209 protein-coding genes, 2 tRNA genes and 2 pseudogenes (2 of these 213 running past the window's edge) are annotated in these 223,578 nt (G+C 67.8%); 132 read left to right on the top strand and 81 right to left on the bottom strand.

Going from position 1 to position 223,578, the window contains the following annotated elements:
* From hslU to H570_RS0112630, 3 genes are all read left to right on the top strand, one after another.
* Positions 1 to 1,333, top strand: partial view of an ATP-dependent protease ATPase subunit HslU gene (gene hslU, locus H570_RS0112645; protein ID WP_027081052.1) — the 3' portion only. 50 nt of this gene lie to the left of the window's left edge; 1,333 of the gene's 1,383 nt are visible here — the last part of the coding sequence; the start codon falls outside the window, past its left edge; its stop codon occupies positions 1,331 to 1,333.
* Positions 1,334 to 1,755: 422 nt separating this feature from the next.
* On the top strand, positions 1,756 to 2,808 hold the full coding sequence (locus tag H570_RS0112635; RefSeq protein WP_027081051.1) for an NAD(P)-dependent alcohol dehydrogenase: 1,053 nt from the start codon (positions 1,756 to 1,758) through the stop codon (positions 2,806 to 2,808).
* 14 nt (positions 2,809 to 2,822) lie between these two features.
* Positions 2,823 to 3,257, top strand: a complete 435-nt coding sequence (locus tag H570_RS0112630; protein WP_027081050.1) for a hypothetical protein — start codon at positions 2,823 to 2,825, stop codon at positions 3,255 to 3,257.
* Between the two features lie 348 nt (positions 3,258 to 3,605).
* On the opposite strand, the gene H570_RS0112620 is transcribed toward H570_RS0112630, so the two are convergent.
* Positions 3,606 to 6,227, bottom strand: coding sequence for a DEAD/DEAH box helicase (locus H570_RS0112620; RefSeq protein ID WP_027081049.1), 2,622 nt, complete (start codon positions 6,225 to 6,227; stop codon positions 3,606 to 3,608).
* Positions 6,228 to 6,229: 2 nt separating this feature from the next.
* A complete protein-coding gene (locus tag H570_RS17545; RefSeq protein ID WP_036136073.1) occupies positions 6,230 to 7,726 on the bottom strand; it encodes a site-specific DNA-methyltransferase in 1,497 nt (498 codons plus the stop codon).
* A gap of 158 nt (positions 7,727 to 7,884) precedes the next feature.
* Between H570_RS17545 and H570_RS18335 the strand changes: the two genes are divergently transcribed.
* Positions 7,885 to 8,271 carry a helix-turn-helix domain-containing protein gene (locus H570_RS18335; protein ID WP_051176374.1) on the top strand — a complete coding sequence of 129 codons (387 nt, stop codon included), beginning with the start codon at positions 7,885 to 7,887 and terminating at the stop codon, positions 8,269 to 8,271.
* Positions 8,272 to 8,608: 337 nt separating this feature from the next.
* On the opposite strand, the gene H570_RS0112590 is transcribed toward H570_RS18335, so the two are convergent.
* Positions 8,609 to 9,472 (bottom strand): AraC family transcriptional regulator, encoded by an 864-nt coding sequence (locus H570_RS0112590; protein WP_211219113.1) that lies wholly within the window; start codon positions 9,470 to 9,472, stop codon positions 8,609 to 8,611.
* A gap of 91 nt (positions 9,473 to 9,563) precedes the next feature.
* On the opposite strand from H570_RS0112590, the gene H570_RS0112585 reads away from it, so the two are divergent.
* Positions 9,564 to 10,109: a carboxymuconolactone decarboxylase family protein gene (locus tag H570_RS0112585; protein ID WP_027081045.1), complete on the top strand. Its 546-nt coding sequence runs from the start codon at positions 9,564 to 9,566 to the stop codon at positions 10,107 to 10,109.
* A 54-nt stretch (positions 10,110 to 10,163) separates the two neighbouring features.
* On the opposite strand, the gene H570_RS0112580 is transcribed toward H570_RS0112585, so the two are convergent.
* A complete protein-coding gene (locus H570_RS0112580; protein ID WP_027081044.1) occupies positions 10,164 to 10,619 on the bottom strand; it encodes a nucleoside deaminase in 456 nt (151 codons plus the stop codon).
* 150 nt (positions 10,620 to 10,769) lie between these two features.
* Between H570_RS0112580 and H570_RS0112575 the strand changes: the two genes are divergently transcribed.
* The 6 genes from H570_RS0112575 to H570_RS0112550 all read left to right on the top strand — a co-directional run bounded on the left by H570_RS0112575 (position 10,770) and on the right by H570_RS0112550 (position 17,844).
* Entirely contained in the window at positions 10,770 to 12,347 is a 1,578-nt protein-coding gene (locus H570_RS0112575) for a metallopeptidase domain-containing protein (RefSeq protein ID WP_156899972.1), read from the top strand.
* A gap of 51 nt (positions 12,348 to 12,398) precedes the next feature.
* Positions 12,399 to 13,160, top strand: coding sequence for a bifunctional demethylmenaquinone methyltransferase/2-methoxy-6-polyprenyl-1,4-benzoquinol methylase UbiE (gene ubiE / locus H570_RS0112570; RefSeq protein WP_027081042.1), 762 nt, complete (start codon positions 12,399 to 12,401; stop codon positions 13,158 to 13,160).
* Between the two features lie 193 nt (positions 13,161 to 13,353).
* Positions 13,354 to 15,390, top strand: a complete 2,037-nt coding sequence (locus H570_RS17535) for a M1 family metallopeptidase (protein WP_051176373.1) — start codon at positions 13,354 to 13,356, stop codon at positions 15,388 to 15,390.
* Between the two features lie 4 nt (positions 15,391 to 15,394).
* The gene (locus tag H570_RS17530; RefSeq protein WP_051176372.1) at positions 15,395 to 16,381 is read left to right on the top strand and encodes an alpha/beta fold hydrolase; all 987 of its coding nucleotides are present in this window, start codon (positions 15,395 to 15,397) and stop codon (positions 16,379 to 16,381) included.
* Positions 16,378 to 17,112: a hypothetical protein gene (locus H570_RS0112555; protein WP_027081041.1), complete on the top strand. Its 735-nt coding sequence runs from the start codon at positions 16,378 to 16,380 to the stop codon at positions 17,110 to 17,112. The genes H570_RS17530 and H570_RS0112555 overlap by 4 nt, the downstream gene beginning before the upstream one ends.
* Before the next feature lie 264 nt (positions 17,113 to 17,376).
* Entirely contained in the window at positions 17,377 to 17,844 is a 468-nt protein-coding gene (locus tag H570_RS0112550) for an aminoacyl-tRNA deacylase (protein ID WP_027081040.1), read from the top strand.
* A gap of 27 nt (positions 17,845 to 17,871) precedes the next feature.
* On the opposite strand, the gene H570_RS0112545 is transcribed toward H570_RS0112550, so the two are convergent.
* A complete protein-coding gene (locus H570_RS0112545; RefSeq protein WP_027081039.1) occupies positions 17,872 to 18,804 on the bottom strand; it encodes a carbohydrate kinase family protein in 933 nt (310 codons plus the stop codon).
* Positions 18,805 to 19,093: 289 nt separating this feature from the next.
* Here H570_RS0112545 and H570_RS0112540 point away from each other — a divergent pair, with 289 nt between their 5' ends.
* The 8 genes from H570_RS0112540 (at position 19,094) to H570_RS0112505 (ending at position 29,288) form a co-directional block, all read left to right on the top strand.
* Positions 19,094 to 20,140 carry a rod shape-determining protein gene (locus H570_RS0112540; RefSeq protein ID WP_027081038.1) on the top strand — a complete coding sequence of 349 codons (1,047 nt, stop codon included), beginning with the start codon at positions 19,094 to 19,096 and terminating at the stop codon, positions 20,138 to 20,140.
* 199 nt (positions 20,141 to 20,339) lie between these two features.
* Positions 20,340 to 21,365 carry a rod shape-determining protein MreC gene (gene mreC, locus H570_RS17525; RefSeq protein WP_051176371.1) on the top strand — a complete coding sequence of 342 codons (1,026 nt, stop codon included), beginning with the start codon at positions 20,340 to 20,342 and terminating at the stop codon, positions 21,363 to 21,365.
* Positions 21,362 to 21,844: a rod shape-determining protein MreD gene (mreD, locus tag H570_RS0112530; protein WP_027081037.1), complete on the top strand. Its 483-nt coding sequence runs from the start codon at positions 21,362 to 21,364 to the stop codon at positions 21,842 to 21,844. The genes mreC and mreD overlap by 4 nt, the downstream gene beginning before the upstream one ends.
* Positions 21,845 to 22,024: 180 nt before the next feature.
* On the top strand, positions 22,025 to 24,025 hold the full coding sequence (mrdA, locus tag H570_RS17520) for a penicillin-binding protein 2 (RefSeq protein WP_051176370.1): 2,001 nt from the start codon (positions 22,025 to 22,027) through the stop codon (positions 24,023 to 24,025).
* The gene (gene rodA / locus H570_RS0112520; RefSeq protein ID WP_027081036.1) at positions 24,022 to 25,134 is read left to right on the top strand and encodes a rod shape-determining protein RodA; all 1,113 of its coding nucleotides are present in this window, start codon (positions 24,022 to 24,024) and stop codon (positions 25,132 to 25,134) included. The genes mrdA and rodA overlap by 4 nt, the downstream gene beginning before the upstream one ends.
* Positions 25,135 to 25,370: 236 nt before the next feature.
* The gene (gene mltB / locus H570_RS0112515) at positions 25,371 to 26,492 is read left to right on the top strand and encodes a lytic murein transglycosylase B (protein ID WP_245559597.1); all 1,122 of its coding nucleotides are present in this window, start codon (positions 25,371 to 25,373) and stop codon (positions 26,490 to 26,492) included.
* Entirely contained in the window at positions 26,492 to 27,964 is a 1,473-nt protein-coding gene (locus H570_RS0112510; RefSeq protein WP_027081034.1) for a septal ring lytic transglycosylase RlpA family protein, read from the top strand. Before mltB ends, H570_RS0112510 begins: the two co-directional genes overlap by 1 nt.
* Positions 27,965 to 28,067: 103 nt before the next feature.
* Complete coding sequence (locus H570_RS0112505) at positions 28,068 to 29,288, top strand: D-alanyl-D-alanine carboxypeptidase family protein (RefSeq protein WP_051176369.1); 1,221 nt, start codon at positions 28,068 to 28,070, stop codon at positions 29,286 to 29,288.
* Positions 29,289 to 29,441: 153 nt separating this feature from the next.
* Here the strand turns inward: H570_RS0112505 and H570_RS0112500 are convergent, their stop codons facing one another.
* Together H570_RS0112500 and H570_RS0112495 are read right to left on the bottom strand one after the other, a co-directional pair.
* Positions 29,442 to 29,645 (bottom strand): hypothetical protein, encoded by a 204-nt coding sequence (locus tag H570_RS0112500; protein WP_027081032.1) that lies wholly within the window; start codon positions 29,643 to 29,645, stop codon positions 29,442 to 29,444.
* A 241-nt stretch (positions 29,646 to 29,886) separates the two neighbouring features.
* A complete protein-coding gene (locus H570_RS0112495) occupies positions 29,887 to 30,834 on the bottom strand; it encodes a CsgG/HfaB family protein (RefSeq protein ID WP_036136071.1) in 948 nt (315 codons plus the stop codon).
* A gap of 147 nt (positions 30,835 to 30,981) precedes the next feature.
* On the opposite strand from H570_RS0112495, the gene H570_RS0112490 reads away from it, so the two are divergent.
* The 6 genes from H570_RS0112490 to rarD all read left to right on the top strand — a co-directional run bounded on the left by H570_RS0112490 (position 30,982) and on the right by rarD (position 37,635).
* A complete protein-coding gene (locus tag H570_RS0112490; RefSeq protein ID WP_027081030.1) occupies positions 30,982 to 31,260 on the top strand; it encodes a DUF493 family protein in 279 nt (92 codons plus the stop codon).
* Between the two features lie 23 nt (positions 31,261 to 31,283).
* The gene (gene lipB, locus H570_RS17515; RefSeq protein WP_051176419.1) at positions 31,284 to 32,015 is read left to right on the top strand and encodes a lipoyl(octanoyl) transferase LipB; all 732 of its coding nucleotides are present in this window, start codon (positions 31,284 to 31,286) and stop codon (positions 32,013 to 32,015) included.
* Between the two features lie 9 nt (positions 32,016 to 32,024).
* Positions 32,025 to 33,032, top strand: coding sequence for a lipoyl synthase (gene lipA, locus H570_RS0112480; RefSeq protein ID WP_027081029.1), 1,008 nt, complete (start codon positions 32,025 to 32,027; stop codon positions 33,030 to 33,032).
* Between the two features lie 181 nt (positions 33,033 to 33,213).
* Positions 33,214 to 35,400, top strand: coding sequence for a carboxy terminal-processing peptidase (locus H570_RS0112475; protein ID WP_036136070.1), 2,187 nt, complete (start codon positions 33,214 to 33,216; stop codon positions 35,398 to 35,400).
* A gap of 403 nt (positions 35,401 to 35,803) precedes the next feature.
* Positions 35,804 to 36,724 (top strand): drug/metabolite exporter YedA, encoded by a 921-nt coding sequence (gene yedA, locus H570_RS0112470; protein ID WP_027081027.1) that lies wholly within the window; start codon positions 35,804 to 35,806, stop codon positions 36,722 to 36,724.
* The gene (rarD, locus tag H570_RS0112465) at positions 36,721 to 37,635 is read left to right on the top strand and encodes an EamA family transporter RarD (RefSeq protein WP_027081026.1); all 915 of its coding nucleotides are present in this window, start codon (positions 36,721 to 36,723) and stop codon (positions 37,633 to 37,635) included. The genes yedA and rarD overlap by 4 nt, the downstream gene beginning before the upstream one ends.
* A gap of 67 nt (positions 37,636 to 37,702) precedes the next feature.
* On the opposite strand, the gene H570_RS0112460 is transcribed toward rarD, so the two are convergent.
* The 6 genes from H570_RS0112460 to H570_RS0112435 all read right to left on the bottom strand — a co-directional run bounded on the left by H570_RS0112460 (position 37,703) and on the right by H570_RS0112435 (position 43,963).
* Positions 37,703 to 37,999: a hypothetical protein gene (locus tag H570_RS0112460; RefSeq protein ID WP_027081025.1), complete on the bottom strand. Its 297-nt coding sequence runs from the start codon at positions 37,997 to 37,999 to the stop codon at positions 37,703 to 37,705.
* 1 nt (position 38,000) lies between these two features.
* Positions 38,001 to 39,206 carry an alpha/beta fold hydrolase gene (locus H570_RS17510; RefSeq protein WP_051176368.1) on the bottom strand — a complete coding sequence of 402 codons (1,206 nt, stop codon included), beginning with the start codon at positions 39,204 to 39,206 and terminating at the stop codon, positions 38,001 to 38,003.
* Positions 39,206 to 40,516, bottom strand: coding sequence for an ABC transporter permease (locus H570_RS0112450; RefSeq protein WP_027081024.1), 1,311 nt, complete (start codon positions 40,514 to 40,516; stop codon positions 39,206 to 39,208). The genes H570_RS17510 and H570_RS0112450 overlap by 1 nt, the downstream gene beginning before the upstream one ends.
* A gap of 94 nt (positions 40,517 to 40,610) precedes the next feature.
* Positions 40,611 to 41,768: an ABC transporter permease gene (locus H570_RS0112445; RefSeq protein ID WP_027081023.1), complete on the bottom strand. Its 1,158-nt coding sequence runs from the start codon at positions 41,766 to 41,768 to the stop codon at positions 40,611 to 40,613.
* Positions 41,769 to 41,917: 149 nt separating this feature from the next.
* On the bottom strand, positions 41,918 to 42,610 hold the full coding sequence (locus H570_RS0112440; protein WP_027081022.1) for an ABC transporter ATP-binding protein: 693 nt from the start codon (positions 42,608 to 42,610) through the stop codon (positions 41,918 to 41,920).
* A gap of 111 nt (positions 42,611 to 42,721) precedes the next feature.
* Positions 42,722 to 43,963: an efflux RND transporter periplasmic adaptor subunit gene (locus H570_RS0112435; protein WP_027081021.1), complete on the bottom strand. Its 1,242-nt coding sequence runs from the start codon at positions 43,961 to 43,963 to the stop codon at positions 42,722 to 42,724.
* A 383-nt stretch (positions 43,964 to 44,346) separates the two neighbouring features.
* On the opposite strand from H570_RS0112435, the gene H570_RS0112430 reads away from it, so the two are divergent.
* The 5 genes from H570_RS0112430 (at position 44,347) to H570_RS0112410 (ending at position 49,770) form a co-directional block, all read left to right on the top strand.
* On the top strand, positions 44,347 to 45,276 hold the full coding sequence (locus H570_RS0112430) for an ABC transporter ATP-binding protein (protein ID WP_027081020.1): 930 nt from the start codon (positions 44,347 to 44,349) through the stop codon (positions 45,274 to 45,276).
* Positions 45,276 to 46,052 carry an ABC transporter permease gene (locus tag H570_RS0112425; protein WP_027081019.1) on the top strand — a complete coding sequence of 259 codons (777 nt, stop codon included), beginning with the start codon at positions 45,276 to 45,278 and terminating at the stop codon, positions 46,050 to 46,052. Before H570_RS0112430 ends, H570_RS0112425 begins: the two co-directional genes overlap by 1 nt.
* 75 nt (positions 46,053 to 46,127) lie before the next feature.
* The gene (locus tag H570_RS17505; protein WP_051176418.1) at positions 46,128 to 47,354 is read left to right on the top strand and encodes a sensor histidine kinase; all 1,227 of its coding nucleotides are present in this window, start codon (positions 46,128 to 46,130) and stop codon (positions 47,352 to 47,354) included.
* A gap of 43 nt (positions 47,355 to 47,397) precedes the next feature.
* Positions 47,398 to 48,000: a response regulator transcription factor gene (locus H570_RS0112415; RefSeq protein WP_027081018.1), complete on the top strand. Its 603-nt coding sequence runs from the start codon at positions 47,398 to 47,400 to the stop codon at positions 47,998 to 48,000.
* 99 nt (positions 48,001 to 48,099) lie between these two features.
* A complete protein-coding gene (locus tag H570_RS0112410; RefSeq protein ID WP_027081017.1) occupies positions 48,100 to 49,770 on the top strand; it encodes a sensor domain-containing diguanylate cyclase in 1,671 nt (556 codons plus the stop codon).
* Between the two features lie 97 nt (positions 49,771 to 49,867).
* Here the strand turns inward: H570_RS0112410 and H570_RS0112405 are convergent, their stop codons facing one another.
* A complete protein-coding gene (locus H570_RS0112405) occupies positions 49,868 to 51,247 on the bottom strand; it encodes a leucyl aminopeptidase family protein (protein ID WP_027081016.1) in 1,380 nt (459 codons plus the stop codon).
* The gene (locus tag H570_RS0112400; RefSeq protein ID WP_027081015.1) at positions 51,244 to 51,966 is read right to left on the bottom strand and encodes an HAD family hydrolase; all 723 of its coding nucleotides are present in this window, start codon (positions 51,964 to 51,966) and stop codon (positions 51,244 to 51,246) included. Before H570_RS0112400 ends, H570_RS0112405 begins: the two co-directional genes overlap by 4 nt.
* Before the next feature lie 392 nt (positions 51,967 to 52,358).
* Here H570_RS0112400 and H570_RS19165 point away from each other — a divergent pair, with 392 nt between their 5' ends.
* A complete protein-coding gene (locus H570_RS19165; RefSeq protein ID WP_169447782.1) occupies positions 52,359 to 52,532 on the top strand; it encodes a hypothetical protein in 174 nt (57 codons plus the stop codon).
* 137 nt (positions 52,533 to 52,669) lie between these two features.
* On the opposite strand, the gene H570_RS0112395 is transcribed toward H570_RS19165, so the two are convergent.
* From H570_RS0112395 to H570_RS0112375, 5 genes are all read right to left on the bottom strand, one after another.
* Complete coding sequence (locus H570_RS0112395; protein ID WP_027081014.1) at positions 52,670 to 53,770, bottom strand: AI-2E family transporter; 1,101 nt, start codon at positions 53,768 to 53,770, stop codon at positions 52,670 to 52,672.
* A 42-nt stretch (positions 53,771 to 53,812) separates the two neighbouring features.
* Positions 53,813 to 54,313: a hypothetical protein gene (locus H570_RS0112390; RefSeq protein WP_027081013.1), complete on the bottom strand. Its 501-nt coding sequence runs from the start codon at positions 54,311 to 54,313 to the stop codon at positions 53,813 to 53,815.
* A complete protein-coding gene (locus tag H570_RS0112385; protein WP_027081012.1) occupies positions 54,310 to 54,801 on the bottom strand; it encodes a hypothetical protein in 492 nt (163 codons plus the stop codon). The genes H570_RS0112390 and H570_RS0112385 overlap by 4 nt, the downstream gene beginning before the upstream one ends.
* 24 nt (positions 54,802 to 54,825) lie before the next feature.
* On the bottom strand, positions 54,826 to 55,194 hold the full coding sequence (locus tag H570_RS0112380) for a hypothetical protein (protein ID WP_027081011.1): 369 nt from the start codon (positions 55,192 to 55,194) through the stop codon (positions 54,826 to 54,828).
* Positions 55,195 to 55,284: 90 nt separating this feature from the next.
* Positions 55,285 to 56,724 carry a Do family serine endopeptidase gene (locus tag H570_RS0112375; protein WP_027081010.1) on the bottom strand — a complete coding sequence of 480 codons (1,440 nt, stop codon included), beginning with the start codon at positions 56,722 to 56,724 and terminating at the stop codon, positions 55,285 to 55,287.
* Positions 56,725 to 57,404: 680 nt separating this feature from the next.
* Here H570_RS0112375 and H570_RS0112370 point away from each other — a divergent pair.
* The 9 genes and pseudogenes from H570_RS0112370 to H570_RS0112350 all read left to right on the top strand — a co-directional run bounded on the left by H570_RS0112370 (position 57,405) and on the right by H570_RS0112350 (position 66,704).
* Entirely contained in the window at positions 57,405 to 59,555 is a 2,151-nt protein-coding gene (locus tag H570_RS0112370; RefSeq protein WP_027081009.1) for an adenosylcobalamin-dependent ribonucleoside-diphosphate reductase, read from the top strand.
* Positions 59,556 to 59,772: 217 nt separating this feature from the next.
* A complete protein-coding gene (locus H570_RS0112365) occupies positions 59,773 to 60,279 on the top strand; it encodes a hypothetical protein (RefSeq protein ID WP_027081008.1) in 507 nt (168 codons plus the stop codon).
* Positions 60,280 to 60,400: 121 nt separating this feature from the next.
* Positions 60,401 to 61,201, top strand: a complete 801-nt coding sequence (locus H570_RS0112360; RefSeq protein ID WP_027081007.1) for a TSCPD domain-containing protein — start codon at positions 60,401 to 60,403, stop codon at positions 61,199 to 61,201.
* A gap of 103 nt (positions 61,202 to 61,304) precedes the next feature.
* A complete protein-coding gene (locus H570_RS18975) occupies positions 61,305 to 62,420 on the top strand; it encodes a hypothetical protein (protein WP_169447781.1) in 1,116 nt (371 codons plus the stop codon).
* Positions 62,421 to 62,516: 96 nt separating this feature from the next.
* Positions 62,517 to 62,753 (top strand): hypothetical protein, encoded by a 237-nt coding sequence (locus tag H570_RS18970; protein ID WP_156899968.1) that lies wholly within the window; start codon positions 62,517 to 62,519, stop codon positions 62,751 to 62,753.
* A gap of 520 nt (positions 62,754 to 63,273) precedes the next feature.
* Positions 63,274 to 63,840, top strand: a complete 567-nt coding sequence (locus H570_RS18965; RefSeq protein WP_156899967.1) for a hypothetical protein — start codon at positions 63,274 to 63,276, stop codon at positions 63,838 to 63,840.
* A 504-nt stretch (positions 63,841 to 64,344) separates the two neighbouring features.
* A pseudogene (locus H570_RS19645) lies at positions 64,345 to 64,407 on the top strand (zinc-ribbon domain-containing protein); the annotation flags it as partial.
* 12 nt (positions 64,408 to 64,419) lie between these two features.
* Complete coding sequence (locus tag H570_RS0112355) at positions 64,420 to 65,283, top strand: SH3 domain-containing protein (protein ID WP_245559596.1); 864 nt, start codon at positions 64,420 to 64,422, stop codon at positions 65,281 to 65,283.
* Positions 65,284 to 65,570: 287 nt separating this feature from the next.
* Positions 65,571 to 66,704 carry a hypothetical protein gene (locus H570_RS0112350; protein ID WP_156899965.1) on the top strand — a complete coding sequence of 378 codons (1,134 nt, stop codon included), beginning with the start codon at positions 65,571 to 65,573 and terminating at the stop codon, positions 66,702 to 66,704.
* Positions 66,705 to 66,801: 97 nt separating this feature from the next.
* On the opposite strand, the gene H570_RS0112345 is transcribed toward H570_RS0112350, so the two are convergent.
* Positions 66,802 to 67,701, bottom strand: coding sequence for a LysR family transcriptional regulator (locus H570_RS0112345; RefSeq protein ID WP_245559595.1), 900 nt, complete (start codon positions 67,699 to 67,701; stop codon positions 66,802 to 66,804).
* Positions 67,702 to 67,831: 130 nt separating this feature from the next.
* Here H570_RS0112345 and H570_RS0112340 point away from each other — a divergent pair, with 130 nt between their 5' ends.
* From H570_RS0112340 to H570_RS19250, 3 genes are all read left to right on the top strand, one after another.
* Positions 67,832 to 68,410 carry an NADPH-dependent F420 reductase gene (locus H570_RS0112340; protein ID WP_027081003.1) on the top strand — a complete coding sequence of 193 codons (579 nt, stop codon included), beginning with the start codon at positions 67,832 to 67,834 and terminating at the stop codon, positions 68,408 to 68,410.
* Positions 68,411 to 68,698: 288 nt separating this feature from the next.
* Positions 68,699 to 69,154 carry a hypothetical protein gene (locus H570_RS19255; protein WP_211219112.1) on the top strand — a complete coding sequence of 152 codons (456 nt, stop codon included), beginning with the start codon at positions 68,699 to 68,701 and terminating at the stop codon, positions 69,152 to 69,154.
* Complete coding sequence (locus H570_RS19250) at positions 69,109 to 69,312, top strand: hypothetical protein (protein WP_211219111.1); 204 nt, start codon at positions 69,109 to 69,111, stop codon at positions 69,310 to 69,312. Before H570_RS19255 ends, H570_RS19250 begins: the two co-directional genes overlap by 46 nt.
* A gap of 80 nt (positions 69,313 to 69,392) precedes the next feature.
* On the opposite strand, the gene H570_RS0112330 is transcribed toward H570_RS19250, so the two are convergent.
* Together H570_RS0112330 and H570_RS0112325 are read right to left on the bottom strand one after the other, a co-directional pair.
* Positions 69,393 to 70,109 (bottom strand): hypothetical protein, encoded by a 717-nt coding sequence (locus tag H570_RS0112330; RefSeq protein WP_169447780.1) that lies wholly within the window; start codon positions 70,107 to 70,109, stop codon positions 69,393 to 69,395.
* A 258-nt stretch (positions 70,110 to 70,367) separates the two neighbouring features.
* Positions 70,368 to 70,937: a hypothetical protein gene (locus tag H570_RS0112325; protein WP_027081001.1), complete on the bottom strand. Its 570-nt coding sequence runs from the start codon at positions 70,935 to 70,937 to the stop codon at positions 70,368 to 70,370.
* Positions 70,938 to 71,798: 861 nt separating this feature from the next.
* Here H570_RS0112325 and H570_RS0112310 point away from each other — a divergent pair.
* Positions 71,799 to 72,386 carry a DUF922 domain-containing protein gene (locus H570_RS0112310; protein ID WP_027080999.1) on the top strand — a complete coding sequence of 196 codons (588 nt, stop codon included), beginning with the start codon at positions 71,799 to 71,801 and terminating at the stop codon, positions 72,384 to 72,386.
* Between the two features lie 263 nt (positions 72,387 to 72,649).
* On the opposite strand, the gene H570_RS18330 is transcribed toward H570_RS0112310, so the two are convergent.
* Positions 72,650 to 74,416, bottom strand: coding sequence for a Tle-like phospholipase domain-containing protein (locus tag H570_RS18330; RefSeq protein ID WP_027080998.1), 1,767 nt, complete (start codon positions 74,414 to 74,416; stop codon positions 72,650 to 72,652).
* A 1,060-nt stretch (positions 74,417 to 75,476) separates the two neighbouring features.
* Here H570_RS18330 and H570_RS17490 point away from each other — a divergent pair.
* A complete protein-coding gene (locus H570_RS17490) occupies positions 75,477 to 75,917 on the top strand; it encodes a hypothetical protein (protein WP_051176367.1) in 441 nt (146 codons plus the stop codon).
* Positions 75,918 to 76,100: 183 nt separating this feature from the next.
* On the opposite strand, the gene H570_RS0112290 is transcribed toward H570_RS17490, so the two are convergent.
* Positions 76,101 to 76,589: a VOC family protein gene (locus tag H570_RS0112290; RefSeq protein WP_027080997.1), complete on the bottom strand. Its 489-nt coding sequence runs from the start codon at positions 76,587 to 76,589 to the stop codon at positions 76,101 to 76,103.
* Between the two features lie 408 nt (positions 76,590 to 76,997).
* Between H570_RS0112290 and H570_RS0112285 the strand changes: the two genes are divergently transcribed.
* From H570_RS0112285 to H570_RS0112270, 4 genes are all read left to right on the top strand, one after another.
* A complete protein-coding gene (locus tag H570_RS0112285; protein WP_027080996.1) occupies positions 76,998 to 77,630 on the top strand; it encodes an NAD(P)H-binding protein in 633 nt (210 codons plus the stop codon).
* A gap of 242 nt (positions 77,631 to 77,872) precedes the next feature.
* Positions 77,873 to 78,988: a peptidoglycan recognition protein family protein gene (locus H570_RS18325; protein ID WP_156899964.1), complete on the top strand. Its 1,116-nt coding sequence runs from the start codon at positions 77,873 to 77,875 to the stop codon at positions 78,986 to 78,988.
* Between the two features lie 88 nt (positions 78,989 to 79,076).
* Positions 79,077 to 79,346, top strand: coding sequence for a hypothetical protein (locus tag H570_RS0112275; protein WP_027080995.1), 270 nt, complete (start codon positions 79,077 to 79,079; stop codon positions 79,344 to 79,346).
* A gap of 54 nt (positions 79,347 to 79,400) precedes the next feature.
* Positions 79,401 to 80,153, top strand: a complete 753-nt coding sequence (locus H570_RS0112270) for an energy transducer TonB (RefSeq protein WP_169447779.1) — start codon at positions 79,401 to 79,403, stop codon at positions 80,151 to 80,153.
* Positions 80,154 to 80,245: 92 nt separating this feature from the next.
* Here the strand turns inward: H570_RS0112270 and H570_RS17480 are convergent, their stop codons facing one another.
* A complete protein-coding gene (locus H570_RS17480; protein WP_051176365.1) occupies positions 80,246 to 80,782 on the bottom strand; it encodes an outer membrane beta-barrel protein in 537 nt (178 codons plus the stop codon).
* A 231-nt stretch (positions 80,783 to 81,013) separates the two neighbouring features.
* Between H570_RS17480 and H570_RS17475 the strand changes: the two genes are divergently transcribed.
* Entirely contained in the window at positions 81,014 to 81,442 is a 429-nt protein-coding gene (locus tag H570_RS17475) for a hypothetical protein (RefSeq protein WP_156899963.1), read from the top strand.
* A 136-nt stretch (positions 81,443 to 81,578) separates the two neighbouring features.
* Here H570_RS17475 and H570_RS0112255 read toward each other — a convergent pair whose 3' ends face one another.
* Positions 81,579 to 82,097, bottom strand: coding sequence for an adenine phosphoribosyltransferase (locus tag H570_RS0112255; protein ID WP_027080993.1), 519 nt, complete (start codon positions 82,095 to 82,097; stop codon positions 81,579 to 81,581).
* A gap of 130 nt (positions 82,098 to 82,227) precedes the next feature.
* On the opposite strand from H570_RS0112255, the gene H570_RS0112250 reads away from it, so the two are divergent.
* The gene (locus tag H570_RS0112250) at positions 82,228 to 82,821 is read left to right on the top strand and encodes a DUF2242 domain-containing protein (protein ID WP_027080992.1); all 594 of its coding nucleotides are present in this window, start codon (positions 82,228 to 82,230) and stop codon (positions 82,819 to 82,821) included.
* Positions 82,822 to 82,973: 152 nt separating this feature from the next.
* The gene (locus H570_RS0112245; RefSeq protein WP_084500159.1) at positions 82,974 to 83,936 is read left to right on the top strand and encodes a cation diffusion facilitator family transporter; all 963 of its coding nucleotides are present in this window, start codon (positions 82,974 to 82,976) and stop codon (positions 83,934 to 83,936) included.
* Positions 83,937 to 84,276: 340 nt separating this feature from the next.
* On the opposite strand, the gene H570_RS18320 is transcribed toward H570_RS0112245, so the two are convergent.
* Complete coding sequence (locus tag H570_RS18320) at positions 84,277 to 85,236, bottom strand: S41 family peptidase (protein WP_169447778.1); 960 nt, start codon at positions 85,234 to 85,236, stop codon at positions 84,277 to 84,279.
* Between the two features lie 256 nt (positions 85,237 to 85,492).
* On the opposite strand from H570_RS18320, the gene H570_RS0112230 reads away from it, so the two are divergent.
* Positions 85,493 to 86,635 (top strand): alpha/beta hydrolase, encoded by a 1,143-nt coding sequence (locus H570_RS0112230; RefSeq protein ID WP_051176362.1) that lies wholly within the window; start codon positions 85,493 to 85,495, stop codon positions 86,633 to 86,635.
* Between the two features lie 202 nt (positions 86,636 to 86,837).
* Here H570_RS0112230 and H570_RS0112225 read toward each other — a convergent pair whose 3' ends face one another.
* Positions 86,838 to 88,148 (bottom strand): APC family permease, encoded by a 1,311-nt coding sequence (locus H570_RS0112225; protein ID WP_051176361.1) that lies wholly within the window; start codon positions 88,146 to 88,148, stop codon positions 86,838 to 86,840.
* Positions 88,149 to 88,557: 409 nt separating this feature from the next.
* On the opposite strand from H570_RS0112225, the gene H570_RS0112220 reads away from it, so the two are divergent.
* A complete protein-coding gene (locus tag H570_RS0112220) occupies positions 88,558 to 88,986 on the top strand; it encodes a hypothetical protein (RefSeq protein ID WP_417472268.1) in 429 nt (142 codons plus the stop codon).
* Between the two features lie 91 nt (positions 88,987 to 89,077).
* On the opposite strand, the gene H570_RS18315 is transcribed toward H570_RS0112220, so the two are convergent.
* The 5 genes from H570_RS18315 to H570_RS0112195 all read right to left on the bottom strand — a co-directional run bounded on the left by H570_RS18315 (position 89,078) and on the right by H570_RS0112195 (position 94,146).
* Positions 89,078 to 89,464 carry a hypothetical protein gene (locus H570_RS18315; protein WP_051176360.1) on the bottom strand — a complete coding sequence of 129 codons (387 nt, stop codon included), beginning with the start codon at positions 89,462 to 89,464 and terminating at the stop codon, positions 89,078 to 89,080.
* Positions 89,465 to 89,549: 85 nt separating this feature from the next.
* Positions 89,550 to 90,341 (bottom strand): LytR/AlgR family response regulator transcription factor, encoded by a 792-nt coding sequence (locus H570_RS0112210; protein WP_051176359.1) that lies wholly within the window; start codon positions 90,339 to 90,341, stop codon positions 89,550 to 89,552.
* On the bottom strand, positions 90,331 to 91,584 hold the full coding sequence (locus H570_RS0112205; protein ID WP_027080985.1) for a sensor histidine kinase: 1,254 nt from the start codon (positions 91,582 to 91,584) through the stop codon (positions 90,331 to 90,333). Before H570_RS0112205 ends, H570_RS0112210 begins: the two co-directional genes overlap by 11 nt.
* A gap of 563 nt (positions 91,585 to 92,147) precedes the next feature.
* Positions 92,148 to 93,407 carry a c-type cytochrome gene (locus tag H570_RS0112200; protein ID WP_027080984.1) on the bottom strand — a complete coding sequence of 420 codons (1,260 nt, stop codon included), beginning with the start codon at positions 93,405 to 93,407 and terminating at the stop codon, positions 92,148 to 92,150.
* A 142-nt stretch (positions 93,408 to 93,549) separates the two neighbouring features.
* Positions 93,550 to 94,146 (bottom strand): hypothetical protein, encoded by a 597-nt coding sequence (locus tag H570_RS0112195; RefSeq protein WP_211219110.1) that lies wholly within the window; start codon positions 94,144 to 94,146, stop codon positions 93,550 to 93,552.
* A 524-nt stretch (positions 94,147 to 94,670) separates the two neighbouring features.
* Between H570_RS0112195 and H570_RS0112190 the strand changes: the two genes are divergently transcribed.
* Positions 94,671 to 95,435, top strand: a complete 765-nt coding sequence (locus H570_RS0112190) for a lytic transglycosylase domain-containing protein (protein WP_245559594.1) — start codon at positions 94,671 to 94,673, stop codon at positions 95,433 to 95,435.
* Positions 95,436 to 95,502: 67 nt separating this feature from the next.
* On the opposite strand, the gene H570_RS0112185 is transcribed toward H570_RS0112190, so the two are convergent.
* Entirely contained in the window at positions 95,503 to 96,696 is a 1,194-nt protein-coding gene (locus H570_RS0112185; protein WP_036136061.1) for a PQQ-dependent sugar dehydrogenase, read from the bottom strand.
* A 131-nt stretch (positions 96,697 to 96,827) separates the two neighbouring features.
* On the opposite strand from H570_RS0112185, the gene H570_RS0112180 reads away from it, so the two are divergent.
* From H570_RS0112180 to H570_RS0112160, 5 genes are all read left to right on the top strand, one after another.
* Entirely contained in the window at positions 96,828 to 97,016 is a 189-nt protein-coding gene (locus H570_RS0112180; RefSeq protein WP_027080980.1) for a CPXCG motif-containing cysteine-rich protein, read from the top strand.
* Positions 97,017 to 97,102: 86 nt separating this feature from the next.
* Positions 97,103 to 97,594, top strand: a complete 492-nt coding sequence (locus H570_RS0112175; protein WP_027080979.1) for a CcdC protein domain-containing protein — start codon at positions 97,103 to 97,105, stop codon at positions 97,592 to 97,594.
* Positions 97,595 to 97,924: 330 nt separating this feature from the next.
* A complete protein-coding gene (locus tag H570_RS0112170) occupies positions 97,925 to 98,266 on the top strand; it encodes a hypothetical protein (protein WP_027080978.1) in 342 nt (113 codons plus the stop codon).
* Between the two features lie 182 nt (positions 98,267 to 98,448).
* The gene (locus H570_RS0112165; RefSeq protein ID WP_027080977.1) at positions 98,449 to 99,174 is read left to right on the top strand and encodes an HAD family hydrolase; all 726 of its coding nucleotides are present in this window, start codon (positions 98,449 to 98,451) and stop codon (positions 99,172 to 99,174) included.
* A gap of 69 nt (positions 99,175 to 99,243) precedes the next feature.
* Complete coding sequence (locus H570_RS0112160; protein WP_027080976.1) at positions 99,244 to 99,618, top strand: hypothetical protein; 375 nt, start codon at positions 99,244 to 99,246, stop codon at positions 99,616 to 99,618.
* A gap of 55 nt (positions 99,619 to 99,673) precedes the next feature.
* On the opposite strand, the gene H570_RS0112155 is transcribed toward H570_RS0112160, so the two are convergent.
* Complete coding sequence (locus H570_RS0112155; protein ID WP_027080975.1) at positions 99,674 to 99,862, bottom strand: hypothetical protein; 189 nt, start codon at positions 99,860 to 99,862, stop codon at positions 99,674 to 99,676.
* 121 nt (positions 99,863 to 99,983) lie between these two features.
* Here H570_RS0112155 and H570_RS18310 point away from each other — a divergent pair, with 121 nt between their 5' ends.
* Both H570_RS18310 and H570_RS18305 read left to right on the top strand, forming a co-directional pair.
* Positions 99,984 to 100,388 carry a copper resistance protein NlpE N-terminal domain-containing protein gene (locus H570_RS18310; protein WP_027080974.1) on the top strand — a complete coding sequence of 135 codons (405 nt, stop codon included), beginning with the start codon at positions 99,984 to 99,986 and terminating at the stop codon, positions 100,386 to 100,388.
* A 17-nt stretch (positions 100,389 to 100,405) separates the two neighbouring features.
* Positions 100,406 to 100,960: a hypothetical protein gene (locus tag H570_RS18305; RefSeq protein WP_156899960.1), complete on the top strand. Its 555-nt coding sequence runs from the start codon at positions 100,406 to 100,408 to the stop codon at positions 100,958 to 100,960.
* 9 nt (positions 100,961 to 100,969) lie between these two features.
* Here the strand turns inward: H570_RS18305 and H570_RS0112140 are convergent, their stop codons facing one another.
* Positions 100,970 to 102,244, bottom strand: coding sequence for an Nramp family divalent metal transporter (locus tag H570_RS0112140; RefSeq protein WP_211219121.1), 1,275 nt, complete (start codon positions 102,242 to 102,244; stop codon positions 100,970 to 100,972).
* A 234-nt stretch (positions 102,245 to 102,478) separates the two neighbouring features.
* On the opposite strand from H570_RS0112140, the gene mntR reads away from it, so the two are divergent.
* Positions 102,479 to 102,925, top strand: coding sequence for a manganese-binding transcriptional regulator MntR (gene mntR, locus H570_RS0112135; RefSeq protein WP_027080972.1), 447 nt, complete (start codon positions 102,479 to 102,481; stop codon positions 102,923 to 102,925).
* A 170-nt stretch (positions 102,926 to 103,095) separates the two neighbouring features.
* On the opposite strand, the gene H570_RS0112130 is transcribed toward mntR, so the two are convergent.
* The 5 genes from H570_RS0112130 to H570_RS0112110 all read right to left on the bottom strand — a co-directional run bounded on the left by H570_RS0112130 (position 103,096) and on the right by H570_RS0112110 (position 108,400).
* Complete coding sequence (locus H570_RS0112130; RefSeq protein ID WP_027080971.1) at positions 103,096 to 103,950, bottom strand: amidohydrolase family protein; 855 nt, start codon at positions 103,948 to 103,950, stop codon at positions 103,096 to 103,098.
* Positions 103,951 to 104,244: 294 nt separating this feature from the next.
* A complete protein-coding gene (locus H570_RS0112125) occupies positions 104,245 to 105,225 on the bottom strand; it encodes an FAD:protein FMN transferase (RefSeq protein ID WP_211219109.1) in 981 nt (326 codons plus the stop codon).
* A complete protein-coding gene (locus H570_RS0112120; protein ID WP_027080969.1) occupies positions 105,209 to 107,434 on the bottom strand; it encodes a PepSY domain-containing protein in 2,226 nt (741 codons plus the stop codon). Before H570_RS0112120 ends, H570_RS0112125 begins: the two co-directional genes overlap by 17 nt.
* A gap of 31 nt (positions 107,435 to 107,465) precedes the next feature.
* Positions 107,466 to 107,936 (bottom strand): DUF2271 domain-containing protein, encoded by a 471-nt coding sequence (locus H570_RS0112115; RefSeq protein WP_027080968.1) that lies wholly within the window; start codon positions 107,934 to 107,936, stop codon positions 107,466 to 107,468.
* 140 nt (positions 107,937 to 108,076) lie between these two features.
* Positions 108,077 to 108,400, bottom strand: a complete 324-nt coding sequence (locus H570_RS0112110) for a PepSY domain-containing protein (RefSeq protein WP_027080967.1) — start codon at positions 108,398 to 108,400, stop codon at positions 108,077 to 108,079.
* A 222-nt stretch (positions 108,401 to 108,622) separates the two neighbouring features.
* Here H570_RS0112110 and dusA point away from each other — a divergent pair, with 222 nt between their 5' ends.
* The 5 genes from dusA (at position 108,623) to H570_RS0112085 (ending at position 113,431) form a co-directional block, all read left to right on the top strand.
* Complete coding sequence (gene dusA, locus H570_RS17450) at positions 108,623 to 109,657, top strand: tRNA dihydrouridine(20/20a) synthase DusA (RefSeq protein ID WP_051176355.1); 1,035 nt, start codon at positions 108,623 to 108,625, stop codon at positions 109,655 to 109,657.
* On the top strand, positions 109,654 to 110,565 hold the full coding sequence (locus tag H570_RS0112100; protein WP_027080966.1) for an arginine deiminase-related protein: 912 nt from the start codon (positions 109,654 to 109,656) through the stop codon (positions 110,563 to 110,565). The genes dusA and H570_RS0112100 overlap by 4 nt, the downstream gene beginning before the upstream one ends.
* A gap of 124 nt (positions 110,566 to 110,689) precedes the next feature.
* Positions 110,690 to 111,115, top strand: coding sequence for a hypothetical protein (locus H570_RS18300; protein ID WP_156899959.1), 426 nt, complete (start codon positions 110,690 to 110,692; stop codon positions 111,113 to 111,115).
* Positions 111,116 to 111,190: 75 nt separating this feature from the next.
* The gene (locus H570_RS0112090) at positions 111,191 to 111,877 is read left to right on the top strand and encodes a response regulator transcription factor (RefSeq protein ID WP_027080965.1); all 687 of its coding nucleotides are present in this window, start codon (positions 111,191 to 111,193) and stop codon (positions 111,875 to 111,877) included.
* A gap of 168 nt (positions 111,878 to 112,045) precedes the next feature.
* Entirely contained in the window at positions 112,046 to 113,431 is a 1,386-nt protein-coding gene (locus H570_RS0112085; protein ID WP_027080964.1) for an ATP-binding protein, read from the top strand.
* 78 nt (positions 113,432 to 113,509) lie between these two features.
* Here the strand turns inward: H570_RS0112085 and H570_RS0112080 are convergent, their stop codons facing one another.
* Entirely contained in the window at positions 113,510 to 114,256 is a 747-nt protein-coding gene (locus tag H570_RS0112080; protein ID WP_027080963.1) for a M90 family metallopeptidase, read from the bottom strand.
* 28 nt (positions 114,257 to 114,284) lie between these two features.
* Positions 114,285 to 114,569 carry a hypothetical protein gene (locus tag H570_RS0112075; protein WP_051176353.1) on the bottom strand — a complete coding sequence of 95 codons (285 nt, stop codon included), beginning with the start codon at positions 114,567 to 114,569 and terminating at the stop codon, positions 114,285 to 114,287.
* A 245-nt stretch (positions 114,570 to 114,814) separates the two neighbouring features.
* Here H570_RS0112075 and H570_RS0112070 point away from each other — a divergent pair, with 245 nt between their 5' ends.
* The 7 genes from H570_RS0112070 to H570_RS0112040 all read left to right on the top strand — a co-directional run bounded on the left by H570_RS0112070 (position 114,815) and on the right by H570_RS0112040 (position 119,496).
* Positions 114,815 to 115,819, top strand: coding sequence for a biotin--[acetyl-CoA-carboxylase] ligase (locus H570_RS0112070; RefSeq protein WP_027080961.1), 1,005 nt, complete (start codon positions 114,815 to 114,817; stop codon positions 115,817 to 115,819).
* Positions 115,816 to 116,559 (top strand): type III pantothenate kinase, encoded by a 744-nt coding sequence (locus H570_RS0112065; protein ID WP_027080960.1) that lies wholly within the window; start codon positions 115,816 to 115,818, stop codon positions 116,557 to 116,559. The genes H570_RS0112070 and H570_RS0112065 overlap by 4 nt, the downstream gene beginning before the upstream one ends.
* Positions 116,560 to 116,597: 38 nt before the next feature.
* Positions 116,598 to 117,383 carry an SPOR domain-containing protein gene (locus H570_RS17440; protein ID WP_051176352.1) on the top strand — a complete coding sequence of 262 codons (786 nt, stop codon included), beginning with the start codon at positions 116,598 to 116,600 and terminating at the stop codon, positions 117,381 to 117,383.
* 57 nt (positions 117,384 to 117,440) lie between these two features.
* Positions 117,441 to 117,516: transfer RNA gene (locus tag H570_RS0112055), tRNA-Thr, on the top strand.
* Positions 117,517 to 117,630: 114 nt separating this feature from the next.
* Positions 117,631 to 118,554, top strand: coding sequence for an arginase (gene rocF / locus H570_RS0112050; RefSeq protein ID WP_027080959.1), 924 nt, complete (start codon positions 117,631 to 117,633; stop codon positions 118,552 to 118,554).
* Positions 118,555 to 118,851: 297 nt separating this feature from the next.
* On the top strand, positions 118,852 to 119,007 hold the full coding sequence (locus H570_RS18295) for an entericidin A/B family lipoprotein (RefSeq protein WP_051176351.1): 156 nt from the start codon (positions 118,852 to 118,854) through the stop codon (positions 119,005 to 119,007).
* A gap of 288 nt (positions 119,008 to 119,295) precedes the next feature.
* Complete coding sequence (locus H570_RS0112040; protein WP_027080958.1) at positions 119,296 to 119,496, top strand: CsbD family protein; 201 nt, start codon at positions 119,296 to 119,298, stop codon at positions 119,494 to 119,496.
* 153 nt (positions 119,497 to 119,649) lie between these two features.
* Here the strand turns inward: H570_RS0112040 and H570_RS0112035 are convergent, their stop codons facing one another.
* Positions 119,650 to 120,492 (bottom strand): hypothetical protein, encoded by an 843-nt coding sequence (locus H570_RS0112035; RefSeq protein ID WP_027080957.1) that lies wholly within the window; start codon positions 120,490 to 120,492, stop codon positions 119,650 to 119,652.
* Positions 120,493 to 120,614: 122 nt separating this feature from the next.
* Here H570_RS0112035 and H570_RS0112030 point away from each other — a divergent pair, with 122 nt between their 5' ends.
* Together H570_RS0112030 and H570_RS0112025 are read left to right on the top strand one after the other, a co-directional pair.
* A complete protein-coding gene (locus H570_RS0112030) occupies positions 120,615 to 121,961 on the top strand; it encodes a tryptophan--tRNA ligase (protein WP_027080956.1) in 1,347 nt (448 codons plus the stop codon).
* Entirely contained in the window at positions 121,958 to 122,275 is a 318-nt protein-coding gene (locus H570_RS0112025; protein ID WP_027080955.1) for a hypothetical protein, read from the top strand. Before H570_RS0112030 ends, H570_RS0112025 begins: the two co-directional genes overlap by 4 nt.
* Positions 122,276 to 122,306: 31 nt before the next feature.
* On the opposite strand, the gene H570_RS0112020 is transcribed toward H570_RS0112025, so the two are convergent.
* Positions 122,307 to 123,281, bottom strand: coding sequence for a hypothetical protein (locus H570_RS0112020; protein ID WP_027080954.1), 975 nt, complete (start codon positions 123,279 to 123,281; stop codon positions 122,307 to 122,309).
* A 1-nt stretch (position 123,282) separates the two neighbouring features.
* Positions 123,283 to 124,068: a M23 family metallopeptidase gene (locus H570_RS0112015; RefSeq protein ID WP_027080953.1), complete on the bottom strand. Its 786-nt coding sequence runs from the start codon at positions 124,066 to 124,068 to the stop codon at positions 123,283 to 123,285.
* Between the two features lie 186 nt (positions 124,069 to 124,254).
* On the opposite strand from H570_RS0112015, the gene H570_RS0112010 reads away from it, so the two are divergent.
* Positions 124,255 to 125,193 (top strand): MBL fold metallo-hydrolase, encoded by a 939-nt coding sequence (locus H570_RS0112010; protein WP_027080952.1) that lies wholly within the window; start codon positions 124,255 to 124,257, stop codon positions 125,191 to 125,193.
* 111 nt (positions 125,194 to 125,304) lie between these two features.
* On the opposite strand, the gene H570_RS0112005 is transcribed toward H570_RS0112010, so the two are convergent.
* The 5 genes from H570_RS0112005 to H570_RS0111985 form a co-directional block, all read right to left on the bottom strand.
* On the bottom strand, positions 125,305 to 125,688 hold the full coding sequence (locus H570_RS0112005; RefSeq protein WP_027080951.1) for a VOC family protein: 384 nt from the start codon (positions 125,686 to 125,688) through the stop codon (positions 125,305 to 125,307).
* Positions 125,689 to 125,797: 109 nt separating this feature from the next.
* The gene (locus H570_RS0112000; protein ID WP_027080950.1) at positions 125,798 to 127,192 is read right to left on the bottom strand and encodes a dihydrolipoamide acetyltransferase family protein; all 1,395 of its coding nucleotides are present in this window, start codon (positions 127,190 to 127,192) and stop codon (positions 125,798 to 125,800) included.
* A 114-nt stretch (positions 127,193 to 127,306) separates the two neighbouring features.
* The gene (locus H570_RS0111995) at positions 127,307 to 128,332 is read right to left on the bottom strand and encodes an alpha-ketoacid dehydrogenase subunit beta (protein WP_027080949.1); all 1,026 of its coding nucleotides are present in this window, start codon (positions 128,330 to 128,332) and stop codon (positions 127,307 to 127,309) included.
* Positions 128,329 to 129,402 (bottom strand): pyruvate dehydrogenase (acetyl-transferring) E1 component subunit alpha, encoded by a 1,074-nt coding sequence (gene pdhA / locus H570_RS0111990; RefSeq protein WP_027080948.1) that lies wholly within the window; start codon positions 129,400 to 129,402, stop codon positions 128,329 to 128,331. The genes H570_RS0111995 and pdhA overlap by 4 nt, the downstream gene beginning before the upstream one ends.
* A 484-nt stretch (positions 129,403 to 129,886) precedes the next feature.
* Positions 129,887 to 133,450, bottom strand: coding sequence for a lamin tail domain-containing protein (locus H570_RS0111985; RefSeq protein WP_027080947.1), 3,564 nt, complete (start codon positions 133,448 to 133,450; stop codon positions 129,887 to 129,889).
* Between the two features lie 132 nt (positions 133,451 to 133,582).
* On the opposite strand from H570_RS0111985, the gene H570_RS0111980 reads away from it, so the two are divergent.
* Together H570_RS0111980 and H570_RS0111975 are read left to right on the top strand one after the other, a co-directional pair.
* Complete coding sequence (locus tag H570_RS0111980; RefSeq protein WP_027080946.1) at positions 133,583 to 134,455, top strand: tryptophan 2,3-dioxygenase; 873 nt, start codon at positions 133,583 to 133,585, stop codon at positions 134,453 to 134,455.
* A 296-nt stretch (positions 134,456 to 134,751) separates the two neighbouring features.
* Positions 134,752 to 136,200 (top strand): peptide MFS transporter, encoded by a 1,449-nt coding sequence (locus H570_RS0111975; protein ID WP_425411570.1) that lies wholly within the window; start codon positions 134,752 to 134,754, stop codon positions 136,198 to 136,200.
* Positions 136,201 to 136,390: 190 nt separating this feature from the next.
* On the opposite strand, the gene H570_RS0111970 is transcribed toward H570_RS0111975, so the two are convergent.
* Complete coding sequence (locus H570_RS0111970; protein ID WP_027080944.1) at positions 136,391 to 136,888, bottom strand: MarR family winged helix-turn-helix transcriptional regulator; 498 nt, start codon at positions 136,886 to 136,888, stop codon at positions 136,391 to 136,393.
* A 110-nt stretch (positions 136,889 to 136,998) separates the two neighbouring features.
* On the opposite strand from H570_RS0111970, the gene hppD reads away from it, so the two are divergent.
* The 6 genes from hppD (at position 136,999) to H570_RS17435 (ending at position 143,729) form a co-directional block, all read left to right on the top strand.
* Positions 136,999 to 138,111: a 4-hydroxyphenylpyruvate dioxygenase gene (gene hppD / locus H570_RS0111965; RefSeq protein ID WP_027080943.1), complete on the top strand. Its 1,113-nt coding sequence runs from the start codon at positions 136,999 to 137,001 to the stop codon at positions 138,109 to 138,111.
* Between the two features lie 166 nt (positions 138,112 to 138,277).
* Entirely contained in the window at positions 138,278 to 139,594 is a 1,317-nt protein-coding gene (hmgA, locus tag H570_RS0111960; protein WP_027080942.1) for a homogentisate 1,2-dioxygenase, read from the top strand.
* Between the two features lie 120 nt (positions 139,595 to 139,714).
* Positions 139,715 to 140,380: a hypothetical protein gene (locus tag H570_RS0111955; RefSeq protein ID WP_051176350.1), complete on the top strand. Its 666-nt coding sequence runs from the start codon at positions 139,715 to 139,717 to the stop codon at positions 140,378 to 140,380.
* Between the two features lie 308 nt (positions 140,381 to 140,688).
* Entirely contained in the window at positions 140,689 to 141,645 is a 957-nt protein-coding gene (locus H570_RS0111950; RefSeq protein WP_027080940.1) for a calcium/sodium antiporter, read from the top strand.
* Between the two features lie 7 nt (positions 141,646 to 141,652).
* On the top strand, positions 141,653 to 142,873 hold the full coding sequence (gene nhaA / locus H570_RS0111945; RefSeq protein WP_051176349.1) for a Na+/H+ antiporter NhaA: 1,221 nt from the start codon (positions 141,653 to 141,655) through the stop codon (positions 142,871 to 142,873).
* A 1-nt stretch (position 142,874) separates the two neighbouring features.
* Complete coding sequence (locus H570_RS17435) at positions 142,875 to 143,729, top strand: NAD-dependent epimerase/dehydratase family protein (RefSeq protein WP_036136055.1); 855 nt, start codon at positions 142,875 to 142,877, stop codon at positions 143,727 to 143,729.
* Between the two features lie 152 nt (positions 143,730 to 143,881).
* Here the strand turns inward: H570_RS17435 and H570_RS0111935 are convergent, their stop codons facing one another.
* The 4 genes from H570_RS0111935 to H570_RS0111920 all read right to left on the bottom strand — a co-directional run bounded on the left by H570_RS0111935 (position 143,882) and on the right by H570_RS0111920 (position 148,150).
* Entirely contained in the window at positions 143,882 to 144,796 is a 915-nt protein-coding gene (locus H570_RS0111935; RefSeq protein ID WP_027080938.1) for a DMT family transporter, read from the bottom strand.
* Positions 144,797 to 144,808: 12 nt separating this feature from the next.
* The gene (locus tag H570_RS0111930; protein WP_027080937.1) at positions 144,809 to 145,306 is read right to left on the bottom strand and encodes an Mpo1 family 2-hydroxy fatty acid dioxygenase; all 498 of its coding nucleotides are present in this window, start codon (positions 145,304 to 145,306) and stop codon (positions 144,809 to 144,811) included.
* Between the two features lie 133 nt (positions 145,307 to 145,439).
* Entirely contained in the window at positions 145,440 to 147,239 is a 1,800-nt protein-coding gene (locus tag H570_RS17430; RefSeq protein ID WP_084500240.1) for a peptidoglycan-binding protein, read from the bottom strand.
* 137 nt (positions 147,240 to 147,376) lie between these two features.
* On the bottom strand, positions 147,377 to 148,150 hold the full coding sequence (locus H570_RS0111920; RefSeq protein WP_027080936.1) for a hypothetical protein: 774 nt from the start codon (positions 148,148 to 148,150) through the stop codon (positions 147,377 to 147,379).
* Here H570_RS0111920 and H570_RS19160 point away from each other — a divergent pair.
* On the top strand, positions 148,149 to 148,454 hold the full coding sequence (locus H570_RS19160; RefSeq protein WP_169447777.1) for a hypothetical protein: 306 nt from the start codon (positions 148,149 to 148,151) through the stop codon (positions 148,452 to 148,454). The two genes, H570_RS0111920 and H570_RS19160, sit on opposite strands and share 2 nt — an antisense overlap.
* A 168-nt stretch (positions 148,455 to 148,622) precedes the next feature.
* Here H570_RS19160 and H570_RS0111915 read toward each other — a convergent pair whose 3' ends face one another.
* A complete protein-coding gene (locus tag H570_RS0111915; protein ID WP_027080935.1) occupies positions 148,623 to 149,531 on the bottom strand; it encodes a phosphoribosylaminoimidazolesuccinocarboxamide synthase in 909 nt (302 codons plus the stop codon).
* Between the two features lie 262 nt (positions 149,532 to 149,793).
* Between H570_RS0111915 and H570_RS0111910 the strand changes: the two genes are divergently transcribed.
* The 4 genes from H570_RS0111910 (at position 149,794) to trpE (ending at position 153,618) form a co-directional block, all read left to right on the top strand.
* Positions 149,794 to 150,120: a J domain-containing protein gene (locus H570_RS0111910; protein ID WP_027080934.1), complete on the top strand. Its 327-nt coding sequence runs from the start codon at positions 149,794 to 149,796 to the stop codon at positions 150,118 to 150,120.
* 25 nt (positions 150,121 to 150,145) lie between these two features.
* Entirely contained in the window at positions 150,146 to 150,817 is a 672-nt protein-coding gene (gene rpe, locus H570_RS0111905) for a ribulose-phosphate 3-epimerase (protein WP_027080933.1), read from the top strand.
* 215 nt (positions 150,818 to 151,032) lie between these two features.
* Positions 151,033 to 151,968, top strand: a complete 936-nt coding sequence (yegS, locus tag H570_RS0111900) for a lipid kinase YegS (protein WP_027080932.1) — start codon at positions 151,033 to 151,035, stop codon at positions 151,966 to 151,968.
* Positions 151,969 to 152,178: 210 nt separating this feature from the next.
* On the top strand, positions 152,179 to 153,618 hold the full coding sequence (gene trpE, locus H570_RS0111895; protein ID WP_425411569.1) for an anthranilate synthase component I: 1,440 nt from the start codon (positions 152,179 to 152,181) through the stop codon (positions 153,616 to 153,618).
* 125 nt (positions 153,619 to 153,743) lie between these two features.
* On the opposite strand, the gene H570_RS0111890 is transcribed toward trpE, so the two are convergent.
* On the bottom strand, positions 153,744 to 154,010 hold the full coding sequence (locus tag H570_RS0111890; protein ID WP_027080930.1) for a DUF2249 domain-containing protein: 267 nt from the start codon (positions 154,008 to 154,010) through the stop codon (positions 153,744 to 153,746).
* Between the two features lie 152 nt (positions 154,011 to 154,162).
* Between H570_RS0111890 and H570_RS0111885 the strand changes: the two genes are divergently transcribed.
* The 7 genes from H570_RS0111885 to H570_RS0111855 all read left to right on the top strand — a co-directional run bounded on the left by H570_RS0111885 (position 154,163) and on the right by H570_RS0111855 (position 164,077).
* Positions 154,163 to 154,741 (top strand): anthranilate synthase component II, encoded by a 579-nt coding sequence (locus H570_RS0111885; protein WP_027080929.1) that lies wholly within the window; start codon positions 154,163 to 154,165, stop codon positions 154,739 to 154,741.
* A gap of 254 nt (positions 154,742 to 154,995) precedes the next feature.
* Entirely contained in the window at positions 154,996 to 156,033 is a 1,038-nt protein-coding gene (trpD, locus tag H570_RS0111880; RefSeq protein ID WP_027080928.1) for an anthranilate phosphoribosyltransferase, read from the top strand.
* Positions 156,034 to 156,293: 260 nt separating this feature from the next.
* The gene (locus H570_RS0111875) at positions 156,294 to 157,136 is read left to right on the top strand and encodes a cyanophycinase (RefSeq protein WP_027080927.1); all 843 of its coding nucleotides are present in this window, start codon (positions 156,294 to 156,296) and stop codon (positions 157,134 to 157,136) included.
* Between the two features lie 19 nt (positions 157,137 to 157,155).
* Positions 157,156 to 159,945 (top strand): cyanophycin synthetase, encoded by a 2,790-nt coding sequence (gene cphA / locus H570_RS0111870; protein WP_027080926.1) that lies wholly within the window; start codon positions 157,156 to 157,158, stop codon positions 159,943 to 159,945.
* Between the two features lie 240 nt (positions 159,946 to 160,185).
* On the top strand, positions 160,186 to 162,528 hold the full coding sequence (locus H570_RS18290) for a DUF559 domain-containing protein (protein ID WP_245559593.1): 2,343 nt from the start codon (positions 160,186 to 160,188) through the stop codon (positions 162,526 to 162,528).
* On the top strand, positions 162,525 to 163,343 hold the full coding sequence (trpC, locus tag H570_RS0111860) for an indole-3-glycerol phosphate synthase TrpC (protein WP_027080925.1): 819 nt from the start codon (positions 162,525 to 162,527) through the stop codon (positions 163,341 to 163,343). Before H570_RS18290 ends, trpC begins: the two co-directional genes overlap by 4 nt.
* Positions 163,340 to 164,077, top strand: a complete 738-nt coding sequence (locus tag H570_RS0111855) for a haloacid dehalogenase-like hydrolase (protein WP_036136052.1) — start codon at positions 163,340 to 163,342, stop codon at positions 164,075 to 164,077. The genes trpC and H570_RS0111855 overlap by 4 nt, the downstream gene beginning before the upstream one ends.
* Positions 164,078 to 164,162: 85 nt before the next feature.
* On the opposite strand, the gene H570_RS0111850 is transcribed toward H570_RS0111855, so the two are convergent.
* Positions 164,163 to 164,633 (bottom strand): GNAT family N-acetyltransferase, encoded by a 471-nt coding sequence (locus H570_RS0111850; protein WP_051176346.1) that lies wholly within the window; start codon positions 164,631 to 164,633, stop codon positions 164,163 to 164,165.
* 30 nt (positions 164,634 to 164,663) lie between these two features.
* Entirely contained in the window at positions 164,664 to 165,356 is a 693-nt protein-coding gene (gene crp / locus H570_RS0111845) for a cAMP-activated global transcriptional regulator CRP (RefSeq protein WP_027080922.1), read from the bottom strand.
* Positions 165,357 to 165,489: 133 nt separating this feature from the next.
* On the opposite strand from crp, the gene speD reads away from it, so the two are divergent.
* A complete protein-coding gene (gene speD / locus H570_RS0111840; RefSeq protein ID WP_027080921.1) occupies positions 165,490 to 166,281 on the top strand; it encodes an adenosylmethionine decarboxylase in 792 nt (263 codons plus the stop codon).
* Between the two features lie 164 nt (positions 166,282 to 166,445).
* Entirely contained in the window at positions 166,446 to 166,766 is a 321-nt protein-coding gene (gene sugE / locus H570_RS0111835; RefSeq protein ID WP_027080920.1) for a quaternary ammonium compound efflux SMR transporter SugE, read from the top strand.
* Between the two features lie 182 nt (positions 166,767 to 166,948).
* On the opposite strand, the gene coq7 is transcribed toward sugE, so the two are convergent.
* Positions 166,949 to 167,593: a 2-polyprenyl-3-methyl-6-methoxy-1,4-benzoquinone monooxygenase gene (gene coq7 / locus H570_RS0111830; protein WP_027080919.1), complete on the bottom strand. Its 645-nt coding sequence runs from the start codon at positions 167,591 to 167,593 to the stop codon at positions 166,949 to 166,951.
* 274 nt (positions 167,594 to 167,867) lie between these two features.
* Between coq7 and rplM the strand changes: the two genes are divergently transcribed.
* From rplM to maiA, 6 genes are all read left to right on the top strand, one after another.
* Entirely contained in the window at positions 167,868 to 168,296 is a 429-nt protein-coding gene (gene rplM / locus H570_RS0111825; protein ID WP_027080918.1) for a 50S ribosomal protein L13, read from the top strand.
* A gap of 3 nt (positions 168,297 to 168,299) precedes the next feature.
* Positions 168,300 to 168,692, top strand: coding sequence for a 30S ribosomal protein S9 (rpsI, locus tag H570_RS0111820; protein ID WP_027080917.1), 393 nt, complete (start codon positions 168,300 to 168,302; stop codon positions 168,690 to 168,692).
* 99 nt (positions 168,693 to 168,791) lie between these two features.
* Positions 168,792 to 168,866, top strand: a tRNA-Gln gene (locus tag H570_RS0111815).
* Positions 168,867 to 169,013: 147 nt separating this feature from the next.
* Entirely contained in the window at positions 169,014 to 169,757 is a 744-nt protein-coding gene (locus tag H570_RS0111810; protein WP_051176345.1) for a 2OG-Fe dioxygenase family protein, read from the top strand.
* Between the two features lie 216 nt (positions 169,758 to 169,973).
* Positions 169,974 to 170,969 (top strand): fumarylacetoacetate hydrolase family protein, encoded by a 996-nt coding sequence (locus H570_RS0111805; RefSeq protein ID WP_027080915.1) that lies wholly within the window; start codon positions 169,974 to 169,976, stop codon positions 170,967 to 170,969.
* A gap of 135 nt (positions 170,970 to 171,104) precedes the next feature.
* Positions 171,105 to 171,764, top strand: a complete 660-nt coding sequence (maiA, locus tag H570_RS0111800) for a maleylacetoacetate isomerase (protein WP_027080914.1) — start codon at positions 171,105 to 171,107, stop codon at positions 171,762 to 171,764.
* A 497-nt stretch (positions 171,765 to 172,261) separates the two neighbouring features.
* On the opposite strand, the gene H570_RS0111795 is transcribed toward maiA, so the two are convergent.
* Positions 172,262 to 173,377 carry a PilT/PilU family type 4a pilus ATPase gene (locus H570_RS0111795; protein WP_027080913.1) on the bottom strand — a complete coding sequence of 372 codons (1,116 nt, stop codon included), beginning with the start codon at positions 173,375 to 173,377 and terminating at the stop codon, positions 172,262 to 172,264.
* A gap of 136 nt (positions 173,378 to 173,513) precedes the next feature.
* Between H570_RS0111795 and H570_RS0111790 the strand changes: the two genes are divergently transcribed.
* From H570_RS0111790 to H570_RS0111695, 20 genes are all read left to right on the top strand, one after another.
* Positions 173,514 to 173,855, top strand: coding sequence for a DUF4398 domain-containing protein (locus H570_RS0111790; protein WP_051176414.1), 342 nt, complete (start codon positions 173,514 to 173,516; stop codon positions 173,853 to 173,855).
* Positions 173,852 to 174,451: a hypothetical protein gene (locus H570_RS17420; RefSeq protein WP_051176344.1), complete on the top strand. Its 600-nt coding sequence runs from the start codon at positions 173,852 to 173,854 to the stop codon at positions 174,449 to 174,451. Before H570_RS0111790 ends, H570_RS17420 begins: the two co-directional genes overlap by 4 nt.
* 399 nt (positions 174,452 to 174,850) lie before the next feature.
* A complete protein-coding gene (locus H570_RS0111780; RefSeq protein WP_027080911.1) occupies positions 174,851 to 175,069 on the top strand; it encodes an HP1242/YdcH family protein in 219 nt (72 codons plus the stop codon).
* 145 nt (positions 175,070 to 175,214) lie between these two features.
* Positions 175,215 to 176,591, top strand: coding sequence for a pyridoxal-phosphate dependent enzyme (locus H570_RS0111775; RefSeq protein ID WP_027080910.1), 1,377 nt, complete (start codon positions 175,215 to 175,217; stop codon positions 176,589 to 176,591).
* A gap of 87 nt (positions 176,592 to 176,678) precedes the next feature.
* A complete protein-coding gene (locus H570_RS0111770; RefSeq protein WP_027080909.1) occupies positions 176,679 to 177,863 on the top strand; it encodes a cystathionine gamma-synthase in 1,185 nt (394 codons plus the stop codon).
* Positions 177,860 to 178,708, top strand: a complete 849-nt coding sequence (locus tag H570_RS0111765) for an ABC transporter permease (RefSeq protein ID WP_084500150.1) — start codon at positions 177,860 to 177,862, stop codon at positions 178,706 to 178,708. Before H570_RS0111770 ends, H570_RS0111765 begins: the two co-directional genes overlap by 4 nt.
* Before the next feature lie 2 nt (positions 178,709 to 178,710).
* Positions 178,711 to 179,862 carry an ABC transporter ATP-binding protein gene (locus H570_RS18285; protein ID WP_051176343.1) on the top strand — a complete coding sequence of 384 codons (1,152 nt, stop codon included), beginning with the start codon at positions 178,711 to 178,713 and terminating at the stop codon, positions 179,860 to 179,862.
* Positions 179,863 to 179,911: 49 nt separating this feature from the next.
* The gene (locus tag H570_RS17410) at positions 179,912 to 181,321 is read left to right on the top strand and encodes a class I SAM-dependent methyltransferase (RefSeq protein WP_051176342.1); all 1,410 of its coding nucleotides are present in this window, start codon (positions 179,912 to 179,914) and stop codon (positions 181,319 to 181,321) included.
* Between the two features lie 65 nt (positions 181,322 to 181,386).
* Positions 181,387 to 181,941, top strand: a complete 555-nt coding sequence (locus H570_RS18655) for a hypothetical protein (RefSeq protein ID WP_084500131.1) — start codon at positions 181,387 to 181,389, stop codon at positions 181,939 to 181,941.
* Positions 181,938 to 184,700 (top strand): CDP-glycerol glycerophosphotransferase family protein, encoded by a 2,763-nt coding sequence (locus H570_RS0111745; protein WP_169447776.1) that lies wholly within the window; start codon positions 181,938 to 181,940, stop codon positions 184,698 to 184,700. Before H570_RS18655 ends, H570_RS0111745 begins: the two co-directional genes overlap by 4 nt.
* A complete protein-coding gene (tagD, locus tag H570_RS0111740; RefSeq protein ID WP_027080906.1) occupies positions 184,697 to 185,089 on the top strand; it encodes a glycerol-3-phosphate cytidylyltransferase in 393 nt (130 codons plus the stop codon). The genes H570_RS0111745 and tagD overlap by 4 nt, the downstream gene beginning before the upstream one ends.
* 90 nt (positions 185,090 to 185,179) lie before the next feature.
* Complete coding sequence (locus H570_RS0111735) at positions 185,180 to 187,117, top strand: sulfotransferase family protein (RefSeq protein WP_027080905.1); 1,938 nt, start codon at positions 185,180 to 185,182, stop codon at positions 187,115 to 187,117.
* A 245-nt stretch (positions 187,118 to 187,362) separates the two neighbouring features.
* On the top strand, positions 187,363 to 190,071 hold the full coding sequence (locus H570_RS0111730) for a glycosyltransferase (protein ID WP_027080904.1): 2,709 nt from the start codon (positions 187,363 to 187,365) through the stop codon (positions 190,069 to 190,071).
* A gap of 269 nt (positions 190,072 to 190,340) precedes the next feature.
* The gene (locus tag H570_RS0111725) at positions 190,341 to 191,276 is read left to right on the top strand and encodes a glycosyltransferase family 2 protein (protein ID WP_027080903.1); all 936 of its coding nucleotides are present in this window, start codon (positions 190,341 to 190,343) and stop codon (positions 191,274 to 191,276) included.
* The gene (locus H570_RS0111720; protein ID WP_169447775.1) at positions 191,269 to 192,015 is read left to right on the top strand and encodes a sulfotransferase family protein; all 747 of its coding nucleotides are present in this window, start codon (positions 191,269 to 191,271) and stop codon (positions 192,013 to 192,015) included. The genes H570_RS0111725 and H570_RS0111720 overlap by 8 nt, the downstream gene beginning before the upstream one ends.
* Complete coding sequence (locus H570_RS18960) at positions 192,003 to 192,383, top strand: hypothetical protein (RefSeq protein ID WP_036136046.1); 381 nt, start codon at positions 192,003 to 192,005, stop codon at positions 192,381 to 192,383. The genes H570_RS0111720 and H570_RS18960 overlap by 13 nt, the downstream gene beginning before the upstream one ends.
* Positions 192,380 to 192,922 (top strand): acyltransferase, encoded by a 543-nt coding sequence (locus H570_RS18955; protein ID WP_051176341.1) that lies wholly within the window; start codon positions 192,380 to 192,382, stop codon positions 192,920 to 192,922. Before H570_RS18960 ends, H570_RS18955 begins: the two co-directional genes overlap by 4 nt.
* Positions 192,919 to 193,236, top strand: a complete 318-nt coding sequence (locus H570_RS18645; protein ID WP_156899958.1) for an SMR family transporter — start codon at positions 192,919 to 192,921, stop codon at positions 193,234 to 193,236. Before H570_RS18955 ends, H570_RS18645 begins: the two co-directional genes overlap by 4 nt.
* A 14-nt stretch (positions 193,237 to 193,250) precedes the next feature.
* Positions 193,251 to 194,387: a dTDP-4-amino-4,6-dideoxygalactose transaminase gene (gene rffA, locus H570_RS0111700; protein ID WP_027080899.1), complete on the top strand. Its 1,137-nt coding sequence runs from the start codon at positions 193,251 to 193,253 to the stop codon at positions 194,385 to 194,387.
* 27 nt (positions 194,388 to 194,414) lie between these two features.
* Positions 194,415 to 196,508, top strand: a complete 2,094-nt coding sequence (locus H570_RS0111695) for an ArnT family glycosyltransferase (RefSeq protein WP_027080898.1) — start codon at positions 194,415 to 194,417, stop codon at positions 196,506 to 196,508.
* Between the two features lie 58 nt (positions 196,509 to 196,566).
* Here the strand turns inward: H570_RS0111695 and cysN are convergent, their stop codons facing one another.
* Positions 196,567 to 198,381, bottom strand: coding sequence for a sulfate adenylyltransferase subunit CysN (gene cysN, locus H570_RS0111690; protein WP_245559606.1), 1,815 nt, complete (start codon positions 198,379 to 198,381; stop codon positions 196,567 to 196,569).
* Here cysN and H570_RS19440 point away from each other — a divergent pair.
* Positions 198,313 to 198,462: a hypothetical protein gene (locus H570_RS19440; protein ID WP_245559616.1), complete on the top strand. Its 150-nt coding sequence runs from the start codon at positions 198,313 to 198,315 to the stop codon at positions 198,460 to 198,462. The two genes, cysN and H570_RS19440, sit on opposite strands and share 69 nt — an antisense overlap.
* On the opposite strand, the gene cysD is transcribed toward H570_RS19440, so the two are convergent.
* Positions 198,453 to 199,364 (bottom strand): sulfate adenylyltransferase subunit CysD, encoded by a 912-nt coding sequence (gene cysD / locus H570_RS0111685; RefSeq protein ID WP_027080896.1) that lies wholly within the window; start codon positions 199,362 to 199,364, stop codon positions 198,453 to 198,455. The genes H570_RS19440 and cysD overlap by 10 nt on opposite strands.
* A 343-nt stretch (positions 199,365 to 199,707) precedes the next feature.
* Here cysD and H570_RS17390 point away from each other — a divergent pair, with 343 nt between their 5' ends.
* Positions 199,708 to 202,056, top strand: a complete 2,349-nt coding sequence (locus H570_RS17390) for a glycosyltransferase family 2 protein (protein ID WP_084500123.1) — start codon at positions 199,708 to 199,710, stop codon at positions 202,054 to 202,056.
* A gap of 14 nt (positions 202,057 to 202,070) precedes the next feature.
* Here H570_RS17390 and H570_RS18950 read toward each other — a convergent pair whose 3' ends face one another.
* The 9 genes from H570_RS18950 to H570_RS0111635 all read right to left on the bottom strand — a co-directional run bounded on the left by H570_RS18950 (position 202,071) and on the right by H570_RS0111635 (position 210,885).
* Entirely contained in the window at positions 202,071 to 202,511 is a 441-nt protein-coding gene (locus H570_RS18950; protein ID WP_027080895.1) for a hypothetical protein, read from the bottom strand.
* A 164-nt stretch (positions 202,512 to 202,675) separates the two neighbouring features.
* On the bottom strand, positions 202,676 to 203,395 hold the full coding sequence (locus tag H570_RS0111670; protein ID WP_027080894.1) for a hypothetical protein: 720 nt from the start codon (positions 203,393 to 203,395) through the stop codon (positions 202,676 to 202,678).
* Positions 203,395 to 204,990 carry a glycosyltransferase family 39 protein gene (locus H570_RS0111665; protein ID WP_084500121.1) on the bottom strand — a complete coding sequence of 532 codons (1,596 nt, stop codon included), beginning with the start codon at positions 204,988 to 204,990 and terminating at the stop codon, positions 203,395 to 203,397. Before H570_RS0111665 ends, H570_RS0111670 begins: the two co-directional genes overlap by 1 nt.
* Positions 204,977 to 205,972 carry a glycosyltransferase family 2 protein gene (locus H570_RS17380; protein ID WP_084500119.1) on the bottom strand — a complete coding sequence of 332 codons (996 nt, stop codon included), beginning with the start codon at positions 205,970 to 205,972 and terminating at the stop codon, positions 204,977 to 204,979. Before H570_RS17380 ends, H570_RS0111665 begins: the two co-directional genes overlap by 14 nt.
* Before the next feature lie 72 nt (positions 205,973 to 206,044).
* The gene (locus tag H570_RS18275; RefSeq protein WP_084500117.1) at positions 206,045 to 206,845 is read right to left on the bottom strand and encodes a class I SAM-dependent methyltransferase; all 801 of its coding nucleotides are present in this window, start codon (positions 206,843 to 206,845) and stop codon (positions 206,045 to 206,047) included.
* Positions 206,846 to 207,036: 191 nt separating this feature from the next.
* Positions 207,037 to 208,044 (bottom strand): lysylphosphatidylglycerol synthase domain-containing protein, encoded by a 1,008-nt coding sequence (locus H570_RS0111650; RefSeq protein ID WP_084500114.1) that lies wholly within the window; start codon positions 208,042 to 208,044, stop codon positions 207,037 to 207,039.
* Positions 208,041 to 209,204, bottom strand: a complete 1,164-nt coding sequence (locus tag H570_RS17370) for a glycosyltransferase (protein WP_051176338.1) — start codon at positions 209,202 to 209,204, stop codon at positions 208,041 to 208,043. The genes H570_RS0111650 and H570_RS17370 overlap by 4 nt, the downstream gene beginning before the upstream one ends.
* Positions 209,201 to 210,139 (bottom strand): electron transfer flavoprotein subunit alpha/FixB family protein, encoded by a 939-nt coding sequence (locus tag H570_RS0111640; RefSeq protein WP_027080891.1) that lies wholly within the window; start codon positions 210,137 to 210,139, stop codon positions 209,201 to 209,203. Before H570_RS0111640 ends, H570_RS17370 begins: the two co-directional genes overlap by 4 nt.
* Positions 210,139 to 210,885, bottom strand: a complete 747-nt coding sequence (locus H570_RS0111635) for an electron transfer flavoprotein subunit beta/FixA family protein (RefSeq protein ID WP_027080890.1) — start codon at positions 210,883 to 210,885, stop codon at positions 210,139 to 210,141. Before H570_RS0111635 ends, H570_RS0111640 begins: the two co-directional genes overlap by 1 nt.
* Positions 210,886 to 211,103: 218 nt before the next feature.
* Here H570_RS0111635 and H570_RS0111630 point away from each other — a divergent pair, with 218 nt between their 5' ends.
* From H570_RS0111630 to H570_RS18270, 3 genes are all read left to right on the top strand, one after another.
* The gene (locus tag H570_RS0111630) at positions 211,104 to 211,829 is read left to right on the top strand and encodes a CoA transferase subunit A (RefSeq protein ID WP_027080889.1); all 726 of its coding nucleotides are present in this window, start codon (positions 211,104 to 211,106) and stop codon (positions 211,827 to 211,829) included.
* A complete protein-coding gene (locus tag H570_RS0111625; protein ID WP_027080888.1) occupies positions 211,829 to 212,461 on the top strand; it encodes a CoA transferase subunit B in 633 nt (210 codons plus the stop codon). The genes H570_RS0111630 and H570_RS0111625 overlap by 1 nt, the downstream gene beginning before the upstream one ends.
* A gap of 123 nt (positions 212,462 to 212,584) precedes the next feature.
* Positions 212,585 to 214,891 carry an FG-GAP-like repeat-containing protein gene (locus tag H570_RS18270; RefSeq protein WP_051176337.1) on the top strand — a complete coding sequence of 769 codons (2,307 nt, stop codon included), beginning with the start codon at positions 212,585 to 212,587 and terminating at the stop codon, positions 214,889 to 214,891.
* A 63-nt stretch (positions 214,892 to 214,954) separates the two neighbouring features.
* Here the strand turns inward: H570_RS18270 and H570_RS0111615 are convergent, their stop codons facing one another.
* From H570_RS0111615 to H570_RS0111595, 5 genes are all read right to left on the bottom strand, one after another.
* Positions 214,955 to 216,604: an electron transfer flavoprotein-ubiquinone oxidoreductase gene (locus H570_RS0111615; RefSeq protein WP_027080887.1), complete on the bottom strand. Its 1,650-nt coding sequence runs from the start codon at positions 216,602 to 216,604 to the stop codon at positions 214,955 to 214,957.
* 142 nt (positions 216,605 to 216,746) lie between these two features.
* Positions 216,747 to 217,361, bottom strand: a complete 615-nt coding sequence (locus H570_RS0111610) for an ABC-type transport auxiliary lipoprotein family protein (RefSeq protein ID WP_027080886.1) — start codon at positions 217,359 to 217,361, stop codon at positions 216,747 to 216,749.
* A 92-nt stretch (positions 217,362 to 217,453) separates the two neighbouring features.
* Entirely contained in the window at positions 217,454 to 218,380 is a 927-nt protein-coding gene (locus H570_RS0111605) for an MlaD family protein (RefSeq protein WP_027080885.1), read from the bottom strand.
* Between the two features lie 119 nt (positions 218,381 to 218,499).
* On the bottom strand, positions 218,500 to 219,336 hold the full coding sequence (locus tag H570_RS0111600) for an ABC transporter ATP-binding protein (RefSeq protein ID WP_027080884.1): 837 nt from the start codon (positions 219,334 to 219,336) through the stop codon (positions 218,500 to 218,502).
* A gap of 112 nt (positions 219,337 to 219,448) precedes the next feature.
* Positions 219,449 to 220,567 (bottom strand): ABC transporter permease, encoded by a 1,119-nt coding sequence (locus H570_RS0111595; RefSeq protein WP_036136037.1) that lies wholly within the window; start codon positions 220,565 to 220,567, stop codon positions 219,449 to 219,451.
* Positions 220,568 to 220,703: 136 nt separating this feature from the next.
* On the opposite strand from H570_RS0111595, the gene H570_RS0111590 reads away from it, so the two are divergent.
* Entirely contained in the window at positions 220,704 to 221,957 is a 1,254-nt protein-coding gene (locus H570_RS0111590; RefSeq protein ID WP_425411564.1) for a threonine/serine exporter family protein, read from the top strand.
* Positions 221,958 to 222,074: 117 nt separating this feature from the next.
* Here H570_RS0111590 and H570_RS0111585 read toward each other — a convergent pair.
* Together H570_RS0111585 and H570_RS0111580 are read right to left on the bottom strand one after the other, a co-directional pair.
* Positions 222,075 to 222,437: pseudogene (locus tag H570_RS0111585) on the bottom strand (H-NS histone family protein); the annotation flags it as partial.
* A 343-nt stretch (positions 222,438 to 222,780) separates the two neighbouring features.
* Positions 222,781 to 223,578: the 3' portion of a proline--tRNA ligase gene (locus tag H570_RS0111580; protein WP_027080880.1), read on the bottom strand. The gene runs 909 nt beyond the window's last position; the window shows 798 of its 1,707 coding nt (coding positions 910–1,707); its start codon lies off the right edge, out of view; its stop codon occupies positions 222,781 to 222,783.

Raw genomic sequence — 223,578 nt, 5'->3', positions numbered from 1 at the left:
GCTCGACCGCCACATCGTCGGCCAGCAGCAGGCCAAGCGAGCGGTCGCCATCGCGCTGCGCAACCGCTGGCGCCGCGCCCAGCTGGACGACGAGCTGCGCAACGAGGTGATGCCGAAAAACATCCTGATGATCGGCCCCACCGGCGTGGGCAAGACCGAGATCGCGCGCCGCCTGGCCACGCTCGCCAACGCGCCGTTCGTGAAGGTGGAAGCCACGCGCTTCACCGAGGTCGGCTACGTCGGCAAGGACGTCGAGCAGATCATCCGCGACCTCGCCGACACCGCGGTCAAGCTCTATCGCGAGCAGGCCAAGACCCGCGTGCGCACCCAGGCCGAGGAGCGCGCCGAGGATCGCATCCTCGACGCCCTGCTGCCGCGGCGGCAGGTGCCGGCCAGCGGCTTCGGTTTCGGCGCCAGCACCACGGTGGACATCGGTGCGGAACCTTCGGCGAAGGGCAACGACAACGAGACCCGGACCAAGCTGCGCAGGCAGCTGCGCGCAGGCGACCTGGACGAGCGCGAGATCGAACTCGAACTGTCCGCAAACGTCGGCGTCGACATCATGACCCCGCCCGGCATGGAGGAGATGGGCCAGCAGCTGCGGCAGATGTTCTCCAGCCTCGGCGGTGGCAAGACCCACAAGCGCACGCTGTCGATCCGCGCCGCGCGCCCGCAGCTGATCGAGGAAGAGGCGGCCAAGCTGGTCAACGAGGACGAGGTGCGCGAAGCCGCGATCGAGGCCTGCGAGCAGCACGGCATCGTGTTCATCGACGAGATCGACAAGGTTGCCAAGCGCAGCGAGGGCATGGGCGCCGACGTCAGCCGTGAAGGCGTGCAGCGCGACCTGCTGCCGCTGGTCGAAGGCTCCACCGTCAGCACCAAGTACGGCTCGGTCAAGACCGACCACATCCTGTTCATCGCGTCGGGCGCGTTCCACCTGGCCAAGCCCAGCGACCTGATCCCGGAGATGCAGGGCCGCTTCCCGATCCGCGTCGAATTGTCCGCGCTGAGCAAGGACGATTTCGTCCGCATCCTCACCGAGCCCAAGGCGTCGCTGACCCGCCAGTATGTCGAGCTGCTGAAGACCGAAGGCGTGGCGCTGACGTTCGCGCCCGACGCCGTGGAGCGTCTCGCCGAGATCGCCGCCCAGGTCAACGAGCGCCAGGAGAACATCGGCGCGCGCCGCCTGCACACCGTGCTCGAACGCCTGCTCGATTCCCTCAGCTTCGAGGCGCCCGACCGCAGCGACACCGTCGTGATCGACCGTGCCTACGTCGACCAGCACCTGGGCGAACTGGTGCAGGACCCCGACCTGAGCCGCTACATCCTCTGACGTCCCGCAGCTCCTGCAGGAGCGGCTTCAGCCGCGAGCCGTTGATTGGCTTTCGTAGGAGCGATGGAAGTCGCGAAGCATTCCCGGTAAAGCATCGCGACTCCCGTCGCTCCTACAGTGGCAGCATCAGAGGCTCGCGGCTGAAGCCGCTCCTACAACTGCCACATGGCGGCCGCGGCAAGGCTCCCGTGTTCGCGCCTGCCCGCAGGCCGCGTGGCCGACGCCGCGATCCCGGGGACGACAACGCCGCGCCACAGGAGGAGAATCCGGGTGCCGCCGGCCGGATGTCCGGAGCCACCGACCAGGCGCAGCCGGCGGCCTTGGCCGGCATCCGGATCAAAAGCCGCCGCGACCCGCTGCACCGGGGCGCGCACAAGTGATTGACGCTTCCCACCCCCACACTCCCCGGAGGAAGACATCCCATGACCACCAAAGCCTACGGTGCCTACGCCGCCGACAAGCCGCTCGAGGGGATCGACATCGAGCGCCGCGCGCCCGGCCCGCACGACGTGCAGATCGACATCGCCTACTGCGGCGTCTGCCACTCCGACCTGCACACTGTTCGCTCCGAATGGGGCGGCACGCTGTATCCCTGCGTGCCCGGACACGAGATCGTCGGCCACGTCAGCGCGGTGGGCGGCGACGTCACCGCATTCAAGGTCGGCGATACCGTCGGCGTCGGCTGCCTGGTCGGCAGCTGCCAGCACTGTGCGTCCTGCGCGGAAGGGCTGGAGCAATACTGCGAGAACGGTTTCACCGGCACCTACAACGGCCCGACGAAGGACGCGCCGGGTCACACCCTCGGCGGCTATTCGCAGCGCATCGTGGTCGACGACAAGTTCGTGCTGAAGATCCGCCACCCGCAGGAGCAGCTGGCCGCGGTCGCGCCGCTGTTGTGCGCCGGCATCACCACCTATTCGCCGCTGCGCCACTGGAACGTGGGTCCGGGGCAGAAGGTCGGCATCGTCGGCATCGGCGGGCTCGGCCACATGGGCGTGAAGATCGCGCACGCGATGGGCGCGCACGTCGTCGCGTTCACCACCTCGGAGAGCAAGCGCCAGGACGCGCTCGACCTGGGCGCGGACGAAGTGGTGGTGTCGCGCAACCGGGACGAGATGAAGGCGCACGCCGGGAGCTTCGACTTCATCCTCAACACCGTGGCCGCCAGCCACTCGCTGGACGACTACACCGCGCTGCTCAAGCGCGACGGCACCCTGGTGCTGGTCGGCGTGCCCGAACACCCGCATCCGTCGCCGAACATCGGCAACCTGATCTTCAAGCGCCGCGCCATCGCCGGCTCGCTGATCGGCGGCATCGCCGAGACCCAGGAGATGCTGGACTTCTGCGCCGAAAAGCGCATCGTGGCCGACATCGAGATGATCCCGGCGCAGGAGATCGACACCGCCTACGACCGGATGGCGCGCAGCGACGTGAAGTACCGGTTCGTGATCGACACCGCGTCGCTGGCCGCTTGAGAGGAGGATTCACGATGTCCAGGATTTTCCTGACTGCCGCCGCCGTGATGGCACTGTGCCTGGCCGCGGCGCCCGCGTCCGCCGGCGACGTGTCCTGCCGGCTCAGCTTCGACATGTCGGGCTGGTCGGTGCTCTACAAGACCGCTTCGGGCACCGGCCATGTGCGCTGCAGCAACGGCCAGTCGATGGCGGTGAGCATCAGCGCCAAGGGCGGCGGCCTGACCGTGGGCAAGTCGGAGATCCGCGGCGGCCGCGGCGACTTCTCCCCGGTCCGTGACATCCACGAGCTGCTCGGTACCTATGTCGCCGCCGAAGCCCACGCGGGTGCGGTCAAGTCGAGCAAGGCGCAGGCGATGACCAAGGGCGACGTCTCGCTGGCCCTGGCGGGCACCGGCGAAGGCTGGGACCTGGGCGTGGCCTTCGGCGCGTTCACCATCAAGGCGCGCTGAGCGCGATCAGCGCGCTGGCGCTGGCCGGCGTCGTCGCCGGGGGCCGGGAGCTGCCGGGCTTCGCTGCGGAGGCAAGGCCTTGCGGCTGGCGAAATGATCCGCGGCACTGGCATGCGGTGTCCATGGCGGCAGGGTCGGGAAGGCGTGACGGATCGGCTCGTGATCGACATTGCTGCGTTGCTGGGTCGCAAGGCGATGACCTTCGGAACGACCAGGAATCACCTCGTCGCCAAGCGCATGGTGTAGCGCCCCAGCCCGGCGATACTGCAGTCGCCGTGCCGATGTTCCATCAGTCCATGAAGCGGATCATGCAGGGCGAAGAGTGGACTGCAGGGTGACGCATCATCATTAGCCGGCGATTACCGCCAGCAACTGTTCGCGCACGTTGTGCCCGCGGCCGTCCGATTTCTGCGCCATGAAGTAGAGCCCCTTGCCGTTGCTGCGATTGGCCCACAGCTCGCCGACGAGGCGCTTTTCCTTTTCCTCGTCGCTGGTGAAGCGGTCGCCCCCCTTGTACTCGACGACGAACAGGCGGCCATCCTTCAGCTTCAGCACGAAGTCCGGGTAAGTGCGCTGGCGGGAGGTCGGCATCCAGAACTGTGTCGGATGGACGAGGTTGCGTACCCAGAACTCGACTTCGTCCAGCAGGTCGATGGCCCGGGCGCACTCGAACTCCTCGCCGATGCTCTTCAAGTCCGCGGGCATCGGGTAGTAGTGCTTCTTGAAGCGGTAGGTGCCCTGATAGTACGAGTGCGCCGGGTACCGCGTCATGTCCGCCGGATAGGTGAACGCGTGGTCGGGACCATCACTGGCCACGATCTCCAAGCCGTCCTGGAATAGGGCCTGCTGGAACCCGTCCCGATAGGCCAGTTCCTTCGCCAGCTGCAGTTGCTCGGTCAGCTTGCGGCGCAGGATGAATTGTCCCTTGAGCAATTGAGCCAGCGAGAACCCGCGTTCGTCCAGCAACCCGCGGACCGCCCGTCGCAGCCACTCCCGCAGGACCGGCTGTTTGACAAACGGTTCCCGCACCTCATGGTCGAGCCAGCCGATCAGGTCGGTTTCGCTGCGATCTTGCGCAAAGCCGGGCAGGTACGTGGCAACGTCGTCCTTGACCTGGTGGTAGTTCACCTTCCGGCCTTCAAGATCCACCTCGAAGGTCATGCTTTGGTCGTCGAAGCGGAAGGTCGACAGGTCGGGCGGGCTGGCAAGCAAGTCCCACGCGAAAGTGGCCGGGACCACGCCCCGGTCGACCAGTTCCAGTTCTCCCTGTTCGACCATGCACAGGCGCGGCACGGCGAAGACGGCACCGCGCTCGCTTGGCGCCTTGGCGGCAAGGGAAGCCAGCTGGTGGCGCTCGATTTGTGCAGCGAGTTCGTCACGCTTGCCTGGCGGCGCGGTGAGGACGATGGCGTCGACGGTGGTCGCGTCGATCTCGTCGGTGATCTCGACAGTGCCGCCCTTGCCACCTTCGTTCGCGACGAACCTGACCCGTTGCAGGTCGCGCTCCGGTACGTCGTCCAGCTTCGGTGCCTTGTTGACTTCGATGCGCGTCGTTGGTGGCGTGCAGGCTGCCAGTTCGCCGCCTTTGAGTGGCAGTTTCGGTGCGATGGCGTCGTCGTCGCGGATGGCTGCCGCCGCCTCCATCGGGTTGAAGCCGATGTTCACCAGCGACTGCGTCAGTTCTCCAGCGGCGCGGCCAAAGTCGTCGGTGACGACGTGGGCATAGGCCTTGTTCATGGCTTCCTGCCGGCGGCGGGTGGCATAGGGCATGCGCAGCACGCGGCCAAGGAGCTGCTGGATGTCCTTGTCGCTTTTGACCTGCGCCACCGAACAGAAGACATAGGCGAACGAGCAGTCCCAGCCCTCTTTCAGCGCCTGCTTGGTGATGATGATTTCGATGGGGCAATCCTTCGCGAACAGGTCGACGCCGTCGATCTCGCGCTGGTCACCGGTCGCGATCGCGATGGTCCTGTCGTCCACGCCGTCGGCTTGGATCAGGTGGCGCTTGACCTCCTCGACGGTGGCCACGCCACGCGCGTTCTCGGCTTGCACCAGCAGGATTGGCCGGATGTAGTCCGGTTCGCCCAACGCCGTCCGTGCCAGCGATTTTCGCCGTGCCACGGCGCTGCTCACCGCAACCTGCCAATCGCCGTCGTGTTCCTTCAGCACCACTGGGAACTTGATCATGTTCTCGGCCTTCAGCTCGAAGGCCGAAACGCTGACCAGCACGTTGGAACTGGCGGTATCCGGCGTTGCGGTCAGTTCAACCACGGCGCGCGGCCCGAGCCGTTCGTAAACCGTGTAGGACAGCGGCGTGGTGGCGTTGTGCGCCTCGTCCATGATCACCAGTGGGCCATGCAGCTTGAGCAGGTTGGCGAACGAGGCCAGCGCGTTGTCGTCTTCGCCCTTGTCCAGGTAGGCGAGGCCGCGCGTGCTACCGGCGAAATGTGGCTCCAGGTCCTCGTGGTGTTCGTAGACTTTTCGGCCTTCCTTGTCGGTCACCCGCAGTGCGGCCACGGTGGAGATGACGACACACACCCTGGTGCCCACGTCGGCGGGCCGGATCTGGGCGAAGTCGGCCACGTCGAACACTGTCACTTGTCCGTCGAAGGCGTTGTCGAGTTCCTGCCGGTAGGGATGCCGTGGATCGCGGAAGGCCTCCAGCGTTTGTGACTTGATCTGGGTGGTAGGCACCATCCACATCACCAGCGGAAACTCGCGTTCGAGCAATGCGCGGCCAGCCGACTGGATGATGTGCGCGCCCATCACCGTCTTGCCGCCGCCGGTGGGGATGCGCAGGCAGGCGTAGGGCACTGCGGGCAGGCCGGGCATGGGCTTGTACTGCTCGACAAGCCCCTTGTCGACGCAGGCCGCGAATGCGCTGGCCGTGTCGCCGAGCCGCGCGGCCTCGAAGAATCGCTCCAGGCTGTCGAGCGCGCGTTGCTGGTAGAGCTTGAGCGCGAGGGCCATGGTCAGCGCGCCTTGATGTCGTACGGGGTTTGCCGGAAGGCGATGTCGAGTTCGCGCAGCTGTTCTCCGGGAAGGTCGCAGGCTTCGCCGTAGATCACCTTCGGGCCGTCGAACTTCGGCAGCGATCGCAGCACGCGGCGGGTAAGCACGTTGCCGCCGGTCTTGCGTTCGTCGCCAAGGATGCCGTTGAACAGCAGGTAGTAGCCGGTGCCGCCGTGTTCGCCGAGGAAGGCCTGCTTCTTCGCACGAGTCGAACGCGCGGTGCCGGTTTCGGCGAACCAGACGTGTGCGGCCAGATGTTCGAACTTGATACCGGCACGGATATGGCCGTTCTCGTCGAACACCGGGACGCCGAGCTTGTAGAAGCGGAAACCGCCGCCGCCTTTCCACTTGACTGTTTCGGAAATGCCGCCCTGTTCTCCGTCCACAACCTTCTTGAGGCGTGGCTGGCAATGGCTCCGGGCGTGTTCGCCCATTTCGATGCCGATCCAGCGGCGCCCCATCTTGTGGGCGACGGCCGCGGTTGTGCCGGAGCCGAGGAAACTGTCGAGGACGAGATCGCCGGGGTTGGTGGCGATCAAATGGATGCGTTCGAGGAGGCGTTCTGGTTTAGGTGTATCGAAATCAACATCAAGTTTCTGCAGTTCCTTCGTGGCTTCGGTGGCGGTACCAACGTCGTCCCACCATGTCTTTACAGTGCTACCTTTCTTGGCGGCATCTCCGAGGAATCGTTTCTGCTGCGGCTTTGACCTTCCGGTTTTCCCGAAAACAATCTCATCGCTTTTCAAGAGGCGAAGGTATTCCGCTTCGGTAGTACGCCAGCATCGGCCTTTCGGGGGCCAATACTCTTCATCCGTGTTCGGGTTTCGAATTGCGTAAGTAAGGTTTGGCCTCACATTCGGTGCATCAAAAGGCGTTGCGGACCATGGTCCTCGGGGATCCTTGTCAGGATTTTCATACCTACTTTCATCGACGGAAAGTCGATTCAGCGCAACGTTCTTGCCGTCCTTTGCATACGCGATAACGTGGTTGTGGGAAAGACTGATGACAACGTCGTTCTGCACGCTCTTTCTATGATTCCAGACGATGTTGCCAATGAAGTTTCTTCGTCCAAAAGTCTCGTCGCAGATGACCTTGAGGTAGTGGGCTTCGTTGTCGTCCAGCGTGATCCAGATCGACCCGTCCTGTGACAAGAGTTCACGCAGCAATTCCAGCCGCGGGTACATAACCGACAGCCACTGCGAATGCTCGAGGTTGTCGTCGTAGTGCTCGAACGCGCTGCGCGTGTTGTAGGGCGGATCGATGAAGATGCATTTCACCTGCCCCGCGTAGTAGGGCAGCAGCGCCTTGAGCGCATCGAGGTTGTCTCCCTCGATCAGCATGTTCGGCGAATCAACTTCCCCATACGACAGGCTGGCCACTGGCTCCAGTAGCCGGTATGGCGTGCGAGCCGCGCGGGTCAGGTCCTCGTCGCGGTTGTGCCAGGACAGCAGCGGCATCTAGCGCGGCCCTGCCTGCCGATGGCCTTGGGCGACGCACTCCGGCAGTTTTTTGAGCAGGGTTGCGAGCACGGGGCCAAGCGTTATCAATCAACAATTGATCAGATCATAAATCAATAATTGATTGATGCGGCCGCCGGGCCGCCTACGTTCGCGGCATGAAGAGCGAGCAGGCTGGGTTTGGCGCGCGATTGCGCGAGGCGTTGCAGAAGGCGAAGTTGCCGGAGAGCGCGGCCGAACTGGCGCGGCTGGTGCCGCAGTACGGCGGCACCGCCGTGACCACGGCCGCCGCCCACCGCTGGATCAAGGGGCAGTCAATCCCGCGGCCGGAGAACATCCGGGCCTTGGCGACGCTGCTGCGCGTCCCGCTGGATTGGCTTTACGGGGAAGACCCCGGCGGGCGCAAGGTGCGCGAACCCAAGGGGGCCTGGGAGGCCAGCGCGGTCGACCGGCACGCGGTCGATGCGTTCCTGGCGCTGGAAGACCGCCACCGCAAGCTGGTGCGGGAATTGATCACGGCGCTGGCGGGGATCACGAAGCGCTGAGAGAGCAGGTCGCCGACCGGTGGGCGCTCGGACAGCCCAAGTCGGATGGACACCACCACGCGCCTGGTGAGGGGAATTTGTGTTGTCACTCCCGCGAATCCGGGGCTTTCAATGGACGAACGTCTGGTTATCCACGGGCTTTGATGGCCACTGACCGGATGCCCATCCCCGCCTTCGCGGGGATGACGAGCAGGCTCGGCAGGGATGGCGAGCCAGGGCGCTGTGCTTCCTCATGGTCGTGCCGGCCTTCAGTCCTTGCCGATCTCCTTTCGGGGTTGGCCGCGATCCAGTCGCCGAGCAACGTGATGCAGGATTCGTCCTTGAGGTCGACTACGCCCTACGCCCGCGCCGCCCACTCCCGCGGCGTCTGCCCGGCGCGGGCCTTGAACATGCGGGCGAAGGCGGCCGGGCTGGCGTAGCCCAGTTCGTCGGCCACCAGTGCCACCGGGCGACCGAGCGAGAGTTCGCGCTTGGCGACGAGGACGCGGTAGTCGGAGAGGTAATCGCCGACGCTGCGGGCCATGTGGCGGCGGAAGGCGGTGGTGAGGCCGGCGCGCGACATGCCGGCCTCGGCGGCCAGTTCGTCCAGCGTCCAGGCGTGCCCCGGCTGGCCGTGGATGGCGACGATGGCGCGCGCGAGCCGGCGGTCGGACAGGGCCTGGATCAGCCCGGGCGTGACCCGCGCCTGCGCGGCATGGTCGAACAGCCAGCGCAGCAGCTGGATCAGCACCACCTCGAACAAGCGGTCGGCCAGCAGGCGATGGCCGCAACGCACCTGGTCGGCTTCGTCGAACAGCAGGTCGAGCGACGCCTGCAGGCCGGCGACCGCGCGCACCGGCAGCACGACCAGCGGCGGCAGGCCGGCCACCAGCGGATGCTGCGGCCCGCCTTCGAAATGGACCGCCGCGCAGGTCAGCAGCGGTGCGGCCGCGTCGACGCGCGGCGCGAACCGGTGCGGCGCGCCGCCCGGATAGAACAGCAGCGTGGGTTCGGCGAGCGGCAGGCGGCGCGGATGCCCCGGCAGCGCCTGGTGCGCGTCCATCTCGCCGCCGCGCAGTACGTGCAGGAAGCCGCGGCCGGGCAGGGCGTCGAATGATTCGGTGCCGCACAGCGGGCCGGTGTGGAACAGCTCCACATTGACCTGGAAGCGGCGCAGCACGCCTTCAAGGCGGTCCAGCGACATGTCTTGTCCGATCTGCATGGAAACGTCGCCGAATCGTATCCAATCGAATAGCCCGGCGCCAGACACTGTCCTCCCCGGCGCATCCCGCGCCATCCAACGGAGAACTTCCATGTCCAGGCTTCCCCTCGTCGACCCCGCCGCGGCCACCACGGAGCGCAAGGCCGTGCTCGACCAGATCCACGGCGCCTTCGGCACGACCCCCAACATGTTCAAGGCCGTGGCCAACTCGACCGCCGCGCTGCAGATGATGTGGGGTGCGTTCGGTGCGCTCGGTGGTGGCACGCTGTCGCCGAAGCTGGGCGAACAGATCGCGGTGGCGATCGCCGACCGCAACCGCTGCGAGTACTGCCTGGCCGCGCACACGGCGCTGGGCCGCAAGGCCGGCGCGAGCGGCGAGGAGATGGCGCGCGCGCAGGCGGGCGAATCCGGCGATCCGGCCGTGGCCGCCGCGCTGGCGTTCGCGCTCAAGGTGGTGGAGACGCGTGGCCAGGCCACTGATGCGGACGTGCAGCGGCTGCGCGACAACGGCTACGGCGACGGGCAGATCATGGAGATCCTTGCCCACGTCGCGCTCAACATCTTCACCAACTACACCAACGTCGCGTTCGATGTGCCGGTGGATTTTCCCGCGGTCGCGCTTCGCCCACGGGCTTGAACGGGGACAGCAGGCGTGCGCTCCGAACGCGGCGCGCGCCTGCCCGTGGCGGGTTCAATCCTCGCCGATATCCTCGTTCCACACCTCGGGATTGGCCGCGATCCAGTCGCCCAGCATCGTGATGCAGCGTTCGTCGGCGAGGTCGACCACGTTGACGCCGTTCTCGCGCAGCCAGTCGAGGCCGCCGCCGAAGTTGACCGATTCGCCGACGACCACCGTGCCGATGTTGAACTGGCGCACCAGGCCGCTGCAGTACCAGCACGGGGCCAGGGTGGTGACCATGATCGTGTCGCGGTAGCGGCGCTGGCGGCCGGCCTTGCGGAAGGCGTCGGTTTCGCCGTGCACCGACGGGTCGCCTTCCTGCACGCGGCGGTTGTGGCCGCAGCCGAGCAGGCGGCCGTCGTCGCGGTAGAGCGCGGCGCCGATCGGGATGCCGCCTTCGGCAAGGCCGGTGCGGGCCTCTTCGATGGCGGTGTCGAGCAGGGCGCGGTAGTCGGGGGTGGCGATCATGTGGGTGGAGCCGTGGCGCTGTCGGGACGCACGATGGTGCCACGGGCTTGAGTGCGGTGGCGACTTGCGAAACGGGCCCGCGCATGGATAGTGCGAAGGTGCGGGCTGGCGGGGGGCGCCAGCCGGGACATCGACGGGAAGGGGGTCCACATGTCCGGATCAAGCCGGGGCGGCATCCGCCCATTCGCGCGCACATGGCTCGCGGGCCTGTTGCTGCTGGGCTGCGGCGCGGCGAGCGCGCAGGTCGTGCAGGGCCGGCTGGAACTGCAGTGGGGCGACCCGATGCCCGCGCCCGTCGAGCAGCGCCTGCCGACGCGGCTGCTTGCGACCCTCGTCACCGACGACGGCGCGCGCATCGCGCTCGACCCCGCGCAGGCGCGGCGCGCGGCGGGCGACCTGTATGCGCTGTCCAACCGGCGCGTGGCGGTGGCGTTCGCCACGCAAGGCCGCGGCGTGCTGCAGCGGAGGGTGGTGGAGGTGATCGTCCCGGCCGAGCGTTCGTGGCAGCGGGCGCCGGCACTCGATGCCGCCGGCCGCGTGGTTGCGGAGGCGGCGGTGTCGGGCACCACCCGCTGGGTGACGCTGGCCTGCAAGTTCAGCGACATCGCCACCGAGCAGAAGCCCACGAGCTTCTTCACCTCGCAGTACGGCTACATGCCCGGCCAGCTCGGGCATTACTGGATTGAAGTGTCGTACGGCAAGATCGACCTGGCCGGCAGCCAGGCGTACGGCTGGTTCACGCTGCCGTCGCCGCGCGACGCCTACGTGACGATGGTCGACGGCGAGGAAAAGGCCGACCTCGACAAGCTGTTCACCGACTGCGGCGCGGCGGCCGACCCTACGGTCGACTTCGCGGGCGTGCAGGGCATCAACATGATGTTCAACGGCGATCTCGACGGCTACGCCTGGGGCGGCGGTGCCTGCGCCACGCTCGACGGCGCGCGCCGCTGCCTCAGCACGACCTGGAACCCGCCGTGGTCGTTCGGCAACCTGGCGCCGCTCGCGCACGAAATGGGGCACGGCTACGGCCTGCCGCATTCGGACAACTCCGACGGCGACGACGACACCTACGACAATCCCTGGGACGTGATGAGCGATGCCTGGAGCAACGCCATGCACAACGTCACCTTCGGCGCGCTGCCCAAGCACATCAACATGCTGCAGCGCGAACGCCTGGGCTGGGTGGACGCGGCGCGCAAGCGCGTCATCCCGGCCGGCGACCTCGCCCCCACCCAGGTGGCGCTGGACTTCGCCGGCCTGAAGAACGCGACCAACCCGCAGATGATCGTGATCGCGATGTCGGCGCGGCCCGACCCCTACGCGACGGTGGTCTACACGCTCGAAGCACGCCAGCGCACCGGCACCTACGAGTCGGCGCTGGCCGGCGACGCGGTGATCGTCCACAGGATGGAAAACTACGGCACCGCCTACAGCGTGGATGCGGACGTGCCGCCGGCGGACGTGTCCAACAACGAGGGCTCGATGTTCAAGCCGGGCGAAAGCTGGCTGTCGCCCGACCACTCGCGCTGGTTCCGGGTGGACGCGATGACGGCCACCGGCTTCCTGGTCACGGTGGGGCCGATGCCGCGTATCACCGGCGGCCGGCTGCCGGCGCTGCGCAGGAAGGCTGCGCCGGTGGCGCCGCAACGGCCGCAGCCGGCGCGGTCCGCGCGGGCTGCGCGCGATTCCGGGCCGGGGCGCATCGAAAGCGGGCAAGCGGTACGTTGAATTGCCGATGTGCCGGGCAAGCACCGCGCCTGCGGGTGCGATAATCGCCGCATGAACGAATCCACGGACAAGCCCGGCACCACCCACTTCGGTTTCCGCGACGTGCCGGTGGCGGAGAAGCAGAAGCTGGTCGGCGAGGTGTTCTCGTCGGTGGCCGGCAACTACGACCTGATGAACGACCTGATGAGCCTCGGCATCCATCGGGTCTGGAAGCGCTATTTCGTCGCCACCGCGCAGGTGGGCAAGGGCGACCGCGTGCTTGACCTGGCCGGCGGCACCGGCGACATCGCCGCGCTGCTCAAGGACCGCGTCGGTCCCGAGGGCGAGCTGGTGCTCGGCGACATCAACGGCGACATGCTGCGCGTCGGCCGCGACCGCATGACCGATCGCGGCAATGTGCGCGGCTTCGAGTACGTGCAGTGCAACGCGCAGGCGCTGCCGTTCCCGGACGCCAGCTTCGACCTGGTCACCATCGCCTTCGGCCTGCGCAACGTCACCGACAAGGACGCGGCGCTGGCCGAGATGCTGCGGGTGCTGAAGGTGGGCGGGCAGGCGCGGGTGCTGGAATTCTCGGAAGTGAAGGCGGACTGGTTCAAGCCGCTGTACGACTTCCATTCGTTCAAGGTGCTGCCGCGGCTGGGCAGGCTGTTCGCGCACGATGCCGACAGCTACCAGTATCTGGCCGAGTCGATCCGCAAGCACCCGCCGCAGGACGAGCTGAAGGCGATGATGGAAGCGGCCGGGTTTGAGCGCTGCGACTACAGGAACCTGTCCGGCGGGATCGTCGCGATCCACACCGGCTACAAGGTCTGACGCCCGCACTGCCCGGATCCGCGGGAGCGGCCATCGCCGCGCTACGCCCCCGACGTGCCGACGCGCCGGCAACACCCTCGCATTTCCGACCACCGCGCGCGTCGGGCGCGTAGCCCCGACCTGCGGCCATGATTTGGGCACGCGCAAGCGGGGCGCTAGACTTGGCGACCCTGCCCGCTTCCCCCGGATCCCAATGCGCGCCCTGTTGATTTCCCTCGGTTTTGCCGTTGCCCTGGCCGGCTGCCAACGCGACGCGGCCGATACCGCGACTTCCACGCCCACCGCGAAACCCGCCGCGGCCGCTCCGGCCAGCGTCGACGAGCACTCCTACGCAGAGCCCGGCAAGGTCGCCATCGACGACCTGGCGCTGGACCTGAAGATCGATTTCGACGCCAGGACCATTTCCGGCACCGCGACCTACACGCTCGACTGGAAGGACAAGGACGCCAGGCAGCTGGTCCTCGATACCCGCGACCTGTCGATCGACAAGGTCGAGGGCGAAAGCAAGGACGGCCAGTGGCAGCCGCTGCAGTACGGCCTGGCCGAGCGCGACGCGATCTTCGGCAGCAAGTTCACGATCGAGGCGCCGGAGCGCAACGCGCACATCCGCGTGACCTACGCCACCTCGCCCGAGGCGTCGGGCCTGCAGTGGCTGGAGCCGGCGATGACCGAGGGCAAGCAGCTGCCCTTCATGTTCAGCCAGTCGCAGCAGATCCACGCGCGCAGCTGGGTGCCGCTGCAGGACACGCCCAGCGTGCGCTACACCTACAGCGCGCATGTCACATCGCGCCCGGACGTGATGGTGCTGATGAGCGCCGACAACGACCCCAAGGCCGCGCGCGACGGCGACTACACGTTCAAGATGCCGCAGAAGATCCCGTCCTACCTGATGGCGATCGCCGCCGGCGACCTGGTGTTCAAGCCGATCTCCGAGCGCTCCGGCGTGTGGGCCGAGCCGGCCATGGTCGACAAGGCGCAGGCCGAGTTCGCCGACACCGAGAAGATGATCGAGACGGCCGAGGCGCTGTACGGCCCGTACCGCTGGGGCCGCTACGACATCCTCGTGCTGCCGCCGTCGTTCCCGTACGGCGGCATGGAAAACCCGCGCCTGACGTTCGCCACGCCGACGGTGATCGTGGGCGACAAGTCGCTGGTGTCGCTGGTGGCGCATGAACTCGCGCACAGCTGGTCTGGCAATCTCGTGACCTTCTCCAGCGCCAAGGATGCGTGGCTCAACGAAGGCGTCACCAGCTACGTCGAGAACCGCATCATCGAGGCCCTGTACGGCAAGGACCAGGCCGACATGGAGAGCGTGATCGCGCGCAACGAGCTGGCCGAGGAGTTCAAGACCGTCGATCCGAAGCTGCAGGTGCTGGCCGAGAAGCCGGGCGACCTCAAGGATCCGGACAACAGCTCGGGCGCGACGGTCTACACCAAGGGCGCGTGGTTCCTGCAGTTCCTCGAGCAGCGCTTCGGGCGCGCCGACTTCGACGCGTTCCTGCGCGGCTACTTTGACCACTTCGCGTTCCAGTCGATCTCCAGCGAGCAGTTCGCCGATTACGCCGAGGCCAACCTGCTGCGCAAGTACCCGGGCAAGGTGAGCCAGGAAGAGTTCGACGAATGGCTGTACCAGCCGGGCGTGCCGGCCACCGCACCCAAGGTGCTGGCGCGCAAGTTCGGCGTGGTCGATTCGGCGCGGCTGGCGTGGCTGGGCAGCGGCGAACTGCCGCCGCCGGTGATTACCGGCGCGTGGAGCACGCAGGAATGGGTGCACTTCATCGAGGCCATGCCCGAAACGCTGGGCGTCGAGCAGCTGGCCCAGCTCGACGGCGCCTACCACTTCACCGGCACGCCCAACGGCGAGATCGCGCAGCGCTGGTATCCGCTGGCGGTGCGCAGCGGCTACACCCAGGCCAACGACGCGATCGCCGCGTTCCTGGAGAAGATCGGCCGGCGCAAGCTGATCATGCCGACCTACAAGGCGCTGGTGCAGACCGAAGACGGCCTTGCGCTGGCCAAGGCGGTGTTCGCCAAGGCCAAGCCGGGCTACCACCCGATCACCACCGGCTCGGTGCAGGAGATGATCGACGGCGCGAAGCCCAAGGCGGCGCCTGCGAAGCCAGCCGATGCCGGCGACGCAGCCGCGGCCGCCCCGGCCGAAAGCGAGAAGCCCGCGATCGCCGGCGACGCCACCGCGCCTGCGCCGGACCCGGCGCCGCCCGCCAACTGACGCGATGCCCGGCTGGCAGACCGTCCTGATCGTGGCCGCCCTCGTGGCGGCCGCGTTCGTTCTGGCGGCCGCGTGGCGGCTGTGGCGCGATCCGTATGCGCTGATCCGCGCCGAGTTCGCGCGCGAACGGATGGCGGCGGGGCTCGCCCGCCGCGTTGTCGACGTCGACGGCCTGCGCTGGGTCTACGCCGAAGGCCAGGCGCGCGACGCCGATGCGCCGGTGCTGGTGATGCTGCACGGCTTCACCGGCAGCAAGGAAAACTGGTACCCGGTGGCCAGGCGCCTGCGCGGCCGTTACCGGCTGCTGCTCCCCGACCTGCCCGGTTGGGGCGAAAGTACGCGCGAGGGCGTCGCCGGCCACGGCTTCGCCGCGCAGGCCGCGCGCGTGGCCGCCTTCATCCGCGCCACCTGCGACCGGCCCGTGGTGCTGCTGGGGCATTCGATGGGCGGCGGCATCGCCGCGGTGCTGGCCGCGCGCGAGCCGGGGCTGGTCGCCCGCGTGGGCCTGTTCAACGCCGCCGGCGTGCGCTTCGCCGACAACCAGTTCGGGCTCGACGTGCTGGCCGGCGGCAATCCGTTCGGCGTGCACGACCACGCCTCGCTCGCGCACTACCTCGACATCCTCTTCCATGACCGCCGCGCGCTGCCGGCGCTGCCGTGGCCGGCGCCGGCGATCCTCATCGCCCAGCGCCGCCGCGACGCGGCCTTCGAGCAAACCGTGCTCGACGAGATCGGCCGCGGGCCCGAGCAGTTCCTGCCCGGCGACGAGGCCGCGCGCATCCGCCAGCCGGCGCTGCTGGCCTGGGGCGCGCACGACAAGGTGATCGACCCCAGTGCGATGGACCTTTACGCAGCCGCGATCCCGCAGGCGGTTAAAGTGCTGCTGGACGGCAGCGGCCACATGACGGTGATGGAGCAGCCCGACGCCATCGTCGACGCCATCGAAGGCCTGCTCGCCGCCGCACCGTTCGAACAGGGAGCCCACGCATGAACCATCGCACCATCCTGTGCGCCGCGCTGCTGGCGCTGGCCGCCACCGCTGTTTCGGGCTGCGGCGACCGCTCGGCCCAGGAAGCTGCGCGCGCCGCCGCGCAAACCGCGGCCGACGAAAAGGCGGCCAGGGAGTACGCCGATGGCTTCGATGCCGCCGTGGCCGCGGAAAACTGGACGCTGGCGAAGGCCCAGGGCGACGTGCTGTTCGCGCGCTTCCCGGACACGCAGCAGGCCGCGCGCATCCGCCCGCACTACGAGGACGCCAAGGCCAAGGCCGACGCCTTGCGCGAAGCCGCGCGCGTCGCCGCGCTGTGGAGCTACCAGGCCGAGAACGTGAAGGGCGGCCAGCAGCTGTCGGCGGCGATCTACTCGAAGGAGGCCGTCGACACCGACGGTAGCGGCGCCAATCCGGTGCGGCTGATCTTCCGCGACCACCCCACCTGGGGCACCAGCAGTTACCTGGTGCTGCAGGCCGGCGACTTCGCCTGCTACGGCGGCTGCAAGGTCAAGGTCAAGATCGACGACGCGGCGCCGAAATCGATGCCGGCGCTGCGCCCGGACACCGACGATGCGATCGCCATGTTCATCAACGACGAGAAGGCGCTGTGGCGGATGCTGAAGGGCGCCACGCAGGTGTCGGTCGAGTTCCCGGTCAAGGCCGGCGGCACGCGCACGGCGGTGTTCGAGGTCGCGGGGCTGGACCGGAAGAAGCTGCCCGGCTGGGACTGACCGCCGGCCTGCGGCCGGATGACACAGCGCGTAGGAGCGCCCCACGGGCGCGATGCCTTTCGTGACGCAACTTGGCGGCTGCGGCAATCGCGCCCATGGGGCGCTCCTACACGTTGCTGAAGCCTTCGCGGAGTAGAGTCGGCGCCACGGCACGCAGTGCACGGAGCGCGCTGCGCCGCACCGAGGCGCCGCCCGGACGCGCGCGCCAGGCTTACCAGCCGGATCCGCGCCGGAGTGGCGGCGGAGCCGAAGCAGGAGACGACCATGCTCGCTCCCCGCCTGCACCACTTCCTCGACGAGCGCCACGCGCCGTACACCACGCTCAGCCACGACCGCACCATCACCGCGCAGGAAACCGCCAACAGCGCGCACGTCGGCAACCGCCACTTCGCCAAGACCGTGATGCTCAAGGTCGACGGCGACCTGGTGATGATGGTGATGCCCGCCGCCTACCGAATCGACCTGACCCGCCTGTCGCGCGCACTGGGCGGGCGCGAGGTGGAGCTGGCGCAGGAATCGGAGTTCCGAGATGCATTCCCCGACTGCGAACTCGGTGCGATGCCGCCGTTCGGCAACCTCTACGACCTGCCGGTCTGCGTCGACGCGAGGCTGTCGGAACACCCGGAAATCGTCTTCAACGCAGGCACGCACACCGAGCTGGTGCGGATGCCGTATGCGCAGTTCGAGCAGTTGGTGAAACCCGAGCCGCTGTGGCTGGCGCAGGTGATGTGACGGGCCGGGAACAATCCCGCGCGTTCCTCAGAGCGCGTACCCGAACTGCTGCTTGAACTGCTCGTTGAACTCGTCGAAGTCGAAGCGCTGGTTCTGGGTGCCTGGGTGTTCGACCTTGAGCGCGCCCATCAGGTTGCCGATGCGGCCGATGGTCAGCCAGTCGCAGCCGCGCTGGATGCCGAAGATCAGGCCGGCGCGGAAGGCGTCGCCGCAGCCGGTGGGGTCGGTGATGCGGCGCTCGTGCGCCGGCGGCACGTCGAAGATCTTGCCGTCGGCAAAGATCATCGCGCCCTTCGGCCCGCGGGTGGCGATATAGGCCTTGACCTTGCCGGCGATGGTCTTCTCGTCCCAGCCGGTGCGTTCCTGCAGCAGGTTGGACTCGTAGTCGTTGACGGTGACGTAGTCGGCCTGCTCGATGAAGGCGCGCAGCTCGGCGCCGTTGAACAGCGGCATGGCCTGGCCGGGGTCGAAGATGAAGGGGATGCCGGCCTCGGCGAATTCCTTCGCGTTCTGGATCATGCCCTCGTAGCCGTCCGGGCTGACGATGCCGATGCTGATGCCGGGCACGTCGCGCACGTGGTTCTCGTACGAACGCATCATCGCGCCGGGATGGAAGGCGGTGATCTGGTTGTTGTCGTGGTCGGTGGTGATGAAGGCCTGCGGCGTGAACAGCTCCGGGATTTCCTTCACCTGCGACAGGTTGATCTCCAGCTCCTCGAAGTATTCCCGGTACGGGCCGAAATCCTGGCCGACGGTGGCCATCGGGACCGGGTCGCCGCCGAGCAGCTTGAGGTTGTAGGCGATGTTGCCGGCGCAGCCGCCGAACTCGCGCCGCATCCGCGGCACCAGGAACGAGACGTTGAGGATGTGCACCTTGTCCGGGAGGATGTGGTTCTTGAACTGGTCGGGGAACACCATGATGGTGTCGTAGGCCAGGGAGCCACAGATCAGGGCAGACATCAGGCAAGCGCTCGTTCGGGGCGGGAATGGGCGGCTAGGTTAGCCGGCCGGGTGCGGCGAGGCCAGCGAAGCGGGCACCGGCGCGGGCCCCGGCGCGGGCCCCGGATGGGCGCCGTGCGGATGTGGCCGTGGGTCACGCTTGGGCGTTCGGGCGCCGCATCGCGGCCCTGGCAGCGCCCGCGGGCGCTGCTCCCGCCGCGGAAAACCGCGTCCGCCAAGCATCCACGGCCCGCTTTTTTGCTAGGCTAGCCGACTCTTTTCACCCATTCCTCACGGACATTCTCCCCCGATGTTCAAGAAGTTCCGCGGCCTGTTCTCCAACGACCTGTCGATCGACCTCGGCACGGCCAACACCCTCATCTTCGTCCGCGGGCAGGGCATCGTGCTCAACGAGCCGTCCGTGGTCGCGGTGCGCCAGGACCGCTCCGGCTCCGGCAACCGCACGGTCGCGGCCGTCGGCACCGAGGCCAAGCAGATGCTCGGCCGCACCCCGGGCGGGATCACCACGATCCGGCCGATGAAGGACGGCGTCATCGCCGACTTCACCTACACCGAGGAAATGCTCAAGTACTTCATCCGCAAGGTGCACAAGTCGCGCTTCCTGCGGCCGAGCCCGCGGGTGCTGATCTGCGTGCCCTGCGGCTCGACCCAGGTCGAGCAGCGCGCGATCAAGGAATCGGCGCTGGAAGCCGGCGCCCGCGACGTGTCGCTGATCGAGGAGCCGATGGCCGCGGCGATCGGCGCCGGCATGCCGGTGACCGAGGCGCGCGGCTCGATGGTGGTGGACATCGGCGGCGGCACCACCGAGGTGGCGGTGATCGCGCTGTCGGGCATCGTCTATTCGCAGTCCGCGCGGATCGGCGGCGACCGCTTCGACGAATCGATCATCAACTACGTGCGCCGCAACCACGGCATGCTCATCGGCGACAGCACCGCCGAGAAGATCAAGCTCGAGATCGGCAACGCCTGGCCGCAGGACCGGGTGATCGAGATGGAGGTCTACGGCCGCCACCTCGCCGAAGGGGTGCCGAAGATGATCACGATCACTTCGAGCGAAGTGCTCGAGGCGCTGCGCGAACCGCTGGCCGGGATCGTCAGCGCGGTCAAGCAGGCGCTGGAGCAGACCCCGCCGGAGCTTTCCGCCGACGTGGCCGAGTTGGGCATCGTGCTCACCGGCGGCGGCGCGCTGCTGCGCGACATGGACCGCCTGCTCTCCGAGGAAACCGGGCTGCACGTGCAGGTGGCGGAGGATCCGCTGACCTGCGTGGCGCGTGGCGGCGGCCGCGCGCTGGAGCTGCTGGACACGCACGGCAACGAGTTTTTCGCCTACGACTGAAGAAGCCGGGATCCGGGATCCGGGATTCGGGATTCGCAAAAGCGGGTGCACTTTCCTATCCTGAGAACGCGGATGCAGGGGGTGTCCGCGGCACTGCATGGATGCCCGTGCCCTCATCCGTCCTCGAGTGGTCCGTGACTTGCGCCGGGGCCGCGCTGTTCCACATCCCCAATCCCGAATCCCCAATCCCGGCCCCCACGTGCCCGCCTACACCAGCCCCACGCCTCCACGCACCGGTGATGTCGCGGGCACGCTGCGCCTGCTGACCTACCTTGCGCTGGCGGTGGCGCTGCTGGTGCTCGACCATCGCGGCGGCTGGCTGACCCGGATCCGCGCCCAGGCCAACGTCGCGGTGCAGCCGCTGTGGTGGCTGGCCGGGCTGCCGGCGCGGCTGGGCGACAGCGTGCGCGACGACGCGGTGACCCGTTCGATGCTGGCCGAGGACAATCGCCGGCTGCGCAACGCGCTGCTCGTCAGCGGCGCGCGCCAGGCGCGGCTGCAGGTGGCGGCGGCGGAAAACGCACGCCTGCGCGGCCTGCTCGGCGCAGCCGAGCGTGGCGGCCTCGATGTGCAACTGGCGCCGATCCTGGACATCGACCTCGACCCCACCCGCCAGCGCCTGATCCTCGACGCCGGCAGCCGCGACGGCGTGCGCCAGGGCCAGAGCGTGATCGATGCCGGTGGCCTGGTCGGGCAGATCATCGAAGTCACCCCGACCACCGCCACCGTGCTGCTGCTCACCGATCCGGACCACGCGGTGCCGGTGCTGGTCGGCCGCAACGGCGTGCGCCTGGTGGCCTACGGCAAGGGCCGAAGCGACGAGCTGGAGCTGCCCAACATCCCGCTGTCGGCCGACGTCAAGGTCGGCGACGCGATCATCACGTCCGGACTCGGCGGACGGTTCCCGCCGGGGTTCCCGGTCGGCACGATCGATTCGCTGCGTCCCGACGACAGCCGCGCCTTCCTGCTCGGGGCGCTCAAGCCCGCTGCCCGTCTCGACCGCGGCCGCGACGTGCTGCTGCTGCAGCAGAGCAGGGACCTGGGGCTGGGGGCTGGGGGTTTGGGACAGCAACAGCAACAGCAACCGGCGGTGATGCCGGGGGAGGCCGCGAAGGCATCTCCAGGCGCCCCCGGAAAGGCGCAGGAGACCAGTTCTTTCTCAGCCGGCCCGCAGCCCCCAGCCCCCAGCCCCCAGCCCCGGCCTCGACAGGAGGCCCAGCCATGAGCCGCCCGCGCCGCCTCTGGCTGCTGCCGGTGAGCATCATCGCCGCGCTGCTGCTCGGCCTGCTGCCGCTGCCGCCGCTGGTGCAGCCCTTGCGCCCGTACTGGCTGGCGCTGGTGGTGGCGTTCTGGGTGATCGAGGACCCGGATCGCGCGGGCCTGGGGTTTGCCTTCCTGATTGGGCTGCTGGGCGACCTCGCCTTCGGCGGCATCCTTGGCGAGCAGGCGCTGCGGCTGACGGTGATGGCCTTCATCCTGCAGCGCTTCCGCTCGCAGGTGCGCTTCTTCCCGATGGCGCAGCAGGCGCTGGTGATGGGGGCGCTGCTGTTCAACGACCGCGTGGTCAGCGCCGCGGTGCACCTGATGCTCGACGAGCCGCAGCTGCCATGGTCGTACTGGTGGGCGCCGCTGCTGGGCATGGTGCTGTGGGCGCCGCTGTTCGTGCTGCTCGATGCGCTGCGCATCGGCAGGCGCAAAAGCTAGAGGACCTGTGGGTGCCATGAAAACAACCCGCGTTGCCATCCAACCCCAAGGGCCGCGCCCGCGGACGCGCGCTGCTGCGTCATCGCGCGGTCGCGCATCGACAGACGCTCACTTGCTCTTCCTTGCAGCGCACGCCGGCGGACCCGGCGCGGGTCGCTTTCACGGCATCCACAGGTCCTGATGCGCCAGGGACGCCGCCGGCTGAAGAACCACGTGCGCGAAACCGCGCAGTTCCGCGTCCGTGCGCTGCTGGGCTTCGCCATCGTGGTGCTGGCGCTGGGCGGACTGGCCGGCTGGTACTTCAAGCTGCAGGTGCTCGACCACGCCGACTACGCCCGGCGCTCGGAGGCCAACCGGATCAAGCCGCAGCCGGTGGTGCCGGCGCGCGGGATCATCTACGACCGCAAGGGCCGGATCCTGGCCGACAACGTGCCGGCGTTCCGCCTCGACGTAGTGCCCGAGGACGCAGGCGATCCGAAGGCACTGGTCGCAGGCCTGTCGAAGATCATCACGCTCACGGCCGAGGACGTCGCGCGCTTCGAGCGCGAGCGCAAGGCCAACCGCAGCTTCCGCGCGGTGACCCTGAAGCTGCGCCTGAGCGAGGAGGAGATGGCGCGCTTCGCGGTGGACCAGTGGCGTTTTCCCGGAGTGAGCGTCGAGCCCTACCTGACCCGCCGCTATCCGTACGGCGCGCTGATGGCGCACATCGTCGGCTACGTCGGGCGCACCGACGAGAAGGACATCGAGGAATACGGTCCCGGGCAGGCGCTGTTCACCCACACCGGCCGCGCCGGCATCGAGCGCTATTACGACGAGGCGCTGCGCGGCAAGGTCGGCTACGAGGAAGTGAAGACCAACGTCGAGGGCCGTGCGCTCGGCCGCGTCGGCCGGATCCCGGCGACCGCCGGCGCCGACCTGCGGCTGGCGGTGGACGTGGACCTGCAGCGGACCATGGTCGAGGCCTTCGGCGACCACGACGGCTCGGCGGTGGCGATCGACCCGAAGACCGGCGAGATCCTGGCAATGGCCAGCCTGCCCAGCTACGACCCCAACCTGTTCGTCAACGGCATCTCCAGCGCCGACTACCGCGCGCTGATGGACAACCCGTCGCGGCCGCTGTTCAACCGCAACGTGCTCGGCGGCGGTCCGCCGGGGTCGACGGTCAAGCCGTTCATGGCGCTGGCGGGGCTGGAAAGCGGTCTGCGCCGGCCCGGCGACCGGGTGTTCACCACCGGCGAGTTCCACATCCCCGGGCAGAAGCGCGGCTATCGCGACGCCCACGGCGGCAGCGGCTGGGTCGACCTGCACAAGTCGATCGCCGCGTCGGTGAACTACTACTACTACAAGCTCGCCTACGACATGGGCATCGCGCGCCTGTCGACGTACATGCACCGCTACGGCTTCGGCGAACCGACCGGGATCGACCTGGCCGGCGAGAACGGCGGCGTGGTGCCGTCACCGGAATGGAAGGCAAAGAACAGCCGCGAACCCTGGTATCCGGGGGAAACGGTGATCGCCGGCATCGGCCAGGGCTACTGGATCGCCACCACCCTGCAGCTCGCGCGCGGCACCGCGGCGCTGGCCGCCGATGGGGTCCTGCGCCGCCCGCACCTGGCCCGCGACCGGCGCGACGGGTTCCGCAGCCCGTGGACGCCGGTGCCGCAGCCAGCACCCAGGCGCCTGTCCGACAACATCGGCTACATCCGCGCGGTGCAGGGCGGGATGGAAGGCACGATCTACGATCCGGGCGGCACCGGGCGGGCGATGGCGGTCGGTGCCAGCTACCGCATGGCCGGCAAGACCGGCACCGCGCAGCGGGTCAGCCGCAAGGGCAACATCAGCACCAACCCGCATTCACTGCCGCTGCACCTGCGCCACCAGGCGTGGTTCATCGGCTATGCGCCGACCGAGGATCCGCGGATCGCGGTGGCGGTGATGGTCGAACACGGCGGCTACGGCGGCTCCACCGCCGCGCCGATCGCGCGCAAGCTGTTCGACGGCTGGCTGCTGGGCAAGTATCCGGAGGCCGATCCCGATGCGATCCCGGTGACCGCGATCGGCGCCCGCGCGGTGGTGGCACAGGCGTCGCCGACGCCGGCGAGCGCGGCCCGCGCGGCCATTCCCGATCTCGACGCGGCCACGGTCGAACTGTTCCGCGGCGGTCCGGGAGCTGCGCGGTGAACGTGATCCTGCAATGGCTGCTGGATCTCCTGCAGCGGTTCGTGCGCACCCTGGACTGGTCGCTGTGCGCCGCCCTGTTCGCGCTGATGGCGATCGCGCTGGCGGTGCTGTACAGCGCCGGGGGCCAGAACGGCATGAACCTGGTGGTCGCGCAGGGCGCGCGCTATGCCGTGGGGCTGGCGGCGATGTGGGGGCTGTCGCGGATGACCCCGCTGCGGCTGCGTGAAGTCACGCCGCTGGTCTACGGCGCCACGCTGGTGCCGCTGCTGCTGGTCCTGGCGATCGGCACCGGCAGGCACGGCAAGCACTGGATCGACCTGCAGCTGTTCTACTTCCAGCCCTCGGAGCTGCTCAAGCTGAGCCTGCCGATGATGGCGGCGTGGTACCTCGACCGCCAGCTGCTGCCGCCGCGCATCGGCGCGGTGCTGGCCACCGCGGTGATCATCGCCGTGCCGACCGCGCTGGTGCTGCTGCAGCCGGACTTCGGCACCGCGATGCTGGTGGCGATCAGCGGCTGCTTCGTGCTGTTCCTGGCGGGCCTGCCGTGGTGGTGGTTCGCGATCGCCTTCGGCGGCGTCGCGGGCGCCGCGCCGGCGGCGTGGTTCTGGCTGCTCAAGCCGTACCAGAAGGACCGCATCCTGACTTTCCTCGATCCGGAGTCCGACCCGCTCGGCGCGGGCTGGAACATCATCCAGTCGAAGATCGCGATCGGCTCGGGCGGGATGACCGGGCAGGGCTGGATGCAGGGCTCGCAGTCGCACCTGAACTACCTGCCCGAACACACCACCGACTTCATTTTCGCGGTCCTGTCCGAGGAATTCGGCTGGATCGGCGTGGCCACCGTGCTGGCGCTGTACCTGTTCGTGGTCGGGCGCTGCCTGTGGATCGCGGCCGAAGCGCGCGACGGTTACGCGCGACTGCTGGCCGGCAGCCTCGGGCTGGCGTTCTTCGTCTACGTGATCGTCAACGGCGGCATGATCTCCGGCCTGCTGCCGGTGGTCGGCGTGCCGATGCCGCTGCTGAGCTACGGCGGCACCGCGGCGGTCTCGCTGCTGGCCGGGCTGGGCGTGGTGATGTCGGTGCGCAACCATCGCCCGATCCACGGCTGAGTGCGCGGCGATGGCGGCGGCCCGGCCGGACGGGGCATGTCAGGCACTCGGGCCACATCCCGCAAGTCGCCCCGCGGACGAACGGCAGGGATTCCGGAATCGCTCGGCTGCCGCGGCTTTGGTCCGGCTTGCGCACCCCCGGTTGCTGAACGCCTTGCACGGAATGCCGCGTCGCGGCGCCGACCTGATGTTGGCTGCATGTTAACCTCGCGATGATGATCCGACGCTCCTTGCCCATGCGCCTGTACGTCATCCTGGTTCCGCTCGCACTCGCCCTGGCCGCCTGCGCAACCGGGGCGACGCCGCCCCCGCCGGCCGCCGCGAACCCGCCGCCGTCGCCCGCCGTTCCCGCGCCGCCGGCCACGTCCGCCGAGACGCTGCTGCCGAAGATTCCGCAGCCGCCCGAGCGCCCGGTCGCGCCGCCGTCGGTGACCGACCCGGCGATCCCGCTGGCGCAGCGCATCGATGCCTTCGTCGACTACACCGCGCAGGCCTACGGCGTCGACCCGAAGGTCATCCGCGCCACCCTCGCCCAGGCCGAATACAAGCAGAGCATCATCGACGCGATCTCTCGCCCGGCCGAGAAGGTGCGGCCATGGCGTGACTACCGCCCGATCTTCATGAACGACGCGCGCATCGCCGGCGGCAAGGCGTTCTACGCCGACAACCGCGCCGCGCTCGATCGCATCACCGCTTCGACCGGCGTGCCGGCCGAATACATCGTGGCGATCATCGGCGTCGAAACCAGTTACGGGAAGATCACCGGCAACTACCGCGTGCTCGACGCGCTGTACACGCTGGCGTTCTGGCATCCCAAGCGCGCGCCGTTCTTCGCCGGCGAACTGGCGCAGCTGTTCGCGCTGGCGAAGGAAGAACCGCAGCTCGACGTGCTCGCGCTCAAGGGCAGCTACGCCGGCGCGATGGGCATGGGCCAGTTCATGCCGTCGAGCTACCGCAACTGGGCGAAGGACGGCGACGGCGATGGCCGCCGCGATCTGCTCGACCACAAGCCGGACGTGTTCGCCTCCATCGCCAACTACTTCGTCGTCCACGGCTGGCAGCGCGGCGGCCCGGTGGTGGCGCGCGCGGCGCGCGACGCGGGTGCCGCAGACTTCGCGCCCGCCGACCTCGATCCGGTCTACCCGCTGCCGCTGCTGGCGCAGAAGGGTTATCGCCCGATGGCCGGCGAGCCGACCGCCGATGGCGCCACGCTGCTCTCGCTCGACGGCGAGGCCGGCAGGGAATACTGGCTCGGCTACCGCAACTTCTACGTCATCACCCGTTACAACCGCTCGCCGATGTACGCGCTCGCCGTGCACCAGCTGGCGCAGGCGATCGGCGGCAACGGCGCGCCGTGATGCCGCGCTCGAACGCCCCGCTGCGACTCCTGCCCGCGCTGGCGGTGATCGCAACGCTGGCACTGGCCGGCTGCGCCAGCGGGCCGAAGAAATCGGCGTCCGAGGCGTCCGCGCTGCCCGATGGCGAGGCCGTGCAGCGTGGCGAACTGTCGTCGTCCGGCAAGCGTTCGCCGTACGCACCGGCGCAGGAGGACATGTCCAAGCGCGGCCACTACACCGCCGGCGGCCTGTACGCGCCGCACATCAAGGACAGCGTGCCCGACGACCTGCCGGACGTGGACGCGATCCCCGAGCCCGACGTCGTCGACGAGCCGCGCTCGCGCTACGGCAACCGCTCGCCCTACAAGGTGCTGGGCAAGAGCTACAAGGTGCGCGACAGCGCCGAGGGCTACGACGAGAGGGGCCTGGCCTCGTACTACGGCAACAAGTTCCACGGCCGCCGCACGTCCAATCTCGAGGTGTACGACATGTACGCCTTCACCGCGGCGCACAAGACGCTGCCGCTGCCGAGCTTCGCGCGGGTCACCAACCTCGACAACGGCAAGTCGGTGGTGGTGCGGGTCAACGACCGCGGCCCGTTCCACGATGGTCGCATCATCGACCTGAGCTACGCCGCCGCGGTCAAGATCGGCATCCGCGCCGCCGGCACCGGGCGGGTCGAGGTCGTCGGCCTGAGCCCCGGCGAGAACGCGCGCCACGACTACGACGCGGTCGCCGCGCGTGACAGGCCCGCGGCGCCGGTGGCGACCACCGCCGGCAACGGCGCGCTGCAGCTGCCGCCAGGCGTGCGCATCGCCACCGGCAAGCCGCAGCCGGCCAGCGCGATGGACAAGCTGATCGAGGGCGTGCTGCCGATCGGCGCGGCCAATGCGAGCGAGCGCGTGGCCGACGAACGCGTGCCGGCAGCAGCGGTGGCCGCCGCCGCGCCGCCGCCGTCGACCCGCGCGACAGGCGCCACGGCCGCCGCCGCACCGGCGCCGTCGGGCGACCTCGACTGGCGCTTCGACATGCGCCAGGACGGCAAGGCGATGACGGCCGACGAATTCGATGCCTGGATGAAGGCGCGCCGCGCGCGCGTGGCCACCGGCAAGGCCGGCAAGCCCGACCCCTACGGCGCGGCCGCGCCGGGCGCCCGCACGCCGGACAGGTCGATGGCGCGCGTGCCGGCGCCCGCACCGGAAACGGTTGCCGCCGCCCGCGGCGCCGACGCCGCGGTGTCGCCACAGCCGGCTGTCAGCGGCAGCGACGTGACCCTGCAGGTGGCCGCCTTCGGCGCGCGCGCCAACGCCGAACGCGCGCTGGCGATGCTGCGCGGTGCCGGCGTGCCGGGCGCGCGCCTGCTCGACGGCCTGTCGGCCGGCAAGCAGGTCTGGCGCCTGCGCGTGGGCCCGGTTGACCGCGCGAAAATCCACGAACTGTCGGCCCGCGTCGCCGGTCTGGGGTTCGGCCGGCCACAGCTCGTGCGCGACTAGAGATCCCTTCCATTCCACCCGTCTTCTTTCCATCTCGCTTGCACCGGGCGCGCTTTCACCAGGCGTGCTTTCACCAGGCGATTCTCCCGGAGTCACGTTGTCGATGAATGTCACCCAGACCGCGCGCCGCGCCTTGCTCGCCGCCCTGTTCACCTCCGCAGTCGGCTTCGCCGCGGCCCAGGCGCCCGCGCCGCAGCCCGCCGCGCCGGCCGCGTCGCTCAGCGACAGCCTGCCGGTTCCGGCGGCGCCCGCGCCCAAGCAGTCCAAGTCGTGGGTGCTGCTCGATGCCGCCAACGGCCAGGTGCTGGCCGGCGACAACGTCGACCTGCGGGTGGAGCCGGCCAGCATCACCAAGGTGATGACGTCGTACGTGCTGGCGGCCGAGATGAAGGCTGGCAAGATCGGTCGCGATGACCAGGTGCTGATGAGCGAGAACGCGTGGCGCACCGGCGGTGCGGGCACCGACGGCAGCTACAGCGGCTTCGAGGTCAACAAGACCGCGAAGCTGGTCGACATGGAAAAGGGCATGGTGGTGCAGTCGGGCAACGACGCGGCGATCGCGCTGGCCGAGCACGCCGCCGGCAGCGAGGCCGCGTTCGCGCAGCTGATGAACGCCTACGCCAAGAAGCTCGGCCTGAAGAACACCCATTTCGCTAACGCCACCGGCCTGACCGCCGAGAACCACTATTCGAGCGCGCACGACCTGGCCCTGCTCGGCCGCGCGCTGGCCCGCGATTTCCCCGAGGCGTACGGCTACAACAAGATCAAGGAATTCACCGTCGGCCCGATCACCCAGCGCAACCGCAACCTGCTGCTGTGGCGTGATTCGACCGTCGACGGCATCAAGACCGGCCACACGTCCGCGGCCGGCTACTGCCTGATGGCCTCGGCCAAGCGCGGCGACCAGCGCCTGGTCGCGGTGGTGATGGGCGACACCAGCGAGAACCAGCGCGCGGTGGACGCGCAGGCGCTGCTCAACTGGGGCTTCCGCTTCTACGAGTCGCACAAGCTCTACGATGCCGGCAAGCCGGTGGCCACGCAGAAGGTGTGGAAGGGCAAGGCCGACGAGATCCGCCTCGGCGTCGTCCAGCCGCTGCTGGTCAGCACGCCGCGCGGCAAGTACGCGCAGCTCAAGCCGACAATGGACGTGCCCAAGACCCTGGTCGCGCCGATCGAGAAGGGCCAGAAGATCGGCACGGTGAAGGTGACGCTGGACGGAAAGACGATCGCCTCCGCGCCGCTGGTCGCGCTCGACGACGTCGAGGAAGCCGGTTTCTTCGGCCGCCTGTGGGACGCGTTCTGGATGTGGTGGGAGTCGGCCTGAGCGCCGCGTTCCATCATCGCGAATGAAAAAGGGCCTGCCCGAGCAGGCCCTTTGCGTTGGCGCGCCCCGCGTAGGAGCGACCCATGGCCGCGAGCTTCATGGGCCGATTGCGCCGCGAGGAAACCTCGCGGCCATGCGGGTGTCCGGCGACCCTCAGATCCGCACCACCCACGGCAACGCCACCAGCACGGCGCCCACCAGCACCATGGCCCACGCGTTCGACACGAAGTACGGAAACGCGATCAGCGCGATCCCGGACACCAGCGGTACCGGCGCGCGCTGGCGCCGGGCGTAGGCCAGGTAGCCCAGTCCGATTGCGCTGAACAGGACGCCCCACCACAGCGTTGCTTCGCCCATCGCCTGCTCCTGTCCGGCGGATGCCGGAACCCTGGCGCTTGCAGGAGCGGCTTCAGCCGCGAGCGCTTTCGGCCGACACGAGGGAATCAAAGGCTCGCCGGCCGAGGCTGCTCCTGCAAGGCACATTGTGCGCTGCACGTGGCGCGCAGGATCCTGCCTGCAGGGCAGCCAGGTAGGTGGGCTGAAAGCCAGCGGTCGGCAGGGGCCGACCTCTGGCCCGGGAAGGGCGCGCGTGCGCCGATCAGCGCGACAGTCCGAACAGGGTCGAGTTCACCCAGCCGCGGTTGCCCAGTTCGTCGTCGACCTCCCACATCAGCCCGTCCTTGTTGCCGGTGGGGTACAGCATCATCCCGACGTCGAGGTCGCGCACCGCACCGCCCTTGCCGTCGGCCTGTTTCAGCAGTCGCGCCGGCTTGCTCACCGTCACCGCCTGCTGCGCGTTGGCGGCCGACGCGTTCGACGGCAATCCGCCGAGCTGCCCGACCAGGTCGGTGTAGGCCTGCAGGTAGGCGAGCGTGAGCACCTGGCCGATTTCGGTGTTGGCATAGCCGGTGGCGCCGCCGCCCAGCGCCGCGCCGCGGAACACGCCGGCGCCGGCGCTCCAGCCCAGGTCGGTCTTGGAGGCGTGGCCTTCGGACATCGCCACCTGCTCCGAGGAGCGGGCGTCGGTCACGGTCAGCACCACGTCGGCGGTCTTGCGCTTGATGTTGATCCCGCCGACCACCGCCGCCGCCGTGCGATCGCCGATCAGGCCGCCGAGCAGGCCGCCGATCTTGTTGCCCGAGGCGTCGTCGTTCTGCGACACCACGTCCGGGACCATCACGTAATCGGCCGCCTTGATCTGGCCCTTGCCGATGTTGGAACCGCCGCGCAGCTCGCCATCCGCGGCAAGCCCGCGTTCGGCCTGCATCGCCTTCAGGCCGGTGCCGCGATCGACGAGCGTGAAGCACCGGGAGCGGCTGACGAACACCTTGATCAGCGCCGCGGGCGAGGCCAGGCGCTGGCCGGTCCACCAGTTGGTGCCCTGCGGCTCGATCACGGCCAGCGTGCCCAGCGACTTGCTGCACACCGGGATCTCGGCGGTCTTCTGCGCGCGCTCCTGCTGCGCGGTGGCGGCGTGCGCCGTGCTGGTGCCCATCGCGGCCAGGGCGCATGCCACGCTCCAGGCCAGTCCCTTGCGGATGTCCATAGGTACCTCTCCCAAATGGTTGTCGGTCAGGCCTTCGTGGGGCCGTTGGTCTTCATGACACGCAAAAACCGGCCGGGAACAGCCACTTGGTGCAACGACCGCCGCATGTGGCTTGGGTTGGGCGCCGGGCGGACCCATAATCGGGCGATGGAAATCAAGTCCGACAACCCCGAACACGGCTTCCAGTTCCCCGGCACCTTCGAGATCACCGCGATGGGGCCGGCCACGGCCGGACTGGAAACCGAAATCCCGAAGCTGCTGGCCGCCAGCGGCATCGACGTGCTGCACGAGACGATCTCGTGGCGCGAATCGAGCGGCGGCAAGTTCGTTTCGGTGAAGCTGAACTTCCGCGCCGACGACCGCGCCCAGTACGAGGCCGCGCACGAAGCCCTGCGCGCGCACCCGGAAGTGAAGTGGACGCTGTGACCGCGGGGGCTGGGGACTTGGGGCTGGGGGCGTCGGAAAAACATGCCAGTCTCCAGTCCCTGGTCCCCAGGTCCTGCCTGCTGCGCGACCTCGGCCGCCAGCCCTACGAGCCGGTCTGGCGCGCGATGCAGCGCTTCACCGACCTGCGCGACGACGATTCCAGCGACGAGATCTGGGTGGTCGAACACGACCCCGTCTTCACCCTCGGCCAGGCCGGCAAGCCGGAGCACGTGCTGATGCCCGGCGACATCCCGGTGCTGCACGTCGACCGCGGCGGCCAGGTGACCTACCACGGCCCGGGCCAGATCGTGGTCTACCCGCTGCTCGACCTCAGGCGCCTGAAGATCGGCGTGCGCGAGTACGTGTGCCGGATCGAGCAGGCGGTGATCGACACCCTGGCCGAATGGAACATCCATGCCGCGCGTCGCGAGGGCGCACCGGGCGTCTACGTCAACGGCGCCAAGGTCGCCGCGCTCGGCATCCGCGTGCGCCGCGGCTGCACCTTCCACGGCCTGGCCTTCAACGCGGCGATGGACCTGGAGCCGTTCGGCCGCATCAATCCCTGCGGCTACGCCGGGCTGCGGGTGACCTCGGTGCTAGACTTGGGCGGCCCGTCGAGCCCGGATGCGATGAAGCCGGTGCTGCTCGACGCGATGGCGGCGCAGTTCGGCCTTGCGTTGCAGGCGGCCCCGCCGCCGGACCTCGCGGACCCGCGCCCCGTCGCCGCGCCTACTTCTTCCACGCAAGCCGCCTGAGCCGTCGCCATGCCCGATTCCCCGTCGCGTTCGATCCCCCTGCAGGTCGTGGCCAACCCGGCGCCGGCGCTGGAGGCGGGGGCGAAGCAGGTCGCCGGCGACAAGATCGCGCGCTCGCCGGTGCAGTTCGCCGATGCGCCGGTGCTGCGCAAGCCCTCGTGGATCCGCGTGCGCATCCCGACCGGCAACGCGGTCCAGCAACTGAAGGCCAAGCTGCGCGCGAACCGCCTGGTCACCGTTTGCGAGGAGGCCAGCTGCCCGAACATCCACGAATGCTTCGGCCACGGCACCGCCACCTTCATGATCCTCGGCGAAGTCTGCACCCGCCGCTGCAGCTTCTGCGACGTCGCCCACGGCCGTCCCAAGCCGCCGGATGCCGCCGAGCCGCTGCACCTGGCGCAGACGGTCAAGGACATGGGCCTGAAGTACGTGGTGGTCACCAGCGTCGACCGCGACGACCTGCGCGACGGCGGCGCGGCGCACTTCGTTGACTGCATCGCGGCGATCCGCGAGTTCAGCCCGGGCACGAAGATCGAGATCCTCACCCCCGACTTCCGCGGCAAGGGCCGGATGGAGCGGGCGCTGGAGATCCTCGCGGCCAATCCGCCGGACGTGTTCAACCACAACGTCGAGACCGTGCCGGACCTGTACCGCAACGTCCGCCCCGGCGCCGACTACCAGTGGTCGCTCACCCTGCTGCAGAAGTTCAAGCAGCAGCATCCGCACGTCCCCACCAAGTCCGGGATCATGCTCGGCCTGGGCGAAACCATGGAGCAGGTGCAGGCGACCCTGCGCGACCTGCGCGCGCACGACGTGGAGATGGTCACCATCGGCCAGTACCTGCAGCCCAGCGCCCACCACCACCCGGTGCTGCGCTACTGGACGCCGGAGGAATTCAAGGCGCTGGAAGTCTTCGGCATGGAGCTGGGGTTCACCCATGTCGCCTCCGGCCCGCTGGTGCGCTCCTCGTACCACGCCGATCGCCAGGCCGCCGAGGCCGGCGTCGCCGCCGCCTGAGCGCCGCCCGGGCTTCCTGCGGGGCGCTTCCCGCCTGACGTTCTGTTCACATCCGCGGCTCGCGGCGCGGTTAGAGTGATTTCGCGCGATCGTGCAACTTTCAGCACTGTCGTGCCGTCCATCGAGGACGCCAGACTCCCTCCATTCCGAACAGCGGCCGTGGCGCGGCCCGAGTGAACGCATGAACCTGTCCCGCACCCTGTCCGTTTCCGTGATCGCCCTGGCCCTGTCGGTACCGCTGGCCTTGATGGCGCGCGCCGACGGCAGCGCCATCCCGTCCACCGCCAGCGTCGACCAGGCCACCACCTCGAAGATGGTCTACGGACTGCTGTCCGACAGCCGCTACGCCTACCGGCCGCGACCGCTCGACAGCACCCTGTCGGCGGACATCTTCAAGCGCTACCTCGAGTCGCTCGACGCCGGCAAGATGTTCTTCACCGCGCAGGACGTGGCGAAGTTCGCGCCGTACAAGTCGACGATGGGCCGCGCGGTCAAGGCCGGCGAGCTCGACCCCGCGTTCGCGATCTTCTCGCTGTTCAAGCAGCGCGTCGGGCAGCGCATGGACTACGCGCGCAGCCTGCTCAAGCAGGACATCTTCGACTTCAGCGGCGACGACCGCTGGTACTACGACCGCAAGGATGCGCCCTGGGCGGCCAGCGATGCCGAGGTCGAGCAGTTGTGGAAGCAGTCGGTGCGCAACGACTGGCTGCGCCTGAAGCTGGCCGGCAAGAAGCCCGACGACATCCGCAAGACGCTCGACAAGCGCTACGCCAACCTCGACAAGACGCTGCAGCAGCTCGACGGTACCGACGCGTTCGGCAGCTTCCTCAACGCCTACACCGCGTCGATCGATCCGCACACCGATTACTTCGATCCGCGCAGCGCCGACCGCTTCAACCAGAGCATGTCGTTGTCGCTCGAAGGCATCGGCGCGCAGCTGCAGAAGCAGGACGACGTGGTGGTGATCCGCGAACTGATCGCCGGCGGCCCGGCGGTCACCAGCGGCAAGTTCACCCCCGGCGACCGCATCGTCGGTGTCGGCCAGGGCGCGAGCGGCCCGATGGAAGACGTGATCGGCTGGCGCATCGACGACGTGGTCGAGAAGATCAAGGGCCCCAAGGGCACCCAGGTGCGCCTGGACGTGATCCCCGCCGCGATGGGCATGGATGCCAAGCCCAACCGCATCCTGCTGACCCGCGCGAGGATCAGGCTCGAGGAGCAGGCCGCCAAGTCCGAGATCATCAAGCTGCCGGCCGCAGCCGGCGCGCCCGAACGCCGCATCGGCGTGGTCAAGCTGCCCGCGTTCTACCAGGATTTCGAAGGACGCCGGAAGAACAGCGACGACTACGCCTCCGCTACCCGTGACGTGGCGCGGCTGCTCAAGCAGTTCAAGGCGAAGGGACTCGACGGCGTGGTGATGGACCTGCGCAACAACGGCGGCGGTTCGCTCAACGAGGCGATCGAACTCACCGGCCTGTTCATCGACAAGGGTCCGGTGGTGCAGGTGCGTGAATCCGGCGGCCGCGTCAACGTCCAGGGCGATCGCGATGCCGGCGTCGCCTGGGACGGCCCGCTGGCGGTGCTGACCAACCGTGGTTCGGCGTCGGCGTCGGAGATCTTCGCCGGTGCGATCCAGGACTACGGCCGCGGATTGGTGATCGGCGAGACCACGTTCGGCAAGGGCACGGTGCAGAACCTGGTCGACCTCGATCGCTGGCCGGGCAACGAAGGCAAGCGCTACGGCCAGGTCAAGCTGACCGTCGCCCAGTTCTTCCTGCCCGACGGCAGCAGCACGCAGAACAAGGGCGTGGTGCCGGACATCTCGTTCCCGGTGATGGTCGACGCTTCGCAGTTCGGCGAGAGCACCTACGACAACGCGCTGCCTTGGACGCGGATCGCAGCGGTGCCGCATACGCAGTACGGCAACTTCGCGCCGCTGCTGCCGAAGCTGCAGGCGCGGCACGTTGCGCGGATCGCGCAGGACAAGGAATTCCAGTGGTTCGAGGAAGACGTCAAGGAGTTCCGCGCCGAGCAGGCGAAGAAGTACGTCTCGCTCAACGAAGCCGAGCGCCGCGCCGACCGCGACCGCCAGGATGCCAAGCGCAAGGCGCGCCAGGAGCAGCGCGTGGCGCTGGGCCTGCCGCTGGACCCGCTGGCGGCCGATGCCGCGGACGACGGCCTGCAAGCCAACGAGCGCAACGTCGCAAAGGACGCCGCGCGCGAGAAGGCGGCCGAGGATGCGCCCGATCCGCTGCTGCGCGAGTCCGCCGCGATCCTCGCCGACGCAGTGCAGTTGCTCGGCGACGACGAGGTGCTGTCGGCGCAGGTGCTGCCCGAGGCCAAGGTGCAGGGGCACTGGGCGGACTGATCACGCGCCGCTTGTGCAACCGCAACGTCGCGTAGCGGATGCAGCTGGAACATGGAACGGGCGCTTCGGCGCCCGTTCCTGTTCGCGGGCCGGGACACCCCACGCCCTTCCCGCGCGCCGGGACACCCCGCGCCCTCGCAGGAGCGGCCCATGGCCGCGAGCTTTTCCGGCGCCCGATGCGGAAAGAAGAGATCGCGGCCATGGGCCGCTCCTACGGGTATCGGGGCGTGTGATGCCGGTCCCGATAGCTTGTCGCTGAAGCATCGCCGACGAGATTCCGGCACGGCGCCGATTGGACCACCTGCGGGAGACAGCGTTGCGCGGAGCGGTCGCGCGGCAGGCGTAGAATCGCCCGCTCGGGGCCGCGACCCCGCACCCCACGCCCCCGATCCGGATCCCTTCCATGAGTGCCTCGCCGCCGCTCGTGCCGCCGCCCGTTTCCGCATTCGCCGTCGCCATGGCGCTGGCAGTGGTGTACGTGATCTGGGGTTCGACCTATCTCGGCATCCGCTTTGCGCTTGAAGGCGGCTGGCCGCCGCTGCTGATGGCGGGCACGCGTTTCCTCGCCGCCGGCGGCATCCTGTTCGCGGTGCTGCGCCTGCGCGGCGTGTCGATGCCGACACCGGTGCAATGGCGCAACAGCGCCTTCATGGGCGTGTTGCTGCTCGGCATGGGCAATGGGCTGGTGTGCATCGCCGAGCAGTCGGTGTCCTCGGGCCTGGCCGCGGTGGCCGTGGCGTCGGTGCCGCTGTGGATCGGCCTGTTCGCGACGCTGCGCGGGCAGCGCTCCAACCGGCTCGAATGGCTGGGCCTGGGCATCGGTTTCATCGGCGTGCTGTGGCTCAACGCAGGCAGCTCGCTGGGCGCGTCGCCGACCGGGCTGGTGGCGCTGCTGGTCGCGCCGATCGCGTGGGCGTTCGGCTCGGTCTGGAGCAAGGGCCGCGACCTGCCGTCGCCGTTCATGGGCGCGGCGGCGCAGATGCTGTGCGGTGGAGCGGTGATGCTGGTGGCCGGGTTCGCGCTGGGCGAGGGCTTCGACGTGGCACCGTCGGCCAAGGGCTCGTTCGCAGTCGCCTACCTCGCCGGCTTCGGTTCGATCATCGCGTTCTCCGCCTACATCTGGCTGCTGCACAACGTGCGCGCCACGCTTGCCGGCAGCTACGCCTACGTCAACCCGGTGATCGCGGTGGTGCTGGGCGCGTGGCTGGCCGCCGAGCGCTTCAGCGCGCATGACATCGGCGCGATGGCGGTGATCCTGCTGGGCGTGGTCGCGATCACGCTGTCGAAGGCGCGCGCGCCGAAGATCGCGGAGGCGTCCGCATGACGCGGGCAACGCTCGATCGCCGCGGCCTCTGGGTCGCGATCGGATCGTTCGTGCTGTGGGGCGTGATGCCGCTGTACTGGCACCTGCTCAAGGCAGTGCCGTCGCTGCAGATCATCATGCACCGCATCGTCTGGAGCACGGTGCTGGTTGCCGGCTGGCTGTTCTGGAAGTACGGCCGCGGCTGGCTTCGCGAGACCCTCGCGATGCCGCGCGCGGCGTGGATGCTCGCGCTCAGCGGCGCCTTGATCGCATTCAACTGGGGGCTGTACATCTGGGCTGTCAACGCCGGGCACGTGGTCGAGACGAGCCTTGGCTATTTCATCAACCCGTTGCTCAACGTGGTGCTGGGCGTGGTGGTGCTGCACGAACGCCTGAACCGCACGCAATGGGTGTCGGTGGCGATCGCGACCGGCGGCGTGCTGTGGCTGACGCTGCACTACGGCAGCTTCCCATGGATCGCGCTGACGCTGGCCGCATCGTTCGGCGCCTACGGATTGATCCGCAAGCTTGTCGGCGTGCCGCCGGTGCGCGGACTTGGCGTCGAGAGCCTGTACCTGTTCCTGCCTGCGCTGGCGGTGCTGCTGTGGGGCGAGTTCCATGGTTCGGGTGGCTTCATTGCCCATGGCGACGCGAGCGCATGGGGGTGGGGCATCGCCGCGCTGCTGGTGCTCGGTGGCGCACTGACCGCGCTGCCGCTGATCGGCTTTGCCGACGCAGTGCGGCGGATCCCCTTCTCGCTGGTCGGCCTGTTGCAGTACATCGCGCCCACCCTGCAGCTGCTGTGCGGCGTGCTGCTGCTGGGCGAGGATTTCGGTTCCGAACGCGCGATCGGCTTCGTGCTGATCTGGATCGCGCTGGCGGTATACGCCGGTGACGGCTTGCGCCGCGCGCGGCGGCCACTGCCGGCCTGAGGAACTCGCAGAGCGCACTGTGGCGCGACCGATGTCGCGGGCAGGCTGGTCACGTCGCAGTGCGCTCCTACGACATCTGGACGCCCCGGGCCAGCGACCACCATGCGATCGCCACGATGCCCGCGATGGCAACCGCAATGGCCGCATTCCGCCACGCCCGCGCGCGCTTCCGCAACCTTCGCACGCGCTCCTCGTTGAGCGCCCTGGCCCGCGCGATCAGCGGCGCGGCTTCGATTTCCGCCTGCGCGTAGGCCACTTCGGCTTGGGCCGGATTGGCCTCGGCGCGCAGCGCGGCGTCCTCATAGGCATCGAACGCGCGCTTCTGCAAGTCGTGCAGCAAGGCATCGAGTTGCGCGTGGCTCATGTCAGCGGGGGACGGCGCTTGCATCCGTGGCGGCTTCCGTGGAACGGGACGGCGCCGCAACGGCGCTGGAATGGATGTCGGGCCTGGCTTGGGCATCCGCGACAGGAGTGGCTCCATCGTTGGCGGCGAATCGCGACGGGCCACCGTCGACAAGCGGATCAGGCGGAAGCCGCAGCGGCTCGCATTTGCCTCTCGCTGCCTGCGCGAGCCAAGCAGCAACAGGCCTCGCGAGCCAGTCGATGCGCAGTGGCAGGCTGAGGTGGTTCTCGTCCGGGAGTTCGCGATAGTGCACGAGCGGCGACGCATCGGCCAACGAATGCGCTGCGGCGGCCGGAACGTAGCGGTCATCAGCGCCGTGCAGCAGCAGTGTGCAGGTCGTGGTCGTGGCGAGCACCGCGCGGACGTCAACGGCGTCCATGTCGAGTCCCAGCCGATGGCCGGCGTCGCGCAGGCCACGCTCGACGGCCAGGGAGTCGTAACGCCAGCGCGCATACGCGCGCATCCACGATGCGTGCACGCCTTCGTCGCGATCGGCCTGTGCTCCTGCAATGAAACTGCGTATGCCATCGTTGGCATTTGCGTAACTTTCCATGGCCACGACGCCGGAAATCCGATCCCGCAGAAGGGGTTCGGCGAACAGCGCGGTAGCTGCACCGTACGACACCCCGAAAAGGTAGACCGGCGGAGGCAGACGACCATCCGACTGCAGGTGTTCGACGAGGGCCGCGATATCGCGCGCCTCGCGAGTGCCGAATCCGGCCGGTGCGCGGGACGAACTGCCATGGTTGCGCAGGTCGACGGCGATGCCCCGGTAGCCGAGCTCCGACAGCGCCAGTGCCCATGGCAGCATGCTGGAGGCATCCAGTCCCCAGCCATGCAGGAAAACGATGGTGCCCGCAGCCGGAACTGCGCCCGCTGCCTCACCGAAGCGGAACGCCGTCTTCATGCTGCCGCTGTCACGTGAAACCGTGTACGTCATGCCGCGCGCCGCGGGCGCGACCATGTTGTAGGCGAGGGTGACACCGTCGGGTGTGCGGAAGCGTCCGGGCTCGACACCGGCCGTCGATTCCATTTGCGCAAGGACGTCGGCATCGATCAGCTTGATGCTGTGCGGTTGCGCGATGCGCTCGCCCAGCGACGTGCAGCCGCCTGCGAGGCAGGCGGCAAGGGCCAGGCAAACGGCGCGGGCGTCGTGCCGCGACACCATCACGCGTCGCGCAACGCCGTGGTCACCGGCAGCCGCGCCGCGCGCAATGCCGGGAACAGGCCGCCGACCAGGCCAATCCCAAGCGCCCACTTCAGGCCCGTCCACAGCAGCTCCGGGGAGACCTTGAACTGGAACACCACCTGGCTGAAGTTGTTGCCCAAAGTGCTGACGCTGTAACCATTGAAGATCGCCCACGCCACCAGCCCGCCGAGCACGCCGCCGACCAGCGCCAGCAGCATCGTTTCCAGCATCACCGCCAGCACCACCGGCAGGCCGCGGAAGCCGATCGCGCGCATTGTCGCGATCTCGCGCGCACGCCCGGCGACGGCGGCGTACATGGTGTTGAGCGCACCGAATACGGCGCCGATCGCCATGATCGCGCCGATCACGGTACCCAGGATGGTGATCAGCTTGTTCAGTCCGCCGCCCTGCTTTGCGTAGTAGTCGTGGGTGGTTTCCACGTCCAGCTTCAGCCGCGGATCGGCGGCCATCGCGGCCTTGAACGCGGCCACGCCGGCCTTGCCGTCGTTGCGCACGCTGATCGACTGGTAGGCGCTGCGGTTGTAGGTCGATCCCAGCGTCTCGGCGTCGGTCCACAGCTCCGAATCGTGCGCATCGCCGGAGACGAAGGCGCCGACCACGGTCCAGTCCTGGTTGCCCAGGCGCAGCGTCTTGCCCACGTCCAGGCCGCGGAACTGGCCGCGCGCGCCCTGGCCGACCACGATCTCGCGCAGGCCGGGCTTGAACTTGCGGCCTTCGGTGATCCGGATCTTGTCGTGCACCGTCCACGCCTGCTCGCCGACGCCGCGGAACTGCGCGTTGACGTCGGTGCCGTCCGACTTCGACGGCAGGTTCACCACCTGCGACAGCTCCGGGGAAACCAGCGGCCGCCCGTCGGCACCCTTGGCGATGCCAGGCAGCGCGCTGACCAGCGGCACCTGGTCGCGGGTGACCACCGAATTGGTCTCGGCCTGCGAGCCGCCGCGCAGCACGATCGTGGACACCTCGTCACCGGTGCTGTTGAGGGTGGCCTGGAAGCCTTCGCCCATCGCCAGCATCGCCACCAGCACCCCGACCACGCCGGCGATGCCGACCACGATCACCGACGATGCGCCCCAGCGCTGCGGCAGGCTGGCGATGCCGATGCGTGCGGCCGCGAGCGCAAGCCGGCCGCTGCGGGTGAGCAGCAGCCACAGTGCGAGCAGCACCGCGACCGCGAGCACGCCGTACCACGGCAACTTGATCCAGATCGCCAGGCCGACGAGCAGCGCCAGGATCGAGAGCGCGTTCCACAGCCATTGCTTGTTCATGGGTGCCACCTCGTGTTCGTTTGGCCGCCCGGCGCGCGCCGTGCGACGGTCCTGTGTAGCGCGGTCGCGCCGCGCTGCGGGTTGCATGCCATGCTCAGCGCCCCGCCAACGCGTCGACGATCTTCAGGCGCTTGGCGCGCAGCGCGGGCAGCAGGCCCACCACCACGCCGATCGCCAGCATCAGCCCCAGGCCGACCAGCCATGTCTGGGTCGGTACTTTCGGCAGCGCGATCATGCCGCCGCTGGCCGCGGCCACGCCGGGCATGATCACCGCGGCCAGCCCCAGCCCGACCAGACCGCCCAGCGTCACCAGCAGCATCGACTCCACCATCACCAGCACCAGCACGGTGCCGTCGCCGAAGCCGAGCGTCTTGAGCACGGCCAGCTCCGGCACCCGTTCGCGCACCGCCTGGGCCATGGTGTTGCCGGTGAGCAGCAGCAGGGTGAAGAACACCGCGCCCATGATCGAGGTGACGATCAGGCCGATGTCGGCGAACTGCTTGGCGAACGCCTGCTGGAACGCCGACTCGCTCTGGCTCTTGGTCTCGTGGTCGGAGTTGGCCGAGAGCGCGTCGATCGCGCGTGCCACCCGCGAGGCCTGGCTGGCGTCGGCCAGCTGCACCGTGTACCAGCTCACCTGGCTCTTGATGTAGTCGTTGGACTCGTCGAAATACTTCCAGTTCATCATCAGCTGGTTTTCGGCGCCGACGTTGTTGCGGTCCTTGGCGCGGAAGATCGCCTTGAGTTGCAGCGGCCAGTCGTTGCTGCCGCCGCGCGGGAAGATCGTCGCCTGCAGCGGAATCGTGTCGCCAAGTTTCCAGCCGAACTTCTTCGCCAGCGCCTCGCCGACGGCGGCGCCGGTGCGGGTGTCCTGGAAGGCCTTGAGCTGCTCGGGCGGCACCTCGTACTCGCTGTACACGTCGAAGAAGTTCGGCGCGACCGAGAAGTTGGGGAAGAAGTTCTTCGGGTCCTGGTAGATGCCGCCGAACCACATCGCATAGGTCACCTTGCGCACGCCCGGGATCGACTGGATCTGCGGCAGCAGGTTGACGGGCAGCGACTGGGTGATCGACAGCCGCGAGGCGACCACCAGGCGGTTGGCGCCCTCGACGCTGCCGCCGGAGTTGAACGCCACGCGCACCGAATCGAGCATCCCGAACAGCAGGAATGCCGCCACCACCGACAGCAGCGTCAGCGCGGTGCGGGTCTTGCTGCGGAACAGCTGGGCCCAGATCAGCGAGAGATATTTCATGTCGGTCTCCTAGGCTCCCTCCCTGCGGAGGCAGGGGAGGGTTGGGGAGGGGGTGCGCCGGTGCCGGCGGATTTCTCCGGAGAGATCAGCAGCGCCTGCGGCAACCCCTCCCAGCCTCCCCCTGCCTTCGCAGGGGGAGAAGTGGAAAGTCAGTGCGCCATCGCCGGCGCGTCGACCAGTTCGCCCTTGTCCAGGTGCACCGTGTGGGTCGCGTACTCGGCGGCCTTCGGGTCGTGGGTGACCATGATGATGGTCTTGCCGTGGTCGCGGTTGAGCACCTGCAGCAGCTGCAGGATCTCCTCGGCCGAATGGCGGTCGAGGTCGCCGGTGGGCTCGTCGCAGATCAGGAAGGTGGGGTCGGAGACGATCGCGCGCGCGATCGCCACGCGTTGCTGCTGGCCGCCGGACAGCTCGTTGGGCTTGTGCTTGCCGCGGTCGGCCAGGCCCACCAGCTGCAGCGCGATCTCGGCGTTGCGCTTGCGCTGCGCGCCACCGAGGCTGGTCAGCAGCAGCGGCAGCTCGACGTTCTTCTGCGCGGTCAGCATCGGCATCAGGTTGTAGAACTGGAACACGAAGCCGACGTGGCGGCTGCGCCAGTTCGACAGCTGCCCCGCGCCCATGCGGTCGATGCGCTCGCCCTCGATTTCGATCTCGCCCGAGGTCGGCGTGTCGAGCCCGCCGATCAGGTTGAGCAGCGTCGTCTTGCCCGAGCCCGACGGCCCCATCAGCGCGACGAAGTCGCCCTTGGGGATGTCGAGGTCGATGCCGTGCAGCACCTCGATCTTCTCGGGTCCGCGCTGGTAGGTCTTGGTGAGTCCGCGGGTGGTGACCAGTGTCGACATGGTGCGTGCCTCGCTGTGGACCGGGCGGCGCCCGGTAACGGTTCCGTGGGTCGGGGCGACGTCCCCGACGGCTTGTTTGTGGCTTCCGCGATGCCGGGGCGTCGCCCCGACCTACTCGGTTTCCTTCGGCATGCGGATCTTCGCGCCGTCTTCCAGTTCGTCCGGTGGATCCAGCACCACCGCATCGCCGGCCACCAAGCCCGACAGCACCTGGCGGTCGTCGCCCATGGCCATGCCCGTCTTCAGCACGCGCTGCTCGACGCGGCTGCCTGCGTCATCCAGCGCGAACGCCACGTCGCGCCCGTCGCGCTCGACGATCGCCGCTGCAGGCACGCGCACGCCCTGCGGCTGGTTCGCCGATTCCGGCTTTGCGGCTTCGAGGAAACTCACGCGCACGCCCATGTCCGGCACGATCCGCGGGTCCTTCTGCTTGAGCGCGATGCGCACCTTGACCGTGGCCTTGCCGCGATCGGCCGCCGGGATGATCGCGATGACCTCGGCCGGGATCTTCCAGTCCGGATAGGCGTTGAGGGTCGCTTCCACCGGCATCTTCGGCTGCACGCGGCCGATGAAGGCCTCGCCGACATCGACCTCGACCTCCAGCGAATCCATGTCGACGATGGTGCCGATGCCGGTGCGGGTGAAGCCGCCGCCGGCCGACAGCGGCGAGACGATTTCGCCCGGCTGCGCGGCCTTGGCCGTGACCACGCCGGCGAACGGCGCACGCACGATGGTGTTGTCGACGCCGTTGTCGGCAATGGCCAGGCGGTCGGACGCGACCTTGGCGTTGCGCTGCGCGGTGGCCAGCTGCGCGCGCAGGGCATCGCGCTGGGCCACGGCCTGGTCGTACTGCGACTTCGACACCAGCTGCCGGCCGACCAGCTTGCCCAGGCGGCTGGCGTCGAGTTCGGCTTCATGCAGCTGCGCCTGCACGCCACCGATCTGGCTGCGCGCGGCGGCGAGCTGCGAAGCGGCGAGCGTGCGGTCGGCGTCGGCGTCGACCGGGTCGAGCGTGGCCATCACCTCGCCTTCCTCGACGCGCTGGCCTTCCTCGATCATGACCTCGCGCACCTTGCCGGTGATCTTGGCCGACACCGTGGCCATGCGCCGCGCCACCACGTAGCCGGTGGCGTCGAGCACCGAGGCCGAGCCGCTGCCGCTGCCGATCGCCTGCACGGTCGCGGTGCGTACCTCGATGCCGCGGTCGCGGCCGAAGATCGTCCACGCCGCGCCGGCAGCGAGCAGCAGCGCCACCACGATGCCGAGCGCGATCCACGGCCCGCGTCGCGACGGCGGCGGCGCGGCCTTGCGGTCGATGCGGAGTTCCTTCAGCAGTTCTGCGTTCGTGTTCATCGTGGACAGGGACGGAGGAAGGCCTGGAGTGTGACGTTAGCGGTGGCGCGGGCCAAATGGCCGGAAGTCACTCATCCATGGTTCGCGACGGCGTGGCGCTTGTCACGGCATGGATGTCGTTGCATTGGATGTGGCGGCGGGACAATCCGGCAAAACGTAATCGATGTTTCCTCATCGCCCGGCCGGGCCACGATTGCGACGTGCGACCGCGACCTGCGACGGCAACCTACGACAGCAACCTACGACAGCAACGGGCACAGCCTATGCCTGCGGCGGCGCCGAGTCACCTGACGGCTGTCATGCGATCGGCGTGACCGTCGCGACTGCCGCGCGCCGGACCGCACGCCTATCGTCGCTGCCATCACGCAACCCCGGAGACGTGGATGGAAGGCAAGGTGCTCGAACTCGCAAGCCTGCGCGGCGTGCGCAAGCAGTACGGCAAGGTGGTCGCGCTTGACGGCGTGGACCTGTCCATCGCGCCCGGCCAGGTGCTGGCGCTGCTCGGCGCCAACGGCGCGGGCAAGAGCACCGCGATCGCGCTGCTGCTCGGGCTGGTGCAGGCCGATGCCGGGCAGGTGCTGCTCTTCGGGCAGTCGCCGCAGCAGCTTGCCGCGCGCCGCAACATCGGCGTGATGCTGCAGTCGGCGGGGATCGCCGACAACAGCAAGGTGCGCGAGCTGCTCGAACTCACCCGCAGCTACTACCCGCAGCCGCGCAGCATCGACGACTGCGTTGCGCTGGCCGGCCTCGACGGCCTGCTCGGGCGCCAGTACGGCAAGCTGTCCGGCGGCCAGCAGCGGCGCGTGCAGTTCGCGCTGGCGCTGTGCGGCAACCCGCGCCTGCTGTTCCTCGACGAGCCCACCACCGGCATGGACATCGAGGCGCGGCAGGCGCTGTGGCGCGCGATCGGCCAGCTGTCCGCGCAGGGCTGCGCGGTGCTGCTCACCACGCACTACCTGGAAGAAGCCGAGGCGCTGGCCGATCGCGTGGTGGTGCTGGCGCGCGGCCGCGTGGTGGCCGCAGGCAGCATGGACGAGGTGCGCCGGCACGTCGCGCAGCGGCGCATCCGCTGCCTGTCGGCGCTGGACGCGGCCGGCATCGCGGCCTGGCCGCAGGTGCGCAGCGCGCATCGCGACGCCGCGCGGCTCGAGATCGTCACCGATGCCGCGGAGGACGTCGTGCGGCGCCTGCTGGCCGAGGACGGCGCACTGTCCGAACTCGAGGTGCAGCGCGCCGGCCTGGCCGAAGCGTTCCTCGAGATCACCCGCGACGACGCCGATGTCGCATCCGCCGATGAACGCGAGGCCGCCTGATGAACACGATTGCCAACGTTGCCAGCCCGGCCCCGCCTTCGTCGCTGCGCATCTACCTGCTGGAGGCCAGGCACGAATTCGTGCGCATGCTGCGCACGCCCTCGTTCGCGCTGCCGGTGCTGTTGTTCCCGGCGCTGTTCTACACCCTGTTCGGGCTGGTGCTGAACCGTGCCGACGGCGGCATGGCCGCGCGCTACCTGCTCGCCACCTACGGCGTGTTCGGGATCATGGGCGCCGGCATGTTCGGCTTCGGCGTGGTGGTGGCGATGGAGCGCGAACGCGGCTTCCTCGCCTACAAGCGCGCGCTGCCGATGCCGCCGGGCGCCTATCTGTTCGCGAAGATGGCGATGGCGATGCTGTTCTCGATGTTGATCAGTGCGCTGCTGGCGGTGCTGGCCGGCGCGCTCGGCGGCGTGTCGCTGGCACCTTGGCAATGGCTGTCGCTGCTGGCGATCAACGTGGCCGGGGTGGCGCCGTTCTGCGCGATGGGCCTGTTCGTCGGGACGCTCGTCGGTGGCCAGGGCGCACCTGCGGTGCTCAACCTGCTGTACCTGCCGATGGCCTTCCTGTCGGGGCTGTGGCTGCCGCTGAAGATGCTGCCGCCGGTGTTCGCGGCGATGGCGCCGGCGTGGCCGCCGTACCACTTGTCGCAGCTGGCGCTGCGCGTGGTGAAGATGGATGGCGGCGGCTCGATGGCGGTGCACGTCGCCGTCCTGGTCGCGGTGACCGCGCTGTTCTTCGCGCTGGCGCGGCGGCGCCTGCAGCGGACCGGCTGAGGCCGGGGTTGCCGTGTGCTCGACAGGCGGTACAGTGCCGATGGCCGGGCCGTTTGCCCCTGACGACGCCAGATGATGCTTCCATCGCTTCCAAAATGGCTGAGGCCGGCTCCGGATTCCGCGGTGGCGATCGACCTGCGCATCGGCAAGTCGCCGTGGGTGGAGGCAGTGCACCTGGTGTGGTCGGTGTGGGTGTTCATCACGCCGACGTTCGTACCCGGTGGCTACTCGCTGCGCTGGGCGCTGCTGACGCTGGTGTCGTACCCGCTGTTCATCCTGCTCTACGCACTGTGCCTGCTGCTGCCAAGGCGCATCGCGTCGCGGCCGGCGTACGGGCTGATCGCGCTGTGCCTGGTGCTGCTGCCCTGGTATCCGTCGGGCATCAGCTATTTCATTTTCGGCTGCGTGATGCTGCGGATGCACTTCCCGCAGTCGGTGTTCGTCTACCTCGGGCAGCTTCTGCTGGCCAATGCCGCCTTCCTCGGCGCGGCGCTGTGGATCGGCTATCCGTGGCAGAGCATCGCGTGGACGCCGATCATGACGCTGGTGATCGGGCTGGTGGTCAACGTCGAGCGGGCCACCAAGGAGAAGGATGCGGAGATCCGGCTCTCGCACGACGAAGTCCGCCGGCTCGCCGCAACCGCCGAGCGCGAGCGCATCGGCCGCGACCTGCACGACCTGCTCGGACACACGCTGTCGCTGATCACGCTGAAGCTCGAGCTGTCGCGCAAGCTGTTCGACCGCGACCCGGCCGCGGCAAGGCGCGAGCTGGAGGACGCCGAGGCCGTCGCCCGCCACGCGCTGGCCGAAGTGCGCAGCGCGGTCACCGGCATCCGCGCCACGGATCTTGCCGCGGAGCTGGCATCGGCGCGGCTGATGCTCGAGTCCTCGGGCGTGCACCTGGACTACGACCTGCCCCCGCCGGGCCTGGCGGAAGACACCGAGCGCGGGTTGGCGCTGGTGCTGCGCGAGGCGGCCACCAACATCACCCGGCACGCGCGCGCGGGGGCGGCGCGGATCGGTTTCACCCGCGACGGACAACACCTGCAGGTGCTGGTGGCCGACGACGGCGTGGGCGGCGTCGATCGTGACGGCAACGGCCTGGGCGGGATGCGCGAACGCGTCGCGCGGCTGGGCGGAACGCTGTCCATCGAATCGCCGCGCGGGCAGGGCACGCGGCTGCATCTTCGATTGCCGTTGGCGGCGCCAAACGCGACGGCCGCCGCGCCCGATCCTGCAGCAGCAACCTGCGGCGCGCGCCTTGCGGAGTTCGCGGCCGTGGCGGGCGAAGCCGCGCCGTGACCGCGCCGCCGCCGCTGATGCCGCCAAACGCGAGTCGTGCCGCATGATCCGCATCCTGCTCGCCGAGGACCAGGCGATGGTGCGCGGCGCGCTGTCGGCGCTGCTGGGCCTGGAATCCGACATCGAGGTGCTCGGCGCCGCCGCCGACGGCGAAGCGGCGTGGCGCGAGCTGCAGCGCCTGCAGCCCGACGTGCTGGTCACCGACATCGAGATGCCCGGCCTGAGCGGACTGGAGCTCGCCCAGCGCGTGCAGCGCCACGGACTGGCGACGAAGGTGGTCATCGTCACCACCTTCGCGCGGGCCGGCTTCCTGCGCCGCGCGCTGGACGCCGGCGTGTCTGGCTACCTGCTCAAGGACGCGCCGGCCGAAAACCTCGCCGAAGCGCTGCGCAAGGTGCATCGCGGCGGCCGGGCGATCGATCCGCAGCTGGCGCTCGACGCCTGGAGCGACGCCGATCCGCTCAACGACCGCGAGCGCCAGGTGCTGCGGCTGGCCGGCGAGGGCCGCTCGGCAAGCGACATTGCCGCGCAGCTCAATCTTTCGCACGGCACCGTGCGCAACTACCTGTCCGAGGCGATCGGCAAGCTCGGCGTCGGCAATCGCATCGAGGCCTACCGGATGGCCCGGCAGAAGGGCTGGCTGTAGCGCGGCTGCGAACTGAATGCACGCCTCCGGATTTCATGCGCTTGTCGCGGCGCGCTCGCCATCCTAGGCTGCTACCTGTCACTGGACGCCCGGCTGGACATGCAGACGGTCAAGGAAAGAACCCGGTTCGGACTGTTGTTCGCCGCCCTGATCTTCATCGGGATCGGGGCCGGCATCCTGTACGGCGCGCAGCGGCTGATCGGCGATGCGCGTTCGGTTGCGCACAGCAACGAGGTGATGGGCCGACTCGACGAGCTGGAGGCGCGGCTTCGCGATGCCGAATCCGCGCAGCGCGGCTACATCCTCAGCGGGCGGGCCGACTACCTCGCCGATTACCACAACTCGCGCGAGCGCGTCCCCGTGCTTGTCGACGGGATCGATGCCCTGGTCGTCGACAACCAGGCGCAGGTGCGCCGCGCCAGGCAGCTGCGCGCGAAGATCGAAACGCGGTTGCACCAGATCACCAACACCCTGCTGCGCTACGAAAGCGACGGCATTCCCGGCGCGCGCGCGGCGATGGACAGCGACGTGTTCGAGACGTCCAGCGCGATCCGCAGGCTCAAGGCGCAGATGGTCGACGCCGAGCGCGCACTGCTCGAACAGCGCGCCGCGTCCACCCGCGGCAGCGCCAACGTGCTGCGCGCGATCGCCTTGCTCGGCATCCCGCTCGGGCTGGCGGTGACCCTCGGGGTCTATCTGTTGCTGGTACGCGAGATCCGCCGGCGTTCCGACGCCGAGGCCGCGGCGCGCGAGGTGCAGGGGCAGCTGCGCGAGGGCAACGCCGAGCTGCAGCACAAGAGCGCCGACCTGCGCGCGCTCAGTCGCTACGGCGGCATGCTGCAGGGCTGCCTCGACGCGGACGAGGCGCTGCAGCTGACCGCGCGCATGCTCTCGACCCTGCGCCCGGGCACCGCCGGCACCATCTACCGGATGCGCAACTCGCAGGACCACGCAGAGGCCGCCATCCACTGGGGCCGGCATCGCGCCGCCAGCGCGGAATCGCTGCTGCCCGACGCCTGCTGGGGGCTGCGGCGCAACCAGCCGCACCTGGTGTCCGACGTATCCGCGTCGCGCTGTTCGCACGTGTCGGCCGTCGACCACGACGGCGTCGCCATCGCCTGCATCCCGCTGATGGCGCAGGGCGCGCAGATCGGCCTGCTGTACCTGTCGGACGACGACGACGGCTTCCTGTCGAGGATCGACATCATCGAGGCGGTCGCCGAACAGCTGTCGATGGCGCTTTCGAACCTGTCATTGCGCGAGCGCCTGCGCCTGCAGTCGATCCGCGACCCGCTGACCGGGCTGTTCAACCGCCGCTACCTCGAGGAGTCGGCGACGCGGGAACTGGCCCGCTGCGCGCGGCGCGAGCTGCCGCTGTCGCTGATGATGCTGGACATCGACCACTTCAAGGCCTTCAACGACGTGCACGGCCATACCGGCGGCGATGCGCTGCTGGCGGCCTTCGGCACGCTGCTTGCCGAGCACAGCCGCGGCGAGGATATCGCCTGCCGCTACGGCGGCGAGGAGTTCACCCTGATCCTGCCCGAAGCGCCCGTCGATGCGGCATTGCAGCGCGCCGAGGCGATCCGCGCGGCGGTGGAAACGATGCGCGTGCAGCACATGGGCCGCGAGTTGCCCAGGGTGACGGTGTCGATCGGCGTCGCCGCGTTCCCCGCCCACGGCGACAGCCCGGAATCATTGCTGCGGGTCGCCGACGAGGCGCTGTACCGCGCCAAGCACAACGGCCGCAACCGCGTCGAATGCGCGTAGGTCGGGGCTACGCCCCCGACGGCTCTTGATCGAACGACGCGAGCGGGGCCGGTGATTGCGGCCTCTTCAAAAAAGCCGTCGGGGGCGTGGCCCCGACCTACGCGCAGCGCTGCTTCAGCATCTCGTATGCCGCGCGCAGGCCCTGTGCCTCGCCGCCGGCGGGGCGGCCGGGGCGGTCGCTGTCGTTCCAGGCGTACACGTCGACGTGCGCCCACTTCTGCCCCGCGGGCACGAAGCGCTCCAGGTACAGCGCCGCGGTGATGCTGCCGGCCATGCGCGTGGAGCTGCCGTTGGCGATGTCGGCGACGTGGCTGGTCAGGTAGCGCAGGTATGGGCGCCACAGCGGCATCCGCCACATCGGGTCGCGCACGCGCGCGGCAGCGGCGAGCCACGCATCGGCGACGGCGTCGTCGTTGCTGTACAGCGCCGGCAGGTCCGGGCCCAGCGCGATGCGCGCCGCGCCGGTCAGCGTCGCGAAGTCGAGCAGCAGCGCCGGCTCCAGTTCGCCGGCCAGCACCAGCGCATCGGCCAGGATCACCCGCCCTTCGGCGTCGGTGTTGTCGATTTCCACGCTCACGCCCTTGCGCGTGGCGACCACCTCGCCGGGGCGGAACGCGTCGGGGCCGATCGCGTTCTCCACCGCCGGGACCAGCAGCGTCAGCCGCAGCGGCAGCCTGCGCGCCATCACCAGCTCGGCCAGCGCCAGCGCGTGCGCGGCGCCGCCCATGTCCTTCTTCATGTTGCGCATGCCGTCGGCGCCCTTGATGTCGAGGCCGCCGGTGTCGAAGCACACGCCCTTGCCAACCAGCACCACGTGTTCGTGTGCGTCGCTGCCCCAGTCCAGCCGGATCAGTCGCGGCGCGCGGTGCGAGGCGCGGCCGACGGCGTGGATCGAGGGGAAGTCCTGTTCCAGCAGTTCGTCGCCGACGATGCTGTCGAACCTCGCGCCGTGCCGTTGCGCAATCCCGCGCGCGACGTCCTCCAGCTCCTGCGGACCCATGTCCTGGGTCGGCGTGTTGACCAGGTCGCGCACGCGCAGGCAGGCGGCGAGGATGTCGGCGATCTCGGGATCGAGTTCGCCGGAAACCAGGTGCGCCGGCGCGCGGGTCGCGTCGCGGTAGCGGGTGAAGCGGTAGGCGCCCAGGCCCCAGCCCAGCTGCAGTGCGCGCCGGGCGTCGGCGTCGAGTTCGCTGCTGGGCTCCCAGTGGCCGCCGGGCAGCGACTGCGGCCCGTGCGCGTAGGAAAACGGATCGAGCGCATCGCCAATGCCGAGCACCGCGCCGGCCAGCGTGCCCTCGCCGCCGGGCAGGGTGAGCTGCGAACCCGACGCGGCGTCGAAGCCGTGCGCCAGCATCCACTGCACCAGCGCCTGCGGCTGGCGCGTGCGCCAGACATCGAAGCCGTCGCGGTTGACGAAGTACAGCGGACGCAGCGCCAGGGCCGGGTCACGTTCGGCGAAACCATTGGGCAGGGTCATGCGGTCACGGCCTTGGGAAGTCGGGGCGAAGTCGCGTCGAGCCAGTCGGCCAGCGCGGCAAGGGTGTCGAAGTGCAGGTCCGGGCGGATGTCGTCGTGTGGCCACTCGCGCGCTTCGCGGTCGATCCAGCAGCTGCGCAGCCCGGCGCGGGCCGCGCCGAGCACATCCATCTCGATGTGGTCGCCGACGTGCAGCACTTCGCCCGGCGCGCAGCCCAGGCGTTCGCAGGCGGCGTGGAAGATGCTCGCGTCGGGCTTGGCCGCGCCGTGTTCGCGCGGGCAGAGATTGAAGCGGAAGTGATGGCCCAGGCCGATGCGGTCGAGGTCGGCGTTGCCGTTGGTCACCGCCGCGACCGGCACGTGCGCGGCGATGCGGGCGAGGGCGTCGATCGCGTCGGGATAGCACTCGACCTGGTTGCGGGCCTCGAAGAACGCTTCGTAGGCGGCCCCGGCCAGCGCCGGGTCGCTGCCGCTCTCGCGCAGCGCGCGCTCCAGCGTCATCCGCCGCACCGCGCCGAGGTCGTGGGCGAACCGCGGATTCTCCTCGGCCACGCGTTCGCGCAGCGCGCGCATCTCCGCCGCCGGGAAGCGCATCGCGGTCGCCGGGCTGTGTTCGCGCATCCACGCATCGAGCACGCGCTCGATCCGCGCGCCGATCGGCGCGAACGGCCAGAGGGTGTCGTCGAGGTCGAGGGTGATGGCGCGGACGGCGAATTTCACAAGGCTATTCTACGACGCCGGCTGGCGAGGGGCCGGGGCGGCCCCGGACCGGCTTGCGGGTGCGCGGGTGGGAGCCGTGTCAGCGTTGCCGTTGCCGTTGCCGTTGCCGTTGCCGTTGCCGCCGACTTTGACCTTGACTTTGAATTCTCAAGGTCGATCCGCAATATCGATATTTGCAGACCCGGAGGGCGGCGCACATGGATGTGCGGCGTTTTTCTATGAGGCAGGATGCCGACTAGAAAAATCCCTGCGTCAACGAATCGCCCGGTTAGCTCTGTACGGGGAAGCGCTTTTCTTTGCTTCCGTTTCTTTTGACGCTTATCAAAAGAAATGAAGTCGCCGAAGGCGAAAGCTTCTGACTTTGGCTATTGATCTTCGCTCGGTTTTTGCCCATGAAAATTGCCAAACAAGCCAAGGATCAAGAGCGTTTCGCCCGCTGCGCGGCCGAGTTCATTTCTTTGATAAGCGTCAAAGAAACGAACCAAAGAAAACGCTTTCCCGTACACATCTCCCGCAGCAGCGTTGGGTTGCGCAGGGATTTTTCTAATCGGCCTCCTGCCTCGTAGAAAAACGGCGCACATCCATGTGCGCCGCCCTCCGGGTTTGCAAATATCGATACTGCGGATCGACCTTGAGAAGTCAAAATCGACTGCAACGGCAACGGCAACGGCAACAGCAACGGCCGGCCGCCGCGCGGATGCGGCTACTCAAGCAGCCGCGCCCACCCCTCCATGCCCTCGATCTTCGCCAGCACCAGCTTCACGCACACCAGCAGCGGCACCGCGAGCAGCAGGCCGATGATGCCCCACAGCCAGCCGAACAGCATCAGCGCCAGGATCAGGACCAGCGGCGACAGCGCCATGCGGCGGCCGAGGACGATCGGGGTGATGATCTGGCCCTCGAGCGTGTGCAGGCCGAGGTAGATCGCCGCCGGCAGCAGCGACGGGCCGATCTCGTCGTAGGTGATGAAGCCCATCAGCAGCATCAGCAATACGCCCACCAGCGGGCCGACGTAGGGGGCGAAGTTCAGCAGCGCGGCCAGCGTGCCCCACAGCAGCGCCTCGGGCAGCTCCACGCCCAGCCAGTGCAGCGCGCCGGCCAGGACCATGCCCAGCGCGACGTTGATCAGGGTGATGGTCAGCACGTAGCGCGAGATCTCGCGTTCGATCGCCTGCAGGATGTCGACGGTGATCTTCTTGCGCTGGCGCGTGGGCAGCAGCGCGATCGCGTTGCGCTGCAGGTTCTCGCCGAAGACCATGAAAAAATAGGTCAGCAGGACCACCGCGAGGAACGAGGCGAGCATCTTCGGCGTCGCGGTCAGCGACTTCCACGGATCGTCGTCCTGGATCGTGACCACCTGCACCTTGCCCGGCTTGCCGTCGCTGTTGGTGGCCTGGGCGATCGTCTGCGCGGCCTGGTTGGCCTGCTGCATCGGCTCGGTCATGCGCTTGATCTTGGGCGTGAGCAGGCGCAGTTCGCGCGGGGCCTGCTGCACCCAGTCGCTGGCCGGCACGACCAGCTGCCGGCCCAGCATCATGGTCGCCGCAAGGCCCGCCACCAGCAGCAGCAGCGCGCCGAGGAAGCGCGGGATCCAGAGCTTCCGCAGGCCGCGCAGGATCGGGTTGCCGACCAGGGCGAAGAACATCGCCAGCGCGATCGGCAGCAGCACTGCCTGCGCCGCCCACAGCGTGTAGCCGACCGCCAGCGTGGCGAGTACCACCAGCGCGGTCGATGCGCGCGGGCGCGGCGGGGGCGCGGGCGGGGCGGCGTTGTCGCCGCTGGGTATCGGTTCCTGGGCGCTCACTGCGGTGGCCTCGGTGGACGGGGAAGTGCAAACGCGGGCGGATCAGCGCTCGGAGATTTCGGTGGCCGCTTCCGCGGGTGCAGGCGGCGTGGTCCAGCTCTGGTCGGGTCGCCGCCGGTCGGCGCGCGGTCGCGGTCCGGCATTGGCGGAGTCGTCGCCGGCAACGGCCGCGGCGTCGTCGGCGACGGCCTGCGCCGCCACCGCCGCGTCCGCGGCCTGGTCGGCGGCTTCGTCGGCATGGTCCACCGCTTTGCCGGCGCTGGCCGTGGCCACGCTGGCCTGCAGCGATGCGAGCAGCCCCGACAGCGTGCCGACCAGCTGCAGCCAGCGGCCGCCACCGGCGAGTCGCTGCATCGCCTTGGCCGGATCCGAGCGACCGACCAGGAAGCCGGCCGCGAGCCCGGCCAGGATGATCCGCGTCGGCGTCCAGCTTTCGCGCCACGTGGCCTTGAGCGCGGACATCCGCGTGCCGGTCTGCAGCGCGCGGCCTTCTAGCAGTTGTTCGCTGCGCTCGACGCGGCGGCGGATCGCGTCGAACTTCACGTCCCGCCCGCCTGCGCGGCGGGCGCGGTGGCGGCTTCGGCGTCCGCCTCGTCATCGCTCTCGTCGCCGATCCCGAAGCGCGCCAGCTGCCGGCGCGTGGCGTGCATGCCGGCGTGGTCGAAGAACACCGAAACCCGCCACGCCGCAAGGCCGGTGACGCCCAGGCTCAGCGCCGCGCAGATCGCGAACGACGCCAGCCACGACAGCCCCAGCGCATGCAGCAGCGCGGTCAGCACGCCCATCGCCAGCAGCAACGCCGAGGCGCCGAACACGATCGCCACCGCCACCCAGGCCAGCGCGCGGCCCAGCGCGCTGCGCGCCAGCGCCAGGTCGGCCGACACCAGCTTGCGCAGCGCGCGGCCGGTGTCGAACGCGGAGTCGATCGTTGCCCGGCCGGCGGCGCCGATCCGGCGCACGCTCTCGTCCAGGTGCGGCGGCTTGCCGGTATCGTCGTGCGGTTCGTGCCCGCTGGCGTCGCGATCGGTCACGTCGTTCCCCCTCGTGACCGGACTTTACTTGTCTCCGCCACCGCTGCGGGCGAGCTTGGCGATGATCCAGCCGGCGGCGAAGGCGACGCCGAACGAGGCCAGCGGGCGCTCGCGGATCAGGTCCGCGGCGCTGTCGACCAGGTCGCGGCCCTTGTCCATCAGCTGGTCGACCTGCTCGCGCGCGGCGCCCGCGCCTTCTTCCAGCGCGGCGATGCCCGACAGCGCGCCGTCGGCCAGGTCGGACTTCACCTGCGCCTTGCCCAGCCGCACTTCGCCGCTGGCGACGCTGGCGGCGCCGCGGATCGCATCGCTGGCGTGGCTGGCAGCCTGCTTGAGGTGGTCGCCGGCTTCGCCGAGGTTGCTCTTGAGGTTGTCGGTGTGGGTGGGATTCATCGCGGGAACTCCGTGGGTGGGCGGACAGTTCCACGGATGATGGCCGATTCCGGGTCGGCGAGGCGTGAGCATCCACCTCGCCCCGCCGCCTTACCGCATCGGCAACGTGCCCTGGGCGCCGCCGCGCGCGATGCGCAGCACCAGCTGCTGCGGCTGCTTGCCGAGGCTGGCGCGGAAGCTGGGCAGGTCGCTGAAGTTTCCGCTGCTGGCGGCGAGCACCACGTCGCCCTCGCGCAGGCCGTTGCGTTCGGCGCGGCTGCCGCCAGCCACCTGTTCCACCAGCACACCGCTGACGCCGCTGCGGCGCGCGGTTTCGGGCAGCTCGGCGAAGCGGGCGCCGGACAGGCGTGGATCGATGCTGGCGCCTTCCAGCGCGCGCGGCTGTTCGCGCAGCGTCGCCGACAGCGTGAGCGGCTTGCCGGCGCGGCGCACGTCCAGCGCCACCTGTGCGTCAGGCGCCTGCAGGCCCTGGAAATTGCGCAGCGTCTCGCTGTCGTCGATGCGCTGGCCGTTGGCCGCGACGATCACGTCGCCCGGCTCCAGCCCCGCCTTTTCGCCGGCCGAACCTGCGTACACGCGTGTCACCGCCGCGCCGCGGGCCACGTCCAGGCCCAGCGACCTGGCGATCCGCTCGTCCACGTCCTGGGTCTCGACGCCCAGCGTGCCGCGGCGCACCACGCCGCCGGCCAGCAGCTGCTGCATCACGTTGTGCGCCAGGTCCGACGGGATCGCGAAGCCCAGGCCGATGTTGCCGGCCATCGAGCCGCGCGGATTGAAGCTGGCGGTGTTGATGCCCACCAGCTCGCCGTTGAGGTTGACCAGCGCGCCGCCGGAGTTGCCCGGGTTGATCGAGGCGTCGGTCTGGATGAAGTTCTGGAAGCCCACGCCCGGCACGTTGCTGCGGCCCACCGCGGAGACGATGCCCGAGGTCACGGTCTGCCCGACCGCGAACGGATTGCCGACCGCGACCACGAAATCACCGACCCGCAAGCGGTCGCTGTCGGCCAGCCGGATCGCCGTGAGGTTGTCGGCCTGGATCCGCATCAGCGCCACGTCGGTGTCGGGGTCGGAACCGACGAATTCCGCCTTCACCGTGCGCCCGTCGGACAGCGTGACCGTGACGTCGTCGGCGCCCTCGATCACGTGGTGGTTGGTCAGCACGTAGCCCTTCTTCGCATCGACGATCACGCCCGAACCCAGCGACTGGTTGAGCTGCTGCTGGGAGAGCTCGGGGAACATGCGGCGGAAGAACGGGTCGTTGCCGAACGGACTCACCCGCACCACCTGCCGCGTGCGCACGCTGACCACCGCCGGCGTCACCTTTTCCAGCATCGGTGCCAGCGACGGCAGCGGCTGGCCGGCAACCGCAGTGGGCAGGGCCGAGATCGCCGGCAGCATGGCCGGCGTTGCCGGCTGGGCGTTGGCCGGCCGGTCGAGGCCGTCGCGCAGCGCGGTGGCTGCGAAACCGCCGAAAGCAGCGGCGAGGGTCAAGGCGAGCAGGGTCCGGGTGGCGTTGGACATCGGGCGCATGGGATTCCTTCGAAAACTTCCGAAACTTGATTGGGCGTTCGGCCTGGCGCGTACTAACGTGCGGGCGACGGCGCACAGGCCCAAGCCCGTGATGCCGCGCGGCGCCGTTCAGTTTCTCCATGGACCGTTGAATCGGCGGTGAAGTTCGCCATCGCCATCGTTCCCGCACACATCTCAGGCGGCCGCTGCGGGCGCCTGGGCGCGAGGGCGTCGACGTCCGGCTGACGCCCCCCATGCCGGTGGCGCGCCGGCCACGCAGGGGGTTTGCGTCGCCATCCGGGGCCATTTCCGGGCGTCCGGAGGCGCTCCGGCGGCAGCGGAACTGGGTCACGGAATGGCCGCCGATGGCAGTTGACTTCGATCAGGGTGCCGGGTAGCTTGAATGCCCGTCCGGCCACAACATGTTGGGGTCTGGCGGGAAGACAGGGCCCAAGCATTGGGGGTCGTCTGGGTTTTCATGTGAACACGACGCCATGGGGGATGGTGCGCGATGGGAGCAGGATCCACCAGCAGAAACCACGATATTTCCAGCGCGACGCACATCCGCGGCGCGGCGTTGCCGTCGCCGCAACCGGGCCAGCCGGGTGCGCGGCGAAATGACCAGAACTCGCACCAGAACAACCACAAGAACACGTCCCGGCGCGAACCGGGCCAGAGATAGGCAAGGAGATCCAACCAGCATGAGCAGCGTGCGCCTCGAGGCCGTGAAGAACCAGACCGCCAGGGACATCCCGATGCAACCGGCGTCACAGGACATCTGGGACAAGAAATACCGTCTCAAGACCAAGACCGGCGAAGCCGTGGATGCCGACATCGACGGCACCTACCAGCGCGTGGCCAAGGCCCTGGCCGAAGCCGAGCCGACCGCCGAGAAGCAGAAGTACTGGAACGAACGCTTCCTCTGGGCGCTGCGCCGCGGCGCGATCCCCGCCGGCCGCATCACCTCCAACGCCGGCGCCCTGGACCACAAGCCCGCCACCAGCACCATCAACTGCACCGTGTCGGGCACCATCACCGACTCGATGGACGGCATCCTCGAGAAGGTCCACGAAGCCGGGCTGACGCTCAAGGCCGGCTGCGGCATCGGCTACGAGTTCAGCACCCTGCGCCCGCGCGGCGCGTTCGTCGCCGGCGCCGGCGCCTACACCTCCGGGCCGATGTCGTTCATGGATATCTACGACAAGATGTGCTTCACCGTCTCGTCGGCCGGCGGCCGCCGCGGCGCGCAGATGGGCACCTTCGACGTCAGCCACCCCGACGTGCGCGACTTCATCCGCGCCAAGCGCGAGGACGGCCGCCTGCGCCAGTTCAACCTGTCGCTGCTGATCACCGACGGCTTCATGGACGCGGTGAAGAACGACGCGGACTGGCCGCTGGTGTTCCCGATCAACGAGAAGGAAGCCGGCGGCATCGACCTGTCCAACGCGTCCCAGGTGGCCTGGCGCGACTGGCCGCAGCACGAGAACTACATCGTCCGCGACGACGGCCTGGTGGCCTGCAAGGTCTACGGCCACATCAAGGCCCGGCACCTGTGGGACATGATCATGGTGTCCACCTACGACTACGCCGAGCCGGGCTTCATCCTGATCGACCGCGTCAACGAGATGAACAACAACTGGTGGTGCGAGAACATCCGCGCCACCAACCCCTGCGGCGAGCAGCCGCTGCCGCCCTACGGCGCCTGCCTGCTGGGCTCGGTCAACCTCACCAAGTTCGTGCGCGACCCGTTCACCGACCAGGCGCAGTTCGACTGGGAGGAATACAAGGAAGTGGTGCGCGTGTTCACCCGCATGCTCGACAACGTGGTCGAGGTCAACGGCCTGCCGCTGGAGCAGCAGCGCAACGAGATCATGCGCAAGCGCCGCCACGGCATGGGCTTCCTCGGCCTGGGCAGCACCATGACCATGCTGAAGATGAAGTACGGCAGCAAGGAGAGCTGCGAGTTCACCGAGCGCATCGCCCGCGACATGGCCGTGGCCGGCTGGGAAACCGGCCTGTCGCTGGCCCAGGAAAAGGGCCCGGCGCCGATCATGGGCGAGCAGTTCGAAGTCACCGCCGAGATGCTGCGCAAGCGCCCGGAAATGGCGAAGGACGGCTGGCGGGTGGGCCAGAAGATCGAAGGCAAGCAGCTGCACGCCCGCTACAGCCGCTACATGCAGCAGGTCGCCAGCGTCGCCCCGGAGCTGGTCGACGAACTGGCCGAGACCGGCGCCCGCTTCACCCACCACAGCTCGATCGCGCCCACCGGCACCATCTCGCTGTCGCTGGCCAACAACGCCTCCAACGGCATCGAGCCCTCGTTCGCGCACCACTACAGCCGCAACGTGATCCGCGAGGGCAAGAAGTCGAAGGAAAAGGTCGACGTGTTCTCGTTCGAGCTGCTCGCCTACCGCGAGCTGGTCAACCCCGGGGCGATGCCCTTCAGCGACGACGCGGCCACCCGGCTGCCCGACTACTTCATCTCCGCCGACGACATCACGCCGACCGAGCACGTCGACGTCCAGGCGGCGGCGCAGAAGTGGGTGGACTCCTCGATCTCCAAGACCGCCAACGTCCCCACCGACTACCCGTACGAGGACTTCAAGGACATCTATCGCTACGCCCACGAAAAGGGCCTGAAGGGTTGCACCACCTTCCGCTTCAACCCCGCCGCCTTCCAGGGCGTGCTGGTGAAGGAGGCCGACCTGGCCAATACCACTTACCGCTTCGAGCTCGACGACGGCAGCGTGGTCGAGGTCCCGGGCAACGAGCAGATCGAATACGACGGCGAGCTGCACACCGCCGCCAACCTGTTCGACGCACTCAAGGAAGGCTATTACGGCAAGTTTTGATGGCCCGGGACACAGATAGCGCAGCCGTCCATGGCGATACGGCGCGGGCTTCGGATCCCCCGGCCCGGCCATCCCTGGCCGGGCGTTCGCGACCGCGGCCGATGCCGATAGGGCATCGGCCAAGCGCGGCCACTCACCCTGCATACACGCTCCGAACTTCGCGCTACATTTCGCTCGCGGGCGCCCCGCCCGCAACAGACCTGACGAGGGAAACACAATGAGCAACGGCAACGGGGTCACCGCGACCCTCAGCAATGCCGCCGAAGCCGTCGCCGACAAGGCGAAGGAAATCGGCAGCGCCGTGACCAAGCGCGCGAGCAAGGCAGTGAAGTCGGCGAAGAAGACCGCGAAGCAGGCCGAGAAGGCCGTCAGCCAGACCGCCGGCAAGGCCAAGAAGGCGGTGGCCAAGCGCGTCACCAAGGCCAAGAAGACGCTCGCCTCGGCCAGCGCCTCGGCCAAGGCCGAAGTCGCCGCGCTGAAGAAGAAGGGTGCCGGCAAGAAGACCGCCAGGAAGGCGGCGAAGAAGGCCGCCCCGAAGAAGGCCGCGAAGAAGGCTCCGGCCAGGAAGGCCCCGGCGAAGAAGGCCGGCGCCAGGAAGGCCGTCCGCAAGGCTGCGCCGAAAAAGGCAGTGAAGAAGGCCGCCCCGAAGAAGGCCGCGAAGAAGGCCCCGGCAAAGAAGGCCGGCGCCAAGAAGGCCGTCCGCAAGGTCGCCAAGAAGAAGTAATGCTCCAGAGCCCCTCTCCCGCCTTGCGGGAGAGGGGTTGGGGTGAGGGCCCCGCTTTCGCCCTGTTCCCCGCCCGCAACACGCCCCACACATAACAAGCACAGCAATCAGGAACCGCGTCATGGCCGTCAAGATCGAAAAGAAAATCACCGGATACGCCGTCGTCAGCGCCGAGGACAAGGACAAGGCCGTCGCCGGCGCGTCCATCGCGCGCGACACCGCCGAAGCCGAACTGCCCGTCGCCGACGTGATCCAGATGCACGAGCGCATCGAGCGCCCCGAAGTGCTGATCGGCAGCACCTACAAGATCAAGTCGCCGCTGGTCGAGCACGCCATGTACGTGACCATCAACGACATCGTCCTCAACGCGGGCTCCGAGCACGAGCAGCGCCGCCCGTTCGAGATCTTCGTCAACTCCAAGTCGATGGAACACTTCCAGTGGATCGTCGCGCTCACCCGCATCATGAGCGCCGTGTTCCGCAAGGGCGGCGACGTCACCTTCCTGGTCGACGAGATGAAGGCCGTGTTCGACCCCAAGGGCGGCTACTTCAAGGCCGGCGGCGTGTACATGCCGTCGCTGGTCGCCGAGCTCGGCAGCATCATCGAGGACCACCTCAAGTCCATCGGCATGATCCACGACCCCGAGATGAGCGCCGCCCAGAAGGCCCTGATCGCCGAAAAGCGCGCTGCCTACGAACAGCGCTCAAAAAAAAACCCTGACGTAAGCGGCCAGGCCGAAAAGCCCGAGCCGATCGACTACACCGCCAACATGGAAGACCCCGCCGAGGACATCGCCGTCACCGGCGACGGCGCCACCTTCCCGCCCTCCGCGTCCATGTGCCACAAGTGCAGCACCAAGGCCGTGGTGATCATGGATGGGTGTGCGACTTGTTTGAATTGTGGGTATTCGAAGTGTGGGTGAGTAATCGCATCCACGGAGAAGAAAGGGGTCCAAGAGGCCCCTTTTTGCTTTAGCTGATTCAAGAGCCATGCTTAGCATGGTTAGTGTAATGCAAGGGGGCGGGATGATTGGCAGATTGACTGTACCGCTCGATGCAGTGCCCGACGCCTTGGAGCGGACGGGATTTGTTCTAGAGCACGAAGTCGCTGAAGCGTTTAAATCAGCCAATTGGTCTGTCATCGGTGGCCGCTACTACGCGGATGATGTCGATGGTCGCGCTAGAGAGCTCGATCTGATTGCATATAAGAGCTTCAAGCACAACGATCTGACGGTTGTGTACTCGGTTCTCGTCAGTTGTAAGAAGGACGCCGATAACACTTGGGCCTTTTTGACTCGAGACAAGCCGGCCTATGATCCAAACTTTGATTGGAATCCGATTCACTACTGGACTGATATCAATCCACTTGAGAGATATCTGCAATCCGAAAAGTGGAAAGCCGATTTTCTTTCGCGTGCCCACGGTGCTTGGAGCGAAGTAGCAGCAGCCCGCGACATTTTTGCGTTCCAGCAGATCGATTCCAAGAGAGCGGTTCCGAAAAATGATGTCGCTATCTTTAATTCGATAACAACTCTCATGAAAGGGTTGGACTACGAGCTCGTAGTTCTTCCAAAGAGGCAGGAGAACAAAGGAAGAATCTATTTCTTCTCTCTGCTTTCTGTAGTTGATGCTCCGCTCATAGAGGTGAAGTATTCAGGCAACAACGCCGAGGCGTCGGAGGTTGATGCAATCACCTATTTCGCACGATACTTGGTTCGGAAGCGTGAGCTGTCCGCACTCTTGCGATTTGTTCGGAGGGACGTGCTTCCTGTTGAGATTGAGCGGTTAGATAGTCTTGCCATGAGTGCTTTTCAGTATGCGAAGTCCGCCGTTGCGTCATCGTTTGAAGCAATTAGGACCAATGAGCTTGTTCGAGACTATTTTGCAGCCCGACTGCACTCGCGGCTAGGGTGGTGGCTTGCATTTCAGTTGACGAAGTATCGTGTTGACCATGACTCGGTCAAGATCTCCTCTCTTAACTTCAAGAATGGGGTTTTGGTGCTTGAATTGAGCGGCATTGATGATGATGCAATTGCATTCTTGAATTCAGATGATGAAACTCTGCAAAAAGTTGGATCGGCACTTGAGCAGCTTGCGAAGTTTAATGGAAGTTTCAAGTTCGACTGGGATATTCCCTTCTGACCAACGGTGAATTCATAGGCGGAATCCGCGCAGCGGGGGCCGCCGCATGTTTTTTAGTGCCCCATATTGTCTTGACCCGCCTGTAGGAGATGTTTCATGCGTGTAATAGACGGCTTTACCGTTGATGCCACCACAGAACCTAAAACTCCGGGTGCTCCCTTCTACGAGCCGGCACTTCACGTTACGAAGGCGGGAACGGATTTTGATGAGACTACGTGTGCGACTACTCAAAACCTGGAGCATCAAACACAAGCCGAGGCACTTGCTGTTGCGGAGCGTTGGCTGGAAAGCATTGAGCGCGTCACATACAACGGCACACTAAACTTCCTGTAGACCATCATAGGAGAACTAAAGGGGACGGAGGTAATTAAGCAGGCGGGGAATGTGTCAGGGGTAGTTTTCGGTTGTTCGGAAGTCCGGACTGTCCTTCGCCGGAGTTGTCTCTGGGTTCTACGGCCGGCCGGGGTTCGCGCCAGCGTCGGGTTCGGCCGCCCGCATCAGCGTCTTGCGAAAGAAGGCCAGCGCGTCGGCATTGATGCGCGCGTGCGCCGCCGCCCCGAAAACGGGGTCAGGTGTACTTCCGCAGTACCCAGTAGTGGGGCCACCGCTATGTCAACTGCCTACACAAGCCGCGTTCTGTATCACCTCGTTGGACGCAAGTCTCCAAATAGCGACGAGCAGAATTTTGACGAAACAGGGGTCAGAGTCGACTTTCTTGAGCTGCTGAGATGCAAGGCGAGAAGTAGCGAGGCCAGGCGTCCTTCTGAAATAGTGCCAAGGGCAATTTCCAACGATCAAACCTCCCCCGGGCCTCTCTCGGGGAAAATTCGGAGCATTAAGGAGTTCTTTCCGCATGAGGACAATTGCGATCCAGGCCATTAGTGCAATGGTGCTGTGCGCGGGAATCGGCGGCTGCTCCTTGATGCACAGCGCCGACATTCGTCAATCACGGCCGCTGGTAGTGAGCTTGGATGTGGAGCCGGGATACGGCAACGGAATGTTCCTGGACGCATCTGACGGACCAATTGACTTCTTGGTGCAGCGCAAGAAGTCCAGCCCAACAGCAAAATGGGCCCCGACATTCTTCGTTTCCTATCATTCGGACAAATCTGGCCTCGGCTACTACTTGCATCTGTCGGTCGATCCCCGACTGGACCAGATGTATGCGGAGACTCGACTAGTCGAAGAAGAAACCCAAGACGTAATTCACAAAACCAGACTTCCACATCCGTATCCATTGAGCCACGAGTTCCGGGCGCGGGCTGACCTGTCGGGAAAGAGGGTTCGCTTTTACGTTGACGGACAACTCGTGGGGGATCAGGAACTCACAGAAGTGCCAAGATTTCTCGAATTTGGCGCTTCGTCCGGCAAATTCAACGTTCGCCTGGATTGGCCGGAGACACCGGCAGCCCCCGATTAGTGCCGCCAGGAGCCGAGAAGGCAAGAAGGGGGTCGGGTTCACTTCTTATCGGAAACAGGAAGTGAACCTGACCCCGTTCTTGGAAACAGGAAGTGAACCTGACCCCGTTCTTGTTTGAATTGTGGGTATTCGAAGTGCGGGTGAGCAGAACTGAGGGCTGAGAACTCCCGTCCTAGCAATTCGCTTCCGCCCCGGCCACGTTCAAAACAAGCATTTCGTCAAGGATGGGCCTTCGGGCGAGTTCGTCGTTCTTGAGGCTATCAAGTGTCGTGAGAGGGCAGTCCTCTAGGAATTTTTCGGGCTTGCCCTGCGTTCTCTACCCTTCCAGCATCGGTTCGCGCGCTTACGCGTCTGGGGAGGCGCGGATGGATGGGGTGCTTCAGATCCATAACCGGCATGGTTTCTCTTCGTCTAGAGACGTCGCTGAAGTTTCGTCTCAGCACAGATCGCAAGCCAGTGGGTGTGCGGCGTCAAGCCGGTACTTGATAAGGGAGAGGATGCGTCATGTTCTGCACGAAATGTGGCACGGGACTACCAGATGGGGCCAGCTTCTGCGGTAGCTGCGGCACCAGCACGAAGATGAGCGGTGATCTGATGCCGCCGCGCTCTCCGCAAGTACCAATGCAAGTGGCGCAATCCGCTCCAGCGGAGCGGCACCTGCCGCCGCAGATCGTATTCGCGGCGGAACCCCGCTATACGAGTGAAAGGCACCGGAAGAAATCTAGCAGTGCTTCGGTTGCCTCGTGGATCCTTCTGGTGTTCGCCTGCGCCGGCGCCATGCTTCCGGTCGCCGGCTTCGGCATGTGGCTGATTATCGGCCCTATCCTGCTGATCACCTTGGTGCTGGGGATCGTCGCCATCACGCAAGGTAATACGGTGAGCGGTGTGATGATCATTCTCGCTTCGCTCATTGTCGTGCCACTGTTCGTCCTCCTGGCCCCCTTTTTCATGACTGGGCTTGCCTTGGGCGCTGCGGGCGCATCTGGCTCCGCTTTCGATGGCGGTCATCGAACCACATCTCAAGAGAGTGTTGTCGCTGCGCCCGTCGAACAAGTAGCTTGGCAGGAAGAGGAGACAGAGCCGTCACTGCCCGCAATGGATGTCGCTCCCCAGGGCCGCCCTCTCGAATCGACCAATCACGACAGTTCGAGCCAGCCATTCGAAGCGAGCCGACCTGAGAACAGAGAAGTCCGATCCAACTCTGCTCCACAAGCATACGGTGATGAGTTCACACACAAGGCAATCCTTGTTGATTCAAGAGGAACGATCGTTCTGCAATCAGGGCCTTCCATCCTTTCGGCGAACGTCGACAAGCTTCAATCCGGTGACTCGGTCTTTACTGCTGGACGGGATGGGAAGTGGATCAAAGTGCGGACAAACAATGGCCTGGTTGGGTATGTGAGACAGAAGCAATTGCAGTTTCAGTTTCAGCCGGGGCAGTAGATGGCCTCGCCAAAACAGGCTGGTAGGCTGTACAAGAACGGGGTCAAGAACGGGGTCAGGTTCACCTCCATTCGTGCGCAAGACCTCGTAGGGCGGAACCCGCGCAGCGGATTCCGCCGCATGTCTTTCTGGCCGTCGTTCGATCCGCATTCGGCGGAATCGCGTTTAGCGGTTCCGCCCTACGTCATCCGGCGCTATGTGTCGCCGCAATAACGGGATCAGGTTCACTTCTTGCTTTGGGAGAGGTCGGCAAGAAGTCAGCCTCGCCTGTCTTGTAGGAGAACGGCTTGAAGTCCATCGGCACTCAATTGTTCTCGGTCAGCGCGGGCAAACATGCCGCGCCCATGCCACGATTCGAACGCGTCCTGGCGCGTGAACTGGGGTTGCAGGAAACCTGGTTCCGGGACGCCATTTTCGATAATCCGCAGTTGGTCATCGCGCCCTGCCAGGAAGCCGGACGCATCACAGCCGAAGAAGTTTGGCTGCCATGGCGCGTCGAGGCCAATTTTGGTTCCGGCCCGATCGACGTCCTGCTCGTCTCGTCGTACGGCCGCATCGGCATCGTCGAAACCAAGCTCTCCTACAACCCGCAGAAGCGTCGCGAAGTCGTGGCGCAGGTACTGGACTATGCGCTTTCGCTGCAGGACGCCGACCGTGAAGACCTGCCCCCGTTGCCTGCTTCCCCGCATGCGCCGGAAGAGTCAGACGTGGCGGACGCACTGCAATCCGGGAAATTCCTGCTGATCATTGCGGGCGATGCCCTGGACCCGCGTGCATTGCGGCTTTCGCAGGCGTTGCTGGCCCGCCATCTCACCAGCGAGTGGGATCTCGCCATGATCGACCTGAACGTCTACAGGGAGAACGATACGGGCGACTTGCTTGTCGTGCCGGAACTGCTGGGCACGGTGCTGGCCGAAGTGCGGCAGGTCGTGCGGGTGAAGGTTGAAGGCCAGAATCCGAAAGCCAAGGTTGAGGTGGAGCACATCAACGAGACCGCAGCGGCGGTCCGCCGTGGTTCGAGCCTGGCGTCGGCCGCTGACTTCATGAGTGAGGTCGAGCGCAGGGCGCCGGCTGTGATCGATGAGGTAAAGCGCATTGTTTCCTTGTTTGGAGCAGAGTCTGAAGCGGCAAACATCCGGCTGGGGTTCAAGACGAGTACAGCAAATCTCTATTGGATCGCACCGTCAGGCAACGAACGTCGTTTCCTCAGTATCAACGTCGAAGGTCGTGTCCGTGTTCACTTCGACTATCTCGAGGGAGAAGACCGGGCGGATCTGGCCTCGCAGCTTGAAGCTCTGTGCAGTGCGTCCTTCAATCCGCGTGGAAACGGGCAATCCGCTGAACGGAAGGTCGATCGAAACAACATCGAGAGCCTGCTGTCGTTCATCCGCGAGGCCTGCAACCTGATGAGAGCTGGCTGACTCGTAAGGCGGAACCCGCGCAGCGGATTCCGCCGCATGTCTTCCGGGTCGCATCGTTCGATCCGCAGCCGGCGGAATCGCCTTCGGCGGTTCCGCCCTACGTGACCTCGCCAAGCAGTTCGACCAGCCGCGACTCGCATGGGGACAGGTCGTGGCCCCGGCGCTGCGAGGTCATGAACGTCAGCGGGCCGAGGTGCCAGGCGCGGCGTTCGAGTTCGACGAGTCGTCCGCTCGCCAGATCCTCGCCGACGAGGTGCCGTGGCAGGTGTCCCCAGCCGAGACCGGCCTTGAGCAGATCACGCTTGGCGCCGAGGTCGTTGACCAGCCACTGGCGCTTGCCGGCGATGCCCTGCTGGGTCTTTTCCGCGCCGGGCTGGTTGTCCGTCACGACGATCTGGATGTGCCGGCCAAACTCGTCCATGGGGATGGGATTCGGTGTCGAAGCCAGTGGATGGGATGGCGCACAGGCCGTCACCATCTCCGCCTCGCATAGCCAGCGCCGTTCCACGGCGTCCGGGTTCACCTCCGGCACGTTCGCGATCGTGACGGCCAGGGCACACACCCGTTCGAGCACCAGATGCTCGCCGCCCTGCATGGTCGTGATCCGCAGGTTGATCGCTGCGGTGGGGAACTCTTCCTGCAGCGCCCGCAAGCAGTCGATCAGGTGGGCGCGCGGGAAGTAGGCATCGATCGCCACCGACACCTGCGGCACTCCGGCCCTGGCGATCGCATTGGCCCGGTTCTTCATTTCTTCCGTGCGTGAAATCACCGCCCGCGCGTCCGGCAGGAGGCTGCGGCCCGCCGCGGTGAGCTGCGCCTTGCGCGTGTTGCGCTCGAACAGTTCGACGTCGAACGCGCTTTCCAGCGCCTTGATCGCATGGCTGACGGCGGACTGCGCACGCCTGAGCGTCCGCGCCGCGCCCGAGAAGCTTCCCTGGTCGCAGACCGCAACGAACGCGCGCAGCTGGTTGATGGTGACGCTGTCGAGCATCGGCATCTAAAGAATAGATCGTACTCAGCGATGTTTCGCCAATTGGATTGATGCGTCAAGGGCGCCAGATGGGTTGGGCAGCCGGCCCCGATCGGGACGGACCGCACCCAATCCAGACACTGAAGTGGAGAACGACATGAACTACGCAATCATCGGTTTTGGCTCCGTGGGCCAGGCCCTCGCCCGTGCCTTTGCCCGGAACAACCTCGAAGTCGCGGTCGCCAGCCGGCGGCCGCCCGAAGCCCTGGCGCCGCAGGCGAAGGCGATCGGGTCCACGGTCGTCCCCGCGACGATGCAGGACGCCATCCAGGCGGACATCATTTTCCTGGCCGTTCCCTTCGAGCAGCATCGCGAGGTCGCCAGGAGCCTGGCGAGCTGGCAGGGCAAGACGATCATCGACGCGATGAACGGATTTGGCGTCTCCTCCGCGGTCGTCGCCAAGGCCTTCCCGGGCGCCCGGTTGGTGAAGGGCTTCAATCATCTCTTCGCCCGCACCCTGGCCTCCGACCCGAGTGTCCAGGGGGGCCGGCGGGTCGTGTTCCTGTCGAGCGACGACGAAGCTGCCGCAGCGCCGGTCGCGGCGCTGGCCGAACAACTCGGTTTCGCGCCCGTCCATCTCGGCAAGTTCGAAGAGGGCGGCGCGCTGGTGCAGGCGCGTGCGGACAAGAGCTGGGGGCCTTTGATCTTCCAGGACCTCTTCAAGCAGGAGGCGTGAGCGATGGACTGACTGGCCACGAAAACGGGGCCAGGTTCACTTCCATTCGCGTGCAAGGGTAGATCCCGCAGGCCCGGCAGGGCGGAACCCGCATAGCGATTTCCGCCGCATGCCTTTCGGGCTGCATCGTCCCGCTTTGTCCGGCGGAATCGCCTGCGGCGGTTCCACCCTGCGTTGCAACGGGAATGGGTGTCAGGGACGATATCCAATGCCCGGGATCATTCGCGGCACCTGTCCTGCGAAAGAACCTGCGGACCAGGTTTCATGGCGCCAACCAAGGGGTGATGTGTGTTCAAGGCAGTCAGTCTGGCGCTCCTGCTTGCAGGTGCCCCGGTCATCGATACGCCCGTCGTTGACGGCGTGGAGATCACGCAGGTGCTGGAGCACTACCCGGTCACCGGCAACAACGCGCAAGAAGGGGGTGGGGTTCACTTCTTATCGGAAACAGGAAGTGAACCTGACCCCGTTCTTCAGTCAGACCCCGTTCTTCAGTCCGTCACCGAGGGAGGCTACGACATGACGCGCATACTTTTCGTCGGTCAGGAACCGGAGACCGTGGATCTTTCCGATCCCGCTATTCCGCCGGGCCTCGATGCGGCCAAGATCAACGCGGGTATCGAGATCGCGGTGGCCTCCATCGCGGAACGGGGCTGGAAGGTGGACGTTTGCATGATTCCGCCCGACGAGCGCGCCGACCCATGCTGGAGAAGCAACTGGCCGGCGCACGCTACGACTGCGTGGTGATCGGCGCCGGGCTCAGGCTCCCTTCCAGGAGCCTGTCGCTTTTCGAGCGCGTCCTCAACGTTGTCCACAAAGCCGTGCCCGACGCGGCCATCGCTTTCAATACGCATCCGGAGGACACGGCCGAAGCCGCAGGCCGCTGGTTGCAAGCCGCAGATTGAATGCAACGGGAACATGGTGTCAGGGCCAACTTTTTTTGCTCCGGAAGCCCGGGCACGGCTCCGGGAAGCAAAGGCAATAGTCAGCTATCGCCCGCGTCATTGCCGGACTTCCAAACGCCCTTGATGGAGGGGTTAGCAATAAGCCTCTCACATCTCGCGTAATGGGATTCGACGTTTGAACCATCGATCTCCAGCTTCCCTGTCTTGTCAGGGAAGTACAGGGATCTATTCGCGGCGATGTACCCCAGCACGGTAGGCCCGTACCGGTCGAACAGGCGCCTGGCTTCAGCCAGGTCGGGCAGGGACTTTGCGAAGACAGTCATGCTCATTTTCGGATCATGCCTCATTCGCCACAGCTTCCAGCACTCGCCGGCCGCATATGCCGATGCTTCTTCTGCAATCAACCCGGTCGTGCCGGGCTTCTTTCCGCGCGTGCCATTCCGGAAATGCACCAGCTCATGTGGAATGACCTCAAGGCCGTCCAGGACCTGCGCCGTAATCGACTCATTGCTTCCTTCCAGGGCAAGGGGGAGCCAGAATCGAAGTCTCGGCTTGGAAACGTAATAGTCCAGAAACGACGCCCTTGCGGGGAGGTCGGCATCGACGAGGATCACGTCGATCTGGATATCCAGGGGCGGAGCGAGGCTGAACTCCGTGATGTATTCGGTAACGTCAGTGAGTAATGGCGCTGCCATATCGATGAACTCGCTACCGAAAGCCTCGCTGGCATGAATCCGCCAAACAACTGAACGACTCTTCTCCCCCGCCTCCATCTCGAACAGCTGGCGTGTCTTCATCGCTCGTATTTTGCCTTCCGACGGTTTGTTGACGTAGCCGGATCGCACCCACTTGACGACAGGGAAGAACGGTAGGCGGCCCTCCCTGATGAAGTGCCTTCTCGCAACGAAGTCGTCTTGGTGTTCAACGAGCTTGTCATCCAGACTTGCACAGCCCGACAAGAAGACGGCCACCAGAAAGCCAACCAGAAGGGCGGGTACAGGCGTAGCCCGTACCCCCCGCGAGAAGAGCGCTCTGGCTATCGCCCTGAGCAAGATCTACTTCGGATCGGTCGGGGGCTTTGGACCGCCCGGTCCATCCACCGTTCGAGATGCCGTTGCGCTTGCGATCGTCTGGCCATCAATGACCATTGTGTTGGTGGCGGAGTAGGTGCCTTCATGCGGGGGCGTGATCTCGATGTTCGAGGCGGAGATCTTCAATGCCCCCTCGTCAGGAACGTCGATGTTGTTGACCCAGTTCTCCACTTGCGCGGGGTTGGCAAACCTGCCCATGCCCGATTGTACGGAGGCGGCAAACGTGTGAGCCTCAACTACGTTTCCTGATGAATCCAGTACGGAAAGCGTAGCCAGCGTTGTCTGATCCGGAATCTCCGCATTCGTTGTGCTCAGCCTGACGGAGCTTTGTGCAACTATGGCGGCCGCGCTCATCTCGAAAAGATGCAGTTTCTCCTGCTTCTTTCCGTACTTGATCGTATTCTCCAGCTCCAACAGCCCGGGTATCGTCAGCTTGACGTGTGCCGTCCCCTCCTTGACTTCTTGATCGCAACCCGACGTAAGCATGAGAGCCATGCTGAGGGCTACAGCCTTTATCGCGATTGAGTTCTTCATTCCATTTCTCCTTTATTGACGCTGCCGAAGTTGAGTGCTTCAGCTCCTTGAAACGCGACCTCATGTCGCGTCGGGTTTTTCTATCACAGTCACCTCTTTGAGTTCGAGAACGGAGTCCGGAAATCCGTACTCCCGGCCGTCACGCCTTTCATGGCTGGCTACCGCCGATTCAACGGTCCTTCTTCTTGGCCTGGAACTCGGCTTGGCTGATGTTGCGGTTGCCATCGGTGTCGGGCGCGAGCGGAGGCCATTCGGAAGAAGTGAACGGCATGACCCGCGAAGAAATTCTGGAACGCGGAGACGTGCTCTTCGATGAGCTGATGAAACGAGCGCGTTTGAGACAGGGAAGAACAGCGTCACCTGTCGGCGTCACGACGCACTAGCGGATCAAGACCCGCCCTGGGCGGGTTGGCCTTGCGCCCTGGTCCGTGGATGTCGATCGTCTCTCCCACGACGATCACCATGAGGTCTTCGGCAATCTGCACGGGACCACGGTATCTAGTCCTCGTCGGTGCCAGGATTTCCAGGTCCTTCGCATCGGCCCGGACGATGTGCGAGTACACGGCCAGCCGGGGGAGGAAAACGGGGCTGAGGAAAACGGGGCCAGGTTCACTTCCATTCGCGTGCAAGGGTAGATCCGGCAGGCCCGGCAGGGCGGAACCGCATAGCGATATCCGCCGCATGCCTTTCGGGCCGCATCGTCCGGTCCTCGCCCGGCGGAATCGCCTGCGGCGGTTCCGCCCTGCGTTGCAACGGGAATGGGTGTCAGGGACGATATCCAATGCCCGGGATCATTCGCGGCACCTGTCCTGCGAAAAAACCTGCGGACCAGGTTTCATGGCGCCGACCAAGGGGTGATGTGTGTTCAAGGCAGTCAGTCTGGCGCTCCTGCTTGCGGGTGCCCCCGTCATCGATACGCCCGTCGTTGACGGCGTGGAGATCACGCAGGCGCTGGAGCACTACCCGGTCACCGGCAACAACGCGCGCCAGATCCTCGACGCGCTGTTCGCCTCGGCGCCGGTCGCTTCGAGCGAGGGCAGGCAGAGCCTGGGCCATACGTACACGGACCTGGCGTGGCGCTACGAGATGGCGTCGGTCGGCGAAGGGCGCTGCCGGATCGAGGACGTCAGCGTCTCGCTCGATATCCGCATCAGGCTTCCCGAGTGGCAGCCGGCGCGCAAGCCGGGCAAGCGGCTCGCGGAGCAGTGGCAGGCGTTCATCGAAGGGTTGACCGGCCACGAACTCCAGCACCGCGCGCTGGCCCTGGACGCCGCGAGCGCGGTTCGCAGCGTGCTCCTGGACCTGCCCGAGATGCCCTGCAAGGACGCCAGGTCCGCAACCGACCGCGCCACCCGCCCGATCATGCAGCGTCTCGCGGCGGACAACCGCGCCTACGATGCGCGCACCCAGCACGGCCGCACCGAGGGCGCCTACTGGCTTGCAAGGTAGGGAACAGCAGGACCAGCCCAACGGGCCTCGCGGTCCCGCAGGGCGCAACCCGCGCAGCGGTTCCGCCGCCTGTCTTCTGGGCCGCATCGCTCGGTTCTCGTCAGGCGGAATCGCCTGCGGCGGCTCCGCCGAACGTTGCCGCGTCCTTCGACTCGCATCGTTCGACCTGAGAAGATCGCGGCCAGGCTCACTTCATGGCCGGGAAAACGTAGCCAGGCCCACTGCGTACCGACGAACGTGGCGAGCGATGGGCCTGCGTCTGCTCAAGGGCCTGTTTCCACATCGGCCTCGATCGGTTCGCCCTCGCGCCCGGCATTGGCTCGCAACGTCAACAGCAGGTCGGCGAAGGACGAGGTGCTCGTGCCGGTCAGGCCCAGTGCGAGATCGGTCGTGCTGTCGAATGCGCCGGCATCGCCGTCGCCTTCGGAGAGCATGTTGACGTCGCCGCCGCCGGGCACCTGCTTCACGTCGCCTTCCAGGTCGGCCACCGTGGCGTGGCTCAGGGTAACGACGGTGGTTTCTCCGGCCTGGAATGGCCCGCGCCGCGGATCGTATCCGAACAGTACGTTGAGCTGCGCCGCCTCGGTGGCGTCCGCGGGCGTCAGTGTGTACGTATAGGTGCGGTCCTCGACGATCTCGTTGCCGGTGTTGTCGTGGGTGCGCGAGATGTCGAGTATTGCGACGCCACGTTCGTACACGACTGTCCGGCTCGACACCGGCAAACCGGTTTCACCGTAGTAGGTGGTCGTGGTCATGCTTTGCGCCGCGCTGTTCGGCGGCAGCCCGGTTGTCGAGACGCGGGTGACGCCGACCATGTCAGCGGGCAGCTGCCCGGTGATGAGGAACTCGCGCTTTGCCGCGTGCCCCTGCGGCGTGTCGGCGAAAGTGACCACCGTTTGTCCTGCGTCGGCGGCCGACAGGCCATCGGCGTTCTGCGGCGGCTCGACCACCGTGACGGTCATCCCCTCGATCGAGATGACTGGCCGTGTGCCCGCGAACATCCCGCCTTCGACGGTATCCATCATGTGCCCGGTCAGCAGCAGGTTGGCGACGCCATTGAGCAGGTTCGTGCCTGGATCGCCGCCGAGTTCATGCATCGGCGACCACGCGGGGTCGGCGATCTCGATGGGGTGCCCGATGGCTGCAGGCAAGTCGCCGGGCAATACCGGGGAGTCGTTGTCCTGGACGGTGGTCAGGATGTCGTTTTCAGTGTGGTAGGCGCGGACGCCTCCGGACTCGGACTCGGCGATGTAGTCGTCCGCTTCGCGCTGTTCGCCCTCGCGCTCGTTGCGCTGTTGCGTGGCGCTGTCGATCGTGCCCTTGCTCAGGCCCGCGGCATTGAACGTCACGGCGGGCGCGCCGGTCGCCAGGGCCGCTGCGGAGGCAAGTCCGCCACCGAGTGAATGGCCCGCGAAAATGACTTGGCCCGGATAGGCATCGACCATCGATCCGCCCAGTGCCATCGCGAAGTGGTGCTGCGCGGGACAGAAGCCGGCGGCTTGAGCCGCATCGGTCTGCACGTCGTTGTAGATGCCGACGACGCGACCGGGGATCGTGACCGGCACCAACTCGCCGTTGGCGCCCACGATATAGACGGTGACCGGTTGGTCGCCGGGGCCGGTGACACCGGTTCCGGCAAAAACCAGCACATAGTCATCCCCGCGCTGGTAGATCGCGCATTGCAGGCCGCCGGGGCCGTGGATCACGCCGTTGCCGTCGATCCACCCGCCCTCGGGCATTGTGACGCCGGGCGGCAGCTCGGTGATGCGCGCCCATCCGTTGAGTTCGCCCGGGCCTGCGCTCTCCGGGTTGCCGACGTCGAGCGACAGCAGCGCAAGGTCATAGTCGAGCGGCAGCGGTTCGGTGCCCCTGGCCAGTTCCACGAACGGGACTTCCGTGACGCCAGTGGTTTGGTCACGGCTGTCGGCCGGGCTGGTGGTCTGTTGCGACGCTGGCGGCTGGAGATCGTTGGAAGCTCCGCGCAGGACCGTTTCCAGGGAACGGCCGAAGGCTGAAAAGTCGATCGACATGGCGCAGCGTCCTCATCCCCACGAGACTGCAGGCTGCGCACGCATGCGTGCTGTTTCAATCTGGTGTGCATCCCAGCTGGGGCAAACCCGAGACAGTCAACAAAGTGCATCGCGCAGGGAGCAACGTGGCCGGTTCGCTTCCCGAAAGATCTCGCAGACCGCACAGGGCGGAACCCGCGCAGCGGTTTCCGCCGCATGCTTCGGGTCGCGGTGCTCAATCGGCATCCGGCGGAATCCCCCGTGGCGGCTCCGCGCTGCATGGCATGGCCGGCAATCGTCCGGGACGGAACGTCGGGATCGGCATTGCGGAGGCGACCGCAGCGCGCGCAGTGCCGCCCTGCGCCCGGAAACGTCCCGATCGCAAGCCGCAATGCCTTGCGCGCAAGCGCCGCCGGGCCAGACGCCGGCTGGAAAGTGCCGGGCGCCGATGGAAATGCCTTGCGCGCAAGCAAGGGAGCCTTGCGCGCAAGCCGGATTGCCTCGCGTTCCACCCCGCCGGCCTTGCGCCCAGGCCCTCCCGCACCCCGATCGCAACGCTGTTCACCCCGATCGCAAGCCGGAAAGCCTTGCGCGCAAGTACGCGCGCCTTGCGACCGGCCCGGTATGCATCGCGCGCCGGCCGGATTTGCCCTGCGCGCAAGCCTCCCGCGTCCAGGCACGGCACTTTTTGCTTCGCGCGCAAGCCGGAACCGCTCGCGCGCAAGCCTGAAACCCTTGCGCGCAAGCTCGACACCCTTGCGCGCGCGCCCGGCCGGCGTGCCAGGCCCTGTGGAGGACGTTTCGCGACAGGCCCGGTCGATCCGGAACCCGGACTGCGCTCCGCTGGCATCGACCATGCCGCCGACCTGCACTTCAGCGCGGATCCCGTCGCATCCGCGGCGCCGGACGCGGGTCACCCGCGGGTATGCCCGACTTGACCGGTGCCGGAAACGCTGGCTCATTACACATTGTTCAACAGCACGCTGGTCAACCGCACGTTGATCAACAGCGCGCCCATCAACAGCGCGCCGATCACCGGCACGCTCGACAACAGCATGCTCATCGACAGGGAGGGAGTCCCATGCGCATTTCGACGATCCTGGCGTTGTTCTTCCTGCTGGCCGCCTGCCCGACGCCGGGCCAGGCGCGGGACGCGGCCGCCGTCGGGCAGGCCTACCAGTTCAAGTTCGTCAATCAGGGCGGCGACGATGTCGACGGCATCGCCATGCTCGAGCAGAAGATGAAGCGGCGGCTTTCCGCGGCCGGCCTGCTCGATGCCGGCGCTGCCGGCGTCATCGACGTGACGCTTCAGCATTACTACATGCGCTCCGGCGGCGCGCGGGCGTGGACCGGCATCATGTCCGGGCGCGACAAGATCGTGAGCCAGGTGCGCGTGCTCGGGGCCGATGGCGCGGAGCTTTCGTCGTTCACCGTCAAGTCCACCAACATCACCGCGTTCGGGAGCGCCGAGCGCCTGATGGACAAGCACGTCGACGAGCTGCTGTCGCATTTCGACAAGTAGCGGGCACGCCGGGGCGCAGCCGGGACAGCGGCATCGGGGACGGCTGCAGGGAAGACGCCGGGAACGGCGTCGACCGCGCAGCGCGGAACCCGAACGGCGGATCCCGCTCCCTGCCTGTCCGGCGCGTCCCGCCCGGAGGTTTGCGCGCGCAACCGCCGCCAGTCGCGGCGCCGGCGCGTGGCGTCAGCCGCCCCGGATCGCCGCCTCGATCGCGGCGACGTCGATCTTGCGCATCGTCATCATCGCGTCGAACGCGCGCTTGGCCGCCGCGGGGTCCGTGCCGGTGTAGGCCTCGGTCAGCACGCGCGGCGTGATCTGCCACGACAGGCCCCACTTGTCCTTGCACCAGCCGCAGTCGCTTTCCTGCCCGCCGTTGCCGACGATCGCATTCCACAGGCGGTCGGTCTCGGCCTGGTCGTCGGTCGCGACCTGGAACGAAAACGCTTCGCTGTGCTTGAAGTGGGGGCCGCCGTTGAGGCCGATGCAGGGGATGCCCAGCACCGTGAACGCGACCGTGAGCACGTCGCCCTGCTTGCCGTCGGGATAGTCGCCGGGCGCGCGATGCACGCCGGTCACCGCACTGTCGGGGAAGGTCTGCGCGTAGAAGGTCGCGGCGTCCAGGGCGTCGCGGTCGTACCAGAGGCAGATGGTGTTCCTGGCGGGGGTGGTCATGGCGTTCTCCGGCGGTGGGTGGTGTCGTGGTGGAAGGCGGCAACGGCCGCCCGTGTCTGTTCGACGAACGGGCGCGGCGGATTTCGACATCCCAACCTGGCGCGAAGGCGTGCGGCGCGCACGCGGAGCCGGCGTCCGGGCGGGAAGCACAGGACGATACGCGGCGGCACCGCGTGGCGACGGTCGGCCCTGTTCGGTGAAGCATTCCCGGTGTCGCAGGCCGCCGCGATGGCACCGGCTTCAGGGCCGCTTGGAATACCAGCGGAAACCGGCCGGGCCGGGCGACGGGAGGGTGCAAGGACGTGCCATGCTGCGCTTCGCACGGGCGCGACAGGGCTGCGGTACACGCCGCGCCCGCAACGACAACGCTGCCTTCGCGGCGGGTGCCCGGAGGAGGGCCCTGATCCCATGAGAATCCTGCACGTCGGCGCAACCGGCCTGGTCGGGCAGCTGGTGCTCACGCGCCTGCTGGAGTCGCCGCAGGTGACGCAGGTGGTGGCGCCCGCGCGGCGGCCGCTGGCACTGCGGCACCCGAAGCTCGAGAACCCGGTCGTGGATTTCGACGCGCTGCCGGCGGATGCGCCGTGGTGGGCGGTGGACGCGGTGGTCTGCACCCTTGGCACCACGCTGGCGGCGGCCGGCTCGCGCGGGGCGTTCAGGCGGGTCGACCACGACTATCCGCTGGCGGTGGCGCGGCTCGCGCGTGCGCACGGAGCGCAGGCCTTCGCGCTGACGTCGGCGATGGGCGCCAACGCGCGTTCGCCGGTGTTCTACAACCGGGTGAAGGGCGAACTGGAGCAGGCGCTTGCCGCGCTGGATTACCCGGCGCTGGTGCTGGTGCGGCCAGGCCTGATCGACGGCGAGCGCAGCGAGCGCCGGTCGGGTGAAGCGATTGCGCTGGCGGCATCGCACGCATTGCGACCGCTGCTGCCGCGCAAGTGGCGGCCCAGCCGCGCGTCGCGCATCGCCGATGCGCTGGTGGCCGCGGCACTCGCAGCCGCACCGGGATGCAGCGTCATCACATCCAGCGAGCTCGGCTGAGCCGGCCAGAAACTTCAGCGGGAAAGAGGGCCGTGGCGCGCGGCGCGCGCGCAACGCCAGTTCGCCGGGTGGCGTGAGGGAATGGGCGCGGGAATGCTGCCGGCCCGGCGCGCCTCGTTCGCCGACACGGGTGTGCTTCCATGCAATGCCCGGAAGCCCATCCCGCGTGAACGAAGGATGCGGCATTCGAAACCTCTGGTTGCCACCGATGGCATGCGCTGGCGCCGCCTGCCGATCCGTGAGTGCGAACTGCAACCGGGGTCCCAGTCGCCATCCCCGGCCAAGGTATGCTGCGGGACGAACAAGCACCGACCCAAGGAGGGCTTTCAATGGCAGGACCGCCGACCGTTCGACTCCCCAGCGATCCGCTCCACCCCGATCACGAGATGTACCAGCGCATCCTCGCTGGCGTCCAGGACCTGCAGCGCTGGAGTCCTGAGCACAATGCCAATCTCGCGGCCGCGCTGTATGCGGAGATCCGCAGCCGGCAGCCGCACATGGCGGCGCGGGACATCGGCCAGGTGGTGGCCGGTGATGCCGACGCGCCGCGGCCGTCGATCTTCGCGCTGCCGCGCGCTGGCTATCACGTGCACGATCCCGATCCTGCCGCGCTGCGGTTCGGCGTTGCGGTCGAGGCGGCCTCGCGACCGGCGCACGCGACGCTGGCTCCGTTTGGCAGGGAAACGACGATCGGACGGGATGGTTTCCTGACCGATCCGGGCGTCGTGCCGTCGGCCATCGCCAGGATCGCGCACGGGGTCATGCCGCACGTGAACGGCATCGTCCTGCATCGTACCGAGTCGAGCACCGCCGCCAGCACGCTGCACACCTGGAAAAGCCGCGAGGCCGGGACGGGCGCGCACTTCCTGATCGACACCGACGGCACGATCCACCAGACGGTCAGCGTCGATCGCCAGGCCTGGCACGTCGGCGCGGTGCGCTCGCGCGGCGAGGTGGAGGGCACGATCACGCCCGATGACCAGCGCGAACTCGATGCCGCCAGGGGAACCACCCCGGAGTGGCGGGCAAGCGCGGTGCGCGCCGTCAGCCGCATCGAATCCACGCGGCCGTATCCGGAGCGCTACCCGACCAACGGCGACAGCGTCGGTATCGAAGTGGTCGGTCGCTACAACGCGGCGACCAGGACCTGGGACCCACCGACCGAGGCGCAGCGGGCGTCGATCCAGCGACTGGTGGGCACGTTGCAGAACAATTTCGGGTTGACCGACCATGACGTATACGAACATGACATCATCTCGCGCAAGACTCCCGGCGAAGGCGCGGGACTGTATGCGCCTGCCGTGCCTGCTGTTGTTGCCGATGCTCCTGGCATGTCACCCGCAGGCCCGTCCCGATAACGCGGCACCTGATATCTCCGTCCTCGAAGTCTCGGGGTCCGTCTACGCGCCTGCGCAGGGCGCGCGCGCGCCGGCCGCGGAAGAGGCGATGTGCAAGGCATGGTCGCTCGATGCAGGCCAGGCGACGGCATTCTTCCGGCTGAGCAAGCCGCTCGGCGAGGGTGAGCTGCACGACTTCGCGTGGCTGCCCTGCACCATCGAAGGGCGCGTGCAGGCCAGCGGGCGCGTCTGGAATTTCGAGATCAATGCCGCCGGCACCAGCATCTGGCGCGATGGCGACGAGGCGCTGCTGCTGGGTTGCGCGCAGGCGGCGTGCGAACCGTTCGTGGTCCTGATGCCCGACGCCGGAGGGCAATAGCGCCCTTCCGCTCGCGATATGATCCGCAGGGAACACCATTGCGGGGGAGCGGACATGCGAATCATGCGTCTGGCCGTCATCATGCTGGCGGCGGTATGCAGTCTTGCAACGGCGGGATCGAAGCCGCCGGAAACTTTCGATGTCTGGCTCCGCGCGGGCGTGGACATTGACGCAGCCGGCCACGTGCAGGATCTGCAGTGGGAGGAGCAGTCCAAGGTGCACGCGCTGATCGCCGAGCGCCTGGCGCCGATCGTGCGGCGTTGGGAGTTCGAGCCGGCGACCGTCGACGGGCGGCCCGCGTCGACGCAGACCGGCCTGCTGATCCATGTCCTGGGCGACGAACTCGCCGACGGCTCGGTGGTGCTGCGCCTGTCCGATGCGCAGACCGGACCGACGGCGCTGAGCCTGGCACCTCCCTCGTATCCCGCGGACGCGGTGCGAAGCGGCGTCACCGCGCTGGTGGTGGTGACGGTTGAAGTCGATGCCGATGGCTCGCCGGCGATCGGCGAGATCACCTACGAGGGCGATCCGGCGAGTCGCTCTTCCTATCACCGCAAGGCGTTCATCGCCTCGGCCACCGAAGCGGTCAAGCACTGGAAATTCCGCCCCGAGCTGGTCGCGGGCGAGGTCGTGCCGGGGTCGTCTGTCAGGATCCCGATCAACTACTGCCTGTCACAAACGACGTCGGTCGTCTGCGACGACAGGAAGACCGCGCGCGACGTGGAGCGCAAGCTGCCGGCAGGCCTGCACGTCGGCGACTCGAGCGCGGTTGCGCTGAAGACCGACATCCGCGAACAGGCCATCTGAGCGGCGGCCGTCGAAACGGCCAGCGGGGCAGGCTGCAACGAAAAAGGGACCGCCGGCATGGAGACCGGCGGCCCGTCGTGCGCTTGGCGTGATCAGAAATCGAAGCGCACCTGCAGCTGCGCGAGGTCGGCGTCGACGTCTTCGATCTCGAAGCGGCTGTACTCGCCGCGCAGCGCGACGCTGTCGTTGAAGCGGTACTGCAGGCCGACGCCGTAGGTCGGGTCGGTGCCGCTGTCGTCGCGGGTGCCGACCAGGCCGGGGATCGCGGTATCGAGATCCCAGCGCTGCATGCCGGCCTTGGCGTAGCCGGAGAACTTTTCGGTGAACGGCAGCGTGCCGACGGCGGTGAAGTAGACCGAGCTGGCTTCCAGCGCGTTGCCCACGGCGTCGGGTTCCAGCTTGCCCAGGTCGGCGTAGCCCGCCTCGAGGCCGAAGTAACGATTGAACTGGTAGCCGCCGAACGCGGAAAACGCGGTGTCCTCGTCGTCGTAGGCGCCTTCGTCGACGAACGACTGGCCGGCGCCGACACCGGCGTAGAAGCCGGGGGCGTCGGCCGCCTGCGCACCGAAAGCGGCGGCGCCGGACAGGACGGCAAACAGGGCACGGGACAGCATCTTGTTCCTGGTCATTGCATTGGACTCCTGCAGCGGAGATCGCGCATGGGGGAGGGAGGCGATTTCCGTGCGACGGGCCCCGGCGGTGTGCCTGGGCAGCCATCGCTGCAGGAAGGAAGTGGGTGCGTGGCCGCGGCGCGAAAGGGCGGAAACAGGGATGGATCGTCCCGTTGGCGGGCCGTGCAATCGTGCGGTGCGGGCACAATGCCGTTTCGCGCGACGATGCGTTCGACGCGGGAGGTTTCCATGGGATCGAGAGCAACCATCGGGCTGGTGCTGGTGCTGGTGCTGGCGCTGCGCTCGCTGCTTGCGATGGTGCTGGCGGCGGTGGCGTTCTGCGTGGCCAACCTGGCCGGCTCCGAACTGGCGATGCTGGCCGGATTTCCCGGCGGTGGCGAACGCAGGCTGGCGTGGGACCTGGGCTGGGTGATCGTCGCCGGGGTGCTGGCTGCGTGGGTGGCGGCGGTGCTGGCGCCGCGCGCGCCGCGTGCGCACGTGCTGGTGCTGTTCGCGATGCTGCTGGCGATCGCGGTGTTTGCAGTGCTGCGGCTGGGTGGCGACTGGCCGTGGTGGTTCAGCGTCGGCGCGGTGGCGACGCTGCCGCTGCAGGCGTGGCTGGGCGCGCGCTGGGCGCTGCGTGCGAAGGCACGGCGCGCAGTGCCGGGAGCGGGATAAAAGACGCTTGCGCGCACAGGCCCGCGGGACGAAACGCTGCGTGCAGGGCGTTCCACGCCGGTCACGCGCAGGCGCTGCCGGAGCGATGCCGGCTTCTGCGCGACCGGGAGTCCGGCAGGCCTGTGGCGCAGCGGTTTCAGCAGGCGATCAGCGCTTCCAGCGGCACGTCCGCGTCCCAGCGCGCGCGGCCGCCAAGCGCGGCGATTTCCAGCAGCACCGACGCGCCGACGACGGTCGCGCCCTGCTGCCGCGCCAGTGCGAGCGACGCGCACAGGGTGCCGCCGGTGGCGAGCACGTCGTCGACCAGCAGCACACGCGCACCCGGCGGCACGGCGTCGGCGTGGATCTCGAGCCGGTCGCTGCCGTACTCCAGGGCGTAGTCGCGCGCGTGGGTGCGCGCCGGCAGCTTGCCGGGCTTGCGCACCGGCACGAAGCCGGTGCCCAGCGCGCGCGCCAGCGCCGCGCCGAGGATGAAGCCGCGCGATTCGACGCCGAGCACCGCATCCAGCGCAACGCCGCGCCACGGCATTGCCAGCGCATCGACCATGGCGGCATAGCCGTCGGCGTCTGCCAGCAGCGGGGTGATGTCCTTGAACACCACGCCAGGCTTCGGGAAGCCGGGAACATCGCGGATCAGCGCGTGCCAGTCGGGCATCGGGTCGCTCGATTCATGGAGGTGGCGACGATGCTAGCGAAACGCCTGCCCGGGCGGGGCGGTGGCGCGTTCAGGGCACCTGAACGCGCGGGTCGCTAGACTTCGTTTCCCCATGCTGCCGCCCGTTGCCATGTCCCGCCCTGCCGTTGCTCCCCTGGGTCTTGTCATTGCCGCGCTGCTGGCCGGCTGCGCATCGAATCCGAAGGATGTGGCGCCGTCGGGCGAGACCTTCGACGCCGACGACACCTATTCGCGGGTCCTCGAGTCGCCGCCGCCGCAGGCTTGCGAAGCGGCGCAGCGCGCGCTGCTCGGCCAGGGCTACGTGGTGAGCCGCGCCAGCGGCGAGGGCGTGGAGGCCTCGAAGAACTTCCAGCTCGATGCCGACACCCATACCCAGCTGGTGGTGCGCGTGACCTGCATGCAGCAGCACGACGGCCGCGCGCTGGTGTTCGTCAACGCGGTACAGGACCGCTACGCGCTGAAGAAGACCTCGAGCTCGGCCAGCCTCGGCGTCGGCGTGCTGGGCTCGGTGTCGCTGCCGGTGGGCAGCAGCGAGGACTCGCTGGTGAAGGTCGCCAGCAACACCGTGCAGAACCAGGACTTCTATCGCCGCTTCTTCGAACGCGTGAAGTACTACTTGCCGACCGAGCCCGACCGGGCCGCTGCACCGCCGCCGCCGGAGCCGGCCGCGCCACCGGACCCGCCGTCGCCCGCGCAGCCATGACCTTGCAGGAGCGCACCCGGGCGCGACCCGGCGGTCGCGGGGAAGCGGTCGCGCCCGAGTGCGCTCCTGCAGGTGGTGCGACGGGCATCGCCGCGCGAATGCCGGCGCATCACGCTTGACCCGCTACCCTGCCGCAGGCCAGGGAGCCATCGATGCCACGCATTCCTTCGTCCAAGCTGGTGGTGTACGCCGCGCTCGCCGGCAACCTGGCGATCGCGGTCACCAAGTTCGTGGCCGCGTCGATCACCGGCAGTTCGGCGATGCTGAGCGAAGGGGTGCATTCGATGGTCGACTCGATCAACGAGGTGCTGCTGCTGTACGGCACTGCGCGGGCGGCGAAGCCGGCCGACGCCAGCCATCCGTTCGGCTACGGCCGCGAACTCTACTTCTGGGCCTTCATCGTCGCCCTGCTGGTGCTGGCGCTGGGCGCGGGCGTATCGGTGTACGAAGGCATCGCCCACCTGCGCCATCCCGAACCGATGGCGCGGCCGCTGGTGAACTACATCGTGCTCGCCGCGTCGCTGGTGTTCGAGGGCACGACATGGTTCATCGCGCTGCGCGCATTCCGCGCTGCCAAGGGCAAGCTCGGTTATTTCGAGGCATTCCGCCGCAGCAAGAATCCGACGACCTTCACGGTGCTGTTCGAGGACAGCGCGGCGCTGGTCGGCCTGTTCATCGCGCTCGCCGGCGTCACTGCCAGCCATGTGCTGCAGCGGCCGGAGTTCGACGGCATCGCCTCGATCCTGATCGGCGGAGTGCTGGCGGCGTCCTCGCTGCTGCTGGCGCGGGAGACCAAGGCGTTGCTGCTGGGAGAAGCGGCGCATCCGCACGTGCGCGACGACATCCTGCGCATCGCGTCCGAGGATCCGGCGATCCGCACCGCCAACGGCGTGCTCACCGTGCAGCTCGGCCCGGACCAGGTGGTCGCGGTGCTCAGCGCGGAGTTCGAGGACGCACTCGACACGACCCGCATCGAAGCGTGCGTGAGTCGGGTTGAACACGCCGCCAAGGCCGCGCATCCCGAGCTTTCGGCGCTGTTCGTCAAGCCGCAGACGCCAGCGACGTGGCGGCAGCGGATGGCGGGACTGTCGGACGCGGAGACGCCGGGACCCTGAGGTTGTCGCGCCCCTGCTGCCGCCGGCAGCGATGCGCGCGCGCCCGGCTTTACGGCCGCGGCTCGGGCGGCGGCTCCGGCCGTACGGGATGGCCGGGCGTGCCGGGATCGTGGATCGGAGGAATCACCGGATCCACCGGGCGCCCCGGCACTGGATCGCGGACCGGATTCGGCACCTGGCCGGGGACATCCGGATCCGGGCCGGGATCGGGCTGGTCCGGGCGGGGGCCGGGATGCGGATCTTGCGGATTCATCGACATGCTCCGGAACGGGCGTGGGACGAGCGTGCCGTTTGCCCGGGTGCGGCCGCGTGAACCGGTCGCAATGTGCGCAGCATGCGTTCAGTCGCGCGGAACCGCCCTGCGCGCGCGTTCGAGCGCGACGTCCAGCGCCTTGTCCGGGGCTGCGGGGACGTCCGGCTGCACGCCGACGCCTTCCCAGTTGCGGTGGCTGAAGGGATTGACCGGCGAGCCGGTCGGCACGAACACGTCCAGCCCTTCGCGCGTCGTGATCGGGCCGCCGGGGTTGGCCGCCCCGCCGCTGGTTTCGCCGACGATCGTCGCGCGCCCCGCCTGCTGCAGCGTGTAGGCGAACGATTCGGCGGCAGAGCCGGTGTCCCCGTCGATCACCACGTACAGCGGCAGCTGCGTTCGCGGCGCCGGGTGCCACTGTGCGGGCGCTTCGCTCTGCGTGCCTGCACGGCTGTGGAACGTGTTGAAGATGTCCGCGCCCGGGGCGACGAAGGCGCTGGCCAGGTAGCCGACCATGGCCGGCGAGCCGCCGCGGTTGCCGCGCAGGTCGACCACCATCGCATCGGTCTGCGCCAGGCGCTGCAGCGCGGCGTCGATCGCCTGCCGCGCGGGCGCGTCGCTGCGGCCGAAGTCGAAGTCGGCGAACCCGCGCAGGCCGAGCACGCCGATGTTGCCCGGCAGGATCTCCACGCGCTCGATGCCGTCGCCCATGTCCGGGCGCGGTGCGCGTCGTTCCCGCGTTTCCGCCGACTGCGCGACGCGCACGTGGAAGTGCCTGTCCAGCGGCTTGAGTCGCGTGGTCAGTGCGTGGGCAAGCGCTTGCGGCGCGGCCAGCGCATCGAACGCACCGTCGGCGGCGGCCGCGCGCAGTCCGTCGGCAATCGTGCGGCCGCGGTCGGCGTCGAAGTAGTGGTCCTCGATGGCCTGCGCCACGCCTGCGACGCGCGTGCGCGGCGTTTCTGCGGCATGGCCGGTGGCGTGAATGGCGCAGGCCGCGGCAAGCAGCAGCAGGAGCGCAGGCAGGGCGGTGCGACGGCGGGACGATGTCATGGTGGGCGCGCTGGCGGGTCGTATCCGGAATGGATGCTGCAGGGCGCGATTCAGTCGCAGCGGCACCGGCGTCGATGCGACCATGGGCCAACACGCATCGCACCGGAGTCGGCATGAAGGTCACGCGCATCGTCGCCAACCTCGCCACCGACAATGTCGCCGCCGCGGCCGCGTTCTATCGTGACCTGTTGGGGCCCTTCGTCCGGTCCGGACGCCAGGTTGCTAGCATGCGCGTCCGAACTTCAAGGAGTCGACCATGGAAATCGCGCCCGCCCTGCGGCACGCCGCCGCACTGCTCGCGCTGTGCCTGGCCGCATGCGCCGCCACCACCCGGGCGGCCGAGCCGGTCGTCGCACCGTCCAGCCGCGCCGAGGCGACGAAGATCATCGCCGACATGCGCCGCATCGTCACCGACGAAGGCGTCGAGCGACTGGAGAAGGTGCGCATCGGCGGCATCGACCAGTGGGTGTCGATCCGCGGCAACGACCGCCGCAACCCGGTGCTGTTGATGCTGCACGGCGGTCCGGGCTGGGTGGCGATGCCGAGCAGCTGGTACTTCCAGCGTGGCTGGGAGGAATACTTCACCGTCGTGCAGTGGGACCAGCGTGGGGCGGGCAAGACCTACGTGGAGAACGATCCGGCGAAGATCGCGCCGACGATGACGCGCGAGCGCATGGTCGAGGACGCGGTCGAGATGGTGGCGTGGCTGCGCAGCGAGTTCGGCAAGGACAAGGTGTTCGTCCTCGGCCACTCCTGGGGCAGTTATCTGGGGCTGGAGCTAGCACGGCGGAAGCCGCAGTGGCTGCATGCCTACATCGGCATGGGGCAAGTGTCCGATGCGCCGGAAAGCGAGCGCCGCGGCTGGGCATGGACGTTGCAGCAGGCCAGGCGCGCCGGCAACGCCGAGGCGATCGCCGACCTCGAGTCGCTCGCGCCCTACGCGCAAGGCGATGCGCCGGTGCCGCTGGCCGACCTGATGAAGCAGCGCAAGTGGCTGAACTTCTACGGCGGCATGGTCCACAACCGCCGCGGCGGCGAGGCTGAGGGCGCGGCGATCGCGCTGTCGCCCGAATACCGCGACGCGGACGTGGCCGGCATCTGGGTGGCCAATGATTTCTCGGTCAGCCGCCTGCTGTCCGAAGCACTGACGCTGGACATGGGCCGCGTGCAGCGGCTGGACTGCCCGCTGCTGCTGTTGCTCGGCCGCTACGACTACAACGTGTCGTCGAGCCTGGCCGCAGAATGGTTCGAGCGCGTGCAGGCACCTTCGAAGCAGCTGGTGTGGTTCGAGCACTCCGCGCACGAAGTGATGAACGAGGAGCCCGGCAAGACCCTGCTGTCGCTGGTGCAGTACGCGCGCCCGATTGCCGAGCGCGCCGGCGACGTGCCGCCGCGGTGATCCACCGGCCGTTGCGGGACAGGCGTCCCGCAATGGCCTGGAGAGCCGCCATCGTTTCCGCACGGGCAGGGATGGCCTGGAAACCGCCATCGTTCCCGCGCGTGCGGGAATGCATGGACGCCAGGCTTTGAAGCAGCGGGCAAGGCCCCGGATCCCCGCATGCGCGGGGATGGAGAGCACGGTCGAGCTGTCCGGGTTTTCCCTACGCCTTGCGCCGGAACGTGAACACGATCGCACCGAGCACCAGCGCCACCGCGCCGGCCAGCAGGTTCCACGCGGTGGCGCTGGCCAGCAGGCCGATCGACAGCAGCGTCGCGGCGACCGGGATCAGCGGCCCGCCGGGCAGGTGCAGCGCGCCTTCGCGGTGGCCATGGCGGCGGCGCAGCACCAGCACCGCCACCGACGTGCCGATGTAGGTGCACAGCCGCGCCACCACCGACAGCAGCGCCAGCTGCACGAACGAACCCGACAGTGCCAGCAGCAGCGACAGCACGCCGACGGTGACGATCGCTACCGCGGGCGTGCGGAAGCGCGGATGGATGCGCGCCAGCGCGCGCGGGCCGTAGCCGTCCATCGCAAGCGCATGCAGGTAGCGCGGCCCGAGCATGATGGTGTTGCTGTTGGTGCCCAGGATCGACACCGCCGCGCCCACCGTCAGCGCCAGCGCCAGCCAGGCGCCGCCGAAGCGTGCCGAAGCATCCGCCAGCGGCGTCTGCGACAGCGCCAGGCCCGGCAGGGTGCCGAGCGCCACCCATTGCACGGCGAAATAGAGCAGCGTCACCGTGGCGATCATCAGCAGCATCGCGAACGGCACGTCGCGCTGCGGGTTGCGGTACTCGCCGGCCGCTGCCGGCAGGTTCTCGAAGCCGGCATAGGCGAACAGCAGCAGCAGCGCCGCTTCGCCCAGGTCGCGCAGGGGAATCGGGCCGGCCAGCGGCGTGGCCAGCGACATGTCGACGTACATCGCGCCGATGCCGATGAACATCAGCAGCGGCAGCACCTTGGCGATTGCCAGGAACACGCCGGTGCGCGCGGCGGCGCGCACGCCGATCACGTTGACCGCGACGAGGAACGCCAGCGATCCGGTGACGATCGCCACCCGCACCCCGCCGCTGGCCGCGTGCGGCCAGAAGTGCGTCACCGCCTCGGCCAGGCCATTGGACAGCGCGGCCGCGCTCGCCACGCGGGTGATCAGCAGCATCCAGCCCACCTCGAAGCCGACGAACGGCCCGAACGCCTCGCGTGCATACAGGTAGCCGCCGCCGGGCTGGTCGAAGTAGCTCGCCGCCTGCGCGTAGCACAGCACCAGCAGCGCCACCGCGGCGCCGGCCAGCAGCACCGCCCACAGGCTCGCCGGCCCCAGCAGCGCGGCGGCGGCGGCAGGCAGCAGGTAGATGCCGCTGCCGATGACGTCGTTGATCGACAGCCCGTACAGCTGCCAGCGACCGACCGCGCGGCGCATGGCCGGCTCATCGTGCGGTGGCGTCAGGGGCGTGGCCTGCGGGCTGGGCATCGGGCGGTTCCAAGGCGTGGCAGTCGCGGAAACCTATCATGTCGCGCCGTTGCCCGTGCCACCTGGCGGCGCGCCTGCGCCTGCGATGCGCTGGCATCGGCTGCCGCGTCGGCTGGTGACCGCGGCGTCCCGTCGTGCATCGGCAGCAGTCATCGGCAGCGCTCTTCGGCGACGCGGCACTGCCGTTTCCGCGTTGCCGGGAAGCGGGGCAAGCGCGCCGCGGCGGCGGCAAAAGGTGCTTGTGCCGGCCGGCGTGTCCGTTGACACTGTGCGCCGCGTCTTGATTCGTGGCGGAGTCCCCACCGCCACGCTCGCGGGAGGCGTGAATGACAGGAATGGGGGTCAACTGAGCATGGAGATTTCAGGTATGTCGAAGAAGAATGTATTGCTTGCGGTCGCGCTGTCGGCGCTGGTGGCTGCCGCGCCGATGTCGGCGCTGGCCAAGAAGAAGCAGTCCGGCGTCGGCCCGGGCATGAACGAGGCGGGTGAAGTCGTCAATTCCTCCCAGGTCGAGGCCGGCTGGGGCGAGGAAGTGGTCGGCATCAACGACTACGAAGGCGAGATCACCGGCAAGCCGGCGCCCGGCAGCAAATTCACCCAGCTCAAGATCGGCATGCCGATGAAGCAGGTCACCGACCTGATCGGCGAGCCCACCGATCAGGGCGCGTATGTCACCGGCAAGGCGTTCATCCCGTTCTTCTTCGGCGGCGACCAGTACCGCTACGAGATGGCCTACAAGGGCCAGGGCCGGCTGGTGTTCGCCGGCAAGTCGATGGGTACCGGCGGCAACCTGATCTGGATCATCCACAACAGCAACGACAGCGGCTATCGCGACTAGGCGATCGCGTGTCGCAAGGAAAAGCCCCGCCTGCGCGGGGCTTTTTTTTGTCCTGCCGGGACGGTCGGTCGGCGGGAGCGTGCCGACGTGATCAGCCTTGCGATGCCAGGCAATCGGGCGCGGACGGCGCGCGGTCGTGGCTGACGCACTGCTTCAGCTTCGGCGGCAGGTTGGCCAGCTGCCGGGAGGTGCCCGCATCGAGGGTGAAGGCCTGCACGGTGCGGATGCCGCAGCGCGTGCCGGCGGCGGCAGCCTTGTCGTTGCCGCATTCGCGCACGAACAGCAGGTAGTGGCAGTGGCCGCTGATGCTCTTGATGCACTCGAAGTCGCCGGCACCGCCGTTGACGTAGGAGCGCATCACGTTCTGCGCCTTGCCGTCGATCGACACGTTGGTGATCGTGGTGGTGCCGGCTTCGATCTTGCAGCCGGCCAGCAGCAACAGCGACGTGGCGAGCAGGGTGGCGATGGCGGTGCGCATGGGGTTCTCCTTGCGGATGTCGCGACAGCGTGGAAGGCACGGTCGAGTGGTTCGTCCGGAGGGCGTGCGTGTCACAGGGTGCGTGTCACATGTTGCGGAACAGCGCCATGAACGGCTGGCTGACCGCCAGCGTTTCGGGCCGCTGCTTGAGCCGGATCGCGCCGCGGCCGCTGTCGTCGCGGCTGATCGAGGCGATCGCCTTGAGGTTGACGATGGTCGAGCGGTGCACCTGCTTGAACATCGCCGGGTCGAGCAGGCCCAGCAGTTCGCGGATCGGCGTGCGCAGCAGCGACTCGCCTTCGGCGGTCATCACCGTCGTGTACTTGTTGTCGGCGCGGAAGTAGGCCACGTCCTCGACCAGGATCAGGCGCGTGTCCTTGCCGGCGCTGGCGGTGATCCACGACAGCGGCGTGGTCGCCGGCGTGCGGGTGGCATCGAGCCGCCGGATCAGCGCGGCCAGTGTGGCGGCATCGGGATGCGCGCCTGCCGCGCGCGCGCGCAGCCGCTGCACCGTCGCGTCGAGGCGTTCGCGCGAGACCGGCTTGAGCAGGTAGTCGACCGCGCCGTTGTCGAAGGCGTCGATCGCGTACTGGTCGTAGGCGGTCACGAACACGACCTGCGTCAGCGGGCTGGCCTCGGCCGCAGTCGACGCGACCTCCAGGCCGGTCAGGCCGGGCATGCGGATGTCGAGGAAGGCGACGTCGGGCTGGTGTTCGGCGATCGCCTCGACCGCGCTGCCGCCGTCGTCGCAGGAGGCGACGATCGACAGCTCCGGCCACGCCTCGCGCAGCAGCGACTCCAGCGCGGTGCGCAGGATCTCCTCGTCCTCGGCGATGACGCAGGTCGGGTTCGAAGCCGCGACGGTGTCAGGCGACATGGCCGTGCTCCTGTGCGTTGCCGGCCGGCAGGGTGATGGTGGCGGCCACGCCGTTGGGGAAGTTGGCGGCGATGCTGAAGCGCGCGGCGCTGCCGTAGGCCAGGCGCAGGCGTTCGCGTACGTTCTTCAGGCCGATGCCGGTGCCGCTGCTCTCGGCGTTGAAGCCGCGGCCGTCGTCGGCGACGGTGACCGAGACTTCCTGGCCGCTGCTGGCCGCGCGGATCCAGACGGTGCCGCCGCCGGGCTTGGACTCCAGGCCGTGCTTGATCGCATTCTCGACCAGCGTCTGCAGCATCATCGACGGGAACGGCAGCGCGTGCAGCGCCTCGGGTACGTCGACCTGGGTCGACAGCCGCGCGCCCATGCGGATCTTGAGGATCTCCAGGTAGGCATTGGCGCGTTCGAGCTCCTCGCCCAGCGTCGACTGGCCGTCGAGGTTGCGCGGCAGCGAGCGGCGCAGGTAGGCGATCAGGTGGCCGAGCATCGCGTCGGCGCGCGCCGGGTCGCTGCGCGTCAACAACTGCGCGCTGGCCAGGGTGTTGTAGAGGAAGTGCGGCTCGACCTGCGCGTTGAGCAGGCTCAGCTTCGCCTCGCTCAGCTCCCTGGCGCTGGCGGTGTCGCGCACCACGGCCTTCTCGCCGCGACGGTGCTCGGCGATGCGACGGGTGATGGCGCGGGTGATCGCCTCGGTGGTTTCCAGGTTGCGGCCGTGGTCGACGCGCAGCCAGTCGGTCCAGGCCGCGCTTTCCGGCTCGCAGGCCAGGGTGACGCTGGACGTGTCGCCGCCGGGCGCCACGGTGGCGACGACCACGTCGTAACGGCCGCCGAGCTTGCGGTCGAGCCAGTGCATCGGGTCGAAGCGGTTGTGCGTGCCGTACGGATCGGGGCGTTCGACCCCGGCGCGCACGCGCAGGCTGCCGGGCGCGGATTCGATGTCGACCGCGCGCGGCAGTTCGCGCAGCGCGGCGTCGAGCAGGCCGAAGGCCTCGTCGGCGGGGAAGGGCACCTCGATCTGCCGGCGCTGCCGGTTGCGCAGCTGCTCGGGCGTCGGCTTGCGCCCGACGATCATGCCCACGCGGTGGATGTGCGAGATCACGTCGGGGATCACGAAGGCGAGCGTGATCATCCACAGCAGCACGATCGGAAATTCCGGCAGGCCGAAGTTCGACCACAGGATCAGCGCCACCAGGTAGAACACGCACCAGGCCAGGACGTGGCGGGCGACGAAGGAGAAGGCGGTCATGGCGATGCCGGCAGGGAGGTCATGGGGCGAGGATAGCGATGCCCCCGGGCCAGTGGCAGCGGGATGCGACGAACGCGGGGAAACGGCGACCGGAACGCCGGATCAAGGCATGGAGCATGCGGACAGGCACCGCTGCGCGCGCCGAATTGCCATACATGCGGCTGGTTGTTCGCGAACCGTAGGCGCGCGACGCCCGGCAATGGCGACGCACGGAGCAACGGCGTTCGCAGGGACGCCGCCTGCGGCGATGCCCGGGCCCGGGTGCCGGCGGGCCAGTCGGTGCAGTGCGCTTGCCTCGACGCAGCGGCGCCAGGCCGGCACGGACGCATCCGTTGCCGCCTGCGAAGCCTGTCGCTGCGGTTCGGCTTCGATCTTCAGTCCTTCATCGCCGCGGCCGACGGTGGTGGCGGCGATGCGGTGGCGCATGCCGGTGCGTCGCGTGGCCGGCGCGTACTCGCCGGTGCTGGAAATGCACGACGAACGGCGCGGCCCCGCGGGACGTGTTCCCGGGGCGCCGCGCCGTCGTCGAATGCCCTTCGGCCGATCCGGTGTCCCGGCCCGGGTCAGAGCGTCTTCAGGTACTCGACCAGTTCACCCTTCTGTCTGGCCGTCAGCTGCAGCTTCTGCTTGGTGTTGTAGGTGTCCACGACGTCGGCAAGCGTCGCGGCGGAGCCATCGTGGAAGTACGGCGCGTGCTGCCACAGGCCGCGCAGCGGCGTGGTGCGGTACATCCCGGTTGCCGAGCGCGTCACGTAGAGCGTGTCCGTTGCGACGGAGGCCGACGGCGGATGCAGCCGCTTGTTGGCATCGGTGAAATGCGCGCCGCTGTGGCAGCTCGCGCAGCCCGCGGTCTTGAACACGGTCTTGCCGCGCTGTGCCTGGGCGATATCGATGCTTGCAGCCGGCGGGCGCGGCGCGGGAAGCGACAGCTGGTAGGCCTGCAACGCGGCCAGCAGGCCGCTCACCTTGTCGTCCGTGCCGTTCGCAACCACCATGCCGGGGCGCCAGTCGGATGACAGCCCGGGGGTCGCTGGATCCAGGTGGGTGCCGACGCGCGGGTCGGAGAAAACGCCTTCCCCGCCCATCTGGGTGACCGCGACGTAGCGGTTCCAGTACGACAGGTTGGGCCCGTCGCCGGTGAAGACGACGCTGTTCACCCCGGCCAGGCCGTAGGCCGGCGGGATCACGACGGGATTGCTCAGGCCGTCCACGTTCCAGCGCGGATCGTACTTGCCGGCCCCCCACGAATTCGCCTGCGCCTTCTGCGCGTCCGAAAGCGCCGGCGACAGCGCGATGATCGCGCCGGGGTTGAGGTCCAGGTTGGGCCAGCCATCGCGCCGGTGGCCAATGCCCGGTGCAAACGAGTCGTCGACGGTCGAGTGGCACAGCGCGCAGGTGGTGCCGACCCGGGTCAGGGTGTCGACGCCATCCACGTTCTCGACGGTGCCCTTGAGGCCGACGACCGCATTGAGCTTCAACAGGGCAACCGTCACGGCCGGGTCGCCCAGGTCGATGGTCCCGTCCACGATGCCCTGTTGCACCGAATCGGGGAGCGCCTCGATATCGAGCTTCAGGCCGACCGCCAACGCCGTGATCGGACTGACTTGCGTGCGGATGACCTCGTGCATGCGCAGCTGGTCGGTCCACTTGATCTCGTCGCCGAACGTGTCGTAGCGGAACACCTGCTGGCCTTGCTTGACCAGAGCCGGGGCGTCCAGTGGCTGGCCCGGCTGGGACGCCGCGTAGATCGCGCCGACTGAAGCGACCGACAGCGACACGCTGCCGGCGATCAGCACCGAGAGAACCTTCGTTTTCCGCTTCATCACCTTACCCTCCGAAGTGTGTGGCGCCGCGACGGTCCAATCCTCGCGTCGACGGCGTTCGAATCCGATCGCGCAGCCGGCGCGCAGGCGCAGGCTCGCGAACATGCAGGCCGCCGGTCACGCATGCCTCGCCATGCCTGCCTTATTGGCGGCGCAGCGGGAACGCGGTGATCCGGCCGCGAAAGTTCTGCAGGAAAACCGGCTGGTCGCCGTAGCCGACATCAAGAGGCCCGCTGTTGCTGCCCTGCATGAAGGAGCCGCCGCCGAAATTGACCAGCGAACCCACCGGCGTGCCGAAGCCGGGATAGGTGGCCGGCGATCGCAGGGTCGTGAACTGGATCTGCACCTGCTCGCCTTTCGCGTTGCGCAGGGTGACGTCGTACTTGAGCGGCGTGATGCCGCTGATCTCGGGGCCTTGCGTGAGGATCGCGCTGAAGGGCGGGACGCCGGACAGAAGCGGAAAGCTCACCGTGATCGAAGCCACGCGCCCCACCGGACCGAAGGAAGGGTCCGTGAAGCCGGGGTCGACGCGCATCTGGCCGATGAAGGGCGTGGCGAGCTGCAGGCGGCTCCCGGGGAACGGGGTGGACGATGCGTGGCCCTCGAGGACCTGTGCCTGTCCGTAGATGTAGAACGTTTGCGCCGGCGTTGCCGCAACGGCCAGACCCGGAACCAGTCCGCCGATCATCAGGATCCATGGCAGGAGGGGTTTCCGGGATTTCGGGCTGATCGTATTCATTGCGCTGTCTCCCAGTGGTTCGCGATGCGTTGTTCGGGCGGCCGTCCCGTGGCCGTGTGCCGGTTTTCCGTCGAGTCGATCGTCCGTGCTTCCCGCAGGCACGCGAACTGTCCATGTGTAAAGACGGCGGCATCTGGAAGTCCGCTGGCCGGCGTCGTCGTGCGAGCTGTCGCGTGGGGCGCGTTCGAGCGATCTGTCGCCACGGTGCGTGCTTCCGCCTTCCGGGCATCCGATGAAGAGGGGTCGCAGAAGTTCCCGCCGGCCCGGTGGACTGTTCCGCCACGGGCGGGCGCGGAGCAACGCTTCGGCAGGCCGCGGCCCTGCATCGCACTGCGGCTGTTCCGCAAGACCATCGCCGCAGTGGACGGCCGTCATCCCGACACGAGTGGCCGCGCGTTCCATCGCAGTCGTCCTGGCGCGGACTGCGTCACCGCCCGCACCGCTTCGGTTACCGGCGCGTGCCGCAGGGCGTGCCGTTCCGGTCGCGTTGCCGACATCGGCATACACTGCGCGGCATGCGCTCGATGGCCTGGTTCCTGCTGCTTCCGCTGCTTGCCGGCCTGCCGTCCGCGGCGCAGGCGCGCACGGTCTACCGCTGCGTGCGCGATGGCACCGTCAGCCTGGCCACCGCGCCTGAGCCGGGTTCGAAATGCGTGGCGAAACAGATCGATGACAACGCGGTGCAGGCGCCCAACCTGTGGGGCGAGATGGGCGTGTTCAGCGGCACCCTCTACGAGCGCGAGCAGGACGGCAGGCTGGTGTACTCGACCCGCAACCTGCCCGGTTCGCGCGTGTACCTGAAGTTCACCATGCACACGCCGCCGGGCGAGCCGGCGCACGCTGGCCTGGGCAAGGTCGGCAAGCCGCGGCTGGACCGGCACGCCAAGCTGTTCAAGGCCGCGGCGAAGGCGACCGGCGTCGACGATGCGTGGCTGCGCGCGATCGCCCACGCCGAGAGCGGTTTCGACGCCAGCGCCGTTTCGCCCAAGGGCGCGCAGGGCGTGATGCAGCTGATGCCCGAGGTCGCGACCGAATACGGCGTCACCGATCCGTTCGTGCCGGCGCAGTCGATTAATGCCGGCGCGCGCTACATGAAGTCGCTGCTGCGCCGCTACCACGGCGACCGCACGCTGGCCGCCGCGGCCTACAACGCCGGCATCGGCACCGTGACCCGCTACAAGGGCGTGCCGCCGTACGACGAAACCCGCCTCTACATCGACAAGGTGCTCACGCTGTACGAGCGCTATCGCGAGGCGATGGGTTTCAAGCGCGAACGCCCCGCCCTGTAGGAGCGCCCCATGGGCGCGATCGCGTTACCCGCGCAACGCGAACGTGCCCGCGGACATGCCTGCAACGTCAGTTCGGGGTGAGCTTGAGCAGGCGCCCGTCCTTGCCGTCCCCGAGCAGCCAGATCGCGCCGTCCGGCCCCTGTTCCACCGCGCGGATGCGCTGGCCCATGTTGAACCGCTGCGCCTCGCGCGCGCTGTCGCCGTCGAACTCGACCCGCACCAGCGACTGCGACGACAGCCCGCCGATGAAGCCGTCGCCCTGCCAGTCCGGGAACATCGCGCCCGAATAGATCATCAGGCTCGACGGCGAGATCACCGGCGTCCACCACGCCTTGGGCGCGTTGAATTCCGGGCGCGTGTCGTGGTCGGGGATGACGCGGCCGTCGTAGTGGTCGCCGTTGGAGACGATCGGATAGCCGTAGTTGCCGCCGCGCACGACGAGGTTGAGTTCGTCGCCGCCCATCGGCCCCATCTCCACTTCCCACAGCCGCCCCTGGGCGTCGAAGTCGATGCCCAGCAGGTTGCGATGGCCGAGCGACCACACCTGCGCGGCCACGCCGCCCTGGCCGGCGAAGGGATTGTCGGCCGGCACGCTGCCGTCGTCGTCAAGCCGGATCATCTTGCCCAGGTTGGACTGCATGTCCTGCGCCGGGTCGAACTTCTGCCGCTCGCTGGAACTGATCCACAGCTTGCCGTCCTTGCCGAACAGCAGGCGGTGGCCGTAGTGGCCGCGGCCGTCGACCTTCGGTACCTGACGCCAGATCACCTTCATGTCCTGCAGCGTGCCGCCGCCGCTGTCGTCCAGCGCCAGCGTGCCGCGCGCGACCGCCGCGCCGCGGGTGTCGCCGTCGCCGGCTTCGGCATAGCTCACGTAGACAAGGTGGTTGCTGGCGAACTGCGGATGCAGGGCGACGTCGCCGAAACCGCCCTGGCCGCCGTAGTCGACTTCGGGCACGCCCTTGATGTTGCCGGTCTTGCCGGTCGCAAGGTCGACCAGCTTCAGCGCGCCTTTCTTCTCGGTCACCAGCAGGCGGCCGTCGGGCAGGAAGGCCATCGCCCAGGGCTCGTTGAACTTCGCGATTTCGGTCGCGTTGAAGGGGCGCGCGTCGCGGTCCGCGGGCGCGGCCGTGGCAGCTGCGGAAGCGACGCCAGCCATCGGCGTGGCGGTGTCGGACTGCCCCGCGTGGTTGCAGGCGACGAGGCCGAGGCTGGCGACGCAGGCGAGGGCAAGCAGGCGAGGCGTCTTGAGGCGGAGAGTCATGGGGCGAAGGGGCATGGCGGCGCTCCGGTTCACGTGTCGGGACGAGTGGGGTGCACACTAGCACCACGCCCGGGCATTGCGACCAGCGCGTCGTGGCCAATGCATCGTGGCCCGAACCAGAGGACATCCGGATGCTGCCTGCCATCGATATCGACTGCCCGTACTGCGGCGAAACCATCGTGCTGTTCGTCGACGATTCGGCGGGCGACCAGCAGTACATCGAGGACTGCCAGGTCTGCTGCCGGCCGATCCAGGTGTCCGTGACGCTGGACGCCGACGGCGTGCCCGGCGTCGTCGTGCGTGCGGAAGACGACGCCTGACCGCAAGGCAGCCCGGACGGCGATGACCTCCGGCACCTGCGCCAGCGGCGCGCGGCGGCATACTGGCCTTGCCGGAGGATCACGCCATGCCCGTTCCCGCGATCATGCCGCTGCTTGCCACCGCCGGTGTTGGCTGGCTGTATTACCGGCGTATCCGCCGCCAGTTCGGGCACCAGGTCTATCGGCCGCAACGCGCGGCGCTGCGCATCGCGCTGCTGTCGCTGCTCGCATGCGGGCTGCTGGTGGCTGGTGGATCGGCGCATCGGCTTCTGCCCGCGTTGGCGATCGGCGGCATGGCCGGCGCCGGGCTGGGATGGCTGGCGCTGCGGCACATGCGCGTCTGGGTCGTCGACGGCGTGCGCAGGTACGTTTCCAATCCCTGGATCGGCGGGGTAGTCACGCTGCTGCTGGTCGCGCGACTGGGCTGGCGTGCGTATCGCTTCGAGGTGCCTGCCGCCGGGACGCAGCCGCTCATGGCCAGCCCGTTGACGTACGGGCTGGTCGTCTTGCTGGTGGCGTACTACCTCGTCAGCGGCATCGGGCTGGTGCGGCGCATGCGCGCATTGCCGACTGGCTGAGCGCTTGCGCGGATGGTCGCGGCGCATGCGCGCGCGTGAAGGTTGTGTTGTGTTCAGTCGCTCGCAGCGCGTGGCGGCGTCACGGCGGTGGCATCGGGCGCCGGAGAATCCACGCCCTGGCCCGGGGAGGTGCCAATGCATGACCGCCATCGCATCGTCGACTAACCGCATTCGCGCGAGCAGTGGTTAAGGTCGTGTAAGCCTTCGCGGCGAGGCGCTGGAAACGTTCATCGAGCCAACGGCAAGGTCGGTGCCAGGGTGGTGTCGTGCAATCGCATCGGCGGCGTCCCCGAACATCCAACCTCGAACACACAATCCATGGAGAACACGATGAAGCACGCAACCAAGATGTCCGGCCTGATCGCGATCGTCGCCGCTGCCGCCATGCCGCTGGCATTCGCACAGACCGCGCCGACGACGGACGATGGTGCCGCACAGGACGCCGCGCCGAGCGCCGCGCCGACCGCCGAGCCCAAGCAGGTCACCTGGGCCGACCTGGACGTGGACAAGGACGGCAGCCTGAGCAAGGCCGAAGTCGCCACCGTGCCGGCGCTGGCGCAGGTGTTCGACGCGGCTGACGCCGACGCCGACGGCAAGCTCACCGCCGACGAGTACAAGGCCCATGCGGCCGCCGGCGATGCCGGCGCCGGCGCCGACGACGGCGGCGAGTAACCGCGAGAACGCGACGCGGGCGGGGATCTTCCCGCGCCGCATGCAAGGGCGGCCTTCGGGTCGCCCTTTTTGCTGGCCGTACGCATCGCCGCGCTCCGGCGGCCGCGACATGGCCGAAGGCTGGACACCCGGGTGGCCGGGCCAGGCATCGGCCGGGATCCGCGCCGCGGCATAATGCGCCGATGGGCAATGGCATCCGCATGGTCGCCTTCGATGGCGACGATACGCTCTGGCGCAGCCAGGATTATTTCGACGCTGCGCAGCTCGAGTTCGAGCAGATCGTCGGCGGTTATGTCGACGTCACCGACGCGCGCGTGTCCGAGCGTCTGTACGCGTTCGAGAAGGCCAACCTGGCGTGGTTCGGCTACGGCGTGAAGGGCATGGCGCTGTCGATGATCGAGGCCGCGGTGGAGATCACCGGCCAGCGCGTCAGCGCCGCGGACGTGAGCCGCATCGTCGGCCTGGCCAAGGACCTGCTGCGACACCCGGTGGAACTGTTGCCGGGCATCCGCGATGCCGTCGCCGCGGTTGCCGCGCGGCACGACGTGGTGCTGATCACCAAGGGCGACCTGTTCCACCAGGAAGCAAAGGTGCGCGACTCCGGGCTTGCCGACCTGTTCCGGCGCATCGAGATCGTCAGCGAAAAGGATCCGGCGACCTACGCGCGACTGCTGGAGGAGTTCGGCATCGCCGCCGGGCAGTTCGTGATGGTTGGCAACTCGCTACGATCGGACATCGCGCCGGTGCTTTCGCTCGGCGGCTGGGGCGTGCACATGCCGTACCACACCACCTGGAGCCACGAGAACGAGGCCAGCATCGACGCCGGCAGCGAGCGCATGCGCAGCGTGCATTCTCCGGCCGGATTGCCCGAAGCGGTGGCCGCGATATCTGCCCTGGCCGATGCCTGAAGCAGCGCTGGAATGAGCCTGCCTTCACCCCGGCTGCGCCATGGTGCAAGGGTGCCAACGCCTGGGAACATGTCGAAGGGAACGCAGCCGCGCTGGCTCGCGGGCGCCGCGCTTGCGGGAACGCTCGCGCTGTCGGCGTGCGCAGCTGCGGGTCACAGGGATGGCGACGGGCCGGTGCCGCGGTTCGCGTCGCCGGCGCAGGCCAGCGGACATGCCGGCGGCGATGCGCCTGCGCGCGTGCGCCGCGATGCCCATGGCCGGGCGGTGTACTTTCGCGAGCAGCGCATGAATCGCCATGGCGCCATGCGCGACGTGGCGCGTGGCGATGCCGATGCGGAAGACGGCGCGCTGCAACGGCACGCCGGCGGCGCGGATTGCGATGGGCGCCGTCGCTGCCGGAGCGGCGACGATCGCGACCACAGCCGGCGCGAAGGCGAGCCCTGAACAACGCGTCCGCCGATTCACGCGTCCGGCAACGCGAGTGCGCGGCTGCGGCGGTCTACTCGTCGGGATTCCGCAGCGACGGCCTGGCCGCCGGTGGGTGGATGCTCGCTTCGACGCCGGACTCGACCCGAAGCGTCACCCAGCGCAGGGCAATCGCGTAGGCGCCCAGCAGCACCACGATCACGACCAGCCAGGCCAGCCACCGCCGCGATCGCGGCGCGCGCGCGCGTCTCGAGCCGGCCATGGGCGTCCTCCTGAACGGATCTTCGCTGCGCTCCACCATGGTCCGCACGCTACCCCGGCGCGCGTCACGGACGCGTGCAAATGGCGTGCATCACCGGCCCGGCTTGCGCACAATCCCCGGCATGCGCCTGCGCCTGCTGATCGTGCCGTTGCTGTGCATCGCCGCCGGCTGCGCGCCCGGGGCGGCGCCGCTGCCCGGACTCGGGCAAGGCGACGGCCGGGCCGAATGGCATGGCAGCCGCCCCTGCGCCGATTGCGGAGGCATCGATGTGGTCCTGGCGCTGGAGCGCACGGGTGACGACCGCCGCTACCTGCTGGTCGAAACCTACCGCGCCGGCCCTGCCGGCATGCGCTTCGTCGAGCGCGGCCAATGGCGCCAGCAAGCGGACCTGCTGCGATTGCAGGGCGAGCAGGGCGGGCAGCGAACCTTCGTGCTGACGCCGGATGGGCGCCTGCAGTCGCGAGATTCGCGCGGCCGGCCGCTGCCGGGACGGGATGACGCGATGCTGTCGCCGCGCGTACCCTGATGCCCGTGAGGATCGACATGCCCGCTTCCCGCGTTTCCATCACTGCCGCCGCGCGTCGTGCGCTCGTGCTGGCCGCGTGCCTGCTGCTGTCCGGCACCGGCTTGGCGCAGGAGCACGCATTCGACTGGAATCCTCGCAGCGGCGACGCCTGGATCGACAGCCAGCTGGCCGACATCAACGTTTACGGCGCGCGCTACCGCGGCGCGTTCATCGACGAGCTGGTGCGCTACCACGCCGCGCCGCGCGCGCTGGTCACCGAGCTGGTCGACCAGCGCAACTGGGCGCCGGGTGACGTCTACTACGCCTGCGCGCTGGCGCAGGTGCTCGGGCGTCCTTGCCGGGCGCTGGTCGAGGCGTGGGGGCGGTCGCGCGAGGAAGGCTGGGCCGCGGTCGCTGCACAGGCCGGCATCGCCGCGCGCCCGGACGCCGTGCAGCGCCTGAAGCAGGACATCACCGCAAGCTACGCGCGCTGGGGGCGCCCGCCCGCCGAAGTGGCAGCGCCGGCGCAGGACGAATCGCCGGGTGCGGACGGCCAGGCGAAGGCGAAACGCCAGTCGAAAGCCGGCGGCTGACGCCGCCGCTCAACCGCCGGCGAACGTGTCGAACAGCAGCTTCACGTTCAACGCCACGATGATCGCCGCGATCACCCAGGCCAGCGACGCCAGCCACGGCTTGACCACGAAACGCCCCATCTTTTCGCGGTCGGTGACGAAGCGCACCAGCGGGATCACCGCGAACGGAAGCTGCATCGACAGCAGCACCTGGCTGAAGACCAGCAGCTTGGCCGTGCCTTCGGAGCCGTACAGCGCGGTGATCACCACGACCGGGACGATCGCGATGCCGCGCGTGACCAAGCGCCGCGCCCACGTGGGCATGCGCAGGTGCAGGAAGCCCTCCATCACGATCTGCCCGGCAAGCGTGGCGGTGACCGTGGAATTGACGCCCGAGGCCAGCAGTGCGACCGCGAACAGGGTCGACGCAATGCCCACGCCGAGCATCGGCGACAGCAGCGCGTAGGCCTGCTCGATCTCCTGCACGTCGGTATGTCCCGCCTTGTGGAACACGGTCGCGGCCATGACCAGGATCGCCGCGTTGATGAACAGCGCCAGCATCAGCGCGATGGTGCTGTCGGTTACCGCCCAGCGGATCGCCATGCGCTTGCCGGCGTCGTCGCGCGGGTAGTCGCGGGTCTGCACGATCGACGAGTGCAGGTACAGGTTGTGCGGCATCACCGTGGCGCCGATGATGCCGATCGCGATGTACAGCGCGGCCGGGTTGGTCACCACTTCGGCGCGCGGGATGAAGCCGCCCAGCACCTCGGCCACCGGCGGCGCGGCCAGTGCGATCTGGATCCCGAAGCAGGCGAAGATCACCAGCAGCATCGCGATGATGAAGGCCTCAAGCGCGCGGAAGCCGTGGCGCATCAGGTACAGCACCAGGAACACGTCGACCGCGGTGATGATCGCGCCCGCCACCAGCGGGATCCCGAACAGCAGGTTGAGCGCGATCGCGGTGCCGATCACCTCGGCCAGGTCGCAGGCGATGATCGCGACCTCGCACACCACCCACAGCACGAAGGCGACCGGCCGCGGGTAGTGGTCGCGGCAGGCCTGGGCGAGGTCGCGCCCGGTGGCGATGCCCAGCCGCGCGGCCAGCGCCTGCAGCACGATCGCCATCAGGTTCGACAGCAGGATCACGCTCAGCAGGGTGTAGCCGAACTGCGAGCCGCCGGCCAGGTCGGTCGCCCAGTTGCCCGGGTCCATGTAGCCGACCGAGACCATGTAGCCCGGCCCGAGGAACGCGAGGAAGCGGCGCAGCCACTGGCCCTGCGTCGGCACCCGCACGCTGGCGTTCATCGCGCCGAGGCTGGCGCCGGTGCGCGCGTCGCGGCTGAAGCGCCAGCCGGAGTCGGTGGCGCGGGGCGGGGGAGCGACTTCGCGATCCACGGAGCGGGCGCCATCCGTGCGGGGAAAACGTGTTTATAGCCTCTGCTATGTTGCGAAGCAAGCACTATCCCGGCTGCGGTAACCTAGCGTTCCCCGCGGCCCATCCGGCGCCGCGGGCGTCCGCGCAACCCGACGCGAGCCGGCATGCCGAAGCCCAAGCCATCCCCGCCGCCGCTGATCGACGCCGACCTGCACGCCGAAAGCTTCCGCCAGGTGCGCGAGGCGCACCGCCTCGAACTGGTCGAGGACTACGTCGAACTGATCTCGGACCTGATCCGCGACGGCGGCGAGGCGCGCCAGGTCGACATCGCCGCGCGCTTGGGCGTCGCCCAGCCGACCGTGGCGAAGATGCTCAAGCGCCTGGTGAAGGCCGGCTTTGTTGTGCAGAAGCCGTACCGCGGCGCATTCCTGACCCCGGAAGGCGAGGCCCTCGCCCAGGCCAGTCGCGAACGCCACCAGGTGGTCGAAGCCTTCCTGCTCGCGCTCGGCATCGACCCCGACACCGCGCGCCGCGACGCGGAGGGCATCGAGCACCACGTCAGCGCGGAAACGGTGGCCGCGTTCGCGCGGTTCGTCGAGAAGCGCCGCTAGCCGAAGTGCTGGGCCGCTCCCAGTCGTCATTCCCGCGAAGGCGGGAATCCATGGACTTTGCTTTCAACCGGCACCGTCCATGGGGACTCGTTGCGCCCGCCCACTCGCAGCCGTCCTGCGGCCGTTCCGCGCGCTTCGCGTTTACCGCCTTCGCGGGGATGAAGCTTTGTTCAGGCCTTCGCCGGCGCCCGCCGCAGCAGCTCCAGGGCGTTGCCGGCGCGGATCTTCGCCTTCTCCTCATCGGTCAGGTCGAGCTTCTCCAGCGCGTCCACCGCGTCGTCGAGCCCCATCTGCGGATAGTCCGAGCCGAGCAGCACGTGGTCGATGCCGACGTTGCGCAGCGTCCACACGAACTCCGCCTCGATCGGTGAATCGGCCGCCAGCAGCACCGGCCCGGAGATGTCGAAGTACAGGTTGTCCATCGCGAAACCGTCGGCCGTGCGGGCCAGCGCGAGGATGTTCCAGAACCGGAAGTTCAACCCGCCGATGTGGGCGAGGATGAACTTCGTTTCCGGCACCCGCACCACGAGGTTGAACAGCTTCTCGCTGTCCCCGGGCAGGATGTTGGCGTTGTCGGTCAGTACGACCATCCCGAGCTTGCCCGCGTGCCGCACCAGGGTTTCCACCCGCGGATCGGACACGTCGAAACGCTGCGTGTGGGCGTGGATCTTCAGGACACCGATCCCGGCCGCGGCAACGCGCTCGAGTTCGTCCAGCGCCGCCTGTCCGTCGTAGGGATGCACGGTGGCGATCGGCACCACCTCCGGGTGCTTCGCCGCCAGGGCGATCACGCTGTCGTTGCCGGCGCGAATCTCGTCGAGGTCGCCCTGCAGCGCCTGGTGCGGCCCGCCGAACCACATCGCGCCGAGTCCCGACAGTTCGATGCCGGCCGCCTCGGCCTCGGCCTCGTAGGCAAGCAGCGACTTCTCGCCGTCATGCAGGTGCACGTGCACGTCGAACACCGGCCCGGCCGCGGCGGCGGCTCCGGCCCACAGGAACGGCAGGATGGCCAGAATTCGCAACATGGTCGTCTCCGGAGGCGCGGGCGGCGAGTCTAGCAGCGCCGGGCGGCGGCCCGTCCCCGAGGCCGTCTCCACGCTGGAGACGCCGTGCCGGTCACGGTGAAGTGCCGCCTCGGCGTCGACGACGACCATCGCCATAGCGCGGAGACCGTCGCCGCGTTCGCGCGATTCGTCGAACAGCGCCCGCCGCGCGCGGAATGATCGAGGGCGGGAGCCCGCGCTGCCTCTGGGTCGACATGCGGCGACCGTTGCTGGATCCCGGAAGCCGTGCGGACGCCTTCGCGGGGCGATTCGTGCCTACGGCTCGCGCTGCCCGTCAACGATGGATATCTGCCGCAGGCCGTCGCCATCGTGCAGCACGAACAAGGCATTCATGCCGTGCCGCTGCGCCAGTTCCACGCCCGCGGTTTCACCCAGCACCAGCAACGCGGTGGCCCAGGCATCGGCCAGCATGCAGCTTGGCATCACCACCGTGACCGACGCGAGCCGGTTGCTTGCAGGCTGGCCGTCCAATGGGTTCATGGTATGGGCATGCTGCGTGCCGGCCAATTCGACCCGGTGTCGATAGTTGCCCGAGGTGGCGATGGCGGCATCTGCCAGCTCCATCACGCCCATGGCTTCGCGCACGCCGGCCACCGGCTTCTCGATGGCAATGGCCCAGGCCCGCCCGTCGGGCTTGTGGCCCCTCGCACGCATTTCCCCGTCGATGCCGACCAGGTAGCGGGTGATTCCAAGACCGTCCAGGCAGCTGGCCAGCGCATCCACGCCGTAGCCCTTGGCAATGCCCGAAAGATCCAGCGCGATCGGCGCGGATTTGCGGGCCCGCTTTTGAACCTGATCGATCTCCAGGATGTCGGATGCGGAGCGACGCACGCGCTGCTTCAGCGCGCCTATCCGGCTTTCATCCGGCACCGGCCCCGCGGGACCGAAACCCCAGGCATCGACGAGATCACCGACGCCGATGTCGAACGCGCCGTGCGACTGCACGCCAACGCGCAGGGCGGCGTCCAGGACCGCCATGAGTTCCCCGGGCAGGGCGATCCATTGTTGCGCGGGCGCCGCATTGAGGCGGCTCAGGTCCGAATCGGATTTCCAGGTGGACATCTGCCGGTCGACCTTGTCCACGGCCGCAAACAAGGCGGCGCCGACGGCGGATGCATCGATTCCGGCCCCGGCGAAGAAAACCGCGCTGTAGCGGGTGCCCATCGTCTCGCCGCTGAGGGCGTGGCGCTGCAGGGAGGGGAGGGATGGTTGCGGGGTTTCAGAAAACGTCTTCACGATAGCGTCCCTGCTTCTTCAGCGTCTGCACGTCGAGGCCCACGGTGGCGAGGATTTCATCCAGCGCCTGGGCGATGCCCTTTGCCATGCCGCGGCTGCCGCAGACCAGCACCTGGGCGCCGGCCGCAATCAGCTCGCGCATCTGCGGGGCGTCGCCGAGCACCTTGTCCTGCACGTAGGCGCCGTCCTTGACCCGGGAAAAGGCCGCGTGCAGCGCGGTGAGCCGGCCATCGGCCAGGTACGCGCCGAGTTCGGGCTCATAGAGGAAATCGGAGGCCGGGTCGCGCCCGCCCCAGTACAGGTACATCGGGTGTTTGCCGGTGTTGTTGCGGATGAAGCCGGCCAATGGCCCGATCCCGGTGCCGGAACCGATGAGGATGACGGCGGCCTTGCCCGACGCCGGGCGGAAGTCCGGGTGCAACTGGATGAATGCATCGATGCGCCCGCCAACGTCCAGGCCATGCAGGAACTGCGAACACACGCCATCGGGCAGCTTGCGCACGCAGATCTCCAGGAAGCCGTCACCCGACTTGCTGGCCAGCGAATAGAACCGCGGTATGGCGCTGCCGGGCGGCAGGATGCCGACCAGGTCGCCGACTTCGAAACGCGGCAGGCCATTGCCCCCGAGCAGGCGCGTCAGCCGGCCTGCAACGCCTTCGCGGGCGACCGCCCTGAAGCGCAGGATGCTGGTGGGGGCCTGTACCTCCTGGCCATAGTCGACGCGCTCGATCAGCTCGAAGCTGCGCGTCCGCGGGCGCACGGGCGTATGCAGCAAGCTCAGGTCGCGACCGAGTAGCTTGCCCACGGCGTTGCCCCAGCGGGTGAATGCCTGGCCCGATTGCCGGTCGATGGTCTCCAGGTCCAGCGACCGGTGCCAGCCCTGCGCGTGCAGGGCGGCGTCCGCGTCCCGGGCAAACCCGCAGAACTGCGGGAACTGGCGGTCGCCAAAACCCAGCACGGCAAAGCCGGTGTCGGGATTCACCTTGAGCCTCGGCAGGCGCGCCAGGAACCGCTGCGCCGAACTGGGCGGGTCGCCGTCACCGTAGGTGGCGGTGAGGACGAACAGCCACTTTGCCTGGCGATACTCGCTTGCCAGCTGGTTCATCGCGGCCGTATGCACGCGCAGGCCCGCCTGGGTCAGCGCGTCATGCAGGGTGGCGGCGAACCCCCACGTGCTGTTGTTTTCGCTTCCGACCAGGATGATGGCGTCGGCCGCTTGTGCGCCGCTGTTTCCGGCAATCCGCGGCATCGATCGCCGCCGCTGCCACCAGGTCAAGGTACCGGTCACGCTCATCAGGGGCACGCTGAGCGCGCACAGGCCCAGCAGCAGGCCAAGCCACCACAGGCCTTCGCCGGTGTGCAGCCGATGGATCCACTCGTGGGTGCTGCCGATGCCGTCATGCGGCAGGTAGGACAGGAGGGCGCCATTGACCGGATCGACGTACCCGTCGCCCTGGGTGGTCGACAGCGAATAGACGGCTGACGCGTCGCCCGGATAGGGGTAGACCAGTTCGCGGAAGTCACTCAGGTCGACTGCCTGCAGGGCCGGCAGTGCCGTGACCGCCGCCGCCGGACCGGTGGCCACGACGGATGGGAAGTCCGGATCGTTCTGCGCGCCATCGGGCATGAATTCGAAAGTGACCGCCGACATGTAGATGCCGGTCAGTGCCGAGAGCAGCAGCCCCAACACCACGATCCGCCCGACGTATGCGTGCCAGCGCTGCACCAGGGTGCCTCGCAATGGACCGGCAACGTGCCGCCAGCCGCCAAGCCGTTTCACCAGCAACACGATCCCGGAGATCGCCAGCATCAGCATGATCAGCGCCAGGATGCCCGCGGCCGCACGCCCGGGCGTGTCCAGCAGGAACGACCGGTGGAGGTTCTTCAGCCAGCGCGAGAATGCCGAGGGCACATGGGGTCCGATGCCCTGTCCGGTCAGCGGGTCGACCCGATCGACGCCAACCTGGCCGTCCCGGTCGTAGTACACCAGGATCGTGCCCGAGGGCGTGCGCTGGATCTGCTCCGCCCCGGGATAGTGCTGCGCAACCCGGCCGGCCAGCGTCGCCACGCTGAACTGGCCTCTGGCGGGCACCGTGGCGCCGAGTCGATCCAGCGCTGGATCGAGCGACAGGATGGCACCGCTGATCGCCAGCACCACGAGCAGCACGGCCGCAACCAGGCCAACCAGCGAATGCAGTTGACGCATCATCGCAGGGGGATGTCTTGCGGCCGGTTCGCGGTCACATGGTGTAGGTAAGGGACTTGACGTAACCGCGCCCGGCCACCGGCTTGCCGGCGCCTGCGGTGGTCAGCGGCGCACGCACTTCGCCGGGGTGGTCGCGCATGTCTTCGACCGCACTGTCCACGCGTATTTCGTAGCCCGCATCGATCAGCGCATCCGCCACTTCAACGGTTACCTTCAATGTGCGCCCACTGCCGACGCTGGCGCCGCTCACGCCATCGAACTCGCTGGCCTTCATGCCACTGCCGCGTGCCCAGTCGCGCAAATTCTTGTAGTACTTGGCCTTCTTGCCGGACACCCAGAGCGTCTTCTTGTACTGCCCCTTGGCGTCGGTCACGTAAATCGCCAGGTACGCGCCGTCGCCACCGTAATCCTTCATCTGGGTGGTCAAGGTCACCGGGCGCGCATCCGCCAGCGCTGGCAGTGCAAGGGCGCCAACCAGCAAAAGCGAAGCAGCTGTCTTGTTCATGGTGGATCTCCGGGTGGATGCAATGGCTGGTCGGTATTGCGAGCCGAAAGGGCGCGCTCGAGGCGGGTTTGAAGGCGATTCCATGGCGTTGGATGCAAGTGGCCCTGGCGCGGTTGCAGGCGTTCGCCAGGTTTGAATCGTCATTTGACTTTCCAGCTGCGGTCGAGATAGTCGGACGCTTCGCCGCCATCGCTGAAGTGGATTTCCAGCTCGCGGATCTGCAACGAGTCAGGCGCGTATCTGGCCTTGAACCTGTTGCCGAGGCGGTCCGTGCCCCTGACCTCGTAACAACCGTCATCCACCTTGATGCGCCGGACCGTCCAGCCGTGTTGCTCGACCTGTTGCCGTAGCACCTCTCGCGACTGCCACTCGCCGGCCGGAGCGACACAATCGCTGTCCGCCCAGGCGGCGCCGCTGACGAAGAGGCACGCCGTCACGATGGCTGCCAGAATTCGAGATTGCATGGTCATCTCCCGCCTTGAGTTTCCCCGCCGGATCCCTGCGCGTGCCGTCGATTCCCCTAATACATGGTGCCGACTGCAACGTCCACAAGCGCTGGCCTTCTCGATGAGAATGGAACCTGTTCAGCGATCCGAGGATGGCCGGGTTCACTGCCCGGCACGAATGGACCCGCCAATCGCGACCGGCGAGAATGGCGCCTTCCGCCCGCACGGCCCTGTTTTGAGATGACCGTCCCCGGCCAGCCGCCATCCAACCCGCAGCCCGACGGGGCCTGGCTGCGCCTGTCCGTTGCGCCGATGATGGACTGGACCGACACCCACTGCCGCGTGTTCCACCGGCTGCTGGCGCCGCATGCGCGGCTGTACACGGAGATGGTGCATGCGAACGCGGTGATCCACGGCGATCGCGACCGGCTGCTGGCGCTGGATCCGCTCGAGCATCCGGTGGCGCTGCAGCTCGGCGGCAGCGAGCCGGTGCTGCTGGCGCAGGCGGCGGTGATCGGGGCGGAGGCGGGTTTCGACGAGATCAACCTCAACTGTGGCTGCCCGTCCGACCGGGTGCAGGCCGGGCGCTTCGGCGCCTGCCTGATGCGTGAACCCGGGCTGGTGGCCGAATCGGTGGCGGCGATGATCGAAGCGGTGTCGGCGCTTGAGAAACCGGTGCCGGTGACCGTGAAGTGCCGGCTCGGCGTCGACGACGACCATCGCTACGAGGTGTTCCGCGATTTCGTCGACCGGGTCGCCGCGGCCGGCTGCCGCATGTTCGTGGTCCACGCGCGCAACGCCTGGCTCAAGGGCCTGAGCCCGAAGGAGAACCGCGAGGTGCCGCCGCTGCGCTACGACTGGGCCTACGCGCTCAAGCGCGAGCGGCCGGAGCTGGCGGTGGTCGTCAACGGCGGAATCGCCACGCAGGAAGAAGCCACCGCGCACCTCGACCACGCCGACGGCGCGATGCTCGGCCGTGCCGCGTACCACGACCCTTACCTGCTGCACCGGCTCGACGTGGCCTGGTTCGGCGGGCAACTGCGCACGCGCGGCGAGCTGCTGCGCGCGCTGCGGCCGTACGTGGAGGCTCAGCTGGCCCGGGGCGTGTTCCTCAAGCACATCACGCGCCACCTGCTCGGCCTGTTCCACGGCGAGCGCGGCGGGCGCGCGTTCCGGCAGGTGCTCAGCGAAGGCGCGCACCGGCCGGGCGCCGACTGGTCGCTGGTCGAGGCGGCGCTCGCGCTGACCGAACACAGTGAGCAGGCGGCGGCATGATCACCCGCGACGCGCGTGCGTTCCTCGACTTCGCCCGCGGCTGCGCGCCGGACTTCGGCCCGGTCACCGCGAAGGCCGCGTTCCTGGTGTCGCCCGACGGCTTCGCCCGCGCCGACGAGTCGGCCAGCGACAACCGCTACATGGCCGACGCCGGCGGTTTCGACGCGGCGCGCGCCGGGGCCCAGCACCGAGGCCTGCAGGCGGCGCTGTCATCGGTGCTGCCGACGCTGTGCTTCGCTGGCAATCCGGCGGCGCCCGACGGACTGTTCCCGAACAACGTCTTTGCCACCGCGCCGGGCCGGCTGGTGGTCGGGCGGATGCGCCATCCCGTGCGCCAGCGCGAAGCCGGGCGCAATGACATCCGCGGCTTTTTCCGCGACACGCTGGGCTACGTGGAAGCCGACCTGTCGACCCAGCCGCACCCCTGCGAGCTGACCGGCGCGCTGGTGATCGACCGCGCCCGCGGCCTGGGCTTCTGCGGCCTGTCCGAGCGCTGCGACGAGGCCGGCGCGCGGCTGATGCACGCCGCCTTCGGCCTGCGTGCGACCTTGATGTTCGACCTGGCGCCGGGCGAGTACCACACCAACGTGGTGCTGGCGGTGCTGGCGGGGCGGGCGGCGCTGGTGTGCCCGGGCGGATTTGCCGAGCCGGCCGCGGTGGAGGCAATCGCCGCGCTGTACGCGCCGCACGCAGCGATGCTGGCGCCAGCCGAGCACGCCGCGTTCGCGGGCAATGCCATTTCCGCCTCGTCCGGCACCGCCTGGATGAGCGCCGGCGCGGCGGCAGCGCTGTCGGCGGCCAGCCGCGATGTGCTGGACGGTGCCGGTTTCGACCTGCGCCCGGTGCCGCTGGACGCCATCGAAGCGGCCGGCGGATCGTTGCGCTGCTGCGTGGCCGAGATCTACTGAGGTGCGACCGCGACTGAATGCCCCTGCCTGGAAAAACGAAAAGTTAAGGCCTGTTCACCGCATCCTTTCGAGAATCATCGTCCCCATTGTCCCGTCAGGCACCACGCCCGGAGTCTTGCAGATCATGTCCATCCGTCCGTTCCTCCTGCCATTGATCGCTGCCGGCATGCTGTCGCTGGCCAGCGCGGGTGCGTGGGCGCAGGACTCGGGGCGCGGCCATGACCGCGGCCAGACCGGCCAGGGCGACCGCGGTGGAAGGGGTGACGCCGTGCGCGACGCACCCCGGCAGAGGCCGATGATGGGCGAAGCCCGGCCACCCGAGCCCCGGCAGCAGGAAGCGCGGCGGCAGCGCCGCGACGACGAGATGGCCGATTCGGTGCGCAGGATCGAGCGCAGCACCCGCGGCCGGGTCATCAACGCCGAGCGCGTGCAGTCCGATGGCCGCGACGTCAACCGCATCAAGGTGATGGACGAGCGTGGCCGCATCCGCGTCTACATGGACGACCCGCAGCAGCGCAATCGCCCCCCTACACGCGATGACGACAACTGAGCTTCCAAGCTTCCACAAAGCAAGACACATCGACCGGGCACGGTTGCCCTCGAACCATCACCTCTGGAGTAGCCGATGCGAATCCTCCTCGTCGAAGACGAAGCCCCGTTGCGTGAGACCCTCGCCGCGCGCCTGAAGCGCGAGGGCTTTGCGGTGGATGCCGCGCAGGATGGCGAGGAAGGCCTGTACATGGGCCGCGAGGTGCCGTTCGACGTCGGCATCATCGACCTCGGCCTGCCGAAGATGTCGGGCATGGAGCTGGTCAAGCAGCTGCGCGAGGAAGGCAAGCAGTTCCCGGTGCTGATCCTCACCGCGCGGTCGAGCTGGCAGGACAAGGTCGACGGCCTCAAGCAGGGCGCCGATGATTACCTGGTCAAGCCGTTCCACGTCGAGGAGTTGCTGGCGCGCGTCAACGCGCTGGTGCGCCGTGCCGCCGGCTGGAGCAAGCCGACGCTCGAATGCGGCGCGGTGGTGCTCGACCTTGCCGCGCAGACGGTCACGGTCAACGGCAGCAACGTCGACCTGACCAGCTACGAGTACAAGGTGCTCGAGTACCTGATGATGCATGCCGGCGAGCTGGTCTCGAAGGCCGACCTGACCGAGCACATCTACCAGCAGGACTTCGACCGCGACTCCAACGTGCTCGAGGTCTTCATCGGCCGGTTGCGCAAGAAGCTCGATCCGGACGGCGTGCTCAAGCCGATCGAGACCGTGCGCGGCCGCGGCTACCGCTTCGCCATCCCGCGCAGCAACGAAGGCTGAAACCCCGCCGCGTCGCGGCCATAATCCACCCAGGCCCACGCCGCCGCGACCATCGCCGGCGGCGTGGCACGCGACATCCGCAACCACCGCGAGGCGCCGTTGCCTGGACGATCCGACAAGCACGACACCGGGCAGCGCAAGCCGTTGCTGCCGTGGCGGCCGCGTTCGCTGCAGGCGCGCCAGCTCATGGCCGCGAGTCTGGGCCTGGTCGCCTTCCTCGCGCTTGCCGGGTATGCGCTCGACCGCGCCTTCGTCGACGTCGCCGGCCAGGTGCAGCGCGATCGCCTCAAGGCCTACGCCTACAATTACGTCGGCGGCGTCGAGTTCTTCCGCAATGGCGACATCTTCGTGCCCGAAGTGCCGCCGGACCCGCGCTTCGACCAGCCCGGCAGCGGGCTGTACGCGGTGATCGTGCTGGCCGACGGCCAGCAGTCGTGGCAGTCGATGTCCACCCGCGGCCCGCAGTTGCCCGACGCGGAACTGCTGGCGCCGAACCAGGAGGAGTTCCGCGGCCCGCTGCCGATCGTCAAGACCAACGGCGAGCCGGGCGAGGTGTTCCGCTACGGCATCGGCGCCGCGGCGGTGCAGGACAGCAGCAGCGAGGTCGAGATCGAACGCCCCTACACGGTCTACGTGATGGAGGACGAAGGCACGCTGGCGCGCCAGGTGCGCGTGTACCGCACGGCGCTGTGGGGCTACCTCGGGGTTGCCGGCGTGGTGCTGCTGTTGCTGCAGACGTTCGTGCTGCGCTGGAGCCTGTGGCCGCTGCGCAACGTGGTCAGCGAACTCAAGCGCGTGCAGCGCGGCCAGGCCAACCGCATGAGCGAGCATCATCCGCGTGAGCTGCAGCCGCTGACCGACAGCATCAACGCGCTGGTCGAGAGCGAGCGCGAGAACCTAGACCACCAGCGCAACACGATGTCCGACCTGGCCCACAGCCTGAAGACGCCGCTGGCGGTGCTGCGCACGCGCCTGGACAACGGCGCCAGCGAAGCCGAACTGCGCGAAGAGGTCGACATCCAGGTGCGGCGCATGAACGACCTGGTGGGTTACCAGCTCGGGCGCGCGGCGTCCGCCGGCCACAAGCTGTTCGCCGCGCCGGTGGCGATCGAGCCACACGCCGAGCAGATCGTGCGCGGGCTGGAGAAGATCTACGCCGGCAAGGGCGTGATCTGCGAATTCGAGATCGACGAGGGCGTGCAGTTCTACGGCGAGCTCGGCGACCTGCAGGAACTGCTCGGCAACCTGCTCGAGAACGCCTTCAAGTGGGCGAAGTCGCGGGTGCTGCTGACCGCGGGCCCGGGCGCCAGCCAGCCCAACCGGCGGCCGGGCCTGGTGCTGGTCGTCGACGACGACGGCCCGGGCATTCCCGAGGACCGGATCGCGTATGTCCTGCAACGCGGCGTCCGCGGCGACGAGCGGGTGCAGGGCCACGGCATCGGCCTGTCGATCGTGCAGGACCTGGTGCGCAGCTATCGCGGCGAACTGAGCGTCGGGCCCTCGCAGGAACTGGGTGGCGCACGCTTCCAGGTGACGCTGCCGCCGGGACTGTAGGTTCGTTAGTCCCGCGTAGGAGCGCCCGATGGGCGCGATGCGTTGCCCGCAAACGACAATCGCGCCCATGGGGCGCTCCTACGCCAGCGGTGGTTTTCCGTACAGACGCGCGAGGTGGTCGGCCACCCGCGGCATCGCGCGCCGCAGCGTCGCAGGATCGCTGAAGTGATACTCGCTGCACACCGCGAAGAACTCCTCCGGCGCCTCGGCCGCGTATGCGTCGATGGCGGTGCGTCGGCCGCGGTCGACCTGGGCGACGAAGCCGTCGAACGCGGCCTGGAAATCCCGCGCCCATTCGCGCTGCCACGGGCGCGGCAGCGGCGGTGTGCCGTCGAGCGCGCCGTCGAGCGCGTCGAGCTTGTGCGCCATCTCGTGCACCGCGACGCAAAAGCCCGCGTCCGGTTCGTCGAGGTCGGCCTGCACGTCGGCCCACGACAGGATCAGCGGGCCACTGTCCCAGGCTTCGCCGATCAGCTCGTCCTCCCACTCGTGCAGTACGCCGGCCGCGTCGACGTGGCTGCGGTTCACGCGGAAGGCGTCGGGATAGACGATCAGCTGCGACCAGCCGCGCAGGCCCTGTTCGCCGAACTCCAGCAGCGGCAGGCAGCACACGGCGGCCAGCGTCATGCGCGCGGCGTCGTCGAGTTCGAGCCCGCCGACCGGCGTGATCGCCTTGTCGCGCAGGAAGCGCGCGGCCAGTGCCTGCAGGCGTGCGTCGCGTGCGTCGTCGAGTGCACCGATCCAGCGTGCGCGACGGCGCACGCCGGCCCACAGGGTCGGGTCGGGCGGGGAAGGCGGGTTGCCTGCGAACAGGCGGCGGATCAACGCACGCAAATGCAGGGCAGGCGCACGGTCAGCGGAACATGCCAGGCAGGAAGCTGTGCCAGCGCGGCGGCCGGATGTCGCCGATGGTGTCGCTTGCGCGCTGCACGCCCGGCTTGGCCTTGGCCGGCTTGACCGCGTGGGTCGCGGGCTTGGCGCTGGCGGGACGGACGCTGTTGTTGTCGTCCTGCGTCGTTGCGTCGTCCTGGCAGGTGCCGCCGCCGTCGCCGTTCGCGCTCAGCATGCGGATGTCGTGCGCGGCCAGCGGCAGGCTGGCGCACAGCAGCAACAGGGAGAGGGCGAGTCGGATGGACATGGGGGGATCCTTGGCCGGAGCCGCGATCAGGGGCGGACTATACCTTGGATGCCGCCGCCATGCAGACGGTTGCATGCTGCGTCGCAGCAGGCGCGGACGCCATTCGCCGGCGCGGCGAGCAGGGGCCGACCGGGTCACCGATAATCGCCCGATGCCGGACTGCGAACGCCTCCCCAGCCCTCATGCCACGTGCCCGTCGGTGATGCCGCGGCCGCGACCATCCCTCACGCGCCGCCGCGCCGCCGATGAGCGGTGAGCGCGCGCTGCTGCAGCGCCTGATCGCCGGTCCCGTGTCCGGCGATACGCTGGCGCGCGAGAACGGCGAGACCCGCGCCGCGGTGTGGAAACGCATCGAGGGCCTGCGCGAAGCCGGGGTTGCGATCGAGGCGCGCGCCGGCCGCGGCTACGCGCTGGCGCAGCCGCTGGACCTGCTCGATGCCGATGCCATCGTGCTGGCGATGCCGGACGCCGCGCGCGCACGGCTCGCCCGGCTGGAAGTGGCCTGGTCGATCGATTCCACCAATGCCGAACTGCTGCGCCGCGAAACTCCGCGCGACGGCGTGGCGGTGCTGCTGGCCGAACGCCAGACCGACGGCCGCGGCCGCCGCGGCCGCCACTGGGCCTCGCCGCTGGCGGCCAATCTCTACCTGTCGCTGGCGCGCGGTTTCGACGGTGGCCTGGCGCGGCTGGGCGGGCTGAGCCTGGTGGCCGGCGTCGCTGCGGCCGAGGCGCTGCGCGCGCTGGGGCTGGGCGACGTGCGGTTGAAGTGGCCCAACGACCTGGTGGTTGTCGAAGATGATCGCGCCAGGTCGGGGCAGGCGCTGCGCAAGCTCGGTGGATTGCTGGTGGAGGGCGGCGGCGAACACGCCGGGCCGGTGCGCGCGGTGATCGGCCTCGGCCTCAACGTGCGCATGCCGGCCACGCACGGCCGCGCCATCGGCCAGCCGTGGATCGACCTGGCCGCGCTGGCGCCCGGGCGGCTGCCGTCGCGCAACGCCATCGCCGCTGCGCTGCTGGCGGCGCTGCTGCCGGCGCTGGAACAATTCGACCGCGACGGCCTGCCGGGCTTCCTGCCGCGCCATGGCGAACTCGATGCGCTCGCCGGCCGCGCCATCGTGCTGCACGGCGGCGACGGCGATCGCGCCGGCACCGCGCTCGGCCTCGCCGCGGACGGCGCGCTGCGGGTGCGCCTCGATGACGGCCAGGTGCGCGCCTTCCACGCCGGCGAAGTCAGCGTGAGGCCGCGATGAACCGCTGGCTGTTCGATCTGGGCAACACCCGGCTCAAGTGCGCGCCGGTGGACGCCGCCGGCCGCATCGGCACGGTGCGCGCGCTCGCGCACGACGGTGTTCGGTTCGACGAGGGATTGGCGGCCGCGCTGCCTGCGCGCTTCACGGACGCCTGCGTGGCGAGCGTTGCATCGGAGAGTTTGCGCGCCGAGCTGCTCGACGCACTGGCGCAGCGCTGCGGGCGAATTTCGCTGGCCTGCACGCAGCGCCGGTTCGGCGACGTGGCGATCGCCTACGCGCAGCCCGCGCGGCTCGGCGTCGATCGTTTCCTCGCCCTGCTCGGCGCGCGCGCGCGCGGCGCCGAAGCGGCGCTGGTCGTGGGCGTGGGTACCGCACTCACCATCGACTGGCTGGACGCCGACGGCCGCCATCGCGGCGGGCGCATCGCGCCGTCGCCGATGCTGATGCGCGAGGCCTTGCACGCACGCGCTGCGCACCTGCCGGTCGACGGCGGCGATTACGCCGAGTTCGCCGATGACACCGACGATGCGCTCGATTCTGGTTGCACCGGTGCCGCGCTGGCGCTGGTCGAGCGCAGCCTGCAGGTCGCGCAGGCGCAAGCCGGGGCAGTGCCGCGGCTGTTGCTGCACGGCGGCGGCAGCGACGCGCTGCGCCCGCGGCTGCCGCACGCGATCGATGCGCCTGCGCTCGTGCTTGAAGGCCTCGCGCAGTGGGCGAAGGCAGCCGACGCGCCTGCGTGACGCGTGCGATCGCGGCGACCGGCCTCTAGAATCGCGGCATGCTCGCACGCGCCCTGATCGTCCTGCTGGTGGTATTGAACCTTGGCGTTGCCGCCTGGTGGATGGCGCGCGACGAAACCGCGCCCGCGGCGGTCGCGGTCGAACCACCGGCCGGTGTCGCGCGCCTGCAATTGCTGCGCGAGCGCACGCCTGCAGCGGCCGCATCGCGACCCTCGGTCGTGCCGGCGCCGGACGCGCCGGCGCCCACGGCACAACCGGCTGCGCCAACTGCCGAAGCCCCGGCGCATGGAATGCCTGCCACCGCGCCGCCCGCTGCCGCCACGGACGTCGATGTCGCCACGCACTGCTACGCGCTCGGGCCGTTCTCCGATGCCGGCAAGGTGGCTGCGGCACAGCGCCAGCTGCAGCCGCGCATGGCGCGCCTGCACGTGCGTGAGGTGGTCTCGGCCAAGCGCCGCGACTGGCGCGTGTGGCTGCCGCAGCAGGCCGACCGCGCGGCCGCGCAGGCGCTGGTCGAGCGGATCAGCGCCGCCGGCTTCAGCGACTATTACATCGTCGCCTCGGGCGACGAGGCCAACAGCATTTCGCTGGGCCGCTACGGCAGCGAGGAATCGGCCCGGCGCCGCCAGGCCGCGCTGCAGGCGGCCGGATTCCCCGACGTGCGCGCCGACGCACTGGGGGACGCGCCGGCCTCGGCCACCTGGATCGACGTCGCCAGCAGCGCGCCGCTGGCCGAGGCCGACGGCAAGGCGCTCGGCGCGCAGCGGGTCGAGCCGATCGACTGCGATACCGTGCCGGCCGCGCCCGTGGCCGCGTCGCGCTAGGCTAGAATGCCGCCCGCGTCGCGGTGATCCCTGCCGCGCCGATTGCACCGGAACCATGCCGGCATAGCTCAGTTGGTAGAGCAACCGCCTTGTAAGCGGTAGGTCCCCAGTTCGAACCCGGGTGCCGGCACCATTCCGCCAGAACGGATGGCGAGCATCGCCTCTCCCTGGCTCGCCTGCCCGGCTGCCGCGCATCCGTCATCCCTGCCTGCCGGGAGCGACAGGCAAAACCAGAACGGAGTCCGACATGAGCCGCAGCTATCCCCCCGTTTCGATCTTCGGCGCACCGACCGACATCGGCGCCGGTACCCGCGGCACCCGCATGGGCCCGGAGGCGCTGCGCGTGGCCGGGCTGGTGGAGGCACTTGCCGCGCGCGGCATCGACGTGCTCGACCGCGGCAACGTCGAGGGGCCGCGCAACCCGTGGCTGCCGCCGGTCGACGGCTATCGCCATCTCGACGAAGTCGTGGCGTGGAACCGCGCGGTGCTGGAGGCCTCGACGCGCGAACTCGACGCCGGTCGCCTGCCGATCCTGCTCGGCGGCGACCATTGCCTGGCGGTGGGTTCGATCGCCGCGGTTGCCGCGCACTGCCGCAAGCAGGGAAAGAAGCTGCGGATCCTGTGGCTGGACGCGCATACCGATTTCAACACCCATGACATCACCCCTTCGGGCAATGTCCACGGCATGCCGGTGGCCTGCCTGTGCGGCATCGGCCCGAAGGCGCTGACCGCGCTGGGCGGACACGTGCCGGAGATCGAGCCGGCGCAGATCCGCCAGATCGGCATCCGCTCGGTCGACCAGGAGGAGAAGCGCCTGGTCAAGCAGCACGCGCTCGACATCTACGACATGCGCTACATCGACGAAGTCGGCATGAAGCGGGTGATGGAAGAAGCGCTGGCGGGCGTAGACGCCGACACCCACCTGCACGTGAGCTTCGACGTCGACATGCTCGATCCTTCCATTGCACCGGGCACCGGCACCAAGGTCCCCGGCGGGGTCAACTACCGCGAGGCGCAGCTGATCATGGAAATGATCGCCGACAGCGGGCGCATGGGATCGTTGGACATCGTCGAGGTCAACCCCATCCTGGACGACGGCAACGCCACCGCGGAACTGGCCGTGGACCTGGTCGAGAGCCTGTTCGGCAAGTCGACCTTGATGCGCGACTAGCGCTTCGGGTCGACCCGCGGAAGCGGCGATCCGCGGAACGAATGCGCGGCCGGCCGCGGGCGATGCGGTTCGCGTCCCGGCGTGCGCAGCGATGCGGATGACCATGCGATGAAGGCGCTTTTTCACCCGGTTCGGGCATGCCTGCGACGCGGAACATGATGCCCGCCTGACCGGGATTGTCCGATTGCGCAGCCCGGTGCCCGATTGCACGCGGCATTCACACCCGGATGGGGTTTCATTCACGACGGGGGCCGCACACTTGCCCCGTGGTCCATCCCCTTCGTACAGGAGAGATCCATGAAGCGCATCGTTTCCCTTGCTTTGCTCGCACTGTTTTCCATGAACTTCCTCGTGGCCTGCAACACCGTGAAGGGTGCGGGCAAGGACGTGGAGAAGGTTGGCGAGAAGGTCCAGCAGTCGGCCGACGATACCGGTGCGACCGATCCGCGCTGATCGCGCGAACAGATGGAAGGAACGGGCCGGCATTGCCGGCCCGTTCTGTTTCCGCCCCGGCGTTTCAGCCTTGCGGGAGCGGCCTGCGCCGCGGGCATTTCGTCCGGCATGTCATCGTCCAGGTGCGCGGCCGAGGCCGTCGATCTGCAAGTGCATCCAGTGCATCCATGCGGATCCGCGAAACTGAAGCGTTCAATGAATTGAAATCACGCGTAACGACTTGCGCACATGCCATGAAGGCGCTGCCTGCGAAGCTGGCGCCGTCACCAACGACGCAAGGAGTACGCAATGAACAACGACATCATCGCCGGCAAGTGGAAGCAGCTGAAGGGCAAGGCCCAGGCCAAGTGGGGCGACCTGACCGACGACGTGTTCGATGTGGCCGCAGGCGACAGCAAGTACCTGAGCGGCAAGCTGCAGGAACGCTACGGGTGGGATCGCGATCGCGCCGAGCGCGAAGTCGACGAGTTCGGCAAGACGCTCAGCTGAGTGTTCCACATGCGGGAATGAACGACGGGCCGGCGCAAGCCGGCCCTTTTTTCGTAGAAGCGGCCCATGGCCGCGAGCTTTTCCCGACAATCCATGCGACCCGAAAAGCTCGCGGCCATCGGCCGCTCCTGCCAAGTGCATGTGGTCAGGCCATCATGGATCGGGCACGAATCCGCGCGGGAACGCGCGCGGTACCTGCACGACCGGCCGGTGCTGCCAGTCGCGGCGCGGCAGGATGCCGAGCGCGAGCAGGCGCCGGGGCGCGTCGTAGCGCAGTTCGGATAGCTGCGACGGCCGCGCGCCGTCGCGAACGAAGCCGGTGCGCGACGCCGGCGCCCATTCGCGCGCGCCGTGGCCGGTGCCGATCTGCTGGCGGGCCGCGCTTGCGGTGGGTGGCGCGCGTGAGGGGAGCACGTCGTTCGCGGCTCCCGATTCCGCCACGCCCGCTTCGTCGCGGGCTTCGTACGGTGACTGCGGGGATGCGGCGCGCGGATAGGGAGGCGGAAAGTCCGGCGATACCAGCACCTCGGCCGGCCGTCGCTCACGGAACACCGCGATGCCGATCACGCCGACGTTGCCGGGCCGTCCGGTGCGCGCGGCATAGCTGTCGGCGAGATCGGTGAAGCGGAACTGCGCGACTTCCTGCAGCGACTTGCGCCAGCCACCGATCTCGGCGCTCTGCCACGGCTCCAGCACGTAGCCGCCCTGCGACGGATCCGCATCTTCGCCGGTGACTGCGTTGACGCCGTCGACCGACAGCACCACCAGCACCCGTTCGCCGCTGGTGTTGGCCAGGCGGATGGCATAGCGGTGGCCGGGCACGCCGGCCAGCCAGCGCTCGCCGCGGTGGTGATACTGCGGCAGCACGGTGCCGTCGTCGCGGTCGACGAGGGATATGTCCACCAGCGTGCGCGCCGACGCGGGCAGGCAGGCGAGGGCGGCGAGCAACACCGCGCAGCAGGACTGCAGGATTGGCGACATCGGGACTTGCGACATGGCCGGTCTCCGTGGGTGGGGACCGTGGAAACGCGCCGGGGCGGGCCGTGGGGTTGCCCGGGCCGCGGACCCCGTGAACGGCGCCGGGCTAAAATGACCGCCACGCAAGCCCCGGCCCCGACATGACTCCCCGCAAGACCCGCATCCTCACTGGCATCACCACGTCCGGCACGCCGCATCTTGGCAACTACACCGGGGCGATCCGCCCGGCGGTGGCCGCCTCGCGCGCGCCCGACGCGGAGAGCTTCTACTTCCTCGCCGACCTGCACGCACTGGTGAAGGTGCAGGATCCGGCGCGCGTGCAGCGTTCGACCCTGGAAATCGCCGCGACCTGGCTGGCCTGTGGACTCGATCCGGGCGAGGTGTGGTTCTACCGCCAGTCCGACATCCCCGAAATCACCGAACTGACCTGGATGCTGACCTGCGTGGCGGGCAAGGGCATCCTCAACCGCGCGCATGCCTACAAGGCCGCGGTCGACCGCAACCGCGCCGACGGCGAGGACGACGATGCCGGGATCAACGCCGGGTTGTTCATGTACCCGGTGCTGATGTCGGCCGACATCCTGCTGTTCAACGCCGACAAGGTGCCGGTGGGCCGCGACCAGATCCAGCACATCGAGATGGCGCGCGACTTCGGCCAGCGCTTCAACCACCTGTACGGCGGACCGGCGGGGAAACAGTATTTCCGGCTGCCGGAGGTGGTGATCGAGGAGAACGTGGCCACGCTACCGGGCCTCGATGGCCGCAAGATGTCGAAGAGCTACGACAACACCATCCCGCTGTTCGCGCCGCGCGCGACGCTGCGCAAGCTGATCGCATCGATCGTCACCGATTCGCGCGCGCCGGGCGAACCCAAGGATGCGGACGCCTCCAACGTGTTCCAGCTGTACCGCGCGTTTGCCGGCGTCGATGAAACCGCGGCGATGCGGCGCGAGTTCGAGCAGGGGATTGGCTGGGGCGATGCCAAGCAGCAGCTGTTCGAGCGCATCGACTCGGAAGTCGCGCCGCTGCGCGAGCGCTACGAAACGCTGATGGCCGAGCCGCACAAGATCGAACGCCTGCTGCGCGACGGTGCGCAGCGCCTGCGTGAACGCCACGCCACGCCGCTGCTGCGCGAACTGCGCGCGGCGGTGGGCCTGCGCGACCTGTCGCAGGCGGCCGGTGGCAAGCGCAAGGCGGCGGCCAAGGCGGCGACGCCGCAGTTCAAGCAGTACCGCGAGGGCGACGGCCGCTTCCATTTCAAGCTGGTCGATGCCGACGGCGCGTTGCTGCTGCAGGGCCCGGGATTCGAATCGGCGCGCGAAGCCGGTCAGCTGGTCGCGCGGCTCAGGCAGGGTGCCGGCGCGGGGCTGCGCGCGGAGTCCGGCGCGGTCTGGCTCGACGACGAGGCAGTCGGTGAACTGGCCGACGGCGTTGCGCTTGAGGATGTCACCGCCGCGCTGTCCGGCTTTGCGGACGGCGACGCGTGAGCCCGCAGGTCGACCTCAACCTTGGCCTGATCCTGTTCCTGCCCTGGTTCCTGATCCTGGGCGTGCTGTTCTGGATGTTCCCGCGCCAGCCGCGCCACGCACTGCGGCGGCTGTTCGACCTCGGCAGCCTGGCGCTGGCGACGGCTGCGTTCATGGCCTCGCTGCACTGGGCGCACGGGTACGCCAATCCTCAGCACGGCCACATGTGGCGGCAGATCCTGGCCACGTCGGTCGGCTACGGGGTGTTCCTCGGCGTGCTGCTGCTGGCCATCGTGGTGCGCTGGCGGCTGTGGCGTCGACGCGTCGACGCCTGAGGCCGCACACGATGCGCTGAGCTGAGATCGGTCAGGGCCCGTGCCCCGGCCCGGGCGCCGCTTCGCTGGCCGCCGGTCCCGTTTCAACGGCAACGCGCCGATACAGTTCGTATTCGTCGCGGTCGAGCGGAAAGGCCTGCAGCGCGAACACCGCTGCCGCGCGCTGGTCGCGCTCGATGGCGTCGTTGCCGGCCATCTCCAGCAGGGCGGCCTTCAATCGTGGCGAATGCGCCAGCGTGGCATTCACCCCGGCGATGGCCGCCTGCTGCACCTGCGGTTCCGGGTCGAGCATCGCCGCGTACAGCACCGGCTCCATGTCGGCCTGCCGGTCCCACTGGGTGGACTGCAGCACGCTGCTGGCGCGCACGCCGGGATCGGCGTGGCTGCGCAGGCGCGCCAGGCGCCCGGCGATCGGTGCCGCGTCCTCCACCGGCAGCACCGCCGGCGTAAGCGCGTCGACCAGCTGCCGGAGCATCTGCGGGTCGCGCTCGGCGTCGATCTGGCGCAACAGCAGTTCGCGGACCGGCGCGCGGTCGAGCGGGAACGCCTGCAGCAGCTGCAGGCCATCGCGGCGCGACCGCGGATCCGGATCGTCGGCCAGGCGCAGCGCGAAACCCATGACCTCGTCGTTGGCGGCGCTCTGCAGCACGGCCAGCAGCGCGCCGCGGCGGTCCGGGTCGGTTTCGCCCGCATGGCGGGCCATCAGTTCGCGCAGGTAGTCCGGGTCGCGCAGCGCGCGGGTGCTTTCGCTGCCGAGGTCGTCGCCGACCGGGGCTGCCGTGGCCGCGCGGAGCGCGCGCGTGGATCGCAATGGAGGCGCGGCAAGTGGAACCGCCGCCTCCGGCGACGCCGCCGCGTCGACGCCAGCCGATGCCCGGTGCCCGGCGAACCGGCTGCCGACCAGCGCGCCGCCGAGCGCCGCGGCGAGCAGGGCGACCAGCATCGCAGGCGGCCGCAGCGCGCGGGGGCGCTGCGCAGGCGCGGCATCGGCATGCGCGACGGGCATGTCAGCAGTCTGGCGCGACGCGCCCGTCCGAGCCCGTGTACGTGTAGGCATCGGGGATGTAGCGGCCGCTGCCGATCCGGTTCCACAGCTTGCTGGTGCCGTAGGTGCCGGTGATCGACTGGCCGTACTTCTGGCAGTAGATGGTCACGCGTGCGCCGTCGGCGAGGCTGCCCACGATGGCGTAACTGGTGCTGGCGCCGGCGCGGACGTTGAGGTTGGCGCCGCTGGTGTTGACCGTGCCGGACGCCGCGCCGCCGCTGCCGCCGCAGTTCTTGCTGGTGTAGGTCTTCTTCGCGTAATACGGGATCTGCGCGCCGTTCCATCGGATCTTCTGCACCGAGCCGTTGTAGCGCTCCTCGAAGTGCAGGTGCGGGGCGAGGTTGTACTTGGCGCTGGAGCGGCCCACCGTGCCGATCTTCTGGCCGCGCTTGACGGTCGCGCCCTTCGATACCGAACGCGAGTTGAGGTGTGCGTACAGCGTTTGCCAGCCGCCGCCGTGGTTGATGACGATGTAGTTGCCGTAGCCGGTGGTCGTCGAATAGGCCGACGTGGACACGGTCCCGCCATACGCGGCGACCACGGTGTCGCCGAGGTCGGAGTCGGGATTCGGGCCGCGGTTGAGGTCGACGGCGTAGGCGGGGCTGTGGCCGCTCCACGTACTGCCGACCCAGGCCTGGCCGCAGGGAAACGGCATCTGGAACGCGGGTGCGGCCTGCGCAGCCACGGCGGCGGAGGCGAGGATGGCGCAGGCGGCAAGCCGGGCCAGGAAACGATGATGTCGGTCCACGGTGAGTTCCCCTTGCTGGTGTGGCGCGGGCGCGCGCCTGTGGGTTCGCACTCCCCGATGTGCGCCTTCGACGCTAGTCGGCGACCCGGGCACGCGGTAGCTGGGGTGCACCCTTGGTCGCATGGCCGTCCTTCATGCGCAGTCCTAGACTGGCGGGCCCTGACTCGCTGCGTGCAGACCATCGGCATGGATTCCCGCTCCCACGGCATCACCACCATCGACACCGGCTACGGCGACCGGCCGCGGTTCTGCGCGGCCTATCTGGTCGTGCAGGACGGGCGCGCGGCATTCATCGACTGCGGCAGCAACGACAGCGTGCCGCGGATGCTGGCTGCGCTCGAAGCGCAGGGGCTGGCGCGCGACGCGGTGGACTGGCTGATCCTCACCCACGTCCACCTCGACCACGCCGGCGGCGCCGGCGCGCTGATGCGCGAGCTGCGCAACGCGCGGCTGGTGGTGCATCCACGCGGTGCACCGCACATGATCGATCCGTCGAAGCTGGTGGCCGGCGCAACGGCGGTCTACGGCGAGGCGGCGTTCGCGCGCCACTACGGCACGCTGCTGCCGGTCCCGAGCGAGCGCGTGGTCGAGGCCACCGACGGCCACGTCGTCAAACTCGCCGAACGGCCGCTGCTGTGCGTGGACACGCCGGGGCACGCGCGCCACCACATCGCGGTGTGGGACGCCGCCAGTCGCGGCTGGTTCAGCGGCGATATCTTCGGCCTGTCGTACCGCGAGTTCGACACCGCGCAGGGCGCGTTCATCGTGCCGACGACGTCGCCGGTGCAGTTCGATCCCGGCGAGATGCGCGCATCGTTGCGGCGGATGCTGGCGGCCGAACCGGCCGCGGTGTACCTGACCCACTACGGCCGCGTCGACGAAGTGCAGCGGCTCGGCGCGGACCTGCTGGAGCAGGTCGACGCGATGGTCGCGCTGGCGCGCGAATGCGACGCCGATCCGGCGCGGCACGCGCGGCTGGTCGCGGCGTTGACCGCGCTGTACGTCGAACGCGCGCGCCGCCACGGCGTGGCCGGCGCGCAGGTGCGCGTGCCCCAACTGCTGGCGATGGACATCGACCTCAACGCGCAGGGGCTGGAAGTCTGGCTGGACCACGCGAAACGCTGATCCTGCCTATCCCCGAGGCGGGTCAACCGTGCGGCGGGAACGTGGTCCGGGCGGCGTGGCCCCCGGCCTGGCTGCGGCCAGGGGCCCTGGGCGAGGCGTCGCGAGTTGCGCCTAGTCCCAGCGGTTGAGGTGCGGGCCGAACGGTTCGCGCTGCTGGCGCACCACGCAGAAGCGGTGCCCGCTGGGCGCTTCCATCACCCACCAGCGTTTGCAGAACTTGATCCGCTTCGCGCCGAGCTTCTCCAGGCGGGCGGCTTCGGCTTCGATGTCGTCGGTCTCGATGTCGAGGTGGATGCGGCTGTCGTGATCGACCTTCTGCAGCAGGATCATCGGCTCGTCGGCCTCGGTGCGCAGTTCGGCGTACTTGCCGTCGCCGTCCTGGTCGACGGTGACGATCGGCTTGCCGAGCGCCTTGCTCCAGAATTCCGCGTGCGGGGCGAGGTCGTCGACCTTGCAGTCGATCATCAGGTTGGACAGGCGGCTGTGGTGCGGCATGGCGGGAGTCCCCGGTTCGGGTTCGAGGGAAGGGGCCGGCGCGGCAGTCCGTGCAGCCTGCGCGGCGGACCGGGCGATCGCAGGCGCGATGCCCGGCCCCGCGCGCGGGTCACTGCGCCAGCGAGAGATCGTCCAGCATCGCCTTCAGGAAGCGCGCCGCCTCGCCGCCGGTGCAGGCGCGGTGGTCGAAGGTCAGCGACAGCGGGATCACCTTGTGCGATTCGAAGCCGCCGATCACCGGGGTGATCTGGTGGCGGCCACGGCCTGCGCCGACGATCGCCACGGTCGGCGGCACCACGATCGGCGTCGCGTAGCGGCCGGCGAACATGCCGAAGTTCGACAGCGAGATCGTGTGCCCGGACAGCTCCGACGCCGGGATGCTGCGGTCCATCACCTGCGCGCGCAGGCGGTTGACGCCCTCGCGCACGCCGCCGGCGTCGAGCACGTCGGCGTTGCGCAGCGCCGGCACGAACAGGCCGTCATCGGTGTCCACCGCGATGCCGATGTCGACGTGCGGGTGCAGGGTGCGCACCAGCTTGTCGCCGTCGAACCAGGCGTTGAGCGCGGGCACGGCCTTCGCGGCGGCGCAGATCGCGCGGACCAGGCGCACTGTGACGTCGTTGCCCGGCGCCCAGGCATGGATGTCGGCGTCGTCGCTGAGCGTGGTCGCCACGACCTTGGCGTGCGCGTCGGCCATCACCCGGGCCATGTTGCGGCGCACGCCCTTGAGCTGCTCGGGCTGGCCCGTGGCGGAGACCGACGGCGGCTGGGTGCGCATCGGCTTGCCGCTGGCGGACAGCTGGGTGCGCTGCGCGGCGTCGCGCGACGCGGCTGGCGCGGCGGCCGCCGTTGTCGCCGGTTTCACAGCCGGAGCCGCAACCGCCGCGGCCGCGCCGGCCTTTGCCGAACCGCTCGCGGCAGCCTGCTTGACGTCGGCCATCGTGACCACGCCGTCGGCGCCGCTGCCGCGCACGCGCGACAGGTCGACGCCGAGCTTGCGCGCCGTCGCGCGCACCGCAGGCATCGCCTTGACGCCGCCCACCGCGACTGCCTGCTCGCTGCGCACCGCGTCGGAACTCTGCATCGCGCCGACCACGGTGCCGCTGTCCTCGCGCAGCGTCTCGGTGCGGGTGGTGTCGGTTTCGGTGATCTCGCCGCCTTCGTCGGAGGCGATCACCTGGTCGCCATCGCCGGGCGCCTGGGTGCCGGCGCCGCCGTGGTGGTGGCCGGTGTCCTGGCCCTCGGCGCGCTGCGGCGCGTTGGGGTCGAGTTCGAACTCGGCCAGCATCGTGCCGGTCACGATCACGTCGCCGGCGCCGCCGGCCAGCTTGAGCACCTTGCCGGACACGGGCGAGGGCACGTCGACCACCGCCTTGGCGGTTTCCATCGAGACCAGGTTGTCGTCGAGGCGGATGGTGTCGCCTTCCTTGACGTACCACTCGACGATGGTCGCGTCCGGCAGGCCTTCGCCGAGGTCGGGGAGCAGGAATTTCTTGGTGGTCATGGTGTTTCCTGTAACCGTCCGGGACGCGTCATCCCGGACGTGGTGAGGGATCTGGTTGTACCGGCGCCGCGGAAGCGATGCGCCGCGGCGTCCGGGATGACGGCAGCGGCCGCGTTACGAAGCCGCGACCGCCCGCTTCGCCGCCGCCACGATCTTGTCCACGTTCGGCAGGTACTTCATCTCCAGCCGGAACAGCGGGATGTGGGTGTCGTAGCCGGTGACGCGTTCGACCGGGGCCACCAGGTCGTACATCGACTCCTCGGCCAGGCGTGCGGCGATCTCGGCGCCGAAGCCGGCGGTCTTGGGTGCTTCGTGGACGATCACGCAGCGGCCGGTCTTCGACACCGACTCGGCGATCGTGGCGAAGTCCAGCGGACGCAGCGTCGCCACGTCGATGACTTCGGCGCTGATGCCTTCGCCGGCGAGCTTGTCGGCCGCTTCCAGCGCTTCCTTGACCTGCGAACCCCAGGTGACGAGGGTGACGTCGCTGCCGTCGCGCAGCACGTAGCACACGTCCAGCGGCAGCGCCTCGCCGTCGTCGGCGACCACTTCCTTGTACTGGCGGTAGATGCGCTTGGGCTCCATGAAGATCACCGGATCCGGATCGCGGATCGCCGCCAGCAGCAGGCCGTAGGCGCGCGCCGGCGACGACGGCAGCACCACGCGCAGGCCGGGCACGTTGGTGAAGATCGACTCGTTGGCTTCGGAGTGGTGCTCGGGCGCGCGGATGCCGCCGCCCCACGGCACGCGCAGCACCATCGGGCAGTGCAGGCGGCCGCGGGTGCGGTAGCGGAAGCGCGCGGCGTGGCAGATGATGTGGTCGACCATCGGGTAGACGAAGCCGTCGAACTGCGCTTCGGCCACCGGCTTCATGCCCTGGGTGGCCATGCCGACGGTGAGGCCGGCGATGGTGGTTTCGTCCAGGGGCGTGTCGATCACCCGCTGCGATCCGAACTGCGCCTGCAGGCCCGCGGTGGCGCGGAACACGCCGCCGTTGACGCCGACGTCCTCGCCCAGCACCACGACGGCGTCATCGACGCGCATCTCGTAGGCCAGCGCCTGGGTGATCGCCTCGATCAGGGTGATCGCGGCCGGTTCGCCGGTTGCCGCCGCTGCGGCCTGCTTCTTTGCCGCGCTCATGCCCGGTTCTCCAGTGCGACGGCCGCGGCCCGCTGTTCAAGCAATTCCGGCGGTGGATCGGCGTAGAGGTAGTCGAACATCGCCTCCACCGGCTGCACCGGCGTTTCCAGGTAGGCGTTGAGTTCGATGTCGACGGCCTTGGCGCATTCCTCGGCCCAGGCCTTTTCCTGCTCCTCGTCCCACAGCTTCTGCGCGGTGAGGTAGGTGCGCAGGCGGGTCATCGGCTCGCGCGTCCAGGCGTCCTTGACCTCGTCCTCGCCGCGGTAGCGGCGCGCGTCGTCGGCGGTGGTGTGGTCGTGCAGGCGATAGGTCATGAACTCGATCACGCTGCCGCCTTCGCCATTGCGCGCGCGCTCCATGGCGCGGCGCATGCCTTCGAGCACCGCGATCAGGTCGTTGCCGTCCACCTGCAGGCAGTGCAAGCCGCCTGCGATGCCCTTCTGCGCCAGCGTCTTGGCGCCGGTCTGCGAGCTGCGCGGCACCGAGATCGCCCAGCCGTTGTTGATGATGCACTGCACGAACGGCAGCGCGTAGGCGCCGGCCGAGTTGATCGCGGCGTAGGTGTCGGTCTTCGACGAACCGCCGTCGCCGCAGCAGGTCACCGCGACGCGCTTTTCGCCGCGCAGCTTGAACGCCAGCGCCGCGCCGGCGGCGTGCAGGCACTGGGTGGCGATCGGCACGCACCAGGAGTAGTCGTGCTTCGGGCCTGAGAAGTCGTTGCCGCGCTCGTCGCCGCCCCAGTACAGCAGCACCTCGCGCGGCTTGACCCCGCGCATGAACTGCGCGCCGTACTCGCGGTAGCTGGGCGCGAACACGTCTTCGGGCTTCATCGACGCGCCGATGCCGACGTGGGTGGCCTCGTGGCCCAGGCAGGCGGCATAGGTGCCGAGCTTGCCGGTGCGCTGCAGCGCGATGGCCTTGGTGTCGAAGACGCGCACGTACAGCATCTGCTTGAACAGCGGCAGCAGCGCCTTGGCGTCCTTCACCGCTGGCGGCAGCTTGCCGGTCAGCTTGCCGTTGGCGTCGAGGTACTGCAGGTATTCGATTTCGAAAGTTGCGGCGATGGTCATCGCATCGGGGTCCTGTTCATATGGGGCGGGCCCGGGCCGCGCGCGCCCGCGGGGCGTGCGATGGGAGTCCGGACGGGCGGGCCGGGGCCGGGGCCGCCGGCACTGGCTCGGCGTCGCGGGGCGCGTGGCCACGCGACAGTCCGCAGATGATACCCGGTGCGGGGAAAAGCCCCGTTGCGCGCTGCGGCAGGCCACGGCACCGACGGGGGCGTATGGGACGGCGGGGCAAGGGCGCCGCTGCAGGTTGTGCAGACGCGAACTCCTGCTTCTCCCCAGCAAGGGCAGGGCAGAGGCTGGGAGGGGGTGGCCATGGTTCGTGGTGCTGCCCGGAACGCACTCTTCCCCAGCCGCCCCCCCTTCGCTGGGAAGGGGCTCAAGCTCGCGGCCGGGGCTTGCCCCGGCAAACAGGTCTCGCGATCGGCCGCGCGAAAAAAGAAGCGCGGCCGGGGCCGCGCTTCTCCGTCTTCCATGGCGGCCGTTGGCGCTACGGCACGCTGGTGCCGAACGAGGCCTGGTTGTCGGCCGGGTTGGCGTCCGGCGTCGGCGAGGTGGCCGCGCCCTGCACGGTGATCACGTGGCCGGACGGCGTCGGCCGGGCGTTGACCTTGACCGCGAAGTCGACGCTGGCGCCCGCGGCCAGCGACGCGGCGGTGCAAGTGAACGTGGCCGAGCGCGGGCCGCCGTTGTTGGCCTTGCTGCAGCGCCAGCCGGCGGGCGCCGCCACCGATGCGGTCGTGGTCAGCGTGTTGCCGCCGATCACCAGCATCGGCTGCGCCGCGGCCACGCTGCCGTTGTTGGCCAGCGTGAACACGTACTGCGCGTTGAACGCGGTGCGCGGCAGCGTGGCCGGGCCGTCGATCGACAGCGACAGGTCGGCCGCCGGTGGCGCGGTGATCTGCAGCGCCGCTTCGCTGCCGTTGTTGCCGGTGACGGGGTCGGGCGTCTGCGACTGCACCGCGGCCGCCAGCCCCAGCGTGCTGCCGGCCTGGGCGGCGGTGGCGGTCACGGCGAGCGAGAACGCCTGGGTGGCGCCCGCGGCGAGCGAGTCGATCGTGCAGCTCACCACAGTGGTGGTCGTGGTGTCGGCCGGGCCGCAGGTCCAGCCGGCCGGTGCGCTGACCGCAGGGTCGACCGCCTGGTCGAACACGAACGCGACCGCCGCGAACGCCGCCGCATCCGGGCCGGCGTTGCCGACGTCGACGGTGAACGTCGCGGTTTCGCCCGGCAGCACGCTGCCCGGCGACACGCTCGCGGCCACGTGCAGGTCGGCCGACTGCGCCGCCTTGAGCCGCAGCAGCAGCAGGGTCGGGTCGTGGTCGGACAGCCGCGTCGGCGAGTCGGTGGCATTGCGCGCCACGGCCGGGAAATCGGCGTTGATGCGCGCGTGGCTGAGCGACAGCGTGTCCACGTCGGCCGCGTTCATCAGCGCGGCGTTGGCGACGATGTGGTCGAGCGACTGCACGTTGCCATCGAACGCGTACGAATAGCTCACGTCCGGGGTGTTGAGGAACGTCAGGTCGTACAGGTCCGGGTCCACCAGGTCGGCGCCGTCGCCCGGCACCACGGTGGCGTCGTCCGCGCTGGGCAGGCCGGTGACCGTGCCCATCGAATCGCCGTAGCCGTCGTTGAACTCGAAGGCGTTGAAGTCGCCCAGCACCACGATGCGCTCGGCGGGATCGGCAACCTGGCGCGCCTGGACCAGCTCGGCCAGGAATTCGGCCTGCTTCTGGCGCTTGGCGCGCACGCGCACGCCGCTGGCGCTGTCTTCCTCGGCGCTGTTGAGCGAGCGCTGGTGGACCACGATCGCGGTCAGCGGGACGCTGCGGCCGTCGGCGAAGTGCACCCGCGCCTGCAGCACCAGCGGCGGGCGGTCGTTGAGCAGGCTGATGCCGCCGCCCGGCTCGGTCCACGTGGTGGCCTTGCCGACTTGGGTCACCGCCAGCACCTCGACCCGCGCGATCCCGGCGCCGACCTCGGCGGTCTTGACCAGGAAGCCCACGTCGATGCCGCCGACGTCGTTGCCTTCCTCGAGGTAGGCGACGTACTGCGGGTCCGGCTGGCCGGCAGCGACCGCGTCGGCGTTGACGCGCTGGGCGATGGCCTGCAGCACCGACAGGTTCTCGATCTCCTCGGTAGCGAGGATGTCGGGCGCATGCAGGTAGTCGCGGATCGCCAGCGAGGCCTTGTTGAGCCGCGTCTGGTAGGCGGTCGGGGTGAGCACCGGTTCGCCGATCGACGGATCGTTGGTGTCGTCGAAGAAACGTTCCATGTTGAACGAGGCGACGCTGGCATCGTCGGCGCCCGGCGCCAGCGCCGGCGCCGGCAGGTCGACGCCGCTGCAGTCGACCTGCACCGAGGTTTCCGGATAGATCGTGTAGCGGCGGAAGCTGTAGTCGAGCGGGCCGGTCGCGCCGGTGACCAGGCAGCCGGACATCACGTCGGCTGTGGCGCCGCCCAGCGCGCGGCTGCTGACCGCGACGACCTGCGGATTGGTGTTCCAGCGCGGCACGTTGGCCGGGCTGCCGGCGGGCAGCGGGTCGGGCTCCTGCACGCCGGGCTTGCGGTACGCGCGCGGCACGCCGGTGACCACGGCGTGGAAGACGCCGTTGCTGGACGCGGTGGCGCTGGTCTCGCTGACCGAGCCCAGGGTGGGCGTGTTGACGGTCAGGCTGGCCGCCGTGACGCGCATGCCTTCGAGCCGTTCGAGCTGGTCGTAGGCGCCGTCCGGGTCGGGGAACGTGGTGGTCAGCGCGACCGGTGCCGGCAGCGGATGGCCGGTGGACACCAGGGTCACGACCGGCGAGCCGCCCAGTTCGGTCAGCGGCGGCTGGGTCGGGTCCTGCGACGGCACGTATTCCTGCACCTCGCCGCGCACCTGCACGCGGTTGCCGACCGCGGCAGCGGCCGGTGGCGCGGCGCTGGTGAACACGAACACGCCCTCGGACGTCAGCGGGTTGGCGTCGGCCTCGGCATCGGGCATCTGGATGAAGAAGCCGTTGTTGCGCACCGCGGTGACGATGGCGCTGGTGATGACGGTCTGGCCCAGCAGCGGCGAACTCGCGCCCGCGCCCTGGATGGCGTGCACCGGGACCACGTTGAAGTCGTCGCTGAGGATGGTGCCGGTGGCCCGCAGCGAGGCAGGCAGCGCGCCGGTGACGTTGCTGACGTCAAGGAAGAAGGTTTCGTCGGCCTCGTTGTCGGTGTCGCCGATCACCTGCACGGTGACGCTGGCGCTGTCCTCGCCTTCGGCGATCGACATCGCGGTGGCCGCAAGCGCGGTGTAGTCGCTGCCCGCGGTGGCGGTGCCGTCGCTGGTGGCGACATCGAATGCCACGCCGCCTGCGCCGGCCGGCTCGCTCAGCGCCAGGGTGAAGGTGAACGCGGTGGCGCCGCTGTTGCCTTCCGCCAGGCCGACGTCGGCCACCGTCATTACCGGCTGGCCACCGCCCGCGCACAGGTTCGGCGGTGCAGAACTGTTGCGCGGCGTCGGCGCGCCGGTGGCGAAGTCGTCGCCGTTGACGTTGGTGTCGGTGCAGCCGCCGCCCGCGCGCAGCACCGCGAGCGTGTTGCTCGGTGCCGGGGTCGGTGCCGAACCTTCGGCGCAGCTGGCGTTGCTGCCGAAGCCGACGAAGTCGACGTTGCCGTTCGGGCAGGTGCCGCTGAGCGCGGTGATCGAATTGACCAGCGCCACCTTGCCGGCGGTGCCGCTCATCGCGATGCCGCCGGACGCATCCGGCGTGGGCAGGTCCTGGGTGCCGCCGCTGCCGTCGGCTTGCTTGACCAGGTAGTAGCCGCCGGGCCCGATGCTTCCCGACAGCGTCGTGACCTGCCAGCTGGAGCCCGCGGCCGAGGCGTACTGCACCGACCAGCCGTCCACGCTGACGGCGCTGGTGCCGTTGTTGTGCAGCTCGATGAAGTCGCTCTTCCAGGTTGCGCCGGAGTTGCCCCCGCCGCCGTACACCTGGCTGATCACGACCTGCGCATGCGCGGCGCCCACGCCGCAGGACAACAGCAATGCCAGCGCCATCCGGCGCGCGAACCTGTTCATCGAGACTCCCCTTGTGCGAATGGTCCTGCCTGTCGGGCGGCCCCCCTGGCCGCCGCCGCCCGATTGTGCCGCAGGCAGATGGCAGCCGCATGACGCAGCGCGGCGCAGCCGCATTGCCGCTAAACTGAACCGATGGCCATCGACAACAATGAACGCGCGCTCGAGGAAGGCATCCACACCGACCTGTCCGGGCGCATGACCTACGCCGGATACCTGCAGCTGGACCGCCTGCTGTCCGCGCAGAACCCGCTGTCCAGCCCGCCGCACCACGACGAGATGCTCTTCATCGTCCAGCACCAGACCTCGGAGCTGTGGCTGAAGCTGCTGATCCACGAGCTCTCGGCGGCGGTGGACCACCTGCGCGGCGACCGGGTCTGGCAGTTCGGCAAGGTGGTCGCGCGCTGCAAGCGGGTGCTCGACCAGCTCACCGCGCAGTGGTCGGTGCTCGAGACGCTGACGCCATCGGAATACATGGAATTCCGCGACATCCTCGGGCCGTCGTCGGGGTTCCAGTCGCTGCAGTACCGCACCGTCGAGTTCCTGATGGGCAACAAGAACGCGGCGATGCTGAAGGTGTTCGCGCACGAGCCGGCCGCCGCCGCGGGGCTGCGCGCGGTGCTCGAGGCGCCGACGCTGTACGACGAATTCCTGCGCTACCTGGCGCGCTGGGGCCATGCGATCCCGCAGCGCCACCTGGAGCGCGACTGGTCCAGGCCGCACGTCTCCGACCCGGCGCTGGTGCAGGTGTTCGAGCGCATCTACGAGGACACCGCGACCCACTGGCGCGAGTACGCGCTGTGCGAGGACCTGGTGGACCTGGAAACCCAGTTCCAGCTGTGGCGCTTCCGCCACATGCGCACGGTGATGCGGATCATCGGTTTCAAGCGTGGCACCGGCGGCTCCAGCGGCGTGGGATTCCTCAAGCAGGCGCTGGAGCTGACGTTCTTCCCGGAGCTGTTTGAGGTGCGCACGGAGATCGGGCGGCCCGCGGACGCGGCCGTCTGAGCCCGGCGCCGCCGCGCCCGCCTGTCGCGGGCGCGATTCCACCGGGGTGGTCCAGGGCTCCCACGCGCGATCGGCGCGTGTTGCGATGCAGCATGAACAGTTCCGGGTTTGACGCGGCGCGTCGCCGTCGGTAATCCTCGCCAGTCCCGTGCGTCGCGCGGGCAATGACATTCCGCATCCACAGGGGCAGCTGCATGAGCGCAAACAATCCCGGCATCGCCGAGCCGATGGGAACGCCGATCGGGGGGCCCGTCGGGGGCAACGGCCACGGCGGCGAGCCGCCGGAATTCGGCCAGATGATGGGGCATCCGCGACCGCTGTGGATGCTGTTCATGACCGAATTCTGGGAACGCTTCGCGTTCTACGGCATCCGCTGGGCGCTGGTGCTGTACATCGTCGCCCAGTTCCACGGCGGGGATGCCTCGGGGCAGGCGTCGGCCAGCCATACCTACGGTGCCTACCTGGCGCTGGTCTACGCCGGCGCGATCTTCGGCGGCTACGCGGCCGACCGGATCATCGGTTACCAGCGTTCGATCCTGACCGGCGCGGTGATCATGGCCGCGGGCCTGTTCATGATCGCGCTGCCGAACCAGCAGGTCTTCAACTTCGGCCTGGCGACGATCATCGTCGGCAACGGCCTGTTCAAGCCCAACATCTCGACCATGGTCGGCAAGCTCTACGGCCTGAAGGACGAGCGCCGCGATTCGGGCTTCACCATCTTCTACATGGGCATCAACATGGGCGCGATGATCTCTCCGATCATCACCCAGGTCCTTGCGCAGAAGATCTTCGGCACCGATGCGATGCCGGCCTACAAGGTGGTGTTCATCGCCGCCGGCGTCGGCATGCTGATCAGCCTGCTGTGGTTCTGGTTCGGCCGCGCCAAGCTCCAGGGCATCGGTGCGCCGCTGCCGGGCAACGAAAGCATGGGCGCGGTGGTGAAGGTGCTGGTCGCCTGCGCGGTGGCCATCCCGCTGATGTACCTGCTGCTGGCGATGGGGGCCAAGACCCTGCAGGTGATCCTCACCCTGATGTTCATCGGCCTGGGGGTGATGCTGCTGGTGGAAGGCATCCGCGAAGGCGCGGTGGCGCGCGACAAGGTGGTCGCGATGCTGATCATCTTCGCCTTCAACGTGCTGTTCTGGTGCTTCTTCGAACAGGCGGGCAGCTCGTTCACCTTCCTCGCCGACGAGATCGTCGACCGCGGCTTCGGCAGCTGGACCTTCCCGACCGCGTGGTTCCAGTCGGTCAATTCGGTGGCGATCATCACCCTCGCGCCGATCCTGGCGTGGCTGTGGGTGAAGCTGGGGCGCGCGAACCCGTCGATCCCGCGCAAGTTCGGCCTCGGCCTGATCTTCAACGGGCTGGCGTTCCTGCTGCTGATGATCGCGCTGGCCAGCATGGTCGACCCGGCCACCAACAAGATCCCGTTCTGGACGCTGTTCATGGTCTACGTCATCCAGTCCGTCGGCGAGCTGTGCCTGTCGCCGATCGGCCTGTCGATGGTGACCAAGCTGGCACCGGTGCGCCTGGTCGGCTTCGCGATGGGCGGCTGGTTCCTGTCCACCGGCATCGGCAACAACCTGTCGGGCCTGTTCGCCGGCATGGTCAGCGGCGAGGAAGGCATGACCGTGCAGTCGGCGCAGGCCGGCTACACGATGGGCTTCTGGATCCTGATCGGCGCCGGCGTGCTGCTGTTCCTGATCGCGCCGCTGATCCAGAAGCTGATGCACGGGGTGAAGTAGCGCGCGCACCGTACCCGCGCTCGTCGCGCAAGATGGAAGGCGGCCTCCGGGCCGCCTTTCTTCGTTCAAGGGATGCGGCGGAAGCTGGAATGGAGGGAGCGGCCACGGCCACGGCCGCGATTGCCTTCCCCGGACCGGCATCGCGGCCGTGGCCGCTCCCGCACGCTTCCGGGGGCGACTTGATCCAGGCTTACGTGCCGGCTTCCAGGTGCGGCAGGCCTTCTTCCATCAGGCGATCGATCAGGACGTCGAGCAGGGCGCGCTCGCCCGGATCGAGGTGCGCCAGCAGGCGCCGCTCGCACTCCAGCGCAAGCGGCGCGACTTCGTCGTAGATGCGATAGCCGGCCTCGCTCAGCGCCAGCACCGAGCGCCGGCGATCGTCGCCATGCACGTCGCGTTCCAGCAGTCCGCGCTCCAGCAGCCGGGCCACCGCGCGACTCACGGCCACCTTGTCCATCGCCGTGCGCTCGGCCACGCCGTTGGCCGACAGGCCGGGGAAGCGCCCCAGCACCGCGATCACCCGCCACTCGGTCACCGCAAGTCCGAAGCGTTCGACGTAGGTGTCGGCGATGGCCTGGCTGACGCGGTTGGACAGCACGCTCAGGCGATAGGGCAGGAAGCGCTCGAGCGCCAGCAGGGCGTGGTCCGGCGTCGACGGCGGGTTGGCTGCGGCGGGGTTGCTGGACATTGCTGCATCGCGCCTTGCAAATGGTTTCATATGAAACTATAACGGCAGGCCATCCGAAGCAAGCCGCACCGCCGCATCCAGGCGATGCACCACGTCACGAGGAGCCCCCCATGAGCGCGCAGCCGCAGACCCCGCACCAGGGCCCGAACCTGGGCATGACCGTCACCACGTTCGAGAACCCGATGGGGATCGACGGCTTCGAGTTCGTCGAGTTCGCGGCGCCCGAAGGCCAGGGCGAGATGCTGCACGACTACTTCGGCAAGATGGGCTTCACCGCGGTGCTGCGCCACCGGACGCGCCCGATCACCGTGTACCGCCAGGGCGGCGTGAACTTCCTGGTCAACGAGGACCCGGATTCGTTCGCGGCGGATTTCGCCAAGGCCCACGGCCCGAGCGCCTGCGGGTTCGCGATCCGCTTCAGGAAGCCCGGCGATGAAGTGCTCAAGACCGTGCTCGGCAACGGCGGCGAGGCGATCGACCACAAGGCCGCAAGCAAGGCGGTCGACGCGCCGGTGGTCAAGGGCATCGGCGACTGCATGCTGTACCTGGTCGACCGCTACGGCGACAACGGCAGCATGTACGAGGACTACCTGCCGATCCAGGGCGCCGACCAGGACCCGAAGGGGTTCGGCCTGACCTTCATCGACCACCTGACCCACAACCTGTACTTCGGCAACATGCAGAAGTGGTCGGACTACTACGAGCGCCTGTTCAACTTCCGCGAGATCCGCTACTTCGACATCAAGGGCGCCAAGACCGGCCTGGTGTCGAAGGCGATGACCGCGCCGGACGGCATCGTGCGCATCCCGCTCAACGAGTCCAACGACCCGAAGAGCCAGATCAACGAATACCTCGACGCCTACAAGGGCGAGGGCATCCAGCACATCGCCTGCTTCACCGACGACATCTACGAAACGGTGGAGAAGATGCGCGCCGAGGGCGTGGAATTCCTCGATACCCCGGACACCTATTTCGACGTGATCGACCAGCGCATCCCCAACCACGGCGAGGACGTGCCGCGGCTGGCGAAGAACAAGATCCTGATCGACGCCGACCCGGAGACCAAGCAGCGCAAGCTGCTGCAGATCTTCACCCAGAACTGCATCGGCCCGATCTTCTTCGAAATCATCCAGCGCAAGGGCAACGAGGGCTTCGGCGAGGGCAACTTCCAGGCCCTGTTCGAGAGCATCGAGCGCGACCAGATCAGGCGCGGCGTGCTGTAAGGCGGGACGCAACACGCGGCCAGCATTCTCCGCTTGCGGGAGAAGGTGGCGCGAAGCGCCGGATGAGGGGCCGTACGTGGCGCGGCTGCTTCCACGGCCAGCCCATGCACCCTCACCCCAACCCCTCTCCCGCAGGCGGGAGAGGGGCTCCAAGCGGAGCAGATCCATGAGCATCGCAAGCAACGGCTACCAGTCCGGTTTCGGCAACGAGTTCGCCACCGAGGCCGTGCCCGGCGCGCTGCCGGTGGGGCGCAACTCGCCGCAGAAGGTCGCGCATGGGCTTTATGCCGAACAGCTGTCGGGGACCGCCTTTACCGCGCCGCGCGGATACAACCGGCGCAGCTGGCTGTACCGCATCCGCCCGGCGGCGATGCACGGCGAGTTCGCGCCGTTCGAGCAGCCACGCTTCCACAACCTGTTCGGGCATGAGCCGGTTACCCCCGACCAGCTGCGCTGGAACCCGCTGCCGCTGCCCGGCGCCGATGGAAATGCCGCGCCGGTCGATTTCGTCGACGGCCTGTTCACCATGGCGGGCAACGGCTACCCGGCCGCGCACAGCGGCGTGGCGATCCACCTGTACGCGGCCAATGCGTCGATGCAGGGGCGTTACTTCTACGACGCAGACGGCGAGCTGCTGATCGTGCCGCAGCAGGGTCGGTTGGTGATCGCGACCGAGCTGGGCGTGCTCGAAGTCGAGCCGCAAGAAATCGCGGTGATCCCGCGCGGCGTGCGCTTCCGCGTCGACCTGCCCGATGGCCCGTCGCGCGGCTACGTGTGCGAGAACTTCGGCGGCCTGCTGCGCCTGCCGGACCTCGGCCCGATCGGCTCCAACGGCCTGGCCAATCCGCGCGATTTCCTCACCCCGCATGCGGCGTATGAAGACCTGGAAGGCGACTTCGAACTGATCGCCAAGTTCCAGGGCCACCTGTGGCGCGCGCCGATCGGCCATTCACCGCTCGATGTCGTCGCCTGGCATGGCAACCATGCGCCGTACAAGTACGACCTGCGCCGTTTCAACACCATCGGTTCGATCAGCTTCGACCACCCCGATCCGAGCATCTTCCTGGTGCTGCACTCGCCCAGCGACACGCCCGGCACCAGCAACATGGACTTCGCGATCTTCCCGCCGCGCTGGCTGGTGGCGCAGGACACGTTCCGGCCGCCGTGGTTCCACCGCAACGTGGCCAGCGAGTTCATGGGCCTGGTGCACGGCGCCTACGACGCCAAGGCCGAGGGCTTCGCGCCCGGCGGCTGCTCGCTGCACAACTGCATGACCGGGCACGGCCCCGACGCGGCCACGTTCGACAAGGCGTCCAGCGCGGACCTGTCGAAGCCGGACGTGATCACCGACACCATGGCCTTCATGTTCGAAACCCGCTCGGTGATCGCGCCCACCCGGCAGGCGATGGATGCCGGTCACCGGCAGCGTGACTACCAGGCCTGCTGGGCCGGGCTGCAGAAGCACTTCACGCCGCCGGGCTGAGGCGACCGTTGCTGTCCCGCGGCGGCACCGGCATCGGCATCGGCAAGAGCGATGTTCGCAATGCGTTAACGCCGCATCGCCAAGGCTGTGCGCTGTTTTGTCTGCACGGAGTCCGATGCCATGAAGCCGATGATGCCCACGATTGCGCTGCTCGCGCTCGCACTCGCCGCCTGCCAGGCGGATCGCGCGCCAGCCGATGCCGGTGATCCGGCGACTGCAGGATCCGCCGTGCCCATGGCCGACGACCCAGCGGCGCCACCGCCGCTCGACCAGCCGCCGCAGGACGTCCCGCCAGCGACCGCGCCGGCGTCCGGCGACGTCAATCGCGCGCCGGACCTCGGTCTCGTGCGCATGGACGGCTACGGCGACATGCGCTTCGGCATGGGCACCGATGAAGCCAGGCAGGCCTGGGGCGGCGAGCTCAAGGACGTGGGTGCCGAAGGCGCCGCCTGCCATTACCTCACGCCGAAGTGGGTCGACATCCCATCCGATTTCGCCTTCATGTTCGAGAACGGCAAGTTCGTGCGCTACGACGTGGGCACCGGCCGCGAGATCGCACCGGGCGGTGGCAAGGTGGGGATGGGGGCCGACGAGATTCTGAGCCTGTACGCCGGCCGCGTGACGGAGGCGCCGCACAAGTACGTCGAGGGCGGCAAGTCGCTGCGCGTCGACGATAGCAACGGCGGCGAGGGCAAGCTGGTGTTCGAGACCGGCAAGGACGGCAGGGTGACTTCGTGGCGGGTCGGCGTGCCGCCGCAGGTGGATTACGTGGAAGGATGCAGCTGAGGCAGCGTCGGCGCCGATCGGTGGATCGAGAGGTCGTGTTCGCGAAGACGCGGTTTGCTGGGCAGGCATGCGGTTGTCCGGCGGGCATGCCGTCTGCCGCGCCCGTGCGGGCCCGGGCGTCGGCTCATCGGGTTCCCGCCGTTGCGGAAATGACGGCTGCGGCAACGACGACCAGGGGCGCGATGGTGGTTCCAGCGCTGCAGTGCGCGCCCGCGTCCGCTGGCCAGGCCGCCCGTTTCCCGTCCCGGTCCCCGCCTCGCGCTTCCGCCCGCTAGAATTCCACCACGATCAGGATTGGAGGTGGCGCCATGTTCGAGGCAGTCGGGTTGTTCGTGCTCGGCCTGGTGCTGCTTGCGCTCGGCGGCGACTCCATCGTCAAGGGATCGGCCGGCCTGGCGCAGCGCCTGAGCGTGTCGCCGTTCGTGGCCGGGCTGCTGCTGGTCGCCTTCGGCACGTCGTTGCCGGAGCTGGCGGTCAACGCGCGCGCGGTGTTCACCGGCAACCAAGCGCTGGCGCTGGGCAACGCAGTGGGCAGCAACATCGTCAACGTCGGCCTGACCCTGGGCGCTGCCGCGCTGGCCGCGCCGCTGCTGGTGCGCTGGCGCGCGCTGGCACCGCTGCTGCTGTGCCTGATGCTCGCCACCGTGGCGGTGATGGGCATGGGCTGGGACGGCGCGATCACCCGGATCGAAGGCGTGCTGCTGCTGGTCGCCTTCGTCGCCGTGCTGGCCGCCTGCATCGGCCGCAGCCGCAAGGAGAAGCCGGAACTGCAGGACGCCATCGCCGGATTCGTTCGCACCGGGACCGACCTGTGGTTGAACCTGCTGCGCTTCGCGATCGCGATCGCGCTGCTCTACTTCGGCGCACGCTGGGTGGTGCAGACGGCGCCGGTGATCGGGCTGGCGCTGGGCATGGCGCCGCTCGTGAGCGGCCTGCTGGTGGTGGCGATCGGCACCGCGCTGCCCGAGGTCGCAGCGGCCATTGCCGCGGCGCGGCGCGGGCAGGGCGACATGGTGGCCGGGCACGTGATCGGTTCGAGCGTGTTCAACCTGCTGGTCGTCCTGGGCGGCATGGCCGTGGTGCGCGACGTGCCGGTGCCGGCCTCGTTCGTGCGCTTCGAACTGCCCGCCGCGCTGGTGTTCGCGGCGATGCTCTACCCGATGCTGCGCGGCGACCTGCGCGTGAGCCGGGCCGAGGGCGGCATCCTGCTGGCGGCGTTCGTGGCGTGGGTCGCGTTCGAGCTGTTCCTCGTCCACGCAGGCTGAGCAGCGGATGGGGCTTGGCACGTTCCGCGTTGGAGCACTGCAGCGACTGACCGACTTCTTCCGGCTGGAGGCGGCCAGCGGCATCGTGCTGATCGCCGCGGCGCTGGTCGCACTGGCCTGCGCCAACACGCCGCTGCACGATCTGTACCAGGGCTTGCGCGAGTTGCCCGTGCAAGTGCGCATCGGCGCGGCCGGGATCGACAAGCCGCTGCTGCTGTGGATCAACGACGGGCTGATGGCGCTGTTCTTCCTGGTGGTCGCGCTGGAGATCAAGCGCGAGACCCTGAGCGGACAGTTGTCGAGCCGCGACCAGCTGGTGCTGCCGCTGGTGTGCGCGGCGGCCGGCGTGATCGTGCCGGCGCTGATCTTCTGGTGGTCGAACCGGGGCGACGCCACCGCGCTGCGCGGCTGGGCGATCCCGACCGCCACCGACATCGCCTTCGCGCTGGGGATCCTCGCACTGCTCGGCTCGCGGGTGCCGCTGGGGATGAAGCTGCTGCTGTCGACGATCGCGGTGGTCGACGACCTGATCGCGATCGTGATCATCGCGGTGTTCTACACCGAGGGCGTGTCGTTCACGGCATTGGGCTGGGCCGCGGCCGCCATTGCGGCGATGGCGATCCTCAACCGGCGCGGCGTCACCGCGCTGGCGCCGTACCTGCTGCTCGGCGTGGTGCTGTGGACGTGCGTGCTGAAATCGGGCGTGCACGCGACCCTGGCCGGAGTGGTGACCGGCCTGATGATCCCGCACGTCAACCGCCACAACGAGCTTGACGACGCAACCGAGCACTCGCCGCTAGAGACGCTCGAGCACGCGCTGCATCCCTGGGTGGCCTACGGCATCCTGCCGCTGTTCGCATTCGCCAACGCCGGCCTGGCACTCGGCGGCCTGGGCATGGACGAGCTGCTGTCGCCGCTGCCGCTGGGCATCGCGCTGGGCCTGTTGCTGGGCAAGCCGGTGGGCATCGTTTCGGCGGCGGTATTGATGCGCGTGGCGGGGTTCGCGCGCTATCCGCGCGGCATGGATTTCAAGGCGATGCTCGGGCTCGGCCTGCTGTGCGGGATCGGCTTCACCATGAGCCTGTTCATCGGATCGCTGGCATTCGCGCAGGACGCGTTGCGCTACACCGAGGGCGTGATCGGCGTGCTGGTGGCGTCGACGCTGTCGGCGGTGCTGGGCTACGCCTGGCTGCGGGTGGTGCTCAAGCCGCGCCCGACGGCGGGCTGAGATGCGCGACGCACTGGTCTTCGGCGGGAGCGGGCAGATCGGCCACCGGCTGCTGGTGCGACTGCATCGTCGCGGCTGGCAAGCGCATGCCGTGTCGCGCCGCGCGCAGCCGAAGATGCCCGGCGTGGAATGGCTGCGTGGCGACCTGGATGGGTTCGAAGGCGCGCCCATGCGCGTCGATGCCGTTTTCAGCTGCGGGCCGCTGGACCGGTTCGCGCGCTGGTATGCGCAGTCGACCATCCCCTGCACGCGGGTGGTCGCGTTCGGTTCGACCAGCGTCGACGTGAAGCGCGACTCCGCCGATGCCGGAGAGCGCGACGTGGCTGCGAGGCTGCGCGCGGGCGAGGCGGGCGTGCTGGCGGCCGCCGCAGTGCGCGGCGCGGCCGCGACCCTGCTGCGCCCGACCCTGGTCTATGGCGCCGGCGGCGACCGTACCCTGACCCGCATCGCCGCCCTTGCCAGCCGCTGGCACCGCTTCGCGCTGCCGCGCGATGCGGTCGGGCTGCGCCAGCCGGTGCACGTCGAGGATCTCGCGCAGGCTGCGTTCGCAGTGCTCGATGCGCCGGCGACGCATGGCCTGGCCTATGCCCTGCCCGGCGGCGAGACGCTGCCCTACCGCGAAATGGTGGCGCGCGTGCTGGCAACGTTACAGCCACCGGCAAGACTGCACCTGCTGCCACCGGCCGCGTTCCGTGCGTTGCTGTCGCTGGCGCAAACCGCCGGCGTGGCGCGCGATTTCGGCGACGCCGCGCTCGCGCGAATGCGCCAGGACCTGGTGTTCGACATCGAACCCGCGCGCCGGGACTTCGGCTACGCGCCGCGTGCGTTCCAGCCGGCGGTGGGAACGTTCGGCTAAGGGAGGCCTGAGTACCGGCGTCACCTCCGCGCAGGGGGAATCCAGGGACTTGGGGTCCTTGAGGAACAGGGCCGTGGATAACCAGGAGTTCGTCTGTCGAAGGACCGGCCTGCGCGGGAATGAAGAGCAAAGGCGAAATGCCCGGGGCTTTCCTAGACAGGTTCGGGCGACGGCGCCGGGCGCTGGCGCGTCAACGCGCGCAGGGCGATCACCAGCACGCCGCCCAGCACCATCGCCCCGCCGATCCACAGCGCCGGGCCGGGACGATCGCCCCAGAACACGATGCCCAGCAGCACCGCCATCACCGGGGACAGCAGCATGTACGGCGTGACCTGCGCGACCGGGTGGCGCTGCACCAGCACGTAGAACAGGCCGTAGCCGAACAGCGACGACACCAGCGCCGAGTACGCCACGCCGCTCCACGCCACCCAGCTGGCCGCGCGCATCGCGGCCATCGCGTCGGGTTCGAACAGCGCGCTGGCCAGCAGCAGCGGCGCGACGCCGATCACCGCCGTCCAGCCCTGCGCATTGAGCGCGCCCACGCCCTGCAGCCGCCGCATCGCGATGGTGCCCAGCGCGATGGCGCACGCCGAGGCCAGCATCAGCACCAGCGCCAGCGGCGCCTGCAGCACGGCCGGATCGAAGCCGAGCACCAGCACGCCGGCGAAGCTCAATGCGATCCCGCCGCCGGTGCGCCAGCCGAAGCGTTCGCCGAGCAGCCACCAGGCCAGCAGCGCCGCGATCGGCACGTAGCACTGCTGCGCGATCACCGGCGCCGACAGGCCGGCGGAGAGCTTCAGCGACGCCATGCTCAGGCCGAAGTTGAGCGCGCCGTTGAACGCGCCCAGCGCCAGCAGCGCACGCCACTGCCCGCGCGCCGGCAAGCGGATCCACGGCGCCACCGCCACCGCGAGCAGCGCCAGCCGCAGCCCGGCGAACAGCAGCGGCGGCAGTTCGCGCAGGGCGAAGGCGGCGAACAGGAAACTGCCGGCCCAGGCCAGGCAGACGACCAGCGCCAGCGCGAGGTCGCGCGGGCCGAGTCCGCGCGCCGCCGCCGTCTCACCCACCGGGTTGGCGGCCTAGTACTTCCAGCCGAACTTGCGGTACAGCTTGGCCAGCACCCACGCCGGACCGATCAGCAGGTAGCGCAGGTCGGTGAAGAAGCTCGGCTTGCGGCCCTCGAACAGCTTGCTGTGGCCGACGAACTGCGCGATCCAGGCGACCACGAACACCGCGATGGCGGCGTACAGCAGGGTCCCCACGCCGTAGGTTCCGTGCATCCATCGCGTGAGCCACGCCATCGCGACGAACACCAGCAGCATGCCGAAGCCGAGCGGGCGCGAGGCGCGCCAGTAGAACATCCACGCCGCGAACATCGCCAGTGCCGCCCACAGGCCGGCCGTGAACAAGGTGATCGGTACCGGGATGCACCACAGCAGCGCGATCACGCTCCACAGGATTGCCGGGACCGCGAACACGTGGATCCACTGGTTGGCGTCGTTGCGGTGGTCGCCGGAATAGCTGGCGAACCAGCGGTCGATCGGGCGTTCGCCGGTGGCAGGACTCGAGGCGCTCATGTTTCCTCCGGAGCCGTGGTGTCGTCGGCTGCAGTTTCGCACGTTGCCACTGCGTTTGCGGGGCGGCGCGTGGCTGCTGCCGATCCACCCGACATGGAGCCGGCGCCCCGGGGCCAGTCCACCGGCAATGGCGTCAGTGGCCGGGCATCAACGGCTGCCGCGAGGGCGTTTCCTGCGATGCGTGCGTTGCGCGCAGTCGTGCGTCGACCTGTTCCATGGCGGGTACCGGTTGGGCCAGGTCGAGCCTTGCGCGGAATCCAGGGGTGGTGCCGAGCAGGAACGCCGAATCGCCCTGCACGGTGACGCTGTGCAACTTGCCGGCGCTGTCGATGCCGTTCTGCTTGGCCAGCAGGGTTGCCTGGGCGACCATCACGTCCGTGAAGTGGGCGGGCAATCCGCCGCGGATCGCCTTGAACAGCGGATTGTCGGGGTGCGTTGAGTGGGTGACGCCGACAAGGCCCGCATCGGCCGTAACCGACGCGCGTTGCCGTGCCAGGCTGCCGAGGGTCTCGCGACCTGCCACCCCATCGACCTGCAGGCCGTGGGCGCGCTGGTAGGCCAGGACTGCCTCGCGGGTGCGCTCGCCGAAGGCGCCGTCCTCGCGGAGCGCCCGCCCGCGGGTGTCGCGAACCCCCAGCCGGTTGAGCTCGCGCTGCAGGCCGAGCACGTCGTCGCCATGCTCGCCGCGTCGCAGCAGCCGGTCGGAGATCGTTGCGCCGGGCCGCGGCGCGCGGGATGGATCCAGCTGCGCGTGCTGGCCGTCCTGCAGCAGCGGGCGGGCGCGGGCAAGCGGATCGGTTGCATACAGCTGCACGCCACGGGCGAGCTTGTGCTCGAGGTACTTGTCGAGCGGGCTGAGTTCCACGCCTTCGCCGCCGCGCGACTGGCTGATCATCAACGCGCCGGTGCCGGGATCGCGCACGACCATGGTGATGTGGTCGATGCCCTTGTAGCGGCCGCGGTCCCAGCTTCTGGCGCCGTTGTCCTCGCCGATGATCATGCCTTCGCGCAGCACGGCGGCGGTGATGTCGCGGCCCTCGATCATCGTGCCCGAGCGCGCCCGGGCCTTCTCCACGATCATCGCCGCGCCGTCGTAGCCGAGGCTGAACATGTCTTTGGTGCCGAAGACATCGCGGCCGGCCTTGGCATTGATCTCGGCCATGGTGGCGTTCTGCAGCGTCGCGACCCAGCCCGAGCAGTCGACCACGCCGCGCTCCGGATGCTTGCCCCCCATCCTGTACCGGACATCGTCGTACTTGACGCTCAGCGCATACCCGGCCTGCAGCACGATGTCGTGCGGCTGCGGCTGCGGCTGCGGCTGCGGCTGTGGCGTCGACTGGTCCGGCTGCGTTGCCTGCGCGACCGGTTCGATGCCCTTCTCCGGGATGCGGACGCGGTCGAACTTCACCTCCCAGTAGTGGGCGAAGGTGGTGGCCATGTCGCGGTCCGACATCCGCGAGAACTCGGCGTACCGTTGCCCGGTGACCGCCTCCAGGTCGCGCGCGCTGACGTTGTTGAGGATGTTCGCGCGGGTGTCGTCGCGGCCGAACTGGCCGGTCGCGATCGCGGTCTGGATCGAACGGTAGCCCGCGCCGCCCTGCTGGTGGGCGATGTACATGTCCAGGCCGTCGGGTTCCGGCTTGCCGGACAGGTAGGGACGGCCGTCGCGCTCGTGGCGGTTGACCAGCGCCTGGCGGTTGTCCAGGTACAGGCGCGCCGCGGCGTCGGTGTTCGCCACCGGGTCCAGCTCGCGGCCGCGGATGCCATAGGCGCCGGCGGTCGAGGGGACGAACTGGAACAGGCCCTTCGCGCCACGCGGTCCGCGCGACGCCTGTTCGTCGAACGTGCCGCCGGTCTCGATGTAGGCGAACCGCATGAAGTCGTCGCGTGGGATCCCGCGCTCGTTCGCCTCGCGCTCGATGATGTCGAGCACTTCCGTCTTGCTGTAATCGCGTGCCATCGGTTCATTCCCTTGGATTGAGGTGCGTCGGGTTGAGGGACGGCATTGCTGCCGTGCGTGGTCAACCGGGCCCGTCCTTGGGCCTTCCTTGATCGGTCAACCGATCTGGCTTACTGCGGCTGGTACTGTTTCCGGGCGGCGTCGTAGCGATAGTCGAGGGCTTCGCCGTCGAGCGTGCGGAGCTTGCCGTCGTTGCCGATGCTGGCGCCGTGCATCGCGACGCGGATCAGCGGCAGGTCGTTGCCGTCGTCGGCAACGAATTCGAGCGTGCCGGTGCTCCTGGCGCATGGCAGGGGGCCTGCGTCGTCATCGCAGGCCGCGCTGTTGTCTTCGCCGGCGCCGATGTTGCCCAGGTACGTCCAGTGCGTGTCGTCGACCTGCTGCAGCTCGCCGGGGTTGAACACGAGCACATCGAAGGACGCCAGCCGCGTTCCGGATTCGAGCGACCAGGTCGGAACCGCCAGCAGCCGCTTGCCGCCGGGGGTGGTGTAGCTGTGCGGCTTGCGAGTCTCATCGACGGAATTGGCTTTCTCGTAGCCGCCGAATTCGCCGACATGGCGCTCGGCACCCTCGAACACCCAGGGCTTCGCGGCATCCGCGGGAGCGAACACGTAGGTCGCCTGCGCGATCGTGACCTTTGCGTCCGGCCCCGGATACTGCGTTTCGTCCGGATTCCCGTATTTGGCGGGCGTCTGGTAGGCAAAGCCGGTGAAGTACCGCTTGCCCCCCAATTCGAACGGGTAGCCATACCAGTAGTGTGCCCAGCTGCCGTTCTCCACCTCGTACGCCAGGGCGCCATCGCCGTCCTTCTGGAAGATGAAGTACAGCACGCTGTCGGGCGCCGGCGGCGTGATCGCGGGCGTGGTGTGCAGGTCGTCGGGCATGCTCGGAACATCCTGTCGTGTCGAAGGCGCGGGCGCGCCGGCCGTTCGCGATGGCGCGGCCGTGTCGTTTGGCGGTGTGGTGGCACTCGAAGCGTCGGGCGCGCCGGCGGTGCAGGCGCCGACGAGGAAGAGCGTCAATGCCAGGAGTGCGAACTTTCCATGGGTCATGCCTGCTGTCCTTGTCCGGCTGGAGATGGACACCGGCCCGGTGCGCTTATCCGCGCAGCCCTGGAGCATCGGTGTCGTACAGGCGGCGGGGCTGGTCCATGCCCTGCGGAAAGATGCGCCTGCCGGGGCATCTTAGGCTGGCGCCGCCGGGCCAACAATCGGTTGCGCGTGCCAGCGAGGGGATTCGTGTCACGTTTCGCGACATCGATCGCGACAACGGACGCGTCCGGCAGTCGTGGCCGTGCGTCGACAATCGCCGCGCGGGTTGCCCCAGGCGGTGCGGACGGGTCCGGCAGCAGCAGGGTCAGTCGATCGAGATGCCCGCCAGCTTCTGCAGCGCCTCGGCGTACTTGGCGCGGGTGCGGTCGATGACCTCGGCCGGCAGCCGCGGCCCTGGCGCGGTCTTGTTCCAGTCCAGCGTTTCCAGGTAGTCGCGCACGAACTGCTTGTCGTAGCTCGGCGGACTGGTGCCGACTTCGTACTCGTCGGCCGGCCAGTAGCGCGACGAGTCGGGCGTGAGCATTTCGTCCATCACGTACAGGCGGCCGTCGGCGTCGGTGCCGAATTCGAACTTGGTGTCGGCCAGGATGATCCCGCGCTGCGCGGCGTGGTCGGCGGCGAACGCGTACAGCCGCAGCGTCGCGTCGCGCACCTGCTCGGCGAGTTCGGCGCCGATGCCGCGGACCATGGTGTCGAAGTCGATGTTCTCGTCGTGGTCGCCGACCGCGGCCTTGGTCGAGGGCGTGAACACCGCCTGCGGCAGTTGCTGGGCCTGGCGCAGGCCGTCGGGCAGGGTGATGCCGCTGACGCGGCCGGTGCGCTGGTAGTCCTTCCAGCCGCTGCCGATCAGGTAGCCGCGCGCGATGGCTTCCACCGGCACCGGCTTGAGCCGGCGGGTGACGACGGAACGCCGTGCGTACAGCGCCGGGTCGACGCCGGCCGGCAATACGGATGCGACATCGATGCCGGTCAGGTGGTTGGCGACGATGTGCGCGGTCTTGTCGAACCAGAAGTTGCTGATCTGGCACAGCATCTCGCCCTTGCCCGGGATCGGGTCGGGCAGCACCACGTCGAAGGCGCTGAGGCGGTCGCTGGCGACCATCAACAGCCTCGGGTCGCCGCCGTCGTCGGGCAGGTCGAACACGTCGCGGACCTTGCCGCGATGGCGCAGGTGGAGGCCGGGGAGGTCCGCTTCAAGCAGGGTCGTTGCCATCGATGATCGTTCGGCAGCCGTCGGACCGGCATTGTAGCGATGCACGGCAGGGCGCGCGTTCGCCGCGCTTCACCCCGTGAAAGAGCGGGCGGGCCGGCGCCTGGCGTGCATCGCGCCACGCGGGCCCTCCGTCAGCCGGGCGCCGTCTCCCGGCGTTCGAAAAAGGCGGAAGCCGAGCGCGCGCAGGCGCCCGTTTCCAACTGAGGCTGCGGACTTCGGCGCGAAACCGCTTGCAGCCCGATGCATGCCCTAGAATTCGCCCATGAATCGCTGGTACGGAAAATTGCTGGGCTTCATCGCGGGCTGGCTGCTGCTGCGCCACCCGGCCGGTGGCCTGATCGGCCTGCTGCTGGGCCACGCGTTCGACGCGGACTGGTTCCGCGGCCCGCGCGAGAATCCCTGGCGCGTGCTCGGCCTGACCGACGAGGCCAGCGACGCCGAGGTCGACCTCGCCTATCGCCGCCTGATCACCCAGTACCACCCCGACAAGCTCAGCGGCGTCGCCGACGAACTGCGCCGCCAGGCCGAGGCCAGGGCGCGCGAGATCAACGCCGCCTACGACCGCATCAAGACCCTGCGCAAGCGCTGAGCGCGCGCATCGACCCGGAGCCGGCATGCAACCCACCGTCATCGCACCCTCGATCCTGTCCGCCGATTTCGCGCGCCTCGGCGAGGAGGTCGACAACGTCCTCAAGGCCGGCGCCGACTGGGTGCATTTCGACGTGATGGACAACCATTACGTGCCCAACCTGACCATCGGCCCGCTGGTCTGCGAAGCGCTGCGCAAGCATGGCGTGGCCGCGCCGATCGACGTGCACCTGATGGTCGAACCGGTCGACCGGATCATTCCCGACTTCGCGAAGGCAGGCGCCACCGACATCAGCTTCCATCCCGAAGCCAGCCGCCACGTGCACCGCACGATCCAGCTGATCAAGTCGGAAGGCTGCCGCGCCGGGCTGGTGCTCAACCCGGCCACGTCGCTGGACGTGCTCGACTACGTGATCGAAGACCTCGACATGGTGCTGCTGATGTCGGTCAACCCCGGCTTCGGCGGACAAAGCTTCATCGACTCCACGCTGCGCAAGATCGAACAGGTGCGCGGGCGCATCGACGCGACGGGCAAGGCGATCCGGCTGGAGGTCGACGGCGGGGTCAAGCCGGACAACATCGCCGCCATCGCGAAAGCCGGCGCTGACACCTTCGTCGCCGGCTCGGCGATCTTCGGCCATGCCGATTACCGCAAGGTGATCATGCAGATGCGCGACGCGGTGTCGTCGGTCCGCTGAGCCCTGGCCGCCGCTGTCGCCTGGCAGCGGCACCGAGTGGGGAAGACCGATACGCACCTGGCATGCCGCTGCCCTGGGAGGAAGGAGGCAATCCCGCCTCCGCCGCCCATCCTTGCCGTGGCCTTCCATGCCCGACACCTGCAGCGGCACGGGCGGTTCACGTGCCGCAGACCCTGCGCTGCTAGCGTGTGCGTCCCGACAGATCCGGCCGCACGATGACGCCACCACGCTGGTGCCTGATCCTCAACGGCAAGTCCGCGGGCGACGACGCCGTGCGCAACGCCGTGGACGTGATGCGCGGACGCGACGTGGTGCTGGACGTGCGTGTGACCTGGGAGGCCGGCGATGCCGATCGCTACGTGGCCGAGGCGATCGGGCGCGGCACCGACGGCGTCATCGCCGCGGGCGGCGACGGCACCCTGAGCGAGGTGGCCGCCGCGCTCGCGCATCGCGACAAAGCCGCCGATGCGCTGCCCGCCCTCGGGCTGCTGCCGCTGGGCACGGCCAATGATTTCGCCACTGCGGCCGGCATCCCCGTGGAGGCGCTTGCCGCGCTGGAACTCGTCCACGGGCAGGCCGCGCGCCCGATCGACCTGCTGCGGCTGCAAGCCAACGGCGCCACGCACTGGGCCGCGAACCTCGCCAGCGGTGGTTTCGGCACCCAGGTCACGGTCGAAACCCACGACGGATTGAAGAAGCTGCTCGGTGGGCTCGCCTACCTGGTCACCGGCATGGCCCGGCTCGGGCGCATCGAGCCGATCGACGCGCGGATGCGCGGACCCGGCTTCGAGTGGCGCGGCGGTTTCATCGCCCTGGGCGTCGGCAACGGACGCCAGGCCGGCGGCGGGCAGGCGCTGTGCCCGGAGGCCGTGATCGACGACGGCCTGCTCGACGTCACCATCGTGCCGGAGCTGTCGGGAGAGATCGGCAGCACCCTGGCGACCCTGCTCAAGGACGGCAGGCACGTGGCGCTCGACCAGGTCGCGGTCCGCGCGCGCCTGCCGTGGCTGGAGATCGAGGCCGATGCGCCGCTGGTGCTCAACCTCGACGGCGAGCCGGTGGAGTCGAACCGTTTCCACATCGAATGCGTGCCCGGCCGCGTGCGCATGCACCTGCCGGCGGACAGCCCGCTGCTGGCGCCGCTGGCATGATGGCGCACGAACCGGCTACAGTGGCGGCCATGGACTTCCGGGCACACCCGCACCGCGTTTCCGCCGACCACGGTTGGCGATGGTGGCTTGCAGCCGCCGTCGACCCCACCCGCCTGTCCGCCGAGGAAACGCCGCGTGACCACGCCCGCATCGCCAGCAACACCACGCCAGCAAGCCGCTGACGCCTGCCGCCCCGGCAAACACACCCGCGTGCCGGTGGTGCGCGAGGTGTTGTCCGACCTCGACACGCCGCTGTCGGTCTACCTCAAGCTCGCCGACGGGCCGCACACCTACCTGTTCGAATCGGTCGAGGGCGGCGAACGCTTCGGCCGCCATTCGATCATCGGCCTGCCGGCGCGGCGCGTGTACGCCTTCCATGGCAACACGCTCACGGTCCGCGAATACGGCGAAGTGGTCGAAACCCGCGAAGTGGCCGATCCGCTGGCCGAGGTCGAACGGCTGCGTTCGATGCATTCGGTACCGCAGGTCGACGGCCTGCCCGGGTTCACCGGCGGACTGGTCGGCTGGTTCGGCTTCGAAAGCATCCAGTACATCGAGCCGCGTTTCGCGGTCACGCATGCGCGCGACGAACTGGGCACGCCCGACATCCTGCTGATGCTCAGCGAGGAAGTCGCGGTGTTCGACAACCTCAAGGGCCGGCTGTACCTGGTCGTGCACGCCGATCCGCACGAGCCGCAGGCGATGGCGCGCGCCAGCCGGCGCCTGGACGAACTGGTGCACCGCCTGCGCCAGGGTGGCGCGGGCTACCCGGAGATGCTGCAGCCGGCGGCGCTGGACGAGGCCGACTTCGTGTCCGGATTCACCCGCGAGGGCTTCATCGCCGCGGTGGAGAAGTGCAAGGCGTACATCCGCGCCGGCGACGTGTTCCAGGTGGTGCCGTCGCAGCGGCTGAGCGTGCCGTTCCATGCGCGTCCGGTCGATGTCTACCGCGCGCTGCGGGCGCTCAATCCCTCGCCGTACATGTACTTCCTCGACGTCGGCGACACCCAGGTGGTGGGCGCGTCGCCGGAGATCCTCGCGCGCCTGCAGTACGACGCTGCGGGACGCGGCACCGTCACCGTACGTCCGCTCGCCGGCACCCGCCCGCGCGGCAGGACGCCGGAGGAAGACGCCGCGCTGGAAGCCGAACTGCTCGCCGACCCCAAGGAGCGCGCCGAGCACCTGATGCTGATCGACCTGGGCCGCAACGACGTCGGCCGCGTCGCCGAGCCGGGCAGCGTGCGGGTCGGCGAGCAGTTCGTGGTCGAGCGCTACAGCCACGTCATGCACATCGTCAGCGAAGTCACCGGCACGCTGCGCGAGGGTCTGGGCTACGTCGACGTGCTGCGCGCCGCGTTTCCCGCCGGCACGGTGAGTGGCGCGCCGAAGATCCGCGCGCTTGAGATCATCCGCGAGCTCGAACCGGTGAAACGCAACGTGTACTCGGGCGCGGTCGGTTACCTGGGCTGGCACGGCGACGCCGACATGGCGATCGCCATCCGCACCGCGGTGATCCAGGGCGGCCGCCTGCACGTGCAGGCCGGCGCCGGCATCGTCCATGACTCGGATCCAGAGAAGGAGTGGGAAGAAACGATGAACAAGGGCCGCGCGCTGTTCCGCGCCGTGGCGCAGGCCGCGGGTGGTCTATGAGTGCCCAGCGTTCGCTCGCCCACGCGCCAGGCATTGGCCGCGCCCCGGGGCTTCTTCGTGCATGCCGCATGGGCGACTGCACGCCGTCGTTGGCATGGGCGCGACGCGTGTGCCGTTGCCTCCGTTCAGGCCTTGACCACGAAATCGATGACGATCGCGCCCGGCTCACGTTGGCGGTAGATGATTTCAAGATGGTCCCCGAAGCGGTTGCGCAGCTGGTCGAGCAGCGGCAGCGGGTCGTGATCGTTGACGAAGCGCATGGCTTCACCCGGCTCAAGCGCACCGAGTGCACCGAAGATGGCCGAGTGGCGGAAGCGGCGTGCGATTCCGCGAGCGTCGAAGGGATGCGGGGTGTAGGCGGAGGCGGTGGATGTCGTGGCAGGGTCGGCCATGGTGGTTTCCCGATAGACGGTGGGATCCCCAGCCTGCGACCCTGCCCGCGCTCTCGCCCTGATCCAGGTCAGGGCACCGCGCGATTGCCATGCCGCCCGTCGGCCCGCATCACGGTTGCCGAAGCGACCGGAAACCGGAGGCAGGCGCCGCCATGCTGCTGATGATCGACAACTATGACAGCTTCACCTTCAACCTCGTGCAGTACCTGCAGGCGCTGGGGGCTGAAGTGAGGGTGGTGCGAAACGATGCGCTGACCGTGGCGCAGGTCGAGGCGCTGCGGCCCGAGCGGATCGTGATTTCGCCGGGGCCGTGCACGCCGAACGAGGCGGGCATCTCGCTGGAAGTGATCGGCGCGCTGGGCGCGCGCGTGCCGGTCCTTGGCGTATGCCTGGGCCACCAGGCGATCGGGCAGGCGTACGGCGGCCGCGTGGTGCGCGCCGGGCAGATCATGCACGGCAAGACGTCGCCGATCCGCCACCGCGGGCAGGGCGTGTTCGCCGGACTGCCGGACGGGTACGAGGCGACGCGCTATCACTCGCTGGTCGTCGAAAAGGCCTCGTTGCCCGATTGCCTGGAAGTGACCGCGTGGACCGAGAACGAGGATGGGTCGGTCGAGGAAATCATGGGCCTGCGCCATCGCGGGCATCCGGTGGAAGGCGTGCAGTTCCATCCCGAGTCGATCCTGACCGAGCATGGGCATGCGCTGCTGAAGAATTTCCTGGAACGGTGAACAGGCCGGCCCCTCATCCCGCGAAGTTGCGAGGCGCTCCATGACATCCCGAAAGGCCGTTCATCCACTGGCTTTGATCCGGCCTTCCATGCATGTCGACGGAAAGTTGCCTAGCTCCAGCATCCATGGAAATCAGCAGAAAGCGCGATAGCCTTTCCCGAATCCCGAATCCCGAATCCCGAATCCCGAATCCCGAATCCCGAATCCCGAATCCCGAATCCCGAATCCCGAATCCCGAATCCCGAATCCCGGCCATGCCCATCACTCCACAAGAAGCCCTGCAGCGCACCATCGAACACCGCGAGATCTTCCACGACGAGATGGTCGACCTGATGCGCCAGGTCATGCGCGGCGAAGTGTCGCCGGTGATGACCGCGGCGATCTTCACCGGCCTGCGTGTGAAGAAGGAGACGATCGACGAGATCGCGGGTGCGGCGAAAGTGCTGCGCGAGTTCGCGCTGCCGGTGCCGGTCGCCGACAAGGCGCGGCTGGTCGATATTGTCGGAACCGGCGGCGATGGCGCGCACACCTTCAACATCTCCACCGCGTCGATCTTCGTGGTCGCGGCCGCTGGCGCGCGCGTGGCCAAGCACGGCAACCGCAGCGTGTCGTCAAAGTCGGGCAGCGCCGACGTGCTCGAATCGCTGGGCGCGGCGATCGAACTGCAGCCGGCGCGGGTGGCGCAGTGCCTCGACGCCTGCGGGATCGGCTTCATGTTCGCGCCGATCCATCATCCGGCGATGAAGGTGGTGGCGCCGGTGCGCAGGGAGATGGGCGTGCGCACGCTGTTCAACATCCTGGGTCCGCTGACCAATCCCGCAGGTGCGCCGAACATCCTGATGGGCGTGTTCCATCCGGACCTGGTCGGCATCCAGGTGCGCGTCCTGCAGGCGCTCGGTGCGCAGCGTGCACTGGTTGTGTGGGGGCGCGATGGCATGGACGAACTCTCGCTGGGCGCGGCGACCCTCGTTGGCGAACTGCGCGACGGCGTGGTGCGCGAGTACGAGCTGCACCCGGAGGACTTCGGCATCGCGATGGCCGCCAGCCGCAACCTGCGGGTCAACGATGCGGCCGGATCGAAGGCGATGCTGCTCGATGCGCTGGGCAACAAGGCCGGGCTGCCGCTCGAGATCGTCGCGCTCAACGCCGGCGCGGCGCTGTACGTGGCCGGCGTGGCGGGCTCGGTTGCCGATGGCATCGTGCGGGCGCGGGAGGTGATCGCATCGGGCGCGGCGATGGCCAGGCTGCGCGAGTTCGTCGAAACCACGCAGCGACTGGCCGCCGTCCAGTAAAGGGCCGGCCCGTGCCCAGGCCCGTGCTTTTGCAGGAACGGCCCATGGCCGCGAGCTTTCAATCTCCCGACCTCCCCAACAAGCTGGCGGCCATGGGCCGCTCAACGCCCGCGAGCTCCCGGCAGGCGCCATTCCGGTGGCGGTCATTTTCGCGAATGATGCTATTTTGACCGCCTGATCCGCCGCCGCCCGCGAGGCCGCGGTGCCAATCCGCAAGCAACAGGTCGCGTGCAGGCGCGGCACAAGGAGCCAGCGCCACAATGTGTCCAAGCAGGGTCGCCGAGGGCGAAGAACGCGGCTGGATCGTCCCGATCGGCGGGGCCGAGGACAAGGAGATGCGGCGCCGCATCCTCAAGCGCTTCGTGCAGCTGTGCGGCGGGCGTGATGCCGACATCGCCATCATCCCCACGGCAAGCCGCCTGCCGGACACCGGCCAGCGCTACGAAGAACTGTTCGACCGGCTCGAGGCCGGGCGCGCCCGCTCGATCGGCTTCGCCAGCCGCGAGGACGGACAGCGCGACGACTACCTTCGCCAGCTCGAGACCGCCACCGGTGTTTTTTTCACCGGCGGCAACCAGCTGCGCATCTCCACCATCATCGGCGGCACGCCCGCGGCCAAGCTGATCCGCGAACGCAACGCACGCGGCGTGCACGTGGGCGGGACCAGCGCAGGCGCCAGCATCCTGAGCGACCACATGATCGCCTTCGGCAAGGAAGGCTCGTCGCCGCGCGCGGGCAGCGTGCGGCTGGCGCCGGGGCTGGGCCTGACCAACCGCTTCATCATCGACCAGCATTTCCGCCAGCGCGACCGCCTCGGCCGCCTGGTCGCCGCGCTGGCCTTCAACCCGTTCCCGATCGGCATCGGCCTGGACGAGGACACTGCCGCGTTCATCCGTCCCGACAACGTGCTGGAAGTGGAGGGCAGCGGCACGATCACCGTGGTCGACGCCGACGGCCTGGAATTCTCGTCCATGGCGGAGGTCGCCCAGGACCAGCCGGTCTGCCTGCTGGGCCTGAAGGTGCACATCCTGGTCGCGGGCGCGACGTTCGACCTCCACACGCGCTGCGCGTCGCCGGGTACATTGGTCGACGACAAGAACTGAAACAAGAAGGGGAGTGCCGATGCGTGTCCTGAACCGTTCCGTCTACGTCGGCCCGTCGCTGTACGCGCACTTCCCCGTCATCCGGCTGGAACTCGACCTGGGCGCGCTGGAAGCCTGGCCGACGGCGAAACTGGGCCCCGCCTTTGTCGACGCACTGCTCGCTGCGCTGCCGGGCCTGGCCGAGCATGGCTGCTCGTATCGCGAGCCGGGGGGGTTCATCCGCCGCATGCGCGAAGGGGAAGGCACATGGCTGGGCCACGTGCTCGAACACGTGGCGATCGAACTGCAGAACGCTGCCGGCGAGGACGTCACCTTCGGCAAGACCCGCAGCGTGTCCGATGGCCGCCCCGGCGTTTACACCGTGGTCTACGAATACGAGCAGAAGGAAATCGGCATCGGCGCCGGCGAACTCGCGCTGCGCCTGCTCGACTCGCTGTTGCCCGAGGACCTGCGCACGCCCGGCAGCCTGCCCGAAGGCTGGGACTGGGAGACCGAGCGCGATGATTTCATCCGCTATGCGCAGCGCCGCGCGCTGGGGCCGTCGACAGCCTCGCTGGTGCGCGCCGCCGAGGAGCGCGACATCCCGTGGCTGCGACTGAACCAGCAGTCGCTGGTGCAATTCGGCCACGGCAAGTACCAGCAGCGCATCCAGGCCACGGTGACCGGCAAGACGCCGCACATCGCGGTCGAACTGGCCAGCGACAAGGAGGAGACCAACAAGATCCTCGCCTCGCTCGGGTTACCGGTGCCGCGGCAGATGCTGGTCACCAGCCAGACCGACGCGCTGAAGGCCGCGCGCAAGCTCGGCGGCTCGGTGGTGCTCAAGCCCTACAACGGCAACCACGGCCGCGGCATCACCATCGACATCAGCGGCGACGACGAGATCCGCGAGGCCTTCAACGCCGCGCGCGAGCATTCGCGCTCGGTGATCGTCGAAACCTTCCAGCCTGGCGACGACCATCGCCTGCTGGTCATCAACGGCGAGCTGGTCGCGGCGACGAAACGCACGCCCGGCCACGTGGTCGGCGACGGCGCCAGCAGCATCGCGCAGCTGGTGGAGATGGTGAACCAGGATCCGCGCCGCGGCGTCGGCCACGAGAAGGTGCTCACCCGGCTGGAACTCGACGCGCCCGCGGCGCTGATGATGGAACGGGCCGGCTACAACGCCGATTCCGTGCCCGCGGCCGGCGAAATCGTCTACCTGCGCTCCACCGCCAACCTGTCCACCGGCGGTACCGCCACCGACGTCACCGACATCATCCACCCCGACAATCGCGACATGGCGGTGCGCGCGGTCCGCGCGATCGGGCTGGATGTGGGTGGCGTCGACTTCATCACGCCCAACATCGCCGAAAGCTACAAGGACATCGGCGGCGCGATCTGCGAGGTCAACGCCGCGCCCGGCTTCCGCATGCACGTCGCGCCCAGCGAAGGCACGCCGCGCGACGCCGCCGGGCCGGTGATCGACATGCTGTTCCCGCCGGGCTCGCCGACACGGGTGCCGATCGCCGCGGTCACCGGCACCAACGGCAAGACCACCACCGCGCGCATGCTCGCGCACATCACCAAGATGGCCGGCTACACGCCGGGCCTGACCACCACCGACGGCGTCTACATCGACGGCCAGCGCACGGTGGAGGGCGACATGACCGGCCCGGTGTCGGCGCGCATGGTGCTGTCCGATCCACAGATCGACATGGCGGTGCTGGAAACCGCGCGCGGCGGCCTGCTGCGCGCCGGCATGGGCGTGCGCCACATCAACGTCGGCGCGGTGCTCAACGTCGCGTCCGACCACCTCGGCCTGAAGGGGATCGACACCCTGGAACAGCTCGCCGAGATCAAGCGCGTGGTGGTGGAGATCGCGCGCGACTGCGCGGTGCTCAACGCCGACGACGCCAACGTGCTGCGCATGTCCGGCTACACCGACGCGAAGACCATCTGCTACGTGACCATGAACCCGTCGCACTCGCTGGTGCGCGAGCACATCCGCGCCGGCGGCCGCGCCTGCGCGCTGGAAGCCGGCGTCAACGGACACATGATCACGCTGTACGACAAGGGCAGCCACATCCCGCTGATGTGGACGCACCTGATCCCGGCCACGCTGGAGGGGCGCGCGCTGCACAACGTGCAGAACGCGATGTTCGCCGCGGCGATGGCGTATTCGCTGGGGATCAAGCTCGACGCGATCCGCCAGGGCCTGCGCACCTTCGACACCACGTTCTTCCAGGCGCCGGGACGGATGAACGTGTTCTCCGAGCACCCGTTCAAGGTGCTGATGGACTACGGCCACAACGCGCACGCGGTCGGGATGATGGCCGACCTGGCGCAGCGGCTCGACGTCACCGGCCGCCGCATCGTGGTGCTGGCCGGGCCCGGCGACCGTCGCGACGAGGACCTGCACGCGATCGCCCGGGCGGTCGCGGGCAAGTTCGACCACTACATCGCCCGCCGCGACGATGCCCTGCGCGGCCGTGCCGGCGACGAGGTGCCGCGGATCATCTCCGAGGCGTTGCAGGGCCTCGGCGTGGCCGCGGACGCGATCTCGATCATCCCCGACGAGCAGCAGGCCGTGGACGCGGCGCTGCGGATGGGCAGGCCGGGCGACCTCATCCTGGTGTTCGCCGACGCGCTGACGCGCTCGTGGAAGCAGATCATCAAGTTCGCGCCCGACGGCGAGATGCCGAAGCCCGCGACGAAGGCCGAACTGCCGTCGCTGGAACAGACGCTGGACGAGCGCGCGGTGGCCGCGATGGGCGGCGTGGTCCGCGAGGAGCGCGGGCTGGTGTTCGAGCGCGAGGAAAGCGACTAGGGCCTGCCAATGCCAAGGGCATTTGCCGCGCCGGGCCTGAGGGTGCGCGCGGCAAGGAAGAGTGAGGGAATGTATGTCAGTACACGACCGAGTGATGACGCCGTCGCGCGCGCCCTCAGGCCCGGCCCTTCGGGTGGTGCCTGAGTGGCGCCCAGGCGCCGCCGCGCGACTTGACCAGACGGCCAGTCTGCCGGGCGTCGCGCAGCACCGCCTGGAGGCGGCTCAGGCACAACGCGACTCATGCCCATGGCATTGGCAGGCCCCGCCGGGATGACGACTGCGTTCGATCCCGCGGCCGAACCGTTCGAGGATTCGCGTCGGCTGACCGGCTGCAATTTCCATTTCGCCGGGACCGGCGCCGTGCTGGAGGCGGCACCCGGCGTGCCGTTCGACGACGCCACGCTGGCCCGCTGGCGCGACAACGTCGCGGCCGCGCGCGCGGCGCTCGGCTGGCCGGAGGGCGAAGTGGCCGTGCGCCGGCATCGCAGCGGCGTGTCGCTCGCCTTCGCCGCGCCGCCGGACCAGCTGTACGCCGCCACCGAAGTCAACGAGTGGGCGTGGTGGAATGCCGTTTCCTTCTCCCCCGGGGAGAAGGTGCCCGAGGGGCCCATGAGGGAAGGGAGTCGGCCAGCCGACGCAAGCCCCCGAAAGAAGCTCCCCTTCGACGACGAAGCCAAGGCCTTCATTCGCAACTTGCGCCGCAACGCCACGGACGCCGAGCACCTCGTCTGGTCGTATGTCAGGAGTCGTCGATTGCACGGACAGAAGTTCCGGCGCCAGCAGGCGATGGGCCCGTACGTGCTGGATTTCTACTGTCACGACCTGAGGCTGGCAATCGAACTCGACGGCGGCCAGCACAACGAGGCAGAACAGGCTGCGCGCGACCAGCGCCGCGATGCGTTCATGGCCGCACGGGGCGTACGGACCCTGCGGTACTGGAACGACGAGGTCATGTCGCGCACGGACGAGGTGCTTGCGGATGTCTGGTCGACGGTGGACGCGCTTGTGGGCGTGGGGTCGGGTGACGCGGCGAGCGGGGACGTCCTTCCCTCATCCGCCCTTCGGGCACCTTCTCCCGGAGGGAGAAGGGGAGAGCAAGAGCCGCGGCTTTACCATACCCCCGGCCACGCGGCAGCTTGGGACATCGAGTCGGCGATGCATACGCTGCAGGCCCTGGCCGCCGCCGAAGCCAACCCCGCGCTGGTCGCGCTGCAGTCCGCCGCCACCGCGCACGGGCTGCCTTGCCTGCCGGACGATGACGAAGTTTCAGTCGGCGCCGGCACGGGCGGTCGCACCTGGGCGATCGGCGCGCTGCCCGATCCGGCCGACGTCGACTGGGCCGCGCTGCACGTCATTCCCACCGCGCTGGTCACCGGTTCCAACGGCAAGACCACCACCGTGCGGCTGGTCGCCGCGATGGCGCGTGCGCACGGCTGGCACACCGCGCACAGCTGCACGGACGGGGTGTTCCTCGACGGCCGGGCGCTGGAGTCGGGCGACTACTCCGGCCCCACCGGCGCGCGCACCGCGCTGCGGCAACCGTCGGCGCAGGCAGCGGTGCTGGAAACCGCGCGCGGCGGCATGCTGCGGCGCGGACTGGCGGTGTGCCACGCCGACGTGGCGGTGGTCACCAACGTCAGCGCCGACCACTTCGGCGAGTACGGCATCCACGACCTCGACGACCTGGCCGCGGCCAAGCTCACCGTCGCCCGCGCGATCGGCGACGACGGACTGCTGGTGCTCAACGGCGACGACGCAACGCTGCGCCGGCAGGCCGAAGCGATCGCGTGCCCGAAAGGCTGGTTTGCGCGCGAGTTCGACGCGCCGCTGGCAGCCGCGCATCGCGCGCGCGGTGGCGCCACCTGCGGCGTGCGCGACGGACGCCTGCGGCTGTCGCTTGCCGGCGTCGAGCACGATCTCGGCGCGATCGATGCCATGCCGCTCACGCTCGGCGGGCGTGCCGGCTACAACGTCGCCAACGCCGCCGGCGCTGCACTCGCGGCCGCCGCGATGGGAATCCCCCCACCGGTGATCGCCGCAACCCTCGCCCGCTTCGGCAGCGGCCACGGCGACAACCCCGGTCGCCTGCAGCGCTGGCGCTTCGGTGCGCTCGAGGTGTACGTCGATTACGCGCACAACCCGGACGGACTGCTGGGCCTGCTGCACGCGGTCGGCGCCGGCCGGCGCGACGGCCGGCTTGCGGTGATCCTCGGGCACGCCGGCAACCGCGAAGACGCCGACCTGCGCGCGGTCGCCGCCACCGCGGCCGGTTTCGCGCCAGAACTGGTGGTGCTCAAGGACATCGGCGGCTATGAACGCGGGCGTGCGTCCGGCGACATCGCGCGGATCATGCGCGCGGCGCTGCGTGACGCGGGCATCGCCGACGCCGCGATCGAAACCAGGCTCGACGAGGTCGAAGCCGCGCGGCGTCCGCTGGAATGGGCGCGCGACGGCGACCTGGTGGTCCTGCCGGTGCACGAACTCGGCGCCCGCGCCAAAGTCGTCGCGTTGCTCGATACACTGCGCGCCTCCGATTGGCGGCCGGGCATGCCGCTGCCGAAGGACCAGGAAGAAGCGGAATGACACAGCCAGCGGGCGCGCGCCCGGACGTGCTGCAGGCGATCCTGCGGCGCAAGCACGAGGAAATCGCGCAACGCGCCGCGCGCCTGCCGCTGCGCGAGCTGTCGGCGCGCGCGGCGGACGCGTCGCCGGCGCGCGGATTCGCCGCCGCACTCGAGGCGAAGATCGCGGCGGGCGGCCCGGCGGTCATCGCCGAGATCAAGAAGGCCAGCCCGTCGAAGGGCGTGATCCGCGCCGACTTCGACCCGGCCGCGATTGCCCGCAGCTACGAAGCCGGCGGTGCGGCCTGCCTGTCGGTGCTGACCGACGTCGACTTCTTCCACGGCGCCGATGCCCACCTGCAGCAGGCGCGCGCGGCCTGCGCGCTGCCGGTGCTGCGCAAGGATTTCATCGTCGATGCCTACCAGGTGGTCGAGGCGCGCGCGCTGGGCGCGGACTGTATCCTGCTGATCGCCGCCGCGCTCGACGACTCGCGCCTGGCCGCGCTGTCGGCGCAGGCGCTGGACCTGGACATGGACGTGCTGGTGGAAGTGCACGACCTGGCCGAACTGGAGCGCGCGCTGCAAGTGCCCGCACCGCTGCTCGGCATCAACAACCGCAACCTGCGCACGTTCGAGGTCTCGCTCGACACCACGCTGGCGCTGAAAGGCGCGGTGCCGGGCGACCGTCGGCTGGTGACCGAAAGCGGCATCCTCGACCCTGGCGACGTGCGCCGGATGCGTGCAGCCGGCGTCGATGCGTTCCTGGTCGGCGAGGCGTTCATGCGCGAAACCGACCCCGGCGCCGCGCTGCGACGCCTGTTCTTCGCGGAGGCATGATCGTGGGTGCGTTCGAGGAAGTCGCGGTGCCGTACCGGCCGCTGGTGGTGTTCGATTTCGACCACACGCTCTACGACGGCGATTCGGGCAGCCACCTGGTGATGTGGCTGCTCCGCCGCCACTGGTGGCGCAAGCTGGCGGCGCTGCTGGCCGCGCCGGTGCTGCTGCCGATGGTGGCGTGGCTGCCGACCCGGCGCCGCGGCATTTCCGGCTTCCTGTGGATCGCCACCTTCGGTACCCGCGGGCGCGCGGCGATGGACGCGCTGATCGACCGCTACGTGGAAGCCAATGCCGACGGCATCCGCGCGCGACTGCTGCCGGCGGCGCTGAAGGTGCTGCACCGCCACCGCGGCGACGGCGATCGCGTGCTGATCGCCACCGGCGCGCCGCCGGAACTGGCGCGCGCGATCCTCGACTTCGTCGCCCACGAAGGCCTGCCGGTGATCGGCAGCCTCGGCAAGCCGTTCCTCGGCGGCTTCATCACCGACCAGCACTGCCACGCGGAGAACAAGATGCGGATGATCTGGGACGCCGGATACGATCGCATCGCAATTGCCTACAGCGACAGCCGCGCCGACCTGCCGCTGCTGCGCGCGGCGAGCGCGCCGGTGGTGGTCAACCCGAAGGCCAGTGCGGTAGCGGAGTTTCGCCGGACATTGCCGCCCGGGACGCCGATCCTCAACTGGGGCTGCGTGGGTCGTGCGGGAGAGCCCGACCCGGGCGATCGCCGCTGAGTCGCCGCGCGCGAGGGCCGGCGGAAGCGGCGTGCCGGCAAGCGCGGCGGCCCTCGTTGCCGATCCGGCGGGAGGGCTGCGTTGCCTACGCCGTGCCGAGGCGCTTGATGAACCGCACCGTCCCGTCCTCGTAACCGCAGGCCTTGTAGAACGCGTGCGCGTCGGTGCGCTGCGAGCCGCTGGTCAGCTCCAGCCGCGCGGCGCCGCCGGCGCGGGCGCGACGCTCGGCTTCGCGCAGCAGTTGCCGGCCCAGGCCGCGACCCTGCGCGTCGGATGTCACCACCAGCGCGGTGATCCGGCAGGTGGTGGTGCCCAGCGGCAGGTAATACATGAAATCCAGGGCCACCAGGCCGCAGACGCGGCCTTCGCAGCGGGCGACCACCAGTGCCTGGCGGTCGTTGTCGATGATCGTGGCGATGCGCTCCGCGGCTTCCCGGATGTCGCAGGGATAGCCCAGTTCGCCCAGCAGGCCGGCGACGTCGTCGGCGTCGATCAGCGAAGCGCTGCGCAGGTCGGCGTCAGCGAGCGGGCCGCGCGGTGCGAAGTGGCTCGACATCGTGCCGTGCGACGCGCGGGCGGTGGCCCGTCAGCGCGTCCCGTACAGCACGACGGTCTTGCCACGTGCGTGCAGTTTGCCGTCGGCCTGCAGCTTCTTCAGCACCCGCCCGGCCATTTCGCGCGAGCAGCCCACGAGCCGCGCCAGCTCTTGCCGCGACACCCGCAGCTGGGTGCCGTCGGGATGGCTCATCGCCTCCGGCTCGCGGGTCAGGTCGTGCAGGGTGCGGGTGATGCGGTCGGTGACGTCGAGGAAGGCCAGGCGCCCGGCCTTGCGGCTGGTGTCGAGCAGCCTGCGCGACAGCTGTGCGCCGATCGCGTAGACGATCTGCGTCGCATCGCCGATCAGCGAGCCCTCGAACAGCTGGTACAGCCGTTCGTAACTGATCTCGGCCAGTTCGCACTGCACGCGCGTGCGCAGGATCACCTCGCGCACGTCGGACTGGATGAACAGGCCCATCTCGCCGACGAACTCGCCGGGGCCGAAATAACCCAGCACCAGTTCGCGGCCGTCGTCTTCCTCGGTGATGATGCTGACCGAGCCGCTGATGATGTAGTACAGCGTGCCGGCCGGGTCGCCGGGGCGGAACACGTCGGTGCGCGTCGGATAGCGACGGCGGTGGCAGTGGGCCAGCAGGCGCTCGATGGTGGCCGGCGAGGGTGCCAGTGGATTCGAGCTGCTTCGGTAATAGGGATTGATGAGAGCCACGGATGTCGGATTCATGGGCGGCGTCAACGGGGGAATGACCAAGAGTAGGCGGTCTCCGTTCATCCGGCAAACCGGGGTCTATACCAGCTCGGGGCGGATGGGCGCATAATTCGCCTTTCGTCCATCGAATCCGAGAGGAATGACCGCCGTGGTCAAGCCGCTGCCGCGCCTGAAGCTCCAGGGTTTCAACAACCTTACCAAGGCGCTGAGCTTCAACATCTACGACGTGTGCTACGCGGTGTCCGAGGACGAGCGCCAGCGCTACATCGAGTACATCGACGAGGAATACAACGCCGATCGGCTCACCCAGATCCTCACGGACGTGGCCGAGATCATCGGCGCCAACATCCTCAACATCGCGCGCCAGGACTACGACCCGCAGGGCGCGTCGGTGACGATCCTGATCTCCGAGCAGCCGGTGATCGACAAGGCCGACGCCAAGGGCGTGATCTCCGACGCGGTGGTCGCGCACCTGGACAAGAGCCACATCACCGTCCACACGTACCCGGAAACGCATCCGCAGGCGGGCATCGCGACCTTCCGCGCCGACATCGACGTGGCGACCTGCGGCGTGATCTCGCCGCTGAAGGCCCTGAACTACCTGATCGAGAGCTTCGAGTCGGACATCGTCATCGCCGACTACCGGGTGCGCGGCTTCACCCGCGACATCAAGGGCAAGAAGCACTACATCGACCACAAGATCAACTCGATCCAGGACTTCCTGGCCAAGAACATCAAGGCCCGCTACGAGATGTTCGACGTCAACGTCTACCAGGAGAACATCTTCCACACCAAGATGCACCTGAAGGACTTCGACCTGGACCAGTACCTGTTCGAGGAAAAGGCGCGCAACCTGTCGTTCAAGGAGCGGATGAAGATCGAGGCGCTGCTCAAGCGCGAGATCGAAGAGCTGTTCCACGGCCGCAACCTGGTCGAGTAGGGCGGCGGTTACATCGGGTTCGGGTGCGCGGTGCCAGACTGCGTGCCACGAGATCCGGCGGGACGACCCGCGCGGCGGATGCCCTCCGAAGTGATGCAGACCGACGACGGTCCGGCGCGAAAGCCCGGGCCGTTTTTCTTTGAATCGAGACAAGGGAGGCTCCGATGGCCTGGATCTACCTGGTGCTGGCCGGCGTGTTCGAGATCGGATTCGCGATCGGCCTGAAGTACACCGAGGGCTTCACCCGGCTGTGGCCGAGCCTGGTGACCGCCGCGGCCGCCGCGACCAGCCTGTGGTTGTTGACCCAGGCGCTGCGCACGATCCCGGTGGGCACCGCCTACGCGGTCTGGACCGGAATCGGCGCGATCGGCGTGGCGACGCTGGGCATCGTGCTGTTTTCCGAAAGCGCCTCGCCGGCGCGGCTGGCCTGCATCGCGCTGATCATCGCCGGGGTGGTGGGGCTGAAGCTGGTGTCGGCGAACTGATTCGAACTGCTTTGCTGGGCGCGGTTTCCGCAGAGAGTCCTGCGGGCCGGGGCTGGCGGTAATCCACCCGTAGGAGCGCCCCATGGGCGCGATGCTTTCAATGGGGCCAGCCTTGGCGAAGGCTTCGCGCCCATGGGGCGCTCCTACAGGCAAACGGTCGCCGTTACACGCGATGGGCCGCCTTATATGCGATAGGCGACGGTCTTCATGAGCTTCGACGCCGCGGCCATGATCGACGGGATCGGCTGCGGCAGGATCCGCGCACCGGCGGCCTGCGCGTTGTCGGCGTGGCGGGCCTCGTCGGCCTTCATCGTCGTCAGGATCGCGCGGCTGCGCAGGTCGGCTCCGGGCAGGGTCTGCAGGTGTTCGTCGAGGTGGGCTTCGACCTGACGTTCGGTCTCGACCACGAAGCCGAGGTTCCAGCCGTCGCCGCGCAGGCCGGCCAGGACGCCGATGGCGTAGCTGCCGGCGTACCAGACCGGATTGAACAGGCTGGGGCGGCTGTCGAGCTCGCGCAGGCGGTCGGCGCACCAGGCGAGATGGTCGGTCTCCTCCTGGGCCGCTTCCATCAGGTGGTCGCGGGTGGCCGGGTCGCGGGCGACCGCCGCCTGGCCCACGTACAGGGCCTGCGCGCAGACCTCGCCAACGTGGTTGATCCGCATCAGCCCGGCGGCGTGGCGGCGCTCGCCGTCGTCGAGTTCGACGTCGGGCGTGTCGCCGGCAGGGTTGTCGCGGGCGGCGGGCGGGTTGCCGAAGACGGTTTCCAGCGCGCGCTGGGTGTCGTCCAGGAAGCGGTCGAGGGGGTGCTGCAGGCGGGGCGTGGGCATGACGTGGTTCGGGGCCGGCGAAGGGGGCGTCCGGGCGCTGCATGGCCGGGGAGGCCGGGCGGATGCGGCCGACGGCGCCATTCTCGCCGCCGCCCGCCCGCGGCGCCAGCAATGCGCGGCCGCCCTGAGGAAGGCATGGTAGCGGCTTGCGGCTGCCGGACCTGGCCTGTATCATTTCGCCTCTTTCGTCCCGCAATGACATCGCGAGGCAAAATTCCAGCGCGCCAGCGCGCTGGAATCAGCCCGACCAACGACCGAGAGCAATATTTTCGCCATGAAGACCTTTACCGCCAAGAACGAGACCGTCCAGCGCGACTGGTACGTCGTCGACGCCGCCGGCAAGACCCTCGGTCGCCTCAGCGCCGAACTCGCGCACCGCCTGCGCGGCAAGCACAAGCCGGTCTATACCCCGCACGTCGACACCGGCGACTACATCGTCGTGATCAACGCGGAGAAGATCCACGTCACCGGCAACAAGCTGGCCGACAAGATGTACCACCGGTTCACCGGTTACATCGGCAACCTCAAGAGCGAAACCCTCGCCCAGGCGCTGCAGCGCCACCCGGAGCGCGTCATCGAAACCGCCGTCAAGGGCATGCTGCCGAAGAACCCGCTCGGCCGCGCGATGTACAAGAAGCTCAAGGTCTACAAGGGTTCCGAACACCCGCACGCCGCCCAGCAGCCGCAAGTCCTGGATATCTAACTCATGGCCATCTCTCAGAATTACGGCACCGGCCGTCGCAAGTCCTCCACCGCCCGCGTGTTCCTGCGCCGCGGCACCGGCAAGATCACCGTCAACGACCGTCCGCTCGACGAGTTCTTCGGCCGCGAGACCGCGCGCATGATCGTGCGCCAGCCGCTCGAGCTGACCTGGAACACCGAGAGCTTCGACATCCTCGTCACCGCCAGCGGCGGCGGCACCACCGGCCAGGCCGGTGCGATCCGCCTCGGCATCGCCCGCGCGCTGGTCGAGTACGACGAGACGCTCAAGGTCGAGCTGCGCAAGGCGGGCTTCATGACCCGCGACGCGCGCGAAGTCGAGCGCAAGAAGGTCGGCCTGCACAAGGCACGCCGCGCCACCCAGTTCTCGAAGCGTTAAGGACAGTCGCCGCGAAGGCCCGCTGGTTGCGCTGGCGGGTTCTCGAGGTTGGCCTGATGCCGGGACCTCGCCTGGTTCCGGCGTTACAATCCGCTCCATAGCCCCGTCGCCAAGCGGTAAGGCACCTGACTCTGACTCAGGCATTCGGAGGTTCGAATCCTTCCGGGGCTGCCAAATCCACCGGTCCTGCCGCGATTGCGCGGCCTGCACCGGCAACGCAACACACCGCAAGCCCGCCCCGAGCGGGCTTGCGCGTTTCCAAGGTTCCAGGCCGCCGACCTGCGCCGGCGATCGCATCCCGGGTTTTCGCGAGGCTGTCCCATGATCGCCATCTTTCCAGCGCCGTCCACGCCCGCCGAAGCGCTGGTGCCGGCGATGCGCGAACACGGTTACGCGGTGCTCGCCCCGGATGCGGTGGCCGCGCTGTGCGGGGTGCAACTGCCCGCGCTCGACGCGCTCAAGCGCAGCTGGGAAGACCTGCCGCTCGACCAGTACCTGCTCGACGGCGGCAGCTACCGACACCGGCGCCACGCCTGTTTCGTCGTCAATGGCGATCGCATCGCGCGCGCGCCGCATCGCGCGCACTGGCAGTCGAAGGACTACAACGCGCTGCATGGCGGGTTGCGTCGCTGGTTTGAACCGGTCAGCGATGCGGTGGCGAACAGTGAAGCGTGGTCGCGATTGCTGGAGGGGCTGACGGCGCAGGTCTCGCGGCTGTCGGACGCGCAGCCGTGGTACGTCGAGGCGCACCAGTTCCGGATCGACACCGGCGACGGCATCGGCCGGCCGACGCCGGAGGGCGCGCATCGCGACGGCGTCGATTTCGTTGCCGTGCTGATGGTCGACCGCTGCGGCATCCGCGGCGGCGAAACGCGCGTATTCGACGCCGACGGCCCGGATGGGCAGCGCTTCACCCTGGAGCAGCCGTGGTCGCTGCTGCTGCTCGACGACGCACGGGTGATCCACGAATCCACGCCGATCCAGCCCGATGGCGAGGGCGGCGGCCATCGCGACACGCTGGTCCTGACCTGGCGCGCGGGAGGTTTCCAGGGCGACGATTCGTAGGCCGGTGCCCGACGAGCGGGCCAACGCGAGGCAGGGGGCGTCCTCGGCGCCGGGGGAATCAAGGCTGTCGGGATGTAACCACGACCTACGGCGCGGTTCGCGCCGATCCGCGTTGATTCGCAACCAGCTCCCGCGCACCGCCGCCATCGCAGCTCAAATCGCCGCGGCAAAAGTTACAATTGAAACGGTTTCCCGAACCTGATCCGCGGAGTCCCGATGAAACTTGGTTCCCTGAAGGAAGGCGGCCGCGACGGCACGCTGGTCGTTGTCTCGCGCGACCTGTCGCAGGCGGTGCGCGCCACCGGTATCGCATCGACCCTGCAGCAGGCGCTGGAGGACTGGTCGAACCTTGCCCCGCGGCTGGTCGCGCTGTCCGATGCGCTCAACGGCGGGACCGCCGATGGCGCCTTCGACCTTGACGTCGCCGCGCTGGCCGCCCCGCTGCCGCGCGCCTACGAATTCGTCGACGGCAGCGCCTACCTGCCGCACGTCGAGCGCGTGCGCCGCGCGCGCGGCGCGCAGGTGCCGGAAAGTTTCTACACCGACCCGCTGATGTACCAGGCCACGAGCGCCGGTTTCCACGGACCTCGCGACACCGTCAAGGTGGTGGATGAAAGTTACGGCATCGACCTGGAGGCCGAGATCGTGGTCGTCACCGACGACGTGCCGATGGCGGTCACGCCGGAACAGGCCGCGGCGCACATCCAGCTGGTCGGGCTGGTCAACGACGTCTCGCTGCGCAACCTGATCCCCGGCGAACTGGCCAAGGGCTTCGGCTTCCTGCAGTCCAAGCCGCGCTCGACGCTGTCGCCGGTGTTCGTCACCCCCGATGAGCTGGGCGACGCGTGGCGCGGGAACAAGCTGCACCTGCCGATGCTGACCCACGTCAATGGCGAGTGGTTTGGCGCCCCCGAAGCCGGCGTGGACATGCAGTTCGACTTCTCGCAGCTGGTCGCGCACGTGGCGAAGACGCGCCCGCTGGTCGCTGGCACCATCGTCGGCTCCGGCACCATCGCCAACGAGGACACCAGCCTCGGCGCGTCGTGCTTCGCCGAGAAGCGCACGGTCGAAACCCTGGAACAGGGCAAGCCGGTGACGCCCTTCATGTCGTTCGGCGACACGGTGCGCATCGAGATGCTCGATCGCGAGGGTCGCTCGATCTTCGGTGCCATCGAACAGCGCATCGAACGCCAGCCGGCACCGGACGCCTGAAGCGGAAGCCTTGAACCAGCGCTTGGCGGCCGAATGGGCCGCCTGCCGCGACGGGCGGTCTTCCGGCAGCGCGGCGTGCAGGCTAAGGTGTCCTTTTCCGCGCCGATGCGCGGGCATACCGGGGGGAATGACGCGATGACGCCAGATCGGCTGTGCCTGCATTCGTACTGGCGTTCGAGTGCGGCGTATCGCGTGCGCATCGGCCTGAACCTCAAGGGCCTGCCCTACGACATCGCACCGGTGCACCTGGTGCGCGACGGCGGCGAGCAGCATCGGCCGGAATACGCGCAGATCAATCCGCAGCAACTGGTGCCGGTGCTGCAGCATGGCCAGCGCATGCTGCGGCAGTCGCTGGCGATTCTCGAATACCTCGATGAAATGTGGCCGGCGCCGGCGCTGCTGCCGGCCACCGCGCGCGACCGCGCGCGGGTGCGCGCGCTGGCGCAACTTATCGCCTGCGACATCCACCCGCTCAACAACCTTCGCGTGATGCAGTACCTGGAGCGCGACTGGGGCGTGCCGCAGCCCGAGCGCGACGTGTGGACGCGGCACTGGATGCAGGAAGGATTCGCGGCGTTCGAGGCGCTGCTACAGCACCATCCCTCCACGGGCGAGTTCTGCGACGGCGTTGCCCCGGGGATTGCCGACTGCTGCCTGATCCCGCAGGTCTACAACGCGCGCCGTTTTGGCGTCGACCTCTCGCCGTATCCCACGATCGTGCGCATCGAACAGGCCTGCCTGGCGCTGCCTGCGTTCGATGCCGCTCGCCCGGAACGCCAGCCGGACGCGCCATAGGGCGGTCGTCCCCGATGCCATGCGCTGCAGGATTGCAGCAGCGCGTCGAAGCAGTCCCCGTATGGCACGAGCGCTCCTCCTTGGCTTGCGGAGGAAGATGAGCCGCGGGTCGTCTCCCAACTGGGGCGGAGGCGCTGTACCTGCCGGAGTGCAGTGCGCGGATGCGAGTGCCCTTGTTACGAATGTTCAGGCGCCAAGCCGTCGCCTGCGCTTTCGCACCCAAGGGCTCTGCCCCTGCGTTCCGACCTGCACGGTGGCTGCCCGGGCGCGAGGCAAAAGCCCGCCTTGTCGGCAGGCCTGCGATCGAATCACCGCACCGGGCCGCCATGTCGCGGCGAAGACGCATGCCGGGCGACGGCAGCCCGGGTGCTCGGGCGATCAGGCAAGAATTCCTTCCCGGGACCGGAGAAGAACCAGAAGGAAGGACGCCGGTCTTCGTCCGCCGTCCTCTTCAGCTGACCGGACGCCTCGCGAAAAGCGATGGGCCGGCCCCCGCCCTACGCGGAGGCTCCGCCTTCGAACACGTCGGCATACGGGTCGTGCTCGCCGCTGCCGCCCTCGGAGAAGCGGAACTTCAATGCCAGCCCGTCGCGCGAGTCGGCGGCGCGCAGCGCGGTTTCGCGCTCGATCCTGCCTTCCTTGTAGAGCCGGAACAGGCACTGGTCGAACGACTCCATGCCCTCTTCGAGCGACTCTTCCATCGCCTGCTTGATCTCGTGCACGTGGCCGCGGCGCAGCAGGTCGCGGATCACCGGGGTGTTGATCATCACCTCGGTGGCCGGCATGCGGCGGCCGTCGGTGCCCACCACCAGCCGCTGCGACACCACCGCGCGCAGGTTGAGCGCGAGATTCATCAGCACGTTCTTGTGCGCGGCCTCGGGGAAGAAGTTGAGGATGCGCTCGATGGTCTGGTCGGCGTTGTTGGAGTGCAGCGTGGCCAGGCAGATGTGGCCCGTCTCGGCGAACGCGATCGCCGCCTCCATCGTGGTCGCGTCGAGGATCTCGCCGATCAGGATCACGTCCGGCGCCTCGCGCATCGCGTTCTTCAGCGCGTTGTGGAAGGCGTGGGTGTCGAGGCCGACCTCGCGCTGGTTGACGATCGATTTCTTGTGCCGGTGCAGGTACTCGATCGGGTCCTCGATGGTGAGGATGTGGCCCGAGGTGCTGGAGTTGCGGTAGTCGATCATCGAGGCCAGCGTGGTCGACTTGCCCGAGCCGGTGGAGCCGACGATCAGCACCAGCCCGCGCGGGGCCATGATGATCTCCTTCAACACCTGCGGCAGCTGCAGCTCCTCGATGCTGGGGATGGTGCTGCGGATCGAGCGGATCACCATGCCAACCTCGCCGCGCTGCTTGAACACGTTGACGCGGAAGCGCCCCGAGTCCTGCAGCGACAGCGCCATGTTCAACTCCAGGTCGCGTTCGAACTGCGGCACCTGGCCCTCGTCCATCAGCGAGTAGGCGATCTTCTTGACCATGCCGGTGGGCAGGCCGGTGTTGCCGAGCGGGTAGAGCTTGCCCTCGACCTTGATGTACACGGGCGCGCCGGTCGTCAGGAACATGTCCGACGCGTTCTTTTCCGTCATCAGCTTCAGGAAATAGCCGATGTCCATGAGCGAACCCCCACTGCCGGGAGAGGAATCGTTGCGATTCCGCCGGATGCTGATGACAATGGCCGCGGATCCCCGGGAGCGCGACCCCCCAATGGCCACAAGCTTCGCACAAATCAGATCGGCCCTGCAGGTGTCGATGTTCGCAATCGTGCTGGCGCTCACGGCCTGCGCGAGCCTGCCGCCCCCGACCGCCGAGCTGGCCACCGCCCAGCAGGCAGTGACCCGTGCCGGCGATGCCGACGCGGACCAGTACGCAGCCGACGAGATTTCCCAGGCGCGCCGCGCGCTGGGACTCGCCCAGGCCGCCATGGCGCAGGGGCAGCAGGACGACGCGCGCCAGCTGGCGGTGCAGGCCGCCGCCGTTGCCGACCTGGCCCATGCGCGCAGCCGCAAGGCCGTCGCCGATACCGAACTGGCGCAGCGCCGCGCCGAGATCAGCCAGCTCAAGGACCGCCTGGGCATGGAGGACGGACAATGAGGCTCCTGATCGGACTGGCCGCGCTGCTGCTCGCCGCGCCGCTCGCGCATGCGGCCGACAACCCGGATGTCCTGCGCCTGTCGCAGCGCCTGCAGGCGCTGGATGCCGACCCGGGCACGACCGGCGTGGCCGCGTACGAACGACTGCAGGCCAGGCAGGCCGTGCAGGTGCTGGGCGAAGCAAACAAGGCGCGCCGTCCCGTCGCGCTCAAGGTGGCCCAGGCAAGGGTGGAAACCGCCGAAGTCGCCGCACAGACTGCGGTGGTCCAGCGCGAAATCGACCGCCTCGATCGCGAGCGCAGCGAACTGCTGGTCGAAGCCAGCCGTCGCGACGCCGCCCGCGCCCGCCAGGAGGCCGAACGCCTGCGCATCCAGGCCCAGATCCAGGCCGAAGAGGCCGCGCGCCTGCGCGAGCAGGCCGACGCCGACGCCACCGCGCGGGCCGACGCCGAAGGGGCGCTCGACAGCGTCGCCAGCGGACAGGCGGCGAAGCTGCGCGCGGCGCGCCAGCGCGCTGCCGAACTGGCCCGGCAGGAGGCCGAGCTGATGGGGGAGGCGCCGCCGAAGCCGGCGCCAAAGGGAAGCGGCAAGCCCTAAGTCCCGGTTTGTCGGAGCCTGGTAAATATTCGTTAAAATTCAGTTGCTTGCGCGCAAGCGGGATACTTCCGAGCGCGATCCGGTGCGCAGTTTCCGGCATTGAACCCAGGGTCGGCCCCAGGGGAATCAGATGTTTGCGCCATACGCTTGCCGCCCCCGGATTCGGGGAGTAGGGTCGAGTACCCAAGGGGCCGATCACTCCGATCAAGGCCGCTTGGCTGACCCAGAGCCGCGACGAAATGATCCAGCCGCACCATCCAGGGGAACCCGACGCCGGAAGTGGTCTCCGGCCCGGTGCCCCAAAGAAGGTGCCCGCGCCTTTCGCCCTGCTCGATGATCCCCGGAACGCCCCGTGCCAGAAGCCCGGGGCGTTCGTTTTTCGTGCTGAAGGAGGCTTCCATGTTTGAAGGGCAACCGCAATCCGAACTCGACGCTCTGTTCAAGGCGAATCCGGAATTCCGCCAGCTCTATCACCACCACAAGGAACTCGACAAGAAGGTCCTCGACGCCGAACTCGGCGTGCTTCCCATGGATGACAGCACCTTGTTGCAGATGAAGCGGGAGAAGCTGGCCGCCAAGGATCGCCTTTCGCGCCTGTTCGAGTCCCTGCAGAACTGACGTAGACACGCCTCATTCGCGGGCGGCGGCGGCCATCCTCGTCGGTCGTCGTCGTCCGCGAGCTCCCGGGCCTTCCGGCCACCGGCCCTGACAGGTCCCGGGACGATGCAATAATCGCGCTCCGTGCCTTTTCCGCGAGCGCAACATGTCGATCCACGCTTCCGTCCTCGAACTCATCGCCGACACGCCCATCGTCAAGGCCCAGCGCCTGAACACCGGCGTGTGCGAGCTGTACCTGAAGCTCGAGAACCAGAACCCCGGCGGTTCGATCAAGGACCGCATCGGCATGAGCATGATCGAGGCCGCCGAGAAGCGCGGCGACATCAAGCCCGGCGACACGCTGGTGGAGGGCACGGCGGGCAACACCGGCATCGGCTTGGCGCTGGTGGCGCAGCAGAAGGGCTACCGGCTGATCCTCGTGGTGCCGGACAAGATGAGCCGCGAGAAGATCTTCAACCTCAAGGCGATGGGCGCCGAGGTGGTACTGACCCGCTCGGACGTCGCCAAGGGCCATCCGGACTACTACCAGGACCTGGCCGAGCGCATCGCGCGCGAAACCCCCGGCGCCTATTTCATCAACCAGTTCGGCAATCCCGACAACCCGGCTGCGCACGAGCACGGCACTGGCCCGGAAATCCTGCGGCAGATGGCGGAAGTTGGCGGCGTGGACGCGGTGGTGTTCGGTTGCGGCAGTTCCGGCACCATGACCGGGCTGTCGCGCTGCTTCGCGCAGCACGCGCCAGGCGTGGAGATGATCCTTGCCGACCCGGTCGGCTCGATCCTGGCCGAATACATCAACGAGGGCACGCTGAGCGACAAGTCCGCGAGCTGGATGGTGGAGGGCATCGGCGAGGACTTCCTGCCGACGATCTCGGATTTCTCGCGGGTGAAAAAGGCTTACGCGATCAGCGACAAGGAGAGCTTCCTCGCCGCCCGCGAACTGCTGCAGGCCGAGGGCATCCTCGGCGGTTCCTCCACCGGCACCCTGCTGGCCGCGGCGCTCAAGTACTGCCGCGAGCAGGCGACGCCGAAGAAGGTGCTGCTGTTCGTCTGCGACACCGGCAACAAGTACCTGTCGAAGCTCTACAACGACTACTGGATGCTCGACAACGGCTTCCTCGAGCGCCAGCCCACTGGCGACCTGCGCGACCTGATCCTGCGCCCGTACTCGCAGCGCGACACCGTGGTGGTCGGCCCGGGCGACCTGCTGGTCACCGCCTACCAGCGGATGAAGCTGTACGAGATCTCGCAGCTGCCGGTGATGGACGGCGACCGCATCGTCGGCATCCTCGACGAATCCGACGTGCTGCTGCACGTCTACGGCGACGAGGCCCGGTTCCGCGACACCGTGGGCACCGCGATGGTCAGCAAGCTGGAAGTCATCGACGTGAAATCGCCGATCGAGGCCCTGCTGCCCGTGTTCGACCGCGGCCAGGTGGCGATCGTGATGGATGGCGACCGTTTCCTTGGCCTGATCACCCGGATCGACCTGCTGAACTACCTGCGCCGGCGCGTTCAGTAAGCCGGGCCGGCGGGCCCGCCGCAGGGGGAGGGCCTGCCCCTGCCGATGCTAGAATGACCGGCTGCATCGGCTGAACTGGCGGCTTTCATGAACAACGAACACGGCGCGGCCCCGGCCGGCTCACCCGACTGGGGCCTGGGTACCAAGGCCATCCACGCCGGACAGGCGCCGGACCCGAGCACCGGCGCGGTGATGCCGCCAATCTACGCCACTTCCACCTACGCCCAGTCCAGTCCGGGCGTGCACCAGGGCTTCGAGTACTCGCGCACCCACAACCCCACCCGCTTCGCCTATGAGCGCTGCGTGGCCGGGCTGGAAGGCGGCAGCCGCGGCTTCGCCTTCGCCTCGGGCATGGCTGCGACCGCGACCGCGCTGGAACTGCTCGACAGCGGCGACCACGTCATTGCCATGGACGACCTCTACGGCGGCACCTACCGCCTGTTCGAGCGCGTGCGCCGGCGCAGCGCCGGCCTGGACTTCAGTTTCGTCGACCTGACCGACCCGGCGGCGTTCGAGGCCGCGATCGGCCCGAAGACGAAGCTGGTCTGGGTGGAAACCCCGACCAACCCGTTGCTCAAGATCGTCGACCTCAAGGCGATCTCCGCGATCGCCAGGAAGCACGGCGTGCTGATGGTGGCCGACAACACCTTCGCCTCGCCGATCCTGCAGCGCCCGCTGGAACACGGCGCCGACATCGTCATGCATTCGGCCACCAAGTACATCAACGGCCATTCCGACATGGTCGGCGGCATGCTGGTGGTCGGCGACAACGCCGAGCTGGCCGAGAAGCTTGCGTTCCTGCAGAACTCGGCCGGCGCGGTGCAGGGGCCGTTCGACAGCTTCCTGGCGCTGCGCGGCCTGAAGACCCTGCACCTGCGGATGAAGGCGCACTGCGAGAACACGCAGGCGCTGGCGGAGTACCTGGCATCGCATCCGGCCGTCGCGGACGTGATCTACCCGGGCCTGGCCTCGCACCCCCACCACGCGCTGGCCAAGCGGCAGATGGACGGCTTCGGCGGCATGCTGTCGATCCGCCTGAAGGGCGGTTTCGAGGCTGCCAGGCGCTTCTGCGAGCGCACCGAACTGTTCACCCTGGCCGAATCGCTGGGCGGCGTCGAAAGCCTGGTCAACCACCCGGCGGTGATGACCCACGCCAGCGTGCCGGTCGAAAACCGCGCGCGACTGGGGATCGGCGACGAACTGGTGCGGTTGAGCGTGGGGGTGGAGTCGCTGGACGACCTGCGCGCTGACCTGGATGCCGCGCTGTCGTGAGCGGGGCCGCGTTGGATGCGCCGACCAGGGCAAGCACGCGTGCGAATGCTGCTCCCGGTGCATTCTGGCGCGAACTGCGGGAAAGTTTCCGATACCCCGAATTCTGGGCGCTGTCGAGCTGGCTCGACATCATCGTGCGTGCGCGCAAGTCGCGTTTCGGCATCGTCTGGCTGCTTGCGCCTTCCATCGTCTACGTTTTTGGCCTTGGAACATTCTTTCGCGGCATGCAGTCCGATGCGGATTCGGGGGATTTTTTCGTCCACGTCGCGCTTGGTGCAATGATCTTCCGTACGTTGATGTCCTCGGTGATCGGCAGCGCGAATGTTTTCCATAGCAGCGTCTCGTTCATCATGGACGGGCACATGCGATTGACGGATTACCTGCTGCAGTCGCTGGCGAAGTCGTTCTTTGACATGTGCATGTACCTGCCGGTGGTCGCCGTTGCGCTGATTCTCTTCGGCGACATATCGCTCCAGGGGCTGCTTGTGTCGATCCCGGTGATGGTGCTGATCTACATCAATGCGCTGTGGATCGCCGCCATTTTTGCGCTGGCGGGGGCGAGATTCCCTGATTTCGGCCAGTTGCTCAACACGGTCTCGATTTTCCTGTTCCTGCTGACGCCGATCATCTGGTACCCGGAAATGATGCCGGCCGGCAGCATGCGCGCGCAGCTGATGCGGTTCAATCCGTTCTATCATTTCGTCGAAATTTTCCGGTCACCGATCATGGGGCAACCGGTCGAGATGACTTCGATCTGGTATGTAGGTGTCATGACCGTGGTCGGGTTGGCCGTGGCGACGGTGGCATACCGCCGCTACGCCCGCTACGTGCCCTTGTGGATCTGACGATGACCGCACACGTACTGGTCGACGGTCTCAGCCTGGATGTCCCCGCGTTCCTCCAACGCGAGCGGACTTCATCGGGCTGGGGTGGACTGTTCTTCGGCGCGGCATTCGATCCACCCAAGCGCCAGTTGCTTCGTCTGCTCGACAACATCAGCTTCGAACTCCGGGAGGGAGATCGGCTGGCCATCCTCGGACGCAATGGCGCCGGCAAGTCCACCCTGCTGCGCGTGCTGAACCGGGTCTACCAGCCCAGTGAAGGCCGGCTGGTGGTCGATGGAAGCTGCCAGGCGCTGCTGAACATCTCGCTAGGCTTCAACGGCGAAGCGACGGTGCGGGAGAACGTCTACCTGCGAGGTATCGCGATGGGGCTCAGCGCGGCATTCCTCAGAGGCCAGATCGACCAGATCCTCGAGTTCTCCGGGTTGCGTGAAAAGGTCAACCATCGCCTACGCACGCTGTCGTCCGGGCAGAAGATGCGCTTGGGATTTGCGATCTCCACGTCCGTGCAGCACGACATCATCATGATGGACGAATGGGTCGGTGCGGGCGATGCCGATTTCATGCGCAAGGCCAAGGAGCGGATGCAGAGCCGCGTGGGCGGCAGCAAGATCGTCGTGCTGGCCAGCCACAGCACCGGTTTGCTGCGCGACATCTGCAACCGCGGCATCGTCCTGGAGCGCGGCCGGCTCATGTTCTCCGGGGATATCACAGCGTCGCTCAAGTACTATCACGAGCTGCTGGCCAAGCTGCGCTCTGACGGGGAAGCGTCGCTGGATATGCCCGAATCGCGCGGGGCGCAGATCTTCGGTGCCGTCGAGGCGATTGCCGTGGAGCGTGATGCGTGCGTGATCCGTGGATGGTTTGTTGATACCGAAGGAGCGGTTCCTTCAGGCTTGGCGCTGCAGCTGAATGGGCAGCGGCACGCGGCATCGACGATCGAACGGATCCGGCGCCCGGACGTGAAGCGCCATTTCGGCTTGAGCAATGACGAGTGCGGATTCCTGGCGACCGTCCCGCTGCCGGCCAGCTTCATCACCGTGGCTGAACTCGGTGCTGCGGAGGCCCGCATTCTCGCTGGCGCAACCGCCGAGTACACCCACACACCGCTGCGGATCGCGGCTTCCGTGGCCAACCAGCTCAAGCCAGCCTCGTAGAGTATTTCACCGCCGCCTTCGGGTGGAGTCCAAGGAAATCCACAGCAGCATGGCCCAGTACCAGTCCTTTCCCGATGCCAGCGGTGACTCGCGTACGCTTGAGAAGCTCAAGGCGCTCAAGCTACCGGACCTTGCAGGGCGCAGTTTCCTCGACGTGGGCTGCAACGAGGGGTTCTTTTGCGGCTTCGCCAAGTTTGCGGGAGCCAGCCGATCGGTTGGCCTCGACCGCTCCGCGGCGTTCCTTGCGCGGGCGCGGCACCGGTTTCCTGACTGCGAGTTCCACCTGCGTGACTGGAGCGAGTTGCCCGAAGGGCCGTTTGACGTGGTGCTGCTGGCGTCCGCGCTGCATTACGCCGAGGATCAAGCCGCACTACTGCACCGATTGGCCGGCGCATTGACCGAGGACGGCGTGTTGATCCTGGAACTGGGCATCGCATCTTCTCCAAGAGCGGAGTGGGTCAAGGTCAAGCGCGGCATTGATGAGCGCTACTTTCCCAGCATGGCGCAACTCACGCAGACCTTGGCCGGATATGCGTGGAAGTGGATGGGACCCAGTGTTGATCAGGCGGGCGATCCCGTGCCGCGGCACGTCATCCATGTGTCGCGGAGGCGGCCGATCGCCTATTTGCTCATGCAGCCACCAGGTTACGGCAAGAGCAGCATTGCATCTAACCTGTTCCTGCCCGCCAAGGTGCCGGTTGTTTCGGGTGACGGCGTCATCCAGCGCATAGCCAAGGGCCAGTTGAACGCGTCTCCAAGGCTGAAGAAACTGGTGGCGCGAGACTATTCGCCGTTCACGATCGACAAGACGATCCAGCGAGTTTTCGACGAGAAGGCCGGTCCTGACCTCGTGCGGTTGTGGCATGCGGAGAATGGTCGCGGCGATTTTGCCCTTGATGGATTTGTGCCGTTGAAGTACCACGAACAAGTAAAAGAGCAGTTCTTGCTGGCGGATTACATGCCCGTGGTCCTGCAGTGGGAACGGTTGACCCCTTCAATGGCTCCGATGGCCGGGATGGATGAGTACGCCGAATCGTTCAATCAAAGCATCCTGGAGGTCGACGGCTACGGTCGTATACCCGCGGCTTCGAAGAAGATGTCGCCTCCTGCAGGGTATGTGGACGAAGTACAAGCGCACGCTGGGCGAGTGATCCTGCGCGGATGGGCCGTCGACGAGAATGGCGACATCCCGGCGCAACTGGTGGTTGGCATAGGAGCAGAGCGGAACTTCGTTGATCTCGGTGAGCCCGTTGAGCGCAAGGATGTGCAGCGCCATCTCAAGCTGGCGCATGCAAGGCTTGGTTACGTCATCGACTTCCCGGTTCCAGGAATCAACAGTTTGGCCGAGCTCGGCAAGAAGGGGCTGTCGCTAAGCACCCCCTCCGGACGGCCCCTGCGACTGGCGCAACGCGTCATCAAGTCCATGGTGAGCGTAGCGGAACCGACGAAGCCGGAATGATGGGGCGCCGCGACGGCAGTTCCACAAGGCCGCATGACAATTGGCCGGAGAACCAGGTGCAATCTATGGAGACACAAAGCGACACCCACAAGCTCTCGGAAGCCTTGCTGGTTTGCCGGCGTGAACTCGCGCAGGTACGCGCGGAGCAGGAGCCGCTTGCTGAGCAGGTTGCGCACTGGCAGGCGAGGGGCAGCAATGCCGAAGCGATTTCGACATATCTTGCCGAATGCCTCGCCAGGGAGCTCTCGCGTGCATATTGGGAGGTGCGCGAGCCCGGCTCCCCGATCACGTGGCGTCGATTCCTGGTCTCCCGCTGGCCGTGGCTGCGCTTCCTCGCCAGGCATTGGCAGTCGACGGCGAGCCGTATCGAGGCGGAGCACACCCGGCTGATTGAAATGTCGCAGGTTTTCCAGCCAGCCTGGTACCTGCAACACTATCCCGACGTGGCTTTGGCTGGAGTCAGCCCAGCGGCCCACTACCTGCGCTGCGGAGCCGCCGAAGGTCGCGATCCAGGCCCGAACTTCAGTACGGAAGACTATCTTGCGCAGAACCCGGAATGTCGCCGTTCCGGCATCAATCCGGTTGTGCACAGCCAGCAGTCGCGGACTGCGCTGGAATGAGCGCCGAGGTGTCCGACGAAGTGCACGCCGTTGCGAACGGGCCTGAATCCCAGGAAGGAGGGGATGACGTCGCCGCATGCATGGAGTTCCTGTGCAGGTCCGGTTGGTTCGACTGCGACTGGTATCTGGGCAGATGCCCTGAAGCAGCTGCCAGCTGCCTGGATCCACTGCGTCACTACCTTGTCCATGGCCGGCAACTCGGCATCGGCCCCAATGCCGCCCTGGACGGATTGGGCAAGACGCTCGCCGGATCCGTCGGCGCAGTTGAAAAAGCACCGGATGCAGATGATCCGCAACTGAAGGCCGAGATCGATCTGCTCGTCGCCAGCGGGCTCTTTGATGCGCCCTACTATCTGCAGAATAATCCGGACGTGGCCGCAGCGGGGCTGGATCCCCTGGTGCATTTCTGCCGGTACGGTTGGCGTGGCCTTCGCAAGCCAATGCCGGAGTTCGACGTCTGGTGGTACTGGTCCAGCCATCTGGATCCCTCCCGGGAGGCAATCAACCCGTTGCTGCATTACGCACTGGTCGGCAAGGCCGCTGGCTATCCCACCCGACCGGAGCCATATCGTCCCGGCAGCGGCCACGCCTACGCGGCCGGCGCAAGCGTCCGACGCATCTGCCTGTTTGCAGGTTACGACGCGGACGGCGTTGTCGATGATTGCGTTATTGCTTTCGTGCGCGAACTGAGCCGGTTTGCCGACGTCTACTACCTGGCCGACTGCGTCATGCAGGACGGGGAGCTCGAGAAACTTCGGCCGTTCACCCGCGCGTGCTGGGCCTATCGCCATGGCGCCTACGATTTTGGCTCATGGTCGGCGCTAGCCAGGGATCATGTGGGTTGGAGCACCGTCGGACAGTACGATGAGTTGATTCTTGCCAACGACAGCAGCTACCTGCTTCGGGAGTTGGCCCCGATGTTCGCCAAGATGGATGCCAGGGCTTGCGATTGGTGGGGCGTCCAGGCCACGAAGGGGCTCGCCCGGACCCGTGAAGCCGCCAGCAACGGCTTCCGCGATCCTATTCCGATGGAAGAGGTGCGATCCTCGCTGGTGGACGCCTATGAGCGCGACTATCTGTACGACTTCCATGTCGGGTCCTATTTCCTGGCTTACCGCAAGCCGGTTATCCAGGACCCCGGCTTCCGGCGACGGCTCGATGCGGTTGGCCCGCAGAGCGCCAAGTTGCGTGTCATCCAGAAGTACGAAATCGGGCTGACCCACTATCTCATTGGCAGGCAGTACCTGTTCGATACCTTCATCGACCACCTTTATCCATTCCATCCGATCTATACCCGCTATCACTTCGATCTGATCAGGAATGGGTATCCGTTCCTGAAGCGCTATTTCCTGTCGGAGAACCACTACGACACCCCGGGGTTGGCTGGCTGGAAGGAAACGGTGCGGACGCTTGTACCCGAGGCGCCGGTCGACATGATCGAGCGCAACCTGTTGCGCGTGTCGGATCACGGGAAGTTGCATCGCAGTTTCAGCATTATCGAAGATGCCGACGGGCGGACCATCGTGCCGGTCGTGCTTCGCGGCGATGATTTCAGGAAGGCGGACCGGGAAACGCCAAAGTTCGATCACTGGTGGGCATTTCCGGCGTGCGCATTCAACAACACGTTCGCCGGGAACGAGCGCGCACTCTTCGAGGAGGTGCGATTCGACCCGTCGATCAAGAAGATCGTCCTGACCCGCGGCAAGCCCGTCGCCGTCGATGGTGCGAACGTCGTGGTGGCGCCGCTGGAAAGCCCGGAAGGCCAGTATCACCTCCTGCGGGCGAAGCAGATCTTCATCAAGCACAGTCCTGCGCGCAACCTGGTGTTTCCAGTAAATCCCAGGCTGCACAACCTGATCAATCTCTGGCACGGCATCCCATTGAAGCGCATTGGCTATGCCTCCCTCGACATGAAGGGGAATTTGAAGGGGATTGCAAACGAACATTCGAAGTGCAAGGCCGTGATCAGTTCGTCCAAGGTCGACACCCTGGCCATGGCCACGGCATTCCACCCGCTGAGCTATCACCAGGTCTGGTGCACTGGATTGCCACGCCATGATTTCATCACGCGCAGCTTCGAACGCTTGCCGCCGGACTTGCGCGCGCAGGGCAATCGCATCGTCGAACTCTGCGCGGGGCGTCGCCTGGTCCTGTTCGTGCCGACGTTCAAAGCCGGCCAGCAGGATGCGTATTACCGCTTCACGAGCGACGAGGTTGATTCGCTGCATGGCTGGTTGCGCAGGAACAACGCAGTCCTGGGGGTCCGGGAGCACATGGCGGACAAGGCCCGTACCTACTTCAGCATGCTTCGAGGTCCGGACACCCTGGACCTGTCGGACCGGCTTTTTCCGGATGTCGAGGTTATTTACCGGGAGGCCGCGGCCCTGGTTACCGACTACTCCAGTTGCTTCATCGATTTTATGCTGACAGGCCGACCAATGGTCAGCTTCGCTTACGACTACGACGATTATGCGAACTCGGAGCGTGGTCTCTTCTATGACATGGAGCATGTTTTCCCGGGACCCGTCTGCCGAGACTTCATCGGATTCATGTCTGCATTGGAAAGAGTCTTCGAACCAGTCGGGGAACTGGCAGAGTGCAGTTATCAGTGGAAGCGCCAGTTATTCTTCGATCATGCAGATGACAGCAATTCATGGCGCGTCGCCATGAAGGTCAGGCAGCTTTACGTGCGCGAGGACTCAGGGGTTGAATCGGCCGGCTTCCTTGATGCAATAGCCGGACCCGGAGGTATCGAATGAAGACGGTGATTACCTATGGAACATTCGATATCCTCCACGTGGGGCACGTCAACCTGCTCAGGCGCGCCCGCGCACTGGGCGACAGACTTGTGGTTGGACTCTCAACCGATGAATTCAACCGCGGCAAGCACAAGTCATCGTTGCTGAACTACGAGAACAGGAAGGCCGTGCTGGAGTCCATCCGCTACGTGGACGAGGTGTTCCCCGAACGGGACTGGGACCAGAAGGCGGGTGACATCATGCGCTACGGTGCGGATGTCTTCGTGATGGGGGCCGATTGGTCTGGAAGGTTCGATGCACTGTCGCAGTATTGCGAAGTGGTGTACTTGCCAAGAACGGCGGAAATATCGACGACCGAGATCAAGATGTCGCTGGATTCGTCGAGCTGATGTCATGCGAATGAGAAGGAGGCGGCAATTGTTCCCCGGTAAACGAGAGTACCCAAGCCCGCCCCAACTTCTTGCGCACCCGGGGATGGTATGCAGCTGATCGTGCTAGGCATGCACCGATCGGGCACGTCAGTGCTTGCGAGGTTGCTGAACCTGATGGGCGTCTATTTCGGCGCCGAAGGGATCGGCACGGGTGCGAACAGCGAGAATCCAAAGGGGTTCTGGGAGCGCAGGGACGTCAGGGCGCTGAATGATTTCGTGCTCCATTCGGCTGGCTGCGACTGGAATCGCATCTCGGGTTTCGAAATCAGCGAACTGCCGGGCGACGTGGTCGAGGAGTTCCTCCTTCGTGCCGGCAACATCGTTCTGGAGATGGATGCCCACCGACCATGGTTCATCAAGGAACCGCGGTTGTGCCTGCTGCTGCCCCTGTGGCGGAGGGTGTTGGAAACCCCGGTCTGCATCCATATCCATCGATCCCCGGTGGAAGTCGCTGCAAGCCTGCAAACCAGAAACCAGATTCCGATCGAGGTCGGACTGGCACTGTGGCAGCGCTATGTGATGTCTGCTCACCTCGCCAGCGAAGGCCTTGCGGGCATCACCGTCGCGCATCGCGACCTCATGACGCGGCCGGGCGACGTGGTTTCTCGCCTCGGTCGGGAGCTGGAAGATCTGGGGGTGGCCGGTCTCCGGCAACCACTGGAAAACGAGATCTCGAAATTTGTCGACGAGCGGCTCTATCGTGAGCGCGAGATGCGTGAGGACCTGCGAGAGTTCTCGACCGCGCCGCAGAATGCGCTCTACCAGGCGGTGTCCAATGGCAAGGCATCCCCAGCCCGGTTCGCTTCCATGAACAAGCAGCTGCACGAGGTTCTTGCTGGCTACGAGTCCACGCTGCCATCAGTCGTGACGCCTCAGGAGAGGCGTTGCGCGGATGCGGAGCGCAAGCAAAAGGAGCTTGAGCGCAACCGCGCCGTCGCGGCCATGTTGCCGGCAGTCGACAGGATGCAAAAGGGGCTGGGACAGCAGCGGGTCGCCTTGGCGGCGATTTCCGATGGAGTGCAAAAGGGGATCAACGAGATTGGCGCGCTGGCGAAGGGAAGCGCTCATTTCGCGCTGGCGTTGGAGGAGATGGCTGCGCGGCTTTCCGAGTATGCGGCTGTCAACGAGGAACAACGCAAGCAGGTCGCATCGTTGGGCGAACAGAACGCCAAGATGCAGGACGTGATCGCCACCCAGGCGAAGGATTCTGAAACTCTTCGCAGTGCATTGGCGGCGCGGGAGCGCGACCTTGCTGCGAGCCGGGAGCAACTGAGGGTTGCTGCCGAAAAAAAAGCAATGGCGGATAAAAGTGCTGGCCGCATGATTAGCGAGACGGTACTGCTGACACGCCTGCTGGCGGAAGCGGAGGCGGCGCTGGCCGCCTCGCAGGCGTCAGGCCGCGAACTGGATGCGAAGCTCGCGGAGGCTGCTCGATTGGAGGGAAAGCGGCGGACCGAAGTCGCGGGCATGCACGCGGAGCTGGCGGATCGGCGTGAGGCAAGCGAGCTGGTGCGCAGGAGGTTGGCTGATCAGAATCGCGCGAACGCCATGTTGAAGGCGCGGGTTCGGGCTGCGCGGCGCCTCCATGATGCCGTGTGGCGCGAGGTCGAGGGGATGAAGGCCAGCCGTTCCTGGCGCGCCACCATGCCCGTGAGATGGTTGGCTGGAAGGTTCAGGCGGGACGACGCGCGAGCGCAGGATCCCGCGGTGCGAAGGGACGCCGAGCTCATTCGCGCGTCGGGTCTGTTCGATGATGCCTGGTACCTTGTGATGAATCCCGACGTCCTTGCGAGCGGTGCCGATCCGATCGAACACTATCTGTTGCATGGTGCAATCGAAGGGCGGGACCCAAGCGAAGAGTTCAAGACCGTCGCCTATCGCGACTCATGTCCGGGCATGGCCGCATCTGGGTGCAATCCGCTGGTTCACTACATCCGACAGCGATTGGATAATGAGCGCGAAGCGAAGCCGGCGGAACATCCTTGAGATCGGTAGTCAGGCATCCAGGGGCGAGCGTGAGTGAAGCGCTGCAATGGTTGTTCTCCGAACACTGGGCCGAGCGTTCGGGAAGCACGGACGCGCGTGGTGCCTTCGTGCGGCCCTGGATGCAAGCGGGCAGGGGTGCGATCGGGATGGTTGCCAAAGACGCGTGCCGTCGCCGTCGCCTGAATCCCCTGCACGACGTTGCCACGAACTGAGACAGGATCCCCATGCCAACACAGTCGACTTCCATGAGCAACGAGCCGGTGACGGCGGACACCATCAGTGTCCGGAAGCAGGTCGCGCTGGTCCGTGGTTCCGAGATCTTCGACGAGTCGTGGTATCTGGAGCAGTACCCCGATGTCGGCCTGCTGGACATGGACCCGGCGGAGCACTACGTCCGGTTTGGCGGTCGCCTCGGCCGATCGCCGGGCCCGTCGTTCGATGCCGCTGCCCATAGCACGACCGACACGCACGCCTCGGTCTCCGGTTTTGTCGGTTACCTGCTCGCACGCGAGCGAGACCGCGTCCGTTTCGACGGTTACGTCGATCGCATGGAGCGGGGGAAAATCTCGGGCTGGGTGGTGGATACGTTGCGTCCCGGCAGCGCGGTTGAACTGGAGTTGTATGCCGACGGCGAGTTGGTCATGCCGTTCTCCAGCAATCGTCCCCGCGTCGATGTGGGACGGCTCGGATACGACGGTGAAAACGCCGGCTTCGAGATGTCGTGGACATCCAATGTCTTCCCCGAGGGGACGGAACTGGACGTCAGGGTCAAGCTGACGGGGAATTCGCTCAAGCGCAGCCCCCGCACGGTCGCGCTGAAGCATCCACCCATGGCCGCCGCAGCGGCAAGGTACCTGTCGGCCGTCCGGGGGGGGCTGGTGCAGCCTGTCACGGTGCTGGTGCCTGTTTACAATGCGCTCGATGCCGTGTCCGAGTGCCTGGCATCGCTGGCCGAGCATTTGCCCCCTTGGTCGCGCGTACTCGTCATCGACGACTGCAGCACGCAGCCTGGTATGCGGACTCTTCTCGACCGCTATGGCGACCGGCCGCGCTTCGTGGTCGAAAGGAATGCCGAGAACCTCGGTTACACCCGGACCGTCAACAAGGGGATCGCGGCGCTCCCGGGGAACGATGTCGTGCTGCTGAATAGCGACACGGTGGTCACCGAGCGATGGCTGCACAACCTCAGATATGCCGTGTATGCACTAGATCGCGTGGCGACGGTGACTGCGCTATCCAACAATGCCGGCGCGTTCTCCGTTCCCGTGATTGGCGAGGAGAACCTTGTCCCACAAGGCATGGACAACGCAGGCTTCGCCCGCGCCGTCACGTTCGCGACGACAGGCGCGCTGCTGGAGGTCCCGACCGGCAACGGATTCTGCATGTATATGCGCAGGTCCGCGCTCGATTACCTGGGAGCCTTTGACGAGCGCAAGTACCCCCGCGGCTACGGGGAGGAAAATGACTTCTGCATGCGCGCAGTGCGCGCGGGCTGGCGCAACGTGGTCTGCGACAAGGCGCTTGTCTTCCATAAGCGGTCGCAAAGCTTTCGCGAGGAGAAGACCGCGCTTCTCCAGGCGGGCGCAAGCCAGCTGGCGCAGGATTTCCCCGAGTACAAGGCGCTGACCAGACGATTCCGGGACATGGAGTTCAATGCGCTGCGCGCCCGGATCGGCAAGGCGGTTCGTGCCGCGGAAACGGTGCCTGCCAGGCGTCGCATGCTGTTCGTGATCTCGACGCAGACCGGCGGGACGCCGCAGACAAACATGGACCTGATGCGCGCGCTGGACGATGCCTACGACTGCTTCCTCCTGCAGTGCGACGGCGGGCTGATCAGCCTGTATGAACTCGTTGGCGACGAGTTGCGCCCGCGCGAGAAAGTCGAACTCGCCGTCCGGGTAGAACCGACGGCCCATGCCTCGGACCAGTACGACCAGACCGTGGCGGACTTCCTCTATCGATACTCGATACAGTTGCTGCACATCCGCCATATCGCATGGCACAGCATGAATCTTGCCGAGATCGCGCAGGCCATTGGCATCCCGGTCGTCTATTCGCTCCATGACTTCTATTCCATCTGTGCATCGCACAACCTCCTTGACCATGACTTGCGGTATTGCGGAGGGCGCTGCACGCCGGGCGAGGGCAATTGCACCAGCGCACTCTGGCCTGCAAGCCCGGTGCCCGAGCTCAAGCACAAATTCATTCATCATTGGCGTGCGCGCTTCGAGCGTTTTTTCTCGAGTTGCAATGCCTTCATCACGACCGCATCGTCTGCTGCCGCCCTGATAGAATCGAACTACCCGATGCTCGCTGGCCGGGTTCGCGTGATTCCGCACGGCCGCGATTTCGCCGGCTACACGGCGACGGCCGAGCCCCCCAATTCCGCGAGCCCCTCGCGCGTCCTGATTCCCGGCAACATCGGCCCCGCAAAGGGGAGTGAGCTGATCCGCCAGATGGCGAAATCCGATAACGGGAAGCGATTCGAGTTCCACCTGCTCGGTGCGGTTGCGCAGGGCTTGCAAGGTGTGGGCGTCCAGCATGGCCGATACGACAGGGCTTCCTTCTCCGAACGCGTCGCGAAGATCCGGCCGACGCTGGGCATGATCCTGTCGATCTGGCCGGAGACGTACTGCCACACGCTGACTGAAATGTGGTCCTGCGGAATCCCCGTGCTTGCGATGGACATCGGCGCAGTCGGCGACCGGATACGTGCTTCCGGGGCAGGGTGGCTGATTCCGCCGGACAGCCAGCCTGACGATATCCTGCTGGCACTGGAAACGGCGTTGGCCGATACTGCGGGCTACGCCCGCCGCGTGCAGGCGGTCCTGGACTGGCAGGCGGCAGAAGGACAGCACAACACCACCGCTGCGATGTCGTTGCACTATCGCGACGTCTACCAGGGGTTGCTGGATCGTCGTTCGGAAGACTTGCCCGTCATCCGCGCTCAATAAACGACGTCACGGAGCGGGCTGGAGATTTTCGGGCGCGAAGTAGCCGACTGGGATCGGCGTGCAGGCGGGGAAGGGGGGCCCTGGTTGGCCGGCAACGGGCAGGGGAGGCTTTCGTCAGCGCGCCCCTGCGTTCGCCGGCGATACCGGACCACGGATGGCCCCCACGGCTTCGCTATCATACCGGCAGTATGGCGGACGGATCGCTCATGCAGCCCGGAGCATCTCTCCTAGAGAATCACTGACCGAATCGCGCCCGGAATGGAGCCTGAATGGAAACACCAAGTTACAGCGTGGTCATTCCGGTCTACAACAGCGAGGCGGTTGTCGCTGACACCGTGCTTCGGACAGTCAAGTTCTTCGAGCAGTTCGACGAGTTGTTCGAGATCATTCTGGTAAACGATGCCAGCCCGGACAACAGTTGGAACGTGATCGCGGACATCGCGCGCCGCGACCCGCGCGTGATCGCAATCAACCTGTTGCGCAACAGTGGACAACACGCAGCCAACCTTTGCGGGTTCCGGGCTTCCCGCGGCCGCTGGCTGGTAACGATGGATGACGATCTCCAGAATCCGCCAGAAGAGATCGCAAGGCTCGTCGAGAAGGCCGAGGCAGGCCACGACCTTGTCATCGGCAGGTTCCGGCAGAAGCAGCATGCGGGCTATCGCAAACTGGGGAGCAGGGTGATCCGCGAGCTGAATCGCAGGATATTCGGCCAGCCGCGGGACCTTACGCTAAGCAATTTCAGGCTAATCAGGCGCGATGTGGTAGATCGCATCAACGCCTATCGGGGGCCGTATCCCTACATCCCCGGCTTATGCCTGCTGTATGCTGCCCGGGCCGCCAACGCCGACGTGGAGCATCATTCGCGCAAGGTGGGGAGCAGCAACTACAACTGGCGCAAGATTGCCTTTCTGGTAAGTGCCATTCTCTTCAATTACTCCTCATTTCCGTTGCGGGTGGTTGCCGCCGTAGGAATGGGGGTTGCAACGATAGCCTTTGCGCTCGGCATCTTCTACCTGGTCGATGGCATGTTCTCTAAGAGCCAAGTGCCCGGTTGGACGACGCTGGTGGTGCTGCTGGCCTTCCTCAACGGCGTGCTCATGGTGATGGTGGCAATTCTCGGCGAGTACGTCGTTCGCATCCTCAACCAGATCAGCGTTGCCGATCCCTACATGGTGGCCGAGCGAGTGGATGCCGATGCGTGATCACGCGATCATCGTGGGGGCGCAGCGATCGGGGACGACGTTCCTGTACCAGGCGCTGGACTGCCATCCGGACGCCTGCATGGCCAGGCCGCTGCGACCGGAGCCAAAGTTCTTCCTTCGCGGCGATTTGGGCCCGGAGCGCTACGAAGAATACTTGTCGATCCACTTCGGACATCTCGGCAACGAGCGCTTGCTCGTGGAAAAGAGCACGTCCTACATCGAGCATGAGTCTTCTGCGGTGCGGATCAAGGCCATGCTGCCGCAGGCGTGCATCATCGTGATCCTGCGGGACCCCGTCCAGCGCGCGTACTCCAACTGGCGTTTCAGCAGGGACAATGGGATTGAGGACCTCGATTTCGCGCGCGCGCTTGATGCTGAGCAGGATCGCTGCGCACGTTGGGATCGGGACCTCTACTCGGTATGCCCGTTCGCCTATGCGGCGCGCGGGGACTACGTCCGCCACCTCGAGGTATGGGCGCGACACTTTCCCCGCGAGCAGCTTCTCGTGGTCACCAGCGAGGCGCTGTTCGAGCAGGGCACCGGCGCATTGGCGCGATTGCTGGCCCGGCTCGGCCTGTGCCCGGATGCGATTGAACCGGGCCGGTCCCGGATCAATGCCGCGGGCGACGCCGAGGGTATCGACCCGGAATCGCTGCTCCGCCTCTCCCGCCGTTACCGCGAAAGCAACCGGCGCCTGGCGGATGAATGGCAGGTGGACACGTCCTCATGGACGGGGTGAGGCAAGCATGGCGCGGCCGGTTGCTGCCGTTGGGGCTGGTGCTGTTGACCGTTGCCATCCAGCTGGTGGCGGCATGGATCTTGGACGTTGCGGCCAAGCGCGAGTTGCGATGGGACCTGTTGGCCGCAGGGGCAGTCGCCGCCGCCGTGGTGCTGAACGGATTGCGTTTCCTCGTCTGGGGTTTTGCGCACCGCCGATTCCCGCTGAGCCTTACCTATCCGTTCACCGCCTTGTTCTTCCCGTTGGTGCTGATGCTTTCCTATTGGCGCGGCGAAGCGATCGCGTGGGCGCAGATCGGCGGCACGATGCTGATCACGCTGGGGGTGGCGCTGATGGCATTCGGTCCGCACAAGGGCAAGGCGCGATGACCGCGCTTCCGACCTCCCTGCGCTCGAAGCGTGCCATCAATGGCTTGTATGCCTGGGCGATCCACTGGGGGCATGCCGTTCTCGAGGTGTTTCCGGGTCCGCTCCGGACCCTGGCATGGCGCGTGTTCCTTGCCCGGTGCGGCCGGGGCGTACTGATTGACCACGGCGTTTACTTCAAGTATCCATGGCTGGTCGAGATTGGCGATGATGTCAGCATCAACCGGGGCGCCGAGTTCTATCCGGGGATGGTAGCCCGGGCACGGATTCGCATCGGTTCAGGCGTCAGGATTGCGCCCAATGTCCGCTTCCATTCCGCGGGGCACGACCCGATGAAGGGCGAACTGGACGAAGTCGCGGGCGATATCGACGTGGAGGACGGGGTGTGGCTGGGCGCGGCCTGCGTCGTGCTCCAGGGCGTGCGTATCGGCGCTGGAGCCGTCGTTGCTGCAGGTGCCGTCGTAAATCGGGACGTGCCTGCACAAGCCATCGTCGCCGGGGTGCCCGCCAGGGTGGTGCGGATGAGGGATGTCGTGACGTGAGTGGCTGGGCTTGGCTTGCGCTTGCGTTGGCCGCGACCGCGGCGGGGCAGGTGGTCTTCAAGCTTGCGTCCGAACGGCGTTCGCGGCCAATGACCGGGGGCGCGATCGCCATGTTCTGCGTTGCGCCGGCGGCTTCGTTCCTGGCCCTTCACGAGCTGAGCCTCGCGACGGTCTACAGCAGCACCGCAATCACGCAGTTGCTAGTCGTGTTCGCCGCGATGTCATTGTTCGGCGAACGATACTCGGCCCGGCAGTGGGCGGGCTTGGGGTTCATCCTGGCCGGCGTTTTCGTCTTCAATCTGTACGGAACATAGTGGTACGAGACACAGTGAACAACATCAAATTTAATCGCCCGTACATGACGGGGCATGAGCTGGAATTCATTGCCCAAGCGCATGCCAATGGCCATCTCTCCGGCGATGGCGAGTTCACCAAGCGTTGCCATCGGTGGCTGGAGCAAAGCACGGGGTGCCAGATGGCCCTGTTGACGCACTCATGCACCGCGGCCCTGGAGATGGCGGCGTTGCTGCTGGACCTGAAGCCGGGGGACGAGGTGATCATGCCCTCGTTCACGTTCGTTTCCACCGCCAATGCGTTCGTCCTGCGTGGTGCCACGCCGGTGTTCGTCGATATCCGCGTTGATACGTTGAACATCGACGAAACCCTGATCGAAGCCGCGATCACAGCCCGGACCCGTGCCATCTGCGTGGTGCATTACGCGGGGGTGGCTTGCGAGATGGATCCGATCATGGCCATCGCTGCCGCGCACGGGCTCAAGGTGGTGGAGGATGCGGCCCAGGGCATCTTCTCGACGTACCGGGGCAGGCCGCTGGGCAGCATTGGCGCGTTCGGCGCGCTGAGCTTCCATGAAACCAAGAATATCATCTCCGGTGAAGGCGGGGCGCTGCTCATCAATGACAAGGCGGACGGCCGGCGCGCAGAGATCATCCGCGAGAAGGGCACCAATCGAAGCCAGTTCTTCCGAGGGCATGTCGACAAGTACACATGGGTCGACGTAGGTTCGTCCTACTTGCCGGGGGAGATCACCGCGGCATTCCTCGCCGCCCAGCTCGAGCAGGGGGAGGCGATCACGCGCCAGAGGCTGGAGATCTGGGCCCGCTACCACGCATGGGCGGCCAGTCACGAACTCGAAGGCCGCGCGCGCCGTCCCATCATCCCCGCGCATTGCGTACACAATGCGCACATGTACTACCTGCTGCTTCCGGGCCTCGAGGCGCGCACGGTCTTCATCGAGGGACTGAAATCCGCTGGGGTTGGATCGGTTTTCCACTACGTGCCACTGCACTCGTCTCCCGCGGGGAAGCGCCTGTGTCGCGCGCATGGCGACCTTTCCATCACGGACTCGGTGAGCGACAGGATCGTCAGGTTGCCGCTGTGGATAGGAATGCAGGACCGGCTCGACGAGGTTCTCGAGGTGTGCGATGAAGTGCTTGCAGGCCTGTAACTCCCCCAATACAAAGGATCGATAAGAATGTCCTCCTGGAAGCCGGCGATGCCGACCATGCCGAATTGGCCGAAATTCTGGCGCATTGCGTCCTGGCTGTTGCTGGCCGCCGGTGTCGCGCTGATGCTGTGCACAAGCGCCTTCTTCTACGGGGGCCAGAAGGTCGACGAGTCGGAGATCGTCATGAATGCCGTCGCGATCGCGGGCGGCGGCTGGCAGCCGCAGTGGTCCGGCTACGGGCATCTGGGCATGTACATCGCCGCCGCGGCCCTGGCGTTGTCATCGCTGGCCCTGCAGGCAGTGGGCGTGGTGTCGAGCTACGCGGATGGCATCTACCTGTTGTTTCAGGACGAGGGCGCGTACCGGGTCACGCGCTTCGTCTATGCGCTTGCCGATGTCCTGACTGCGCTGTTGCTGGCCAAGGTCATCATCAAGATCACGGGGCAGCGCCTGGTGGCGGTCCTGTTCGTCCTTGGATTCCTGTTTTCGGCCGATACGTGGCGCTACGCCAACTACATCCGCGCCGATTCGCTGGTGTCGCTGTTCGTCGCGGTCGCCATCTACGCCTTGGCCGTGGGACGCACGCGCTCCACGCCCTACGTCGTAGGCCTGGCGATCGGCGCGGCAATCGCGTGCAAGTACTCGGCGCTGGTGTACTTCGCGCTGGTCGTTGCTCTGGCCATCGACGAGCCGGACAGGCCCCGAAGCTGGAAGCAGCGGGGCTCCATGATGGCCGTCGCGACGGTCGTGGCCATAGCCGCTGCCTTCGCGCTGCAGCCGCGGTACAACTTCGCGGGCATCCTCTCGGCCGCCGGCAACCACCTGAGCGGTTCGCACTTCACCAGCGAGGCCAATTCCCTCGGCGACCGAATCGCCATGCTCGGGAAGCTGGCATTGAGCATCGAGTCGCTCGCGTGGCTCTTCATGCTGTTCATGTGGCTTGCTGTCTTGCGCTGGCGCAGAAGCGCGGGATTGCTGCTTGCCACCCTGGTCGGGATACTCCCGTTCGCCGTATCCAACTTCCCCCGCGAGTACTGGCTGCTTCCATTCGCTGATGCGGTCAGGGCGGCGGGATGGCTTGGCATCGCCTGCCTGGTGGAGTGGATACGTGGCCGGGTCGGGCCACGCGAGCAGCGATGGGTGACGGTCGGGCTCCTGGTCTTGGCGGCGGGCATCCTCTGGGTCGATGCCCGCGCGCTCGCACAGCAGCGCAAGGGGCATACGCAGGTCACCAATCGAGAAACCGCGCGCCGATGGCTATATGTCAACGCCGCGAACCGCGTCCCATTGACCTATTCCTACGAGAAGAACTACATCCTTCCCCGGGCATACTCCTTTGGTGATTATCGGAGTGCCGCTCGCTTCTCGCGCGTGTTCATCTTCAAGCGCGAGAAATTCGACTCCCTGCATGCACTGTTCGAGCGCCGCCTGTACGAAGGCGAGTACCGGGACTTCAGCGAATCGACGAAGGTTCCACAGTTGCGCATCAGCCTGGGTTCTGGGACGGCCGCGCGCGTGAACGGGAAGCTGCGGCTTTGCAACGGAAAGAGCTGTTACAAGCCCAAGCGATCGCCCTGCAATGCGGGCCAGGCCGGCGTGATGGGGCGATGCTTCACCTACACCTGGGACATGGACAAGCCGGCGCTCAAGTCGAATCTGCAGGACCTCAAGCTGCACGTTGGCGCCCAGATTCCCGCCTATGCCATGTGCTGGTACACCTGCGGCAAGCAGGGAACGCCGCTGACCCGTGCCCGGCTTTCGGGCGAGATCGAGCTGGTTTCGCTGGCGCCGCAGCTTTTTGCCCCGACGCGAATGGTGTCGCTGGACAAGATCGCAGAATCCGGGAGGCTGGCGCCGGGCGAGTACCTGGTCACGAGCCCGACCGCCTACGTACCGTGGCTCAGGAAGGTCGGGGCGCTGGGTCGGGGCGGGAAACAGGCTCCGTCGAAAGTGCTGGCGCAACGCCTGCACCTGGAACCGGTGCAAAGGTTCCATCGCGACGGCGGCCCGGCGATCGAGGTCTACCGCAACAAGGTGGCGCGCAAACAGGCGATGCCCAAGCCATCGCCTGTGCCGACCACCACGACGGGCAAGCAAGTCGAGGCTGTTCCCTCACCGTGACGCGCGGGTGGGCTCGCCGCGCGAGCCCACCCGTTGCGGGCGAACGCGGGACGAACGCCTAGCCCAGGAGGTCGATGACGTGCCCGGCCAACTGCTCGGCGCTTTCGTCCGCGGTTTGCAGCACGACCTCGGCCGAGAGCGGCGGCTCGTAGGGTGAATCGATTCCCGTGAAGTTGCGAAGCTGGCCCGCGCGCGCCTTCGCGTAGAGGCCTTTCACGTCGCGTCGTTCGGCAACTTCGAGCGGCGTATCCACGAATACTTCCAGGAACTCGCCTTCGTCGAACAGGCTGCGGGCCATCTGGCGCTCGGCGCGGAACGGCGAGATGAAGCTCACCAGCACGATCAACCCCGCATCGACCATCAGTTTCGCGACTTCGGCCACGCGGCGGATGTTCTCCACGCGATCCTCGTCGGTGAATCCGAGGTCCTTGTTGAGTCCGTGCCGGACGTTGTCCCCGTCGAGCAGGTAGGTATGTCGCGCCCTGGAGAGGAGTTGCTTCTCGACGAGGTTGGCGATGGTCGACTTCCCAGATCCGGACAGGCCGGTGAACCAGAGGCAGCGCGGTTTCTGGGCCTTGATGAGCGCGCGCGCGCCCTTGTCGACGTCCACATGCTGCCAATGGATGTTACCGGCGCGCCGCAGCGCGAAGGACAGGGTACCCGCGGCGACCGTGGCGTTGCTCTGCCGGTCGATCAGGATGAAGGCGCCGAGTTCGCGGCTGTGGTCATAGGATTCGAACGGAACCAACTGGTCGAGGTACAAGTTGCAGAAGGCGACTTCATTGAGTTCCAAATGCTTGGCCGCCAGTTCTTCCTGTGTATTGACGTCGATCTTGTGCTTGATTTCGGTGATCGTGGCGCCGACGGTACGAGAGCCCATCTTGAGCCAGTACGGCCGGCCAGGGAGCAAGCGTTGGTCGTCCAGCCACAACAGGTGCGCGGCGAATTGGTCCGAGACCTCGCAGGGGGTCGAGGCCGCGGCAAGGGTGTCGCCACGGCTCGCATCGATCTCATCGGCCAGGGTCAGAGTAACGGCCTGTCCGGCACTGGCCTCCGCGAGGTCGCCGTCGGCCGTCACGATCCGCGCGATCGCCGAACGCCGCCCGGACGGCAACGCCATGACCTGCGAGCCCGGAGTGATTGAACCCGAGGAAATGGTTCCGGCGAATCCCCGGAAGTTCTGGTCTGGCCGGCTGACCCACTGCACGGGCATGCGGAAGCCGATGTCCTTGCCGGCGCGATCGATCTCCACGCCCTCGAGGTGCTCCAGCACGGTGGCGCCGGCATACCAGGGCATTGCAGTGGAATGGGCGAGGATGTTGTCGCCTTGGAGGGCCGATACAGGGATGCAGGTCACGTTGTCGATGCCGAGTTGCGCGGCAAGAGCGCGATATCCTTCGGCGATCTCCTCGAACCTTGGCTGCGCATAGCCGGCGAGGTCCATCTTGTTGACCGCCAGCAGGACATGGCGGATGCCCAGCAACGAAACGATGTAGCTGTGGCGCCGGGTCTGCGTCAGCAAGCCCTTTCGCGCATCGACGAGGACCACCGCGAGATCCGCCGTGGACGCTCCCGTTGCCATGTTGCGCGTGTACTGCTCGTGCCCGGGGCAATCGGCGACGATGAACTTGCGCTTGTCGGTGTCGAAGAACCGATAGGCGACGTCGATGGTAATGCCCTGCTCGCGCTCGGCAGCCAAACCATCCACCAGCAGGGCGAAGTCGATCTCGCCGTGCTGGGTGCCATGGCGCTTGCTGTCGGCTTCCAGGGTCGCGATCTGGTCGTCCAGCAACAGTTTCGTGTCATGCAGCAGGCGACCGATCAGGGTGCTCTTGCCATCGTCGACGCTGCCGCAGGTGATGAAACGCAGCAGGTCCTTGGTTTCGTGCTGCTGCAGGTAGGCGGCGACCTGCGCTTGGGCGTCGCGCGTACGACTCAGGTTCATCAGAAGTAGCCCTCTTGCTTCTTCTTCTCCATCGAGGCGGACGGATCCTGGTCGATGACACGCCCCTGGCGCTCCGAAGTGGTGGAGACCAGCATCTCGGCGATGATCTTTTCCAGGGTGTCGGCCTCGGACTCGATTGCCCCGGTCAGCGGGTAGCATCCCAAGGTGCGGAAGCGGACCTTCCTCGTCGCCGGCTGTTCCCCATCGCGCATGGGCAGGCGATCGTCGTCGACCATTATCAGCGCGCCGTCGCGTTCGACCACAGGGCGCTCCTTCGCGAGGTACAGCGAAGGCACCGGAATGTTCTCGCGGAAGATGTACAACCACACGTCCAACTCGGTCCAGTTGGAGATCGGGAACACGCGCACCGACTCGCCCTTCTGGATCCGGGTGTTGTAGATGTTCCACAGTTCCGGGCGCTGGTTCTTGGGGTCCCAGCGATGGGTCGAACTGCGAAACGAGAAAATGCGCTCCTTGGCACGCGACTTCTCCTCGTCACGGCGCGCTCCGCCGATCGCGGCGTCGAATCCCCACTTGTCCAGCGCCTGCTTGAGCGCCTGGGTCTTCATCACGTCGGTGTGGACGGTCGCGCCATGGCTGATCGGGCCGATGCCCTGCGCCAAGCCGTCCGGGTTGGTCCAGGTACGCAGCTCCAGCCCGGTTTCGGCGGCGCGGCGGTCGCGGAACGCGATCATCTCGCGGAACTTCCAGCCCGTATCCACGTGCAGTAGCGGGATCGGCGGGCGGGCCGGGTGGAAGGCCTTCAGCAGCAGGTGCAGCAGGACCGAGCTGTCCTTGCCCACCGAATACAACATCACCGGGTTGCGAAACTCGGCCGCGACCTCGCGCAGGATGTGGATGCTTTCCGCCTCGAGTCGATCGAGGTGGCTCATGGGCTGGGCAGGGGACATGCTCGGCGGGCTGGGTAATGGGACAGTGATTCTAGCGGTTCGCACCGCTCCGGGGGCTGTCAACGGACGGACGTGCCCACGTTTGCGGCAACTCGCGTTGACAACGGCGATTGTCGGTGGTGCACACGGTGTGGGGAATCCGGCATCCACCTCTTTATACTGGGAATATGCGACGCTGTGGGTTGCCCATCGGACGCATTCGACCGCTCCAAGCTCCGTTCCGGCGCGGTGCGATCCGGCATGCGGATGTTGCGCTTCCACCGAGGTCGCCGCATGCATGCATGACAGCCCGATTGATGCGGAGACCCTCAATGCCCCACCTGCCCGAGCACGACCCCGCATCATGAAGTGGACGATTTCGCCCGCAGTAGGCCTCCCGGATCGCGAAGCCGTGCTGATACCGGACGCGAACCTGCACGCACCCGGCGAAATTGCCGGGGGGGCCTGGAGGGCGAGCAGTGAACTGGCCTGCTTCACGGTTGCACTTGGCGATTTGGGGCAAACGCTGCCGGGCGGCTGGTACCGACTGGTCGGGCACCTGTCCGTCACTGACGTGACGGCCGGTACGCCATGCCTGTATCCGACCTATGTCGATGGATGCGAGGGTGACGCGCAGATCGTGCTGCCCGACCCTGATGCCGACGGCCGCATGGATGCACTCGTACTGTTCAAGCATGACGTCGTCGGCCTGCGCTTCTGCCCTGCCCAGGGACCGGTGCGTTTCGAGTTGCAGGGATTTTCCCTGCGCCGCGTCGAGCGCCTGGCCGCGCTGTGGCGAATGCTCCGTCCGACTGCGCGCGCACCGGGCGGCATGCCGGCACGCGTGCTCCGGTTCCTTGGCCATGTCGGCGGGCGCGGCTTGTCGCGCGCGGTGGATGCGTTGTACCGGGACTACCTACGGCGACTGCTTCCCGAAGACATCGGCGACTACGCCACTTGGGTGGCGCGTTACGACACCCTCACCACCGAGCGCATGCAGGAGCTGCGCATGCGCGCGGCCCGTTTCGGATCGGATGCACCGCTGATCTCGATCCTGGTGCCGACCTACATGACGCCGGAGCGGTGGCTGCGGCGTTGCATCGAGAGCGTCATCGGGCAGGCCTATCCGCATTGGCAACTGTGCATCGCCGACGATGCGTCGGCCGATGCCCGCGTCATGGAAGTGTTGCACGAGTATGCGGCTGCGGACCGGCGCATCGAGGTCATGCGTCGCGATGCGAACGGCCATATCGCCGAGGCTTCCAACAGCGCGCTTTCGATGGCGCGGGGCAGCTATGTGGGGCTGCTGGACCATGATGACGAACTGCGCCCGCATGCATTGCTGGAAATGGCCGAGGCCATCGTCGCCGACCCCGGGCTTGCCCTGCTTTATTCCGACGAGGACAAGCTGGATGAAGACGGCCAGCGCATCGATCCGTACTTCAAGCCGGACTGGAACCCGGACCTGCTGCTGTCGCAGAATTACGTGTGCCATTTCACCGTAATCCGCACGGACCTGGTGCGCGAGGTGGGCGGCTTTCGAAAGGGCTTCGAAGGCAGCCAGGATCATGACCTGTTTCTGCGCTGCACCGAGAGGTTGCCGGCGTCCCGGATCCATCACGTGCCACGGGTGCTGTACCACTGGCGCGCCATCGAGGGATCGACTGCGCTGACCCGGGATGCGAAGGACTATGCCGCCGATGCCGGCGTACGCGCGGTGGCGGGGCACCTAGAGCGGATGCATCCGGGGGCGCGCGCCGAAACGCTTTCACATGGGCATTACCGGGTGCGCTGGCCGCTGCCCGCACTGCTACCGAAGGCAAGCCTGGTCATTCCCACCCGCGACAGGGTGGAGCTGCTGCGGACCTGCGTGGACAGCATCCTGGCCAAGACGCGCTATCCGGACTACGACGTGGTGATCGTCGACAACCAGTCCTCAGACCCGGCCACGCTCGATTACCTGGCGCGGATCGCCCTCGACCCCCGGGTGCGCGTGCTTCGCTACGACGCGCCGTTCAACTATTCGGCGATCAACAACTGGGCGGTCGATCAGTGCGATGGATCGGTTATCGGGCTGGTCAACAACGATATTGAAGTGATCTCGAACGACTGGCTCGACGAGATGGTGTCGCAGGCAATCCGGCCGGAAGTGGGTGCCGTCGGCGCGATGCTCTACTATCCGAACGACACCATCCAGCACGCCGGTGTCGTGCTGGGCGTGCACGGTGTCGCCGCGCACCTGTATGCCGGCATGCCGCGCGGTTATCCCGGCCATGGTGGCCGCGCGCGCGTTGCGCAGTCGCTCTCGGCGGTGACCGGCGCTTGCCTGCTGGTGCGCCGCCAAGTGTTTGGTGAAGTCCGCGGGCTTGACGAATCGCTGCAGGTCGCTTTCAACGACATCGACTTCTGCCTGCGCCTGCATGAGGCGGGCTATCGAAACATCTGGACGCCGTTCGCCGAGCTCTACCACCACGAGTCCGCGTCGCGTGGCAGCGAAGACACTGAAGCAAAGAAGCAGCGATTCGCCCGTGAAGTGGATCTGATGCAGCAGCGTTGGGGCAGGACCCTTCCATTGGATCCGGCCTACAACGTCAACTTGTCACTGGCAAGCCTGTGTTGCGGACTGTCGAGTCCACCGCGGGGAGCCAGTGCGGAGGTGGCGCAGCAGGGTTCCGATCGCAGAGAGGTGCCTGTGTCTCGATCGCCCGCGTGAGGCGGCGGGATGGGCTAGGGCATTTGCGCGCCGGCGCCTTCCGGACAGGGCAGCGTGCCAACCGCGGCGCGGGCAAGCTCGGCGCCGCTCCCGGCGTCGCGCACGACGAATTCACGTCCAGCGCGGATCCATTTGCCCGTGCGCTTCACGTCCTTGGGGCTCGCGCGACCGGCGAACACTGCTTCTTCGCCGTTCTCGCGAACCGTAAGAACCTTTACGGCCTTCACAGCCTTGTCCGCGCTGACGTCCCAATAGACCCTGACCAAGGCTGCGGTTTCGCAGGAGCTGATGGCTTCAGGTTTGAACCAAAGGCCTGATTTCGCATCGGGAGTGGCCGCTGCAGCAGCAGGCTCGCTGCCGGCGACCGGCGTGCTTGCATTGTCGCTCCCGGCCCGATCGCACCCGGAAACAAACAGGGTGAGGAAAGCCAGTGCGAGTACGAAAGGTATGCGCATTTCGGATTACCTGATCGGGAAGTGGGGCCGCATATCATACCGACACATCGTGCAGGCCTTGCGAATATGCGTGGTGCAATCCGTGTCAGGCCCCCGGGTGCAGCACGGATCGGAGCAAGGGCCGCACTGACAACTACTGCGAGATTGCCCCTCGTGCCTGGTGGCTAGTGCAGGGGGCGCCCCGTTGCCCTCATGCCGGCCAGCTGGCGCCACAATGCCGACAACAACACGAGCGCGATCCCGAGGGAACACAGGCAGGCCACCAGGAATGCGCCACGCCCCACAGTGGCGATCTCGACAGGCTCGACCCGGTTCAGGTACACGAGCTGCAGCGCGAGGCTACGGTCCTCCGTGGACTCGCCCTGGATGGTGGCAGGTGCCAGCTGGGATTTCGTCAGCCAGGCCGTGGCGGCCTGCCCCTTCTCGCCGTCAACCCCTTGCATGGTGACCAGCGAAGACTTGTCCGTGTCCATTCCGCCAATCGGGCAGAAATCGACATAGGCATTGTCGACCAAGTCGGCAACGGGGACTTGCCAGGACTGGCGCGCGGCATCCTGTTGCCAGGTCAGCAGGATATGCCCGGAGTTGGGTCGCATGTATGTTGCAAACCGGACGGAAAAGCAGTTGGGCATGACTAGGCTGCGCAGGCTGTTCGGGCCGCGCCAGTGGATGCTCTTCTTGCCCGGCTTCCGGATCATGATGAGGCCAGGCGGGATGGCCTGGGTCACGTTGAACCCCTTGACGATCTCGCCAACCGGCTTGTTGCTGCGCCAGGGCGTCTGGTAGGTGGTAACGCGAACATCGAATGGACGCCACACCAGCGCCACTTCAAGCGCAAGGATCGCGGCGATCAGGAACAGGAAAAGTCGGCGCGGCGCAGGCATCAGAACAATCCGTACATCACGAAGGCATCGTGCAGGAAGAACGCGTCGGAAACAAAGAGTGACACGGCCGCGACGGCAACCGCCGCAACGGGAAGCAGCCCTTTCCTGAGCGGCCACAGCATCAGCAACGAGAGGAACGGCATGACGGTATAGAAGTAACGTCCATGCAATGCTTTCACGCGCCCGATCTGCGTGTAGTTCTCCCAGATGTGGTGGTAATACAGGACCGTGAAGAATGCGATGCAGATGCAGCCGGTCAGCATGAGCCATGGGCGCGCAGATGGGTTGAGCAACGTGGGGAGGCTGCGAAGCCCGATCCACGCCGTCATGATGAAGATGGCGATGCAGGTGATCGTCGCGTATCGATATGTGGAGATTGTCAATCCGAGCGCAATGCATGACACGGCGACGATGGCCAGGCATGCCAGCTGACGCCTGTCGTCCCTGAGTAGACGAGATGCATGCAGGATGGAAAACGAGCTACAGAAAAGCAGGATGCCGACGAACAGCTGTGCGATGAAACCATTCGCCTGCACCGTGACCACGCTGCCCGGCACCGTACCCATCCAGCCGATCAGTCCAATGAAGTTGAGAAGGACGACCTGCCAGATGGGATACTTTTGCATGTACTCCCAAAAGCCCATCTCAGTCGGGTTGTCGGGATAGACGTTCAGCAACCCAGCGTTCGGGAACATTTCGTGGAAATGCAGGAAATTGTGAATGCCCCAGATGACCACTGGCGCGAACATGACCAGCCATATGAGACCGATCCGCGCGAGGGTCGCCAGTGGCGTGGAGAGGCCGCGTGTCCTCAGCATCCACAAGGCCATCAGGAAGAACAGCGGGATCGCCATCGGTAGCGCCGTGATCTTCGTAACGCAGGAAAGCCCCGCGATGAAGGCGCACCACAGGGCATGGGAGAGACGGTTGCTGTCGAGCCAGCGCACTAACCAGTAACAGGCCCATGCGACCGTGCATGCGACCAGAGTGTCATGGGTAACGCCACTGCCCAACTGGGTGAACATCGGCGTGGCGCCGAGGAACACGCCGCCTGCGATGCCGAGCAGGCGGCGCCCAGTGGCAACGGTGAGGAACGCCATCATGCCGAGGATCGCCAACGCTCCGATCAGCGAGCTCACGAGCCTGGCAGCATGCACCTGCGCGCTGAAATCGCCACCCGATGCCCGCACGGCAGCGACTACCGGAGCGGCCAGGGAATAGAACAGGGGCGGATGCTGCGCGATCCAGTTGCGCCCCCGGCGCGCACCAGGACCGATCCACGAATCCGCCACGTCTTGCGACATGCGCGCTTCGCCGAGCACGGGCAGATGTCCGTGGCTCAGGTCTTCGACGTATGCATAGTGGCCAGACTCGTCGGGGATATCCCAAAACGGCGTCAGATACAGGGAAAATGCAGCGAATTTGATGAAGAACAGCGTGGCTATGACGATGCAGGTCCTGCGCGTGCCCCGCCATTCAAGCCACCCCGCGTCCGGAACACCCTCGCTTCGCCGCGCCTGGGTCACCGCCTTGGTTTCGCGGTTGGAGCCGGATGCCGAAACGGGGCCGCTTGTAATGCCGTCAACTTGTGCCATCGCGCTGGTCTTCCCTTACGCCGACGGGATACTGCCGAGCGCTCGAGCGCATCTCCAGGTGCCAGGTACGCAGGTTGATGCGTTCGAGCAACTTCCGGTTGGTCGCGACCAGGTCCGCGATCAGGCCCATCATGTACAGCAGGGTTCCCAGCGTGATGCACAGGGAAGCCAGCACGACCGACTGGATGTGGCCTTCACCCTCGCCGCTGAAGTAGTAGTAGAGGAAACGGCCACCTGCGATGACGCCAGGCAGCATGAAGGCGGTCCCGATGCAGAAAAAAAGCACCAGCGGCCGGTAGATGACGAAAACCCTGAAGATGGTGAGCAACGATCGCTTGACGTAGCTTGGAATGCTCTTGACCAGCCTGGAGGGACGCAGGTCTGCATTGGTGCGGATTGGAACCGAAAGCACGCGCAGGTTGCTCAAGCCCGCCTGGATGATCGTTTCAAGGGTATAGGTATAGGCATTGAACACGTTGAGCCGCATCGCGGTTTCGCGCGAGATGGCGCGGAAGCCGCTTGGCGCATCGGCAACCTGGGTCTTGCTTGCAGTCCTGACCGCCCAGCTGCCCAGTCGCTGCAGCTTCTTCTTGATCCACGAAAAATGATCTGTTTCATCGATGGGGCGCGCACCAATGACCATGTCAGCCTCTCCGTCGAGGATCGGCCTGGTCAGTTTCGGAATGTCGAGTGCCTGGTACTGATTGTCCGCATCGGTGTTGACGATCACATCCGCGCCCAGCCTGAGGCAGGCATCAAGCCCGGTCATGAATGCCGTCGCAAGGCCCCGGTTCACCGGGTGGCGGATGACATGATCGACGCCCAGATTCCTGGCGTGGGCTGCGGTGTCGTCTGTGGAGCCATCGTCGATGACCAGCCATTCGACCTTGTCGAAACCATCGATGGCGCGTGGCAAGTCCTGCAGGGCGACGGACAGGGTGCCGGCCTCGTTCAGGCATGGGATCTGGATGATCAGTTTCATCGGTCTGTAGGTCTGGCTGCGCCGCACGGGATAGGATGCCACACGCTGCCGCGAGGGAAGCGGCGGCTGCGTTCACGGAGTCGCAAGAACTACCAGGTTGAGCGACGGCGATAGATCCGGGCCGATGGTAATTGCGGACTCGTCGAAGTCGAATTCGAGCGGCTCGTGTGTCGAGGGCTTTCGTCCACGCAATGCATGAACCATGTTGAGCATTGCCACGCGGGCACGATCGGGGATGAACGGCAGCGTGAATGGAAGCGCCATCCACATCAGGCGCTTGCATCGTCGAAGTTCTATGTCGATAACCTCGCGCTGGCCGCTCATCCGTAGCACTTCCACGTTCCGGAAACTCCGCAGCACGCATTGCTCCAATGCGTGGGCGTCATATTCCTTCAGGTGCCAGCGGTTCCATGGCTTCTGCATCGGCAGCAGGCGCGTGCTTCGGTCCGGAGTGACCAGGACCAGTTGGCCGCCTGGCCGCAGTACCCGGCGGATTTCCGACAAGTAGTGGCTGGTGTCGGCAACATGTTCGAACACCTGAAACGAAAGCACGGTGTCGAACGATCTGTCGCCGAATGGCAGCGGCCGGAGCGGATCGACCGTGCGGAAGTCCAGGTTGTCGGCGGGGAACTGTGTCCTCGCATAGTCGATCGCGTCGTCGGCGACGTCCACCGCGGTGACGTGCCCGGCGGAACGTGCGATGCGCGCCGCACCATAGCCGCTGCCGCAACCGTAGTCGAGCACGCGCTTGCCGCGGGTGAACTGTTCGGCGAAATCATAGGTGGCGATATGGAGCAGGTAGATCACATAGTCTTCGGGCGAAGACTTGTAATGCTCCAGGATCATCCGCTCGCCTGTCGGTTCTAGCTTCATCGTGTCATCAGGTTGGGAAGTGGATCAGGGGCAATGGCCGGCCATGGCAGCCCGCGCGGGACGAAACGAGGCGTGTTGGGTGCCGGAAGGCCCGGCCAGCGGGAGTCCGTGGACCAGCGTGCTGCTTCCCCTATGGGTTCCCAGTGGGCGATCGAAGGCCTGTCCGGAGCCGGGCATCGCATCGATGGTCATTACTGTGGGTCCTGTTTGATTGGACCTTGTGGCATGGCGGATTCCTGCGGCGGGGCGCGCCTCAGGGCCCGTGCGCGCGGCATCACTGCCAATCCGAGGATGAAGCAGAGCATATCACCCAGGGTCGTGGCGATCCGCAGCGTGAGGATTAGCAGCGATGCGTTTGCAGCCCCCATGCCGTGTGCCAGCAGCAGCAGCAGCACGGCCTCGCGCACGCCCAGGCCGGCGGGTGCGCCCGGGGTCACGAAGCCGACGACCCAGGCGAGCGCAAACGCAGTGGTGAGTAGCGCAAAGTCGATGGGCGTGGCGGGAAACAGGCCGAGTGCCAGTACGGACAATCCCGCACCCATCAGCAGCATCGCCAGGATGTAGAGTGCGATGACCCGCAGCATCGTGCGGACAGGCAGGGCTACCGGAGCGACGTCGGTGCCGCCACGACGACGAATGACCAGCGTGGTCAACCACGGCAGCGAGCGTGACAACAATGGAATCGCAGCCAGGCCCAATACTGCGAGACAGGCCGCCACGACGACACCCGAACTGCCGTTCCCGATTTGCAGCAACACCCGGAGCCCGGGGGCGGAAAGACTGCCTGCTCCCAGCGCGGTGAACAGGTCGGCGAGCAGCAGCAGGCAGATCTCGTACGCCATGCTCGCCACCAGGATTGGAAGCGGGATTCCCTGTGCCAGCGACAACCCGACTCGGCCAACGTGGTGGCCGACGTTACCCGGCAGGTACTTGCCCGCCTGCGTCGTCGCGAAGATGGCCAGCAGCGGGAGCAGGCGTTCCCGGTGTCCCAATGCCGCCAGCATCCATTGCCATGCCAGCGCACCCAGCGGCACCAGAAATGCGTACAGCAACGCTGCCGCACCCAAAGCTGTAAGCGCGCGCATGGTCAGGTGCTCGCGCAAGCTTTCGATGTCCAGGGTCGACAGGACGTAGCCGACGAAAACAAGGCTGCCGGCGATGGCAAGCAACATGCCTGCCCTCTGGAGCCAGCGTTTCATGCACGGTGTCCCTGCAACACGTCGAGAAGTTGTGCGCCGATCGCGTGGGGAAGGATGCCCGCACGCAGTTTGTCACGTCGCGGATCAGGCATTGGCGGCTGGCGCTGCCAGCGCATGACGGCGTTGGCCAGCGCCCGGGCGTCACCAGGGGGAACCAGGGCGATGTCCAGCATGTCCTGTTCCACCAGTTCTCGGATTGCCGGCGAGTCGCGGGTAATCAGCGGCCGCCCTGCCGCGAGCACCTGGAAAACCTTGTTCGGAATGACGCTGGCAGCCTTGTCCGAAGCCCCGAAGATTCCGAGGCAGATGTCAGCGGCTGCGATTTCCTGGCGCAGGTCCGCGTAGTCGATCCAATCCACCCAGCGCAGGGTGGGCAAGGGGTCGGCATCCAGCATCACGCGGATCCTCGGCGCTTCCTGCCCCTTGCCGACCAGTGTCCAGGCGACGGGCGCGCCGCGCAGGATGCGTGCGGCTTCGATGATCGTCGCGATCCCGTGAAGGGGAATGAATTGCCCGTAGAACAGAACGTGCAACCTGCCGTCTTCACGTTCGTCCGCGCCTGGCTTGAAGGGGGCGACGGTCGCGAAGGCATCCTCCTCGACCCCGACCCAGACATGACCACAGCTGCCAGCAGCGAGGCCGAACATGCGCTCCATGCGTCGTGCATGCGCCCGCGTGTCCATGAATGGCGCATCGGCAAGGCGTACGCCCAACCATTCCGCGGAACGTATCATCCAGGCCAGCGGGTGTCGCGGGCCGACCAGCGCGCGGTCCATCACCACCGTATCGTAGGCCGACAGGAACCAGTCGAGAGCGATGCGCGCGCCGCGCAGCCGTGCGAACAGGCAGATCACGAATATGTCGGGTATGCAGGGGTACCCCAGCAGCACCCAATCGTGCCTGGGCAGGCGCAGGTAACGCGCCACGAGCATGGGATAAGTCCATGCAGCGCGCAGCGCGAGCCGCAGCCATGCGCCAGCGCCGCGGACTTGGCTCTTGTCCTCGATCCCGGACCACAGGTCGGCACGACACTCGATCACCTCGACCCCGCACTCGCGCAACCCCCGCAGCAGGATCCGCACCCGCGGCTTGCCTACGTCGCAGGTGCCCCACAGCACGATGCGCCCGACGCCGGGCGCGCCCGGCGTCGGCTGGCTCAAAGCGCGGCTTCCAGCTCCGGCAACACCTTGAACAGATCCCCCACCAGCCCGATGTCAGCGATCTCGAAGATCGGCGCCTCGGCGTCCTTGTTGATGGCGACGATCGTGCCGGCGTCCTTGATGCCGGTCAGGTGCTGGATCGCACCGCTGATGCCGATGGCCACGTACAGGTCCGGGGCGATGATCTTGCCGGTCTGGCCGACCTGCAGTTCGTTGGGCACGTAGCCGGCGTCGACCGCGGCGCGGGAGGCGCCGACGGCGGCGCCGAGCCTGTCGGCGAACTTGTAGATGATGTCGAAGTTTTCCTTCGAACCGACGCCCCGGCCGCCGGACACCACGCGACGGGCGCTCTGCAGGTCGGGGCGGTCGGACTTGCCGGCCGCGAGGCCGACGTAGCGGGTGTGCGTGGGCACGGCTGCTTCGACGCTGGCGGTTTCAACCGGTGCGTTGCCGCCCTTCGCCGCTTCCGGCCAGGACGCCGTGCGCACGGTGGCGACGACGACATGGTCGGCAGGTGCTTCGACGGTGACGATGGCGTTGCCGGCATAGATCGGGCGCTTGAACACGTGGCTGCCCTCGATGGCCATCACGTCAGAGACCTGCGCGGTGCCAAGCAGGGCGGCGACGCACGGCATCAGGTCCTTGCCGAACGTGGTGCTCGGGCCGAAGACGTGGCTGTAGCCGGCCGCCAGTTTCGCCACCTGCGGTGCCTGGACCTGGGCGATGGCGTGGGCATTGGCGGCGTTGGCCACGGCCAGCACCTTCGCCACGCCGGCGATCTGCGCGGCCTCGGCGGCAACCGCGGCCGGGTCGGCAGCCAGCACCACGATGTCGATGGATTCGGGCGACAGCGCCTGCGCGGCGGACACGCACTTGGCGGTGGCGGCGTTGAGCTTGCCGTCCAGGTGTTCGGCGACGATCAGGACCTTGGCCATTACAGCAACCCCTTGAGCTTGAGTGCGGCGACCAGTTCTGCGGCGTCCTTCACCATCACGCCGCGGCTGCGCTTGGGCGGCGGGGCGTAGAGGGTGGTCTTGAGCGTGTCGCCGGAGTCCACGCCGAGGTCGGCGAACGCAATGGTCTCCAGCGGCTTGGACTTGGCCTTCATGATGTCGGGCAGTTTGATGAAGCGCGGCTCGTTCAAGCGCAGGTCGGTGGTGACGACGGCCGGCAGGTCGACCTCAAGGGTCTCCAGGCCTGCGTCCACCTCGCGGGTCACGGTGGCCTTGCCGTCGGCGACCTCGAGCTTGCTGGCGAACGTGGCCTGCGGCCGGCCCCACAGCGTGGCCAACATCTGGCCGGTCTGGCTGGCGTCGTCGTCGATCGCCTGCTTGCCGAGGATCACCAGGTCGGGCTGCTCCTTTTCGACCAGCTTGAGCAGTGCGCGTGCGGCGGTAAGCGGCTGGATCGGCTGGTCGCTGACCACGTGGACGGCGCGATTGGCGCCCATCGCCAAGCCGTTGCGCAGGTGGGCCTGGGCGTCGGCGGGGGCAATGGTGGCGACCACCACCTCGGTGGCGATGCCCTTGTCGCGCAGCCGCAGGGCTTCTTCCAGTGCGATCTCGTCGAAGGGGTTGGCCGACAGCTTGACGCCGTCGGTGACCACGCCGGAGCCGTCCGGCTTGACCTGGATGCGGACGTTGTAGTCCACCACGCGCTTGTAGGCGACGAGGATCTTCATCTACGGGGAATCCTTGCGATGGGGAGGTGCGCCGACAAGTCCGGCTCAAGACGGCGATTTTAGCCTCTGGGGCCCTGCGGCGCGAGTCGCGGGCAGCGGCTTGGCCGCCGTCGCTTGTCCCGTATTGCCCGCTTGCAGGGCGTCATTGGCCGAAAGGCCGGTGCCGGGGCGCTGTCGCGCCAAGCTAGAATGATGCAATCACCTCGAGGAGCGGATTCATGGTCGAGAGCACCCGGAAGGGCAAGGTGTTTGCGGGCGCCAGCGAGGCGCTGCAGGGCGTCGTGGCCGATGGCCAGACCCTCGCGGTCGGCGGTTTCGGCCTGTGTGGCATCCCCGAGGCGTTGATCGCGGCGTTGCGGGATTCCGGGGTCAAGGGCCTGACGGTAATCTCCAACAACGCCGGCGTCGACGGTTTCGGCCTCGGCCAGCTGCTGGGTACGCGGCAGATCAAGAAGATGATTTCGTCCTACGTGGGCGAGAACAAGGAGTTCGAACGCCAGTTCCTGGCCGGCGAGCTTGAACTGGAGTTCAATCCGCAGGGCACTCTGGCCGAACGCCTGCGTGCGGGCGGAGCCGGGATCCCGGCGTTCTTCACCGCCACCGGCTACGGCACCGTGGTCGCAGAGGGCAAGGAGACGCGCGAGATCGACGGCCGCCATTACGTGCTGGAAACCGCGCTGGTCGCGGATGTCTCGCTGGTCAAGGCCTGGAAGGCCGATCGCTCCGGCAACCTGCTGTTCCGCAAGACCGCGCGCAACTTCAATCCGGCCTGCGCGATGGCGGGCAGGGTCTGCGTCGCCGAGGTCGAGGAGGTCGTCGAGATCGGCGCCATCGACCCCGACCACGTGCACCTGCCGGGTATCTACGTCGACCGCATCGTGCACAACCCGAATCCCGAGAAACGCATCGAGCAGCGCACCGTGCGCGGCGCAGGAGCGCAGTAATGGCCTGGACCCGTGAAGAAATGGCGCAGCGCGCCGCCCGCGAACTCACCGACGGCGCCTACGTCAACCTCGGCATCGGCTTGCCGACGCTGGTCGCCAACTACATTCCAGACGGCGTGGACGTCTGGCTGCAGTCGGAAAACGGCCTGCTCGGCATCGGCCCCTTCCCGACCGAGGACGAGATCGACGCCGACCTGATCAACGCCGGCAAGCAGACCGTCACTGCGCGTGCCGGCGCCAGCTATTTCGGCAGCCACGACTCGTTCGCGATGATCCGCGGCGGCCACATCGACCTGGCCATCCTTGGCGCGATGGAGGTCACCGACAAGGGCGACCTGGCCAACTGGATGGTGCCCGGCAAGATGGTCAAGGGGATGGGCGGCGCCATGGACCTGGTGGCAGGGGTCAAGCGGGTGGTAGTGCTGATGGAGCACACCACCAAGTCCGGCTCGCCCAAGATCCTGCCCGAATGCACGCTGCCCCTGACCGGGGTGCAGGTGGTGAGCCGGATCATCACCGACCTGGCGGTATTCGACGTGACGCCCGCCGGCCTGGTGCTGCGGGAACGCGCTCCGGGGGTCGGGCTGGACGAGGTGCGGCAGAAGACCGGGGTCCCGTTCACCGAGGCGTGAACGGCTGAACGGAGGCCGACGCCAGGCTCCGCAGGCGCCGAAATTGCGATCGGGTTGTCGGCATTGAAGTATTCTTCGGGCAAACTGGGGCACTGCGACCCCGTCTCCCCGAGGAACCCTTACATGCGTATCTACCTGACCGCGGGCATCCTGCTCGGTTTGCTGGCAGGCTGCTCCTCCGACCAGGCCCCCGTGGCCGACTTGGCCAAGGCCGCCGCAGGCAAGGCGGCGCCAGCCCAGGCGTTTGCCTTCCGATCGCCTTCGCTGAGCTTCGCATCACTTCCGGACCGCGGGGAACTGCTGGCGTACGAGAAAGGCCGCCAGACCAAGCGCAAGGGCGCCTATACCGCTTACCCGGTGGCGATCAGTGAAGCCCACGCGCTGCATGCAATGCAGAGCGGCGAAATGGTGGTCAACGCACCCAACGGCGAGCCGATCCGCCTGACGTACGAGCGCCACGAGGAAAACCAGGACGGCAACTGGACCTGGATCGGGCGCAACGCGGACGGTGCGGAAGCGATCCTGACCTTCGGCGAGAAGGCGGTGTTCGGCGTGATCCCGCAGGGGGCCACCGAAACGCTTCGCCTGACCATGAGCGCCGGGCAGTCCTGGCTGGTACAGACCGACCGCAGCAAGCTCGCCGGCCTTGACGGTGCTACGCGCCGGGAGGGTGGGGACCAGTTGATTCCGCCGAAGCTCGCCGGTGCCGGATCAGCAACCATGGCTTCGATGCAGGCTGAGCCCGTGACGGCTGGCGCGGGTGCCGCATCCGCGGTCGTCGACGTCCTGCTGGGCTACACCAACGGCTTCGCTTCGCAGCTGGGCGGCCAGTCGCAGGCGAATACCCGCCTGGTCAACATGATCGCGATCACCAACCAGGCCTACACCAGCAGCGGCGTCAACATGCGCGTGCGCCTGGTCAAGACGCTGCAGGTGAACTACGCCGACAACACCGACAACGGTGACGCGCTTGAGAAGCTGACCGGATACAAGGCCGGCACCGGCGGCGGCCCGATCACCCCGGACCCGGCATTCAATGCACTGCGCGCTGCCCGTGATGAAACCGGCGCCGACCTGGTGTCTCTGGTCCGCGCATTCCGCACGCCCGAGAACGCCGGGTGCGGTATCGCCTGGCTGATCGGTGGTGGCCAGACTGGTATCGTCAAGGAAGATGCGCCGTTCGGGTATTCGGTGGTCAGCGACGGCACCGATCTGGACGAAGGCGACAGCAATACCTATTTCTGCCGTGAAGAGACGCTGGCGCATGAAATGGGCCACAACATGGGGCAGGCGCACAACCAGGAAGACAGCGACAGCACGGGCGTGCACGCTTACTCCTACGGCTACCGTGAGGCCTCGTCGACCGGCTTCTATACCGTGATGGCCTATCCGCAGGCGGATAGCAGCCAGTTCTCGATCCGGTACTTCTCCAATCCCAACGTCAAGTACAGCGGCCGGGTTACCGGCGTGGCGAATCAGTCGGATAACGTTAGAAGCCTGAATCAATCGATGCCTGTCGTGGGGCAGTTCCGGGCGACCGTCGTACCGCTCGTCGGTGCCAGCCGTAACGACATCGATGCAGACGGAAAATCCGATCTTCTTTTTCACAATGCATCTGCAAGGCAGTTCAGCTATCGCATCATGGATGGAAGGAGCGTCGACCGTTCTTCCCTGACAGGAGGGGTCGGCCAGGGCTACTCAGTCGCGGCGACGGGTGACTTCAATGGCGACGGCAAGACCGACCTGGTCTGGACAAGCGCGGCCCGGGACATCTACTTCTGGACAGGCAATGGCACCGGTTTCTCATCGAAGAAGGTGGGAACATACCCGGCTGGATGGAAAATCGTCGGGGCAGGCGATGTGGATGGCGATGGCAAGTCGGACTTGCTGTTCCACAACGCTTCGACCCGCGAGTTCAGCTATCGCATCATGAACGGCACCACGACCACGCGTTCATCCTTGATTGGCGGCGTAGGCGCTGGTTACACGGTTGCCACGTCCGGCGACTTCAATGGCGACGGCAAGATCGATATCGTCTGGACGAGTTCCAAGAAGGACATCTATTTCTGGACAGGTAACGGGAAGACCTTCAGCTCGACCAAGGTGGGAATCTATCCGGCAGGCTGGAAGATCGTTGGTGCGTCGGATATCGATGGTGATGGAAGGGCGGACCTTCTGTTCCACAACGCTTCGACCCGCGAGTTCAGCTATCGCATCATGAATGGCACGACTACCGCGCGATCCAGGCTGATTGGTGGCGTCGGCAGTGGGTACAGCGTGGCAACCGCCGGCGATTTCAACGGTGATGGAAGGGCCGACGTGGCTTGGACCAGTTCCAAGCGTGACATCTACATCTGGCTGGGCAATGGCACGACCTTCAGTTCGCAGAAGGCGGGCACCTATCCAAGCGGCTGGAAGATCATTTATTGAGTTCTGAACCGATGGCGTCGGGCGAGCAGTCGCCCGGCGCCATCGGGGATCGAGGGAACGCCCTTACAGGTTCTGGTAATTCGGCCCCGCGCCGCCCTCCGGAGTCACCCAGGTGATGATCTCGTAGGGGTCCTTGATGTCGCAGGTCTTGCAGTGGACGCAGTTGGCGGCGTTGATCTGCAGGCGCTTGCCGTGTTCGGTGGCGGCGTCCTCGACGATCTCGTAGACGGCGGCGGGGCAGAAGCGGGTGCAGGGGTTGCCATACTCCTCCACGCAGCGGGTGACGCAGATGTCGGTGTCGGCCACCTTCAGGTGTACCGGCTGGTCTTCGTCGTGTTCGGTTGCCGCGAAGTACACGCCTGCCAGGCGGTCGCGCGGGGGCAGGGTGCGCTGCACGTAGTCGCGCCTGGGCGCTTCCTGCTCGCCGAGCCTGTGCAGCGACGACCAGTCCGGCTTGACCTTCAGCGTCCAGGGCGACAGCCCGGCGGTGATGGTCTCCCAGCCGGCGTTGAGCAGGCCGAGCCACAAGCCCTTCTTGAAGCCGGGCTTGACGTTGCGCACCTTGCGCAGTTCGGCCATGGCATCGGATGCGCGTAGTTTCGCGTCGAAACCATCCGCCGAGAGCGACGCGGCCAGGTGTTCGGCCGCCAGCATGCCGCTGCGGATCGCCTGGTGGGTGCCCTTGATCTTGGGCACGTTGAGCAGGCCGGCGGTGTCGCCGATCAGCAGCGCGCCGGGCATTTCCACCTTCGGCAGCGACTGCCAGCCGCCCGTGACGATCGCGCGCGCGCCGGCGGACAGGATGTTGCCGCCTTCGAGCAGCGGCGCGACCGTGGGATGGTTCTTCCACTGCTGGAAGGCCTCCCAAGGCTTGTATTCCGGGTCGCTGTAATCGAGGCCGCTGACGTAGCCGAGTGCGATGCGGTCGCCATCGAGGTGGTAGAGGAAGCTGCCGCCGTAGGTCCGCGTATCCGCGGGCCAGCCAAGCGAATGCACGACCTTGCCGGGCGAGACTCGGCCCGGCGGGACCTGCCACAGCTCCTTGATGCCGATCGAATAGCCCTGCGGATCGCAGTCGCGATCCAGGCCGAAGCGCCTGACCAGCCGCTTGGTCAGGTGTCCGCGCGCGCCTTCGGCCAGCACCGTGACCTTGGCGTGGATGTCGATGCCGGGGGTGTAGCCGGGCTTGTGCGAACCGTCCTTCGCCACGCCCATGTCGCCGATGCGCACGCCGATCACCTTGCCGGCGTCGTCGTGCAGGGTCTCGGCGGCGGCGAAGCCGGGGTAGATTTCCACGCCCAGCGCCTCGGCCTGCGGCGCCAGCCACGCGCACATCGCGCCCAGGCTGACGATGAAGTTGCCCTTGTTGTGCATTCCCGGTGGCACGATCGGGGACTTGTAGCCGCCGGTCTTCGTCAGAAACCAGAACTCGTCGCCGGTCACCGGCACGCAGATCGGCGGAGGGTTGTCGCGCCAGCCCGGCAGCAGGGCGTCGAGCGGTCCGGGCTCGATCACCGCGCCCGACAGGATGTGCGCGCCGATGGTGCTCGACTTCTCGATCACGCAGACCGACAGCGCCGGGTTGATCTGCTTGAGGCGGATGGCCAGCGAAAGGCCCGCGGGGCCGGCGCCCACGGTGACGACGTCGTACTCCATGACATCGCGTTCGATTTCGGGCGCATCGTTGCGCGGCTGCTCGTTGGGTTCGCTCATGTCGACGGCCTGGATTGCGTGCCGTGATTGTCGCGGGTTTGCAGCAGGGGCGGCAAATCGGCGGCGGTTGCGGCGCCATGGCGGGTCGCCGGCAGCATTTTGCGCCGCTCCGGTCAGGGCCGGCTTGCGGCCGCACAGGCAGTCAGTGTGGCTGTTGCTCGTGCTGCTGGCCGGTCACCAGCACCCATCCGTCGATTCGTTGCGCGATGTCGCCCAGCGCCGCATCGAACGACGCGGAGACGTCGCCAACCCCGGCGCTGGCGGCCGGCTGCTTGACGATGAAAGTGCGCGCCGCCACGACCTGCTGGTCGATCGGATGCAGCAGCTTGGCGTTGACCTCGATCACGGCCGCGGGAATCACCGCGCCGGCGTAGTCGGCCTCGAACCTGCGCAGGTCCATGACCAGCTTGTAGTCGCCGTCGATGCCGCTGCCCTGGCGGGCGACGGCGCCGATCCTGCCGGAATCCTCGAGCCCGCGGAGCACCGCGTCCTCCAGCATTTGCGTTGGGGTCTTCGCCCAGCTGGCGCCCTTGTAGACCTGCAGTTCGCCTGGCGTGGGGCGCACCGCGATGCGCAGGCTGTCGATCATGCGCGCGGCGGTCGCCGGGCTGATCGTCAGTTGCCACTGCACGGTCGGCCACGACGGTTCGGCAGTGATGCGCGGGTCCGGTGCGTAGATCGTGGTCTCCTCGCGCGTGCCGCCGCCGAGCAGCGAGCAGCCGCATAGCAGCGCGCAGGCCGCTGCCGTGGCGGCCAGGCGTGCACGGCCGGTCTGCGTTTGCCGCCGGGTGACGGCCGAAAGCCCCGTCCCGGGGTTATTCCATATCGGCATGGCTGGTTCTTCCGGCTTCATTTCGGTTCGAATTCCTTGGGCGCGTCGCGACCGAGCAGGAACCGCGAGGGATTGCCTTCGAGGCGGTCGCTGATGCGGCGCAGGTCACGGATCAGGTAACGCAGTTCGCCCAGCGTGGGCCCGAGCTGCGACAGGCCATCGTTGGCGAAGCTGTGGATCGCGCCGCGATTCTCGTTGAGGATGTCGTTGGCGCCGCCAGCCGCCGAGTCGAGCCTGGCCAGGGTGCTGTCGAGGCGGCTGACCAGGCCCGGCAGCTTCTGCACGAACTCGCGGTCGACATCGCTGATTGCGCGGTTGGTGCTGTCCAGGGTGGTGTTGAGCTGCGCGCTGGCCTGGCGCGCGTTGGCGATCAGCGCGGACAGGTCCTCGCGCTGGTCGGCGATCGAGCCGGTCAGCGATTCGATGTTCTCGAGCGTACCGGCGATACGCGCGACGTTCTCTTCGCTCAGCACTTTGTCGAGGCGCTCCACCAGCCGGTTGGCGGTGTCGGCGATGTTCTGCAGCGCAGAAGGTTCGGTCAGGATGATCGGCACCTCGTTGCCGGGGGTTTCAGTCAGGCGCGGGCTGTTCGGGTCGCCGCCGGTGAGCTGGATGATCGGGCTGCCGGTGAGGCTGGTCATCGACAGTTTGGCGCGGGTGTCGGTCTTGATCGGGGCATCGGCCTGCAGCTTGATCCGTGCGATCACCGCGCGCGGATCGTTGGGTGCCAGCTTCAGGCTCTCGATGGTGCCGATCGCGATGCCGTTGTATTGCACGCTGCTGCCGTTGGTCAGGCCGGTCACCGGCTCGCGGAAGACCACGTCGTACTCGCGCCAGCTCTTGTCGGACGAATACTTCGCCGCCCACAGGCCGAAGCCGAGCAGGAACAGCGTCACCAGGATGGTGAACGCACCGATCAGGACGTAGTTGGCCTTGGTTTCCATGTCAGGACGGGAATCGGGAATCGGGAATGGGGAATCGGAAGCTGCTGCTCATGATTTCGTTTTCCTCGCGCAGGTCAGGTGTCGGGCAAGGGCAGGAATGGAAGCTGGAAAGCCGCATTTCACCGATTCCCGACTCCAGATTCCCGGTTCCCGGCCTCTCGCGCCGCCCGCCCGCGCGGGCCGTTGAAATACTCGCGGACCCAGGGATGGTCGAGGTTCTCGATCTCCGGCAGCGGTCCGACCGCGACCACCTTCCTGTCCGCCAGCACCGCCACGCGGTCGCAGATAGCGTACAGGGTGTCGAGGTCGTGGGTGATGAGGAAGACGGTCAGCCCCAGCGCCTGCTGCAGGGTGCGGATCAGGTGGTCGAAGGCGTTGGCGCCGATCGGATCCAAACCCGCGGTGGGTTCGTCGAGGAACAGCAGCGGCGGGTCCAGCGCCAGCGCGCGCGCGAGCCCCGCGCGCTTGCGCATGCCGCCCGACAGCTGCGAGGGCAGCTTGTCGATCGCGTCGGCGGGCAGGCCGGCGAGCTTGACCTTCAGCAACGCCAGTTCGTAGCGCCAGCTGTCGGGCAGCTCCGGATTGTGTTCCTTCAGCGGCACCTGCACGTTCTCGCCGACGGTAAGCGAGGAGAACAGCGCGCCGTCCTGGAACAGCACGCCGGTATTGCGTTCGATATGCAGGCGGCTTTGCGCGTCCCCGGCACGGGCGTCGACGCCGAGCACTTCGATCCGGCCGGCGTCGGGCGTGCGCAGGCCGAGGATCGAACGCATCAGCACCGACTTGCCGGTGCCCGACCCGCCGACCACGCCGAGGATCTCGCCGCGGCGCACGTCGAGGTCGAGGCCGTCATGCACGACCTGTTCGCCGAAGCGGTTGACCAGGCCGCGCACGGAGATGATCGCCTCGCGGTCATCGCGATCGGGATCGGGAATTGGGGATCGGGGACCGGTCACGGCGAAGCATTCCCGGCGTTGTTGCCGATGCGAGGTGGGCTCGCCCTTGCGAGTCCCGAATCCCGGCTTTCAACAGCCGAACGGCTGGTCATTTCCAATCCTGGCTCCACGGTCACCATCCCATGTGCATGAACCAGATCGCCGCCAATGCATCGATGATGATCACCAGCGAAATGGTCTGCACCACGCTCGAGGTGGTGCGTTCGCCCACCGACTGCGCCGTGCCCTTCACCTGCAGGCCCTCCAGGCAGCCGATCAGGCCGATCACCACCGCGAAAATCGGTGCCTTCGACATGCCTACCAGGAAGTGTCGCAGTTCGATGGTGTCATGCATGCGTGCGTAGTAGGCCTGCGGCGGGATGTCGAGGCTGAACGCGCCCACCGACATGCCGCCGAGCAGGCCGGCGATCATCGCGATGAAGGTCAGCAGCGGCAGCATCACCAGCAGCGCCAGCACCCGCGGGATCACCAACAGGTCGATCGGGTCCAGGCCCAGCGTGCGGATCGCGTCGACCTCCTCGCGGCTGACCATCGCGCCGATCTGCGCGGTGAACGCGCTGGCGGTGCGGCCTGCGAGCAGGATCGCGGTCAGCAGCACGCCGAACTCGCGCAGGAAGGCGATGTTGACCAGTTCCACCACCAGGATGGTGGCGCCGAAGTCGGCCAGGATGGTGGAGCCCAGGAAGGCGATCACCGCGCCGACCAGGTACGACAGCAGCGCGACCAGCGGCACCGCGTCCAGGCCCACCTGTTCCATGTGGTACACGGTGGCGGTGATGCGCAGCCGCCGCGGCTGCACGATGGTACGCGCGAGCTTGACCAGGTTCTCGCCGAGGAAGCTGACCAGCGCGATGACTTCCTTCCAGTTGTCGGCGACCGCGAATCCCAGCCGGGCGAGCGCGGCCTGGAAGCCGTAATCGCGCTTGCGCTTCGGGCGTTCGTCGGCAACGTCCTCGATCGCCGCGACCAGCGCCTGGTGGTCGTCGCGGAACGAGAACACGTCGTAGCCGATGCCATGGCGCCGCGCGAAGCGCAGCAGCTGCAGTACGCCCGCCGAATCCAGCCGCTCCACGCCGGTGGCGTCGACCGACTTCACCTGCGCGATGTCGCCGCGCAGCGCCGAGCCGATCGAAAGCGCGTGCTCGAGCGTCCATTGCCCGCTCAGGCGCAGGTGGCCGCCGCCTTGCGGGTCGACTTCGATGGCCGGTGCGTTGCCGCGGGTGGCGCTCATGCGCGGTTGCGTCCTCGTGTGCAGCGGGGGGCCGCCCGCGATGGCGGGATGCGGCGAGCATACAGGCTAGCAAGGCGGCGTGATCCGCATGCATCGGTGCCGGCGAGTACCCGGTTGCGCGCGCGCATGCGATCCTTTGCCGATGTCACAGGTCTTCCCCCAAAGCATCGGTTACGCCGCCCGCATCGCCTTCGTGGTGGAGCTGGCCGAGCGCCTGCACGCCTATGGCACCACCGCGCAGCGGCTCGAGGGCGCGCTGGTCTCGGTATCGCAGAAGCTTGGCCTGGAGTGCGAGCCCATGGCCAACCCGACGGGCATGGTGCTGGCGTTCAGCGACCCCACGCGTCCGCCCGGCGACAGTGACACCACCCGCGTGATCCGGGTGCCGCCGGGCGACAACGACCTGGCCAAGCTGTGCGAAGCCGACCGCATCGCCGAGGAGGTCATGGCCGGGCATGTGGGGCTGGCCGAGGGCTACGCCGCGCTGCGCGCGCTCGACCGCCCGCCGGTGCTGCGCGAGCGGGTGCTGATGGTCCTGGCCTTCGGGCTGGCATCGGCGAGCGTGGCCGGGCTGCTGCGGTTGCCGTGGCTGGACATTGGTGCGGCCGGCCTGATCGGGCTGCTGGTCGGCATGGTCGACTGGATCTCCGCCGCGCGTCCGCGGCTGCGCGAAGCCGGCGAGGCGATCTCGGCGATGCTGGCGGCGACCGTGGCGATCATCGTGGCCAGTTTCATCGGGCCGTTGAACCTCAACACGGTGGTGATCGCGGCGCTGATCGTGCTGGTGCCCGGCATGACCCTGACCAACGCCGTCAACGAGCTCACCAGCCAGCACCTGATGTCGGGCACGGCGCGCTTCGCCGGGGCGATCAGCACCATGCTCAAGCTCACCGTCGGCACGATGATCGCGCTGACCGCGGCGCAGATCCTCGGCGTCGAGCCGCAGGTGCGCGCGCTGCGGCCGCAGCCGGACTGGGTGGAGTGGGGCGCGCTGTTCACCGGCGTGCTGGCGTTCGCGGTGCTGTTCCGCGCCGCGCGCCGCGACTATCCGCTGGTGATGCTGGCGGCGATGGCGGGGTATCTCATCCCGCGTCTGGTCGGGGATTCATGGGGCAGTACCGCGGGCATCTTCCTGTCGGCGCTGGTGCTCACCGCGGCCGGCAACGGCTACGCGCGCTGGGCGCACCGCCCCGGGGCGTTGGTGCGCGTGCCGGGCATCATCCTGATGGTGCCCGGCAGCACCAGCGTGCGCAGCCTGCTGACCCTGATCCAGCAGCAGGATTTCGGCGCCGGGCAGGAGGCCGCGATGGCGGTGCTCAATATCCTGCTGGCACTGATTGCCGGGCTGCTGTTCGGCAACCTGCTGCTGCCGACGCGGCGGAATCTGTAAGAGCGCCCTATGGGCGCGATCAGATGCTCCGGCAGGACCATCGCGCCCATGGGGCGCTCCTACGGAAAACGCCGGGCGGGCCCGGCATTCCGATGCTTCGAGATGCGGCTCCGATCACTTCTTGATCAGGAAATCCTCGACCTTCTTGCCCTTCTTGGTCAGCGCCGCCATCCAGCGTGGCTGCTTGCCGCGGCCGGTCCAGGTTTCCTTGGGGTTGGCCGGGTTGCGGTACTTCGGCGCCACCTTGCCCAGCTTGCGACCCTTCTTCGCCACCTTGCGCGTCGCGGTCGCGGTCGACTTGGTGGCACGGCCGCCGAACAGTTCGGCGATGGTGTAACCCTCGGCCTCGGCCAGTTGGCGCAGCTTGCTGCGCACCGTGGCGACGGGCTTGCGCTTCTTGAGCGTGGTCTTGCGCGCCTTGGCCTTGGTGATCAGCAAGTCCAGTTCTTTGGGCGAGAGGCCGTTCAAGTCGATTGACATCAAATGCTCCGGATTATCTGGGGGGGAATGAAGCCAATCCATGGCAGTTTCCCGATGGTAATCGCAAAGCGGGATTATCCAAAGCCGCGGATTGCGGCGCGAAGCCCCGGCGCGCGACTCGAATCGCGGTTTCCAGCGGCGATCACACGGCATTCACGTTTCGGAAAGTCGCCGATTGCACGCGTGGCGTCAGGAGGAAACGCCGCTGCAGTTGTGGCATCCGCGCCGGGAAAGCAAGGGTGCTTTTGCAGGAGCGACTTCAGCCACGAGCTTTTCCCGGCGCCTTATCGAGGATACAAAGCTCGCGGCCATGGGCCGCTCCTGCGGAGATCGCGGGTTTGGATCAGCGAAGGCGCGCGAACAGCGCGTCGCGATCGAGATTCTCGGCGGCATCCGCGCTGCGCGCGCGATATTCGAACGTGCCTGCCGACAGGCCGCGATCGGACACCACCACGCGGTGCGGGATGCCGATCAGTTCGATGTCGGCGAACATCTGGCCGGGGCGCAGGCCGCGGTCGTCAAGCACGGTTTCGATGCCGGCTTCGCGCAGTTCGCGGTACAGCGTTTCGGCGGCCGCGGCCACGGCGTCGTCGCGCTTGGGATTGATCACGCACACCGCCACCCGCCACGGCGCCATCGCGTCGGGCCAGAGGATGCCGTTGTCGTCGTGGTTCTGCTCGATCGCGGCGGCGACGATGCGCGAGATGCCGATGCCGTAGCAGCCCATTTTCAGCACCCGCGGCTTGCCCTGTTCGTCGAGCACGGTGCAGCCCATCGCCTGCGCGTACTTGTCGCCGAGCTGGAACACGTGCCCGACCTCGATGCCGCGGACCATCCGCAGCTCGCCGCCGTCGGCCGCGCGGTCGCCCTCGACCACGTTGCGGATGTCGGCGACGGTATCGGGCTCGGGCAGGTCGCGGCCCCAGTTGACCCCGGCCAGGTGGAAACCGGCTTCGTTGGCACCGACGACGAAGTCGGCCATCGCCGCAACCTCGCGGTCGGCGACGACGCGGATCGGCTGCTTCGATGCCAGCGGGCCGAGGAAGCCCGGCTCGCTGCCCAGGTGCGCGAGGATCTCTGCCTCGCTCGCCATGCGATAGCCCGCCAGGCCTTCGACCTTGGCCAGCTTGATCTCGTTGGC

The sequence above is a fragment of the Luteimonas mephitis DSM 12574 genome (assembly GCF_000422305.1).
GTDB lineage: Bacteria > Pseudomonadota > Gammaproteobacteria > Xanthomonadales > Xanthomonadaceae > Luteimonas > Luteimonas mephitis.
Note: the sequence above shows the minus strand (reverse complement) of the source record. Positions and strands in the feature narration are given on the sequence as shown.

What these genes read in the sequence shown, in the direction of transcription:
- H570_RS0112185 (WP_036136061.1), bottom strand. Translation starts at nt 96,696, where the DNA reads ATGACTCTCCGCCTCAAGACGCCTCGCCTGCTTGCCCTCGCCTGCGTC.
- H570_RS0111615 (WP_027080887.1), bottom strand. Translation starts at nt 216,604, where the DNA reads ATGAGCGAACCCAACGAGCAGCCGCGCAACGATGCGCCCGAAATCGAA.
- H570_RS0112550 (WP_027081040.1), top strand. Translation starts at nt 17,377, where the DNA reads ATGCTCGCTCCCCGCCTGCACCACTTCCTCGACGAGCGCCACGCGCCG.
- H570_RS17545 (WP_036136073.1), bottom strand. Translation starts at nt 7,726, where the DNA reads ATGCCGCTGCTGTCCTGGCACAACCGCGACGAGGACCTGACCCGCGCG.
- H570_RS17435 (WP_036136055.1), top strand. Translation starts at nt 142,875, where the DNA reads ATGCGCGACGCACTGGTCTTCGGCGGGAGCGGGCAGATCGGCCACCGG.
- H570_RS0111605 (WP_027080885.1), bottom strand. Translation starts at nt 218,380, where the DNA reads ATGGAAACCAAGGCCAACTACGTCCTGATCGGTGCGTTCACCATCCTG.
- H570_RS0112435 (WP_027081021.1), bottom strand. Translation starts at nt 43,963, where the DNA reads ATGAACACGAACGCAGAACTGCTGAAGGAACTCCGCATCGACCGCAAG.
- H570_RS17480 (WP_051176365.1), bottom strand. Translation starts at nt 80,782, where the DNA reads ATGACCAGGAACAAGATGCTGTCCCGTGCCCTGTTTGCCGTCCTGTCC.
- H570_RS0112205 (WP_027080985.1), bottom strand. Translation starts at nt 91,584, where the DNA reads ATGACCGCCTTCTCCTTCGTCGCCCGCCACGTCCTGGCCTGGTGCGTG.
- H570_RS0111950 (WP_027080940.1), top strand. Translation starts at nt 140,689, where the DNA reads ATGTTCGAGGCAGTCGGGTTGTTCGTGCTCGGCCTGGTGCTGCTTGCG.
- H570_RS0111720 (WP_169447775.1), top strand. Translation starts at nt 191,269, where the DNA reads ATGCGTGATCACGCGATCATCGTGGGGGCGCAGCGATCGGGGACGACG.
- H570_RS0112580 (WP_027081044.1), bottom strand. Translation starts at nt 10,619, where the DNA reads ATGATCGCCACCCCCGACTACCGCGCCCTGCTCGACACCGCCATCGAA.
- H570_RS18300 (WP_156899959.1), top strand. Translation starts at nt 110,690, where the DNA reads ATGTCCATCCGTCCGTTCCTCCTGCCATTGATCGCTGCCGGCATGCTG.
- H570_RS0112035 (WP_027080957.1), bottom strand. Translation starts at nt 120,492, where the DNA reads ATGTCGCAAGTCCCGATGTCGCCAATCCTGCAGTCCTGCTGCGCGGTG.
- rarD (WP_027081026.1), top strand. Translation starts at nt 36,721, where the DNA reads ATGACGCGGGCAACGCTCGATCGCCGCGGCCTCTGGGTCGCGATCGGA.
- rpe (WP_027080933.1), top strand. Translation starts at nt 150,146, where the DNA reads ATGCAACCCACCGTCATCGCACCCTCGATCCTGTCCGCCGATTTCGCG.
- H570_RS17505 (WP_051176418.1), top strand. Translation starts at nt 46,128, where the DNA reads ATGCTTCCATCGCTTCCAAAATGGCTGAGGCCGGCTCCGGATTCCGCG.
- H570_RS0112340 (WP_027081003.1), top strand. Translation starts at nt 67,832, where the DNA reads ATGAACTACGCAATCATCGGTTTTGGCTCCGTGGGCCAGGCCCTCGCC.
- H570_RS0112115 (WP_027080968.1), bottom strand. Translation starts at nt 107,936, where the DNA reads ATGAACAAGACAGCTGCTTCGCTTTTGCTGGTTGGCGCCCTTGCACTG.
- H570_RS0111790 (WP_051176414.1), top strand. Translation starts at nt 173,514, where the DNA reads ATGTTCGCAATCGTGCTGGCGCTCACGGCCTGCGCGAGCCTGCCGCCC.
- H570_RS17440 (WP_051176352.1), top strand. Translation starts at nt 116,598, where the DNA reads ATGCTCGCACGCGCCCTGATCGTCCTGCTGGTGGTATTGAACCTTGGC.
- H570_RS18950 (WP_027080895.1), bottom strand. Translation starts at nt 202,511, where the DNA reads ATGCGCATACCTTTCGTACTCGCACTGGCTTTCCTCACCCTGTTTGTT.
- H570_RS0111640 (WP_027080891.1), bottom strand. Translation starts at nt 210,139, where the DNA reads ATGGCCAAGGTCCTGATCGTCGCCGAACACCTGGACGGCAAGCTCAAC.
- H570_RS0112460 (WP_027081025.1), bottom strand. Translation starts at nt 37,999, where the DNA reads ATGAGCCACGCGCAACTCGATGCCTTGCTGCACGACTTGCAGAAGCGC.
- H570_RS19160 (WP_169447777.1), top strand. Translation starts at nt 148,149, where the DNA reads ATGCTCGGAACATCCTGTCGTGTCGAAGGCGCGGGCGCGCCGGCCGTT.
- H570_RS0112140 (WP_211219121.1), bottom strand. Translation starts at nt 102,244, where the DNA reads ATGAACGCCAGCGTGCGGGTGCCGACGCAGGGCCAGTGGCTGCGCCGC.
- H570_RS0112375 (WP_027081010.1), bottom strand. Translation starts at nt 56,724, where the DNA reads ATGCGCCCGATGTCCAACGCCACCCGGACCCTGCTCGCCTTGACCCTC.
- H570_RS0112010 (WP_027080952.1), top strand. Translation starts at nt 124,255, where the DNA reads ATGGATTCCCGCTCCCACGGCATCACCACCATCGACACCGGCTACGGC.
- H570_RS0111930 (WP_027080937.1), bottom strand. Translation starts at nt 145,306, where the DNA reads ATGAGCGCCTCGAGTCCTGCCACCGGCGAACGCCCGATCGACCGCTGG.
- H570_RS0111770 (WP_027080909.1), top strand. Translation starts at nt 176,679, where the DNA reads ATGAACAACGAACACGGCGCGGCCCCGGCCGGCTCACCCGACTGGGGC.
- H570_RS18965 (WP_156899967.1), top strand. Translation starts at nt 63,274, where the DNA reads ATGAGGACAATTGCGATCCAGGCCATTAGTGCAATGGTGCTGTGCGCG.
- H570_RS0112250 (WP_027080992.1), top strand. Translation starts at nt 82,228, where the DNA reads ATGTCCCGCCCTGCCGTTGCTCCCCTGGGTCTTGTCATTGCCGCGCTG.
- H570_RS0112120 (WP_027080969.1), bottom strand. Translation starts at nt 107,434, where the DNA reads ATGATGCGTCAACTGCATTCGCTGGTTGGCCTGGTTGCGGCCGTGCTG.
- H570_RS18330 (WP_027080998.1), bottom strand. Translation starts at nt 74,416, where the DNA reads ATGTCGATCGACTTTTCAGCCTTCGGCCGTTCCCTGGAAACGGTCCTG.
- H570_RS0111745 (WP_169447776.1), top strand. Translation starts at nt 181,938, where the DNA reads ATGAGCGCCGAGGTGTCCGACGAAGTGCACGCCGTTGCGAACGGGCCT.
- H570_RS0112075 (WP_051176353.1), bottom strand. Translation starts at nt 114,569, where the DNA reads ATGTCCATCCGACTCGCCCTCTCCCTGTTGCTGCTGTGCGCCAGCCTG.
- H570_RS17530 (WP_051176372.1), top strand. Translation starts at nt 15,395, where the DNA reads ATGCCCGGCTGGCAGACCGTCCTGATCGTGGCCGCCCTCGTGGCGGCC.
- H570_RS0111775 (WP_027080910.1), top strand. Translation starts at nt 175,215, where the DNA reads ATGTCGATCCACGCTTCCGTCCTCGAACTCATCGCCGACACGCCCATC.
- sugE (WP_027080920.1), top strand. Translation starts at nt 166,446, where the DNA reads ATGGCCTGGATCTACCTGGTGCTGGCCGGCGTGTTCGAGATCGGATTC.
- H570_RS0112285 (WP_027080996.1), top strand. Translation starts at nt 76,998, where the DNA reads ATGAGAATCCTGCACGTCGGCGCAACCGGCCTGGTCGGGCAGCTGGTG.
- H570_RS0112155 (WP_027080975.1), bottom strand. Translation starts at nt 99,862, where the DNA reads ATGGCCGGCTCGAGACGCGCGCGCGCGCCGCGATCGCGGCGGTGGCTG.
- H570_RS0112345 (WP_245559595.1), bottom strand. Translation starts at nt 67,701, where the DNA reads ATGCCGATGCTCGACAGCGTCACCATCAACCAGCTGCGCGCGTTCGTT.
- cphA (WP_027080926.1), top strand. Translation starts at nt 157,156, where the DNA reads ATGCGTGTCCTGAACCGTTCCGTCTACGTCGGCCCGTCGCTGTACGCG.
- H570_RS18275 (WP_084500117.1), bottom strand. Translation starts at nt 206,845, where the DNA reads ATGAAGCTAGAACCGACAGGCGAGCGGATGATCCTGGAGCATTACAAG.
- H570_RS0112070 (WP_027080961.1), top strand. Translation starts at nt 114,815, where the DNA reads ATGAGCGGTGAGCGCGCGCTGCTGCAGCGCCTGATCGCCGGTCCCGTG.
- H570_RS0112110 (WP_027080967.1), bottom strand. Translation starts at nt 108,400, where the DNA reads ATGCAATCTCGAATTCTGGCAGCCATCGTGACGGCGTGCCTCTTCGTC.
- H570_RS0111725 (WP_027080903.1), top strand. Translation starts at nt 190,341, where the DNA reads ATGGAAACACCAAGTTACAGCGTGGTCATTCCGGTCTACAACAGCGAG.
- H570_RS0112255 (WP_027080993.1), bottom strand. Translation starts at nt 82,097, where the DNA reads ATGCCCGACTGGCACGCGCTGATCCGCGATGTTCCCGGCTTCCCGAAG.
- H570_RS0111625 (WP_027080888.1), top strand. Translation starts at nt 211,829, where the DNA reads ATGGCCTGGACCCGTGAAGAAATGGCGCAGCGCGCCGCCCGCGAACTC.
- H570_RS0112630 (WP_027081050.1), top strand. Translation starts at nt 2,823, where the DNA reads ATGTCCAGGATTTTCCTGACTGCCGCCGCCGTGATGGCACTGTGCCTG.
- H570_RS0112355 (WP_245559596.1), top strand. Translation starts at nt 64,420, where the DNA reads ATGAGCGGTGATCTGATGCCGCCGCGCTCTCCGCAAGTACCAATGCAA.
- H570_RS0112425 (WP_027081019.1), top strand. Translation starts at nt 45,276, where the DNA reads ATGAACACGATTGCCAACGTTGCCAGCCCGGCCCCGCCTTCGTCGCTG.
- pdhA (WP_027080948.1), bottom strand. Translation starts at nt 129,402, where the DNA reads ATGACCATCGCCGCAACTTTCGAAATCGAATACCTGCAGTACCTCGAC.
- H570_RS0112090 (WP_027080965.1), top strand. Translation starts at nt 111,191, where the DNA reads ATGCGAATCCTCCTCGTCGAAGACGAAGCCCCGTTGCGTGAGACCCTC.
- H570_RS0112165 (WP_027080977.1), top strand. Translation starts at nt 98,449, where the DNA reads ATGGGCAATGGCATCCGCATGGTCGCCTTCGATGGCGACGATACGCTC.
- H570_RS17490 (WP_051176367.1), top strand. Translation starts at nt 75,477, where the DNA reads ATGCGCATTTCGACGATCCTGGCGTTGTTCTTCCTGCTGGCCGCCTGC.
- H570_RS0111885 (WP_027080929.1), top strand. Translation starts at nt 154,163, where the DNA reads ATGCTGCTGATGATCGACAACTATGACAGCTTCACCTTCAACCTCGTG.
- H570_RS18955 (WP_051176341.1), top strand. Translation starts at nt 192,380, where the DNA reads ATGACCGCGCTTCCGACCTCCCTGCGCTCGAAGCGTGCCATCAATGGC.
- H570_RS0112635 (WP_027081051.1), top strand. Translation starts at nt 1,756, where the DNA reads ATGACCACCAAAGCCTACGGTGCCTACGCCGCCGACAAGCCGCTCGAG.
- H570_RS0111955 (WP_051176350.1), top strand. Translation starts at nt 139,715, where the DNA reads ATGAAGCCGATGATGCCCACGATTGCGCTGCTCGCGCTCGCACTCGCC.
- H570_RS0112440 (WP_027081022.1), bottom strand. Translation starts at nt 42,610, where the DNA reads ATGTCGACACTGGTCACCACCCGCGGACTCACCAAGACCTACCAGCGC.
- H570_RS17390 (WP_084500123.1), top strand. Translation starts at nt 199,708, where the DNA reads ATGAAGTGGACGATTTCGCCCGCAGTAGGCCTCCCGGATCGCGAAGCC.
- H570_RS0112540 (WP_027081038.1), top strand. Translation starts at nt 19,094, where the DNA reads ATGTTCAAGAAGTTCCGCGGCCTGTTCTCCAACGACCTGTCGATCGAC.
- H570_RS0112365 (WP_027081008.1), top strand. Translation starts at nt 59,773, where the DNA reads ATGAGCAACGGCAACGGGGTCACCGCGACCCTCAGCAATGCCGCCGAA.
- ubiE (WP_027081042.1), top strand. Translation starts at nt 12,399, where the DNA reads ATGAACGAATCCACGGACAAGCCCGGCACCACCCACTTCGGTTTCCGC.
- H570_RS0112100 (WP_027080966.1), top strand. Translation starts at nt 109,654, where the DNA reads ATGATCACCCGCGACGCGCGTGCGTTCCTCGACTTCGCCCGCGGCTGC.
- H570_RS0111665 (WP_084500121.1), bottom strand. Translation starts at nt 204,990, where the DNA reads ATGGCACAAGTTGACGGCATTACAAGCGGCCCCGTTTCGGCATCCGGC.
- H570_RS0112180 (WP_027080980.1), top strand. Translation starts at nt 96,828, where the DNA reads ATGCTGCCTGCCATCGATATCGACTGCCCGTACTGCGGCGAAACCATC.
- H570_RS18655 (WP_084500131.1), top strand. Translation starts at nt 181,387, where the DNA reads ATGGAGACACAAAGCGACACCCACAAGCTCTCGGAAGCCTTGCTGGTT.
- H570_RS0112030 (WP_027080956.1), top strand. Translation starts at nt 120,615, where the DNA reads ATGACTCCCCGCAAGACCCGCATCCTCACTGGCATCACCACGTCCGGC.
- H570_RS0112450 (WP_027081024.1), bottom strand. Translation starts at nt 40,516, where the DNA reads ATGAACAAGCAATGGCTGTGGAACGCGCTCTCGATCCTGGCGCTGCTC.
- H570_RS0112000 (WP_027080950.1), bottom strand. Translation starts at nt 127,192, where the DNA reads ATGACCACCAAGAAATTCCTGCTCCCCGACCTCGGCGAAGGCCTGCCG.
- H570_RS0111920 (WP_027080936.1), bottom strand. Translation starts at nt 148,150, where the DNA reads ATGCCCGACGACCTGCACACCACGCCCGCGATCACGCCGCCGGCGCCC.
- H570_RS0112620 (WP_027081049.1), bottom strand. Translation starts at nt 6,227, where the DNA reads ATGGCCCTCGCGCTCAAGCTCTACCAGCAACGCGCGCTCGACAGCCTG.
- H570_RS17510 (WP_051176368.1), bottom strand. Translation starts at nt 39,206, where the DNA reads ATGGTGTCGCGGCACGACGCCCGCGCCGTTTGCCTGGCCCTTGCCGCC.
- H570_RS0111730 (WP_027080904.1), top strand. Translation starts at nt 187,363, where the DNA reads ATGAGCAACGAGCCGGTGACGGCGGACACCATCAGTGTCCGGAAGCAG.
- H570_RS0112175 (WP_027080979.1), top strand. Translation starts at nt 97,103, where the DNA reads ATGCCCGTTCCCGCGATCATGCCGCTGCTTGCCACCGCCGGTGTTGGC.
- maiA (WP_027080914.1), top strand. Translation starts at nt 171,105, where the DNA reads ATGACGCCAGATCGGCTGTGCCTGCATTCGTACTGGCGTTCGAGTGCG.
- H570_RS0111985 (WP_027080947.1), bottom strand. Translation starts at nt 133,450, where the DNA reads ATGAACAGGTTCGCGCGCCGGATGGCGCTGGCATTGCTGTTGTCCTGC.
- H570_RS18320 (WP_169447778.1), bottom strand. Translation starts at nt 85,236, where the DNA reads ATGACATCGTCCCGCCGTCGCACCGCCCTGCCTGCGCTCCTGCTGCTG.
- H570_RS17535 (WP_051176373.1), top strand. Translation starts at nt 13,354, where the DNA reads ATGCGCGCCCTGTTGATTTCCCTCGGTTTTGCCGTTGCCCTGGCCGGC.
- H570_RS0111635 (WP_027080890.1), bottom strand. Translation starts at nt 210,885, where the DNA reads ATGAAGATCCTCGTCGCCTACAAGCGCGTGGTGGACTACAACGTCCGC.
- H570_RS0111910 (WP_027080934.1), top strand. Translation starts at nt 149,794, where the DNA reads ATGAATCGCTGGTACGGAAAATTGCTGGGCTTCATCGCGGGCTGGCTG.
- H570_RS0112370 (WP_027081009.1), top strand. Translation starts at nt 57,405, where the DNA reads ATGAGCAGCGTGCGCCTCGAGGCCGTGAAGAACCAGACCGCCAGGGAC.
- H570_RS0112555 (WP_027081041.1), top strand. Translation starts at nt 16,378, where the DNA reads ATGAACCATCGCACCATCCTGTGCGCCGCGCTGCTGGCGCTGGCCGCC.
- mltB (WP_245559597.1), top strand. Translation starts at nt 25,371, where the DNA reads ATGCGCCTGTACGTCATCCTGGTTCCGCTCGCACTCGCCCTGGCCGCC.
- trpD (WP_027080928.1), top strand. Translation starts at nt 154,996, where the DNA reads ATGCCCATCACTCCACAAGAAGCCCTGCAGCGCACCATCGAACACCGC.
- H570_RS17420 (WP_051176344.1), top strand. Translation starts at nt 173,852, where the DNA reads ATGAGGCTCCTGATCGGACTGGCCGCGCTGCTGCTCGCCGCGCCGCTC.
- H570_RS0112500 (WP_027081032.1), bottom strand. Translation starts at nt 29,645, where the DNA reads ATGGGCGAAGCAACGCTGTGGTGGGGCGTCCTGTTCAGCGCAATCGGA.
- nhaA (WP_051176349.1), top strand. Translation starts at nt 141,653, where the DNA reads ATGGGGCTTGGCACGTTCCGCGTTGGAGCACTGCAGCGACTGACCGAC.
- trpC (WP_027080925.1), top strand. Translation starts at nt 162,525, where the DNA reads ATGACACAGCCAGCGGGCGCGCGCCCGGACGTGCTGCAGGCGATCCTG.
- H570_RS0112415 (WP_027081018.1), top strand. Translation starts at nt 47,398, where the DNA reads ATGATCCGCATCCTGCTCGCCGAGGACCAGGCGATGGTGCGCGGCGCG.
- H570_RS0112585 (WP_027081045.1), top strand. Translation starts at nt 9,564, where the DNA reads ATGTCCAGGCTTCCCCTCGTCGACCCCGCCGCGGCCACCACGGAGCGC.
- H570_RS0112005 (WP_027080951.1), bottom strand. Translation starts at nt 125,688, where the DNA reads ATGCCGCACCACAGCCGCCTGTCCAACCTGATGATCGACTGCAAGGTC.
- H570_RS0111915 (WP_027080935.1), bottom strand. Translation starts at nt 149,531, where the DNA reads ATGGCAACGACCCTGCTTGAAGCGGACCTCCCCGGCCTCCACCTGCGC.
- H570_RS0112505 (WP_051176369.1), top strand. Translation starts at nt 28,068, where the DNA reads ATGAATGTCACCCAGACCGCGCGCCGCGCCTTGCTCGCCGCCCTGTTC.
- H570_RS0111735 (WP_027080905.1), top strand. Translation starts at nt 185,180, where the DNA reads ATGCAGCTGATCGTGCTAGGCATGCACCGATCGGGCACGTCAGTGCTT.
- H570_RS0112160 (WP_027080976.1), top strand. Translation starts at nt 99,244, where the DNA reads ATGTCGAAGGGAACGCAGCCGCGCTGGCTCGCGGGCGCCGCGCTTGCG.
- H570_RS0112590 (WP_211219113.1), bottom strand. Translation starts at nt 9,472, where the DNA reads ATGCAGATCGGACAAGACATGTCGCTGGACCGCCTTGAAGGCGTGCTG.
- H570_RS0112245 (WP_084500159.1), top strand. Translation starts at nt 82,974, where the DNA reads ATGCCACGCATTCCTTCGTCCAAGCTGGTGGTGTACGCCGCGCTCGCC.
- mntR (WP_027080972.1), top strand. Translation starts at nt 102,479, where the DNA reads ATGCCGAAGCCCAAGCCATCCCCGCCGCCGCTGATCGACGCCGACCTG.
- H570_RS0112275 (WP_027080995.1), top strand. Translation starts at nt 79,077, where the DNA reads ATGTGCAAGGCATGGTCGCTCGATGCAGGCCAGGCGACGGCATTCTTC.
- rplM (WP_027080918.1), top strand. Translation starts at nt 167,868, where the DNA reads ATGAAGACCTTTACCGCCAAGAACGAGACCGTCCAGCGCGACTGGTAC.
- yegS (WP_027080932.1), top strand. Translation starts at nt 151,033, where the DNA reads ATGACGCCACCACGCTGGTGCCTGATCCTCAACGGCAAGTCCGCGGGC.
- H570_RS0111855 (WP_036136052.1), top strand. Translation starts at nt 163,340, where the DNA reads ATGATCGTGGGTGCGTTCGAGGAAGTCGCGGTGCCGTACCGGCCGCTG.
- H570_RS0112200 (WP_027080984.1), bottom strand. Translation starts at nt 93,407, where the DNA reads ATGAAGCGGAAAACGAAGGTTCTCTCGGTGCTGATCGCCGGCAGCGTG.
- H570_RS0112430 (WP_027081020.1), top strand. Translation starts at nt 44,347, where the DNA reads ATGGAAGGCAAGGTGCTCGAACTCGCAAGCCTGCGCGGCGTGCGCAAG.
- H570_RS18290 (WP_245559593.1), top strand. Translation starts at nt 160,186, where the DNA reads ATGCCCATGGCATTGGCAGGCCCCGCCGGGATGACGACTGCGTTCGAT.
- H570_RS0112330 (WP_169447780.1), bottom strand. Translation starts at nt 70,109, where the DNA reads ATGAAGACACGCCAGCTGTTCGAGATGGAGGCGGGGGAGAAGAGTCGT.
- H570_RS0111810 (WP_051176345.1), top strand. Translation starts at nt 169,014, where the DNA reads ATGATCGCCATCTTTCCAGCGCCGTCCACGCCCGCCGAAGCGCTGGTG.
- H570_RS0111595 (WP_036136037.1), bottom strand. Translation starts at nt 220,567, where the DNA reads ATGAGCGCCACCCGCGGCAACGCACCGGCCATCGAAGTCGACCCGCAA.
- H570_RS0112020 (WP_027080954.1), bottom strand. Translation starts at nt 123,281, where the DNA reads ATGCCCGTCGCGCATGCCGATGCCGCGCCTGCGCAGCGCCCCCGCGCG.
- rocF (WP_027080959.1), top strand. Translation starts at nt 117,631, where the DNA reads ATGAGCCGCAGCTATCCCCCCGTTTCGATCTTCGGCGCACCGACCGAC.
- H570_RS19165 (WP_169447782.1), top strand. Translation starts at nt 52,359, where the DNA reads ATGAAAATTGCCAAACAAGCCAAGGATCAAGAGCGTTTCGCCCGCTGC.
- cysD (WP_027080896.1), bottom strand. Translation starts at nt 199,364, where the DNA reads ATGTCCCCTGCCCAGCCCATGAGCCACCTCGATCGACTCGAGGCGGAA.
- H570_RS17380 (WP_084500119.1), bottom strand. Translation starts at nt 205,972, where the DNA reads ATGAAACTGATCATCCAGATCCCATGCCTGAACGAGGCCGGCACCCTG.
- H570_RS0112410 (WP_027081017.1), top strand. Translation starts at nt 48,100, where the DNA reads ATGCAGACGGTCAAGGAAAGAACCCGGTTCGGACTGTTGTTCGCCGCC.
- H570_RS0112130 (WP_027080971.1), bottom strand. Translation starts at nt 103,950, where the DNA reads ATGTTGCGAATTCTGGCCATCCTGCCGTTCCTGTGGGCCGGAGCCGCC.
- H570_RS18970 (WP_156899968.1), top strand. Translation starts at nt 62,517, where the DNA reads ATGCGTGTAATAGACGGCTTTACCGTTGATGCCACCACAGAACCTAAA.
- H570_RS0112225 (WP_051176361.1), bottom strand. Translation starts at nt 88,148, where the DNA reads ATGCCCAGCCCGCAGGCCACGCCCCTGACGCCACCGCACGATGAGCCG.
- lipA (WP_027081029.1), top strand. Translation starts at nt 32,025, where the DNA reads ATGCCCGATTCCCCGTCGCGTTCGATCCCCCTGCAGGTCGTGGCCAAC.
- H570_RS19250 (WP_211219111.1), top strand. Translation starts at nt 69,109, where the DNA reads ATGCTGGAGAAGCAACTGGCCGGCGCACGCTACGACTGCGTGGTGATC.
- H570_RS0112475 (WP_036136070.1), top strand. Translation starts at nt 33,214, where the DNA reads ATGAACCTGTCCCGCACCCTGTCCGTTTCCGTGATCGCCCTGGCCCTG.
- H570_RS0112210 (WP_051176359.1), bottom strand. Translation starts at nt 90,341, where the DNA reads ATGTCGCCTGACACCGTCGCGGCTTCGAACCCGACCTGCGTCATCGCC.
- H570_RS18285 (WP_051176343.1), top strand. Translation starts at nt 178,711, where the DNA reads ATGACCGCACACGTACTGGTCGACGGTCTCAGCCTGGATGTCCCCGCG.
- H570_RS0112065 (WP_027080960.1), top strand. Translation starts at nt 115,816, where the DNA reads ATGAACCGCTGGCTGTTCGATCTGGGCAACACCCGGCTCAAGTGCGCG.
- H570_RS0112325 (WP_027081001.1), bottom strand. Translation starts at nt 70,937, where the DNA reads ATGAAGAACTCAATCGCGATAAAGGCTGTAGCCCTCAGCATGGCTCTC.
- H570_RS0112380 (WP_027081011.1), bottom strand. Translation starts at nt 55,194, where the DNA reads ATGAATCCCACCCACACCGACAACCTCAAGAGCAACCTCGGCGAAGCC.
- H570_RS0112405 (WP_027081016.1), bottom strand. Translation starts at nt 51,247, where the DNA reads ATGACCCTGCCCAATGGTTTCGCCGAACGTGACCCGGCCCTGGCGCTG.
- dusA (WP_051176355.1), top strand. Translation starts at nt 108,623, where the DNA reads ATGACCGTCCCCGGCCAGCCGCCATCCAACCCGCAGCCCGACGGGGCC.
- tagD (WP_027080906.1), top strand. Translation starts at nt 184,697, where the DNA reads ATGAAGACGGTGATTACCTATGGAACATTCGATATCCTCCACGTGGGG.
- H570_RS0111875 (WP_027080927.1), top strand. Translation starts at nt 156,294, where the DNA reads ATGTGTCCAAGCAGGGTCGCCGAGGGCGAAGAACGCGGCTGGATCGTC.
- H570_RS0111670 (WP_027080894.1), bottom strand. Translation starts at nt 203,395, where the DNA reads ATGCCTGCGCCGCGCCGACTTTTCCTGTTCCTGATCGCCGCGATCCTT.
- H570_RS0112190 (WP_245559594.1), top strand. Translation starts at nt 94,671, where the DNA reads ATGGCCTGGTTCCTGCTGCTTCCGCTGCTTGCCGGCCTGCCGTCCGCG.
- H570_RS0111650 (WP_084500114.1), bottom strand. Translation starts at nt 208,044, where the DNA reads ATGAAACGCTGGCTCCAGAGGGCAGGCATGTTGCTTGCCATCGCCGGC.
- H570_RS0111850 (WP_051176346.1), bottom strand. Translation starts at nt 164,633, where the DNA reads ATGTCGAGCCACTTCGCACCGCGCGGCCCGCTCGCTGACGCCGACCTG.
- mreD (WP_027081037.1), top strand. Translation starts at nt 21,362, where the DNA reads ATGAGCCGCCCGCGCCGCCTCTGGCTGCTGCCGGTGAGCATCATCGCC.
- H570_RS0112170 (WP_027080978.1), top strand. Translation starts at nt 97,925, where the DNA reads ATGAAGCACGCAACCAAGATGTCCGGCCTGATCGCGATCGTCGCCGCT.
- H570_RS0111995 (WP_027080949.1), bottom strand. Translation starts at nt 128,332, where the DNA reads ATGAGCGCGGCAAAGAAGCAGGCCGCAGCGGCGGCAACCGGCGAACCG.
- H570_RS18975 (WP_169447781.1), top strand. Translation starts at nt 61,305, where the DNA reads ATGATTGGCAGATTGACTGTACCGCTCGATGCAGTGCCCGACGCCTTG.
- H570_RS0112290 (WP_027080997.1), bottom strand. Translation starts at nt 76,589, where the DNA reads ATGACCACCCCCGCCAGGAACACCATCTGCCTCTGGTACGACCGCGAC.
- H570_RS0111795 (WP_027080913.1), bottom strand. Translation starts at nt 173,377, where the DNA reads ATGGACATCGGCTATTTCCTGAAGCTGATGACGGAAAAGAACGCGTCG.
- rpsI (WP_027080917.1), top strand. Translation starts at nt 168,300, where the DNA reads ATGGCCATCTCTCAGAATTACGGCACCGGCCGTCGCAAGTCCTCCACC.
- H570_RS0112510 (WP_027081034.1), top strand. Translation starts at nt 26,492, where the DNA reads ATGCCGCGCTCGAACGCCCCGCTGCGACTCCTGCCCGCGCTGGCGGTG.
- H570_RS0111630 (WP_027080889.1), top strand. Translation starts at nt 211,104, where the DNA reads ATGGTCGAGAGCACCCGGAAGGGCAAGGTGTTTGCGGGCGCCAGCGAG.
- H570_RS0111970 (WP_027080944.1), bottom strand. Translation starts at nt 136,888, where the DNA reads ATGTCCAGCAACCCCGCCGCAGCCAACCCGCCGTCGACGCCGGACCAC.
- H570_RS0112445 (WP_027081023.1), bottom strand. Translation starts at nt 41,768, where the DNA reads ATGAAATATCTCTCGCTGATCTGGGCCCAGCTGTTCCGCAGCAAGACC.
- H570_RS0111980 (WP_027080946.1), top strand. Translation starts at nt 133,583, where the DNA reads ATGGCCATCGACAACAATGAACGCGCGCTCGAGGAAGGCATCCACACC.
- coq7 (WP_027080919.1), bottom strand. Translation starts at nt 167,593, where the DNA reads ATGCCCACGCCCCGCCTGCAGCACCCCCTCGACCGCTTCCTGGACGAC.
- H570_RS0111805 (WP_027080915.1), top strand. Translation starts at nt 169,974, where the DNA reads ATGAAACTTGGTTCCCTGAAGGAAGGCGGCCGCGACGGCACGCTGGTC.
- H570_RS0111780 (WP_027080911.1), top strand. Translation starts at nt 174,851, where the DNA reads ATGTTTGAAGGGCAACCGCAATCCGAACTCGACGCTCTGTTCAAGGCG.
- H570_RS17475 (WP_156899963.1), top strand. Translation starts at nt 81,014, where the DNA reads ATGGGATCGAGAGCAACCATCGGGCTGGTGCTGGTGCTGGTGCTGGCG.
- yedA (WP_027081027.1), top strand. Translation starts at nt 35,804, where the DNA reads ATGAGTGCCTCGCCGCCGCTCGTGCCGCCGCCCGTTTCCGCATTCGCC.
- H570_RS0111695 (WP_027080898.1), top strand. Translation starts at nt 194,415, where the DNA reads ATGTCCTCCTGGAAGCCGGCGATGCCGACCATGCCGAATTGGCCGAAA.
- H570_RS0112490 (WP_027081030.1), top strand. Translation starts at nt 30,982, where the DNA reads ATGGAAATCAAGTCCGACAACCCCGAACACGGCTTCCAGTTCCCCGGC.
- H570_RS18335 (WP_051176374.1), top strand. Translation starts at nt 7,885, where the DNA reads ATGAAGAGCGAGCAGGCTGGGTTTGGCGCGCGATTGCGCGAGGCGTTG.
- crp (WP_027080922.1), bottom strand. Translation starts at nt 165,356, where the DNA reads ATGAATCCGACATCCGTGGCTCTCATCAATCCCTATTACCGAAGCAGC.
- H570_RS19440 (WP_245559616.1), top strand. Translation starts at nt 198,313, where the DNA reads ATGCAGCAGGCGACCGATCAGGGTGCTCTTGCCATCGTCGACGCTGCC.
- H570_RS0111975 (WP_425411570.1), top strand. Translation starts at nt 134,752, where the DNA reads ATGATGGGGCATCCGCGACCGCTGTGGATGCTGTTCATGACCGAATTC.
- H570_RS18960 (WP_036136046.1), top strand. Translation starts at nt 192,003, where the DNA reads ATGGACGGGGTGAGGCAAGCATGGCGCGGCCGGTTGCTGCCGTTGGGG.
- H570_RS18310 (WP_027080974.1), top strand. Translation starts at nt 99,984, where the DNA reads ATGCGCCTGCGCCTGCTGATCGTGCCGTTGCTGTGCATCGCCGCCGGC.
- H570_RS18315 (WP_051176360.1), bottom strand. Translation starts at nt 89,464, where the DNA reads ATGCGCACCGCCATCGCCACCCTGCTCGCCACGTCGCTGTTGCTGCTG.
- H570_RS18270 (WP_051176337.1), top strand. Translation starts at nt 212,585, where the DNA reads ATGCGTATCTACCTGACCGCGGGCATCCTGCTCGGTTTGCTGGCAGGC.
- H570_RS0112040 (WP_027080958.1), top strand. Translation starts at nt 119,296, where the DNA reads ATGAACAACGACATCATCGCCGGCAAGTGGAAGCAGCTGAAGGGCAAG.
- H570_RS0112545 (WP_027081039.1), bottom strand. Translation starts at nt 18,804, where the DNA reads ATGTCTGCCCTGATCTGTGGCTCCCTGGCCTACGACACCATCATGGTG.
- H570_RS0112495 (WP_036136071.1), bottom strand. Translation starts at nt 30,834, where the DNA reads ATGGACATCCGCAAGGGACTGGCCTGGAGCGTGGCATGCGCCCTGGCC.
- H570_RS0112360 (WP_027081007.1), top strand. Translation starts at nt 60,401, where the DNA reads ATGGCCGTCAAGATCGAAAAGAAAATCACCGGATACGCCGTCGTCAGC.
- H570_RS18305 (WP_156899960.1), top strand. Translation starts at nt 100,406, where the DNA reads ATGCCCGCTTCCCGCGTTTCCATCACTGCCGCCGCGCGTCGTGCGCTC.
- H570_RS18295 (WP_051176351.1), top strand. Translation starts at nt 118,852, where the DNA reads ATGAAGCGCATCGTTTCCCTTGCTTTGCTCGCACTGTTTTCCATGAAC.
- H570_RS17410 (WP_051176342.1), top strand. Translation starts at nt 179,912, where the DNA reads ATGGCCCAGTACCAGTCCTTTCCCGATGCCAGCGGTGACTCGCGTACG.
- H570_RS0112575 (WP_156899972.1), top strand. Translation starts at nt 10,770, where the DNA reads ATGTCCGGATCAAGCCGGGGCGGCATCCGCCCATTCGCGCGCACATGG.
- hmgA (WP_027080942.1), top strand. Translation starts at nt 138,278, where the DNA reads ATGAGCATCGCAAGCAACGGCTACCAGTCCGGTTTCGGCAACGAGTTC.
- H570_RS0112270 (WP_169447779.1), top strand. Translation starts at nt 79,401, where the DNA reads ATGCGAATCATGCGTCTGGCCGTCATCATGCTGGCGGCGGTATGCAGT.
- H570_RS0112195 (WP_211219110.1), bottom strand. Translation starts at nt 94,146, where the DNA reads ATGAATACGATCAGCCCGAAATCCCGGAAACCCCTCCTGCCATGGATC.
- H570_RS0111890 (WP_027080930.1), bottom strand. Translation starts at nt 154,010, where the DNA reads ATGGCCGACCCTGCCACGACATCCACCGCCTCCGCCTACACCCCGCAT.
- hppD (WP_027080943.1), top strand. Translation starts at nt 136,999, where the DNA reads ATGAGCGCGCAGCCGCAGACCCCGCACCAGGGCCCGAACCTGGGCATG.
- H570_RS0112230 (WP_051176362.1), top strand. Translation starts at nt 85,493, where the DNA reads ATGGAAATCGCGCCCGCCCTGCGGCACGCCGCCGCACTGCTCGCGCTG.
- mrdA (WP_051176370.1), top strand. Translation starts at nt 22,025, where the DNA reads ATGCGCCAGGGACGCCGCCGGCTGAAGAACCACGTGCGCGAAACCGCG.